Raw genomic sequence first — 230,686 nt, forward strand, 5'->3', positions numbered from 1 at the left:
AAAAGCCCCTTCTCTACGAGGAACCGTCCAATATTACTCGTAGAGAAGGGGCGACTGTGTGCCTGAATATATGTTTTGTTTAGCCTATTTTAAACTTCCATAATGATTGGCAAAATCATCGGTCTACGACGAGTTTGCTCATACAGGAAGCGTCCCAAAGCATCTTTAACATTTGTTTTGAGTGAAGCCCACTCGTTAACGTTCTCACTCATCAACTTCTGCAATGTGCTACTAACGATCCGGTTGGCCTCATCAAGAAGTCCTTCCGATTCACGTACATACACAAATCCGCGAGAGATGATGTCAGGACCGGAAACAATTTTTCCATCCTGTTTGCTCAGTGTAACCACGACAACAAGGATACCATCTTGTGACAACAATTTGCGGTCACGCAGTACAATGTTACCCACATCGCCTACACCCAAGCCGTCGATCAATACGTTACCTGCAGTGACTTTACCTGCTCTACGTGCTGCTCCACCTTGAATTTCAATCACTTCACCGATGTCCGTGATGAAAATGTTTTCCGGTTCAACGCCTACAGATTCAGCAAGAACCGCGTGGCGACGCTGCATACGGAATTCACCGTGAATTGGCAAGAAGAATTTCGGTTTCATCAGGTTGAGCATCAGTTTCAACTCTTCCTGGCTACCGTGACCAGATACGTGAACACCACTGTTAGCACCGCTGTAATGCACGTTAGCGCCCAGACGGAACAGTTCATCAATCGTACGGCCTACATATTTTTCGTTACCTGGAACCGGTGTTGCCGCGATAATGACAGTGTCGCCTGGCAGGATGTCCACTTTACGGTGCGTGGAACGAGCCATACGTGTCAGTGCTGACATTGGCTCTCCTTGACTTCCTGTGCAGAGAATCACGACACGATCTGCAGCCATCTTGCCTACTTCTTCAGGTTCAATGATCATGCCATCCGGAATCTCAAGGTAACCCAGTTCAGAAGCAATACCCACCACATTCACCATGCTGCGTCCAATAACTGCAACTTTACGTCCAGTCACTTCTGCTGCATTGATCACCTGTTGGATACGGTGTACGTTGGAAGCAAATGTCGCTACGACAACACGTTGACTTGCTTTACGGAAGATATCTTCCAGAACGATACCCACATTTTTCTCCGATGGTGTGAATCCAGGTTTCTCAGCGTTCGTACTGTCAGACAACAGCGCAAGCACGCCATTTGTTCCGATCTGTGCCATACGCTGAAGATCTGCATATTGACCATTGACTGGCGTGTGGTCGAATTTGAAGTCACCTGTGTGAACAACTGCACCTTCCGGTGTTTCGACACATACACCAACAGAATCCGGAATACTATGATTAGTAGCGAAGAACGAAGCTTTCAATGCAGTTCCAAGTTGAATCTCGGAATCCGCATCAATCAGAATACGTTTTGTTTCACCTAGCAAATTCGCTTCTTTCAACTTGTTCTCTACAAGTCCAAGCGTAAGTCTTGTTCCGTATACAGGAACATTCAGATGTTTAAGAACATATGGCAGACCACCAATGTGATCCTCATGTCCGTGAGTAAGGATAATTCCTCTTACTTTGTCACGGTTCTCAGTCAGGTAAGAAATGTCAGGGATGACAATATCAATACCAAGCATATCTTCTTCAGGGAATTTCAGACCAGCATCTACGACTACAATGTCGTTGGCGTATTGGATGACGTACATGTTTTTACCAATCTCGCCTACGCCGCCCAAAGCAAAAATCATCAGTTTATCGTTATTATTTTTCTTAGACAAATGAATCTAAACCTCCTATGGTAGTTGGACGTCGTACCTTATTATTTATTGTAAGTTAAGAAAAGTAGTCCATACATCACATACCCACCTATCGGGATGAATGCAAAAGAACACCTTTATTCACGATATTTGGAAGAAGTTCTTCGAAGTTATTCCCTTTTACCAACAAGTTGGAGTTGAAAATTCCCTCTTAGCCGTTCCTTCCTTTTTCACCGCAAAGCCACACCACGAAACGATGTCGCTTTCAATTTCAAAAAAATACCGCACCCAGTCACTTGACATCATTATACATGATTAAAAACAAAAAAAACAAGTCACTCTCTCGTTAACCTGTAGGTTTCCCCTTAGCAATGGAAAAGAAACCTCACATTACTCGTAAAAAAAGAACCGCTGCCTCTATGAAGAGGAGCGGTTCTTTTCCTAATCTGAAGATATTCCCATGATTAATAAAATAGTTCCATATACAACCAAAATGATTACAAATTAAGCAGACCTTTGATATACACCTGCTCCTCTTCCGTTGGCGGAATAAGAGGCAAACGTACAGAGCCAACGTTCAAACCACGCAATGTCAGTGCATATTTTACCGCTACCGGGTTCGGTAGAGGCTGTGGACACTCGAACAGGCCTTTGAACACAGGGAACAGCTGTTGATGAATCTGAGCGGCCTGAAGAGGTGCACCGCCATAGAAGGCGTCAATCATTTTCTTCATTTCTGCCCCTACGACATGACTCGCCACGCTGACAATTCCATGTGCTCCAACCGCAATCGCCGGCAAGCCTGAAGCATCGTCACCGGAATAGACTCTGAAATGTTCTGGAGCACTTGCTGCAATCAGCGTAACCTGCTCCGTAGACGCACATTCCTTCGTAGCGACGATATTCGGGATCTCTGCAAGACGAAGCGTAGTTGCTGCTGACAGGCTGGTTACTGTACGCCCAGGCACGTTGTACAGCATAATTGGCAGCTTGGTAGAGCCAGCAATCGCTTCAAAATGTCTGAACAACCCTTCTTGGCTTGGTTTGTTGTAATACGGAACAACCAACAATATGCCATCCACTCCGGCACGTTCAGCTTCCTGTGTCAAATGGATGGAATGTGCCGTGTTATTGCTTCCCGTTCCGGCTATAATTTTGCACCGGCCGGCTGCATGTTTCACTGCAAATTCGAATAATTGAACTTTCTCAGTATCACTAAGTGTTGGAGACTCCCCTGTTGTTCCGGAAACTACGAGCGTCTCCGACTTTTGATCTACAATCAGATAGTCGATTAGACGTGCCGTTTCCTCCCAATGAATCTCTCCTTGTTCATTGAACGGAGTGACCATTGCTGTAATCAATCTTCCAAAGTCCAATTCGATTCCTCCTTCAAAACAGGTTTGGCTCCTCTAACTTCAGTTATTTACAAATGAAGTTCGAATGAGGCGTGAAGTGCCCTCAGGGCCTGAACCATATCTTCTTTTTTTACGAGTACCCAGATCGTTGTATTCGAATCTGCCGATTGCAGGATCTGAATGTCAGCCAGTGTCAAGGACTCGACGATTCGAGCCATAATTCCAGGTACACCATTAATGCCTCCGCCGATGACGGACACTTTGGCACAACCGGACAGGCTTTGTGGCTTGAGACCTATCTCCTGCAATACTTGTATGGCTTTCTCGGAATCACTGTCAAAAACCGTATAGACAACTCCCGAGGGGGTAACATTAATAAAATCAACGCTGATCGAATTCTCAGCCATGGTTTTGAACACTTTTAGTTGCAGCCGATCTGCACCACCAGGTACATCCACCGTAATTTGCGTGACATTGCTCACGTAGGCGATACCTGTTACATAACGGTCAACAATGCCTGTCTGCACATCCCGAAATCCTTCCGGATGCGTGACCAGCGTTCCTTCCGTGTCTGCAAAAGTAGATCTTACCCGCACTGGAATCTGGGATTGCATGGCAATCTCGACCGCACGTGGATGGATTACCTTGGCCCCGTGGTGGGCCATATTACAGATCTCGGCATAACTCACAACAGTCAGCGGACGCGCATCTTCAACAATTCGTGGATCGGCTGTGAGTATCCCGTTCACATCGGTGTAGATATCCACCATTTCAGCACGTAACGCTGCACCAAGCGCTGTCGCAGATGTATCACTTCCCCCACGACCCAATGTCGTGAAGTCTCCATTCTCCGTCTGCCCCTGGAATCCGGTTACAATAACGACACGCCCGAGCTGCAGCTGCTCCAACACACGAACAGGACGGACATCCAATATCCGGGCATTCCCGAAATTGTCGTCCGTCACAAAACCTGCTTGTGCACCGGTCAGCACTGTAGTTGGAATGCCTTCATGTTCGAGTAAACTGCTCAAAGTCGTCGCCGATATGATTTCACCACAGCACAGCAGTAAATCCTTTTCGCGTGCGGATAGTGCGTTTCCGTTCTGTGCAGCCCAGTCCAGCAACGTATCGGTCGCATATGGCTCGCCTCGGCGCCCCATCGCAGACACAACAATGACTAGACTCAATCCTGCCTCAAGTTCACGTTTAACGTGACGGAGCACATGCTCTCTCGCCTGAACAGTGGAGAGAGACGTGCCTCCGAATTTCTGTACCATGATACGCATCTTTATTCCTCCATTTGTGTACGCAAGAAGACTGGACACGGGTCAAATCAACAAATGGATCACTCTAGGGAGCGTTCTGATGCGATAATTTCAGCATTTTATACGGCATTCCATGCCACTCTTTGTTTTTTGTAATTGTCTTAGACAATCACAACCTCAAAGGTGGCGGTTGTTATCGAGATCATGACGCATACATTCACAATAGACCTCTCCCGCTTGCTTAACCTTTACTGCCCGCAAGCAGGAATGCCTTATAGACAGGAACGTGGACACAAGTAGCTGTTCAATCCAGCATATCGTCCCCCATGATTTTCTTTGTCTCTAAAACCCTTCATTTCTCCAAGCGCATAAACGTTGTCACCGAATCATTGATTTCTTAAGCTTGTGAAGAACGCTCCACAATCATCGGCTGCAACTGTTTGCCCTCAAGGGCACTCCAGCAAGCCTCTGGAATCAATTCCATTTTGGCGACTAACGAGTTTGGTTTCTTCACTGGATCGTCCTGCCCAAATGGCACAAAATACAAGTATTTGGCCACGAGCAATTTGGCGATATTCGCAGCATTCAAGCCCAGACCGTCATTCGTGGAAATGGCAAGTACAAGCGGACGCTGATTGCGCATCTGCGCTTTGGCTGCCATCAGCACTGGACTGTCGGTCATCGCATTAGCCAGCTTGCTTGTTGTATTCCCTGTGCATGGAGCAATCACCAGCACATCAAGCAGCTTGGAAGGCCCTAATGGCTCCGCTTCAACAATTGTAGAAATGATATCATTACCTGTTATATCTTTCAACTGTTTTTGCCAATTTTGCGCCGTACCGAAGCGTGTATCGGTCGTCAGCACCGAATTCGAAATAATCGGAATGACATTGGCACCTTCAGCCACGAAGCGGCTAATAACCGGCATAACCTCTTCAAACGTACAATGAGAACCCGTAATAGCATAACCTACCGTTTTTCCCTGCCAGTTCATGATTTAACCTCCCGTGCGTTCTGTTCTTCCAAAAGCAAACGGATCAACGCGTCGGCAATAATGCCGCCAGCCGTTTTGGGAGCAACAATGCCGGGGAGGCCAGGCGCAAGTAGCGCTTTGATACCGCGTTTGTCTGCATACCTGAAATCACAGCCGCCAGGAGCGGATGCAAGGTCGATAATAACAGCCTTTTGCGGCATTCTGGACAGGATTTGTGCTGTGATTATCATAGTCGGTATCGTATTAAAAAGCAAGTCAACTTCCCCGGTTTGAGCGGCCAAATCCGTTGTCATGAAAGGCTTCCAGCCCATTATTGTAGCGCGGGCAGCATCCTCTTCCCGCCTGATTCCCACCCGTACATTTGCTCCAAGTCCCTGCAGTGTTTTGGCCATTGTGAATCCTGTTCGACCAAGGCCAAGCACAATACATTCCGAACCATGGATTGTGAAGTCCGTCTCCCGAATTGCTATGGCGATGGCTCCCTCAGCTGTTGGAATGGAGTTGTACAGTGCAATATCATCACGATCAAGTACTTCAACAAGTCGCAGCCCATTTTCAAGACAAAGTTCGCGCAAGTAAGGCTTAGCCATACCTGTGAACACAATACAATGCTCCGGTAATGCTGCAATATGTTCCTTTTTCAAATAGATCGGCGTGTCACTAAATGAAGTACTCACTTTTCCCTGGTCATCGCAACCGACAACAGGCAGTACCAGTACATCTGCGGAAGCAAATACTTCGTCCTCCAGTTCCTGATGCTCAATCCCCGGAATGGAACGCTCTATTTTATCGAAACCCACCACACTTACCGTTGCATCCAGCTCTGCGCACTTTTGAATGACTTCAAGCTGCCGCGCATCTCCGCCCAGGACTACAATCCGGACTCCGGTCAGCATCGGGACGTCACTCCTTTCACCACATGTATGCCTTATCGTATGCAGGGGCCCACAGCGGGGTGAAAACAATAATTGCATTCAACCGTCCGTTTCTCAAATGTAAAAAAGAGCCGCCCCTGTCAGGGACGACTCTAAAGAATGGGTATATATATACGCTGTTTATTTCCCGGTATGACCAAATCCACCTTCACCGCGTACCGTTTCTGAAAGTTCCGTCACTTCCGTCAATTCAACCGCAGGCACCGTCTGGAAGACGATCTGTGCGATGCGCTCTCCCCGTACAATCGTGAACGGTTCCTGACCCAGATTGATCAACAGTACTTTGACTTCTCCGCGATAGTCCGCATCAATGGTACCCGGTGTGTTGAGGCAGGTAATTCCATGTTTGAAAGCCAGTCCGCTCCGAGGCCGAATCTGTGCTTCCAATCCAGCCGGCATTGCCATCGCAAGTCCGGTTGGAATCAGCGTACGCTGACCCGGCTGCAATACAACATCTTCCTGAAGTGCAGCTACGACATCAAAGCCGGATGCCAGCTCCGACATTTTTTGAGGCAGTTTAATATCTTCATTGCCCGGCAGTTTCTGTATTTGAACGTAATGCAACAAAATCATCCCTTCTCAATCCAGCGATCGTCTTATCTGAAGCGCCAACCATGGCAAGTGCAAAAGGCTCAGCAAACATCAGATCAAGCACCGCGTTAATATCGTCCATGGTTACTTGCTCAATTTTGGTGATCATCTCATCCAGCGTATGGTGTCTGCCTAGCATTAGCTCGTTTTTACCCAGACGGTTCATGCGACTGCCTGTGCTTTCCAAGCTGAGAATCAGGCTTCCCTTCAGCTGTTCTTTTCCTTTGCGGAGTTCATCTTCTGACAAGCCGTTTACAGCCAGGTCGCCCAGAACCTCTTTGGTGAGGTCGAGCACTTCTTTTGTCTGTTTCGGTGCTGTACCCGCGTATATCGTGAACAGTCCGCTGTCTGCATGAGAACTATGATAGGAATACACGGAGTATGCAAGTCCCCGTTTCTCGCGTATTTCCTGGAACAGTCTGGAGCTCATGCCTCCACCAATAGCGTTATTCAGAACAACCATAGCGAATTGAAGCGGATCTCCGATTTTACAGCCTGGGAACGAGATACATATATGATTCTGTTCCGTTTTCTTTTTGTGGAAGAGCTGTCCGCTTTGGAACGCCGGCATCGTCACTGCTTCTGTTACTCCATTAACATCAAAAGCACCAAAATGCTTCTCCATCAGATCAATTACACTGTCGTCAATATTACCCGCAATACTAATGACCGTGTTCTCAATCGTGTAGTGCTCCTTCATATATGCACGCAGATGGCTGGAATCCATCGCTTTGAGACGTTCTTCCGTACCCAGGATAGGGTATGCGAGCGGATGCTCACCATAAGCGGCCAAGGCCATCAGATCATGAACCATATCATCAGGCGTATCTTCATACATTGAGATTTCTTCCAGGATGACGTTTTTCTCCTTGATCAATTCACCATCATCCATTTTGGAACGGAAAAACATATCAGATAACACATCAACGGCAATCGGTAAATGTTCATCCAACACTTTTGCATAATAACACGTGTATTCTTTGGAAGTGAACGCATTCACGTTACCACCAATCGCATCGAACTGTTCCGCAATCGCCTTGGCATCATAACGATCTGTTCCCTTAAATAACATGTGTTCAATAAAATGTGATACTCCGTTACTTGCAGGTTGCTCATTACGCGAACCTGTCTTGACCCATATTCCGAAAGACACAGAACGGCAGGTCGGTATCTGTTCCATGACAACTCTGAGGCCATTGCCCAGCTGAATTTTTTTCATGGTTGGCCCTCCTACATCTCTATAATTGCCTTGATCTCAACCTTGAAATTGAAATCGACATTTGGTTCCAACTTTTTGATATTAACAAAAAAACAACGTTCACTCAACCGCAGATGTGTTTACACGTTCCGAAGACAACGTCTCACTTACCGTTCCGAGCACGAGACCTTTGGCCCGAATGGATTGAATCATACCCTTTAAAGCTCCCGAAGAAGCAGCTGTAGGGTGCATTAGAATTAACGTGCCTGCCTCGGTATTTTTCGCAATTTTGGCAACAACGGCATCCGGGCTTGGTTTACGCCAATCTACAGTATCTACTGTCCATAACACGGTCTGCAATCCCATGGAAGAAGCAATATCAACGGTCTTCTGATTAAAGTCACCTGAAGGCGGAGCAAACCAGCGATTCTCTACCCCCAGTGTTTTATGGAGCAGATCCTGCGTTTTACTAATTTCCAGCTTGGCTCGTTCTGCGCTCAATCGACTCATATTCGGGTGAGAATACGCATGATTGGACAGCTCATGCCCTCGTTTCTGAATTTCCTTGGCCAGTTCAACGTTTTTGCTTAACCAACTTCCATCCAGAAAAAAAGTGGCTTTCACTTTCTCTGCATCGAGCGTATCCAGCATCGGTATGATATATTCGTTCCCCCACGCGACATTAATCATAAAAGAAACCATCGGTTTGTTCGCATTTCCCCGATAGATCGGATGTGCACCCAAATCTTTAAGCTGAATCGCCGGTTCAATCTGACGGTAGATATAAGCAATTTTGGTATTCAACGTTCCACTCAGTGCCTTACGGTATGTCGCTTCCACATCAATCTCCATGCCATTATAGCCAGGAATCGCTTTCCATACCCGATCTACCCTGGCATTTACCGGAGCAATTTTTGTCTCAGCCGCTTTATCCCGAATCGCCGACAACAGCGCATCTTCTCCCGTTGCTTCCTTGAACATGTCAAAAGCATTTTGCGTACCTGGCCCATCACGGATCTCCGTAATGTATGTACGTACACTGCCAACTTGTCCGATCAACATGACCGCAGTCACACCTGCCAGAACAGCCGCCAGCTTTTTGGATTGGTTTCCCACAGCTCCATCCTCCCGCCGTCTTTGTCCCCATCATATGAGGACAAGGGCAGGAATATGAATACTAAGCCATGGTTTCATCCTTGTTTTTCGTATTTAAACGTTAAAAAAAGAGCCAGAAATTCACATTCTGTCTCTTCATTCAATCTATCCATTTATAACCTGTTGCTTCGGTATCCTAGGATTGAGCCGGAGCTTCAGCAGTCAAAACCGCTTTACGGGACAAGTTGATTCGACCTTGTGGGTCAATTTCCGTTACTTTTACCGTAATGGAATCACCGATGGCTACAACATCTTCCACTTTGGCAACACGTTCTGTTGACAGTTGTGAGATGTGCACCAGACCTTCTTTGTTTGGAAGTACTTCAACGAATGCACCGAATTTCTCAACGCGTTTTACTTTACCGACATAAATCTCGCCGACCAATACTTCGCGTACAATACCTTCGATAATCGCTTTAGCTTTATCATTCATCTCCTGGTTGGAAGAAGCGATAAAGACACGTCCATCCTGTTCAATATCAATTTTAACACCGGTTTCTTCGATGATTTTATTGATAATTTTACCACCTGCACCAATAACATCACGGATTTTGTCCGGATTGATATGCATCGTTGTAATTTTAGGCGCATATTGTGATAACTGCTCACGTGGTGTATTCATCACTTCAGTCATTTTGCTCAAGATGTGCAAACGACCTTCTTTGGCTTGAGCCAATGCTTCAGACAAAATTTGACGATCAATACCATCAATTTTGATGTCCATTTGAATCGCAGTTACACCTTCAGGTGTTCCGGCTACTTTGAAGTCCATGTCACCGAGGTGATCTTCCATACCTTGAATATCACTCAGAATGGATACATGATCTCCGTCTTTGATCAGACCCATAGCTACACCCGCAACTGGAGCTTTGATTGGTACACCTGCATCCATCATAGCTAGTGTGCTGGCACAGATACTTGCCTGGGAAGTTGAACCGTTGGATTCCAGAACTTCTGATACCAGACGAATCGTGTATGGGAAGTCTGTTTCGGAAGGGATTACTTTGGAAAGCGCACGCTCACCCAGAGCACCATGTCCGATTTCGCGACGGCCTGGAGCACGCAATGGACGAGCTTCACCTACGCTGAATGGTGGGAAGTTATAATGATGCATGAAACGTTTCGTTTCTTCAAGGCTAATTCCGTCCAAAATTTGAACATCGCCAAGTGCACCAAGTGTACAGATGCTAAGTGCTTGCGTTTGACCACGTGTGAACAAACCTGAACCATGCGTACGTGGCAGCAGGGAAGTATCACATTCGATTGGACGAATCTCAGCAAGACCACGTCCATCTGGACGAACTTTATCATGCGTAATCAGACGGCGCACTTCTTCTTTAACGATATCGTGCAGAACTTCCTTCACGTCTTTAAGCAATTCAGGACTTTCAATATATTTCTCTTCAAAGTGAGCAACCGTTTCGTCATTCACTACATCGATTGCATCTTGACGAGCATGCTTCTCAGCAATTTTAACAGCTTCAACCAGACGAGCACTTGCGAAATCACGCACACTGCTGTTGACTTCAGTATTAACGGCATGCAACTTAACAGCCATTTTTTCCTTACCGGCAACTTGCACGAGTTGTTCGATTACCGCAACAATGTTTTTGATCTCGTCATGTCCGAACATGATTGCTTCGAGCATCACTTCTTCAGGTAATTCGTTTGCTTCAGCCTCAACCATCATGATGGCATCCTTAGTTCCTGCAACCACCAGTTCAAGTTCACTGATTTCAAGCTGTGCAATCGTTGGGTTAATGATGAACTGGCCATCAATGCGTCCAACTTTTACGCCACCAATCGGTCCGCTGAATGGAACATCCGAAATGCTCAATGCTGCTGATGTACCAATCATTGCAGCGATTTGCGGTTCGCAATCCTGATCCACACTCATAACAATATTCAGAACTTGTACATCATTCCGGAAGCCTTCCGGGAACAATGGACGAATTGGACGGTCTGTCAGACGGCTTGAAAGAATTGCTTTCTCACTCGGTCTGCCTTCACGTTTAATAAATCCACCCGGGATTTTACCTACGGCGTACAATCTTTCTTCATAGTTCACCGTTAATGGGAAAAAGTCCAAATCTTTTGGCTCACTTGATGCTGTCACGGTACACAATACAACGGTATCCCCGTATGTTACCTTAACGGCAGCATTAGCCTGCTTGGCCAAACGCCCAGTCTCAAGCGTAAGCTTTCTTCCACCAAGCTGCATTTCAACACGCTGTTCCATGAAACCCCTCCTTTTATTCGTTCCTAATTCAATGGATTCTGCATATTCACAGTATTTCCTGCTTGTCCTGCATTCATTAGCTATGTATGGATCTTTCAACATGCTAACCTGCACAACAAAAGCTCCTCACGGAGCCCCATCTACAAATATATGGCAACATATTCATCTACAAAACAACCCGGCTGTAAGTTCCGCTTGTCCTTTTAGACAAAAGAATGACGGATAACAGCCAGGTTGGTTTTGAAAACATGTACGATAATTAACGACGCAATCCGAGTTTTTCGATCAGTGCGCTGTAACGTTTAACATCTTTGTTTTTCACGTAAGCCAAAAGCTTACGACGTTGACCTACCATTTTCAAAAGTCCACGACGTGAGTGGTGGTCTTTCTTATGCGTACGCAAGTGGTCTGTCAAACTTCTGATGTTTTCCGTAAGGATAGCAACTTGCACCTCTGGAGATCCTGTATCGGACTCGTGAGTTTTGTGCTCGTCGATCAGTTGTTGTTTACGTTCTTGAGTCAATGCCATCCTGTTCACCTCCTTCAATATAATCGCCATTAGCCTCGTCACCGCCGGTGAGAGCAAGCAACCAAGCCAAGGTTAATGTTGTCTCAATCGACAACGTAGTACAGTATATCATAATTGCCTAGTCAAAGTAAATGTAAACATGCATTTAATCCAGAACCTTTAAGATAACAGGCGACCGGCGGTTAATGCATCTTCACGAATCTGACTAATCAATGCATCAATAGAGTCGAACTTTCGTTCTGCACGAATATAGTGAACGAGCTCAACCTTTAGTTCCTGGTCATACAAGTGTCCGTCAAAATCAAGCAGGTGCACTTCAAACGTAGGTTTCATCCCGCTTTCGTGAAACGTAGGTTTCACACCGAGATTCATTACGCCATGCAGTTCCTGTTCGCCATACTGCACACGAACAGCGTAAACACCCTTCGATGGAGTAACGTAATGATCCGTGAGTTCAAGGTTGGCTGTGGGAAATCCAATCGTTCGTCCACGCTTCTCCCCGTGAATGACGGTTCCTCTGATGCTGTAAGGTCTGCCAAGCCACTGACTGGCCTCATCCATCTCCCCACGCTTCAACAGGCCACGAATGAGAGAACTGCTCACTTTTTCACCATTCAACAAGAAAGGAGGAACGGTTTCCACCGTCATCTCTCCTTCTCCCAACGTACGAAGAAGCTGTTCGTCCCCTGCCCCCTTATGACCAAAACGGAAGTCAAAACCCACAACCGCTGTTCGTGTTTGAAGAGGAATCAACAGGTCGTGTACAAATTGCTGTGGAGTCAACCGTGAGAACTCTTCATTGAACTCCACCACATAAAGTACATCAACGCCCATTCCTGCCAGGATGTCTTCTTTATCTCTCAAGGGAGTTAGATAACCCTCGTAATCCCCTTTGCGCATAACTTCCTTCGGATGTGGATGAAAGGTCATGACCGCTGCCTGCATGCCCGTTTCCCGCGCAATGCGGACAGCTGATAAAATGACACTTGCATGTCCGAGATGCAGTCCGTCGAATTGACCAATTGCAAGCACTTGGGGAAGTGCGCCCAGCTCAGTCGAATGTAACGTCTGCGGATAGGTTAGCATTACGGTTTTCACAATCATTCACCTGCATTTCACTAGATAGGTCAGGCTTGAGCATTACCACTACAACTCCAAGCCCGATACCTCTTTATTCCGGCAAAAAGACTTTAACTGCCCTCACCGTTGGTTTTAGTTCATCCCGTTCAAATATCCCCAGAAACGTACCATCCTGAGCATACAACCGTAATAAACCTGGTTGCTCTACTGGCGGTTCCAGAAGACGTGCAGACAGCTTCTGACCTTGAAGTGCTCCTTTGGCCTGTTCATCTCCAACCTTGTGGGCCGGAATCGAAGCAATAGCTTCGTCAACAGGAATCAGCGCCTCCGCCAAAGTTCCCTCAGCCATAAGTTGTTCCACTTCTTCAATACGAAGACAATGATCTGCAGTGATACCTGCCGATATCGTACGCTCCAGTCGAACCATGGTCGATGGATATCCGAGTTGTCGACCGATGTCTACACACAATGTACGTATGTAGGTACCTTTTGAACACAAGGCGCGGAAAGATATATCGGTCGTATCGCCTTGAGTTTCAATCCCTGTAAGCTCAAGCTCATAGATTGTGACCTCACGGCTCTTACGCTCTACCGTCTTCCCTTCACGAGCAAGCTCATAAAGACGTTTGCCGTCTACCTTTACCGCAGAATACATGGGAGGAACCTGAGAGATCGTGCCCAGAAACTGCTCAAGCACCTGTTGAACCTGATCCTGTGTGACTTCCACCGGTGTTTCAGCACGCTCAATGACTTCCCCTGTCATGTCCTCTGTGTCAGTAGACAGTCCCAATCTAAGCGTAGCCAGATATTCCTTCGGAAGCTCCTGCATGTATTCTACGACGCGTGTCGCCCGTCCAAGACAGAGCGGCAGGACGCCTGTAACTTGTGGGTCCAGTGTGCCCGTATGACCAATGCGCTTCATCTTGAGAATGCGACGCATCTTGGCTACAACATCATGAGAAGTAAATCCCGCCGGTTTATATACCGGAAGTACACCTTCAAATGGCTTTACCATTGTGAATTCACCTGCTTCAGTACTTTTGCAACAATTTCATCAAGACTGCCTTCGAGACGACATCCGGCTGCGAGCACATGCCCGCCTCCGCCAAAGGTCTGTGCTAATGCAGCAACATCAATCTTGCCAGCCGAACGCAGAGAAACCTTGACGGCGTTCTCGTTGATGACTTTGAAAAAGATACCCACTTCCACGCCTTGAATGTTGCGCGGGTAGTTTACTACCCCTTCAAGATCTTCATTAGCCGCTCCGCAAGCTACCATATCATCAGGTGTAATAACAACCCAGGCTATCTTTCCATCCTCTGTCATCTGTAGGCTTGTTAGTGCCTGATTCAAAATTCGAACTTGTGGAAGAGTCACCTGCTCCAGCAAGGTCTGGGCAAGATAAGGTCCATCCACACCATGTTCAAGCAGTCTGGAGGCCGTTGTCATTACATTTGGACTGGTATTGGCATAGCGGAAACCACCTGTATCCGTAAGCAATCCTGTATAAACTGCTGTCGCAACATCTTTATCCCATGTTACTTGGAAAAGGTTCAGAAAATCGAATAAAATTTCAGCCGTTGCAGCAGCATCTGACTTAATGATGTTGACAGTACCATAACCGTCATTCGTAGGGTGATGATCGATATTCAAAATAACAGCATCTTCTTCGAAATAATGACGCGTCAAACCTACTCTGGCAAAGTCTGCACAATCCACACAGATAACAGCTTTATATTTTCGCTGCGGTGGTTGTTCGGTCATGTTCACAATGTTGCCTGCTTCCCACAAAAATTGCATGCGATGCGGGATATCGCCTTCATTAATCATCGTGAATGTCTTACCCAGACATGACAGCAGCCAGCCCACCGTTACCGTCGAGCTGACTGCGTCACCGTCCGGCTGTACATGCGACACGACCAGGTAATCATCATGCTCCAGCAGAAATTGCTTTCCGGCCTGGAGCGCCTGTTCATAAGTGTGCATTGCCGTCTCCTCTATTCTGTTACTGGGATTCGTTCTTGTCGGAACCAATATCGCCAAGCAGCTTCTCAATTCGGCTACCATAAGCGATGGATTCGTCAATCTTGAATATCAACTCGGGAACATGACGAAACCGGATACGTTTGCCCAGCTCGGAACGCAAAAATCCATTTGCTTTTGCCAGTGCTTTGAGCGAGTTATCTTTTTGTTCCTGTTCACCGAAGACACTCAGATAAACTTTGGCTTGCGACAAGTCTCCTGTCACTTCGACTCCCGTTACCGTAATAAAGCCGATACGTGGGTCCTTCAGTTCAGACTGGATGAGCAAACTCAATTCTTTCTTGATTTGCTCGCCCACTCTACCTGTACGAATCTTAGCCATTGTTGTTCACCTCATGCTTCCTTGCTTATCGTTGTACTGTCTCCATAATGAAGGCTTCGATAACGTCGCCCTCTTTGAGATCATTATATTTATCCAGTGTGATACCGCACTCATAGCCTTGGGCTACTTCTTTGGCATCATCTTTATAACGTTTCAGGGAATCCAGCTTACCTTCGTAAAGGACGATGCCGTCACGAATCAGGCGTGCTTCCGCAGAACGCGTAATTTTACCTGAGGTAACCATACAACCAGCGATGGTACCCACTTTACTGATGGAGAACGTGCTACGAACCTCAGCATGACCGATAACTTTTTCTTTGTAGATCGGATCAAGCATTCCTTTCATCGCTTGTTCAATTTCTTCGATAACACTGTAGATTACGCGATGCAGACGGATGTCTACTTGCTCTTGATCTGCAGTTGCTTTCGCCTGGTTATCAGGACGAACGTTGAAACCAATTACGATGGCATTGGATGCTGCAGCCAAAATGATGTCGGACTCAGTGATTGCACCAGCGCCGCTATGAATGATTTTCACGCGAACACCTTCAACTTCGATCTTAGCAAGGGAACCTTTCAATGCTTCAACCGAACCTTGTACGTCACCTTTGATGATAACGTTCAGATCTTTGATCTCGCCATCTTTAATGTGTTGGAACAGATCATCCAACGTTACGCGAGTATGTGTCCCCAGATCGGATTCACGTTGCGTAATCGCACGTTTGTCAGCGATGGAACGCGCCTTGCGCTCATCTTCAAACACCATGAATGGATCTCCAGCACCTGGAACTTCTGTCAGACCTGTGATTTCGACAGGTGTTGAAGGTCCAGCTTCTTTCAGACGACGACCTTTATCATTGACCATCGCACGGACACGACCGAAGCAGTTACCTGCTACGAAAGCATCTCCGACTTTCAATGTACCGTGCTGTACGAGGATACGGGCAACTGGGCCACGTCCTTTATCCAGCTCGGCTTCGATCACTGTACCACGGGCACGTTTGTCCGGGTTCGCTTTGTATTCGTTCACTTCTGCAACGAGCAGAATCATTTCAAGCAGACCTTCCAGACCCATTCTTTGTTTCGCAGACACGTTAACAAAGATGGTATCTCCGCCCCATTCTTCCGGAACGAGTTCATAGTTAGTCAATTCTTGTTTTACTTTATCCGGATCAGCACCCGGTTTATCGATTTTATTGACAGCTACGATAATTGGAAGCCCAGCAGCTTTGGCATGGTTAATGGCCTCAACCGTTTGTGGCATAACACCGTCATCCGCAGCAACAACAATAATTGTAATATCCGTAACCTGTGCTCCACGCGCACGCATCGCTGTAAACGCTTCGTGACCCGGAGTATCCAGGAACGTAATTTTCTTGTTGTTGATTTCAACTTGATACGCACCGATGTGTTGCGTGATTCCGCCTGCTTCGCCGCCTGTTACATTCGTAGAACGAATCGCGTCAAGCAATGTCGTTTTACCATGGTCAACGTGTCCCATGATGGTTACTACTGGAGGACGAGACTGCAAATCTGCAGGATCATCATTCTCTTCCAGTGTTTCGAAACGGTCATCTTCGAGCACAATCTTCACTTCAACTTCGACACCGAACTCTCCAGAAAGCAGCAGAATTGTTTCGATATCAAGTTCTTGGTTGATTGTTGCCATAACACCCATCGCGATGAGTTTTTTGATAACTTCGGAAGCATCCTTATGGAGCAACTTCGCTGTTTCACCAACGGTCATATCACCACGAACGATGATTTTCTTAGGTGTGTTATCAATTTTCTCACGTTGCTGGTACTGTTGTTGATTTCTGTTGCGATTGTTCTTGCCACCACGGTTACCACGATAGTTGCCACCACGATTGTCATCATAACGACGTCCACCGCCACCGCTGTTTGAACGGTTGCCACTATTGTTATTGTTGCCAGTAGTACCACCTGGGCCACTTCTGCGTTGGCCTTGTCCTTGGCTCTGACCTTGGCCACCGCTACGGTTGCCGCCAGTACCTGTATTACCGCCGCTGTTAGGTCCTGAAGTTCTTACTTGACCGCCACCGCTGTTATTTGGACGTTGACCCGTTCCTTGCGGACGGGATGCAGTACTGCTTTGTCCACCTTGAGCCGGTCTTGGACGGTTAGTTGATTGTCCTCCTTGGCTTGAGCCTTGGGAAGAGTTCGTTCTGTTGCGGCTGTCTTGGCCGCTGGGTCTTTGGGTGCCATTGTTATTGTTGGAATTTGGTCTATTGTTCATACCTACCTGCTTTTCCTGTTGTATTTTTGTTTGTACGGGACTACCGGATGTGTTACTGCTATTCGGCGTGTTCACTCCGCCGGCCGGCTTGTTGCTGTCCACTGGTTTGTCACTGCGTACTGCCGAAGTAGCAACTGGTTTTGCTTCGTTGCCTTTTTTGGAAGCAGCAGTGGATTTTATATCTTTAAAAAATTGTTCCACCTTACCGACTGAACCATTCTCCATGACACTCATATGATTGTTTACGGGAATTTCCAGCTTTTTAAGAATGGTTATAATTTCTTTACTACTCATATTAAGGGACTTCGCATATTCATAAACTCGCAATTTATCCTTGTTTTCCTGTTTACTCAATATACTCCACCTCCGACATTATACCGACTTGCTTGGAGATCATTTTTGCAAACCCTCGATCCGTTACTGCAAGAACAACACGCGTGTCTTTACCGATACTTGAACCCAGACTATCCCGGTCAAATCCGATCAACAGAGGAACCTTATAAGTTCCGCATTTATCGCGAAATTTCTTTTGTGTATTGGCTGAGGCGTCACCCGCAACAATAACCATTTTAGCTTCGGAAGAACGGATCGCTTTAAGTACAATTTCTTCACCTGTTACAAGTTTACCTGCACGCATAGAGAGTCCCAGATAAGACAGCGTTTTAATATTAGTCATTTTCACGCTCCTGTGCTGCTATGAATTCATCCTCAACCGCGATGAAGTCAGCTGCTAGTTGCTCGTAAATTTCAGGTGAGACTTTGCCTTTTAACGCCCGATCCAAAGCCCGGTTTTTGAGCGCGAGCTTAAAACAGGACTCTTTGCCGCATAAATAGGCACCACGTCCGGATTTTTTGCCAGTCAAATCGATCAGCACTTCATCCTCTGGCGTTTTAACGATGCGAATCAGCTGCTTTTTGGGCATCATTTCCTGGCATGCCACACATTTGCGCAGCGGCACTTTTTTTGGTTTCATACGTCAGCGCCCCCCGTACTTTACTTTAGTCGACGGAGACGGAATCCTGATGCATTTCAGAAGAAGAATCTTTTTCTCTGCCGAATTCCTGTTCCGCCTGGCTCTCGCTCTTAATGTCGATTTTCCAGCCAGTTAATTTGGCTGCCAATCTGGCATTTTGGCCTTTGATACCAATTGCGAGCGACAGTTGATAGTCCGGAACGATAACCCGAGCCATCTTTTCTTCCTCAAATACATGAACTTCCAACACTTTGGAAGGACTCAGTGCATTGGCAACATATTCGTCTACCTGATCGGAGAAACGAACGATGTCGATTTTTTCACCGCGCAGCTCACCCACAATGGTCTGCACGCGCATTCCCTTAGGACCTACACAAGATCCAACTGGATCAACTTCCTCGTTGCGGGAATGTACGGCAATCTTGGAGCGGAACCCTGCTTCGCGAGCGACGGAGCGAATTTCAACTACACCGTCAAAGATCTCAGGCACTTCCAGTTCAAAGAGACGTTTCAAGAGACCCGGATGGGTACGGGACAAGATGATTTGCGGCCCTTTGGTCGTATTCTCGACCTTGGTGATATACGCCTTAATACGGTCACCATGAACAAACTTCTCGTTCGGCATCAATTCGGTTAGCGGTAAAGCCGCTTCGATTTTGCCCAGATCGATGTAGATATTGCGCAAATCCTGACGCTGCACCACTCCCGTAACGATATCTTCTTCCTTATCTACGAAAGCGTTGTAGATCAGGCCGCGTTCGGCTTCACGAATCCGCTGGGTCACTACCTGTTTGGCAGTCTGTGCGGCGATACGTCCGAAATCACGCGGCGTAACTTCAATCTCCGCAATATCTTCCAGCTGGAAGTGTGGGTTGATTTCTCGTGCAGCAGGCAATGAAATTTCGGTACGTGAATCCAGGACTTCTTCCACGATCAATTTGCGGGCATACACCCGTATAACTCCCGTATTACGGTTCATGTCAACACGCACATTCTGGGCCGTGTTGAAATTCCGCTTGTAGCTGGAAATTAGTGCAGCCTCGATCGCTTCAAACAGCACATCCTTGCTGATCCCTTTTTCCCGTTCCAATTCATTCATTGCTTCAATAAAATCCATACTCATGAATGTTGATCCCCCTTTCAAACATGGCATCTCATACGTAAAACGGCGAAAGGCTCTGAACTCATGAGCACCTTGCCGTTATCGTGAGATGTGTCTTTTTCATTAATAAAGTGAACAAGGCACTTAAAACAAAATAGCTAGGCGCGCACTGGCAACCTTATCATAAGAAATGGCATGCTGTTTTTTACCTGCTTCAATCACGAGTTCCCCGTCATCAAAGGAAAGCAGCTTGCCTTCAAATTCCTTCAATCCGTTCACCGGCTCGTAGGTTGTAACAAAAACATTTTTGCCTACAGCTTTGGTAACGTCCTCAGGTTTTTTCAGTGGACGCTCCGCACCGGGAGAAGACACTTCAAGGAAATAGATGGTTGGAATCGGATCGTTCTCATCCAGCTTGGCGCTCAGCTTTTCGCTGATCAAGACGCAATCGTCGATGTCGATGCCACCCTCTTTGTCGACATACACCCGTAAAAACCAGTTGCTGCCTTCTTTGACGTATTCGATGTCAACCAGCTCGAAGCCTTGTTCGTTCAAGTAGGGTTGGATCATTTCTTCCACGGTAGATTTAATGTTCGTTGTGCTCAAAACCAATAACCTCCAACTTAGGTTACACCAGCAAAAAAGCACTGGCAGATTATTCAATACCCAAGATTCTTGTATACCAAAGACTAAAGAGTGGGTTTCCCCACTCTTTAGAAATTCGTACTATCTCGTTCACTTCAAAAATTATAACATAGTCTGGTAATAGTGACAAGTAAGCGATGATTCAGGCGGTTTACTTACTAATGAAGGAAAAATTACGTTGCCCCCATCAATCACCATTTTAAGATCCAAATTCAGGCCTAGAAAAGAGAAAGCTGATTGCTCTCTGGCAAGCCGCGGAAACATCCCATATTCGACAGCAGTTCAACAATGGTCTTACTTGCTTTCGACTTCTGCTGGAAGTCCTCAACCGACAGAAACTCACCATGATCTCTAGCTGCAGCAATATTACGAGCGGCATTATCACCGATTCCTGCCAGCGCCGAAAATGGAGGGATTAATGAATTTCCGTCAACGATGAACTTCGTTGCTTCCGAACGGTATAAGTCAATGGATTTCAGCGAGAATCCGCGTGCTGTCATTTCCAGACCCATTTCCAAGACAGGCAACATGTTTTTCTCTTTTGGAGGTGCCTGGAAACCCAATTGCTCAATTTCCGTTATTTTTCGATAGATCGCATCATATCCCTGACACATCAGTTCGATATCAATCTCATCCGCCCGCACGGTAAAGTAGGTTGCGTAATATTCAATCGGATGGTATAGCTTGAAGAACGCCGTACGTACTGCTGAAATAACATAAGCGGCCGCGTGAGCCTTCGGGAACATGTACTGGATTTTGAGACAGGAATCAATGTACCATTGAGGCACTTTACAATTCTTCATCTCGTCAATCCATTCCTGTGGCAAACCACGTCCCTTACGAACGCTCTCCGTGATTTTAAAGGCCAGACTGGCGTCCATTCCCGTTTTATAGATCAGGAATAACATGATGTCATCCCGACAACCGATTACAGTCTTAATGTTGCACGTTCCGTTCTTAATCAGATCCTGAGCGTTTCCAAGCCATACCCCTGTACCATGTGACAATCCGGAGATTTGCAGTAAATCGGCAAAAGATGTCGGCTGGGATTCAACAAGCATCTGACGTACAAACTTCGTTCCCATCTCCGGCACACCAAATGTCGCAACTGGCGACCGAAGCTGTTCCGGTGTGACTCCTAGCGCTTCGGTGGAGTTAAACATGCTCATGACTTTGGGATCATTCATCGGAATGGTCGTTGGATCGACCCCTGTCAAATCCTGCAACATCCGCATCATCGTCGGATCATCGTGTCCCAGAATATCAAGTTTCAGCAAGTTTTCTTCAAAAGCATGATAATCAAAGTGTGTCGTTTTCCACTCTGCATTAACGTCATCAGCCGGGAATTGAACAGGTGTAACGTCTTCGACCTCGATGTAATCAGGAACCACCACAATACCGCCGGGGTGTTGTCCAGTGCTCCGTTTTACCCCTGTACATCCCGAAGCCAATCGATTCAATTCAGCTCCGCGCCATTTCTTGTGATGTTCTTCCTCATATTTCTTGGCAAAACCAAATGCTGTTTTCTCAGCCACCGTACCAATGGTCCCGGCACGGAAAACACTCTTCTCACTAAACAGTACTTTCGTATAGTTATGAGCATGAGGCTGATAATCACCAGAGAAGTTCAAGTCAATATCGGGAACTTTATCTCCTTTAAAGCCAAGGAAAGTCTCAAACGGAATATCCTGGCCTTCTCCTTTAAGCGTACCACCACAATTCGGACATTCTTTCTCTGGAAGGTCAAATCCACTCCGAACACTGCCGTCCAGGAACCACTCGCTGTATTTGCATTCTGAATTCACACAAATATAATGAGCTGGGAGCGGATTAACCTCGGATATACCCAGGAATGTAGCAACGACAGAGGAGCCTACCGATCCCCGCGAACCTACGAGATAACCATCCTGATTCGATTTTTTAACCAAGCGTTCCGAGATCAGATAGTTGGCAGAAAAACCATATTTAATAATTGGAATGAGTTCTTTCTCCAGTCGTGCCACGATTACTTCTGGTAATTCTTCGCCATAGATGGACTTGGCAGTGTTATAGCAGGTATTACGAATTTCTTCGTCCGCACCTTCCAGAATCGGAGTAAACAGTTTGTCCGGGAATAACTTAATTTCCTCAAATCGGTCAGACAACTCCACCGTATTAGTAACAACAACCTCGTATGCTTTGTCTTGACCGAGGAACTGGAACTCTTCCAGCATCTCCTCTGTCGTTCTAAAATGTGCATCCGGTTTACGTTGATCTTTCAGTGGACTAAATCCTGTAATTCCGTGAATGGTGATATCCCGATATAACTTGTCACGAGGCTCCAAATAATGCACATTACCTGTGGCTATGACCGGTTTGTTAAGCTTTGCACCTATATCGATGACTTTACGGATCGCTGTTTTGATCTCTTCGGGTGTAGCCACCAGACCTTTATCCACCAAATGCATATACATGGTAAGTGGTTGGATCTCCAGTATGTCATAGAACTCGGCGATCTCTTCCGCTTCTTCGAGCGATTTGTTAAGTACCGCTTCGAAAAACTCACCTTTTTCACAGCCCGATATCACAACAAGGCCTTCACGCAAATTAATCAGTTTTGATTTGGGAATGCAAGGTACACGCTTGAAATGTTCCGTATGAGAGAGAGATACCAGCTTATATAGATTTTTCTTACCGATATCATTCAGTGCATAGATTCCACAATGAAAAGGTCTTGTATTCGACAAATCGACACCCACATAATCATTCAAACGATCGAGCCTCGTCAAACCTTTCATCTGTGCAGCATCATTTAGCAGTCCAATCAGGATACCCGCGAGTGCAACCGTATCATCAATGGCACGGTGATGGCTTTCGAGTCCAACCTTATATTTATCCGCCATCGTATTCAGACGGTGGTTTTTATTTTTCGGAAATAACAATCGCGCCAGTTCCAACGTATCAAGAACCGGGTTAGGAAGCTCAGGCAGTCCAATTTGCTTCAGGGAAGCTTGGATAAAGCCCATATCAAAACGTGCATTATGGGCAACAAGTACACCATCTCCGGCAAACTGCACAAAATCACGAATAACAGGCTCAAGTTCAGGTGCGTCTTTTACCATGTCATCATTAATATTCGTCAATTGCTGAATGTTGTAGGGAATACGTTCATGCGGATTGACAAAGGTCGCAAACCGGTCGATTTCTTTGCCATCTTGCATCTTCACGGCAGCAATCTCAATAATTTTGTTCTGCGTTACCGAAAGACCTGTGGTCTCGATATCAAATACGATGTATGTCGCAGTTTGCAGATCCAAAGGCTGCGGAGCCATTACAACTGCGACAGAGTCATTCACGACATTAGCCTCAAGGCCGTAGATCATTTTTATTCCATTTTTCTTAGCAGCCTTGGAAGCCTCAGGATATACCTGCACCCCGCCATGATCACTGACAGCAATGGCCTTATGACCCCACTCTGCTGCCATTTTCACGTATTTGTCAATTGAAGTTACAGCATCCATGGTACTCATCGTAGAGTGCAGATGGAACTCCACCCGCTTCTCTGGTGCATTGTCTTTGCGAGACGGAGGTGCTTTGACTTCTATCAGATCCGATGGAATCATTGCAAGTTCAGGAATTTGCATAAACCGGTCGTACTCTACACGACCACGCACTTTTACCCATTTACCATTAGCAAGCAAACTGAGAATTTTAACATCCTCTTTTGTTTTGGCAAACATCTTCATTTGCATGGAGTCCGTGAAGTCGGTTAGATAGAAGGTAAACAACGTATTGCCGTTTCGCAGTTCTTTGCGATCCAGACCAAACACCGTACCTTGAAGCGTAACCTTTTTCTCTTCATCCTGGATTTCCTGCATAGGCACTGCTGGCTCCTTGATATCGTAACCCATCTGCAAACGCAGATCCCCCTGCTCCTCATCCACCGGGATTTCTGTATCCACTTCACTCATCATCTTTTCGATGACCTCAAGTTCCTCAACACGTTTTTGGGCCTGGAACTGTTCCATGGCCTCTTTATTGCTTCCCACTTCGCCTACTTGCATCTTGATGCGGAGCGGTAGATGAAAATATTTTTCATAGAACGTCTTAATGGCCTGATCAATCTGTTTCTTACGAGCCAATTCCATTGACGTTGCATCACTCATCGTCAGTTGCAGGAGATCTGCTTCACATTCAAACGTAGTCCGGTTCATCCAACCATTCACGGATGGAATCTCACGTGTAACCCACTCCCGAAACAAATTCCAATATTCACTAACGATATCGCCATTCTGTACCTTGTCCGTATATTTAAAGCCAAATGAAATTTTGGCGATATGATTCATCTTCTCTTGAATATGCAGACAAAATGTGCGAAAGATTGGAGCCGGTACCAATGTATCCTTCGCAATCAGAATATTCCATTCCCGATTAGTTCGATTGGTCTCTACTTGTTCAATCCATCCATCCAAAAAATAGGGATCTAACAGACCAGACGGAAGCTCTGCCTGTTTCATCAACAACTCAAACCGTTTTCTCTTCTCATCAAATCCGCTCATCGTGTTCCTCCTTGTACCCCCTTAAAGCATGAAAAGCCCCTGCATTCAAAAATGTCACCGATCCGAACTCGCACCGACTCATTTTATCCGACAGAAGCTCCCATTCATTACTCAACTGGTGAAAAAGTGCTCTTCGTCAGGTTATCCTGACTTAATACGCTCTTGCGAACACAACCGTGTGTTCTGCCTTTTCACCACAAGCCAGGCACGTATGCTTTTCTTCCGCAGGCTGGAACGGAATGTTCCGGCTTGTTGCACCAGTGACTTCTCTTACTTTATCTTCGCAAGCTTCTGAACCGCACCATCCAGCCAGAGTAAACCCGCGTTTATTTTCCATCAGTTCTTTCATCTCATCGAGTGTATCCACGGAGTAGAAGTTATCCGACATAAATGTGCGAGCACGCTCTAACATATCTACCTGGATCTGTGTCAGCATAGACTGGATTTCTTCTACCAAGTTCGCTTGTTCTACCACTTTTTTCTCACCTGTAATCCGTGATACGAGTACACAAACGCCATTTTCCATATCACGTGGACCAATCTCCAGACGAATCGGAACACCACGCATCTCGTATTCGTTGAACTTCCAGCCTGGGCGAACGTCGCTGCGATCATCCATTTTCACACGGACTCCAGCTTTTTTCAACTCACTGAACAGCTCATCTGCACGCCCAACCACAGCATCACGCGTTTTCGGAGGTCCAATTGGGATCATGACAACTTGTGTCGGTGCAACTTTAGGAGGAAGTACGAGACCACGGTCATCTCCGTGAACCATAATTAATGCACCGATCAAACGTGTGCTTACTCCCCATGAAGTAGTGTAAGCCAGCTCCAGCACATTGTTCCGGCTAAGATACTGAATTTCAAATGCTTTTGCAAAGTTCGTACCCATGTAGTGAGATGTACCTGCTTGAACAGCCCGTCCATCCTTCATCATGGCTTCGATTGAGTAGGTATCTACCGCACCCGCAAACTTCTCGGATTTGGTTTTTTGACCGACAATTACAGGAATAGCCAAATACTCCTCAACGACTTCACGATAAATCTCAAGCATTTTCATCGTTTCTTCACGTGCTTCTTCTTCGGTCTCATGCGCAGTATGACCTTCCTGCCACAGGAACTCACTTGTACGAAGGAAAGGCAATGTTCTTTTTTCCCAACGAACTACGTTAGCCCATTGGTTGATCAGTACCGGAAGATCCCGATACGACTGAATCCACTTGGAATACATGTGACCAATAATCGTTTCGGATGTAGGGCGGATTGCCAGACGTTCTTCCAGCTTCTCTCCCCCAGCTTCCGTAACCCATGGTAATTCAGGGTTAAACCCTTCCACGTGTTCTTTTTCCTTTTGAAAGAAGCTCTCAGGAATGAACATTGGGAAATACGCATTGCGATGACCCGTTTCCCGGAAACGACGATCCAACTCATCCTTAATATGTTCCCAGATTTCAAATCCGTCTGGTTTGAACACAATACAACCGCGTACGGGTGCATAGTCCATGAGATCAGCTTTTTTGATAACATCAATATACCAGCGTGAGAAATCCTCACCCTGTGGTGTGATTTCGGTCACGAACTGTTTATCATTTTCCTTTGACATAAGACTCCAGCGTCCTCCCATAACGACTACACTCTGAAAGAAAAGTTCAGAGCATAGTCCAAACGTAATTATCCGTTAATTAAACGTAATATATCATTATACGTTACTGCCAGCATCAAGACGAACAACATCGCAAATCCGATGAAATGTACCATACCTTCACGATTGGGATCAACTGGTCTGCCGCGCAGCGCTTCAATTCCCAAAAATACCAGGCGGCTGCCGTCCAGTGCAGGTATTGGTAGCAGGTTAAATATCCCAAGATACAGACTCAAAATCGCTGCCCATCTCGTTAACTGCTCAATCCCTTGCTTAGCAATTTGCCCTGTTACTTCAAATGTACGAACCGGACCACCAATATCATCCATGTTGAATTGATTGATCAGATGTTTAAAACCTTCAAATATCACTTTGGTTGTATCAACCATGGCTACACCTGAGACTTTAAATGTCTCTGCAAATCCAACAGATCGGGTTGGTAGCGTAGGTACGATCCCCACTTTACCGCCTTCTTGTCCCTCTACAGCACGTGGAGTAATCGTTATATTAAACGTATCCGAACCCCGGCGCAGTGTCCATTCCATCGGCTTGTCTTTGGAATCGGCAATCATCGACACCATTTTTTGTGAATCTGTACCAATAGCAGTACCATTAATCGTCTCGATAATATCGCCCTTTTGCAGGTTCGCCTGATCAGCTGCCCCACCTTCTAGCACTTCGCCAATTTGGAGATTTTTAGGATTCTCCACCGGAACTCCTGCCATTTGCGCATATACAGCGAACAGCACAAAGGCCAAAATAAAGTTCATCAGCGGGCCAGCAAAAATAGCCAACGCACGCTGTCCAACCGTTTTGCTTCCGAATTGACGATCTTTCGGTGCAATCTGCGTTTGTTTACCCCGACTTACCAACATCGCTTGGGGATGTATTCGGTATTCCTGAATTTCACCATCTACATCAAGTTGAAGCTTCAGGGCATTCTCCATGTCAATGGAGATGACTTCACCACGTATTACATTTTTACGGTTATCCAGCTGGTCCAGATAGATCATCTTCACCTGGTCATCCGCTGATCTTACCGCAATGGTCTGTCCTTCTTGGATCTCTACCAGTTCCGGATCTTCCCCTGCCATCCGTGCATATCCACCAAAAGGCAACAAACGCAATGTAAACTGGGTCTCGTTTCTTTTATATGAGAACAATTTGGGACCAAAACCGATCGCAAATTCCCGTACAAGAATACCGGCGCGTTTGGCAAAATAGTAATGCCCCCATTCATGAACCGTCACGATGACAAAGAACATGAGCACCGTTAGAAATACCACTTGTATGGTTTCCAATCCCTATCCATCCTCCTTCACGGCACATACCGCAGTCTGTCCCTCTAGATTATCATTATTCTCTGATGCCGCACAAGAGAATCACTTCTTCCAATTTGTTATGAAAAAAGAGATTACAGACTGGACGCAAGCTTACGGCTCTCCTGATCACAACGGGCGATTTCCTGCAGATCAGGCTCGTCCACATTGTGGTGTGCTTCCAGCACAGAAGCAATAATATCTTCTATTTTAAGGAATGATATCTCTTTACGCAAGAAACGGGCTACGGCAACCTCGTTGGCTGCATTAAACGCCGTTGTTGCGGTTCCTCCCATTTTACCACACTCATATGCCATTCTTAAACATGGGAACCGCTCCATATCCATCTCGCGGAAATGTAATTTCCCAACTTGAGCAAGAGACAGACGCTGTGCTGGCGATGGCAGACGGTCAGGGTAAGTCAATGCATATTGAATTGGAACTCGCATATCCGGATTCCCCAGTTGGGCGATGATGCTGGTGTCATCCAATTCCACATAAGAATGAATCACACTCTCTGGATGAAGCAATACATTAATCTGATCATATTGAAGACCAAATAACCAATGTGCTTCAATCACTTCAAGTCCCTTGTTTACCATGGTTGCCGAGTCTATCGTAATTTTGGAACCCATTGACCAATTCGGATGTTTAAGCGCATCCTCTATAGTCACACTCTTCAACTGTTCACGGGTAAGATCACGGAATGATCCGCCTGAAGCAGTTAGCGTGATACCTGTCAAGCGTTCTCTGTTTTCACCATTCAAGCATTGGAAAATCGCAGAGTGCTCGCTATCGATGGGTAGTAAAGAGACTCCTTTGGCAGTCGCTCTTGTAGTAACAATATGCCCTGCCGTAACCAATGTCTCCTTGTTGGCCAGTCCGATCTGTTTACCTGCATCTATGGCTGCAAGCGTCGACTCCAATCCAACACTTCCCACCACTGCTGTTACAACCATATGCGCATCAGTTCCTGCCGCCACTTCTACAAGTCCTTCTGTGCCATAAAACAGTTGCGTTCCTGCAGGCAAATGTGGAGCAACCTTATCCGCCAATTCCTTGGACCCCACCGATACCTTCTTCGGTCGGTAACGTTTGGTTTGTTCAATCAGCAGGTCTGTATTGCCTCCGGCAGCCAGTCCCTCCACTTGAAAGAGTTCAGGATGCATGTCAACTACATCCAGTGTCTGGGTTCCAATGGAACCGGTCGAGCCGAGAATCGCAATTTTTTTCATGCTGCACCTCATCTTTAATTATCCAATGCCTACGGCGAACAATGCTGTTATCTCAGACTTATGTTCTTCTTTAATAGGGCAGTAGCATTAGTATATGTACAAATGGAAAAACAACAATCCAGCTGTCGCACCGATCAAGAATGCCTCCATGCCCTGGGAGAAGATTACCTGAATCCTTGATATTATATACACGTTTGTAAGCAGACTGGATCAAGTCACCCATCTGACCTACAACTGCACAGGCAATCCCAATCACAATTGCTCTCTGCCAGGAAAGCAAACCATCTGACACTAATGCAAAAATAATAGACGTAACAATTGCAATTACGATGCCACCCAATGCACCCTCCACGGTTTTGTTTGGACTGATGGAAGGCCACAGCTTATTTCTACCAATGAGTTTCCCTACAAAGTAAGCTCCTGCATCACTGGCCCATATGGAGCCCAGCAACAGAAACGTCCAGAACAACCCATGATGCAGATGTCTGGATTCTGCAATGTAATAGAAACCGATTCCTATATACAACACGCCAAGGAAAAGCATGGCCACTGTATTTACGGGCACCTTATTTTTGGTAACAACCGAAGCGGTCATCAATACAAGCATTACAATCCAGATGACCTGAAATAAGGATAGCGGTCTGGCCTCCCAAAGCATTTCCCAAGGAAACACAATGGCAAAAACACCAGCGTATCCAATCAGGGCCACACCTGAAAAAGGCTTCACCCCGGTCATTTTAACAAATTCATAATAACCGATGAGAGCCATAAGCAATACCAAACCATGGTACCAGGGTCCGCCCAGCATGCAAAAACCTAAAAACAACACACCTGCTATGATTCCTGTCGTTAATCGCTGTTTCAACGGCTTCATCCTCCATCTATTTCAAACCGCCGTAACGCCTTGTTCTGCGCTGATATTCGGCTACTGCTTCAAGCAAATGCTTTTTGCCAAATTCGGGCCAGTATATATCCGTAAACCATAATTCACTATATGCAAGTTGCCAAAGCATAAAGTTGCTTAATCTAAGCTCTCCGCTCGTCCGGATCAGCAGATCCGGATCAGGCATATCAACCGTCAGCATATGCCTGTCAATGAGTTCGGGTGTTATGTCCTCTGCCGATAGTTCCCCCGATTTTACTTGCAGAGCAATCTGTTTAACACAGTCCGTCATTTCACGACGACTTCCATAGTTCATTGCAAAGTTCAAAACGAGACCTGTATTATGTTCCGTAAGACGAATGGCTTCCCGCAAGGCATTGATGGTATGAGAAGGTAAATGTTCCTCTTGGCCCATCATGCGAATGCGCACATTTTTTTCTATTAGTTCATCCAGCTCTATGGCCAGAAATTCTTGCGGAAGTCGCATCAGAAAATCCACTTCTTCTTTTGGACGCGTCCAGTTTTCTGTCGAAAAAGCGTACATCGTCAGATATTTGATGCCCAGTTCATCCGCCGCGATGGTCGCACGTTTGACCGCCTTCATGCCATTTTGGTGCCCGGCTATACGCGGGAGTCCCAAACGTTTGGCCCATCGTCCATTGCCGTCCATGATGATGGCGACGTGCTGCGGGATATTGTCCTCGGATATAGTCAGCGTTTCCTGCTTGTCAGCCCCATTCCACCACGACCGAACCCGTTTGATCATTCCTGTTCCTCCAAAATCCCTGAAGTTTCTTCATCTGAAGCTTGGAAAAAGAGACAAAACCCCACCGTATTGGAGGGGCTGCGCTTGTCTTACACTTCCATGATTTCTTTTTCTTTGGCAGCGAGTACCTTATCGACTTCAGCAATAAACTTGTCGGTCGATTTTTGGATATCTTCCTGATGTCTCCGTGATTCATCCTCGGAAATATCGGACTTTTCCATTTTCTTGATATCATCATTCGCATCACGGCGAATGTTACGAATCGCTACTTTACCTTCTTCACCGAACTTCTTAGTCAGCTTCACAAGTTCCGCTCTACGTTCTTCCGTCAATGCCGGAATAGACAAACGAATCATGTTACCATCGTTGGCTGGAGTAAGACCCAGATCGGATTTCATGATGGCACGCTCGATTTCACCCATGGAAGATTTGTCCCAAGGCTGAATCATCAGTGTACGGGAATCCGGAGTACTGATATTAGCGAGTTGATTCAGTGGTGTCATCGCTCCATAATACTCTACCTGAATTCGGTCCAGAAGAGCTGGAGTTGCGCGGCCTGCACGCAAAGTAGCCAGGTCACGACGCAATGCTTGAATTGCTTTTTCCATACGCTCTTCGGCATGTTGTTTAACCGCTTGTGGCATTAATCTACACTCCCTTTAACGATTGTTCCGATACGTTCGCCCAGAACAACACGTTTGATGTTACCTTGTTCCGTAATGGCAAATACAATCAACGGGATGTTGTTGTCCTTACAAAGCGAGGATGCCGTTGAATCCATTACACCAAGGTCTTTGTTAAGAATATCCATGTAAGTCAACTGATCAAACTTCACAGCTGTACTATCTTTAAACGGATCTGCTGAGTATACACCATCAACTTTATTTTTGGCCATCAAGATAACTTCTGCTTCAATCTCCGCTGCGCGCAGTGCTGCTGTTGTATCCGTGGAAAAGAACGGGTTACCTGTACCTGCTGCAAAAATAACGACCCGGCCTTTCTCCAGATGGCGAATAGCTCTACGACGAATATAAGGCTCTGCAATTTGTTGCATTGCAATAGATGTTTGTACACGCGTAGGTACTTCAATCTGTTCCAAAGCATCCTGCAGTGCCAGCGAGTTCATTACTGTCGCCAGCATTCCCATATAATCGGCAGTTGCACGATCGATGCCATTTTCGCTACCTGCAATTCCGCGCCAGATGTTTCCGCCGCCACATACAATAGCAACCTGTACACCAAGTGCAACAACCTCTTTTACCTGTTGGGCAATCGACGAGATCGTATCTGCATCAATACCGTAGCCGTTTTGACCGGAAAGAGACTCTCCGCTGACCTTTAAGACAACACGTTTAAATACTGGCTGTTCCAATTATTCACCCTCCACTTTGAATCGAACACGCTTGGTGTTCAACCAACAAAACTTCTCGCGCATGGCCTCCTGCTTAAAAAGAAAGGAACACAGTTGTGTTCCGCTCTTTTAGGAAAAACGTTTAACCGGTAAGGCACTGTTTTCCTGAGATATAAGGGAGTTTACGCTTCGAAGTATGTTCATTCTTATATCTTCGAAAATCAATCCTGCTCGCCGGTTTAAAAACCGTCTTATTTGTTTACTTGGGACATTACTTCTTCTACGAAGTTGTCTACTTTTTTCTCAAGACCTTCACCCAGTTCGTAACGAACGAAACGACGGATGGAGATATTTTCACCAATTTGGCTGATTTTTTCATTCAACAATTGGGAGATCGTTTTGTCTGGATCTTTAACGAAAGTTTGTTCCATCAGGCAGTACTCTTCGTAGTATTTACCAATACGACCTTCAACCATTTTTTCAATGATTTTCTCTGGTTTGCCTTCGTTAAGAGCTTGAGCTTTCAGAATTTCTTTTTCTTTTTCCAGCTCATCTGCAGGAACTTCTTCACGTGTAACAAATTTAGGATTAGCTGCAGCAATTTGCATAGCTACATCTTTAACGAAATCCTTAAATTGATCCGTTTTACCAACGAAGTCTGTTTCACAGTTAACTTCAACCAATACACCAATACGTCCACCAGCGTGGATGTAAGATTCAACAACACCTTCAGTTGCTGCACGGCCAGCTTTGCTCGCTGCTGCGGAAAGACCTTTCTCACGCAACAATTCAGCTGCTTTCGTTACATCACCGTTTGCTTCTTCCAGTGCTTTTTTACAATCGAGCATACCTGCGCCCGTTCTTTCGCGAAGTTCTTTTACTGCACTCGCATTAACTGCCATTATAAATTCCCTCCAAAATTAAGTATTGTACGTACACTCTAAAAAAAGGGCAGTGAGAGGTTATCCACCTGCCAACCACCCTTTTCATTTAGTTTATAACATATGTTCGAATCTATTAAGCGGAAGTTTCTTCGCCTTGGTTAGCTTCGATTACAGCATCAGCCATTTTACCTGTCAGCAATTTAACAGCGCGGATCGCGTCGTCATTACCTGGGATAACATAATCGATCTCATCCGGATCGCAGTTAGTATCAACGATACCTACAATTGGGATACCCAATTTGCGAGCTTCCGCAACAGCGATACGCTCTTTGCGTGGATCGATGATGAACAGGGCGCTTGGCAGGCCTTTCATATTTTTAATACCGCCCAAGAATTTCTCCAGACGATCTTTTTCTTTGCGAAGCAAGATAACTTCTTTTTTAGGCAATACAGCGAATGTACCGTCTTCTTCCCAAGCTTCCAACTGTTTCAAACGATCAATACGTTTTTGAATAGTTGAGAAGTTAGTCAGGGTACCGCCCAACCAACGTTGGTTGATGTAAAATTGACCAGCGCGTTCAGCTTCTTCTTTAACAGAATCTTGAGCTTGTTTCTTAGTACCCACGAAAAGAATTGTACCATTCTCTCCTGCGATTCCTTTAACGAAGTTGTAAGCCTCTTCGACTTTTTTCACCGTCTTTTGCAAGTCGATGATATAAATTCCGTTTCTTTCAGTGAAGATATAACGATCCATTTTTGGGTTCCAACGACGAGTTTGGTGACCGAAGTGTACCCCAGCTTCGAGAAGCTGCTTCATGGAGATTACTGCCATCTTCACACACCTCCTAATATGGTTTTATTGTGTCCTCCGCCGGCATCATTTTTCGCCAAGACTCTCCATAAGGAAAGCACCCTCAACAAAATTAGCACATGCGTGTGTTTTAACACCGTTATTTAATATAGCACAACTGGAGGTCTGATGCAACAGTATTTGAAGCTAATTCTATTTTTACTTTTTGCTAGTATCGAATCATTTTAACCTTGATATGTAACTCAACACTAAATTATTGTTCAGTTTTGAAATTGCACCGTTCAATAAGCAAAAACCGTCCTGTCCGAGCATGCTCAGTTTGACGGTTCTTTCGTAATTTTTGCGATAATGGATTTAAAACTTTCGCCTTTTTCAAGCGCATAAGTACCCACTTGAATTTTGGTGTTGATTCGCTCAGCTTTGCCAGCTTTTATAAACGCTTGAGCATCATCTACGATTCCCGCGTTTTTTAGATTTGCTGCAACGATCGCCAGACTATTGCCTGAACGTACCTTAAATGAGACTGTTGCGCCTTTCGGATTGCTCGGCGTTACAGGTTCTGATGTCTTCGGCTCAGTTATCTCTTTCTGTCCTTCGACTTCATTTGCCGCAGGCTCTTGTGGCTTCTCAGGCTCTGTAGGTGTATCCGTAGAAGTTACTGTCTCAGGCGGTGTTGCTGTATTCCCCTGCAACTCACTGCTCTCCTTCTTTTTCTTCGCCACCCACTCTGCTTCTGTGTATAGCTCCTCTTCAGAACCGACCAACTTCATATCCAGGCTTTTTGCCGCTGTTTCAAGCTGTTCTTTGGTCATATTGGTAGTCTGCTCGGGGGCCAGATTACTATCTGCTAATGCATTTTGTCCAACTGTGGCCAGTTGAAGCAAAACTGCCCCAATAATCATGCCGCTCCCCAGACCAATCCATAAGGATCGCTTGTCCATGACTTAGCTGTCCTCCCGTTCTGCCAATTGCAGTATTAACTGTACCTCACCACGCTGAATACCTGTCTGCTTGGATATGGCATCCATCGACTTGCCCTCAGCATGTAAATTAAAGAGTTCTGCATATCGATCTTTAATTGATTCACGCCCAGGCAAAGTTTCGACCTTGCCGTTCTGTGGGTCTAAATCTAACGCCTGCTGGGCCGCCTCTGCTTGTACACTTTTCACGAGCGCTTGTGCTTGCAAACCTTCGGAAGCTTGTACGGGTACATTACCTGAGTGTAGAACAGGTGATGCGACAGGTTCGTTCTTTTTGCTCTGTTCCAGCTGATCCAACCGCTGCTGTAATTCCTGAAGTTGCAATTGCATACGTTGATCGGCTGCTGTCGCTTCTCCCTTCATTTCAGCCACACGTTGAATAAGGGCATCATTATCATTTTCAATCTCGGTCATGTAGTGTTCAAGCGTAGATTCCATCTCCTGCACCAGTTGATGCCCTGGCTCTTGCGCCTTATTTTTCCGAGGCATAATATAAGCGTAGGCGATGGCGCAGGCCCCTAATATGACAATAATGATCCATGGTGACAAATTGGGTTCTCTCCTTCTGATTCAACCATCGGTGCGCAAGACTGCATTGTCTATAACAACCATTTATTATAAAGACAGATCTATATGTTTTCCTTTGTACGGGTGCTCTGCAGGTTTGACAGTTTCTTGAGCCTCAGCAGACTGCTGTCCATCGGAACCACTCTGCTGATTCCCATCATTGGTATGACCATCACGCACCGAAGTCTGTGAAGTTTCGTCCATTGCTTCACTTCGTTGCCTTGCTTCATTGGCTTCCTTCGTCGTTTGCTCTGCCAGAAGATTCTGATCCGTAATCGGTCGCTGCTGGGCTTCACTTTGATAACGTCCCGCTTCGCTTGTTCGTGGTACCGCAATCTGCAACTCCACTGCTTTGAAACTCATACGCTCACCTCACGGTTTCGAATGGATTTCTTCCTGTGCCTGAATGCTGTACTTAAACGTATGGAACCATCGTAATATCGCCATCATGATAAAAAAATGAAATTCGACTCACTGGATCTTTAATAAATTTCGTGTATCTGCCGATAACTATTTTAGAGCCTCCATAAATCACCTTCAGAATATCAACACGAGCCTTACTTGTATCTTCAAGTGCCTTTTCAATTTCAAAGATACGCATTTTCGTTTCTTCGCTAATCCGAAGAGCAGATTTCTGCGTAGCATTCAGCTTGATTCGCATCGACATCTTATCCGGACTTAATTGTCCAGCGGCAGCTAACTGGTCTAACAAAGTCAGAGCTTTCTTCGTTTTGTCCAAGGAGTCCATCTGTTCTCTGGCTTCCTTGCGCAGATCATTCAGTTCGTTACGCAGCCTTGGCAGAACACCCACTTCAATGGAAGTGACCGTCGACATACTGTTACCTACAACACGAGCTGATACATTCTGACCTGCCTGAATTGAACCACCAACGATTAGACCTTTAGTTCCTGCACAGATGACACCATGGCCAGCACGAATATTGGAATGCATTATGCTTTGGGAAACCAGAACATCTTCACCAGCATCCACGTTGCCTTCTTGAATAAACGTACATTTAACATTATGGCCTGCTTGTACAAGTCCTTTGTTATACCCAATAATACCACCGGTTATTTCGATTGAGCCGCCTGCTTCCAGTTCCGCTCCTTCGACACCTCCGACGACACGAATATCACCTGCTGCTTTTACTTTAAATCCGGTAAGTACATTGCCGCGTATGACAACCGTGCCTACAAAGTCGATATTACCGTTATTGTAGTCAACGTCGCCATTGACTTCATAGACCGGAAACACATTCAGTTTGTTACCGTCCGTTTTGGTAACCAACCCATCCAGTGCAGCATACATTGCAGAACCATCCGGGTTAATCACAACGTTTTTTCCAACTTTAAACCGAGCTTCTTTTCCCGGACGATAAGGAATTTCCTCACCCGTTACTGCCCTGCCTGGTATGCCCTCGCAAGGAGCGATTCGCTCTGCAATGATCTGACCACTACGGACATTGTTTAACCGGGTCACTTCTTTGTAATCAACGGTTCCATCTTCCGATTCAAGCGGTCGTCGTTCGTTTGTATCGTCCATCCCAACCAGAATTTTGATGAATCCATCTGTTCCCTGGATAGGAGCGATCCCTTCGGCAATCTTATATTTATCTTTTAAATAGGTTTCAGGGTTACTCACAAAAAGTAGTAATGCCTCTCGCAATACACCTTGTTTGATGCCCTTGTTCGCCACAAATTGTTCGAGTTCATCAATCGTACAGGCAAAGCCCTCTTCCTCTTTGGAAAATTCAAGGTAGGCTATGCATTTGTCGTCCGATAAAACAATGTCTAAACATTGTTCCAAAGCAGTCCGCTGTGTCACTGCAGTTCTTCCCCCTTTTTGACTTTCCACTCCCCAAACTCCAATTAAATTACTTATCTCTATTAATCTTTACGCATCAACAAATCTTTCTGTTTGTCCAATGTGCCGCGTAGTCGTAATATTGCCTTGGAATGTAACTGAGATATACGAGACGGAGAAAGAGACATGACTTCCGCAATTTCACTAAGAGAAAGATCTTCGTAATACAAGAGTGATACAACCGTTCTCTCTTTTACCGTCAATTTGTCAAGCCCTTGCACCAAAGCTTCCTTCAAATAAAATTCATTCACTTTATAATCCGGATTTTTAGCTTTTTCATCCACCATCAAAGACAGACGAGTCTCAGACTCTTCTTCACGAATGGGGTCTTCCAGCGAGCAAAGTGACATGACTGCCACTTCCTGAAGCATATGTTGAAAATCTTTGGTAGACACGTCCAGATACTGACTCATTTCCTCATCACTAACGGACCTCAGATAGCTTTGTTCCAGCTGTTGGTAGGCGTCTTCAATACGCTTGGCCTTCTCTCGAACAGAACGCGGAACCCAATCACCTTGACGCAGACCGTCAAGAATGGCTCCGCGGACTCTCCATGATGCATACGTCTCAAATTGCAAACCACGTTCATAGTCGAATTTCTCCAAAGCATCAATTAACCCCATAACGCCGTTACTCTCCAAGTCATCCTTGGGAACATTTTTGGGCAAACCAACAGCCAGTCGACCGGATACATAATTTACAATGTGAAGATACTTTTCAATCAAAGCTTTCTTGGCTTCAAGATCTCCATGTTCTTTCCACTTTTCCCACAGATCAGAATGGTTCAAATGTGAAGCTTTACGCTCGTTCAATTGCTTTCACCCTCCTTATTTGTCTGTCAGGTGACGAACGGCCTGCGCCAATTCCTCCGGATCCTTGGTCCGGACAAGTTTAGGCGGATCCAAAGGAGCGAATCCCGTTGGAGCTTTCGTCTCAGATGGCGGAAGATCGTCCCCAGATGAAGCGTTCTGTCCACTCTTGAGCAAATCATTCAGCTCTTGTCCATCGTCTTCGATTTTAATGTCCACCTGTGAACCTCTTTGATCTTGAGCATTTGGTGAATCATAACCATATCCATTTCCCTCGACCTGAGGGTTCAGCAGCAATCCCAATCCCCAGCGTAAACCGTATGCAAGGATAAACCAGGCTACGAATCCGATCAATCCGCGAATTAAACTGGTCATCAACACATTGCTGCTGTATGCTACAAAAAAAGTAATAATAAACCCAACGATGCCTGCTCCAAGATTAATGCGGTAGTTTCCTATCATAGTCTTATAATTCCTTTACACCCATTTGTACACTTCGAATAGTCAAAAGTCCAGTTTCACAATCCATTTCAATTGTTCGTCCATAATTTCCACCGGTATCTTCTGCAAGAAGAGGGATATTGAGTTTTTGAAGCCACTCTCGACAAGAATCTGCATTACGTGGTCCAATGCGCATGGTATCTCCAGCCCCGGCAAAGGCAAACATCTGAGAGCCTCCGGCCATTTTAGACACAATACGTGAGTGAGAAGCACCTAGTTTTATCATCTTTTCCAAAAGCTCAGGCAACGCCGTATCCGCATATTTCGCAGTGTTCAGTTTCCCTTCGCGTGCGATCTCTGAAGTAGGAAGCATGACATGCGCCATTCCAGCCAGCTTCAAATGTGGGTCATACATTGTTAATCCCACACACGAACCCAAGCCAGTCGTGCGGATTACACCGGGAAGATGAGCGATGTTTAGATCCGCCATACCGACTTTAACGACGCTTTTGTCCTCAATCATGGCTCAGTGGCACCCCTAGCGATTCAAATATCTTTGCAAAGGATGGTGGGTCCGGAATGAGGAAAAACTGACCCTCAACCTGATCTTCACCTTCAAAGAAAGATGTGTCAATCAACAATGCAGCGTCACCCATCTCGCCAAACTGCAACAAACCATAGCTGAGAATGGCACCCGCCATGTCGATGGCAAGTCCAGGAACGGTTGGATACATGGACAATTTCGTGAAATCTGCCAAAGAAGAAAGATAGGATCCAGCCAAAATATTTCCAATCTCGGAAAGCGCTGATTGCTCCATATCTGTAAAAGCAAGTCCTTCTTTCAAATCAAACCCGGCGAGTCTATTCAACAACATTTTAGCAGCCTCAGGTGTCATCATAAAGAAAAGATTTCCCGGTGCTTCCCCTTCCACACGAAGAAAAACGGTAACAACGATGCGTTCATCTCCGCCCACTTTTTCGGCAACTTCTTCAAAAGGGAGCATTTGTACTTTAGGTACACCCATGTCAATCGGTCTGTTGAGGAGTTGAGACAACGCCGTTGCGGCGTTGCCTGCTCCAATGTTACCGACCTCTTTGAGCACATCCATCTGGAATACCTCAAATCGGTTGAACATCTCCACGGTACTAGCCCTCAACACTTTCCAGCTGTACAATCTCGCTTTTATTTAATACTTCGTTCAAGTTAAGCATAATCAACAGGCGTGAATCTTCCAATTTAGCAACACCTCGTAGGTATCTCGCTTTAACGCCGCCAACCACTTCTGGTGGACTATCGATCGCACTGCTCTTGATATCGATAACATCATTAGCAGAATCTACGATGAAGCCAACTTGCATGTCGTCAACACCTACGATAACAATACGAGTCTGATCCGTGTATTCTGATTCCGGAAGGGAGAAACGACCGCGCAGATCAATGACCGGAATAACAACGCCGCGTAAATTGATAACTCCTTTTACAAAGGAAAGTGTCTTGGGAACACGGGTAATTGGCATCATGCGCTCAATCGTCTGAACTTTGTCTACCTCAATACCATACTCTTCGGAACCCAATTTAAAGACGATGACTTTCAACTCTTCTTCCATGTAAAAAACCTCCCTATTAAATGTAAGACTTCGCTCTATGCTTATTTAATAAATGCATTAGGATCAAGAATCAGGGCTACTTGTCCATCTCCGAGTATGGTTGCTCCAGAGATTCCTTCAATAGCAGGAAGATAGGTTCCCATTGATTTGAGAACAATCTCACTTTGTCCAATGAATTCTTCAACAGCTACGGCTGCAAGACGGTCACCTTTGCGAATCACGACAATTTCTGTTTCCTGCTCATCAGCGTCATTAAAGTCCGGTACGGAGAAAACTTCGCTCAAGGACAAGTACGGAATCAGTGACTCACGGAACGTAATCATTTTATTGCCGTGAATATTACGAACTTGTTCCCGTTGTACAATGGCCGTCTCTACAATGGAGGATAACGGAACAGCGTATTTCTCTGAACCAAGTCGTACCAGCATTGCCGCGATAATCGATAGAGTCAACGGAAGCTGAACAGAGAAGTTAGTACCTTTGCCTGGAGTTGAATGAATCGTTACATTACCACCAAGCGAAGTGATCTTCGATTTTACTACATCCAAGCCAACGCCCCGGCCAGAGATATCCGAGATAATATCTGCAGTACTGAAACCAGGTGCGAACAACAGTTGATTCACTTCATCATCACTCATCTTGGCACCTTGTTCTTCGGTTACAACACCACGTTTGATCGCGGTTTTCAAAAGCTTGTCGCGATAGATACCTTTACCATCATCTTCAATTTCAATAAACACGTGATTTCCACTGTGGAAGGCACGCAGGTTTACTGTACCCATCTCTGGCTTACCTGCAGCTACACGCTCTGCAATGGATTCCACACCATGGTCAACCGCGTTACGCAGTAAATGCACAAGCGGATCACCAATCTCATCAATTACCGTACGGTCCAATTCCGTCTCAGCACCCGTAATAACCAAATCGATTTTTTTATCTAGTGTCTTGGCCAGATCACGGATCATACGTGGGAATCGGTTAAATACGGTATCTACCGGTACCATCCGCAATTTCAGTACAATATTTTGCAAATCTGTGCTAACTCGACTTAAATGGGCAACTGTATCGGATAAATCATTGTTGCCTGTCTCACTGGCCAATTGCTCCAGACGTGAACGGTCAATCAACAATTCACTGAACAGGTTCATCAATACGTCGAGACGTTCAATATCCACACGAATGGTACGTGAAGGTGCAGCAGCTTGCTTCGGCGCAGCAGTTTTGGCTGGTGCCGTTTTGGATTCTTCTGCAGGTGCAGAATTGTTATCCGGCGAAGCAACTTCAGCTACAGCTGTTGGTGCGGGTGGCGCTTCAACTGTAGCTGCTACCTGATTAGCCATCTGCTGAAGAGTCTCCTGATCCAGTTGAATCAGCTTTGCACTTTCAATCTCAGAGATACTCATGATGCCTTCTTCCAGTTCGTGCGCCTCTTTAGTTGTTATGTAATACAACGAGAAACTGCGCTCAAACTTCTCTTGCTCAATATCCTGAACAGAAGGGTAAGCCTTTACGACTTCACCTGAACGTTCCAACATATCAAAGACCATGTAAGCCCGTACACCTTTTAACTGGCTATGCTCGCTAACGAGTACATCCACATAGAACACACGATGACCTTCGGCAATCGATTGATCCAGCACCGAATATTGGAATTCATCCAGTTCCACAGCCGAAGCAATTGAAGCGTTAGCTGGCTTTTTTGTTTCCGTAGCAGATGCATCTCCGTTTGTCATTTCACCGTTTTCAATGGCCTGAAGCGAAGCAACGATTGACGAAACATCAGCTTTACCTTGTCCACCTTCGGTAATATCCTGAACCATCGTTTCCAAGGCGTCGAGACTCTTAAACATGGTGTCAAAAATGTAATCCTGCATTTTTAACTTCTCATTACGAACCAGATCCAACACATTTTCCATTTTATGTGTCAGTGATGCCAAATCTTCAAAGCCCATTGTTGCTGCCATACCCTTCAAGGTATGAGCAGAGCGGAATATTACCTGAACTATACCCAGATCTTCTGGATTGCCTTCAAGTTGAAGCATGTTTTCGTTAAGCGATTGCAGATGATCATTAGACTCATCAATAAACATGGATAAATATTGGTTCATGTCCATTGTGAGGCACCTCCTCCGTGAGTTACACTCCGTTATTTCACTGCTTGAACAAGTTTAGACGCAATCTCCTGCAGTGGCAAAAGATGACGAACGCATTGCAGCTCTACAGCAGAACGCGGCATACCATATACAACACATGTTTCTTCATTCTCGGCAAAGGTTGATGTAACTCCAGCTTCGTATAATCTCTTCATCATACGTGCTCCATCACTTCCCATTCCTGTCAGCAAAACAAGATGCCTTTGTAAAGATGTAAACGGCAGAAGTGACTCAAACATCGTATCCACTGAAGGTCTATGTCCATTCACTGGTTGATCTTCAGTCAACTTCACGATAAACTTCCCGTCTGCTGTTTTGTTAACTTTCACATGGAATCCGCCGGGTGCTATATAGGCGGTACCTTTTTTCAGGACCATGCCTTCTTCAGCTTCAACCACATGCAGTGGACTGAATGTATTCAATCGTTGAGCCAAAGAACGTGTGAAATTGGGCGGCATATGCTGCACAATAATGACCGGTGCAGGCAAATCCGCAGGCAACTGCTCGAGCAATGTCTTGAGAGCCCTCGGTCCACCCGTAGAACAACCTATTGCCACAAGCTTGTTGAATGTTCCTTCCGCTCCCACTGCACCTTTAGAGACAGGATTAGGCTTGATTACATCCTTGGCTTTTGCAGAGGCTGCTGCTATTTGGTCAGCTGCAAGTCTAGCTGCATTAGGTAGCCGAACTTCCTTCGGAGTCTGCACTGGATTAGCTGACTTCACTACTCTCTCTACATTCGTCTCCAAAGTCCGCTCTGCTTTCGGCAAAGGTTCCGTTTTTTTCTCCAAGCGGCCTGGTTTCGAAGGTGATAATGGCTCAATAGGTTTCTTGGATTTGGCCTGAAAGACGTCAGTCCGCTCTTGAAGAGAGCGTTGACTCGTCTTCGCAGGTTCAATCATTTTTTTCGCAGGCTCTACTCGATCCTTGCCTGGCATTTCTTTGTTTACCTGCTGAGCTGAAGGGACAACTGTTGCTCGCGAAATCTCTCTATTTTTCAACGATAACTCACGATCAGCTTTTCGCTTGATCTCATTCATCGCAGCACGCATGCGCTCAACCAAGGCCTTACCGACTTGAGCAATATCCTGGTCATGTGAAATAGATGGTTTCCGAATGAAGTCGAATGCTCCGGCTTCAAGCGCCATAATGGTTTCTTTCATGCCTTGTTCATTGATACCTGAGAGCATAATCACAGGAACGAAGGATTCCTTCATAATTGATTTTAATGCATCCAACCCATTCATTTCGGGCATCTCAACGTCCATTGTAATAATATCGGGTTTCAATTCCAGTGATTTTTGAATCGCTTCTCTACCGTTTGATGCCGTTGCCGTGACCTTGAATTCCGGATCCGCTTGGATCAGATCCGTAACAATCTTACGCATAAAAGCGGAATCATCGACAACCAATACTTGATAGACCGCCATGTTGTGTCACCCCTGTTTCCTTTTTTCAGAAATCATGTTGTCCGTTTAAGCCACTTATTCATAAATCCCCTGATTCCTGTCAAGGTTCCGGATCCCGGAGTTGCAGGTACAGCCAGATAACGAAGAGCAAGTTTCTCTATATCTTTGGAGGCTTTGGCATTGGGATAAGCCAGACTATAGGGCATTTGCCTTTTAACCGCCTTGACTACCTGGGCGTCTTCCGAAATATACCCAAGCAGCGGAATATCCGTTTGCAAAAACCGCCTTGCCACTCCAGTTATTTTATCTGCCACCCGTTCCGCTTCTCGTTCGTCCTCCACCCGGTTAACGATCATCCGAAAGGGCGTAGCATTTTCCTGGCCGTGCATAACTTTGACTAAAGCATAAGCATCGGTTATTGAAGTCGGTTCAGGTGTGGTTATAATCAGGCATTCATCGGCAGCACCGATGAACTTCATATTCTCCCTGGAGAGTCCTGCCCCAGTGTCGAAGATGACATAATCCATTTCCTGGGCAATATCCTCCACTTGACTGGCGAAGAACTCCAGATCACGATCAGACAATGAGAATAACTCTTTCATGCCCGATCCACCAGCAATGTAAGGCAAGCCGCTGGCACCCAGTTGTATGATCTCCCTTATAGATTTTTGTCGGTATAACAGGTGATAAAGATTATAGGAAGAAGACGTACCCATAAGAACATCAATATTAGCCATTCCAATATCGGCATCAAACACAAGTACCTTTTTCCCCAAAGCCTGCAGTGCCAAGGCAAAGTTCAGTGTGAAATTGGATTTACCAACACCTCCCTTACCACTGGCCACAGTAATGATTTTAGAGGATCGAATATCTCGCTCAATACCTTCCAATTCCAATGGCGCGGAGACCATATTTCGAAGTGCAGCTGCCTGATCCTTCATTGTGGCCCTTCTCCCAGCAACTGTTTAGACAATGAATCTGCATCCGGCTTCAACAAATCGTCCGGAACATTTTGTCCATTAGCCACATATGCGAGCTTGAGTGGAAAACGGTGTAACAAATTAAATAACGGACCGCAGCTCCCAGTCTCATCCATTTTGGTGAAAATCACCTTATCCAGGCCATATTTACTGAAATGTTCCGTAATCTGAACCATATCAGCGCTTTTGGAAGTCATACTCATGACCAGAAAGGTTTCGCTATTCTCTACCGGAGCAAGCAAACTTTGCAGTTCCGAAACAAGCAATTCATTTCTGTAGTTTCTACCTGCTGTATCCATAAAAATCAAGTCACAATTCTCTAATCGAGAAATGGCACGTTGTGTATCCCCGGGCGATTGCACCACCTCAAGTGGAACATTCAGTATAGATGCATATGTTCTAAGCTGTTCTACCGCCGAGATCCGATACGTATCTGATGTAATGAATCCAACTTTACGATGTTTTTTGAACATTTGCTCAGCAGCCAATTTTGCGATTGTAGTTGTTTTTCCTACACCTGTTGGTCCAGCAACATAGACGATTCGAGTGGTAGGAAGGATGCCTTCTTCAATACGTTGTTCCAAAAAGTGCATGACCTCAAGCTTCACAACGTGTTCTACATCCTGTTCCTTCAATTCATCCTCAGACAATCTTGTTTGGATTGAATCGAACCAGGCTTCCCAAACTTCAGGCCAAACATCTTGTTCTGTCAGACGTTCTCGGATCGGTTGCAGTTCCTCTGTCAGAGGGTCCGCGGAAGTACCTTGCTTAGAAAGCCTGGTCACCATCTGTTTAAGATCCTGCAATTCAGTCATCAACTTATCCTGCTGCAGGTCTGAACCTGTTGGCTTCGTCGCAGTTGTTGAACCCGAAAAATCCGCCCCTTGCGGTCGCGGTTTATGATCGGTGCTCGAAGAACCTGAGCCGCTGTCTATGTCTGAACTGATATTACGCGATTCAAACACAGATGGCGCGGCAGCAGATTGTTCCTGTATACTTTGATCAGCTGTATTCGTTGTCGCCGACTCATCAGAAGCCGCAACAAACGAACGTGCTGTTTGCCGATAAGCCTCAGGTACAAATGCACGAGGTACAGGTGTGAATTGATTTTGTACGGGCTTTGTCGTTTGCTTGTTTTCTTCCTTATCCACTGCAGCTACAACTTCGATCCGTTTTTTGCGAAACATTCCCATCACACCGCCCACCTTAATCTCTTTGGTGGACAGGATGACGGCATCACTTCCCAGGTCTTTGCGAATTTGAAGCATAGCTTCGGGCATGGTCTCAACAACGTATTGTTTTACTCTCATAAGTTCACCACCCCGATACTTTGAATTTCAACATTCGGCTCCAATTCACTGTAGGAAAGCACAGGAATGTCCTGCATAGTACGTTCAATAACCTGACGCAGATACATCCGAATGGTTGGAGAAGTTAATACAACAGGTTGTTGACCTGATTGAATCAAACGGTTCACTTGTTCACTCAGCTTCTGATAAACACTTTGTGTAGAAACAGGATCTAGCGCAAGATAGCTACCTTGATCCGATTGTTGCACACTTTCAGCAATTTTCTTCTCGAGACCAGGTCCAACGGTGATCACCCGAAGTGTCTCACCTTTCTGTGAGAATTGCTGAGTAATCTGACGTGAGAGGGATTGTCTGACGTACTCAGTTAACACATCAGGGTCCTTCGTATATGTACCATAGTCAGCTAGTGTCTCGAAGATGGTAACCATATCACGAATGGATATTTTCTCACGCAATAACTTGGCAAGTACTTTCTGCACATCACCAATGGAAAGTAGTGAAGGGATCAGTTCATCCACCAGGGCAGAATAGTTCTCTCTGAGATTATCCACAAGGGCTTTCGTTTCTTGTCTTCCAAGTAACTCATGCGCATGCTTTTTGATCAATTCCGTCAGATGTGTAGCCACAACGGAAGGCGGGTCTACGACCGTATATCCTGCAAGTTCCGCTCTGTCTTTGGTTACTTCATCAATCCATAGTGCCGGAAGTCCAAAAGCAGGCTCTGTCGTTTCGATACCTGTCACTGACTCCTCATCATAACCTGGACTCATGGCAAGGTAGTGATTCAACAACAGCTCTCCGCCACCTACCACATTACCCTTGATTTTGATCACATACTCATTGGGTCTGAGCTGGATATTATCTCGAATCCGTATAACCGGAACAACCAACCCCAGTTCAAGAGCACACTGCCTCCGAATCATAATGATCCGATCCAACAAGTCCCCCCCCTGCTGATTATCAGCAAGCGGGATTAAACCATAACCAAATTCAAACTCAATAGGGTCCACCTGAAGCAGGTTAATTACACTTTCAGGACTTCTGACCTCTTCAATCTGCTGTTCTTCTTCCAACTGTTCTTCCGCTTCCTGTTTCAAGTTCAAATTATTCTGCATGCGCCACGCGGCATATGCCAACACACCTGCCAGCGGAAGCGTAGTAATAACATGAATTGGCGTAAAGAAACCGAGCATGGCAATAACGAAAGCTACAATATAAATAAGTATTGGATATGTAAACAGTTGCCCCGTAATATCATCTGCCAAGTTTCCTTCTGATGACGCTCTGGTGACAATAAGTCCTGCTGCTGTGGAAATAAGCAGAGCAGGGATTTGGCTTACCAATCCATCTCCAATAGTCAATACAGAGTACGTTGACATTGCATCTGCGAAAGCCATCCCATGTACAGTCATACCGATAATAAATCCACCGATAAGATTGATCAGGAGGATGATAATACTTGCAATTGCGTCACCTTTTACGAATTTACTTGCTCCATCCATCGCTCCATAGAAATCGGCTTCACGTTCAATTTTGGAACGACGCTCACGAGCTTGTTGCTCGTTGATCAGACCCGCATTCAGATCCGCATCAATACTCATTTGTTTACCAGGCATCGCATCGAGAGTGAATCGAGCAGCAACTTCAGCTACGCGCTCAGAACCCTTAGTAATAACGATAAACTGAACGACAACGAGGATCAAAAACACGATAAATCCAATTGCAATTTGCCCTCCAGCAATCCAGCTACCAAAGGTAGCAACTACAGCTCCTGCATCACCATTACCAAGAATCAACTTGGTTGTGGAAATGTTCAGTGCCAGTCGGAATAGTGTAGTGATCAGCAGCAAAGCCGGAAAAATAGAAAACTGCAATGCTTCTTTGCTGTTCATGGCAACAAGGAGTATCATCAGAGCAATTGAAATATTGACGACCAGTAACAAGTCCAACAGCCAGGTCGGGATCGGGAGAATCATCATTAACACAATGCCAATGATACCCGCAAGGACAGCTATATCTTTAATTTTCAATGAATGTACGGCCTCCGATCCCCTTTTATTTCGTTCTGCCCTTTAGTTTATATACATAAGCTAGCACTTCGGCTACCGCTTGGAACAAATCGGCCGGTATGGCGTCACCAATCTCGGCTCTCTGGAACAACGCCCGTGCTAACGGCTTGTTTTCCATCGTAATAACACCGTTTTCTTTGGCAATTTCCTTGATTCGCAAGGCGACATAATCCTGACCTTTGGCAATAATCTGTGGTGCCTCCATCTCGGAACCTTCATACTTTAATGCAACTGCAAAGTGAGTTGGGTTCGTAATGATTACATCCGCATTAGGTACTTCCTGCATCATACGCTGCATAGCCATACGACGCTGACGTTCCCGGATTTTACCTTTGATCAGCGGGTCACCCTCCATTTTTTTGTACTCATCCTTAATGTCCTGCTTGGACATACGGATCTTCTTCTCATGATCATACTTCTGATACATGTAGTCAAATATCGCAAGTATCATCAATGCCACTGCAATCTTGATACCAAGACTTAAAGTGATCGATGCTGCGAAATGCAAAATAGCATCCAATGAAAAATGAGAAAGTGAAGCAATATCTGACTGGTAGCCCTTAATTGTACTGTAAACGAGATAACCGATAATCGACATTTTTAAAATGGATTTAGCAAATTCCACTAATGAGCGAAGAGAGAAAATATTTTTGAATCCTTTAATCGGGTCCAGTTTCTCAAGTTTTGGCTTCAAACCTTCCCCTACAAGAAGAAAACCAACTTGCATGTAGTTAACGATCAAAGCAACCAATACCGCACCCAGCAAAACGGGAGCGATCAATAACAAAACTTCAATGCCATAGCGCATCATAAGCGCCATCACATTCCCTCCGGTGATATCCATACTCAATCGATTAATGAAGATATCTGTGAACAGACGAACTATACGTTCTTTATAGAAATTGCTGAATATCATCATGATCAAAAACGCGAACAGAAGAATGGATGCGCCAGATAGTTCAGCGCTTTTGACAACCTGTCCTTTTTTTCGTGTATCCTGTCTCTTTTTCGGGGTAGCTTTCTCCGTCTTCTCCCCTGAAAACAACTGGAGGTCGAGTTGAAGTTTCATCCGTGTCTTTTCCTCCGTTTCACTCAGCTGGGCCTTTGTCCAATGGTTCCAAGCAATTTTTCCATCGATCTGAATATCGCTTCGAACAATTGACTAAATACAAAGGAGAAACTGGGAACCAGCAAAAGCAAAATAGCAAGACCAACGAGTAACTTAAGCGGCAATCCGACTGCAAATACATTAAATTGAGGAGCCGTTTTGGCCAAAAAACCTAATCCAACATCCGTCAAAAACAACGCAACTACAATCGGAGCCGACATCTGAAAAGCCAGCATAAATGATTGACTTAGAGTTTGAATCAAAAATTCAGCAATACTTCCATCTGCCAACCGCAGGAAAAACAAATTCGATAATGGTACCCACCGGTAACTGTAAACGATCGCATCCAGCAAATAATGGTGTCCATTCATCGTCAGAAACAGAAGCATAGCAAATGCATACTTCAAGTTTCCCGTAAGTGGCGCAGAAGCACCTGTCATTGGATCGTATACATTTGCCATACCAAAACCGATCTGTAGATCGATAAAGGTCCCTGCAGTCTGAACAGCCGTCATTAACAGATAAGCCACAAAACCTAAAAGCAGGCCTATTAGAATCTCTCTGATGATGAGCAAAATATAGCTCAGGTCTGTGGGTACTGTCTGGTCTACGCCGTAAATCAGATAGACAGACAAAGTGACAAATGCAGAGATACCAATTTTAACTGAAGCTGGTACATTTCGAGCCGAAAAAACCGGCGCAGTTACAAAAAATGATGTGATTCGACAAAACATAAGCAGAGCGACAGGGAAACTTTGCAATAATGTCTCCATCTGCTAAAGTCTACCCTATGTATCTGTATAGATTATCGAGAATGTTAAACGTAAAATCGACCAAGATATTCAAAATCCAAGGTCCAAACAAAAGTACCGCCAAAAGTACGGCAACAATCTTTGGCACGAAAGCTAATGTTTGTTCCTGAATTTGGGTTGTCGCTTGAAAAATACTGATTGCAAGTCCTACAACCAGAGCTAGTATAAGCATGGGTGCACTGGCCAGCAATGACGTGTATACCGCTTTCCCGGCCAGACCGATAATAAATTCCGAAGTCATGACCGTCCTCCTTTAACTTTCCGGATCAAGTGTTAAAACTCAGTAACAGTGACTTGACAACCAGATACCATCCGTCCACAAGGACAAAGAGCAGTATTTTGAAAGGTAATGAGATCATGACCGGCGGAAGCATCATCATGCCCATTGCCATGAGTGTACTCGCAACAACAATGTCTATAACCAGAAACGGAATAAAAATCATAAATCCCATCTGGAATGCTGTCTTCAACTCACTGATTACATATGCCGGCACCATAACAGTAATTGGGATATCCTGATAAGTCTTGGGTTGTTCAGTCTGATTGTACTTCATAAACAGCAGAAGATCTTTTTCTCTGGTGTGACTAAACATAAATTTCTTTATCGGATCCGCTGCTTTTTCAAGTGCCTCGGTTTGCGTAAGATCTCCCTGGAGATAGGGCTGAAGCGCTACCTGATTTATGGAAGACAACGTTGGCGACATAATGAAAAGTGTCAGAAATAGCGCCAAACCGACCAGCACCTGATTGGGTGGCATTTGTTGTGTACCCAAAGATGTACGTACAAAACCTAGTACAATCACAATCCGAGTAAAACTGGTCATCAGCACAAGCATGGCCGGAGCAATACTAAGCACCGTAATTAACAGTATAATGGACAGTGAACTCGTGCTTGGTGTCCCTCCATCTCCGTTCCCAATCTGAATATCAATATTCGGAATAGGTTCGGCAAAGGCAACCGTTACAGATGCCAGACTGATAAGTCCTAATAAACAACACGCTAACCAAATCTTTTTCTTCATGAATCCCTCGACCGATCTGTAGTATTGTCTTTATCCAGGAGCTTTTCCATCTTCTCTTTACGGTTAGGCATCTGCCGAAGTTTGGATTCAAACATTTCGTGAAAAGAAGTTGTGTCCTCTAGTTCCATTTCCCTCGGCGGTTCTTCTCTACGGAAACGTTTTGTCAGCTTGGCAATGAGAGGTGAGAGATTACCTTGTTGTGAAGCAGCATCCCGTTCGAAGGAATCAATGATTCTTTGCGCCTCTTCCAGGTCCGAAACCTTATCTATCAACTGGATGTCTTCACCTACACCAAGCAGATATACAACGCCACCAATTTCCATAATTTGCAGCGACTTGTTTTGCCCCAGTCCAACCCCGCCCAGGGTACGAATCGTGCCATGACGTAACCACTGCTGATTCCGTTTGTTTAAGAACCGGATCAGATAGACAATAAGGGCCAGGATGACGGCCAGGACAACAATCACCCATACAAGCTGTAAATAATAATTGGTCCCCGCGCCAGCTCCTCCTGGTATATCACCCTGAGCCATCATCATGTCTCTTAAACGCCCAGTGTCTTGCTAATCGCTTCGATAACCCGATCAGATTGGAACGGTTTAACGATAAAGTCTTTGGCACCTGCTTGAATAGCGTCGATTACCATCGCTTGTTGACCCATGGCCGAGCACATAATCACTTTAGCGTTAGCATCAATCTTCTTGATTTCTTTCAAAGCTGCAATGCCATCCATCTCAGGCATCGTAATATCCATTGTGATCAGATCCGGACGAAGCTCTTTAAATTTCTCAATGGCTTGTGAACCATCCTGTGCCTCACCAACAACCTCATATCCATTTTTGGACAAAATGTCCCGGATCATCATTCTCATAAATGCAGCGTCGTCTACGACTAAAATTCGGTTTGCCATCTTGATTCAAGTCCTCCCTAAATTGTGCTTATTGTAATTTCTGAATTCGGTCCCATTGGCTAACGATATCTATAACACGAACACCAAAGTTTTCGTCTATAACGACAACTTCTCCCTTGGCGATCAGTTTGTTATTCACCAAAATATCGACAGGTTCCCCGGCTAACTTATCCAGTTCGACAATCGAACCCTGTGACAGTTCCAAAATATCTTTAATTTGCTTCTGGGTCCTTCCTAATTCTACGGTGACTTTAAGGGGAATGTCCATCAATAAATTCAAATTGTTTTCGTCTACCTGACCGTACGCCCCATTTTGTAAATTGGCGAATTGAACTGGTTGTACGTTAACATTCCTATTTGGCATTCCACCATAATGTTGAGGTGCACCGTAAGGTTGCTGCGGTGGCATGCCATACGGCTGCTGTGGCGGCATTCCTTGCGGCATCCCCATCGGAGTCTGTCCATATCCGTTATAGTCCTGAACAGGCTGCTGAGGAGCCTGTGGAGGCTGGTGGTGTTGAACGGGCGGCTGCTCTGCCACTGGTGGTGGCGTTGCGGGTACGGGTGCAGGTTCAGGTGTTGATGCCACTGGTGCGCTGGCAGTTGACTCCTGAGCACCTCCAATCAACATATCTACCATGTTTTTGGCAAAATGCACTGGAAGCAACTGCATCAGATTGGAATCAATCAGATCCCCTATTAACAAACGAAATGAAACTTGGATAAGAGTCTCATCTGCCGGGAGATTACTTACACCTTCTCCACTCTCCAGATTGAGAATATCGATTCCCGGAGGAGAAATATTCACAAAACGATTAAAAATCGTGGACATTGAAGTTGCAGATGAACCCATCATCTGGTTCATTGCTTCCTGTACTGCACTAATATGGATTTCGTTCAGTTCTTCATCGACCGGATTTCCTTCGCCACCCAGCATCAAATCAGCGATGACTTGAGCATCTCTCTTCTTGATAACAAGCGAGTTAATGCCTTCAAATCCATCCACGTAATTCACATGAACGGCAACATGCGGCTTGGGAAAGGCTTCTTCAAACTGCGTTCGACTAATAATAGAAACTTTAGGTGTTGTAATATCTACTTTGAGGCCCAATAGCGTGGATAAGGCTGTTGCCGCGCTACCAAATGTAATGTTACCAATCTCCCCCAAGGCATCCTGCTCCAGCTCGGTCAAAAAATCATCAACTGTCTTTTCAGCGGGCTCCGAGCTGTTTATCGACTCCGATTGCCTGAGCAAAGCATCGATTTCTTCTTGGGATAAATAATCCTTACTCGTCAAATTCTTCAACTCCTTCGGTGACAATCTCGTCTATTTGCACAGCCACACGGTCCTTGATTGTCCCCGGACTGCCCATGTATTTCAGTTTGTCACCCACTTTAATGGAAAGTCCCTCATCCACTGGTTTGTTCAACGTAATGACATCACCAACGGACAGACCCAGAAATTCTGCAATTGAAATTCTGGATTCTCCCAATTCCGCAACGATGGGTAATTTGGCTTTGTTCACACGCTCTCTTAAAGCATCATATTCTTCCGGAGCTCTGGTTTTCTTCTCCGAAACAAACCACTGATGAGTTGACAACCGTGACATAATAGGTTCAAGAACGACATGCGGTATACATAGATTGATCATGCCTGTCGTGTCACCAATTTTGGTGCTGAGCGAGATCAGAGCAATCGTTTCATTGGGAGATACAATCTGCATAAATTGCGGATTGGTCTCGAGCGCTTCCATCCTTGGGGAAATATCCAACACGGTCTTCCATGCTTCCTGCAAACTTTCAAATGCACGGCTGAATATTCGCTCCATGATGGTCGTTTCAATCTCCGTCATCGATGCAATCTTTGTCGGAGCACTCCCCGTTCCACCAAGCAGGCGATCCAACATCGCATATCCCACGTTCGGATGGACTTCCATCACCATTCTTCCCTGTAGTGGCTCCGCTTCAAAAATGTTCAATATCGTCATCTTAGGAATAGAACGGATAAACTCATCATAAGGCAACTGTTCGACCTGAACGACATTGATTTGAACGAACGTCCGCAGTTGGGCTGAAAAATAAGTGGTGAGAAAGCGTGCAAAGTTTTCATGAATACGAGTCAAGCTTCTGATATGGTCTTTGGAAAAACGCACTGCCCGCTTAAAATCGTACGATCTGATTTTCTTCTGAGTTTCTTCCTTCTTCAATTCTTCCGCATCCATCTCACCAGAAGAAAGGGCTGCTAATAGGGCGTCAATCTCATTTTGTGATAATACATCCACCATGTTCTCACCCCCTTACAGGTCTACAGCGTGTTCTGTTCATTTACATTGGCGCCATTACAAAAGCTGAAAAACTGGTGCTGCTCAACTTACCTTCAGGTAAAGCTTCATTAATTAGTCCGGTCAATCTCTCATTAAATTGTACTCGACCCTTCGCTGTAGCCAGCTCCTCAGACTTTGTATCCGCAAACGTCTGAATGATAATAGGCTTCACTGTAATTTCTTTAATTTTCTCAAAATCTTCTTTGGCTGTTTTGTCTGACAACTTGAATGAGAAGCTGACAACTACAACATGATCCGTATCAGCCAAGTTGGTTTTAATTTCTCCAAGCTCAGAGGAAACCTCTACAATCTCATCCGCAGTCATCTTCTTTTCTGAAGCTGCCGCCGTATGTGTGTCGTCCTTATTCCCGTTCTGTCCTTGCATAAATACAAACACAACCACCACAATGAGTGTTATTGCAAGCAACATCGTTGCAAGCCAGGGCATCATTTTTTTCATCAGGATTCCTCCGTTTGCTGCACTTTAATAGTGGCTGCCTGAACCCCGATTTCACGGTTGTAATCTTTAATCTTGGAAATAACGTCATCGGCTTTTTCAAGCACAATCAGTCTCTTTCCAGTTACCAGAGTAATATACGTATCCGGCGTCTCTTCCACTATTTCAACCATCAGCGCATTTAACCACATGGGAGAACCATTTAACCGCGTAACCGAAATCATGCTAAGCCCCCTTGATCAGAGTGGGAGGAGCAAGCTCCCCCACATTTTAAAAAAATTCATTAATCAGCTATTAACGTTTCAGGTTAACAACTTCCTGAAGTATTTCATCCGACGTTGTAATGATCCGGGAGTTGGCCTGGAATCCACGCTGAGCTACGATCATCTCAGTAAATTCACCAGTCAAGTCCACGTTTGACATTTCGAGCTGTCCAGCAATGATCGCTCCTGTTCCGTCCTCAGCACTGTTTGCTGTCAATGGTTCCAGTGCCCCGTCCGGATTCGCGTTAGCTGTCATACGGTACAAGTTGCCCCCAATTTTCTCAAGACCTTCTGGATTGACAACTTTACCTATTCCAATCTGTGGACCTGCTTCAATCGTTCCATCTGCCATAGTCTGGTTAATCGTTCCATCCTGACCAATCGTAAAGGAAACGACGTCGTCTGGAATGGTAATATTTCCACCACCGTTATCCAGAACGAACAATCCATCCGATGTCAAAAGGTTACGCGCAGCATCCACGTGGAAGTCCCCAGCACGAGTCAGGTAGGGCACTTCCTGATCTTCACTCAAACGTACCAAGAAGAATCCGTCTCCATTAATCCGAAGATCTGTTGGATTATTCGTTGTCATTGGGCTACCTGCCAGATGCAGCGTATCAATCGAACCTACGGATACACCAAGACCGATTTGTTTCGCATTGACACCACCAGATGCATCTCCAGGGGCAGTCACCCCCGCCGTCGTTTGGCTCATAATATCTTTGAACATAACCCGACTGCCCTTGAAGCCAACCGTGTTTACGTTCGCAATATTGTTACCAATTACGTCGAGTTTTGTTTGAAAACCCCGCATCCCGGAAACGCCTGAGTACATTGATTTCAACATTTTTAAAAATCCTCCCAGTCTTCATTTGGTTACCGCATCAGTCGGTCAGCGGCATTCCGGCTCCCGAGAAGGGCCAGCCGGTCAAGAAATGATTACAGCACTATCAATCTGAGTGAACACATTATCCTTCATGCTTTCACTATCCATAGCTGTAACCACAGTACGATTTTTGACATTGACGATAAAAGCCATATCCTGCATTAAAATCAATGACTCTTTGGCTCCTTTGGCAGCAGCTTTGTCCAAAGCAGAACCAATCTGTTCCATTTGCTCGGTCTTGAGCTCAATACCTCGCTGTTCCAATCGTTTGGCAGCATGATTGCTCAATTTCAGAAGATTGTCTTCCAGCACCTTGGCAAAGGGTTTTTCCGGGACAGCCGAAGATTCTCCCGTTTTGGGTCTTTGAAGCATATTCGGTGTAATCGGGCCTGCATATAATTGTCCAACCGTTATGCGATCACTCATATCGTTTTCCCGCTATCTTCCGTATCACCCGGTTCAGCGGATGATTCAACTTCCTGGCTCTCGTTCGTTTCAGGGGCTACGCCTTGAACGTTCTGTACCGGAGTTTGACTCTCTTCTGCCTGTTTTGGATAATTCACCTGAATGATCTCATCCAGCTTAATCTCGTCGTTGCCCACTTTTGCGTATTGAACACCATCTCTTACAATGATGGAATCCACAATACCCTGACGAAGAGTTCCGTTGTCATCTTTATTAGAAGAAAGCCAACTTACCTCCATGCCAATCATGCCGGATACAGCACCAAGTGACTGGTTCAATGTTTTAAGCTGTGTAGAAATATTGACCAGTTGCTCCACGGAGCTGAACTGTGCCATTTGAGCGATAAATTCCTTATCCTCCATCGGCTGCATAGGATCTTGATTTTGCAGCTGGGTAATCAGGATTTTTAGAAACTGATCTTTGCCCAATTCTTTTGTTGCAGCACTTGTGGTTGCTTTATTGGCTGCCGAATAATTCGGCCAGGTATTATTCATTGAAACAATTTCGTTAGCCATTTGCTCACCTCATTTCTGTTTAAGCCTCTGCACTAAACGTATCTCTCTGTAATTCATTTCCATCGACTTGTTCGCTACGCCAGTTACGCAATTCTTCCTGAATTCCTGCTGTAGCTATAGCATCATCCGATTGTTCCTCACGCTCACGCGAACGGCGTTGTTGCTGAGAATTACTTCCCGGCTGACGGCCTCCGTCCTGATACATCTGTGATCCGATTGAACTGTTCTGGGTAACCTCAAGTCGTTCCACTTGAATTCCCTGGGCTTGAAGTGAAGAACGCAGCTGTGTCATTTGCTGTTCAAGCATGTCTTTGGCCATCGTATGTTCAGTCATAAACCGTGCAACCAACTGCCCATTCTGCAAGGTGATTTGAACATCCAACTTCCCTAGGTGCTCAGGCCGCAGTGAGATGGTCGCCTCGGAAAATCCTTTTTGCTGCACAATATCCAGCTTGTTGACTACAAATTGTGTCATTTCTTTGGCAAACTGTGATGTTTGCATTACAGGTTCAGCCGGTTTCCCTGCTGTTGTACCTGATGAACGCAAGGACAGTTCTCCCGCAGTAATGATCGTTGAGTGTTCGACTTCTCCACCTGCATTCGAAGCAGATGTCGTCTCCGTCTCATCTTTCACCTGGCTTCCAGTGTTTGCCACTGCCGCAACAAGAACCTGAGGTACGACCAAATCCTGTTTGGGTGCTTGAAGTGAAGTACTTGGAGCGACTTGTGCAGTCTGATCCTTAACTGCAGTCAATGTTTCCAGTATGGATTTCAGTTGAGTCCATCCTTTGTTATGGCTAGTATCCACTCCAGCCTCTTGAAGCTGACCCTGCAGAGATTGTAGTAGTTGCTTGAATTCCGGAGCGTTCTTCGCAACGTTACTCTCAGGATCATTCATTCCGGCTACTAATTGTGTAAGCATATCCTGCAGAACAAAACGTACTGCTGCCGGATGTTGGGACAGTTCAATTGCAGGTACTGTATTTATGCTTTCCGCTCCGTTCGAAGGTTCGTCGGAGCCTTCCGCATTAGAACCTGAAGGATTACTTAATTGTGTATACATCTGTTGAATCAGAGTTTGTAAACCTGCAAGTAGAGCTGGATCATTTTCCAAAGCTTCGTCAAGTGAATCCAAGTCCGTGAACAACGAATTCAGTATATCCGTGATTGATGTCGCTTCCCCTTCTTCATTCGCAGCAAAGGAAAACATCAGCGGATTAGCAGTTAAACTTCCAGCAGCGCTTGAACTATCACCTTCTGTGTTTCCTCCAGATAACGATTGTGCAAGAGTTTGGAGAAATTCACCGCTAGCCCCTGCAGCTGAACCTTTCGATTGTGCTCCAGTCGCCTGACCTGTTCCCGTTGCTTTTGCAGATGCTGTGGATGCCATTTGATATACAATCGACATTTATTTTCACCTCCTCTCGGTTAGTTCAGTGTAATGAGATCTATTTGTTGCCCATTAATCTGTTCAAAATTTTTGCAGTTTCAACCGAGTCCTCTGAAGACATGTTCTCAAGCAATTGAGAGCGTGTTGCATCATCTACCGAATTCAGGATGGTCAATGTTTTATCAGGACTTAACTTGTATGTTTCCAATAATAACTTGGCACCACTTGAAGCAGACATCGAAGCAAATGTTTGACTAAGCTGATTTTTATCCAGGTTTTTGCTTGTCGTTGTGGATGCAGTTGAAGTTGCTGCGGTTTCCTTCTTCAATCGGGATTGCAGTGCATCCAGTGCCAGATCGCCGGACGGTTTGGCATCCTTCATCATCATGGTCACATCGGCTGCTGTTTTCGGATCCATCTTTTCAAGCACCTTGGTCCGAGCAGATGATTGCATGGCATTCAATAACAAAACCATTTCTTCATTCGTCATATTTTGCAGGATCGGTGCAGCTTTGCTCGGGCTCATATCAGCATACATCTTTGCCAAATCTTTGATTTGCTTTTGATAATCGGATTCCGTTTCAGGCGCTGCCGCTGTTGCGGTTTCAGCCGCTTTTTCCGCATCATCCAACTTTTTCTGAAGCTCCGTTGCTTTCTTCGCTTCGGTGGTTGTCGCTGCCTGTGCTGCTTTGAGCTCTGTTTCTTTAGCCGTCACCTGGGACTTCAGCTTTTCGATTGTGGCTTCAGCACTTTCAACCTGCTGCTCACTCTTCTCCAGCTTTTCTTTCTCTGGATCCAGTACAGGATCAGGTACCCATTCCTTGACTACCGGTATTTTGTTGGCGAATTCAAACAAGTTATTACGAATATCTACATTAAATAGGGTAAGTAATACACCTAGCAATACTACGGTGAATACAATCGGGATTGAAATCATGAGAAACTTTTCCCAACCGCCTCCCGACTCTTTTTCCATGTCGCTATCATCTTTAACAGCCATCGTTCATTCCTCCTTCACGAGACAACTTCGCGTCCGGCTCACATCAATTCGCGCGTCCGGCTTTGGCAGCGAAGCGTACAGTAGCCATCTCGTCCAGATCGTTCTGTTCCCGGAGGAGCATCTCCTGCTGAAATTTGATTTTGGCCTTGTCTCTCGCTCCAAGCCATACTTTTTCGTCAATCATCTTACCGTTGAGAAATGTCTGATTCCGCTGCACGTTGACCTGAGCATGTTTAACATCACTGTTTTTGCGTGAAATGCACTCGTCAAGGTGATGTACATAACGCTGCATCTCCTGCAGACTGTTTACAGACGCTTTATTTTCCGTAGCAGATTGGATAATGGCGACCAGATTACTTCTGTCATTAAGAAGTTGTATCAGATGTTCTTCCTCCGTCTGAAGTTTACCGATCGCTGTGGATAACATCCATTCTGCCTGTGTTTTTTCATTACTCTTCAAGTCAACAACTTTCTGGAAATGATATCGAAATTTCATCGTTTACCCATTCATCTCCTTGCAAATTCAAGAATCAAACGTTCCTGCACTTCACTTAAGGTGACTTTCTCGTCGACTTTCTGCTTGGTAAAGTTCCATATACTATCAATCTGGTCTATCGATTCATCTATGGCTGCATTTGATCCCCGCTGGTAAGCCCCAATATTGATCAAATCTTCCGATTCTTTGTACACAGCCATCAAACGTTTCATATTATTAACAGCTTCCAACTGCTCTTCCGGAGCAATATCCTTCATAACACGACTTATGCTGGCTAGCACATCAATCGCTGGAAAATGTCCTTTGTTCGCAATGGATCGATTTAACACAATGTGGCCATCCAGAATACCCCTTACCGCATCCGCGATCGGTTCATTCATGTCATCACCATCAACCAGCACCGTATAAAAGGCTGTAATCGAGCCTGTAGGTCCTGTACCCGCTCGTTCAAGCAGTTTGGGCAAACTTGCAAAAACCGATGGCGTATATCCTCTCATTGCCGGAGGTTCACCTACGGCCAGACCAACTTCCCTCTGTGCCATCGCATATCGAGTGACCGAATCCATCATGAGCATCACGTTCATTCCACGATCTCGGAAATACTCTGCAATCGTGGTCGCAATAACTGCTCCCTTGATCCGAATCAGAGCAGGCTGATCTGAAGTTGCAACAATGACTACGGAGCGTTCCAGTCCTTCCGGACCCAGATCCCGTTCAATAAAGTCGCGCACCTCACGTCCACGCTCACCCACAAGCGCGATGACGTTAACATCCGCTGCTGTATTACGAGCAATCATGCCCATCAATGTACTCTTACCAACACCAGAACCAGCAAAAATGCCCACACGCTGTCCCTTACCTACAGTCAGCAATCCATCGATAGCTCTTACACCAACACCCATCGTTTCAAGTACACGTGGACGATCCATTGGATTGACCGGAGTATTGGAGGTGGAGTACATTGGCATTCTTGATGGAAGGAGTGAGCCGTCCAGCGGTTGTCCAAGTCCGTCCAATACTTTACCGAGCAATTCGGAGCCCACCTGAACACCCAGTGGCTTGCCCGTACCTACTACATCGCAACCAGGACCAATGGATTGAAGTTCACCCAGCGGCATAAGCAACACTTTGTTATCCCGAAACCCAACGACTTCGGCTTGAAGAGGCTTGGCCGATTTACCTGGATAGATATAACATACGTCACCGATACTTGCATCTGGCCCTTCTGACTCCACCATAAGACCAATGACCTGAGTAACTTTGCCGTTAATACGAACAGGATCGAATTGCTTCAAATGTTCCATATATCGCTGTGAACTAAGAACCTTCATGTTGATTTCTTCGCTCCTCATCCTCAAGTGCTATGCGGACCAGTTCTTTTTTAATCTCAGCAAGCTGTGTATCAATTCTCGCATCTACACTTCCGAACGAAGAACGAATGACACATCCCTTATCTTTGACTGTTGAATCAGGCAAAATCTGCAGTTCTGCCTGAGAGTCAATAGACAGAGACAATTCTTCACGAGCTGCCTGTACAAATGTAAACTGATCGGGCGCCACACAAAGTGTGATTAACCCCTGCTCCCGTTTACGTGACAAACTCTGACGAATCAATTCCAGTGTATGATCAGGTTCAATGGTAAGTTGCTTATCAATGACTTTCTCAGCAATCCCGCAAGCGAGATCCACAAGGAACGGTTCGGCTTCCTGAATGATCTGATCTTTAGCTACATAAGCTTCCTTGAGTACTTCCTGAGCTTCAATCATCATCTTATCGATCTGCACCTGGAGATCTACTTCAGCTTGTACTTTTCCTTCTTCAAAACCCTGTTGGAAACCTTGTGAACGAAGCGCTTCGGTCAGATGTTCATCCTGTTGTCGTTGTTCCTGCCACCAGCTGTCGATCTGTTCACGGGCTTCTTGAAGCATGCGCTCTGCCTCTTCTGAAGCTTCACGTACTTGCTTTTCTGCAAACTCCTTGGCATCTTCCAGCATTTCTGCGGTAAGACGTTGTGTTTCTTCGTCCACGCGTGCTTGAAGCGTCTCTGCTTCAGAACCTTCAGCACGATCACCGGATAATTCCGTCTCAGACTCTTCGTCACCACCATAATGATGATGGTTTTCAAGTTTTTTGTGGTCATCAACGGGTACATACTGGAAAGATTTAATCAAATTAGACAATGATATCATCTCCTCCACCGCGTGCGATAATGATCTCACCGGCTTCTTCCAATCTGCGTATCGTGCCTACAATGCGTGTCTGAGCTTCCTCAACATCACGCAATCGCACAGGACCCATGAACTCCATCTCTTCTTTGAATGTTTCGGACATCCGCTTCGACATGTTCCGGAACACCGCATCCCGAACTTCTTCGCTTGCCACCTTGAGTGCGAGTTGCAGATCAGCGTTGTCGATATCACGAATAATACGCTGGATAGAACGATCATCCACATTGACGATATCTTCGAATACAAACATGCGTTTTTTGATTTCCTCTGCAAGCTCCGGATCCTGAATTTCAAGCGAGTCCAAAATGGTACGCTCTGTACCACGATCGACTCCGTTCAGAATCTGTACAATCGATTCAATACCACCCGCATTGGTGTAATCCTGGGTTACGGTAGAAGATAACTTCTGTTCCAGAACTCGCTCCACTTGAGAGATGACTTCTGGCGAAGTACTATCCATAACCGCCACTCGGCGAGCAACATCTGCCTGCTTCTCTTGTGGCAAAGATGATAGAATCGCTGCAGCCTGTTCGAACTGAAGATAAGAGAGAACCAGCGCGATCGTTTGCGGACTTTCATTCTGAATAAAGTTCAAAATTTGATTCGGATCCGCTTTGCGTGCAAAGTCAAACGGTCTGACTTGCAGTGTAGCTGTCAAACGGTTAATGACTTCAAGTGCTTTTGATGAACCCAGAGCTTTCTCCAAGATTTCTCTCGCATAGTTGATACCGCCCTGAGAGATATATTCCTGCGCCAGACAGATCTGGTGAAACTCGGCCATAATCATGTCCTTTTCAGAAGAATCAACCTTGCGAACGTTGGCAATCTCCAACGTTAATTGCTCAATCTCTTCGTCACGCAGATGTTTGAAGATCTGAGCCGACACTTCCGGACCTAATGTAATCAACAAAATTGCTGCTTTTTGTCTTCCAGTCAAACCTTGACTGCTTGCCTTCGCCAATGCGTTCACCTCTATTCGTCAGCCAGCCATGTACGCAGCAGATTGACGAATTCGTCTGGCTTTTTCTTGGCCAAACTCTCCAATTGTTTGCGCACCTGACTTTCGTTCGTTACACTGTCCAGCGTAATGGACGGGAACTCTGTTGCTATTGGAAGAGGAATCTCTTCTTCTTCGACTTCGTTTTGTTTGCGGCGACGGCGTACTAACAAAATAACAACCGCTGCGATCAATGCCGCTATGAGTGCGCCTCCGCCCCACATCATGGCTGGGGACAACTGGAAGCCTGTATTTGCTGTTGATGCAGCCTGGAACCCTTGTGACATGACTGAAACTTTCTTTGTCAGATCAGCGTCACTTATTACAGTGCCTGAGTCTGCCAATGAAGCGCGCACAATGTTAACCAGAATGTTCTCAATCGCGTCTTGAACAGGTCCCTGTAATTCTGTTTCTCCATCCGGTGGTTCAACTGCAACGTTAATGGTTAAGTCTTTTACAGTATACGGACTGGAAATAATATCCTTGGCGATTCGATTAACATCGTAGTTAATAGTACTTGATGATTCTTCTGAGGTGGAGTTACCTGTTGCATCAGATGATGGATAACCAGGAACTTCCTCTTGTCCTGTGCCAGCAACACCACCAGTTGGGTTGCTTGCCCCAGTGTAGCTCTTTTGAATCTCCTGCACACTGATCTCGATGCCTTTCATATTCTCTACATCAACAGGTGTGACCAGATTTTCTTTGCGTGTTTCTTTATCAAAATTAAGCTTGGAGGCTACCAACACATTAACTTTGTCTTCGCCTACAATCTGGGAAAGAAATTGCTTTACGTTATTGCGGACATCGTTTTCAAACTTTTTCTGTAAAGCCATGTTTTCTTGAACTTCGGAAGACAACCCGCCACTGCCACCACGGGCAGTTGGAATCAATTCTGCTTCATCTGTGTTTGTAATGGTGATGTTCTCAATAGGCAGATTAGGAATTGCAGTCTTAACCAAGTTAAAGTAGCCATCTACTGCTGCCTGATTTGGGTGATACCCCGGTTTAAATTGGAGAGCTACCGATGCTGATGCTTTGTCCTGTTCTTCTAAACCGGCAAAAATGTTATCTTTCGGCATATTCACCAGTACTTTAGCATCCTGTATGCCTTGCATCCGCTGAAGTAACTGTTCTACTTCTCCGTTTATAGCGTTGTTGTATTTTACATCAAACTCTTTATCCGTCATCCCAATGGGGGATGATGACTCCTCGAATGACTTATACCCCAATGAACCATTCTGAATAATCCCTTGAGATCCGACATTCACCTTTGCAATTGCAACACTTGTACTTGGTACGGATATGGTCTTGCCATCTGAACTTAATTTGTATGGAATGCTGGATGAATCGAGATAACTGATAACGCCCGCTGAATCACTTGCATTCAAGTCTGTAAAAGCAACTTCATATTCGGTCTTGGACAATTGCATCGTGAGTACAACTGCAGCCAAAATCAGAAACAGGAAGGTGGATATAAATAATACTTTTTGCTTTTTGCTAAAACTATTCCAATACTGGGATGCCTTATCCCTGTACTGGGCAATTCTCTCATTCACTCTGTCACCCCATCCGAAACTTTGCTTAGTCTGTCCTTACTCAACCTTAGCCGTTCCACAGGTTGAGGATCAGGAGCAGCATCGCAGCTGCTTTGTTGTAATGATCAGCGCTATTATCGAAGCGCAAGTAGGTTATCTTATAATTGCGTTCGCATAACTTCCTGGTATGCTTCGACCACTTTGTTTCGGACTTGAGTTGTGAGTTGTAGACTTAACAAGGCCTGCTCTGAAGCAATCATCACCTGATCCACATTCGCTTTGCCGACCAAAAATTGATTAGACATTTCATGCGATTGAGTCTCTTGTGCGGCGACGGACCCTAATGCATTCTGTAAGTATGTACCGAAGCTCTGAATGGTTTCGGCTGGTGTAGAAGGCTTACTTTCGGTTGCATTCTTCATCTGTAGCGGTTGTATACCTTGTGTGCTAAACATGTTGTTCTGAATCATTAATGTCCCTCCCCTTCATCCCTGGTTTGTATCTTTCTTATTTTTATTTCGAAGTAAATTATCTTCCAATCTCCAAAGCTTTGGAGATCATCGCTTTGGTTGAGTTCAGTGCTGTCACGTTTGCTTCATAGGAACGCGAAGCAGAGATCATGTCGACCATTTCTTTTGCAATATCCACATTAGGCATAAATACATATCCTTCAGCGTTGGCATCTGGATGAGTAGGGTCATACACAGGCTTCAATGGTGACTGATCCTCACGAATCTCGGTTACTCTAACACCATCTCCTGAGCCGCTACCTCTCATCTGATTTTGCAGCATCGTACCGAATGACGTTTTATTCGGCTCAAGTACGACCATTTTGCGTTTGTAAGGAACCGCTTCTCCATTGGATACGCTCGCGCGCGTCGTCTCTGCGTTGGCAATGTTAGAAGATATAACGTCCATTCGCAACCGTTGGGCCGTCAATGCTGAGCTGCTAATACTAAAGCTATTACTAATGTTCAATTTAGGTTATCTCCCTTCCACGCCAACACGCATCATTTTAATTTGTTCGCTCACTTGCTGAATATAAGCGTTATAACGCAACTGATTCTCCGCCAGAAGACTCATTTCTCTGTCGATATCGACATTATTCTGGTTGTTATTCATGGATGTTGACTGGTCCATATTAACTACTGGCGTTGGTACGGAAGAGGAAGGACCTATGACAAAATGCCTTGCATCAGTGACTTTACCTTTAAGAACAGGCATATCTCCATTCATTTGCCCTTGCAACATTTCTTCAAAAGAAACGTCTGAGCGCTTGAAATACGGGGTATCGGCATTCGCGATGTTGTCAGCAATCGTTCGTTGTCTGATATTGGACGCATCGAGTGCACCCTGCAATCTTTTAAAGCTGATATCATTTAAAAGATTCACAATCCCCCTCCTCTCTTTAGAAGTTATGGAAAAACATTGAATATTTCACCTTGAAAATTCTTATGTTTTTTCGACAAAAACATTCGTCTTTACACGGTTTTCTAGGACTTAAGTAGAATTAACTCTGATGTTGTCGTATAACATAAGTTTCTTCGAGTTTGGGATTTATTACAATAAGAAAAAAGCCCTATCTTTTCTGAAAGACAGGGCTTTTTGTGTATTTTCTGCAAATTATGAATTTTTTCGTAAATGTTCAGTCCCAAAACAAAAGTCTGTTAATACTCTTCCTTATTGTCCTTAAACATTCTTAAAATAAAAAAATACTTTCAAGTCCCTACAAGAGCGTATAGCGCTCGTTATTATGTGTATTTCCGAATATTTCATCGTTGTTAATGTTAGAATTTTTTGCCGTTATACTAAGGGTTTACGTGCATTATCATAGGTATGCATATAAAGCTGTATCTTAATCAATTGACAAGTTATGTTTCAACAATTAAGAAAACTCGACTTTCCCACACAACACTTTCTTAACAATTAAGCAGAGTCTATATATTTTAATCTCAAGAAAATAAATTGTAACTTCACAGTTTTCTATAATTCATCATTTTGCGCATTTACGCAACATTTACCAATCTATCGACTAAACCGATAACCAGACTTGGAATAAGTAGAATTCTTTTAATGGTAATCATTGGATACAGATACGACGAGTAACGACCACTCCGATAGGTTTTAATTCCGTATACATGCGGCACAAGTCCTAGGTTTTGTCGATCCGTTAACAACCCCACCTCTTTTATCGGTTGTAACACTCAAATCCTTTAGATGGAAATAAAAATAAACGATATGCATACAGTAAGAGACTCTTGTGATTCGTAAAAGGATTGCTACCCTTTGTCGATCTCGCAAATGTACTCTACTCTCGTGCATACCGTTCATATATAGCATCATTTTAACATTTCATTGTTAAACCCTTGTCACAGGATATACTGACTTAAATCACGATCAAGCGCAATATCATTCAATTTCTCCCGGACATACTCTGGAGTGATCACCATACGTTCCAGTGTAAGCTCGGGTGCCTCAAAGGACAGATCCTCCAAAAGCTTTTCAAGAATCGTATGCAATCGACGAGCACCTATATTTTCTGTATTTTGATTCACGGATTCAGCCAATTTGGCAATCTCGCGAATCGCTTCATCCGAGAATTCAATCTCAATATTTTCGGTGCGCAGCAGATCAACATACTGCTTGGTCAGTGCATTTTGAGGCTCAGTCAGAATGGATACAAACTCCTCCAATGTTAGACTGCTCAATTCTACACGAATCGGGAAGCGTCCCTGAAGCTCGGGAATCAGATCAGAGGGTTTGGCCACATGGAATGCGCCAGCTGCCATAAACAGAATATAGTCCGTTTTAACAGGGCCATATTTCGTCATCACCGTAGAACCTTCCACAATAGGCAGAATGTCCCGTTGAACCCCCTCCCGGGATACATCAGGCCCGCTACCGCGTCCTTGACTGGCAACCTTGTCAATTTCATCAATGAATATGATACCTGTCTGCTCGGCCCGGCGAATGGATTCCTGGGTAACATCGTCCATGTCAATCAATTTCCCTGCTTCTTCCTGGGTCAACACTTTGCGTGCTTCTTTAATAGCGAGCTTACGTTTTTTTGTACGACGAGGCAACAAACTACCAAACATTTCCTGCATGTTCATGCCCATCTGATCGTTACCTTGACCAGCAAACATGTCCATCATGTTAGGTGCAGTGTCTTCGACATCAATTTCAATGATGTCATCCTCCAACTTGCCAGATAACAGATCAAACTTGATCTTACGCCGACGCTCCGCAATCCCAGTATCGGGTGCTGGATCATCCTGTTCCTGAGCGTTGTTCCCATTATTACCAAAGATCATCTCAAAAGGATTACGCTGATTCTTGGACTTGGACTGTGAGGGAGCCAAAATATGTACAATTCGTTCATTGGCAGCTTCTTCAGCTTTGTCCTTCACTTTTTCAGTCCGCTCCAGTTTCACCATGCGCAGGGATGTCTCAATTAGATCACGCACCATGGATTCAACGTCACGACCAACGTAACCTACTTCCGTGAACTTGGTTGCTTCCACTTTGACAAATGGTGCACCTACCAGTTTAGCGAGGCGACGGGCGATTTCCGTTTTACCCACACCGGTAGGTCCAATCATCAGGATATTTTTAGGTACAATATCGTCCTGAGTATGCTCAGGCAAAAGGCTCCGCCGATAACGATTACGAAGGGCTACAGCTACCGATTTTTTTGCTTTCTTTTGACCTACAATATACTTGTCAAGCTCTGCAACAATCTGTCTCGGTGTTAGCGCTTGAGTATTCATATTGCTTCCCTCCTACCAGTATGTTGAATTAATTTTACCTAACAAGGACAAAGAATCCCCTAGACGTCCTGGAGCAGATTACGTAATCATGCTCCACTACGGGAGATTTCTTTGGCTTATAGCTCTTCTACAATAATATTACTGTTGGTATATACACATAGCTCCGAGGCAATCTGAAGCGATTCACGCGCAATGTCTTTCGCTTCCAGGTTCACAGCGTGACGTTTCAACGCTCGTGCAGCAGATAAAGCAAAATTCCCACCTGATCCGATCGCAATAACGTCATCATCCGGTTCAATAATCTCTCCACCGCCTGAAATGAGCAACATACCTGATTTGTCCATTACAATCAACAATGCCTCAAGCTTACGCAAGATCCGATCCTGACGCCAATCCTTGGCAAGCTCCACAGCAGCACGCTGCAAGTTACCATGATGCTCCTCCAGCTTACCTTCGAATTTCTCAAACAAGGTGATCGCATCCGCCACAGAACCAGCAAAGCCAGCAACAACCTGTCCACGGTACAAACGTCTTACCTTCTTGGCTGTATTTTTCATCACAACACTTTGGCCCATGGTCACCTGACCATCTCCGGCGATTGCTGCCTTACCATTATGACGAACAGCACAGATCGTTGTAGCATGAAATGACATATCCATGATATCAGCCTCCTCCCACGAATAATTTATACGCGTTCCGGAACAGTTAGACCTTCTGCCGCAGCAAAACTAGTGATACCATCCAGTGCACGCTGTGCAAGAGCTTCATTTTTTTCCTTTTTGTTACGGATTTTCGTTTCAAGCTTCGGCAACAAACCAAAGTTTGCATTCATGGGTTGGAAGTGCTTGAAGTCAGCAGTTGTAATATACTGAGCCATACTGCCAAGCGTTGTTTCTACCGGTAATACCACCAGTTCCTGTCCAAGTGCTGCTTTGGCTGCGTTCATGCCGGCAATAAGCCCTGATGCAGCAGATTCCACATATCCTTCTACACCCGTCATCTGACCTGCAAAGAATAGGTTAGGACGCTCTTTAAACTGATATGTCGGAAGAAGAAGTTTAGGAGAATTAATAAATGTATTACGGTGCATTACACCATAACGGACAAACTCTGCATTTTCAAGTCCCGGGATAAGCGAGAAGACACGTTTTTGTTCTCCCCATTTCAGATGCGTCTGGAAGCCCACCAGGTTATACAGGGTTCCAGCTGCATTGTCCTGTCTAAGCTGAACAACCGCATGTGGTAACTCTCCTGTATGCGGGTTAACCAGACCTACCGGTTTCATTGGACCAAACAGAGCCGTCTGTTTTCCGCGTTTCATCATCACTTCGATTGGCATACAGCCTTCAAAGTAGATTTCTTTCTCAAACTCTTTTAATTGAGCGACTTCAGCCGTAATGAGAGCTTCATAGAAGACATCAAACTCTTCTTCTGTCATTGGACAGTTCAGATATGCTGCTTCACCCTTATCATAACGGGAAGCCAGATACACCTTGTTCATATCAATTGAATCTTTTTCAATGATCGGTGCAGCTGCGTCATAGAAGTAGAAATACTCTTCCCCCATTAGTGCCTTAATTTGCTCAGACAATGCAGGTGAAGTCAGCGGGCCTGTTGCAACAACAACGATGCCATCTTCCGGCAGAGAAGTCAGTTCCTCATTCACCACTTCGATGAGCGGATGCTGGTGCAACGTGGATGTAATCTCCCCTGAAAATCCATCCCGGTCCACAGCAAGTGCTCCACCTGCGGGAACCGCATGTTTGTCTGCTGCTGACAATATAAGAGAATTGAGCATTCTCATTTCTTCTTTTAACACACCCACTGCATTGGTCAATCCATTCGCACGCAGCGAATTGCTACATACCAGTTCTGCAAATTTATCCGTATGATGAGCTGGCGTTTTCACCACAGGTCTCATCTCGTATAATTTTACGCGTACGCCGCGACTTGCAATCTGCCAGGCCGCTTCTGTTCCTGCCAGCCCGGCACCAATAACGGTTACTTGTTGTTCATTCGTCAAAATCATTTACCCCCATAAAGCAATTTCATATTTCACTATAATTGATTTGATTCACATATATGCTAATCCGCTGATTCGTCATCCGGTTCATCCACCGGCTCCTGATGATCACATGAAGTACACTGCAATCGTGCTCCCTTTTTGTTCCGCTTTTCAATCATTAACGATCCACAACTTGGACATGGTTTGGCTGAAGGTCTGTCCCATGAGACAAAATCACATTCAGGATACTTGTCACATCCGTAGAAAATACGTCCCTTTTTACTACGACGCTCAACAACATGACCTTCCTTACATTTCGGACAAGTTACACCGATGTCCTTAATAATCGGTTTGGTATTCCGACAATCAGGGAACCCAGAGCACGCGAGAAACTTGCCAAATCGTCCAAGCTTGTAAACGAGAGGTTTGCCGCACTTCTCACAGATCTCATCCGATACTTCATCTTCAATCTCGATTTCTTTCATTTCTTCTTCCGCAAACTCAAGCCGTTTCTCAAAAGATTCGTAGAATTCTGCGAGTACTTTAACCCAATCCTCCGAACCTTCTTCCACATGGTCAAGGTCACCTTCCATGTTTGCGGTAAATTCAACATTCAGAATTTCCGGGAAGAACTCTTCCATCTGCTCAATGACCAGTTCACCCAGCTCGGTCGGCATGAATTTCTTTTCCTCTATCGCAACATATCCGCGCTTCTGAATGGTCTCCAGTGTTGGCGCATATGTACTCGGACGCCCTATACCCAATTCCTCAAGCGTTTTAACCAACCTTGCCTCCGTATATCGGGGTGGCGGTTGTGTAAAATGCTGTTTTGGCTCAATTTCCTGCTTCTCCAGCACATCTCCACTTTTCAGCGGAGGCAGCAGACGATCTTCATCAGTTGTACCATCATCGTTCCCTTCAACATATACCTTCATGAAGCCCTGGAACCGCACCTTCGAACCTGCTGCACGGAAAATCGTGTCTCCCGCAGCAATATCTACAGAAAGTGTATCCAAAATGGCTGAAGACATCTGGCTCGCCACAAAACGTTCCCAAACTAGTTTATACAGACGGAACTGATCGCGACTCATGAATGACTTGATTGAATCAGGATCACGCAAAATTGAAGTTGGACGTATTGCTTCATGCGCATCTTGAGCATTAGTAGCTTTTTTGGAATAATTCCGTGGTGTCTCAGGCGCAAATGACTCCCCGTACTTCCCAACGATATATTCTTTGGCTTCTTCTTGTGCAGATGCCGCAATTCGTGTGGAGTCCGTACGCATATACGTGATGAGACCTACTGTGCCTTCTTTTCCAAGGTCTACACCTTCATATAGTTGTTGGGCGACCGACATCGTCTTGGAAGCTCTGAAATTCAATTTACGAGCTGCTTCCTGTTGCAATGAACTCGTCGTAAACGGAGCGGAAGGGTTACGGCTGCGTTCTTTCTCTTTCACTTCCTTGATCGTAAAGTCTGCACCTTCGATCTGTTTCAAGATCGCTTGCACTTCCGCTTCACTACCCAGTTCTGTTTTGGCCCCGTTCAGTTTATGAAACTTAGCTTCAAACGGATTGCCGTCTGCTGTCAGTTTAGCGGTAATGCTCCAGTATTCTTCCGGTTCAAAATCATCAATTTCATTTTCACGATCTAAAATGATTTTGACAGCTACGGACTGAACCCGGCCTGCAGATAAGCCTTTTTTAACTTTTTTCCATAACAATGGACTAATTTTATATCCAACAAGCCGATCCAGAATACGTCTTGCCTGCTGCGCGTTCACCAAATCCATATTGATTTTCCGCGGCGTTTTGAACGCATCCTTGACAGCCTGTTTAGTAATTTCATTAAATACTACACGGCAATCTGCCGTATCGTCCAATTCGAGAGCATGGGCCAAGTGCCATGCAATAGCTTCACCTTCGCGATCCGGGTCAGCTGCGAGATACACTTTTTTCACTTTCTTTCGTGCATCCTTCAGTTCTTTCAAAATTGAACCTTTGCCGCGGATCGTAATATATTTCGGATTAAAATCATTCTCCACCTCAACGCCGATCTGACTCTTTGGCAAATCGCGAACATGTCCCATCGAAGCTTTCACGATGAACTTGCTGCCTAAATATTTGCCTATCGTCTTCGCCTTTGAGGGCGACTCCACGATTACGAGTGCATCCGCCATAGGTTCATCCTCCTCTCAGTCATGAAACTGTCATGTAACTGTTTCTGTATGCTTATGCATAGGTAATAACTTCAGCTAATTATATATTTCCACACGCTGCTTAGGTTGCAGCATCATCATACCCTCGCATATTTAGTGCCTGGTAATTGGCTAATCTGCTTTTTTATGATTAAAGATAACAGAACTGAATGCAAATGTCCAAAATCCCAACCTAGCTGTTCAACCAATTGATCAAGGGATTGCTCCTCCTGTTCCAACAGATAAATCACACGTTGTTCATCGGGAGAGACCTTAACCTCAGTGAATATCCCCTGCCTGGAAGGCTCCGTTGTTTCAGTCGAACGTCCTCTATTGTAAGGAAGTTGATCTGCATTTGGCAAGCCCAAACGATACTCTTCCAATATATCTGCTGCACAAGTAACCAATTTGGCCCCTTGACGGATTAGATTATGTGCTCCCCTACTCTTCGGTGAGGTGATGGGTCCAGGCACTGCAAATACATCCCTTCCTGCTTCAAGCGCAGCATCTGCTGTGATAAGTGAACCACTGCGAATGTCAGCCTCAACAACCAATGTTCCCAAAGTCAGTCCGGCTATGATGCGATTCCGTTCCGGAAATAGTCCCTGACGTGCTCTAGTACCTGGTGGATATTCTGACAAAAGCAGACCCGTCTCCGCAATTCGCTCGGCAAGGCTCGTATTTTCAGGCGGGTATATATTATCAATCCCTGTTCCGAATACTGCAATCGTTTTGCCCTTAGCACGTAATACTGCATCATGACATGCGCTATCAATACCACGGGCAAGTCCGCTTACGATCGTCAGTCCTGCATTGCATAATTGTTCTGCCAGCTTCTCACCAACTTTGCGCCCATACACGGTCGGCATACGAGTTCCCACCATTGCCATCGAAGGGGTATGTAACAAACTAACATCTCCTCGACCATACATTACCCAAGGAGGCTGAACGGTTTCCTTCATTAATATGGGATAATTCTGATCCAGATAAGTAATAACCTCTATTCCCTGATTGTAAACGTGTTCTCTTCTACACTCAATCCAGTTATGGTTAAATTGACTAGCCAAACGGGCAGCCTGATCTTTACGCAAGCCAGCCGCAGCCCAATCCCCTTCTTTATAATTCAAGAGATCGGACAATTCATGTTGTCCCTGAACTAGTTTCGAGATTGTTTTCTTGCCGATCCCTTCCATCTCATGCAAACCAAACAAGATCCATCGTTCTTCCATACCATAAACCTCCCAGATCGGGAAGAGAATCTTCCCTCATATTGTGTGTGATGTGGTCACGGATTGCAAGCGTTTACGCAGATAAGAAGTAACTTCACTTCCTTTTTCCCGTAAAAAAACGCAAAAAAGCAACCCTTCGCCCTGTTTAAGGACAAAAGGTTGCTTACCTTTTCCGTATCCATAATAGTCGGCTTACCAAAAATACATCATTTTTGAGCCGTTTCTTCTATTATAACGAAAAGGAATTAATGTGTCGTGCACAAATTCAAAATACCGCGCTCTTCAAGTACACTCACCAAAGTCGAGCCCATCTCAGCAGGTGTTGGGGCTACTTTGATACCGCACGATTCCAGCTTGGCAATCTTCTCTTTGGCTGTACCTTTACCGCCAGAGATAATAGCGCCAGCATGGCCCATACGTTTGCCTGGAGGCGCTGTTACGCCACCAATAAAGCCCACAACCGGTTTGGTCATGTTTTCGCGAACCCAATCAGCAGCATCTTCTTCAGCTGTACCACCAATCTCACCAATCATGATGACTGCATGAGTCTGTGGATCTTCATTGAACCGTTTGAGGATATCAATGAACTCGGAGCCTTTTACAGGGTCTCCCCCGATTCCTACAGCAGAAGATTGTCCAATGCCACGCGTCGTCAGTTGATGAACGGCTTCATAGGTAAGTGTTCCACTACGGGAAACAACGCCAACGTGCCCTGCCATATGGATATAACCAGGCATGATACCGATTTTACATTCGCCTGGTGTAATGACACCTGGGCAGTTCGGTCCGATCAGGACGGTATTTTTACCTTCCATGAAGCGGTCAACCTTAATCATGTCAAGAACCGGAATACCTTCTGTAATACAGATTACGAGGTCTAGCTCTGCGTCAACAGCTTCCATAATAGAATCTGCTGCAAATGCAGGAGGAACGTAAATGACGCTCGCTGTTGCGCCTGTAGCTTCCTTCGCTTCCTGCACAGTGTTGAACACCGGCAGACTGGCTACTGTACCGTCTTCCAGCGTGATATCAACATTAGTTCCGCCTTTACCCGGTGTAACTCCGCCTACCATCTGGGTTCCGTAGTCCAATGCGCCCTTCGTGTGGAACATTCCCGTTGAACCCGTAATGCCTTGCGTAATGACTTTTGTATTTTTATCGATCAAAATACTCACGTTGCTTCACATCCTTACGGTTATTTTTCAATTCCCGGACAGCTCCGGTACTAAGGAATGAACTTATTTTACGAGGGCAACAATTTTCTGTGCACCATCGGCCATGGAATCAGCAGGAACGATATTCAGGCCAGATTCACCCAAAATACGTTTGCCAAGCTCCACGTTAGTTCCTTCAAGACGAACAACCAGCGGTTTGGTCAGGCCAAGCTGCTTCGCGGCTTCAACAACACCATTGGCGATAACATCACAGCGCATGATACCACCGAAAATGTTAACAAAGATCCCAGCTACTTTGGCATCGGACAAGATGATTTTGAATGCTTCTGTCACCTTCTCCGTTGTAGCACCGCCCCCAACGTCAAGGAAGTTGGCCGGGTCTCCACCGTAGTATTTGATAATGTCCATCGTTGCCATCGCAAGTCCCGCACCATTGACCATACAGCCGATGTTGCCATCAAGTGCTATGTAGCTGAGGTCGTATTTGGAAGCTTCGATTTCTTTTTCATCCTCTTCATCCAGATCACGCAGTTCCATAATGTCTTTGTGACGGAACAAGGCGTTGGAGTCAAAGTTTAATTTCGCATCTAGAGCGATAACGTTTCCATCTCCGGTAACAACGAGAGGATTGATCTCAGCAATAGAGCAATCTTTTTCGACAAATGCAGTGTACAGCGCGAGCATGAACTTAACGGCTTTGTTCACCAATTCATTCGGAATCTTAATGCTGTAAGCCAGTTTACGCGCCTGGAACACTTGCAATCCAATGGCAGGGTCAATAATTTCTTTGAAAATTTTCTCAGGTGTAGCTTCAGCTACTTCTTCAATCTCAGTACCGCCTTCTTCGGAAGCCATCATAACTACACGGCCTGTGGCACGGTCCACAACAACACCCACATAATACTCTTTGCGGATATCGCATCCTTCTTCAATCAGAAGACGTTTCACTTCTTTGCCTTCTGGTCCAGTTTGGTGTGTTACCAATACTTTACCCAGAATTTCGGAAGCATAGGCACGAACTTCATCCGTACTCTTCGCCACTTTTACGCCGCCGGCTTTACCCCGGCCACCTGCGTGAATTTGCGCTTTAACAACAGTCACCGGACTGCCCAGTGCCTCTGCGGCCGCAACCGCTTCATCGACTGTATAAGCAACCTTTCCGTTTGGAACGGTAACTCCATACTGTTTCAGTACTTCTTTTCCTTGATATTCATGGATATTCATTCTCGAATCCTCCTATCAACATGACTGCAACAAGGCGGGTTGGTAGACTAACAAAAGACAAATGTTGACTATTTTCACTTAAACCCAATTCATTGTAACACGTTTTTAAAACGCTTTCCTTAAAAAATTAATGGTTAATAGACAGTATTTTGATATGAGTATGATCCCATATTGTGAATGCTTGGGTATATATGGAAAAAACCTTAGCTATAGCTAAGGTTTCCTTGATGTAAAACTACATTTTATTTTTTGGCTGCGTTCGTGTTGGTTTCGTGAACTTTTTCCAGCAACCCTTTGAACTGACCCAATAAAGCTTCAAACTCTGTACTGTTCAAACACGCGTCTCCCTGAATGGCTGCAGGTATGGACAATGCCTTGTTCCGCAACTCACGGCCGGAGTCTGTTAGTGTAATTAATACTTTTCGTTCATCCTGAGCCGAGCGTTCGCGATTAATAAGTCCTGCTGACTGCAACCGTTTGAGAAGTGGTGTCAATGTTCCCGAATCGAGATAGAGCGCCTCCCCGATCTCCTTAACCGTACATTCTTCACGTTCCCACAATACCATCAAGACCAGATACTGGGAGTATGTTACGCCAAGTACCTCCAAATAAGGTTGGTACATCTTCGTAATCTCACGTGAACAAGCATATATGGCAAAGCATAATTGGTTATCCAGCTTCAAACTGTCAGTCTGCATATGTCTTTCTCACCTGCCTATTGTGCATTCTATTCCTTATAGAAAGGAACTATAAATCTATCTTATCACAAATTAGAAAAAAAACAGAATAATTGAGCACAAATGATTTTACTATTCAATTTAATTATGTTAAATTAGATTGTGTAAAATAGAAATAGAAATAAATATACATCATCATGATTCAATAAAAATAAAAGATAAGTCCATGGAATAAATCCACGCTTTCTCCGGCTCAATTTGATAACCATTAATGACATTTTATACGTAGGCCATTTTCGCCAAAGCTATTGAATGATTTCCTTCCAAAAATAAAATTCAGGGATCAGGAATGATGTTTACAGCTATGATAATGACAGGTTGACTCCATGATTCCTTTTATATAAAATGCTTAATAGAAGCTGAGGAAGCACCTTAATTCGTAGACTGGCCCGTGTTATGCGGAGTCAAGAATCGAGTGAGGTGTTTCTTTGTCATGTACGGAAAATTACACAGTGCGTGTTTGTACGGAATCGATGGCGTTCTGATTGAGGTGGAAACCGATTTATCCAATGGTCTGCCACAGACCTCCATCATCGGCTTACCGGATTCAGCCATTCGTGAGGCTGTTGAACGTGTTCGTGCAGCGATTAAAAACTGCGGATATCAGTATCCTTTACAGCGGATCACAATCAATCTGGCCCCTGCCGATCTGCGCAAGGAAGGATCTTCCTTTGATCTAGCCATTGCTATTGGTTTACTTATGACAAGCGGCCAGCTTGTACTTCCTCCCCAGGAACGGACACTCGTGGTTGGCGAACTGGCATTGGACGGTTCGATCAGATCCGTACCCGGCATTTTATCCATGGTGGATCTGGCCAAAAGACAAGGCTTTACGTCCATTCTCCTTCCTTATGATAACGTGGAGGAAGCGTCACTGATTCGAGGTATCCAGGTGTATGGCATTCGGCATTTGCAGGATATAGCTCCGGTAAACCCAGATCAATCAACTAGTTCAGTGGGAACACCACATCATTCAAATTCAGGACCCATTGTGTTGAAAAACTATGCTCACCTCGTTGCTCCTATAACAGATAAAACTTACAAGAAGGCGGATAGAAATGCGAGTCAAATACCATCATTTGCAGATGACTATAGTGATGTTCTGGGACAGCATCATGTCAAACGCGCGCTTATGATTGCTGCAGCCGGCATGCATAATATACTGCTCGTTGGACCACCAGGCACGGGCAAAACGATGTTAATCAAACGTTTGCCTACCATCCTTCCACCACTGTCAGAAGATGAAGCGTTAGAAGTAACCAAAGTATTAAGTGCCGCAGGCAAGTTAAAAGAAGCGCCTCAAGGCCTGATTGCAGACAGACCTTTTCGCTCCCCTCACCACACGATATCCACCTCTGGTCTGATTGGAGGCGGTGGTATACCAAAACCGGGTGAAGTTAGCCTTGCCCACCGGGGCATACTTTTTCTGGATGAATTACCTGAGTTCCAGCGCCAAGTGCTGGAGGTGTTAAGGCAGCCGTTAGAGGATCGCACAGTGACGATTAGCCGGGCGCGGGCAGCATTCACTTTCCCAGCCCAGTTCATGCTCGCATGTTCCATGAATCCCTGCCCCTGCGGATATTTGTCCGCTCATTCGGAGGAGCAGCGCTGTATATGCAGTCCCGCTCGTGTTGCGGCGTATCGGGCCAAAATTTCAGGGCCATTGCTGGACCGTATTGATCTTCAGGTTGAGGTTCCTCCACCAGGCGAGTGGCGCAAGTCTGCTGCTTCCCCTTCCTCTGAAGAAATGCAGTCAAAAGTCATCCATGCTCATCATATTCAGGCGACCCGTTATGCCCAAAGTTTGGTTCGCTGGAATAGCCAGCTTTCGGGCACACTTTTGCGACGAACGATCCATCTCCCCCATGAGGCAGAGCAACTGTTAGAGCAAACACTGCAAACCTTGAACCTGAGCATGCGTGCACATGATCGGATTATCAAGATGGCACAGACCATTGCCGACCTGGACCATGATGGTGATATTGTGACAGCTCATGTGGCTGAAGCCATACAGTATCGTCAATTGGATCTTAATTTATTTTGAGAAGTATACGAAGGAAGAACAAGTTCACCAAAAATCATAACCCGATATCATCAACCTGTAGGCTGAATAGCATGGTCAAGACGAATATATCATTGAATTTTTAATATAGGGATATGTCATCACAACAAAAAAACGTACAAGTGGCTCTCTTTTGAGGAGAGGTACTTGTACGTCAATTTTTCATCACTCAAAAAGAGTCAGTTTGTCCTTCGCAGGTGTACGTTCTTTGGCAGAAGGAATAACATCGGGGTATCCCATGTAAACCATGCCTATAATCTTCTCACCCGCCTCTATGCCAAGAGGTTTGCGGAATTTGGGAGCGTACAGGAATGGCTTGGTCACCCAGAATGTACCAATATCTTCACTCCAGGCTGCAAGCATAAAGTTCTGAACCAATGCACTTACCGCAGCGAAGTCTTCGTCCCAGATATTCTGTCTTGGATCTTCCTCCAGAACAACAAGCATAACGGATGGAACTTGCATAATATTCGCTGAAAATTTATTGTCTTCTCCCATTTCTGCGTCAATGGCCTCAGCCAGTTTCTTCCGCCCATTCCCGGTAAATAACAGGAACCTCCAAGGTTCACGCAGTTTATGGTTAGGGGCCCAGACTGCAGTGTCCAGCAATTCTATAATTTGCTGTGTAGGAACAGCTTCTTTTTTAAATTTTTTCACCGTGCGACGATTTTGAATCGCTTCTCTGACTACATTACTTGTTTTTGTAACTTTACTCATCGGCCGTACCTCCCTGATTATAATATCACTTGTAACCGTAACAAAGACTTACGGTCTTGTATAACTCGTTTATGACTAATCAAAAGATTATAACTCCAGATTACATCCTTGATTATACACCCTTCTGTTCAGGAGATTCAAAGGGATGGCTCCGAAAACTATGACTACAGGCGCAAGAATGAAAAAGACGACTCCGAATCCTGATCCACTAATGGCGATCATCAAGTCAGAGCCGTCTATTTTGAACCAGCCAATTTGCACCGTCAGGAAATTACGATCACGTCAACGCTCGAATCAGTATGGACCTGCTCCTTCAAAAGTACCTTTAACAAAATCCATTTTGTTGTACTTCTCCTGGTTACCAGCAACATCAGTACTGTAATACTCTACCACCTTGACCTCGGGAGCAAAAAATTGGACAGGCCCTTCATAGTTCTTCCACGCTCCTCCATTGATTCGATATTGCGTTGTTTTTACACCTGATCCTTTGACTTCGTCGGTAGCCTGGAGTCTAAACGTAAATCCTTTGATGTATGTCTTCCCATTTACGGTGTCTGTGATTGGAACTAATCTGTACTTGGTTACTGGGGGAGTAACATCTGCATCTTTCTTCAGTACGATATTAAACGTATTATGATCCCCTTGTACAAGGGTAACGTTAAGGCTAGTTTTTAAGTATCCTGATGCTTCCCCCGTTATTGTTCTGGCGCCTGTTGGCACGCGTTTTATAAAATAGTTGCCTTGAGCATCCGTTGTTGCCGAGACTCCAGCATTCACTTTAGCTCCAGTGACTGGGTTGCCCTCCTCATCTACTACTTTTCCGCGGACGTGTGCTGCTTCTGTCAAAACAACATCTACGATTAAGGTTTTTCCAGCTTGAACATTCAAACGATCCTGTTCATAAAGCATATAATCCGCAGAATCTACCCAGATTGCAATGTTCGGATTATAGTCAAAATCAAGCCCAGTAACGGCATACCGGCCTTGCTCATTCGTTTTAACCGGGCGATCCGACGCCCCTGTTACTTTGACCAGGGCATCTGGAATCGGCTTGCCTGTTTGATCGGTTACAGATCCTACAATCGTAGAAGGTTCGTAAAGCTCAAAATTAACCAAAATCTGTTCCCCTTCTGACAAATAGTAGGTATTACGATGCCTGTCTGTCACATATCCTTCTGCTTCAATTATAAAACTGATTTCCGTATAATCCTGAACAGACTCCAGGATGGAATAACTTCCAGTGGCATCTGTCTTCACGCTTTTTTCAGTATTTTCCCCTTGGTATCTAAGAGAATACTTAATTGTTGCATCCTGGATAGGAAATCCTTCAGGATCCGTAACTTTACCTGATACCTTTGCCTGTGTAGACGGATCAGCTGCATAAGAAACGCCAGAATACATGATTCCAAACATAATGAAACATAAAGATAGTGTACTTAGTCGAATTATCCATTTGATACTTGTCTTCATCTTCTCACTACACCTCACGATATATTTATGAATCTAACGTTTCCCTCTAACCTCTTTTAACTTTCTAAAAGCTCAAGCTTCCAGAACTCCCCGTCCCAAACATATTGCCAAATGCCTTGCCCACCGTTCATGGTCTCGCTGATATCCAGCACTTCCATCCGAGGACACTCCCATACTCGTTTTCCTGTGTTGTTCGACGTATTCTGAAGCTCTTTCATACATCCCACCAACCTCTCTTTAAATTTCAACTTTTTTAGTTTATAACAAATGATACATTTTGTATCTATATTTTTAGGAAATACACTGATTTTATTATCAGTGTTTGTCTCCTCTGTTTTATCATTTCATCGTAAAATTAAAAAAAGCCACAGTTCCTGCATGACAAGGAACTGCGGCTTAAGTATAATAACTAATTTCAAGACTTCAAGGAATGCAAAAATAAGACATAATTAAACTTGGATTTTGAAATAAACGAACTTCTATATCGAAATGATACATTTCGTATCTTGAGTTACAGCATTGATTTTACGTGTCATGCTTAAAAAGCATTAACAATATGATTCACAGAGATCGTCTCTCCTGCTTGATCAAGCATTACGGCAATTACATCGAAACGGATCTGATGTTCCGACTCTCCCGTCATTTGCAAATAAACGGATGCAGTTGAGCGCACCTGCTGCATTTTACGCATATCAACCGATTCCTGAGGTGTACCATATTGAGCGGCTCCACTTCTGCTCCTTACTTCTACAAAAACAATCAGTCCCTCGTAAGAAGCAATGATGTCAATCTCACCGCTACGGCAACGCCAGTTCTGTCTAATGATCCGATAATCATTCTCTCGCAACCATTGACGGGCGGCCTCTTCACCTAATCGGCCCTTTTGCTGTCGTGTGAGCTTCAGACTCAGCCCCTGTCCCAATTTACGTTCTACCATGACTCATTTTCCTCACGTCCTGAGGCTATTCGATCTGCACGGTAGACATACGTTAGTACTTCCGCGACCAGTTGATACAGTTCAGCCGGAATCTGTTCATCCAGATCCAACTTGGAGAGCACCTCCACAAGTGCTGCATCCTCCTGAACAGCGACGCCGTTTTCTCTGGCTTTATCTAATATAGCTTCTGCCACTTTCCCGCGCCCCTTGGCCACAACAACAGGCGCTTCGCTCTCTCCAGGGACATATTTTAGGGCAACCGCCTTTTTGGAGAGCAGGTCCGGTTGTGACGACTCGTCTTTCATACTTTCAAGTCCACCCCTTTGTATCGTTCAGGACTATAGTCCGAGGCCTTCATTTTTCGTTCTGCACCCGGTTCCTGGCCCACAGGCCACGGTTCTGACTTGAAAGTCAGCAGTTGATAACCCAGCTTATCCAACGCCTGATGGATTACCTCTCGTCCGCTCTCCAGAAGCGGTCCCATTCCTTCGCGATCATTTAATACACGTAAGCTGACAATGTTGTTAACCACATGTACATCTACCAGCGTTGGCCCAAGACTTTTCATGTCCAGATCGAACCATAGACGGCAGTTGGACGCATCCAGCTCTCCACGTGGTCCACGACGTGACTGAATCTGAACAGATGCCGTTTCTTCCCCGTCCGGTCCAGTGATCGGAATAAACCAGTGCATCTGTGCAAATGTAGCACTGCGATCTGTCGTCAGCAATAACTGCTGACCTGTCAGATATTGCACGGCCTGTCCGGCGGCATCCTTAAGTGCCGCCGGTGCACCTTCGCTGCTCGCAAGCTGCAGCAGCAAGCCCTTCAGCGTGTCCGCATTCGCCGGACCCGCCGCTTCCCCCACGCGCGGCTGCGCTGCCGCGCCGTGAACGGCCTGCTGCTCGTGCTCCGCACCGAGCAGCTTCAGCACGCGCCCCACCCACGGGTCCCCCTCGTGGGTGACAGGCGCGTGCACTGCCGCAGCTCCCGCAGGTGCTGCGGCACTAACGCCAGCCGGCGGCGCATCAGCGCCGGCTGGCGTTGGCTGCGGCACGCCTCCGGCAGCCGCAGCCGCCTGGCCGCCCTGCGATGCAGGGGCGGCCTGTGCTGCCGCACCAGGCTGTGCCGGTGCGGCAGTGGACGCGCTGCGCAGTGCGTCCAGCAGCGCCATCAGCTTGGGCGCCAGCTGCGCTGCCGTAGGCGCTGCTGGCGCCGCCTGGCCTGCTGCGGACGGCGTCCCCGCAGCAGCAGGCGTTTCAGCGCGGCCATCAGTCCGGCCGGCCGCGCTTGCTTCAGACTGGCCTACACTTGCACGGCCAGCCATAGATTCAGCTGCCGCCCCTGGTGTACCCGGGCGGCTACCACCCATTTCACCCGCGTCAGTCCCACGCGGGCTCTCTCCAGGTATTCCGGTTCCAGACGGAATACTCGCACCACCTTTGCCAGCCAATTCAACGTTGTTGGCAACTGGCTTCGCCGCAGCTTCAGCACTTCCTGTGCCTCCAGCCATCTGTATGTTTCCTTTCACAGCAGCCCCTGCAACCTCTGACCCATCAGCCGTCATGGGTGTTGCTCCTGCCAATGCCGCTTGTCCTTGCTTAGTCGACAAAGCAGGTGCTCCAGTTCCAGTCCCTGTTACCTGACGACCATTGCCTGATGAAGCCAACCCTTCTTCCAACTGCGCTGCATTCGGCAATACAGGTGTACCAGCCATGGCTGCTGGCTTCAGCGTAGCAGATTGTTCCCCAGTCAGTACCGGTTTACCTGTAGCTTGAGTCAGCATCGTTTCCAACTGATCAGCCAACCCGCTTAATAACTGGTGAAGAGGGGGACCAAACACCGTCTGGTGTAATCCCTTTACCGTTTCCGCCGTAACCGGAAGACCACGCTGAAAAGCAATTCCCGTCGCCTGCACCCATTCTTCCACAGGGACCTGTGCGGGTTTGGCATTCATCATATTCTGAACCATAGCCACATTATCCTTCGTGAGCGGCAAACCGCTACGCTGCATGGCAAGCAACAGTTCCCGGTTCCCTTTTGTATCCGGTAGCCCTACATCCTGTAGCAGGTTGTTCAACGAAGCTTGTGGCAGCTCAGCAAGTGTACCCGACATTGGCTTCATGACCGTAATGCCGTTTTCACCTGGAGGCTGTACTTGGAGCAATGTGGTCTCACCCGGACGGAGTGGAGTCTCCAATTTGGCGCGCACCTGCACACCTTGAATCTGTAGAACCGCATCCCCTCCATCATCGGATACACTTACCACGGAGCCACGAACTACCTGACCTTCCTTTAATTCAAGCGGCTTGGCATTCCCTGGCTTGCTGTCTCCCAATAATCCCTTGATCACGGAACCGATATTCAAATCTCTCCCCCTCCTTCCTTCAAGCCTGTATTAAAACAACGATTGCTGCTCACCAAGCAGATTGCCCAGAAAACTGCGGCGATGCATTGGGGTTGCCCCTAAAGCCATAATTTGCTCCCGATGAACTTTTGTTGCGTATCCTTTATGTATCGACAGACCATATTCCGGATATAACGTATCCCATTCTTCCTTACAGAGTCGATCTCGCGTTACCTTGGCGATGATAGATGCCGCTGCAATCGATTGACTATTGGCATCCCCTTTAATAATGGACAGTTGAGGTACATTCACATCCACCTTCTCGGCATCCACCAGCATATAATCAGGCGTTTCTCCCAACGCTTCAACAGCCCGTTTCATCGCAAGTCTCGCAGCCTGCTTGATGTTTAGCCGATCAATCGTCTCGGCATCGGCGTACCCGATACCTACTGCCAGTGCCTTTTCCATAATAACGTCATATAGTGCATCACGTTTTTTCTCCGTCAATTTCTTGGAGTCATTCACACCTTCCAGAATGAGGTCCTTGGGTAAAATAACCGCCGCCGCGACAACATCCCCAAACAAACATCCCCGACCTACCTCATCAATACCAGCAATCCGTTCAAATCCACTGTCCCAATACTCTCGTTCGTAGAGCAACAGATCCCGCGGTTCACTGGCTTCTTTTTTCTTCTTTGTTCCAATCGGGGGATCCAGTAAATTGAACCCGATCTCTTCATTCTTTTCAACCATAATACTCATCTCCTCTACCCACGCTTCTTCAGCATGCGTATCACTTACAACTTTTTTTATAATATAGACGTAGATCCTCTGTCTTTGTTCTGTACAACCTGTCATCTCAGCAAAACTTTTCCTTGAGGTTTACAATAATAAAGATAGTGATGTCTTCATTTATCGGTATTTGATGGTTTAAATTGAATATATCAGACCTCGTCTAATCTAAATTGCACCACCATTCATCATAGCACGATTTAGATGCACCTGATATATGGGTCAGCCAATTCCAGAAAGCGCACTTTTCTTCAATCCTCTTCCATTTTTATCGTTTTGGACGTAAGTCCAGCTCCAATTTCGCGTTTTATACACAAAAAAAAAGACCGTTCCCGGTAATCCGGTCACGGCCGCTTCTTTCGGCACTTGGATATATGAAATGAACAGATCAAGATAATGTTCTTCATCGTGTAGAGTCCATTTTTTTAATAGGGGGCTTCCATAGAGAACCGTCCCATTTTACCCGCTCGCAATTCACGCAGAAATGCTCGCGATGCCTTTTCCAAGTCAATACGTCCACCGCTTACAACACAACCACGTATACGGCCGACTTGTTCCATAATCGCAATAACACTGTCTGAATCATCTGCATCCTTGGAGAACTCCTGAAGTCCGTATCTCTCTTCCAGAGCGTCCCAGTAATAACGCATCAGGTAACTGATTCCAAAAAAGGCGATATCCTCTGCATTCAGAATTTCCTCTTTGATAGCACCCGTTACGGCAAGACGATAACCTACATTCTGATCTTCGAACTTGGGCCAAAGAATACCCGGAGTATCCAATAACTCCATTTCTTTGCCTACCTTAATCCACTGTTGCCCCTTCGTCACACCAGGACGATCTCCTGTCAACGCAATACTCCGTCCAGCCAGTCGGTTAATCAATGTTGATTTCCCCACATTTGGAATACCCACAATCAATCCGCGAACCGCACGAGGGTTAATTCCTTTGGCCAGTTGACGATCAATTTTTTCTTTCAGAAGAAGCTTCGCCTGTACCGGAATGTCTTTTACATTGGTGCCTGTTGAGGCATCCACGGGAAAGGCGGTAATTCCTTCTTTTTTGAAATATTCAATCCACTCTTGCGTCACTTTGGCATCTGCCAAATCCGCTTTGTTTAACAAAATCATCCGGGGTTTATCCAGCAATATTTCGTCAATCATCGGATTACGGCTGGAGACAGGCAGACGGGCATCCAATAGTTCGATGACCACGTCGATGAGCTTTAACTTATCCTGAATCTGGCGTCTGGCTCGAGTCATATGACCTGGAAACCATTGTATCGTCAACTTGTCTTCACCTCATTGTTTACTTCAATTTCAGTGGTTAATCCACTTAATCTGCCCGATCGGCCAGAAAATAACATCTGCACGACCAATAATATCTTCTAACGAAACGTAACCGATCATACGGCTGTCTGTACTATTTGGACGGTTGTCTCCCATGACAAACACATGACCTGCAGGCACTTTGCCATCAGGGAACTGCTCATTCGGGAAATCCTTCACGTTATATGTTCCACCATTGGCTTCAGCTGCATCAATGGCACCTTGAATATAGGTTTCATCAACCTTTTTGCCGTTAACCATCACCGTATCGTCCTGAACCTCAACCGTATCACCTTCAACAGCAATAACACGTTTGATGAAATCCCGACCTTCGGAAGGTACGTGGAAGACGATAACTTCACCGCGCTTCGGTTCTCGGATATCATATAAGATTTCGTTGACGATTACACGTTCGCCCGTTTCGAAGTTCGGCTGCATGGACGGTCCATCCACAACAAACGGTTTGAAGAGCAACCACCGAATCAGAATGACGAGAACTAATGCAATAACAATGGCTTTGAGCCATTCAACAATTTCATTTTTGGCTTTTTTGGATCGACTGTTTTTCTCTTCGGCAGGATTGCCCTGGTCCTGTTGAACTTCTTGTTCCATTCAAGATCTTCCTCTCTTCACAGTACATGATTATAGCAGTACACACATCCAGCATTTTGTATCGTTCCAATAACTCTAGGGATGGATACAAAACATTCACATCAGTTATGTAATCTTACACCAAGCATTACAATACATTTAATCCACAATTCAAATGTCTTCAGAGGTTGTTCAAAAAGTCGGTACTGAAAACCGGTCTTTTCGAACACGCACTTCGATAACTGATTTTACAAGCCTCCCGGACTATCCCACGCATGTGTTGCCATACCATTTTACTCGGAAGTGTACCTCCGGTTCAACTTTTCCCGGACAAAAACGAAAAGGGCTTGTCTCCAAGCCCTTCCCGGTATCCGTTATATTAACGAATTTCTTTAATTCTCGCTGCTTTACCGCGTAGTTCACGAAGATAATAAAGCTTCGCACGACGCACTTTACCACGGCGAGCCACTTCGATTCTATCGATTTTTGGGGAATGAAGCGGGAAAGCTCTTTCCACACCTACACCGTAAGAAATTTTACGAACTGTAAAAGTCTCACTGATTCCACCACCACGGCGTTTAATCACAACACCTTCGAACAATTGGATACGCTCACGAGTTCCCTCGATTACCTTAACGTGCACTTTCAAAGTGTCACCAGGACGAAAACTCGGAATATCCTTACGAAGTTGTTCTTGTGTAATCGCTTGAACGATATTCATCTATGACTCCCTCCTTCCGTACAGGCGTTCATACTTCTTCCAGAGATCACCTTGTCTCCTTCATTATCCATAGAGGACCGCCGTATTCCACATAACAGACTTATTGTATCACGCAGCATATCAAAACACAAGAGAAATTAAACAAAATGTCTATGGAGCCATCAGCAACACTGGAACTCCCTATCATTCCCCTAAAGCATATTCATGGACAGCAGAACGTTGAACTATTTTAATTTTTACAACTAGCTAGGGGTTCAGATATGCCGTCTCCTCTTTCTCCACGCTCTCATCTGCAAGTCAACCTGATATAGGAAAAAATACTGTAACTTCCCCTATTGAAATATCGTCTATGATATAACTTATTGATCACTTTAAAAGGAGAACCCAAAGACTCATGAAATATTGGAAAAAGATCACACTTGCCCTACTCGCCATGCTCATATGCTCCATTACACTGTATGCCTATGCCGTAACCCATCCTACAAATGCCATGTCACACAAAGCCTGTACCTCCTGGGACATCGTTAAACGCAAAGCGTTCCAGCTGTCACACACTGACTACACCCGTCAAAATGCACTGGATCGTTCCACCTTCAAGATAGAAACAGGTACGGCTGCAGAAGTTCCTGTACTCATGTATCATTACATAGAGCCCGAACTGAACGATCACCAGATAGATAACAAATCCATCATTAGTCTGGAAGATTTCAAGCAAAACATGAAATACCTGCACGACGAAGGCTACCACACGATTACATTGGATCAGCTTGAACAGTATGTAAACGGGAAGCTCTCCCTGCCAAAGAAGTCCATTGTAATTACCTTTGATGATGGATATCAGAACAATTATACGTTAGCTTATCCTGTGCTTCAAAAATATAATTTTCATGCCTCACTGTTTGTCATTGGTAGTAAAATTCAAGATCAGCCTTCAGAATCTGCTCCCGCAATTGACAGTTTCATCTCCAAGCCAGAAATGCAGGCGGCAACTGACGTATTTGAATTTAACAGCCATACCTATAACCTGCATCACAAGGGATTTATGCGCTGTGGAAACAGTGTACCTGTCGGTCTTGACACCAGTCTTCTGGATGATGATATTCAGCAAATGAAGCAAACCGGAATAGACACACCTTATCTGGCCTATCCTTTTGGGTATACCAGTACACAGATGATTTACAAGTTACAGCAGCACGGATATCGCATGGCCTTTACTGTAAAGTCTGGATTTGTGCATCCAGGAGATGATCTCATGAAGCTACCTCGCTTGACGGTCACGACAGGTACTGATTTGGCAACCTTGCTTCAACCCGAATCCAGTCCGCAGAATGAATTACCCCCATCGGAGAATGACCGATAAAACCTAGAGTTTAACTTCACCGCCCGGGTACAGAGTCGAGCTATACAGCCTTTTGAGCTGTGGCTTGGCTCTTTTTGCATCGGTTAGTGATAATGTCATCGGAGAGCTGGCGTAAACCAACGCTTCTTGTGCGTCATAGATGATGATCTGTTCCAGTCCACTCTGAACCAGATCTGCATGTACCGCATATCCCTCTTTCGGAAATTCGGTAACCGTTTTCATGTTTCCATCGACCAAAGAAGGCAAGACATCACCACCTCGACGATAAGCCAAAATATAATCGAGTCCACCCTCATCCCAGTTACTTACAGGCTCTATAATAGTTAACCAGCCACGAGTTGTGCGATTTTCTTTCCATATTTCTTGCCCATCATTGTTCAGCATGAACATTCCATCCTTACCACGCTCATCGCCCCGGACGATCCGGTCCAGACCTGCAATCTGTAAACCTTCCATTTCAGCAATAAAATGGCCCAGCGCAATATGCTGTGATTCAATCGAATCTTCATAACGCCATTTCTCATTGCCATAACGGTCCATCATAACCGTGACACTGCCACCGATAACAACCTCAACTCCCCCATCACCATCAACGTCTCCAAACCATATACAGTCGGCATGATCATCCAAGTTCTCACAAGACCATAATACCGTCCCATCATGGTCCAGCATGTCATATCCGGCCATCACTTCATCCTTTCCATCTCCATCAATATCAAACACCCACGGAAAATGTCCCGGATTCCCCTCATGCTTCCATAACAAATTAAAATCATGGTCAAGTGCCCATAACGTCTTATAGCGGTCTTTCAGTATAATGTCCATTTTGGATTGGTTACCAGTCAGGTTGGCAAGAATAATACAGTCATGCGCTTCATCACCTGGCAGATCACGTGTTTCTTTGATCTCTCCGGTCCGGCCATCTAACACGAGAAATTGTTTGTTCATAACACATAGTACTTCATTATGCCCATCACCATCCCAATCTGCGATCTGTGCAGGGTAGTCTGAGCCCGGCCCACCTGCATGGGGATCAGCAGTTCCTACCTGCCATATTAAAGTCCCTTCCAGATCAAATGCAGTCAAACAGCATACCTGATGCGGAACATATCGATCATCTATGTCCCCATCTGCCTGTACCAACAACATCTCGAGTCTGCCATCTCCATTCAGATCTCCCAAGAGCATTTTGCAGCGTTCTCCGGCTTGGCTAATATCTATTTTGGCAATTTCATAGGGTTGATGATTCATAACCTTCCTCCTCAGTTGTGATTCAGCTCCAACTGAGTTCACCATATAGAAAATTCCTTTCTTTTATAACCCTGTCTAGTGCTTATGCAAAAAAGTTCAAAGTTGCAAAACTGTACATGTCAACATGAACGATTTTTTAACGAATGATTTAAACCCATTCCAAGAACTCAAGACGATGGCCAAAAGGGTCATTGATATAAAGACGCCTTACCCCCTCCTCTTCCCTTGCTTCGTCATCGACAATATAAATATGATTATCAATCAAATGATTACGCAGCTGATCCAAATGCTTTACATGAAATGCTGGATGAGCTTTTGTTGCTGGAACGAAATCTTTTTGTATTCCAATATGTACTTGATGTCTGCCACACTCGAACCATACACCACCCCGTTTTCTTAGAATTTCAGGTTTAGGAATCTCTGTCCATCCCAATACTTCATTGAAAAAATGACGTGCTTCCGATTCACAACCTTCCGGTGCTGCGAGCTGAATATGATCTAGACCAATAATTCTATACGTCATTCATACACCACCTTTAGTTTCACTTAATGAAACCTAGTTTCAATAAGTGTACTTCCATTTTATAGAATAAACCAATCAAAATCCAGCTTCTTTTCTATATACAAAAAAAGCCAACCTTTGGTATCAAGGTCGACCTTTTGGAATGGCGAAAATTATATTAACGTGCATATAGATTATGATACGTCTATTTACTCTGTATTATTATTACGGTTTGAGCGTATCTTTTTCAACCAAATTCGCTCTTTGTCCGTCAAATCAGCCGTTTCCAACATTTCCGGTCTGCGCTCTAATGTACGAAGCAACGACTGTTCCCTGCGCCACGCCTCAATATTCAGATGATGCCCAGACAATAGCATATCCGGTACTTTCATGCCCCTGAACTCGGGTGGACGTGTGTAGTGCGGATATTCCAGGAGTCCAGTACTGAATGAATCCGTTACGGCGCTTGTCTCATTTCCAAGCACACCTGGGATCAGACGTACGATGCTGTCAATCGCAACCATGGCAGGTAGCTCCCCACCCGTGAGTACGTAATCCCCAATGGATAGTTCATCCGTCACGAGAAATTCGCGAATTCGCTCATCGTAACCTTCATAGTGTCCGCATATAAAAATCAGATGATCTTCCTGAACAAGTTCTTCTGCTTTTTTTTGTGTAAACGTCTCACCTTGCGGACACATTAGAATGATACGTGGAGGTTTCATCGTTGCCGCAGCTTCTCCGCGTTGCTCCAGAACATCTTCCACAGCAGCAAAGATGGGATCTGGTTTTAGCACCATACCCCCACCCCCGCCATAAGGAGCATCATCTACTGTATTGTGTTTATTGGTCGCATAATTACGGAAGTTGGTTGCACCGAGGGATACCAGTCCCTTCGTTTGAGCTTTGCCCAGAATGCTTGCACCGAACACACCGTCAAACATCTCAGGGAATAGCGTTAATACATCCACTTTCATGTTACAGCAGCCCTTCCATCAGGTGAATCTTCACTTGCTTCTGTTCGATGTCCACATCAAGCACGACATCATCAATAACAGGAATCAGCACTTCTTTGCCAGCCGGCGTTTTGACAACCCATACATCATTCGCACCAGGAGTCAGGATTTCAGAGATGGTTCCGAGCGCTTCACCCTCTTCGGTGATGACAGAACAGCCAACGATTTGATGGAAGTAATATTCGCCTTCCTCCAACTCAGCCAGGTTCTCTTTTAATACTTTGGCCATACCGCCTTTAAACTTCTCTACTTCATTAATATTGCCATATTCTTTCAGACGAAGAATATACATATTTTTATGCAAACGTGCAGATTCCACATTAACCATCACTGGATGGTTATCTGGTGTAAAGAAAAACAACTCCGCATTTTTCGCGAAACGTACTTCCGGGAAATCGGTTAAAGGCATGATTTTCACCTCACCGCGAATTCCATGCGTATTAACGATTTTACCTACATTCATAAACTCTGCCATATTTCCTCCTACAATCCATTCATATGGTACTCATATTTGATGATCTTCCTGCGACCGTTCCGGTGACGGATCGTTCCTCGGATCGCTGTTATCCCCTGATTTTTTTAATTATTTTTAAATGTTAAAATCCGGTGATAGCGTATGCTTCCGATGTAGCTTTCTTTCAGAAAGCTTTAAGGCGAGCGCTGACGCTTCTTCAGAATCGATTCCGTCCCCTTCACTACTTCCGCAAATAATCATACTTGACGAACTACTTCAATCATATTATTTAAGTTTCAGCATGCACGAAAAGGGGCTAGGACATGCATCCTAACCCCCTTTCGTATATCTTTAAGATATGATATCAACGGTAACCCGTTTATCCATCTTAACTGCTGCTGATGTGACGACCGTACGAAGTGATTTTGCGATTCGTCCCTGTTTACCAATTACCTTCCCGACATCGTCAGGATGAACGGTTAACTCATAAACGACAAGCCGGTCTTTCTCAACCGTCCGAACCGCCACATCTTCCGGATGATCGACTAAAGCCTTAGCAATTATGCTTACTAATTCTTCCATAGATGACCCTCCGAATCAGCACTTTATTTAGATAATTTAGACTCGTGGAACTTCTTCATCACGCCCGCTTTGCTAAGCAAGTTGCGGACAGTGTCAGATGCTTGTGCACCGTTTTGAAGCCATGCCAATGCTTTATCTTCATCGATCTTAACAACAGCCGGTTGTTCAACCGGGTTGTAGTAACCGATCTCCTCGATAAAACGACCGTCACGTGGGGAACGGGAATCCGATACCACTACGCGGTAGAAAGGAGCTTTGTGAGCACCCATACGTTTCAGACGAATACGAACTGCCATTTGAAAATTCACCTCCTTCAATGAAATCTGTATATGATCCAGCTTCGCTTAAATCAACGGAAAGGAAACTTCATTCCTTTGCCCATACCTTTAAGCTGCTTCATCGCTTTATTTTTACCGCCTTTAGGTCCCATCATATCCGAGAACTGTTTCATCATGCGGCGCATCTCATCAAACTGCTTGATCAGACGATTTACTTCAGCCAGAGATGTTCCGCTTCCGGTAGCAATACGCTTCCGACGGCTATGGTTGATCAAGTCCGGGTTGCGTTTCTCTTCGGTCGTCATTGAGTATACGATCGCTTCGATCCGGCCCATCTGTTTATCATCAACCTTCAGGTCCTTGGCTTGTTTCATCTTGCCCATGCCGGGAATCATATCCATGATCTGATCGATTGGTCCCAGCTTTTTCACTTGATCCATCTGCTCCAGGAAATCTTCAAACGTGAATTCTGCATTACGCATCTTCCGTTCCATTTCCTTGGCCTTATCGGTATCAATGTTTAATTGTGCTTTCTCTATCAGAGATAACATATCCCCCATACCGAGAATCCGCGAAGCCATACGTTCCGGGTGGAACGGCTCCAAAGCGTCAAGTTTCTCTCCAAGGGAAGCAAACTTGATTGGGCACCCCGTAACGGCTTTGACAGAAAGTGCAGCACCACCACGAGTATCGCCATCCAGCTTCGTCAGGACAACCCCGGTCAGATTAAGCTGCTGGTTAAAGTGTTCTGCTACGTTAACCGCATCCTGACCTGTCATGCTGTCCACCACAAGCAGTACTTCATCCGGATTCACTACGCTGTGAATCTGGCGAAGTTCTTCCATCAGCTCTTCATCAACATGCAGACGTCCTGCTGTATCGATAATAACATAGTCATTACCGTTATCTTTGGCATGTTGAAGACCTTGACGTGCGATCTCCACAGGGCTTGTCTGATCACCCAGTGTGAATACCGGCGCTTTGATCTGCTCGCCAAGTACTTGCAACTGTTTGATCGCTGCCGGACGATAAATATCTCCTGCAACAAGCAATGGTCTGCTGTTTTGCTTTTGCAGCATTTTAGCCAGTTTACCCGAGGTGGTTGTTTTACCAGCACCCTGCAAACCAACCATCATCAGCACCGTAGGCGGTTTGTTCGCTTTAGCCAGTTTGGCCTGGCTTCCACCCATCAAATCCGTCAGTTCCTTGTTAACGATGTCGATGATGACCATTCCTGGCGTGAAGCTCTCCATCACTTCTTTGCCAACAGCCTTCTCTTTCACCTTGGCGATGAATTCCTTGACCACTTTGAAGTTTACATCCGCTTCGAGCAATGCCAGACGTACCTCGCGCATAGCCTCGGCTACATCTTCATCAGACACCTTGCCTTTGCCGCGCAGCTTGCTGAACACATTCTGTAATCGGGTCGTTAATCCTTCAAATGCCATGATCCCACCTCCTTAAGCTTTATTACTGTTTTTAAGACCGATACGTTCCACTGAGCCGTTATAATCTTCTCATTCGCTGAGCTGAGCAACGATATCGTGTATTTGTTTGTTGTCATCAATGGAGACGCCTGCGCGTTCCAATGCATTTTGCAAATCTTCAAGATTGCGATTACGCCGTTCATGCTTTTCCAACAAGCCCAGCTTGCTTTCGTAATTCTCCAGCACTTGTTCGGCACGCTTGATATGCTCGTATACCGCCTGGCGGCTGATCTCAAACTCGGCTGCTATTTCACCAAGTGAAAAATCGTCATGAAAGTAATACTTTAGAAAAGTCTGCTGTTTCTCGGTAAGTAACAATTCATAAAAAGCAAACAGCAAGTTAATCCGGTTTGTCTTCTCAAGCCGGTTTTCTTGACTCACATCGGGGCACTCCCTTCGTCAAGGAAAAACACTTTACACTCTTGCAACGTTCCTAATAATACCTAAAACAAATCAGGTTGTCAAGCAAAAATACTTGTCACAATAAAAACAGCTTTGATGATATGTTATTTCGATGTTTAACAGGTGATATATACCTTATTTCACAACAAGCACATACTATTTTTACTTGTACGAGATCACCTCTATGTAAAAGAAAAACGAACGCGTCTCAGTCCGTGGAGATGCATCCGTTTATGGCGTTCTAGCGAAGTGGTGTCAGGTACAACAGTACCATAAAGAAATGAAGAATGCTGCCTGCCAGTACAAAGAGATGCCATATCGCATGATGGTAAGGGAATCCACGCCACACATAAAAGAGTGTACCCAGTGTATACATCAGGCCTCCAGCAACCAGCAACACAATTCCGCCTGTAGGTATGGCAGCCATCAGCGGTTGCCAGGCAATTACGATGAGCCAGCCCATCGCAACATAGAAAATCGTGGACATGAACAGAAACCTTTTCGTGAAAAACGCCTTAAAGATCACGCCGAATAATGCGATTCCCCAGATTATGCCGAACAGGGTCCATCCAAGTGTACCGCGAACAGCAATAAACAACAGCGGAGTGTATGATCCCGCAATAAACAAATAAATGGAAGAATGGTCGAAAATCTCAAATAAATCTTTCACTTTTCCATCTTTCCATGCATGTACGAGAGTAGAACTTGTATAGAGCAGCAACATGGTGATCCCATAGATCGTGAAACTGACCACATGCCAAGCCGTTCCTTTTATACTAGAAAATACAATCAATATCACCAGTGCAGCCACACTGAGTGCAGCGCCGATTCCATGTGTCACCGCATTGGCGACTTCTTCACGGCGAGAATAGGTATGAGTATTGGCCATTTCAACCGTCCTTTCCAGCCCTTTAGCATTGCCTGCTTTATTCCCATTATACACGTATTGCCAGTGACATTACACGTGACACTTATCACGTCTATCACTGGCAATTACGCTTAACGCTATGAATTTATCTTAATTAACATGGTTCTACGAGTTCGTTTCCTCTTCTTCAGCACTTTCAGCTGGTTGCTCTTGGATCAATCCGGCGAACAAGGCATGAACGAACTGCTCTGAATCAAATTGTTGCAGATCATCGATCTTTTCACCCAGTCCCACAAGCTTCACTGGCAAATCCAGCTCCTGACGAATTGCTACAACGATCCCGCCTTTGGCTGTTCCATCCAGTTTCGTTAGTACGAGGCCGGTTACGCCGCTTTTCTCACCGAAAAGTTTAGCCTGATTTAAGGCATTTTGACCTGTGGTCGCATCCAAAACCATCAGCACTTCATGCGGAGCATCCGGAATTTCACGTTGGATGACACGATAGATTTTGTTAAGCTCGTCCATCAGGTTAGATTTGTTCTGCAGACGACCTGCTGTATCACAGAGGAGAACATCGGCACCCCGTTGTTTTGCTGCCTGCACCGCATCATACATAACCGCTGCCGGGTCAGAACCGGATTGCTGTTTGATCACATCGACACCGGCACGTTGTCCCCATACTTCCAGCTGTTCGATGGCTCCGGCACGGAACGTATCTCCAGCGGCCATGATCACTTTTTTACCTTGCTGTTTAAATCGGTGCGCCAGCTTGCCAATTGTCGTTGTTTTACCAACACCGTTAACACCAACAAACAAAATGACAGTAATGCCGTCCGGGTTCATTTTCAGCTCGTTGTTCTGTTCACCACGAAGAAGATCCGTCAGTTTCTCAGACAATACAGGCTGCAGCTCAGCCGCATCCTCAATTTTGCGTTTTTTCACCTCAGCGCGCAGGTCTTCGATCAGATTCATGACCGTATTCACGCCAACGTCTGCTCCAATCAAAATCTCTTCCAGTTCTTCATAGAACTCTTCATCGATTTTTTTGCGGCGGATCACGAGATCCGAGACTTTCTCCACTAGCCCTTTACGTGTCTTTTCCAATCCATCCTTGAACTGTTTGGTAACTGACTCTGTTTTGTTTGCAATGCTGTCTCTCAGCTTTTTAAAAAAACTCATAAAGCCCCTCCATCGTGTACATAATCTAGCGCTATGCAATAATGCTCAATCTAAATGAATTTTGATAATGATAATGAGTTCATGGGTCCCACAGCCTTGGATCGATCAGGCAATAACTGCTTCCTCATCTTCCAGTTTAACCGAAACGAGCTTGGATACTCCGCCCTCTTCCATCGTAACTCCATACAGCACATCAGCCTCTTCCATCGTACCCTTACGATGGGTAACAACGATGAACTGTGTCTGTTCGGAGAATTCACGCAAGTACTGGGCAAAACGTACCACGTTAGCTTCATCCAGCGCTGCCTCTACTTCATCCAGCACACAGAATGGTACAGGTTTGACGTGCAGAATGGCGAATAACAAAGCCATTGCCGTCAAAGCCCGCTCCCCACCGGATAACAGTTGCAGGTTTTGCAGTTTCTTGCCTGGTGGCTGAGCCACAATATCTATTCCCGTTTCAAGCAAGCGCTCCGGGTCCATCAGAACAAGGTCAGCTCGTCCCCCGCCAAACAGCTTGGTAAAGACGGTACCGAACTCACGGCGGATTGCATCGAACGTGATCTTGAATCGCTTCGCCATCTCGTCTTCCATTTCCCGAATAACCTGATACAACGTTGTTTTGGCTTCCACCAGGTCATTCTTCTGTTCACTCAGGAACTCGTATCGCTCATTGACGCGCTGGAACTCTTCAATCGCTCCCAGGTTAACATCACCCAGGGCGGATATACTGCGCTTCAGCTTCTGTACCTCTGCCTGTGTATGCTCTACATCTTCCGGCACCGGATAACGCTCTTTGGCCAGTTCATAACCCAGTTCGTATTCGTCCGTCAGCTTTCGAAGTATATTTTCCAGCTCAACATCCAACCGGTTCACGGAAATTTCGGTCTGTCGCATCTGCTCTTCCACAGCTTTCAACTGCGTGCGCTGTTCCTTCGTTTCGCTCTCCGCAAGCTCAAGCTTTTTCGACAACTCACTTCGGGCAGCACGTTTGAAGTCCAGTTCTTGGGAAGCTTCCGCTTTTTTCAGCTTGTACTGGTTCAGATCTTCAATCTGCTTAACACTCTCGGTCTGTGTTTTCTTGAGATCTGCTTCCATCGAAGCTAACAAGGTGCGATTCTGACGAAGATCTTTGACCAGCGACTCCACTTCCCGCTCCAGACGTCGCAATTGTTCCCCATTGGAGAATCGCTCCTGATCGAGCTTGCCTTCCCGTACTTTCAACTCGGTGAGTTGGCTCTGCAATTCTTCCTTCGCGGATTCATTGGCTTTCCGAGCAAACTCGGCTGCATGAATGGCACGATGAGTCGCTTTTTCTTCTTCTTCAAGCTGCTCCAGCTTCTTCACAGCGACGATGCGAGCCGTATCCAGCTCTTTGATCTCTTCGGTGAATCCGCTCTTCTCCTGCCCGGCAACGGCAACCTGCTCAAGCACGTGGCGAAGCTCATGCTCTACCTGCTTCATTTCCATCGAAGCCTGCTGTTCTGCATTTCGGGTATCGTCACCAGACTGGCGAAGTTCATCCAGTTTGTCCTGACACTGCTCCAGTTGAACTTTTACATCATCCACACTGCGATGCAGTTTCACAATTTGATTTTCGGTATCCAAAATATCCTGATCGAGTTGGTCCAACTGCCGTTTACGACTGAGCAGACTCACATTTTTCTTGTGCTGGCTACCACCTGTCATGGAACCACCCGCATTAACCACATCACCTTCAAGCGTCACGACCCGGAAACGATACTGGCAGCGAGCCGCAATTTTATTGGCCACCTCCAGCGTTTCGGCAATAATAACATTACCCAACAGACTGCCAATGATTGAAGCATACTTGGATTCGAATTGTACAAGATCAGCACCGATCCCCACAAAACCTTCCATACCTTCGATCATGGAACGTTCAGCCGCTCCAATGGCACGAGGACGAATGACATCGAGAGGCAGGAACGTTGCACGTCCCAACTGGCGCTGCTTCAGGAAAGCAATCGCCTGTCTGGAAACTGATTCATTTTCCATGACCACATGCTGCAAGGATGCTCCCATTGCTGTCTCTACCGCAAGTTCGATCTTCTCGGGAACTTTAACGAGTTCAGCCACAGCTCCATGAACACCGCTCAGCGTACCTTTACGTGAAGCCTTGAGGACCTCCTTGACACCCAGCATGAATCCGTCAAAATCATCCTGCATCTCTTTCATTGTATCGCGGCGGGAAACTTGAGCTTCACGCTTTTGTTCCCATTTACGGACCGTGCCTCGACTTTCTTCGAGCAGCTTCTGCAGTGATTGGAGTCGTTCACTTTCCGTAATATAACCACCACGTAGATCACTGATTTCTTTGCCCAAACGAACAACTTTTTTCTCAATGTCCGCTTTGCGACTTTCCAGTGTCTCTTTCTGTTCTTCCCACTTGCCTGATTCCTCAGCCGCGCGATTCATTCTGCGCTCCAGCGTTTCTTTCTGCTGATCCACATAACGAATTTCATTTCGTGTCTGAGCCATCTGATTCATCAGTTCCAGCAAGTTGCCTTTGAGGCTTTCCTCTTGCTGCTGGCTAATACCGCCTGTGACACCGATGAGTTTGGCTTCTTCCTGCGACAACTGATTTCTCACATCATTCAGTTCATGCTCAAGCTTGCCAAACTTCTCACGCAGTGCAATCAGCTCGGTTTCCCGTTCGCGATGTCTCTCTTCACTGGCGGCAAGCGTTACTTTGAGCTGCTCCTGATTTGTTTGCAGATGGTGCGAGCGCTCCTTGAGCAGTTCTCCAAGACCTTCACTTTTCTCCGTCGCTTCACTGAATTGCAATAAAGCGGATTGCAGTTGCTCTGTCTCTGTTTCCAGGATACGCAGCGCATTCCGATCATTTTCCAGCTTGGCATCATGCGTAGAGACAATCGCCGCCAGTCCAACCTCTTCCTGTTTTAGCGATTGCAGCCTTTCGTTGGCCTTACTCCAAGATGCATGAATCTGTTCGATCTGATACACATACATGGAAATTTCCTGTGATTTGAGCTGAGAACGAAGTTCTTTATAATGGATCGCTTTCTCCGATTGTTCCTTCAAGGGTCCAATCTGATCCTCCAGTTCGGTCACCAGATCATGAATACGCAGTAAATTCTGCTCTGTCTCATCCAGTTTGCGCGTAGCATCCCGCTTACGGGATTTATATTTAACGATACCTGATGCCTCTTCAAAGATGCCCCTGCGATCCTCTGAACGGGTACTCAGAATCTCTTCAATTCGTCCCTGTCCAATGATCGAGTAGGCTTCCTTACCGATACCGGTATCCATAAACAACTCCGTAATATCCTTCAAGCGACAAGATTGTTTATTAATAAAATATTCACTATCTCCGCTGCGATGTACACGACGAGTCACCGTCACTTCACCGAAATCCAGTGCAAGTGCATGATCCTCGTTATCGAGTGTTAGCGACACTTCACCAAAATTAACAGCCTTCCGTGCATCACTACCTGCAAAGATGATATCTTCCATCTTGCCACCACGCAGCGATTTGGCACTTTGTTCCCCCAGAACCCAACGGATTCCGTCCGATATATTACTCTTGCCACTTCCGTTCGGACCTACAACAGCCGTAATGCCACGAACGAATTCCATCTCCGTTTTGTCGGCGAATGACTTGAATCCACCCAATTCAATCCGTTTTAAAAACATAGGGTTTCTCGTCACCTCCTCTTGCAAATTTCAAGTATTGCATTCCAGCGCCTAAATAAATTGACCATTGTTATTACACATGACTACTTCGATTGCAGTACCATCCTCCGATCGCCCTTATCCCCAGATTTTCTTGATCCCCTTATCCAAGGGAAAAATCCGTTGATAAATGCGCACGCTTCGCTTCTTCAGATTGGTTCTGCACTCTTCGTTTTGTGTAAAATAAGGTTTAACTTATTAGTTAACGATCAGGCTAACTCCCCCTGAACCTCTTTACAAAAAAAAGAGCAAAAAGCAGTCCGGCCGATTACTTCCGCCGGGGCGGACCCGCGGGCTGCTCTTTGCTCTTCGTTTGTCTATGCGCTATCGGTTAAGCTCCGGCCTCCGGAAGCTTCAGTCGATCAAGTGCTGCAGATGCAGCCTGTTGTTCCGCTTCCTTTTTGGAACGTCCTGTACCTCTGCCAAGCCGTTCTTGACCCATATGGACCTCCGAGACAAACTCACGTTCATGGGCAGGTCCCCGTTCCTCAACGATACGGTATTCCAAAGCTCCCATATTGTGATGCTGAGTAAGTTCCTGCAGTTCCGTTTTGTAATCACTCATTTGCAGCTTGCTGCCCAACACGATTAATGGGAAGACATGCTGGTCGAGAAATGCCCGGACAGGCGCAAGCCCCTGATCCAGATACAATGCACCAATGAAAGACTCGAACACATCCGCCAGCAGAGCCGGCCGTGTCCGTCCTCCAGTCAGTTCCTCACCTTTACCAAGAAGTACATACTGACCAAAACCCAACGCTTCAGCAAATTTGACGAGGGAAGGCTCACAGACAATGGATGCCCGCAGCTTAGTTAATTCGCCTTCCGGACGGTTAGGATACAAATGATACAAGTATTCCGATACAGTCAGTTCCAGCACGGCATCGCCCAGAAACTCCAGACGCTCGTTGTCCTGATGCTGACTGAACCGGTGTTCGTTTACATAAGAAGCATGGGTAAACGCTTGTTTTAAAAGCTGCCTGTTGTCAAATTTGATTTGAAGTTTATGTTGTAACTGCTTCAGATCTTCACTCAAACGAACTAGCCCCTTATGCTTCAAATTTTTTGAGAATAATGGTGGCATTGTGACCGCCGAATCCAAATGAATTGGACATGGCAATATTGACTTTAGTTTGACGTGGAACATTTGGAACATAATCCAGATCACATTCCGGGTCCTGATTTTCCAGGTTGATCGTTGGTGCCAATGTCTGATGTGTCAGTGACAATCCGCAGATAACCGCTTCTACACCACCAGCAGCGCCAAGCATGTGGCCCGTCATGGATTTCGTGGAACTCACTGCGAGCTTGTACGCATGATCACCAAACGCCTTTTTGATCGCAAGCGTTTCAGATCTGTCACCTACAGGAGTTGAGGTTCCGTGTGCATTAATGTAATCCACTTCTTCAGGCTCAATACCCGCATTGCGAAGTGCCATCTTCATGCAACGTGCTGCTCCATCCGGATCTGGTTCTGTCATGTGATGTGCATCGCCTGTCAGACCGTAACCGATCACTTCACCATAGATGCGTGCACCACGTTTTTGAGCATGCTCCAGGGATTCCAGAATCAGAACACCAGCGCCTTCGCCCATAACAAAACCATCACGTTCTGTATCAAAAGGACGGCTTGACTTCGCAGGATCATCATTACGTGTAGACATTGCGCGCATAGCACAGAACCCTGCAAGACCCGTTGGTCTGATTGTTGCTTCCGCACCACCACAGATCATGGCATCTGCATCACCATTGGCAATCAACTTGAAGGAATCTCCGATGGAGTGTGTACCTGTTGCACAAGCGGTAACCACGTTAATGTTGGGACCTTTGGCACCAAGAGAGATGGACATTTGGCCTGAAGCCATGTTGGAGATCATCATGGGAATAAAGAATGGGCTTACCCGTTTTGGACCTTTTTGCAACAATGCATTATGTTGGTCCTCCCACGTACCCAATCCACCAATACCTGATCCGATGGATACACCGAAACGCTCTGCATCAATATTCTCGTTAATTTTCAGACCACTGTCTTCAACGGCTTTGAAGCCGGCTGCCACAGCGAACTGTACAAAACGGTCCATTTTGCGAGCATCCTTGCGATCCATATATTCTTCCGGGTTGAAATCCTTGATCTCAGCTGCAATCTGTGTCGTGTATTCACTAACATCAAACGCCTCAATCTGAGAGATTCCGGACTTTCCTGCCATTAAACTGCCCCAGAACGTTTCCAAATCTTTTCCGAGCGATGTCATTACGCCCATTCCGGTAATTACTACTCTTTGTTTCAAACCGAGTCACCTCTATATCGACTGCATTACGCAAGTATTTTGTGGGAATATCCGCAAACAGACATCTATTCAACCAAGATAAGCCTGCTTGAGTAGAGTTGCTTGCGGAATGAGAAAAACCAATGAATGATGAGAAGTCCCGCCTGTTCGAAAACATGTGCGGGACTAAAATGACTTTAGGTATGAGATTGTATGTAGTTTACAACTTCACCTACGGTCGTGATTTTTTCTGCATCTTCATCAGAGATTTCCAAATCAAATTCATCTTCCAATTCCATGACCAATTCCACTACATCCAAAGAATCAGCACCCAAATCTTCTTTGAAAGATGCTTCAAGTGTAACTTCAGCTTCGTCTGCGCCCAAGCGGTCGACGACGATGCGTTTTACACGCTCCAATACATCGGACATCCGGTTCACCTCCTTCTTTGGTATTATACGAGAATCGCAGGCAAAATGCCATAGAAGACATATGCGGCTCCCGGCCGGGGAACCCGGCCTTTTTCCGGCATTTCGGATCGTCCAGCGCCTGTTCCCCGACTATTGTTCAAGTCCGGGAAGAATTACATGTACATGCCACCATCGACATGCAGCGTCTGCCCTGTCATATAAGATGAAGCCTGTGAAGCCAGGAAAGTGACTACACCGGCAATTTCATCCGGCTGACCCAAACGGGACAACGGAATACCACTTAGCATACCGTCCACCAGCTCCTGGGACAACTCTTTTGTCATATCCGTCTCAATGAAACCTGGTGCAACACAGTTGACTGTGATTCCACGAGAAGCCAGTTCACGAGCAGATGCTTTCGTCAGGCCAATAACTCCTGCCTTCGCAGCAACATAGTTCGCTTGTCCAGCATTACCGAGCACACCTACAACCGAGGAGATATTGATAATTCTTCCCGACCGTTGTTTCATCATTGGACGTGTAACCGCCTTAAGGCAGTTAAACACACCTTTGAGATTGGTTTCAATAACCTGATCGAATTCTTCCTCTTTCATACGCATGATCAGATTATCACGGGTAATACCGGCATTGTTCACCAGAATATCAACGTTGCCCCAAGCTTCAAGTGTAGCTTTGACCATTTGTTCAGCTTCATCCATCAGGCCCACATTGGCTTGAAGTGTAATCGCCTTGACTCCTTTGGCACGAATCGCTTCCGCCACTTCCTCAGCTGCCGCTTGGCTACCCGCATAATTCACGGCTACGTTCGCTCCAGCTTCAGCCAGTGCCAATGCAATACTGCGTCCAATGCCCCGGGATGCCCCGGTAACGAGTGCATTTTTACCTTCTAATGGTTTAGACATAATCATTCCTCCTTTCCCCAAATCTAATCCCTGCTAATCACTTCAACGCACTTGCCGTTGCTTCGAGCGTTTCAAGACTGTTCACATTGTACAGTTTTACGGTTTTATCTGTTTTTTTAATCAAACCGGTCAATACACTGCCAGATCCAATCTCGATGAACGTATCCACACCCTGCTCAATCAGCCATGTCACACTGTCTTCCCATAATACAGGAGAATAGACCTGAGCTGTCAACAATTCCCGAACCTGTCCATCCTCTGCAGGTCTTGCAGTCACATTAGCGACTACAGGAACCGCTGCCGGTGAGAACGTAACGGTTTTCAGTTTCTCTTCCAGCTTCTCAGCCGCACCCTTCATCAGTGAAGAGTGGAACGGTCCGCTTACTTCCAAAGCAATGGCGCGTTTACCGCCTGCTTCTTTCACTCGTTCCGCGACAGCAGCTACGCCTTCCTTCACACCAGAGATGACGATTTGTCCCGGACAATTCATGTTGGCAAGTTCAACCGCATGACCAGTTTCAGATACGTCACGGCAAAGCACCCCCAGCGCTTCCCGATCCGCACCAAGCACAGCAGCCATCGCTCCTTGTCCACCCGGTACTGCCTGTTCCATATACTGACCACGCGCCCGCACAGTGCTCACAGCGTCAGCAAACGAAAGAACGCCCGCTGCCACCAGTGCACTGTATTCTCCCAGACTGTGTCCAGCCATATAGTCTGGCTGAATTCCTTTTTCTTTGAAAGCTTCAAGCAAGGCAATACTTGCTGTCAACAGAGCCGGTTGTGTATTTGATGTCTGTTTCAACTCAGTCTCTGGTCCTTCAAATACAAGGTTGCTCAGCGAGAAACCCAATGTTTCATCTGCTGTGCGAAAAATTTCAGTTGCCGCAGGCACGGACTCATACGCGTCCTTAGCCATGCCTACAGCCTGTGATCCCTGTCCGGGAAATACAAATGCTATTTTACCCATCTCATTCATCTCCCAGATGTCTATTTACCAAACGAGTACCGATGCTCCCCATGTCAAACCGCCACCGAATCCAACCATCAGAACGGTATCTCCGGCTTTCATGCGACCTTCCTCTGCGGCTTCTACCAAAGCAAGCGGAATGGAAGCAGCCGATGTATTGGCATACTTATCCACGTTGACTACAACCTTCTCTTCAGGAAGTTCCAGTCGTTGCATCGCAGATTGGATAATCCGAATATTCGCTTGATGCGGAACAAACAGATCCACATCCGTACGCTCCATACCAGCCTTGCGTAATACCTCAATGGTAGCCGTACCCATGACACGGACTGCAAACTTGAACACTTCACGACCATTCATGTAGATATAATGCTTTTTATTTTCAACGGTCTCTGCGGAAGCAGGCAGACGGGAACCGCCGCCTTCCATCTGAAGAAGACTACCGCCAGCACCTTCGGCACCGAGATCAAATGCTTTGAATCCGCGACCTTCTGGAACTTCACCAACGACTACCGCGCCTGCCCCGTCCCCAAAGAGGACACATGTGTTACGGTCTGTATAATCCGTAATACGAGACAAACAGTCAGCTCCAATAACAAGTGCGTTGTTGTACATGCCGCTTTGGATGAAGCTGGTAGCACTTGCCAACCCATATACAAATCCGGAACAAGCTGCCGACAGATCAAATGCCGCCGCACCTTTTGCACCCAATTTGTCCTGCAAGATGCAGGCTGTTGATGGGAACGAAGAATCCGGGGTAATGGTTGCAACAATAATCAGATCCAGATCACTGCCTGTCATGCCAGCAGATTCAAGTGCTTTAAGAGCTGCTTCATATGCCAGATCAGAAGTTGCCTGCTCGGGTGCAGCAATGTGACGCTCTTTGATTCCTGTACGACTGACGATCCATTCGTCATTGGTATCGACCATTTTCTCCAGATCGCTATTCGTCAAAATTTTCTCAGGCACATATTTCCCTGTACCAATAACCCCTACTGGGCGCAAATTATTCATGTCGTCACTCACTTCCCGCTAATTTCCTTAGATATGCTCTCTACCAGCTGATTCTGCACTGCAATCCGAGCTTGGCGCACAGCATTTTTGATGGCATTGCCATCAGCAGATCCATGACTTTTTACAACCAGTCTGCTCAAACCGAGGAGCGGCGCTCCACCATGCTCCGTATAATCCAGCTTTCGTTTCAGCCCACGCAACTCAGGCATCAATACAGCTGCAGCCAGTTTACTTTTAAGAGAAGATGAGAATTGCTCCTTAAGCAAGGCGAAAATGGCACCTGCTGTGCCTTCCAGCGACTTCAGCAGTATATTTCCTGCAAAACCGTCGCATACAAGCACATCACAAGCACCAGTCAGCACATCACGCGCCTCAACATTACCGACAAAACGAATGGGGAGTTGTTCCAGTAAAGGATATGCATGTTTGGTTAACTCATTTCCCTTGCCTGGCTCTGTTCCTACATTGAGCAAACCCACTCGTGGGGACGCTATGCCCTGTACTTTTTGCCGATACAAGCTGCCCATCAGGCCATATTGCGCAAGATGCTCCGGTTTAGCATCCATATTCGCTCCGAGATCCAGCGCAAGTACACCTACATCATCAATCGTTGGAATCATGGGCGCAAGCGCCGGACGTTCAATGCCTTCCATTCGACCTACAACAAGCAAACCTGCTGTCATCAGCGCTCCGGTATTGCCTGCCGAGATCATCGCGTCCGCTTCGCCCTCTTTCAGCATACGGCCTGCAACCACCATGGAGGCATCCTTCTTGCGACGTACTGCTTTTACGGGTTCATCATCCGAACCAATAACTTCGGAAGCATGCCGGACCGTAAGATTGGCAGGTCTCACACCTGACTGACTCAAAAGAGGCTCCAGCTTGGCTTCATCGCCGATCAGGACGATCTGTGTATCCGCCCATTCCGTGGCTGCGGCGATCGCACCTTCTACCGTTGATGCAGGTGCATTGTCGCCTCCCATGGCATCAATGACGATTTTCATTCCAAATGACCTCCTTCTCCGCTGTCTTCTCCACCTGAATGGTAGATTACAAAGTTGCCTTGAAACACCATTTCTTCACCTACATAAGTGAATACTTCCACTTTGGCTTTGCCCTTTTGACCCGGAATCGATCTCACATAAGCCTTTGCAATACATTTCTCTCCCAAATGAACCGAACGGACAAAGCGAATGTCTGCTGATGCAGTCAACGCGATCTCGTCATTAATAATGGCTACAGCCAAGGAGTTGGCCTGTGCAAAGACGTAGTGCCCACGTGCAATCCCTGTTCTGGAAAACACATGCTCTTCCTTAATCTCAAACAGGGAAATCCCGCTTTTGTCCAGCTGCAGATCCACAATATCACCGATAATCTCATGCAGGGGCAGCGAGCGCACCTGATCATACGAGAGCTCTGCCATCAGTTTCATCCGCTCCCGAAGTTCTGGTATTCCAAGTTCCAGTCTGTCAAGACGAATCGTCTGAATACTCACCTTCAATTGGCGCGTAAGTTCCTGATCCGTCACAAACGGGTTCTCTTCTATCATTTTGGTTAACTGCTGTTGCCTCTGTCTCTTCGGTACACGTTCGATGCCTGACACCCCCCGCTGTATCGTTTACGGAACCGTCCCATCCGGCCAGTTCAACCATTCTTTCGTGTTGCTTCTATAGATGCATCCCTGGTCACCAGGGTCGTTCTCAAACGGATTATGGTTCATCATATATGTAACGTCAAATTTTAGAACCTGGTACTAAACTATAGTATATCTCATCCCGTGTCAAAAAGAAAGGCTGGCTGAACAAAAACAATTCACCCCTGTGGAGCAAAGATTTCATGCTTGTTAACTCCCTCTACCTACACTATCTAATCGAAAAAAAGTAGCACCTCATCGAAATGAAGTGCTACTTAATGTCCAACTATTATTGAGAGATGATCTCTCTTGCTTTGTACGTTCCGCACACTTTGCACACGTGGTGACTAAGTTTAAGTTCGCCACATTGTTCACATTTCACCATGCCCGGTACAGCCAATTTAAAGTGAGTGCGACGTTTGTCGCGACGCGTCTTGGACGTTCTCCGTTGAGGTACTGCCATTATTCCCACCTCCTTATCAAAATCAACCTTTGCAGGTAGTTGTTACGTTCGATTTTCAATCATGCTCATTTAAAAAAATCCTTGAGCCCTGCAAGCCGCGGATCGATAACCTGGTTATCACAACCGCAGTCACCTTCGTTCAGCTCATGGCCACACTTGGGGCATAACCCTTTGCATGTATCGCTGCATAGCGGTATAAACGGAAGATCCAGCAGAAAAGCTTCCTCGGCATAACCTTTCAGATCAACGCTATCCCCATCCACATAGAGCGTATCGTCGTCTTCATGTAATTCCTCTGGCTGTTTTCCCTGCTTGAATTGCTCATGAAAATCAATATGAAAATGTTCATTGATCGGCTTAAGACAACGGGAGCACAACATGTCCACTCCTACGGTCAGCTTGCCATGAACATCCACAACGTCACCTTCTCTGAATTCTGCAGATAAATCCGCAGTCAGGGGGGTAACGGCTGTGATATCTTGTCGGTTAGAAACCAGTTCCTTGATATCCCACTGTTCGTTAAACTTCAGGGGGCCATCACTGGTAGCCACTTTGCGAAATGGCATTAACATTTCCATCACTCCAAACGAAACCAATTTCATAATTCATGTCAAACGTATCACGACAGTTATACAGGTCAAGCCTGCTTTTGTAAAGCAATAAATCCTGACTGTATGTATTCTGACGATTCATCGTTAAAAGTATTATGAAATTGACTTAACAAACAAAAATCATTATACCGATTTTTCAAGACGTTTGTCAACACTTTTAACTTTACACCCTATTTTAAAACTAATGGCTCAGAACCGTTTACTCCATCTGGTCTATTATAGACTCACTTCAAGATAAACTACAAGTCGTCATTTTAGTTGTAGTTTCTTGCAAACCGCGGTCACATTTCGTTAACGTTTAGTGTGATCTATGTCACACAGTCCCTCTCGGCACCTACCTATACTTGCTATAAACCGAAGCACAATCAACTCCATAACAATTTATTATTCAAATATCTCATATTATATCGGGAGGGAAAATGTATGTTAAGTGAACACACTATTAGAGTCATTAAATCTACAGTACCCGTACTTGAAGTTCACGGTGAAGCGATCACACGCCATTTTTACGAAACGATGTTCGCAGCTCATCCGGAACTACTGAATATTTTCAATCACGCAAATCAGAAACAGGGACGACAGCAAGCCGTCCTCGCCAATATGGTATACACCGCCGCCCTGCATATCGATAATCTGTCCTCCATCCTGCCTGCCGTCCGGCAAGTTGCCCATAAACATCGCAGTCTGGGTATCGTTCCCGAGCAATATGCGATTGTGGGCACCTATCTGTTACAAGCGATCAAAGATGTGCTTGGAGACGCGGCTACCGATGAGATTATTACGGCGTGGGGCGAAGCCTACAATGTCATTGCAGATGCCTTTATCGGGATCGAACAGGACATGTATGCGGAAGCAGAGAACCAGACAGGTGGCTGGGAAGGATTTCGTACCTTCAAGGTAGCCAAGAAAGTGCAGGAAAGTGAAGTCATCACATCCTTTTACCTCGTTCCAGCTGATGGTCAGCCTATCGCCAGTTATGAACCGGGACAATATATCAGTATCAAAATCAAACCGGAGACACAGTCATTTACCCAGATTCGTCAGTATAGCCTTTCAGATATACCGGGTAAACCCTACTATCGCATTTCCGTTAAACGTGAGCTGGGTGGATTAGAACGTCCTGATGGAGTCATATCCACGTATCTCCACGATCATATTGAAGAAGGTAGTCTGGTGGAGCTATCCGCTCCTGCTGGTGACTTCACGCTGGATAGAGACGATAAACGTCCTGTTGTTCTCTTGAGCGGTGGCGTTGGTCTAACCCCCATAATCAGCATGTTAAATACATTTGTTAACTTGGACGAAAACCGCAAAATCACATTTTTGCATGCAAGTCCGAATGGTCAATTTCACGCGTTCCGTGATCATGTGAACAGTCTGGCCGTACGGTATCAAAGCGTTAAAGCTTATTATTGTTACACTCAACCCGCTGCTTCTGATCGTGAAAATGAGTTTTTTCATAAGGAAGGTTATATGGATGCAGTCTGGCTTCACCAAGTGATTGATGAACTGGATGCCACCTATTATCTGTGCGGACCCGTTTCGTTCATGCGTTCAGTGTATACGGAGCTGCAGGCGCTTGGTGTTCCAGCAGACCACATTCATTATGAATTTTTTGGGCCGAAAGCAAGTCTTATTCCCGCGCCGGAAAATGTCTAATTGTCCTGAGATTGTGAAGATGTGATTGGCACAGTCTGACATCCATTGATGTCGGATTTGTGCTTTTTCTTGTCTGAATGGGTGCATGATTTGATCTAATACATGACATCCCCTATGATGGAATGGATGTTATACATACTCGGTTATCCAATCGAAAGGAGTACGTCTAATCATGAGAGCCGTAGGCGTCATTGTTGAATATAACCCCTTGCACAATGGGCATGTCTATCATTTGCAGGAAGCTCGGCGGCTAAGCGGCGCAGACGCCGTTGTTGCGGTCATGAGCGGCCCTTTCCTCCAGCGTGGCGAACCCGCCATCGTGGGTAAAAGGGCGCGCACCGAGATGGCGCTGCACGCAGGCGCCGATCTGGTAATTGAACTGCCGGTGGCTTATGCTGTTCAGCCGGCGGAGTGGTTTGCCTTCGGTGCGGTGTCCTTGCTGGACCGCACCGGCGTTGTGGACTCGCTCTGCTTTGGCAGCGAGTCCGGCGACCTGGACAGCCTGCAGCGCATTGCGCGCGTGCTGGCTGTGGAGCCCGCAGGGATGCGCGAGGACATCGCGCGCCGCCTGCGGGAAGGCGCCGAGCTACCCCGCCGCGTACGCAGGCGCGGCGGCGGCACTGGCGCCCGGCGGCGTCGATGCTCACGACGCCGCTGCACTGCTGGAGCAGCCCAACAATTCGCTTGGGCTGCACTACCTGATCGCGCTGCAACGACTTGGCAGCGCGATCCAGCCCTTTACGGCGGCGCGTACCGGTGCCGCGTATCATGAGGCGACGCCCGGCCCGGGGGCGATCGCCAGTGCCACAGCCGTCCGCCGCCTGCTGATGGCGGACGGGCCTGCCGCCGCCGCGCCATACGTGCCGGCGGCCACTCTTGCCATTCTGCATCGCGAATGGCAGGAAAACCGCGCTCCCATGCACTGGGAGCGCTTTGCACAGCCGCTGTTTCACCTCGCGGCCACACGCCGTGCCTCCGAGCTGGAACGCATCGCCGAAGTCACGGAAGGCCTGGAGCACCGGCTGATCCGTACACTCGCTCAGCTCCCGGAGCCTTCAGTCGAAGCACTCCTGAATGCACTGAAGACCAAACGATACACACGCACAAAGCTCCAGCGTATGCTCGCCCACCTGCTCCTGAACCACACCAAAGCCGAGTGTTCACCAGAGCAATTGGCTGCCGGACCCGGATATCTCCGAGTCCTCGGATTCAATACTCAAGGGCAGAGCCTGCTTAAACAAATGAAGAAGACTGCGTTGCTGCCTGTAGTGCTGAAACCTTCGACGTTCACGCACCATCAACTGGAACTGGACATCCAGGCTCAGGTCGCGTATGGGCTAGCTTGCGAGCATAAGGACACACGCAGGATGTTCAGTGACTACTATGAGTCACCTGTGAGAGTGTAATCCGCTTTTGACCATAAGTTTTAATCCTTTTCATTCCATCATCAAACAGATCATTCATGTCGACTACTGAAAACTAAACTATACAACTAGAAAACCCCCTTGCTGCGCGCCGCTCAGGCACATCGCAACAAGGGGATTCTCCCATTTAACCTTTTGAATCTGCTAATACTCTCATTTCTTATGATCACACTTCATTCCCTGTAATCCATTCAGTCCGATTTCGTCCGAACTTTACCCATTCGTTTCAAATGGACTCTATCTATTCACGCCCGAACATAATCCTAGGATTTCACGGATAAGGTTTTCAGATACGCCAGCGCATCATCCACTGTGCTCACAGGCACAAGTTTCATTTTGGTGCCGATCTGTTCAGCCTTGGCTGCTGCTTCCTTATAGTTATCCTTCGGCACAAAGAAGATCTCCGCTTCTTTCCGGTCAGCGGCTACAATCTTGTGCACTACACCACCAATGGCACCCACCACACCGTCCTTGGTAATGGTACCTGTACCCGCAATTCGATGCCCCTTGGTCAGATCTCCAGGTGTTAACTGGTTATAGATCTCCAACGTAAACATCAAGCCGGCAGACGGACCACCAACCTGAGTATCTGTAAAGGAAATCTGTTTGTCCGGATCTTCAGGTTTCACCTTCTGAACCGCACCAATCATTACGCCGAGTCCCGGGCGGGTTTCTCCCGTTTTATTGTCTTTTACCTGAATCAGTTTCACGTCCCGGCTAATGGTCTCTCCGCCACGTTCCAGTTGCATTTCGACGGTATCTCCAACCTTTTTATCTTTTAACTGGGCAGAAAGCACCGTATTATCCGGCGTAGCTGTTCCGTTCACGCCCAGAATAATATCGCCCGGAGCAATGTCTCCATCGGGTTTTGGATCTTCGGACAGTCCAAATACAAAGATATGTTCAGGTACAATAGAGTAAGCCACACCAGCCTGTTCATATGCAGCCTCCATTGCAGAGGATTGTGAGTCACTCATGAACCACACCTGTTCGGCAGAGTATTCCGCTTCGCTTTTGCCGCGCAGTCGGTCCTCCTTTTTATCCACTTGAGCATTTTGATTGAACAGAGAGGTTCCTAGCAAAAACACATTGGCATATGTTGCCGACACGGTCGTCATCATGAACACACCGCGTTCTTCCTGGTCCCCACCTTTAACCGTTACCATTGGTTTTACTTCATCTGCACTGCCAGGCATATATATGATATACGGCGTTGGCATGTACACGGCAACATAGACGACCAGAGCCACCACGATCACAAAGATCGAAGCTCTGAATCCGCCAGATTTCCGAATCCGATTCATCGCATGAGCCTCCGTTCTTTGTATCTCTATATAAGCTAAACTTTACACTAATCAGCGATCGTAATTCCACCTTGTGAATACTGCCATTCTCCGGTAGATACTCGCTCTGTGTAATGCAGATATTCAGCTCATCTTGTTTCATCATTTTTTTTCAAGTCTAACACTCTGGTCCCTGTGCATACAATGGTACAGGCCGGATAGGCCGCTGTATACAATAGCCTGTCCGGTCAAGGCCGAACCGCCCTTTGGGCGTCATTCGGCCGTCCATAACGATTCAGATGCCGAAGCAGCGTTATCTGATATGAGGTGAAACGATGACATTACAGAGCGAGGTTAGAGATTCTGGCCCATTACGAACGATAATCCTAAGTACCGGCGCTTTAATGTTGGTCATTGCGGTAGTTGCCTCACCCAAAGAAGCGTTTGACGCCTCTATTCAAGGTCTGGATATATGGTGGAAAATCATCTTCCCTGCCATGCTCCCATTCCTCATGTTATCCCAAATGCTTACTGCGTTTGGCTTCACCCATGCGATCGGCGCCTTGCTCGGACCGTTAATGCAACGATGGTTCAGACTTCCGGGCAACGCAGGTCTGGCGATTGCCGTTGGCATGTGCGGCGGATTCCCCGCAGGAGCAGATGCGGTGTCCCGTTTATTTCAGGATAGACAAATTACCGCCAAGCAGGCGGTTGTCCTTGCGGCGGCGTCTCATTTTGCCAATCCGATGATGATCATACTGGTCGTTGGTGCTGCGTTTCTTCACCAGCCAGCGGCCGGATATTTTCTACTCGTGGTCCACTGGATCAGCGGCTGGATCGCTGCCATTCTTGCCACGCGTCTCCTGCCTGCACCGGGTAACCAAACAAACCGGGCTGGCTTGACAGCTGCGCAAGCAGATAACAGCTCTCTTGATTCTCAGCCTGCAAGTCCTGCAAATTCCATAAGTCGCTCATCTGCACCCCACCACTCTATATACAAACGACGCCGTATATGGTCTGAACTGATGATTGCAGCCAGGGAAGCCCATAGTCGTGATGGAAGAGGATTTGGCAAACTGCTCGGTGACACCGTATCACAAGCTGTGCAGACCTTGATGATGACTGGAGGATACATGATCGGTTTTGCCGTGTTTATCCGGTTGGTCTCCCTGTATCTGACTCCCGGGTCCTCTGCTGCGCTGTGGCCAGCCTTCTTTGAGCTTCACCTGGGCACCTATCATTTGAGTCAGACTTCACTTACACCCGCGCTGCTCATGTCTCTACTTGCAGCCGTTCTGGGATGGGGTGGTTTATGCTCCCACCTGCAAGTCTCTGCCGTCCTGAAAACAACGGGTCCAAGCAGCAAATCGATGCTGTACTTTGCTGGAGTTCGTCTGACTCATGGATTAATCGCCTTTTTCATCAGTCTGTTCCTGTGGATGCCATTCAGCCGTTACAGCACAGAGGTCTGGACCACATTACAGACGAATGCAGAGCAGGACCTCTCGATACCATTCGGTTGGCTATTCATACATAGTCCAGGTAACACATACACGATCAACACCATTTGGAGCGTCTTCCCTGCTGCATGCATGGGTCTTGCGTTACTTCTTGCAGTCATGATTAGTCTATCAGGTATTACCTTCTGGTTTAACCGCCGGTTTTCTCGCTGATTTTCTGACGGAGCGCTGCTTCCACCTCAGGTGATACAAGATCTGTAACATCTCCATGATAATGAGCGATTTCTTTGACGATGCTGGAACTTAAATAGGAATATTTCGGATTGGTCATCATAAATATCGTTTCCGCATCCGGATTCAACTTGCTGTTGGTCGATGCCAACTGCAACTCGTATTCAAAATCAGTTACCGAGCGTATACCACGAACGATGACCTGCGCTTCCTTTTGCCGGACATAATTGGCTGTCAGATCGCGGAAACTGTCCACCTCCACATTGGGTAGATGGCGGGTTACTTCCGTGATCAGTTCTTTGCGTTCCTCCACCGTAAACAGCGGATTTTTGCTCATATTGTTCAACACAGCCACAATGACGCGATCAAATTGCTTCGACGCTCTGGCGATAATATCTAGATGCCCCATCGTTACGGGATCAAAACTTCCAGGATATACGGCGATCCGTTCCTGTCGATGTATCATTTCAGTCATGAGGAGCCTCCTCTTTCGGTGTAATGGATTCCCCATCTTCCAATGCTTCAGGCGCATAATAATAGATGGATACTGCCGTCTCCCCATACAAAGCCTTGCGCGTTTGTTCAAACGGGCCGAATTGCTCAGGGTAATCATGTTTGGATTCATATTCAAGCACAATGGTTGCTTCCGGTTCCAGAAGTTCCAGTTCGTGCATGGTCAGCATCAACTCGTGTCCGTTCTTCATGCGATATGGCGGGTCGAGAAATACCAGATCGAACGTTGTGCCTCGCTTGGCGAGTGCCTTCAATGCACGACCTGCATCATTACGGTATACCGCCGCCTGGTCTTCAAGCTTGGTCGCCTTCAGGTTCATGCGGATGACTTCAATACTTTTTGATTCCAAATCAACAAAAACAGCCTTGTCTATGCCGCGGCTCAGCGCCTCAATACCGAGACCCCCACTGCCTGCAAACAGATCCAATGCTGTGCCGCCCTCGAAATAAGGACCAACCATGCTAAATAACGCTTCCTTCACCTTGTCGGTGGTCGGTCGCGTACCCGTGCCAGGAACAGCCTTCAGCGGCCTGCCTTTCGCACTCCCAGATACCACTCTCACTGACGAGTCACCTTTTCTCTATGTAAGTTTATTGATAAGGCTATCGTACCACATTCGGGTTCCGTTTGAAAAATGCGCGATCTTCATTCCCCTTGGAAAATTGTTGCCGAATTGCTGACGCATATGTATAAAAAGGAAACAATCGGGCGATTCTATAATTATCGACATCACAAGTGTCGTAGACAACCGCGGAGAAGACTTACGTTTCCCCATAAGCTCTTCGTCCGGTTTCTCCTCTCCCATGAAAAAGAAGCTCTCGAAAGAGGGCTTCTTTTTGTTGTTTTTATTTTAATTTGTTATGTTAGTTAACCTTTTCTTCAAATTCACTTATTTCAGCTTCCTCTTCGGTCTGCAACCATCCGATCTCCCTTAGCCACATGCCCATATCTGCGATAAATTCATTTGTGTTTAGATGTTCAATCTTATACTTCTGTATTTTTTCGCTCAAAAAAGCATAGAACTCATGGCTTAACACATACCGTTGCTTGCTCTTACTTAATGTCTTATAACGATCTTCGCTGACCACCAGATCAAAATAGATGACATTATCCTTCTTCACATGCCTGGCCGTTGATCTCCTATCGTATTCTTCAGGAAGGCACCTGAAAACAAAGAAGAGTTCTATATCAATGACTTGATATTTGCTTTCTGCTTTATCAAATACAGACTGTAACTCATCCGCAAGATTGGCAACTTGCGTTAATCCTGACGTGTCCGTTGATTTGCCCAAGATCATGATTAAGCTCCCCTTCGCTCATAATTCATTCTTCTTGTGCATTAGCTAACTTAGCAAGCTATACTAATTCATCTCTCTTTGTTTCCGATTGGACCGCCGCAAATTGATCAATGGAATGATAAGTACTACAACCGGCAAGAGAAGATTCATGGAACTTGTCTTAATCATCATAAAGGTTAGAAACAGCACCGCAAGCCAGGTCATAATCTCCATCATTTCATATCTGGTTAACGTAAGCTTGAATGCTTTTTTCGAAATAAAGCGAACCAAGAAATAAGCGATTAAACCATAGAACAAGATCATGCCCAAGATGGCAACAAGAATTATTAGGTACATATCCATCATAAAAATCACCACACCTCTAAGTCATCACCTTAATTTTGCCTTACTTCTCTTCTACTACAATCGTTGCATTGTAGATCACAACACGTTTCCCATTCAGATCGAATAATACTTTATTGCCGTATTCTGTATCTTCCACGTCAATTTTGCCATCATAGGTCTGAATCAATTCACCATTATTGCTGTATACTTTAACGACTCTCTCCAGACCGCCCGAGTTGTTGGACCTCATCGTTTTGAGTGCACGTTCACCCGAAGCCGTATTGAAATACCATATTAAACATCCAACAATGATGCCCAGAAAGACCAACACCGTCACCCATATACCTGTCTTTGCTTTTCTACTCATCTTGAACCCCCTCTTATGTTTCTTGTCTTGTACATTACGAGATCGGAACGAGAACGGTTTCATACGCCTCTCAAGCTGCACATTGACATAACAAAACAGAGGCCTCCGACGAGCGAAGACCTCTGTTCTTATTTAATACATTATTTTTCTGTACGATTCTGGTGCTTACAGTGCACGAATGACGAATTCAAATGTCAGTTCGCCGTCCGAAGGGATCAGGTATTCCGGATGAACCGGAGCACCCCAGCTATCATCACCGCCGACACCCATTTGTTTACCCGCAACAGTCACGACCGTATAGTGCACAGGTGGCAATTCATACGCATGTTGTGCGTTCTCCAGCTCAAATGCCGTATATGGTGAAACATTCAGTTCAACCGGTGTACCAGATGCCTCAATTTTGAAGCCACGTCCCGCGTTGTCTGTCAGTTTGGCCCAACGTACGCCGGTACGGTTGCCCGACTCCTGTGGTACCAGATATGGAGCTACAGTATCAGCTACCTTGCTGCCATGGATGCATAGACGTGCGCCGAATGCGCGGTCTGCATAGTTTTCTTCGGGTCCCATCGCGAGCCATTCCACGTTTTCGAAGTCAGGTGATGTTCTGAAGGACAATGCATGAATCGGCAGGTTCGGCAATCCAGCTGTACCTTTATACGTATTATGCACACGTACACTTCCATCTGCATGAACGGTATACACCACTTTCACTTGTACATCATCCGAAATGTTAAGCTTGTACGTGAACTCGATCCGGTATTGATCCGGTTTCTGTTCCGCTTTCCACTCCACAGAACGTGGCATCAGGCTCGCTGCATACCAGGCACCCAGTTCGAAGCCCATGGCCATACCTTTGTCATTATCCGTCATTGCACGCCAGAAGAGCGGTGCAGGTGGTACAGCAATCGTCTCACGACCGGACAATTTCAGGGAAACCAGTGTCCCGAATTGTTTGGAGAACAGCGCGTGCGTCTTGCCAGCACGAACACCGATGTTAACGTCACCTTCAACCACCTGTACATCACTTACAAGGTTCAAGTCCGTCTGTGCTGCATCATTTACCTGATCCTGTGTGAAAATAAACTGTCCAAATGCCACTTCTTCGCCTTTGTCAGCCCACAGTGTAGCTTCTTTTAACACAAAAGCAGTGTTCACAGCGTACTCGCCGCCCACCAGGGATTCTGTACCCAGCGGAAGCTTAACTACTGTCTCGCTTTGCGCATCCACGTTCACTTCCAATGTTCCACGCAACACTTCATGTCCCTCACGCTCCAGGCTGTATACGAGTTCCAATGCAGATGTATCTGCGAACAGGTTGCCGTTCACGATCTTAACGCCTTCACGATCCGGGACCAGCTTAATGTTCTGATACAGGAATTTGACCTCCTGCATTTTCGCAGTTACTTTACGATCAGCATGAACGATACCGTTGCCACAGAACGAATAGTCTGATGGACGATCACCGAAATCTCCGCCATAGGCGAGGAACTCTTTGCCATAACGATCTTTTTTATAAATGGATTGGTCGATGTAATCCCAGATGAATCCACCTTGATACATCGGGTATTTGTCTTCCAATTCCGTATATTTGTGCATGCCACCAATAGAGTTACCCATGGCGTGCATGTACTCACAGCTGATATAAGGTTTGATCGGGTTGGCATTCAGGAATTCTTCAATGTCCGCCGGTTTGGCATACATGCGGCTCTCCATATCACTTGTCTCATCGAAACGGCGATCATGGAATACACCTTCGTAATGTACCAGACGGGTTGGATCAGCTGATTTGAAGTATTGGGAGACTTTATAGATGACTTCACCGCCATGGGATTCATTACCACAAGACCAGATCAGAATGGACGGATGGTTTTTGTCACGCTCCACCATCGATACAGCGCGATCCATAACGATATCATGCCATTCCGGTTTGTCACCTGGAATAACCCAAGAAGGCTCAACGGCGCCAAGCTTCTGCCAAGATCCGTGTGTCTCCAGATTCATCTCGTCAATAACATAGAGTCCATATTCATCACATAGCTCATACCACAGACTTTGGTTAGGATAGTGTGACGTACGTACGGCATTCATATTGTTTTGCTTGATGGTACGAACATCCCACAGCATGTCTTCCTTCGTAACCGCACGTCCACGACGCGGGTTGAACTCATGACGATTCACACCTTTGAATACAATACGTTTACCATTAATGTGCATGACTTTGTCAATCATTTCAAATGTACGGAAACCAACGGCTTGAGGAACAACCTCAACCAGTGTACCCGCAGCATCATATACACGAATATAGAGGCGATACAAGTATGGAATCTCTGCGCTCCACAGGTTCACTGTACCAATGTCTTCACGAAGACTTACTTGACCATCGTTAACCTTGGATTCAAACGTTTTTACAGTATTGCCTTCACGATCACGAAGTTCAGCCTCTACACGTGCTCCAGCAACCGCTTTTCCTTCCAGTTTCAAATCGAGTTGCAATGTACCGTTCGTATAGGACTTGTCCAGATCTGTGCGAACATGAACATCACGTACGTGTGCAGCAGGGACCGTATACAGATACACATCTCTGAAAATACCGGAGAAACGCCAGAAATCCTGGTCTTCCAGCCAGCTGCCTGTGCTGCGTTGATACACTTCGACCGCCAGTTTGTTCTCACCATCCTGAAGGAATGGCGTCAGGTCAAAGTCAGACGGCGTAAAGCTGTCCTCCCCGTATCCTACGAATTGTCCGTTAAGCCATACATAGAATGCAGACTCTACACCTTGGAAAGAAATATAAACCGGATTTGACTCCCAACCTGTTGGCAGGTGGAACGTACGAATATAACTTCCAACAGGGTTTTTATCCTGTGGCAATGCCGGTGGACGAATTTCATTCAGGCCATCCCAAGGGTATTGTGTGTTTACGTATTGAATCTGTCCGTATCCCTGTAACTGGATATGTCCCGGAACTTCAATGTCATCCCAGCCCTCACTGGGAAAATCGGATGTATAGAAAAACTCAGGACGGCTGTCTGGACGAATCGCATAGTTGAATTTCCACGTTCCATTCAGATCATAACGCATGGACATGGCGCCTGAACCCACTGCCTCGTCCATTGTTTGGTAATAACGGTGATCGGAATAGGCATGAAGACGGTTCACCTCAAATACACTTACGTCTCCCAACCAGTTGATATCTGCCTTTGTTGCTTTCATCGGCTCTCTCTCCCTTTAAAACGGTATAGTTTGGCTTATAGGTTAATGTGAATTTCCATTTGCATTCATACAAAATACAAAAAAGACAGAGGTACGCCTGACAGGCGTCCTCTTCTCTTTCCTGCACTCGTCCGATACGGACGCATTATGCGGTTATGCTTATTTCACGGAACCTACCATACCTGCAACAAAATGTTTCTGCATGATGAAGAATACGATTGCTGTAGGTAGTGTTGCAATAACGATCGCTGTCATGATTACTCCGTAATCCGGAGCATAACCAGCACCAAGATTTGAGATCAATAGCGGAATCGTTTGTTGGTCAGGCGTTTGCAATACAATGAGTGGCCACAGATAGTTGTTCCAGCTACTCATGAATGTAATAATTGCTGCCGCTGCATAAGTTGTTTTCATTGTTGGCATATAGATCTTCAGGAAGATCCCGAGTTCACTCAAACCATCAATACGTCCAGCTTCCAGCAAATCTTTCGGGAACATTTTGGTGTTCTGACGGAAGAAGAAGATCAGGAACGCTGTTGCAATGGTTGGCAGGATAACTGCTGCCATTGTATTAATACCGATCACTGGTGCAACACCGGAGATTGTTGCGAACATGCGGTACAGGGGTACCATGATTGCTGCAAACGGGATCATCATGGATAACAACAGGATATTAAACACGATATCACGGGACTTCGTACGGAATACCTCGAATCCATAACCTGCCATGGAACCAATCAATAGCGCCAGAGCAGTCGAGACGATCGAGATAATAGCCGAGTTCCCTAGAGCCTGCACGAGATTTGTCGAATCAAGCAGTTTATTGAAGTTATCAATGAAAGCCGAACCCGGTAACAATCTGCCTTTGGTTACATCAACAGACGCATTCGTTGAACTGACCAACATCCAGAAGAATGGAAAAATGGATACAAAAGCGACGATGGACAGGAACACATAAGTGAAAATTCGTTTTGCTTTAAATTTAGCCATTTTTATTATCACCTGCCACTTTAAACTGGATAATGGACAATACAATGATCAAAATTACGATGGAATATGAAACCGTTGCTGCATATCCAAAGTCCGGTGAATATTTGAACGAAAGGTTGTAGATATACTGTGAGATCGACATGGTGGCATTACCTGGACCACCCTTCGTAATATTCATAATCTCATCGAAGATTTGCAAAGTACCAATCGTTGATGTGATCGATGTGAAGAGGATAATGGGTTTGAGCAAAGGAACTGTAATTTTGAAAAATTGGGTGAATGCATTGGCTCCGTCTATTTTGGCTGCTTCATAGATCGATTGATCGATGTTCTGCAGAGATGACAGATAGAAAATCATGTTATATCCGGTCCAACGCCAAGTAACGGCGATTATGATCGTAATTTTAGCCCAGAACGGGTCTGTGATCCATTGAATTGGATCACCAATAATGTGCAAGCCCATCAAGAATTGATTGACCATTCCATCCGGTGCAAACAAATATTTGAATACAACAGAATAGGCTACCAATGAAGTTACACAAGGCAAGAAAATGGCTGTGCGGAAGAAACTCCGGAAGCGCAGTGTGCTGTCATTCAGCAATACGGAAATAAACAAACCGAGAATAATCATTACTGGCACTTGAATGATCAAGTAGATGAATGTGTTCGATAATGCTGTGCGGAACGTGGTATCAACTAACAATCTTTTGTAGTTCGCAAGGCCCGAAAATTCAAGATTGGCCCCTTTGCCAGACTTGAATGATAAGAGCAGCGCTTGAATCATCGGATAAAAGTAAAATGCTACAATTCCGATAACAGCCAGCAAAACAAAAGCCCATCCAGTCAAATTACTTTTCTTTTGGAGACTGTCTCCTGTATTTATGGCTTTCACAGTATGGCTCCTCTCTCTCTCCACGGAACATGGATAGAACCCACAGAGCCTCTCGCCTTATCCGGTTCGACTTGCGCCAGACAAGGGAGACGGCTCCGAGTTACCTTGGGTTCTATAAGTTACCTTGGGTATCCTAGTTTAATTGTGCTTCAGCTTGTTTTTGTGCTTCAGCCAAAACTTCATCAATTGATTTACCATTCAGGTACGCTTGCATTTCAACAACCAGAATGTCTTCAATTGCATATGTGTTGCTACCATAGTTTACATTTGGAATTTCTTTGGTCCAATTTGCGAAATCACTGAAGATTTTTTGACCGCTGAAGAACTCATCTGGCTTGTTGTACGCATCACCATCAGTAGCTGGTTTGTAGGTACCGATCGCACCAATGTTTGTCAACAAGTCTTGGTACAATTGTTTGTCAGAACCAAATGTTTTAGCCATGAAGTCAGCTGCTTGATCTGCACCAGGTACATTGTTCATAACATACCATGAGCTACCGCCCAAGTTGGATGCATGTACAGAGTTAGATTGACCAGCCATTTTCGGCATTGGAGCTACAGCCCATTTACCGGATTGGGATGCTTCTTGACGTACAGATGGTGAGAACCAGTTACCTGTAGGAATTGTTGCTACGCTACCATTATTGGCGTTGGCAACGAATTGACTCCAGTCAGAGTGCAATTTAACAATGTTGGCATCCATCATTTTTTTGTACGTTTCGAAAGCTTCTTTCAATGCAGGGTTACTGCTGATGTCAGGTGTCTTGCCATCTTCTGCAGTGTACCATTTGCCTGCTGTTTGGATCATCATGCGAATGATACCAAGATCATTCGGGTCAAGAGACAGCAACTCTTTACCTGTTTTTGCTTTTACATCTTTACCGATTTGGATGTAATCATCCCAAGTGATGTCTTGCAGGTCAGCAGACTTGTAGCCCGCTTGTTCCAACAAATCCGTTCTGTAGTACAAACCTGCTACGCCGGAGTCAAATGGAACTCCATATTGTTTGCCCTCATAAGAAGTTGGTCCAATTTTGTAATCTGCAAAATCGGAAGCTTTAATTGTAGAAGACAAATCTTTAAATGCATCCGGATACGCACTCAGGAAGCTTTGTGCACGATAGTCTTCAATCAATACAATGTTTGGAAGACCGCTGCTTGTTCCAGAGTTCAATCCTGTGTTCAGCTTCTGGATAATCGCATCTTGAGCATTCTCAATGATGTTGATCTTCAAATCAGGATTTTCTTTTTGATAAATTTCTTTTGCTTGTTCAAGAGCAGCGACATTAAATGCTTTGTCCCAAGCCCAGATCGTAATTTCGTTTGTTTTTTCATCTCCACCACTGGCAGAATTACCTCCACCACCGGATGAACATGCGGACAACAGCAGTACTGTAACGAGCATCAATACCCACATTTTTTTCAAAACGTTCAACTCCCCTTCGACCTCTTTGTGTGTAATTTGTTTGCGTTTTCTGAAAGCGGTTGCTTTCGATGTATTCATCTTATCATTCCCATATCTCCATTCGTTAGTAATAATTTTGTGCGGATTTGTCATCTTATTGCCACAATGAAAACCTTTACAGAAACCGTTTGCATTAAATTTGGTTTTTTGTAATTTCTTTTGATTTTGTATTATCTTGATCTTGAAATCGTACAAATATGTGTTTTCATTGCAACTCTGACACACCAAAATCCCCCGTTTCTGCAAAAATACAGCCACGAGGGATCATGATTTTAATCGTATTCAATTGAAACAGGCTAGAATTCAACCCGTGATTAAAGGCAGTGTAACGGTGACTCTCGTCCCTTCCCCGACTTTACTCATAATGGTAACACCATAAGGCGAACCATATAATAACTCAATACGGTCATGTACATTGCGAATACCGATTCCGCTGAAAAGTTGACGATTATTTTTCGGATTGGGCAACGTTTCTCCCATGACAAATCCTTCAATACCATCGCCATTATCCATAATTTCACAGATAAGTGATTCTCCTGCTCTGGACACCATGACATGAATCGTACCCGTGTCTTTCTTGATAAATCCATGGAAAAATGCGTTCTCGATAAACGGCTGGATCACCAGTTTGGGTATATGATAGTGTGTACAATCCGGAGCAACGTAAAAAGCTGCTTTAATTCGGCCACCGTATCTGACGTGATTAATGAAGACATAATTTTTCAAATTCTCAACTTCTTGCTCCACTGTAACCGTCTGACTCACATCACTGATCGTATTTTGCAGCAATCCAATCAAGGCATTAATGGTATCCGCAGCCCTGTCCTTGTTGCCTTGTTGCACCAGCACTTTGACAGATGCAAGTGTATTGTACAAGAAATGAGGATTAATCTGACTCTGTAATGCCGCAAGCTCTGCGTTTCGTTGTTCATGCTGTGTCTGTACTAATTGATCCACATAATCATGCAATTCATCAAGCATGTAGTTGTACGCATGGCCCAGTTGCCGACTCTCGTAACTGCCACTAACCGGTATGTAGTTATCCAGATCACTTTTCGTGATATTAGACATCTGCTTCACCAGTCTGCGCAGAGATTTGGTGATTTGGCTGGTAATCAGAAACACCAGAACAAGCGCACCGATAACGATCGCTGTACAGATCAACGCAACCGTCTTCATGTCAATGAGCTGCCCCATCGCCATATCTTTATCCACCACATTAATCAGGTAAAACCGATAAAAGGGTAAATACTCGGATAGAACAATGCTCTCCTGCCCCATGACACGAGCATTAATACTTTTCGAAGCGTCCCCACTCAAATCCTTAGCATATGTGAGTAGCTCCGGCTGAATTGTTCCGATCCAGTCCATACGGTTTGAAGATATGATTTCGCCCTTTTCGTTCATAATGACCACATCATTACCCCGACTCGTGAAACTGGAATAGAACTGTTGGAACTCCACTTCTCTCATCGTGACATAAAGTGTCCCGTATATATGACTTCTTGTTCGATCCGTCAATGCCTTTGTTGCAGAAATCATCTGCAGTTCGCCTTCACTGGTATCACCACGGTAATAGTCAAAGATTAGCCGACTCGGCGACTCGAGCGCTTCTTTAGTAATAGGCTCCTGCTTCAATTCATCTCCTGTCTTCTTAATGTAAGCCGGATTGGTGGAAAAACTTCGTCCGTTCACACCCACAATGGTAATCCCCACTTCATATGACTCGATAATGGTTTGAACCCGGTTCATGGTTTCACGCATATTATAGAAAGATTTGGCCGTTGAGACTGAGTCTGCATCCCCCTCAGACAGAAATCCCCGAATGGCACCACTTTGAGTTACATTATTGGTAACCGCAGCAATCGATTCATTAAAAGACTCAAAATTGGTCTTGATCTGATTAAGCACTTTGGAGTTTGTGATACTGAACGTCTCGGTAAACAGATTGGTAGACATATGAATGGTCGTCCATAAGATGAGTACAGAGACGAGAACAATACTGATGACCATAACCAGAAACAACTTGGGAAATAAACCGAGACGAGATAATCTGTTCATCCATTTCTTCATGATCTTATCCTTCTGACTTTATGCCCAGAATTTGCGCCGGTATCGGCTTGGTGATAGTCCGGTGAATTTTTTGAACACTTTGCAAAAATAACTATGATCGGAATAGCCTACCATACTGCTAATTTCAGAGATCGTTACATCATCGGATCGCAGCAGTTCCTCGGCTTTTTCAATCCGAATTTTATTCAGATATTCATTAAATCCTTCTTTTTTGTGAGATGAGAAATAACTGGATAAATACGATGGATTGAAATGAAAGTGCTTGGCTACTTCAGCAAGTCCGAGTGGCTGGTCAAAATGCTCATGCATATAATCCAGCAGCATCTTCATATTCGGGTCACTTCGTTTTCCACCTGCACCGGCGGTGCACTCCTGAACTTCCGTCATAAACTGATCAAGTACAATCATGACTTCGTCCAGACTCGAAGCCCCGTCCACATTTTTGAAATACGTATATTTGCTCTCTTCCAGCCCGGAAGACTGAACATCCATATCCGCGAGGGTAATGGTCACATTGAAGATCAAGTTACCGAGAAATGATTTGATCTCAAACACATCGGCAATATAATCCCGTCCAAGGGTTGTCGCATGTTCCTGTAAATACTCTCTTGCCGTTTCGACCCGGTTACGCTTCACATGCTGTAAGAACATATTCACATTAAACTGATAACCAGCGGGATGCAGTGGAGGCAGTTCACCATACACCAAAATGGGTCGATCCTTATAATAGAAGCGATATTCCATCAGTTTAATCAGGCGTTCGCGATAGACAACACCCATCTGTTCAAATGAAGTAAAGCTTTCACTAAGTACCCAACCAGGACCGCCTTCTCCTGTAGCTTTTTCACTCGCCAACTGTCTAATCCGTTCAACCAACCAGCCATCTCTCGCGGGATCGACATTAAGAAGCATCACAGGTAATGTACCCTCTGCAGGAACCATAGCACATTCCACTTCAGGCAGATCACTGCGGAGCCTGGATTCCATCTGTTCCTGATCCGGCTTCAGTCGATTCCCTCCAGCATCCATCGGTTCATACACAAGTAAACGAAAGGATTTGTGGGGAAAGGTATCTCGTATCATCGCCATTTCACTATCTTCATCCAATGTAAATCCGGATAACATCTTCTCCATCAGCTGTCCAAGTCTCCAGCCATCGTGCGACGGCTCAAACTGCAGCTCCGGAATTTTACCCGCTGTGCGTTGAAGAACCTGCAATAATTCATTCGTGTCCAGCTTCGGTTTCAGTATATAATCTGCTGCTCCGTGCTGAAGCGTAGATCGTACATATTCGAACTCACTGAAACTGCTAAGTACAATAACTTCAATCTGCGGATTATTGGCTTTTAGTGTACGGACAAACGTTTCACCATCCATGACAGGCATGACAATGTCGGTAATCACAATATCCGGTTTTAACAGGCTCACCTGCTGTAATCCTTCTTCACCGTTGGAAGCTTCACCCACAATGATAAATCCTTCTGCTTCCCAGTTCATATGATGCTTTATGCCCTGCCTTACCAGAAACTCATCGTCAACAATCAGCACCTTGCACAACCGGTTCATGATCGCGACCCCCTTGTCTAATCTTTCCTCTATATCTGTACAGGCTATACCAACTTATTATATATCGGTTATAAACACTTTCCAGTGTTAGCGGTTACATTAAAATTAAATTGATTGTACATCTTTTTATATCCTAAAACGATCGTATATTCAATGGTAACTATCTATAGTTTACACTATATTTCGACAAAATAAGAAGTCCTGAATCGCCTTTCGATCATTTGGCGAATCAGGACCCCTATTTTCAATCTTTTATTATGTTAATTCTATCCCTTATGGTTCAATTCCCCACTGGAGACTTCCCGCGATATAACCCGTGACTTTGGACCACTCCGTATAGGCGGTCTGACTGCCTGCAAAAGAATAATCATCCGTTTGCGTATAGTTAGTCCAATTGCTCTTGGAGATGCGAGTATGGATTTCCGTGCTTTGTCCTGCATTTAATATTCCAGCCGAAGCTGTGAAGCCGATCTCAAGCACGTGATCGGCACCCGTCCGTACTGGATTGAGTGCACTGAATGTACCTGTTACATTCGAACTGCCGGCTGTCGCCCAGTCAGCGAAGAAGTTCTGAGGCTGTTCACCGTTTATCGTGTAATAGTATCTGATTTTCACATCAGACAGATCCAATGCTGTAGTGCCCGTATTCGTCAGTTTGAATTTGGGGCTGATGGAGTTGCCCGTTGCCGATGTGTTGCTATTAAACATTTCAATGCGGATGGTTCCAGCTGGTGCAGCTGTCGTGTCTTTGATGAGCAGATTCAAGGTAGCATGAGCGCCTGCGCTGAATTGAAAGGTTAGTGCCGCTGCGCCATTTGGCAGGGAAGCCAGATAATTTTTACTCAATACGACCTCATTGCCTGTTAACGTGTAATCTGTACCCGAAACCAGCGTTGCATTCCCATTACGAATGGATACAAGTGTATTGCCGTTCAGCGTTAACGTGACTGGAATATCAACCTGATTATCGGCTTTGCGATCAAATTCGGCTGTAACTGGTGTAATCGCAGAGTTGGTTACTGGTGTTGTACCCCCGCCGTCTCCTCCGCCATTGTTACCTCCAACACGGTCAGCATACAAAATTCCACGGCCATTCGTTCCGAGATATACTCTGCCATACAAACGTGGATCACCTGTAATTGTGGTTACACGAGCATACTGATGCTGATCATCGTTGATACGAACCCAATTGGCCCCACCGTCATCGGAGCGGAAGAATCCACGTGTTCCATCGATCTGTGCAACCGTATATAACGCAACAACGTTCTGCCCAGGGGCCGCTTTACCAAATCCGATACTGTCTGCTTCCTCTACATTGGCAAGCTTCGTGAATGTCGCTCCTGAATCCGTGGAATGCCACAATCCGTAAGGACCTGCTTCCTCACTACCACCTGCAAACCATAGTTCACCTTCAACACCTGGAACGGCATCCAGATCGGCATTTCCTTCCACTGGAAGTCCGGTCGCAGATGATGCCGTGAAGGTAGCGCCACCATTCACACTCACATAGATTTTGCCCGCTGCGAATCCATAGAATTTGTTAGGGTTGACACGATCTGAAACCACTTTCGCCTGTGCAGGTATCCCCGTACTTGCCGTCCAGGAATTGCCACCAGTCGAGTAATGTACACCTTTGTCTGACGTGCTCCATACCAGTCGGTTACCATCTGCAGAGATGGCTACAGTCCCCCCTCCGGTTGTGCCGGCAGGTTCTGCATTTGCTTTATACCATGTCGTGCCTCCATCACTGGACAAACCAATGGATCTTGCATTTGAATCGGCAGCATAATCTGCTTTCCCTACGCGAACCATCGTATTCGGACTTAACTCTGCAAAATCCAGACTTTCTGTGGAAGGATAGTTCGGACTCGTAAATATGGTCGCTGGCGCCTGGTCCAGATTGTTATGACGGAATCCGGAGACATCCCCCAATCCGCTTACCAAATGTGCACCACTTGGCGGGCTGATCAGATCCAGTACTGCAATCTCTTCAACACCTTTAGCCATCACTGAAATATTGATTTTTTCGTCATCATCCCAGTCTGTCAGGTTCTTTGTTCCATAGATCGTAGCACCTGTTCCATACATCAAGCGATCCGAATCAAACGGATCAATCTCCAGATCACCGATCATCCAGCCCAGTTTTGGAGTAGTTTCGGGTGGGGCAGGATTCGTGCCAAATGTGAGCCATGGCGCTGCCGAAATATCCTGTGTATACCGTAACTTCCGGTTCGGATATCCATCAAATTCCCATATGCGTGTCCATGTCGCTCCCCCATCTGTACTGCGGAACAACGTGGCATCAGGCCACCAGGAATTCAATGTCGCAACCATCAATGTACCGGGATTCTGGGCATCGACAGCCAATCCGCCATATCCAAAATAATTATCCGTGCTGCTGCTTGGAACAGGGCTGATGTTGGTCCAGACACCTGTTGACGTGTTCAGTTTCCAAACGTCACCTTTTGTCCCATCATAGGGTCCAACACCATCGCTGTACGTAATATAGAGGCTTCCATCTGAATCAAACACACCATGATGCGGGATATAACCTGTTGGTTGACCCGCAACAGCTGACCAGGTCAGGCCGCCATTCGTGCTTCTATATACACTCTGAGCTTTATCCGCAACACCCACATAGATAGTCTGGGTTGCCTGCCCTGCCGAACCTGTTGTTTTGTCAAACGTAATCCATGCCAGGCCTACGATGTCACTGGTATACTCATTCGAAGGGTCTTGCACATAATTCCCCGGATTCGGGAAGCTTGTGACTTCGTTCCAGGTCACACCGTAATCAGTACTTTTCCATAATCCATGACCACTTCGTGCACCGAAATACAGGATACGGTTATCATTCGGATCCACGCTCAAGCGTTCGCCCATCGAACGCCCTGGCATGTTACCGCCCACTTTGAACGGAAGTCTTGTAGTCTGCCATGTATCTCCCCGATCCGTAGAACGCAAGATGGAACCATTATTTTGGTCCCACGAGTTCGTATACGTCCCAACTGCCATATACACGCGATCAGGATCAACCGGGTCCGTAGCCAGTGCGTCCACACCATTCTTGTTCCAGTCATCCCAGCCAACAAAATCCGTTAAGGGTATCCAGCTCTCGTCATCCGCATTCCAGCGATAGGCTCCCCCGATATCCGTACGGGCATAGATCAGATCCTTTTCAGATTCGTTGAAAATAATACCCGGTACAAACCCGCCTCCTGCACCTGTCACCACATTTTTCCACTCATAGGCGTCACTCGGCGCCGCCGATGTAGTTCCAGAAAGTCCTCCCAGCGAAGCAGTTACTACAGCAACTGTCAGGCTCATGATTCGTAATTTCCCCATAAACGTTCTCATATCAACTTATCCTCCTCTTTAACTTTGTTACTGCATTTTGGTCTATCCCCGCTGTCTCATCGTGCTGATGATGGCGTGCCAGACGAATCAATGCATCCCTTGATACAAGAAGCCTCACCTCCCTCCAGCCTTATTGTTAAGCGCTTACATAATCATTCTTAATTCACGGTTATATGGATAATACTTTAAATAAATAACATTCGATGGAAATTTAAAAACCCCTCTGTCGAAATCGTTTTTTGTAAAATATTTTTGGTGTTTAAACTTGTCTGTACAATAAAAAAAGATGCTGTTAGAACAGCACCTTTCGACATGTTATATTTTATATAAGAGTACAAAATGAATTATTTCTTACCTGGCTAATCAGACAGAAGTTCACTACATGATTGGCACCTGTTTATTTCGAGCTACCATAGGCATGAGTCTCCTGACCTTTAACTCCCGGTCTGACGACAAACAGTGAACCCGCATCCGGCGTCGCTTTCAGACGTTCTTCCTTAATCCCTATACGTGCTGTTGTAATGTACAGTTCTTCGAGATCGGGTCCGCCAAAACAGCAGGAGGTTACCTGATCTGCCGGTATATCAATCTGTTGCAACAGTTCTGATGTATCCGGGTTCCAGCGAGTGATTCTTCCTCCGCCCCAATGTGCAACCCACAGCATGCCCTCACCATCAACCGTCATGCCATCCGGAAAACCGAATTCCTCCGGTATATGAATGACACTTGTCCGATTCTGCATCGTACCTGCTGTCAGATCAAAATCAAACCGGTCAATCGAACGTGTAGGAGTATCAATATAATACATGGTCTTCCGATCCGGACTCCAACCCAGACCGTTGGATGTAGATACACCTTGTACCATCGTGCGAACAGGTTGTCCTTCCTCCAAACAATACAATGATCCGGCTTTGCTTTCATTATTCATGCTCATCGTGCCTGCCCAGAAACGGCCCTTCGCATCACACTTGCCATCATTAAACCGATTGGTATCCTTATCTTGTTCGGGGTCCTCAATGGCATGCAGCTCACCCGTAATCAGGTGAAACGTATGAAACCCACTGCGTAATGCAACCACAACCTCGTCACCCCGATACGGAACAACCGCGCCGACATGCTCACCCACATCATAAGCTTGATCCTGACCTGTAGCCGGATCATACACATGCACCTTGAAACTTTCAATATCTACCCACAATAATCGATTGTTCTCCGCATCCCAGCTCGGCCCTTCCCCCAGCAATGCGGGGGTTTGTACTGCAATAGTTACATTGCTCATGCCATCACGTCCTTTTTAAGATTTGACGCCGCCCGACCATTCGAATCCGATGGCATCCAAAAATGCTTTGGACAGTACCATATGGCCCGTTGCATCCGGATGTACCCGGTCATAAGTCAGCACAGACGTATAGAAATGATCCCAAAATGGAGCAAATGCAGCCTGTGTATCCACATACACCGCATCATACTCACTGGCAACCCTGCGTACCGCTTCTCCGTAGATATCCATCGTGGCCCGCATCGGATCTTCCGGATTGGCCTCAAGGTAATAAGGCGTCATCAATACCAGTCCTTTTAGGTTGGGACGAACCGAAGCCACCAGTTCACGCAATGTGGATTCGTATTCTTCAAGAAACACATGGGAGTCTGTTGAGAGTGGGTTATCAAACTGACGCCATACATCGTTAATACCGATCATGATTGTGAGCCAATCCGGTTTAAGGTCCAGCACATCACGATCCCAGCGCTGTTTCAGATCACGAATCGTATTCCCACTATTACCCACATTCTGGATACGCAACATCAATTCCGGATAGATGGATCGCAACAGGGCATAGACTTGTGCTACATAACCATGGCCCAGACCTGAACTTCCTTCGCCTACAGGATGTTCCCGACCACAGTCCGTGATCGAATCTCCGATAAACAGAAGCTTATCATTTTTCTGCAATTTCATTGTCATTTACTCCTTCGCTCTAAAGCGCTAATATAATTACCAGCCTTGGTTCTTAAGCCACGTCAAGCATAGATCCGACCATACCCGAACGGCGGGGTTGTCCTCAGCCAATCCAAGTCCATGTGAGCCCTTTTCAAAAACATGCAAGTCATAAGGAATGCCATGCGCACCCAATGCCAGTGCATAACGCAAGCTATTCTCTACAGGTACTGCCTGATCATCACTGGTGTGCCAGATGAACGCTTCAGGAGCATCCGCTCTCACCTGCTGCTCCGCGCTGAAAGCTTTAATCTGCTCGGCAGACGCATCAGATCCAAGCAAATTTTCACGGGAACCGGCATGTCCATAGGACTCCATCGTAATGACCGGATAACAGAGAATAACCCGGTCCGGGCGTGAACTCTGGCGTTCAATACGATCCTCATGATCGTGTTGTCCCTCGTCATACAGCGTTCCCAGTGTTGCTGCAAGATGTCCTCCTGCGGAGAAACCAAGTACTGCAATCTTGGCAGGATTGATGCCGTACTGCTCGGCATGCGCACGAACATAACGTATGGCACGCTGACCATCTGTTATCGGTGCTGGATGCTGGTGAGGTGCCACCCGATATTTCAGGACAAATGCACTGATGCCTGCACGGTTCAGCAATTCGGCTATTGGAGCACCTTCATGATCAGCCAAAAATCCATAGCCACCACCAGGGCATACAATGACAGCGCTCTCGGAACCGGGCTGAATAAATGGAATCAAATGTGGCATGTCGTCTTCATGACCCTGCGCTGCATAAGGTGCAGCATGATCCCATAAGGGTATCGTGGTTGTCATCTTCAATCATCCTCTCCAAGTAGAACGGATACTAAGTGTCCGTTTAAACGTTTTCGAATCACAGGAATCGATACCATCATAACGGCAATGACCCTCATGCATCAATACCTTCCTGGCATCACTTTTTAATCATTTGAGCACAAGTTAGTACAAATTACGGAACTGTTCGGGAGTCACTCCCTCAATCCTGCGAAAAGTAGCAACAAAATGGCTTGAATCCCGAAAGCCAACCCGAATTGCAGTTTCCTTAATCGTCAGGGCAGTATCACCTGTCATGATTTCCTTGGCTTTGCGAATACGCAGCAGAATGAAATAACTATAGGCTGTCATGCCAAAAGACTGTTTGAACAAGGTGTTCAAATGCCTGGATGAGATCCCCGTAACGGCAGCCATATGTTCAAGCCCAATCTCGGGATTCCCATAATGCTGCTCCATGAATGCAATGAGCGGGGCCAATCTCTCCACGGCATGTGAGATGGAATGACGATTGCCCGTCATACCATGTTTTTTGAGCATAATCAGAAATCGATATATATCCGCTGACGCTTCGAGTCCCGACAAATCTTGATCACTGCTGATTGACTCCAGTACCTCCTGGCCGTAATTGTTAAATGGGCTGCCCTTCTCCCACTGATGGAATGCCGCTTCACCCAGACCAAGTGACTCCATGATTGCCGGACACTGCGAACCGCCAAATGTAATGTATAGTGTCTCCCACTCCCCCTGAGCGCGCACATATTCATGCGGTTCATTCGGCGGCAGCAAAATACCGGATGCTTCCCCCAATATGACCGTGGACCCGGCAAACTTGAATTCTCCGGCTCCCTTCACGGTCTGAAGCCAGTGGTAACAGGGATACCCCGCAGATCTGGACACCTTCTCCTGATTGCCGTTATAACCCAGGCTCTCAATATAAAGGGGCAGCGGCTGATCACGTGATGTCATGAAATATCGTTGATGTCGGGGTGAGATAAACATGGGATGCCTCCTTGGGTATAAGCTGAATTAGACTTCCGTATTCTTATATGAGTCATTACTTTTATTATATTTTAAAAGTCATATGTATCATATAGTATAGGATTATTCTTATACAAGAGGTGAACACATTGATTAGCAGCAAACTACCCAAAATGTTCTACGGCGGCGATTATAACCCGGAACAGTGGGATCACGAAACCCACCTTGAAGACCTGCGCATGTTCCAATTGGCAGGCATTGATATTGCCACGATCAACGTATTCTCATGGGCATTGATTCAGCCTGATGAAGTTACTTACCGTTTTGAAGAACTCGACCAACTGATTAATCGTCTATATGAGAATGGTGTCTATATATGCCTTGCAACGAGTACGGCTGCCCATCCGGCCTGGATGGCGAAGAAATATCCAGACGTGCTTCGTGTAGATGCTGACGGACGCAAACGCAAATTCGGCGGGCGACATAATTCCTGTCCCAACAGCCCAACCTATCGCAAATACGCTGAGAAGATTGCAGATAAACTGGCCGAACGATACAAGGATCACCCCGCAGTTCTCGTATGGCACATCTCCAATGAATATGGCGGTGATTGTTACTGTGATAACTGTGAGAAAGCATTCCGCGTGTATCTGAAGGAACGTTATCAGACTCTGGAACGGGTCAACCAAGCATGGAACACGAATTTCTGGGGGCATACCTTCTACGATTGGGACGAGATTGTACTTCCAAGCAACCTGAGCGAACATTGGGGGAACAACAATTCAACATTCCAGGGAATCTCGCTGGACTACTCTCGCTTTAACTCCGACAGCATGCTGGATTGTTATCTGTTAGAGTACGATGCGATCAAAAAACACATTCCGGACTCCGTTGTGACGACCAATCTGATGGGCTTCTTCAAGCAATTGGACTATTTCAAATGGGCAAAACATATGGATATCGTCTCGTGGGACAGCTATCCCGGTCTCGCAACACCTGTCAGCTTCACGGCCATGGCTCATGACCTTATGCGCGGATTGAAGGATGGTCAACCGTTCATGCTTATGGAACAAACACCAAGTCAGCAGAACTGGCAGCCGTATAATTCGCTGAAACGTCCAGGTGTCATGCGTCTGTGGAGTTATCAATCTGTTGCGCACGGGGCCGATACCATCATGTTCTTCCAGCTTCGCCGCTCCATCGGTGCCTGTGAGAAGTATCATGGTGCAGTTATCGAACATGCTGGACACGAGAATACACGTGTATTCCGCGAAGTCGCTGAGCTCGGCAAGGAATTGCAGATCCTTGGTGACACCACGTTGGATGCATCTGTTGAATCCAAAGTAGCGATTGTGTTCGACTGGGATAACTGGTGGGCCATTGAAAAATCAAGCGGACCTACAGTTGCCCTGAACTATGTGGATCAGATCCATAAATATTATGCAGCCTTCTTCCGCCGCAACATACAAGTAGATATCATCAGTGTGGATACGGATATGAGCAAATACGACATTGTCCTTGCCCCTGTCCTTTACATGGTTAAACCAGGATTTGCCGCCAAACTGGAGAAGTATGTTGAAGCAGGTGGAACGTTCCTGACGACCTTCTTCAGTGGCATTGTGAATGAGAACGATCTCGTAACCACAGGTGGATATCCGGGAGAACTCCGTAAACTGCTCGGTATCTGGGTGGAGGAGATTGATGCCCTGCTGCCGGAGCAAAAGAATCGCATTGTTCTCAAAGAAGCCTACGGCGATCTCAAAGGAGAATATGGCTGCGGCATGCTGTGTGACCTGCTGCACAGTGAAGGAGCCGAAGTCATCGCGGAGTATGGAGACGACTTTTATAAAGGCATGCCTGTGGTGACACGGAATACCTTTGGCCAAGGTGAAGCTTGGTACGTTGCATCCGACCCGGATGAACGCTTCCTGGATGGTTTGTTGGGACAGCTTGCAGCAGCCAAGAATGTAGAGTCCTTGCTTGAGACACCGGAAGGTGTTGAAGTAAGCGCACGTACCAAAGACGGCAAACCTTACCTGTTTGTCATGAACCATAACGCAACTACGCAATCCTATGATCTCGGTACAGCCCAGGCTCATGATCTGCTCACCCAACGCGAACTGTCGGAAAATGTTGAGATTGAGGCCCGCGGGGTGCAATTGCTCGAAATGAAATAAGTAATTTCGCTTCATTCGAATCATTGGAAGCACATCATGTGGCAGAAATACCCGTGATACAAAGTGTCACATATTTATTCCTTTTGTGCTTGTTATTGTGTTCAGCAAGGATATTGGTATAATTTTCATACCTTTATCCTCTTCTGCAATCTATAAGCTGCTACTTCCCGTATCCGTTCACACTGGATACGGGTTTTTGGCATGATCTGTGGTTTAATTAATAGAAGGAAATATCACATTGCAAAGCGAATTGGACGAGACATACATTTTAACAATGCCTGCCGGAACTTGCTTGTGAACCCTGTTGCTGAACTATCATAAAATGATGAACAGCTGAAATATTGGTGACACTCATGATGTCACTTAATCGTTGTTACAATAGTAAGTATAACTACGACATCACTTTCCGGCGGCGCAAAGATCGAAACGGAGTGGCTGACATGAACAGAACAAATCGGCTTGCTGCCATCGTAATGGCACTACAGCATGGTCACGAAACGGCACACTCATTAGGTGAGAAATTCGAAGTTTCCCGTCGTACAATCCTCCGGGATATTCAGTCCCTCTCCGAGATGAATGTGCCCATTATTGCCATTTCGGGTCCGGGAGGTGGTTTTAGTTTAATGGAAGGTTATGTATTGCCCCCATTACAACTGGACCCGGTAGAGGCAGCGACGCTCATATTCGCTCTTGAGGGTCTGAGTCGCTACGCTGACACGCCCTTTCATGAGAAACGCTGGACTCTGATGAACAAAGTTAAAGCCATTATTCCAGATGATATCATGGCCCGAATTGATCCCATGCTCAAACAACTGCATCATCACATTCCAGATCGCAATTACATCCTTCATCACCTCGATCCATTGCTGGCCTGTATACCTGAACAAGGATGGTTAAGTGTGCTGTACCGCTCCGTATCACGTATGCGATGGCTACATATCTGTCCCACACGGGTATATGCTTCCTCCGGCTTCTGGTATTGTGAAGCATATTCCATCGAACATGGTGAACAGCGTCTGTTCCGGGTCGATCGAATAATGGATGTCAAGGCGATCGAGCCACAGGAAGAACAGGCGTTAAGCGAACAGGCAGAGCAACAGCGCAACAAGCCGATCCCTCCCGAACAACCGCCAACTCTGGTTAGAGTACGACTGAGTTATCGGGGTATGGTTGAAGCCGAACAGGACGAGCATATCGGTGAAAAAATGATTGAAATTGCCCCAGATCTCTGGGAATTGTCATTTCTCTGTCCACCAGGAGAATGGGACTGGGCCGTACGGTTTTTTTACCGATTGGGACGTGAGGCTGAAGTGATCGAGCCCCTCAAACTCCGGAGCGAGATTCGTCAGCATGCCGAGGAAGTGAGCCGAAGATATATTGCTTCAACCCAATAATCGCTTCATCATACTTTTCAAAGGAGCCTGCTGATATCATGACATATGAACCCGTTATAACATACGAAGAAGCAGTACAACGCATCCAGTCTATAGGAATGCTGCCTTTGGCACCACTATTCGCCGAATACCCTTCTCTATCGTCGCTAACTCCCAAAGAACATTGGCACAAGGATGATGAACGCGATCCCTGGTTATGGCGTTCACGCCTGGCTGAAGAAGGCATCGCTGCATATGGAAAATTCGTCAAAAAGAAAGCGCTTCTTGTATCGCGTGAATACTTCCCTTGGGTCCACCGACTGCTTTCCGACTCCAGAACCGCCCAGGAGCAGTATGAAGCAGGGTTGCTCTCCCGTGAAGCGTTCAAACTCCATGCGTTAATTGCAGATCAGGAAGGTATCGATGGACGTGCCTTGCGATCACAAGCCGGTTTCGGGGCAAAAGAGGATAAAAAAGCATTTGACCGCGGGCTACTGGACCTTCAGAGCTGTGCTGCCATTGTGATCAGTGGAACTAAAGAAAAAGAGGGCCTCGTTGAAGGCAAAGTCGCATGGAACAGCTCCGCATATGAGACCGCAGATCACTGGATGCAACGTCATGGCATTACACCATTTGAAGGCAGCGTAGAAGAAGCACGTGAGCTGCTGGTTACACAACTGCAGCAACACGCATCTTCCGCCGCATTATCAAGCATTACCAAAGCAATGGGCATCCGTGGAATCTAAATGAAGCCAATCCCGGTTGTCGTGCAAATTTCAACCGGAATTGGCTGTGTGGTTTACCTTATAATGCATCTCAGACGATAGTCCTCTCCATCCAGCATGGATTTAGAGAATCACGCCATCCTTGAATATGGCAATCTCTCGGAATCCATGCTGCTCACTGAGTGTATGAGACCGTCCTGAAGCAATGTCAATCAGTTGGCTGAACAGCTGTACTTTGACCTCATCCATCGTCTGCCCCTCCAACAGTTGGCCTGCGTTGAAGTCGATCCAGTGTTTTTTTCGATTCGCAAGATCGGATTGAGTCGCAATCTTGACGGTAGGTACCGGGCCTCCGAATGGAGTGCCCCGTCCTGTTGTGAAGAGCACGATATGTGCACCTGCCGCAGACAGTGCCGTGACAGACACCAAATCATTACCCGGTGCTTCTACAATATTCAGACCGGTTTGAGTTACACGTTTGCCATAGCGCAGAACGTCAACGACTGAAGAACGCCCTCCCTTTTGCGTACATCCAAGTGACTTTTCCTCGAGTGTGGTAATGCCACCTGCCTTATTACCAGGTGAAGGATTCTCATAGATATTCTGGCCATGGTTCACAAAATATTGCTTGAAGCCGTTCACGAGGTCCACCAGATCGTGAAATACCTGCTCATTGGCAGCACGATTCATCAAGATCGTCTCCGCACCAAACATCTCCGGAACTTCCGTCAGAATAGCCGTACCCCCGGCAGCAACCAACATATCAGCAACCGCACCGACCAGCGGATTGGCTGTAATTCCGGATAAACCATCCGAACCACCACACTTCAAACCAATCTTGAGTTTACTGAGCGGAAGCGGCTGCCGTTGTTCATGTTCGGCGATCTCCACAAGTTCTTCCATCAGTCGAAGTCCTTCCTCAAGCTCGTCATCCGTTTCTTGCGCTTTGAGAAACCGTACTTTGCCTCTGTATTCCGGAGCGATACACTCACGGAATTCATCGACCTGATTGTTCTCACAGCCCAGCCCGATGACCAGCACACCTCCAGCATTCGGATGCTCCACCAAAGAGGCCAGCAACTGTTGTGTATACTTCAGATCATCGCCAAGCTGTGAGCACCCGAATGGATGTGGAAAGTGAAATACACCATCTACCCGGCTTCCAAACTGGGACTGACCCATACGTGCCAAAGCTTCACACACTTTATTGATACATCCAACCGTGTTCACAATCCAGATTTCATTACGGATACCTGCTTCACCATTGGGACGCAAATATCCATCGAATGAGCGCAGATGTTCCGGAGGCATGTCCGTCTGAATCCGGACTCCCGGTTGGTACTCATATTCAAGTAATCCGTGCAGACCCGTCTTCAGGTTGTGACTATGAATCCAGCTTCCCTGCCTAATCTGCTCTTTCGCAATCCCGATGGAGAAACCATACTTCATCACATCATCACCCGGTGCCAGCGTATGAACAGCAATCTTATGCCCTTTGGGCACGTCATCCAGCAAATTAAAAGAAACTCCGTCTGGCAGTGTAATCTGTTCTCCTTTGGCATAATCCCGAAGCGCTATAATGACGTCATCCTGTGGTTGAATGGCAATCCAATCATTGATTGTACTTGTTGTGTTCATTTCCCTTCACCTTCCAACAAACCGATTTCACGAACAAGTGCTGCACGCAGCCCTTCTCTTGCATCTAGATTTTCGCCCCAGATCAGAGTATCCGACAACACAGCCGCTACCCGGTGATCCAGTTGCTTCTGATCCCTGTTGAGCGTGTCATAACCGTCCCAGTGTGCGGCCAAAGCACCCAGCACATCGGGGTCATCCCGCAACAGAATGTCATCCCCATTCAGTCGTTGTGCCTTGTAACCCTCTGGCGTATTCACAGGACGATAGAGGCATAATAATCCAGCAAATCCTTCAATTAAACGTACTGGCCAACTTCCCTGATTTTGCGCGTAAGACAACAGTGTAGGTAGCACACGAACCTTGAATTTTCCGATCGTATTCAATGCAATATCTTGCAATTTGTGATCAATGTACGGGTTAAGGAAGCGTTCGAAGACTTCTTCCGCATACTGGTCCAACTGATGATCGGGCATATCCAGGGCAGGAACGATCTCCTGATGCACAGCTTCCCTGATCCATGAGCCAAAATGTGGATCTTCCATCGTTTCTCTCACATGCTGCTTGCCTTGCAGAATGCCGAGGGATGACATTAAGGTATGTGCCCCATTCAAAATACGAACCTTGCGTATCTGGAAAGGCTTCAGATCTTTCACCCAATGTACATTGAGACCTGCCTGCTTAAGAGGAAGTTTTTTGTCCAATGATTCATCGCCCTGAATAGCCCAGAAATGATATGGCTCTGCCGTATTAATCAACTGATCCTCATACCCCCAGCGATTCGTCAAGGAATCAGCTTCCTCCCGGGTCGGCGCACCTGTCACAATTCGATCTACCAGATTGTTCAGGAAATGATTATGATTCTCGATCCATGAACGAAAACCATCTGAATACCCATAATCCTCACTATGCTGGAGGACACAACTGCGCAGCACATTCCCATTGCCTTCAAGCAGCTCACATGGCAGATGAATCAAACCTCTGGATGGGTCACCATCAAATTTCAAATATCGCCGATGCAGAAACACCGTTAATTTCCCCGGAAAAGATTGAATCGGTTCACCCTCGATATAGTCCGCATACGAATATTTCAATCCTGATTCAGTTGTATTGGAAATAACGAACTCAAGTGAAGGCAGTTCTGCCAAGTTTAGAAAGGCATCCCATTCCTCATACGGATTGATACACTGTGAAAAAATGGAGATCAACTCTGTCCGCTCAACCGGCTTCCCTTGAGACAGACCTCTCGTAATCATCGTATATAATCCATCCTGATCGCGAATCTGTTCCAGCTTGGCCTTGCCTCCCGGTCGTGGTTGGGTAACAGCTACACTTCCATGGAATTTGCCTTGTCTGGCACTCTCATGAAGCATCCAGTCCGCAAATCCCCGCAAGAAATTACCTTCTCCGATCTGCAAAACCTTCACGGGGCGCTCCATAATCTCCTTGCACTTGCGCTGACCGTCGCTCCCCAGTAAACTCAGCTTCAACCTTGGCCGTTTCGTGCTTGCCGACATGGACACTCACCTCATCGATTATTTGTACTGTCGGAATGCAGTTCGAAGGCTCTGCACCCTTTTATTGTAAACGCTTTAAATTCATTGTATCATCAATAAAAGGAAATTAAATTGCTTATATTGCGGTAAATATACTCTCTCATGACCAGGTATAACATCTCGTTGAAGACGATCGTCTGGAAAGGAGTCTTTATGGAACGTTCACCTGTTCGTACAACTATTCAGGCAGAATCCGGTATCCCGTTCCGCCTGGTGTACAGCGACACCAAATCTCCCCAGAATGAATTGCCGGATCATCTTCATGACTGGCATGAAATTATCTATGTATATCGGGGTCAGGGAAGCATCTTTATTGATACAGGACTTGAAAATATGCAGGAAGGAGATCTGTTCATTATTCCGGGCAGCACAGTTCATCGAGCCTTGCCGGATGCTGGAAATCCTGTCACATCTTCCGCATTGTTCTTCAGCCCGGGATTGCTGGCCTCGACCGCTGGAGGCGCTGCTTCTTCTATGTTAAGCCTGTTTGAACGTTGTCGCAGACAACGAGTGTATAAGAGACATCTGAGTACACAAGAGCAATCACAGGTAGCAGCCCTTATTGATGATATACAGACCGAACTTCAGCTCGGTCATCATCTAAGCGCACATGCGGCCCTGTTGAGGCTACAACTGTTGCTCATTTTTCTGGAACGTCTAGAAGCTGCGGGACCTGCGAACCCGGGGAAATCCGCTGCGGGACCCTCATGGCTCTCTTCTACGATCTCTCATATTGACGATAACCTTCGAAATGGCCTATCCCTGAATGAACTGGCTCAGTATGCTGCGGTATCACCAGCCCACTTCAGTCGTGCCTTCAAACGATACACGGGCATGACTCTAACGGATTACGCATTAGCCCGAAGAGTTATTATGGCGAAAGAACATCTGGTGCAGGGCGATGAGACGATGGCAGCCGTTGCTGATGCTTGCGGGTTCGACAGTCTGCCCCACTTTTATCGTCAATTCAAAAAATTGACTGGTACAACTCCCGCAGCTTACCGCAGAGCCATGAACAGCTCACGTTAAACTAAAACCGTCCTGAACGTAGTTCTCCCGCTTTAATCATATATATCCACATATTCTTCCATATGGTAGATGTGGTATGATAATCTGGATTATTACTTGTCGGAAATATTGCATTCCGTTGTCAGAGGAGCTTGGCAGTCCATGTTAAACGAATTGAATCGCAGGAATATTGGCATCTTCGCCCATGTGGATGCGGGGAAAACAACAACCACTGAGCATATGTTATATGAGAGTGGTGTCGTCCGCAGTCCGGGACGTGTAGATGAAGGAACAACCGCCACAGACTCACTGGACATTGAAAAGGAACGTGGCATATCCGTTCAGGCAGCCATGACCTCTCTAATCTGGAAGAACACCATCATTGACCTCATTGATACACCTGGACATATTGATTTCAGCTCGGAAGTCGAGCGAGCACTTCGGGTGATGGACGGCGCTATACTCATTCTGTCCGCAGTAGAGGGAATTCAAGCCCAGAGTGAGGCCATCTGGCATGCCCTTCGTTCACTCCGCATCCCAACCATCATTTATATTAATAAAATGGATCGGATTGGCGCATCTGCCCCAGCAGTCATGGAACAGATTCGTTCCACCCTGTCCCCTTTCGCATGCGAAATCCAAACGTATCAATTCCATGAAGATACATTTCATGGCATCAGCTCCCTATGGAATGATAATCAGGATACGCTGTCAGATCTCACACCATCCATCCCAGGTCTGGTCGAGATACTCGCTGAACTGGACCCAGAGGTCATGGAAGCCTACATTCATGAGACTCCATTATCCCAAAGGGATCTGAATGAAGCCTTCTTGCGGTATGTGCATCAGGGTGAGATGTTCCCTGTGTGTTATGGTGCCTCCGGCAAAGGAATCGGTGTCACGGCATTGCTAGACACTGTCCTTGCATTTCTGCCTCCACCTGCACAACCTGTGGATTCCCCCGTATCGGGTGTTGTGTTCAAGATTGAACGTGACCGCACGATGGGACGCACGGCCTACGTTCGCATGTATGGTGGCAGTCTCCACAACCGGGATACCATTCATAATTCGACGCGGGAACTTGAAGAGAAAGTGACGCAGATTCGCCGTATGGATGGACGGAAATGGGCCGATACAGGTAGCGTTCACGCAGGGCAGATTGCAGCACTGTTCGGACTGAGTGATACACATGTGGGGGACATTATTGGCAGTCCCGAGGGTGTGCCTCCTTTGCCACAGATGGCTGTGCCTTTGTTGACCGTACAAGTGCATGGCAAGGACCCGGCACGTTACCCCGATCTTGTCGCAGCATTGCAAGAGTTGACGGATGAAGACCCCTTACTTGACCTGCAATGGTTGCCGGAGGAACGAGAGCTGCATCTCAAGGTCATGGGAACCATTCAGCTTGAGATTTTATCCAGCCTGTTACGAAGCCGTTTCGGTTTGGATGTTGTGTTCGATCCACCATCCGTTATCTATAAGGAAACGCCTCGTGCAGCCGGGGAAGGTTACATCGCTTATACGATGCCCAAGCCCTGCTGGGCCATCCTGCGCTTCAGGATTGAACCTTTGCCTCGCGGAAGCGGTCTGATCTATGCCTCAACCGTAAGGACCGATGATCTGCTGTTACGTTATCAGAATGAAGTTGAACGGCGGATTCCCGAAGCCTTGTCTCAAGGTATGCTCGGTTGGGAAGTAACTGACCTGCGTATCACGCTGGTGGAGGGAGAACATCATGTCTGGCATACCCATCCGCTGGATTTTGTCGTAGCCACGCCTATGGGAATCATGGATGGATTAGCGAGAACAGGTACCACGTTGCTGGAACCCCTTCTTCAGTTCCGACTAACGGTCCCGGAGGAATATGGCGGTAAGGCCCTCAGCGATCTGGTACATATGCGGGCAACCTTCGAAGCCCCTGTCATCGGTAGTGGACGCTGTATTATTGAAGGACTTATGCCTCTTGCAACGTCAATGGATTATCCGGTGAAGCTGCGTTCCGAGACTGGCGGACGCGGAGTGCTTACCACTTCATTTGCCGGATACCAGGATTGTCCTGCGGATGTGAACCCTGCTCGCAAACGCAGAGGAGTTAATCCGTTGGACCAATCGAAATATATTTTAAGTGTACGAAATGCGATTACATCATAATTGGAGTTGAACCTGTGCTTATTAAATTTCTTATCTTTGGCCTTCTATGGCGGATTGTAGGTAATCCGTTCATTGCCATCCTCATTTTACTCGTTATCCTGTATTTCCTGGATCGTAGATACGTTGGGGTATTCCCAAGCTTTACCAGACCTCTCAAGCGTTTGCGTAACATCTCCCGGCTTCGCCAACAGCTTGCCATGAGTCCCAATGAAGTGTCTTCCAAGCTGGAACTGGCTCGCCTGTTAATTGAGCGCAAACGTTACACTGAAGCACATGCCTTATTGCTTGAACTGGAGCGCCCATACGAACAATCCGCCGAATATTGGGAGGCACTGGGAACCACTGAGCTTCACCTGGGCAACATCGAAACGGGAGAACGTCACATTTTAAAAGCCCTTGAGATCAACCCAAGAGTCAAGTACGGACGCCCGTACTTAACCCTTGCCGGTGCCTTCAAAGATACACATGAGGATAAAGCGCTGGATTATGTACATCAATTTCAGGAGATTCATTCCTCTTCCAGTGAAGCGTATTATCTGCTCGGCTCGGTCCATCGTTCCCTTGGACGTAATGCAGATGCGAAGCAGGCTTACGAGCAATCGTTGAACGTATATCGTTCGTTGCCCAAATACAAGAAACGTCAGGAGCGCCGCTGGGCTGTCCGCAGTTGGTTCCGCAAACGTGGATTGTAGTGTCATCCGTTATCCGATGTAATCTTCAGATATCACTCTTCTAACTAATAAAAGTGCACTGATCTCTGCCCTCGTATGAGCAGAAACAGTGCACTTTTTTCATAAAAATGATATTAATATACCAAAATCTCACGCAGGCGTTCTTCATTCAAACGCATCCAGTCCATCCGCTGTTTGAGCTTCTTAATCTGATCCACAGCCACTTCAGGCTCATCTGTGCCCTCGAACATCCGACTGATGAAATGCAGACCACATCCAGACTGCGCAGCAGAATTAATCGAGGAATGGCTAACAACTCTTCCGGTTCAAGGCTGACCTGTTCCCGAAATCCCCTGATCAGTCCCTCTTGTGCCTGCCACATCCAATCTTCACTCTTGTCCATAGTCAGAAGGTCAGACATCGGAACAGCTAACTCCATGACCCGCAAATCCCATGTCGCAAATTCAAAATCCAAAATGGCACAGATTTCACCATCTTGCTGATCTGACAAAACATTCGAGGCATTGACGTCCCCATGGACCAATTGATGCGGCAACTGTTCCATTCCCCGCAGGGCTTCAAACAGATCTGGCAGCGCATCTCCCAGTTGCTTCAGCTCATGCGCACATGCGATTAATGCCTCTGGCGGCGATGCGCATAGTTGTAATAATCGTTCTGGTGAACAGAGCGGATACGCATCCTGAATTTGGTAGTACGGTGGATACACAGGTTCAAGTGGTATATCCAGCGTTGCCATAACAGAAGACAGGGCCCCCGCCGCTTTACCGAGTCCAAATAATTGGTCTGGCTTATGCCAGATGGGATTGACACCTTCCCGATAATGAAACAGCGTCGCAATTTTGGTATGACCTGTGAGGGTATCTTTTACAGGAAGAAAGGTATCCCCCTCGCCAGATAACCGCCTTACAGGTGAAGGTGTATGAAGCTTAAAGTTCGAACGCTGGAGGGCTTCCAGCACCTCGTGTTCAAAGGTGATTTTCATCGGATCATTATGTGTTTCATATTGTCTCATTACGTAACTCGTCCCGTCTATATGGAGCATGTAGGTAGAATTATTCATCCCACCTTTTCCACGCTCACCTATCCAGTCCGATGTGAAACCATAGGAGGCCAACACTTCGGATATACGCTGCTGCTCTGAATGATGGAGGGAACCGGATTCGATATTTTGCACCAAAAATTAACCCCTTTATCTCTCAAAATGGAACGGTCTTTTATTTATCTTAAAGGAAGTCCATCGCTCGGTCTAGTTCTGTTCCAACGTGATCATGAGAACGGATAATATCCGGTTCGATTAAGCTGCTCTGCAATAACACGATAGCCTCTCGCATTGGGATGCACTCTGTCCCAGAACAACAGCTCACGCTCACGACCTTCGAACTTGTCATAAACCTGAGCACACGCATAGTTGCCCGATCCCGCTCCATTCAAAAATGAATTATATTGGCGCACCCAGTAGGCTGCTTCCGTCGCTTGTGGATACGGGTTGTACAATCCGATAGATCGGACCATATACTCACTATTGCCCTTTAACTGCCGAATGTGCCTCATGATCTGGGATACATTACTGCGGGTTTCTCCAAGCACCTGTGTCATTTTACTGGCATTGGGTATGCCGCCACTTGATTTAAAGGTACGAATCAGATCATTCCCGCCAATGGATAATGTAATGATATCCGCCTCACTCAGCGATTGCCGTACGCGGGGATGCGAAGAGATCATCTGCAACATCCCCCCAGACGTCAGTCCATTTACGCCCATATTTTCCATGGATACAAATGTACGAACATTCATTTCTGCCATTCGCCGATATAAAGGAACAAAGCCGGTGCCCAGCAACGCTCCTGTACCGACCGTTAATGAATCTCCTATAGCAACATATCGATATACCATCCCGTCGCCCCTCTCTGCTGTGAATTCCTGAACAATAATGAACTGCTCTATATCTTATGATGAGTGGCAAGACAAGGCGCGGGATGGTGTCCTTAGGCAAGCACCTTTCTTTTGCTGTACAAGACCCTTGTTCTTCTGTAGAGGTAAAAAAAGAAAAAGCCCTGCCGCATAACACGGCAGAGCCTAATCCATTCATTGCAATGCATTATATTACATGCCTATGGTCCGATCCGACTCAACGGAATCCGCCTGTTTCTTGTTAGGGAACGGCCACCAGTTCGCCCGGCCAAACATCTTCACCATCACTGGCACGAAGAATGGCAGGAAGAGCAGAGAGTACAGGATCAGCCCGCTAAGAACTACTGTAGCGATCTGCATCATTGAGAGAACACCGGATGGATACATCGCAGCAAAAGTTCCGCTCAGAATGACCGCTGCAGATAGAATAACGGTTCCCATGTTTTTCATCGCGTACAATATGGCATCCTGTACTTTCATGGCTTTGTTCTCATTGAAACGATCCATCAGGAAGATGCTATAATCCACACCGAGTGCAATCAGCATGACAAATCCGAAGAACGGAGTAACCCAGCTGATGCCTGCGAATCCAAGGATATTAACAAAGACCACTTCGGTTAACGCCATTGATGTGAAATAAGCCAGTAATAAGGAAACGATTAGATACAATGGCATAATGACCGAGCGAAGCAGCACGACCAGAATAATGAATGTACCCGCCAGCATCAGCATGACAGTACGTGTATAGTCATTATTCGAGATCTCCTGCAAATCTGCAAATGTACTCGTCACGCCACCTATAGCTATGTCTGCTTTTTCAAGCGTACTGCCTTGTACCGCACGATGTACTGCCGCTTCAATGTCAGGCACACGGTCAATAGCTTCTGTGCCGTATGGATTCTCTGCAAAAATAACATCAATCGTCATCGTTTTTCGATCTTCGGAAAGATACGTATCAAATACCTGTTTGAAGTCTTTGCTGTTCAGAGCTTCTTCAGGAACGTACCAGCCTGCCAGATCCGAATCCGGTGAATTTTGCAATTGCGTCAGATAATCCTGTGCCGAATCCAATCCTCCTGAAACCTGTTTGATGCCATCGACACTTTGGTTCAGTCCATCTGTCAGTTGTGTCAGCTGACCACTCAGATCCGTGAAACCTTGCTGCATTTTCTCCTGACCACCCTGAAGCTGGCCAAGTCCATCCTGGATGGAAGGAATCTCACTAATGACTTTCCCCTGACCATCAGCAGCCTGTTTAAGACCGGATTGTAACTGACTGATTCCCGTTACAATTTGGCCCAGACCATCAGCAAGAGCCTTCTGTCCGGCTGCTGCGGAGGCAAAACCTTCATTGGCCTGATTAATTCCAGCAGCGGCTTCTCCCAGCTTGGTCTGAATCTGACCCAAACCTTGAGCGAGCTGCGCTGTACCAGAACCGGTTTCACCAATCGTGCCTTTGATACGCTGGTAATCAGCATCTTGCTGTAATTCAGGATATCGCTCTTCAAGTGCTGTGAAGGATTCGGAGAGACTGGTCAAAGCTGTTGAAACCCCGCTTAGTTGTTGCTCCAGTTCACGAGTTCCTTCCCCCAGTGCAGCGACACCAGCTCCCGCCTGACGATAGGCTTCAAGTAACTGATTATTCGCCTGCGCAAGTTGATCTGCACTCGTTTTGGCTTGCTGAAGCCCGGCTTTTAATTCACCGGCACCTGCGGAACCATCTCGAATACCTTTTTCAATCTGCCCAAGTCCCTCACTGAGTTGCGTGATACCCGATTGCAACTGCGAGGTCCCTTGGGTAAGTTTTCCTGCCCCATCAGCAGCTTCTTTTAATTGGGGTTCATTTTTACTTAGCTGACTGCTGGCTTCACTCAGACCATCACGGATTTTGTCCAGACCCGTCTTGCCTTCTCCCAGTCCATCCGATAATGTTCCCACTTGCTGTGTAACTTCAAAATCTTTGATCTCATCACCCGTAGGTCGTGTCATACTGCGGACACCAGAGACTCCGGCCACTTTCTCTACTTCACGGCTAATTTTCTCGGCTACAGCCATATACTTCGCATTATCCATCGCTTCATCGTTCTGAATGACGATCTGACCCGGCAGCGATTCACCCGGACCGAAGCTGTCGGAGATAATGTTGAATGCTTTTACGGAATCATATTTCTCCCCAATCTCATCGAGACTGTTGAACGACAGTTTGCCATCGTAGGTTGCCAATAAAGGCACACAGACAGCCGCAACGATGAGCAGCGCAGCCCATGGACGTTTCAGTGAGAAGCGGCCAGCTACACCATAGATCTTGCTCTCCGCATGTTCAAGCGAACCCTTCGACGGCCAGAATAACTTCTTGCCTAATACCGCCATGAAGAAGGGAACGATCGTCACCAAGGCGAGCATCATTACGGCAATACCCACAGCTACGGCAACTGCAGAACGATACAACATAAACTGGGCAAAGCCGATCGCAATGAATCCAACCAGCACGGCCAGTGCTGAGAAGAGTACCGTTTTACCCGCAGTACGATAGGTAGCAATGATGGCGTCCCACGTATTTTCATGATGAGCCAGTTCTTCCTTGAACCGACTGATTAACAGGATGCAATAATCCGTACCAATCCCGAACATAACGGCGACCATAAAGATCTGTGTAAACGTTGATATCGGGAAGTCGACCCCATCCACGAGGAATGCAACAATCTGTTGCGATACAATGTAACTGATCCCCACCGTCAGCAGCGGTACAAACGGAGCTACAAACGAACGGAACACCAGGAACAGAATGAGTAAAATAAAGACAACGGTAATATATTCCGACTTCTTGAGCCCCTCTTGGGAACTTTCAATGGTATCCTCGTCAATCAGACCTTTACCGGTTATGTAGTGCTCCACATTGACGGACTTCAATGTTTCATTCAGGTCTTCCCGCATTTCCTTGACTGTACGATCTCCCTGATCAATAGATAGCGACGTTAATATCGTTTTGCCATCAGCCGAGATCATCTTCTCGGACAATTCAGGCTGAGAGAAAGGTTCCAGAATGGACAGAATGCCCAGCTTCTCTTTGTCGGCCTCCAATTGTTTAACAGCCTTCTCTGCCTCTTGTTTCCCCGTGGTACCCAGACCATCGGGATTATAAAATACAAGAGCAATTTGGCTGCCCTGCTGTTCTCCTTTTTGTGCCGCAGCTTCATTCAGAATCTTTGCAGCCTGGGTGGAAGAATACCCTTCAGGAACCGAAAACTGTCCCTTCTCCCGGATTAACTCACTCATGTTAGGGGCGGTAAACATCAATACGGCAGCTACAACCACCCATAGCCCCATTAACCACCATCTTGCTTTCAGTATCGCTCTCATTCGTTCTCCTGTCCTCCTTCATGCGTTAGCAAAGCTGCCAGCTTCTCAAAAGATTCAATGAAAATCCGAACCTCTTCCGGTGTAAAATGAACCAGATACGGCTCCAGAATCTGCTGTATTTCCTGTTCTGTCTCCCTGTACACCTGTCGCCCGTTGTCCGTCAGAGTTAAATATACGACCCTGCGGTCACGTTCATCCCCTGCACGATCGACCAGATCACGATCCACCAGCTTGTTGACCAGAGCAGTAATACTGCTCTTGCCTATGCATAATAGTTCTGCCAGATCAGAGGGCGTACAAGTCTGCTTCTCATTAATAAGTCGAAGGGAACAGAACTGATCCATCGTCAAAATCTGCCCTACACGTTCACGTATCTGGGTATCAAACCGTTTGGTTACCAAGAAAGAAGCATCCAAATAGCGATTAACCAAACTTCCAGCATCCGGTCTGTTCATTCATCATTCTCCTTTCGCAATATAGTTCACTTAACGAACTATTCTCCTGTGAAACTATTCTATAATGAAACTATATTGAAAAGCAATACTTTACTCCTGCTTTTTTTGATGAGAACAATAAAAAAACAGGACGTCCGACTCAGCTAATTGCCAAATCCAACATCCTGTAATGCGTATGCTCTATTTATTTTATAAAGTAGTAGAACACTTCTGCGTTATTCTTCGTCTGTATCTTCCTCTTTTTCAAGTACACAACGGAACCGCTCCACACCTGGATAAAGCTCGCCCAGACTATATACGATGAATCCCGTATTCCGGTAAAACTCCAGGGCCTCCAGATCCGTCTCTGCAATCAAAGTGTCAGGATTGTATTTCTCCAGCAGCTGTGAAATCATGCCGCGACCATAATTTTTGAGGCGGTTCTCCGGCAGAACGGCAATATGGTGGATGGTAATCTCGCTGGAGCCTGTATGCTCATAACCGATCAGACCGATCAATTGCTCCTCTGCTTCATATCCGGCCAGATACAGTTCGTCATTCTCTACATATTGTTTCAACGCACGTTTCAGATGATCCGGATCAGGAAAGACTGAGTAAGATAACAGCTCCTGTACTACCGGTTCTTCTATGCGTGATTTCAAATTAATTAACACCCTTATTCCTCCTATACCTTGCTTGTTTCCGTTATCGTATTGTAGTCGTTAGCCTCGCAAAGTTCAAGTCGTATAATGATTCAGTTCCGATTGAAGCACAGTCGAGATGTTATCCGAAACGTTGATCTGCGCCAAATGATATGCATCCAACAGTGCGCCTCCAACAGCCTTATCGGCAGCGGATCACATACTCGCGATACCTTCCAACACATGTTGCTCGGCATGGATATCGTGATAACGATTGCAACCTCCCTTTTGCACATAGGATAACAACCTTCCGTTCTGATCGGCGACAGCCACACGGGTGTGGCTCCCTCCTCCATCCATCCCAATTACGTATGTATTCATCCCTAACTTCTCCCTCCCAACAGAACAATAAGAGTGCCGGGGCTTTAATCAGGTCCCGGCAGAGAATTTATTGCTTTTGCACAGCGAAACGTAGCAGTTCACAACGAAATTGTGTCGGTTCATCATACTTATCCTCTTCAATCGTCTGTGTGACATGTTCTTTAAGCAGAATATTCCAGCCTTTATAAGCCTCCTCAAGTATAGCAATAGCCTCGGCTGTGGGCAGGTTCAATTCAATTAACGGCTCGACATCACGGCCTGAGTTCATTTCTTTCTCCTCCACATTGGTACTCATCGTAATACAATGAATGCCACCTGTTCGAGTTCCTGCTTGTAACCGCTCTAGCGCTTCTTTGAATGCTAGTTTATTCGATACATGTTCCAGACAAGAACAAGCAGCTATAAAGTCAAAATGATCCTTCTCGATGGCATAATGCTCAACGTCTGCTTTTACAGCTTGCACGAGATGATCCACCTTATATTCTTTCGCATACTTGCGAAGTCCATCTATAGCCTCGTCCAGCAAATCCACACCGATGACTTCACTGTTCGTCTGTGCAAGACGCTGTGCAATGGGTATCGTATGCCTTCCTACTCCGCATCCCAGATCAAGGACACGCAGTTCCTCCTTGTGAGCGAGGATACGTTCCAGCATATCCATAACCATAGGCATTGGCCTGGACATCCAAGTACCCGAGGCGAATAATTCATTATTCTCATAGAAGTTAGAATGATAACCTGCCTCTGCTTTTCGTGCAGCCTCAAATTGTTCATTTCCCATTAAGACACCCCCATAGTTTAGAAATTAAACGTCAATGTCCCGGTACCAGCGAATAAAAGGATTGAAAAAATGAACATGATGACCAATCCAGCCGTTACAAGTAATTTACCCGTATCTCTCTTGTATGAACTGTCGTTAAACAACATGACTCCACCTATGGAAATAGCCACCGGAGCGAGAAAAAGTGTAATCAGTACAAGCAAAACGATGGAATAACGATCCAATACCGATTCTTCATATTCAGTCATATAAGGTTGTTCAGGCATTGCCGTTTTTGTGGCAACCAGATTACCGCAAGATTTGCACTTAAACTCATCTTCTGCCATTCCTTCATGGCAGTAAGAACATTTCCTTTGTGTGCGTGCCATCTTCCGCCCCCTTCCACATCTGTCCTATCCATGAATACCCATAATACAATATAAGAAATCAATGGATTACCGATGCTGGATGCGACAGATGGTTCTTCATAAAGGATTCCAGTGCCGCCTCATATCCGGTGCGATCAACTTGAAACGCTGTGCCATGACCCGCACGGGGGACGGTCAGCAATTCCTTTTCGGTTGGGCAAGCTTCGTACAACCTGTACACCATTTCCGTTGGTACAAACGTATCCGCCTCCCCATGAATGAACAACACGGGAACGTTAACTTTGGCAAGTTGCTTGAGCGCAGAAGCCTCTTTGAAGGAATACCCTGCTTTCCACCGGGAGATCAGACTTGTGACAGGTATGAACGGAAATGCAGGCAGCTTGTATAGTTGCTTTAACTGGAACGTCAGTTCTTCTTCCACAGATGTATATGCACAATCAGACACAATCGCTTTAACCTGAGCCGGCAGGGTTTCACCACCTGTCATCAGTACGGTTGCTCCTCCCATGGAAATACCGTGCAATATGATTTCCCCTTTTGTACCCAATTTTTCAAGCACCCAGTTGCTCCACTGTACATAATCCTTACGATCTAACCACCCAAAACCGATGATGTCACCTTCGCTCCGGCCATGACCCCGATCATCCGGCATTAACACATTATACCCATGCTTTTCCGCATAAAATCGGGCAAAACCAGCCATTTCTCTGCCTTTCCCCGAATAACCATGTGCCAGAATCACGGTCTGATTTGACCCCTTATTGGAACTAAGCCATGTACCATGCAGTTGTAGTCCATCATACGATTGAAGAATTACCTCTTCTGTAGGCTGAGCATCCAGCCACTTCAGGTCAGAAGCACTGCTGATGATTTCATTATCCGGCTCAGGCATCAGATTCGGATTATCCACCAAAAACGTTTTTGGCGTACGACGAATGGCGGTTTTGAAAAAATAAAGTCCACCTGTCCACAGAAGAGCAAGAAGGATCAGTACCATTACTGCAAGTACGTAGAATATCATGAACGGGTCCTACCCTCTTTCCTTATTGAGATATCATCAATCTTTACTTACTCGTTGCAGTGACGCACAGGCAGCTTGGTAGGCAGGTAACAAAGCATCCAGCAAAGGTTCTGCTTTTCGTGATTGACCTTCCTTCGCGAACTGCTCTATCTGGGCAAACAAAGTTGATAAATAACGAATCCCCAGACTCAGACTCCCTGATTTCAGATCATGGGCTATTTCAGTAGCAGCAACATGGTCGCCAGACACAATATTTCTGCGCAGCACCTCAATTTTGCCAGGTGTTTCGGTACGATACATATCCAACAACATGCCAAGGAGTGTGCGATCGCCATCGGTGTTTAATTCCGCAATCTCATGCACGATGCTCATATTCAGTACCTCTGTCGCTTCGGAGGATTGCTGCCACTTCTGGATCATCTTACTCAGCACTTCCAGCGTGAAGGGTTTGCCAATAAAGTCGTTCATCCCGGCTTCCATACACTTGTCTTTCTCTCCCTGCATAACATTACCTGTCATTGCAATGATGGGTGTGGGATGGCGCATTTCATCCATTTCTATGGAGCGGATTTGGCGTGTTGCTTCCAAACCATCCATTAATGGCATCATATAATCCATGAGAATCAAACTGTATGTTTTGCTGTGAAAAGCTGCAACGGCCTCTTCCCCATTCACTACAGAATCCACTTGGGTTATTCCCAGCTTTTTGAGCTGCAGCATAACAAGCTGCCGGTTGATGACATTATCATCGGCCAGTAATACGGATACAGAAGCAGTTTCATCATGCATAGCCTCCCTCTGATACTCTGGAGTGGAAGTAGCAGACTCATTCACGGCCTGATTAACGTGTTTTTTGCCAAGTGCAAGTTCGAACCAGAATGTTGATCCTTCACCCTCCTGACTCTCTACTCCAATCTCACCTTCCATTAGAATAACGAGTGATCTGCAAATGGATAATCCGAGTCCTGTCCCTTCATACTCTCTCGAGCGTCCTCGTTCTGTCTGCACATAGGGTTGAAATAACTGGGTCTGATCTTCTTCCGAAATACCAATCCCTGTATCTTCAACTTCAAATCGAATGATTTGCTTGTTCACATCATCCTTACTAAGAGTGACTCGTATCTGTACAGAGCCTTCTGATGTGAATTTGTTCGCATTTTGAATGAGATTGATCAATATCTGCGTAATCCTCGTTGAATCCCCTTCAAGAAGATTGGAGATGCCAGGGTCACAGTCTACTGATAACCGATTGCCGTTCTTTCTGACTTGGGGTTCAAGCAAACGAACAATATAATTTATCGTCTCTTGCAGATCCACTTCTCCCCGTTCAAGCCGCATCTGACCCGCCTCAAGTTTGGATAGATCCAGAAGATCCTGAATCAACTTAAGTAGCAGTTTGGCAGCATCCTGTATAACGGAAACCGAAGTCTCCTGTTCTTCAGACAAGGGGGACAGCTTAAGCATCTCAGCCATCCCCAATATGCCATTTAATGGCGTGCGAAAATCATGACTGATGCCTGCAATAAATGCGTTTTTGGATTCCCCTGCATCTACTGCTTGCTGACGTGCAGCCTCAAGACTATTATTGTTCTTCGCAAGCAGACGCTGGAGTGTTACCAGTTCATTATTCATATCCGAGAACTCCGCGAGTATCCGTTCCTCTTGCTCTTTGCTCCGAATCATCTGATCCGATAACTGCTCAATCGTTCTGCGCAGCCTCTGTATCTCTCCGTTCTCAGTAGACATCACATCATCCCTCTCCTAATCCCTAACCATATCCAGATCCAGATGATTGCATGTAGCTGGCTGAGCCAATAATTGTTCTGCAACCGCAACTGCCTCATCGGCTCCCGGAGCATAACCGTCGGCACCTATCGTTTTCCACAAATCCTGATCAATGTTAAAAGGATATCCCCCGACCATAATCTTCACATGTGCCGTTGCCGGATGATGACGAATCAGTTGAATCAATTCTTTGGCCAGATGAAGGTGATACGTCATCGTAACTGAAATCGCAACAACATCACCCTGATGGCGCTCTATAGCCTCGACTACACTTCCATTAGGAACATTGGCTCCCAGATAGTGCGTATCCCAGCCTTCCATCTCGAACACATCTGTGAGCATACGCAGTCCGATCTCATGTTGTTCACTGCCTACACAGGTGGCAACCAGCCTTTTACCCTCACCCGCATGAGTCAACCAGCGAGAATAGAGACGTGAGATGAATGATTGGGTCGCTGCCGTACAAAAGTGCTCTTGCCCCACACTGATCTGATGATTCTGCCACAATCGTCCGACTTCATATTGGGTAGGCTGAAAAATATATCGATAAATATCACGAATCGTCACCCCAGCTTCTAACTGAGCTTCAATGATCTCGAAGGCTTCTTTCCGTTTATTCTCAAGTAAACACTGCAAGTATGATTGCGCAGCATCTCCATATGGCATGGATTCGTTAATATAACCCGCCTGTGACTCCATTTGTGTTGTTCTATATATTCCCATCTCCAGATAATCGAGCAGAAGTGCCTTTGACGAATGGTCAAATTCTTCTTCCAATGCCTCTTTAATCAGGTTGAGATTAATCGCCAGGTCTTCTTGTGATACCTTGTAACCTTCAAGTAGAACTTTCAGCCAGGCAATATAATGAGTAAACAGGCCTGGACTCTGTAAGAGCGCACTTTCTGCCAAATAGTTCAAGCTATACTGAGAATCCTGTTTGGTTCGCATTTTTCCGTTCTCACCAAATCGCTCAAGTAAATCGGGCTGTCTAAGATACTGTTTCTCCGTTATTTTATCCGCTAAGTTTCCCGATTCCTGGAGTAAACGTTCTCCTGCTTCTTGATAACTCATAGATGCACCCCTCCTCTACCCGCATCACATCTCCATCATCATTCGTGACGTATCCAGAATGAGATCAATGTTAGCTAACTTGCAATCGGGATAGGTTCTTCTATTAGATCCAACCAATCCATCCATTCCGCTCTAAAAAGTTCTGTTCCATTATACATGAATTTTTGATGATCATGTATTTTACGCCATGCATGTATAGAACAATCTTCCTATATTATGGAGGGCCTTGCAAGCCAGTCAGCCAGTATAAGCCTTTACTTTTGGTTCCACAAAAAAACTGACCTGCGTTATGAACGCAAGTCAGTTTTCCCTTCTGCCGCCAGTCCCAGCTTCTTCAACATCCGAATCGCATCCACTTTCTCGGAAGGATCAAGTCCTTCCAAAGCATCGATGATGACCTGATGGTGTTGAGGAAATATCTGTGTGAACAATTCTCTTCCTTCATCGGTTAACTCAGCGTAAATGACACGCCGATCTTCCTTGGATGGTCGACGAAACAGCAGATTTTTATTTTGCAACTTATCTACAACATACGTAATATTACCACTGGACATTAGCACTTTTTCACCAATCTTTTGCAATGCCTGCGGTCCCTTATGATATAACAAATCAAGCACACCAAATTCTGTCGTATTCAGTCCGTGACTCTGGATGTCCCGATTGGAACGTGAGGTCACAGAATTGTAGGCCCGAACAAGAACCACGAATAATTGTAAAGACAGTTCCCGGTTGTCCTCCGTGTTCAGCATTTCAATAATCCTCCATCAGTTGTTTACATTTCGGCTCGTATGAGGAGCCAGCTTCTGCTCCCACTCCTCACGGAGCATTCCCATACGAATTGAATCATAGTACTCCCCACGAACGATACGACACTTCCGCATTCGCCCTTCCACCTGTAATCCGGCTTTTACGGCCGCACGCATCATTCGTTCATTACCAGACCAAGTAGTCAGTCCAACGCGAACCAAAGGAAGATGTTCGAACAAATGACTTGACCACATGACAAGTGAACGTGTACCAACCCCGCGTCCCCACTGGGCAGATCTGTATATTACAATCCCCATTTCCAGCCACATGGATAACTCATCTTCTATATAATAGCTGATCGTGCCCACAATTTGTCTGTCGGATTCAATGATACGGATCGATACCGGTTTGGAATCACTTGCATCAACGTCCAATCGTTTGAGCATACCTTGTTCGAAACTTTCATAACTTTCGTGTTTAAGTGGGTAATAAGGTGCATCCCATTGCTTCCATTCAGGTACGTCATCACAGTAGATCAATTCATAGAGTTCTTTCAGATCCTTTTTCTCCACACACCGGAGAACAAGTTCACCATCCACGATGGGTAGTTCTTTCATGAGATGTAACGCACCCTCTTCCATATTAAGAACGATGGAGCTCTTCGATACTGCCGTCCGCTTGGGCAAGAATGACTGTGCTCGCCATATCCACAAAAAGTCCGTTATCAACAACACCTGGTAACATGTTCAATTGAACATTAAGGCTCGCGGCGTGATCAATCGCTTCCATATGACAATCCGCTATCAGGTTTCCGTTGTCTGTCAGATAACGTTGCTGTCCATCCATCCGCCACTGTGGTTGACACCCCAATTTTTCGAGGGCCTGGAAGGTCCACTCCGAAGCAAATGGAACAACTTCAACCGGAAGTGGGAATTTACCCAACTTTTGCACGGCTTTGCTGCCATCCGCCACAATAATCAATTTGTCACTATTGGCCGCCACGATTTTCTCACGCAAAAGAGCCCCTCCTCCCCCTTTGATCAGGTTAAATTCGGGATCTACTTCATCAGCGCCATCAATGGTCAGATCCAGACGTCCAATCTGGTCAAATGGAATGATAGAAATCCCCCATTCACGGGCAAGCTTGTCCGAAGCCTCTGAAGTGGCAACCGCTTGAATGTTCAATCCATCACGTACACGCTCACCGATTCGGCAGATGGCATAATAAGCTGTTGAACCTGTACCCAATCCAACCTTCATTCCATCTTCAACATATTCCGCCGCACGCTCTGCTGCTATCTGTTTAAGATTCATCTATAAACCCCCGCTGCTCATAATTTGAGAAATGCATATGTAGTTATTATAGATAAAACCGCTTCCGATGTATATCCGTGCCTTCTGTTGCATCTTTGCCATCTTATTTTTGTTTTGTTGAAGGATGTTTTTTTACCCACCATGTTATAGAATACAGAATGAAGCTAAAAAATGGGAAATTTTAAAATAAACAGTTCTAAATACCTATAAACCGTCTGATATGTCCATAAATACGTAAAATATTAAAAAAAATTTAACGATACTATTCAATTTAACGACATTTTATACGACATATTAATTATAGATGTGTTTTAATAATTAGACACCTATGGTTCATACGGTACATAAGTCTCTACGAAAGCGACTGATAAACCAAGACCATGGTCGCATAAATTTCCTTTGGAGGGGATCCCGGAATGATCTAGTTCACTGTACCAAAGCAACCTAAAGTTTCTTAATTTAAAGAAGATCAGGAGTGGAATTTAGTGAAATCATTAAGTTGGAAAAGCATGTCGTTTTTCTCCAAAAATTTGTTACTCTCATTTACCAATATCATTATCATCGGGGTAGCACTTATCGCAAGCAGTTACTATTTTCAAAAAACAGTTCTTGTTGATCAACTGCATGGACAGGTGGAACAAATCACCAAAAAATGGGCTGAAGATATCAATCCCGCCGAGGTACAAGCTGCTATTGCGGAAGGCAGCTATGATGGAGCAGCACAAACTAAATTACGAGCGTATTTTGATGAAATGCAAGAATATTATCCTAACATTGCACAAGCCTACATCTTCGGTGTTGAGCTCGGTGGCGATAACAAGAGATTAACTTCCCTTGTAGCGATGCCGACCAACCTAAGAGAGGCTTTTCAAAGTGAGAACGTAAATATAGGTGACATGTATGAGCAGCCGGTCGTTGTAGCCAACGCACTCAAAGAAATGCTTAATACGGACCGCCCTACATTCACCACATTCTATTCCGATGATTTCGGAACTTGGACAACCATTGCATATCCAATCAAAGACAGTAACGGTAAGATTTTCTCATATTTTGCCATTGATGCAGATGCATCAGCCGTACCCGCAGGACTTAACTCCTTGCTAAAAAACGGAATTATCATCCTTGTGGCTTTCTTGCTGTTATTCCTGATTATCCAATACCTTGTGGTTAAAAACACCCTTTCCCCTATCCGTCATTTGATCAAAGGAATTGATGACGTCAGTCGGGGTAATTTGAATGTCAACATTCCGACAGGCAAAGACGATCTGGGACTCGTTAATGAGAAGTTCAACACCATGGTTCGCAAAATCAACGATACGATCGTTAAAGTGCAAATCACATCACAAGAAGTTAATCAGTCTGCCAAAGAGTTATATGAAGTTTCCGAACGCAACAGTGACAATGCAGATTCTATCAATAACAACGTAACTCAAATCACTTCCAACATTCGTTCACAGGAACAGGCAACCCGAGATAGTGCACGTGCCATGTCCGAGATGGCTACTGTAATCCAGACAATTGCCACCAGCTCCGCTAGTGTAGCGGATGAAGCCTATGAAATGGAACGTCGTTCACAACAAGGTAACAGCGTTGTCCGTCAAGTATCCGAACAGATGAACCTGATTACCGAATCGGTTAAGAATACTGCTTCTGCCATTGAGGTTCTGGAGAGTCGTTCACAGGAAATTGGCGATATTCTCAATATTATCTCGGGAATCTCCAGCCAAACAAACTTGCTTGCCCTGAATGCCTCCATTGAAGCAGCACGTGTTGGTGAAGAAGGAAGAGGATTTGCAGTTGTTGCAGGTGAAGTACGCAAACTTGCCGAGCAGTCTGAACAAGCGACCAGCCAGGTTGGCGTATTGATTCAGGAGATTCAAGCTGGAATCAAACAAGCTGTACGTGCTATGGAACAAGGTACGTCAGAAGTAGATACAGGGCTCAGCGTAGCCGATCAAACAGGTCAACTGTTCGAAGACATTTTAGAAGCAGCGAAAAAAGTATCTAATCAGATTCAGGAAGTATCAAGCGCGACGGAAGAAATCTCTGCGGGTACTGAAGAAATGACCGCTACAGCAGAGGACTTGTCTTCAAGCGTAAGCAAGACTGCAAACAGCAGTGAACAAATTTCCTCATCTGTTGATGAGCAAAAAGCATCTTTGATCACACTGGTAGACTCCTCCACACGCCTTAACAGCATGTCTGAGGAACTCCAAGAACTAATCTCTCATTTCAATGTAAGCAAACAATAATTCAAATCCACAAACATTCGGTTTGAACCAAGGAGGAATAACTGAAGTGATTGAAAACCAACCATCTTCTAGCCATTCCATGGAATCTAGCTTGCCCGTTCTGCAGATTCCACTGGATTTTGGGCGACGTCAACAATCATTCTCTTATCAGTCTGCTCAAATCACATTACATGATTCTCTGAGCCGTGATCTTAAACAGAAGTTTGGAGAACAGATGGTGTACCCGGTACTCCTCTCAGCTTATGCAGCCTTGTTATACCGATTGTCAGCTGAACAGGAACTTGCCATAGGTATACTTGCCCCCGATCAGGCAGCTTCCTATCTTTCTTTACAGATTCAGGGTAAATTGACCTTCAACCAACTATGTCATCAGGTTTCAGAGCAGCTCAAGATTGAATACACGTTGCAAAACGGTGGATACCCTGAAACGTTGTTCATGCTGAATAGCGTACAGTTGCCTCAAGCACCACAAATATTAAATTGGAATGTTCGAGATGATGATCGGAACATGCTCATCCTTGATCTGTTCTATGATAGTTCACTGTTAAAAGAGTCTACCGTGCTGAGATATGCAGAATATTATCAGACTCTTCTACTCGCCCTCGTTCGTGACGGTGAGAAAGCGATCGGTACGGTGGATATTCTTTCCGCCTCAGATCGATTGTTATACCGGGAGATGAATGATACTTCCGTGCTTGAACCAGAGAATCAGACGGTCCATGGCTGGTTCGAAGCAACAGCAGCAGCATATCCGGATTCGCCCGCGATAACATCACCATCCCAAAGTTATACGTACAGAGAATTGAATGAACGAGCGAATCAGGTTGCACGCGTTCTGTTATCCAATGGATTGCAGAAAGGTGAATTCGTCAGTATCTTTATGGATCGAAGTCTGGAGACCATCATCTCCCTGCTGGGTATTCTAAAGGCAGGGGGTGCATATGTTCCAATTGACCCTGAGCATCCAAAAGAACGTAACAGTTATATTGTGGAAGATACGGCGTCTTCATTCGTGCTGACAACGGAAGCCTCTTTTGCACAAGCTACCAGCTTGTTCTCCAGTATAGCTACGGTCCGTCAGATTCTCTCTGTTGATGGTCGTCTAGCCGGATTTGCAGCAAGCAACCCCAATCTGGATATTCAGCCAGATGATCTTGCGTATATTATCTACACGTCAGGGTCGACCGGTAAGCCTAAAGGGGCACTGATTGCCCACCGGGGTGTAACCAACCTTGGCAGTGTGGTTCAACGTGATTGTGACATTCAACCAGGTGATGTATTAACCCAGTTTGCTACATACAGCTTCGATGCATCCGTGTGGGATACCGTTGGCGCCTTGTTCTATGGAGCAGAATTATATCTGTTGTCTGCGGAAGAACGTGTATCTGTTGAAGAATTCGCAAGTGCAATTGAACGGACAGGAACAACGATCATTACGATCCTGCCTACGATTTTCTTCAATCAGCTTGCTTCCTATCTATCCGATGAAGGTTTCCACAAGCTGGCCAAAGTCAGAATCATTACTGTAGCCGGAGAAGCGCTCTATGGTGAACAGGTTCGTGCCTTCCAGCGTAAATTTGGAAACCAGATTGATATTGTTAATGTATACGGACCTACCGAATGTACAGTAGCCACAGCCACTCACCGCATCAGTGAGCAGGTTCCAGAACATGTGGTGAACATCCCCATTGGTAAACCGATTCATAACTACAAAGTCTACATTGTGAATGAAGAACAACAGCTCTGTCCTGCTGGTGTACCTGGTGAAGTATATATCGCTACCCCTGCACTGGCCAAAGGTTATCTGAATCAGCCAGAACGTACAAAGCAAGCATTCATTGAGAACCCTTTTGCAATAGGTGAAAAAATCTACAAGTCTGGCGATATTGCCAAATTGCTGGATACCGGGTTACTGGAATATGTTGGTCGCAGTGACTCACAGCTAAAAATTCGGGGACACCGCATTGAGATCGGCGAGATTGAAGATCACTTTGCACGGCTTGATCAGATTCAGAACGTTGCGGTCATTCCAAAGAAAGAATCGGATGGACAGAATATGCTGGTTGGGTATTTTACATCAAAAGATGGCAGTACCCTTTCTGTTTCCGACATCAAGGCAGCACTGACCGCGAAACTTCCTTCTTATTTTGTACCGAAGTGGATCTGTCAGTTGGATGAAATGCCGATTGCACCGACTGGAAAAATCAATCGCAAAGCGATGGTATCCCTGCCTCATGTGGAACGACATGAAGACCGCCCTGACCGGGTTCTGCCGGAGACAGAGACGGAATCCATTATCCTAGATGCATGGAAAGAAATTCTTCAACACGACGACTTCGGTGTCGAAGATAGCTTCTTCAATATCGGTGGTGATTCACTCCGTGTCATTCATGTACTCGTCATTCTGAAGCCACATTACCCGCAGCTAAAAATTGCCGACTTCTTTGCCGAGAAAACAGTCCGTGCTCTTGCTCGTCGCGTGGAAGTACTGTCTCAAAGTACAGCAGAAGTAACGCATTCGGCGGTGACGGATGACATGATCACACAATTATCCGAACACCCTGTGGAACTTGCGTCCCAGTTGGGGTATCCGCTCATTCGTGAACCTGAGCATGTGTTACTGACCGGAGCCACCGGTTATCTGGGTTCTCATGTGCTTCAACAGTTAATTCTGAATTCCAGTACACGAATCTACACGCTGGTCCGTCGGCCATCCAATGGAATAACTGCAATGGAACGTTTGACTAACGTGCTGGAAGGATATTTCGGCAAACAACTGACTGATCAACTATCTTCCCGCGTGGAGATTATTGAAGGGGATCTCGAACAACCTAATCTCGGTCTTTCAGCTGAACAAACGGCTTATGTCCATGAACGAATTGATCGTGTCATCCACTGTGCAGCAGACGTACGTCATTTTGGAGATGCCGATCAGTTCGCCAAAACAAACGTGGAAGGAACGGTCGCCTTGCTGGATCTGATTCGTAGCAAACCTGGGGCCTCCTTCCACCATGTATCCACGATGGGCATTCCGGAAGATCTCGCACTCAGCGGACAATGGGAATCCTCCCTGCAATATGATCGGTTCCCGGCTGACTTGCATGTGGACAACCTGTATTCGGACAGCAAGCTTGAAGCCGAGAAAGTACTCATGATGGCGGCCGAGGAAGGTGTACCTGTCAGCATTTATCGTGCAGGTAATCTAACTTGCCACTCGGAAACGGGACGCTTCCAGTCCAATATTGATAGTAATGCCTTCTATCGCATGATCAAAGCCATGTTATTGCTTGGCAAAGCGCCTGCGGCTGACTGGATGGTTGATTTCACACCGATCAACTATGCAAGTGAAGCCATTGTTCATCTGGCCCTACGTCAGGATACAGCCGGCCGTGTGTTCCACATCTGTAACCCGGAGCCGATCCGCTATGATGAGCTGATCCGTTCTGTGAATCGGGCTGGTTACAATGTCGAGACACTTCCTTTTGCCGAGTACACCCGTTGGTTGTTCGATGCCAGCATCAGCAAGGAGCCGGAAGCTCTTCAGTTGGCTATTGCACAGCTTGAAGGCGACGGAGCGAAGGATTCAGCTTATGTCTATGCTTGCCCTGTCACAACGGCTTATGTGGAACCTGCCGGAATCTCATGTGCGAAAACAGATGATCGATTCATCTCCGTCATGTTAGACTACGCTGTTCAGATTGGGTATTTCCCCGCCGCAATTCGGCGCCAGTATGGCACTTCAACAGCAATGGAGTAAGTCCACTCTAGCATCAACCTGATTAATATATATAGGCACACAGAGAAAAGCCATCTTATCGTCATTCACTGACGATAAGATGGCTTCTTCACTTTGCATTCTGGGCATTATTTTATATCCAGCGAATGATTGCAATGACGGCGAGGTGAGCTGGATAGAAATAGCGCCAGATCCAACGTGGCCCCTTCATCCGGAATCCTGCTTGGTAATACTGAGCAACAGCAATACCAGCGGTGGCCAACACGCTATACATTTGCACAGAGCTATGATGCAGCAGAAGATATAGTGCATTTAACACAACATGTGCCATAACAAGCACAGGACCTTGGAAATAACGGAATAACAGAACTAATAACAACCCGTACATTCCGTAATCCATTTGGCTAATTTCCATGAACCAACCTGCCCCAATGACGATTGGAATACCCAGTAGACGGGATGGTAGTTTATCGATAACGAATAGAACCAACAGGGCAGACCACAATGTCCATACCACGTTCAGAGAATAATGATTAAACGCAGCCATGAACGGTACCTGTGATATTATCGCAATCCAGAACAGACGCCATATGTATTTTTGTACATCTCGTGTATGTTTATAACCGATATACACTGCAAAAGCATAGATTGGAAAAGCGATACGACCTATAATTCTCAACTCTATAATATGTGGAAAAAAGACAGCCCCTATATGATCAATTAACATCGTGATCATGGCAATCCACTGCATCATGTTGCGACTCCCCTCCCTCGTTCCCTATTACGGGTCTGCCATTCATTTATATCATGCGCTTTTTTGAGCACCCTCTTATACATTAAGTTCATAATACATGAATTTGGTATCCTGTGCATATCCTTCGGATTCATATAAAGCTTGCGCTTGCGTGTTAGTTAACTCAGTAGAAAGTGATATACGAAGAACTCCACGCTCAGATGCCAATTGCTTGGCTGCTTGCAACAGTTTCCTTGCAATGCCTTTCTGACGATAATCAGGATGCACATATAGATCATTAAGCACCCAGATCGGCCCCATCGATACCGAACTGAAACTGGGATACAGCTGAACGAATCCGGTACAACTCAAGCCATGCGAACTTGGCATACCATTACAATCATCTTTCCCTTGATCACTTTCCACATCGGTTTCTGCTACCAAAATCACCGAGTCATGGCGTTCCATTCGTTCTTTAATATACTGACGTGCCGCCTCAATGTCAGCATTCTGATTGTAGAACACCCTGTACTCATTGAACAGTCGACCCACTTCATTGCATTCTGGAAGACCAGCTTGTCTGATTCGTTGCTGCACTTCACTCAACTCCTTTAATTGGAGACCAACGTCTCATCCTTTGTGATCTTTATATTTTAAAATAATCTCTTCTCTTTCCCCATTCATCATCTGTATCAAAGTTTGTAGTATCTTGGGCATTGAGCTGAATATTCGTTCGTCCATGCCAATTCTGAACATTTTGTTATACTGCCTTGTTATTGGCAAAAATAAAAAGGCGACCAAAGCATCGGGTGCTCCGTCGCCGTAAATATTCAGTTCGATTCAGCGTTCTGTTGTTGCTGACCAGGATCAGCATCAGGAAAAATGACGCCTTTCTTCAGAATCAGATTGGCATATTGTGCACGCTCACCCGTTGCAACAATCACATAGGCATTCGAAGCACGTTTATAAAAATCAAATCGCTCTTCATGATCCAATGCATCCGTGATGCCTTCATATTCTTCAATTAAACGGCGATAGTCTTCCCATATGATCGGTACCACCTGATCCCCTTTTACAACCTGCATGACAGCAGCGGGACGCTCAGCATAGGTATCCAGTGGGTATAATTGCAGGATGGCTTCCAATAGTTCGACAACTCCCAGTGCATCACAGCGCACCAGTCGCTTGGCATGACTCGCTGCCGGGAAATTGCCGTCAGCCAGAACCAACTCGTCCCCATGCCCCATTTCAGACATAATTTTGAGCAACTCTGGAGGAATTATTGCAGGGATATTTTTCAGCACACACAGCTCTCCTTGGTCTTCTCCAACAGCGGTTAGAGGAAATTGGTTTTCTCCATTCTTCAAAAGCACGATGAACTTGCATTGAATCGAAGCGGTTTCATTACCATTCTAACAGTATTTTTTAATCCATGCATAGTGTTCCGGCTTGACTGATATGGAATATTTCATTTTGACAAAAATACTTGTTTCACATATAGTTGTTATAACAACTAATTGATTCAGAACTTTTTATGATGGAAAGCGAGGTCTCGTTATGGACTACACACTTGAGCAGTCTGTCGGCTTCATGTTGGGTTTCACGCATCGTAAAGCGGTAGCCCTACTCGCAATGCGATTCAAACCTTATGATATTACAACAGAGCAATTTTCTGTGCTGTTTAATGTTGACCGTGGGGAAGGTGTGAATCAGAAAGAACTCGCTTCACGTGTCTTCAAAGACCAGCCCACCACAGCCCGGATTATTGATCTGCTTGAGAAAAAGGGTTTGGTAGAACGCCGGACCAGTGAACACGATCGCAGAGCCTATCTGTTATACCTCACCAAGGAAGGCAAAGCGTTAATTGATGTCCTCGTTCCGATCGAAAGAGAAATGAATAAAGAACTTGCTGAAGGTATATCCGAAGACCAGATGGAAGCATTTAAACATACTCTTTCCCTCATTAATCGCAACTTGTAAGAATCACAACTCAGGGGGAATACGTCATCATGAAAGAACAATCTACACAAGTTAGGCTATGGACCACCGATTTTATTTTGCTAATGCTATGCAACTTTTTGTTATTTCTACAACTGCACATGATCGTCTCACCACTTCCGTCTTACGTTCAGGAGCGATTTCACGCTAATGCATTTGAGGTCAGCCTCTTCACCTGTCTGTTTGCACTAAGTGCCATTGCAGCCCGTCTCTACTCCGCGAAAGCACTGGAGAAGGGTCTTCGTAACGCCATGATCTATATCGGCCTCTCCGTAGCCCTGCTGGCAACGCTCGGCTATTATTTTGCTGCGGGCATAGCCGTGCTCTTGTTGCTGAGAATGTTATTTGGTATCGGGTTCGGTATGAGCAGTACCGCTTTTCCAACGATGGCCTCGGACATTGTGCCCGTCAAACGAATGGGTGAAGGCATGGGTTACTTCGGGCTATCGACTAGTCTGGCTATGTCTATGGGACCCATCATAGGGGTGACCCTGCTCCAGGGTGCCGGATTTGTAACCCTGATGTTATGTACTGCTGGTGTTCTCGCTGTAATCTATCCACTTAGTTACACGCTGACCCGTAAAAAAGCCGCCAGAAACAATAACAGTGAACGTATCATTCCACAAGCTACTACAAGTGATTCAGGATCCAACCCAAAACAAAAGACACCGTTCAACCGCAAGCTGATTCTGCCCAGTGTGCTGAATTGCCTGTTATCCATCACCTATGGTGGGCTCGTCGGATTCATCGTCTTGTATGGCAAGGAAGCCAATCTGGCCAATCCTGCGCTGTTCTTTTTGTTTAATGCACTCGCCGTGTTATTGGTTAGACCCTTTGCAGGACGAATCTATGACAATAAGGGTCCAAAAGCACTGCTGATTCCAGGAGCAATCTTCATTGCTGCCGGACTCATTCTACTCTCATATGCATCCTCCATGTCAGTCCTGTTCATTGCTGCCTTTTTATACGGGATAGGCTATGGTTCCATGCAATCGTCTCTGCAGACCTGGATGATTCAAGTCGTATCTCCTTCTCAACGTGGCATGGCTAATGGCATGTTTTTGAACTCGCTGGATCTGGGTATTGCGACAGGTGCGCTTCTTCTTGGCGCCATTGCGGCCATAACGAGTTATACCGATATGTACCGATATTCCGTGATGTTTATGATTCTGTTCTTGCTTATATATCTGATTCAGGGAAAACGAAGCGGCAGCTTCTCCATAGAAGCTCATGCTCTGCTCACTCTTACTCATATCCCTGCAACGGATTCACCTCAAGATCAAAAGGACTCATCTGGAGCCATCCCCACCGAAACTAGCCAGTCAGATAAAAGCAAACACGACTGATTGGTTACAATCATTCTGAACATAAAATAAAAACGCGTTTACACCGAGAAAGCAAATCATCCGCTTTCTTAGACGTAAACGCGTTTTTTTATTGGAACAGATCTGAATATTAAATCGACTTAAGACAGCCCGGAAATGAACGTAGCATACAGGACCTTCAATTTAAAGTGGACTTTTCTTGCGCCTTATCGGGGCATAACCACTACTTGTCTCCATTCGATCGATGTGCCGTTCCTGTTTCTGTCCGCTTCCTGAAGTAGGTTGGTCTCCTTTATCCGGCTTAACTGCGAATAATGTAAGTAGTCCTCCTACAGCTGCAGAAGCAGCAAGCACACCAAAAAGCAAAAAATGTTGTTTGCCAATGAGCAAAGAAACAACAGGTGGGCCGAGTGATACACCGATGAATCGCATACTACTGAACAAAGCCGTAATCGTACCTCTCTGCTTCTTGTCCACACCTTCTGTAATTAGAGCATCCAGACATGGTAAGGTTGCCCCTATTCCCGCACTTCCCAATGTGAATAGACCCACGACTACGTAGATATTATCGAAAACGCCAATAACACCCAGCGAAACGGTTACAAGAATAAGTCCTGTGAAACCAAGCCACTTCATGCGAGGTTTACTCTTTCCAATCCACTTCCCTGCGAAAAAGGAAAAAAGACACAGTGCCGCTAGTGGAATGGCAAGTACGAGACCTTTAACAATGCCCTTCATGGCGAACTCGCTCTCCAATGTCTCGGATAGATAATAAAGCACACCAAAAAGAATAAACATACAAATTCCACCGATCGCAAACAAGGCGTACAACCAGCGTCCTTTTTCTTTTAGTACATCCTTAATGGAAGCCACAAATTCTGTAAAGGTGGGCGGTTTTTCTTTTTTCTTTGGTGTTTTCACCAAGAATATAACCAGGATCAGCGACAGAACACAGAGTACGGGAATAGCCATAAAAGGTAGGTACCATAACCAAACAGCCAGTGCTGCTCCCAGAATTGGACTTAACACTTTACCAAATGTATTCGAAGTTTCAATGATTCCCAGGCTTTTAGATACCTGATCTTCATCATTGAACATGTCCCCAACCAAAGGAATCACAATCGGGAATGCCCCCGCTGCTCCGACCCCCTGCAATAACCTGCCACCTAATATGGTCCAGTAGGCTATATTTCCGCTTAACATCCATGCAGCCACACCAGCTACAGCTCCCCCAACGGCTGCAATGATGAGACTCGGAATAATGACTGCTTTTCTGCCAAAACGATCAGACAAATACCCTGCAAGAGGAATAAGCAGGATGGCAACTACAGCGTAGACTGTAATGAGCATACTGACCTTAAATGCAGATACCTTCAACTCACGTTCAATCTGTGGCAGGATCGGTATAAGCATGGAGTTACCCAAGGTCATAATTAAAGGGATGGAAGCAAGTGCGACGAGGTCCCACTTTTTATCGTTCATACCACAACCACCTTTACAGATTCTACACACAACAGCATTATTGTGCTTGTTTCGGAGGTTGATTATTCAGGACATGCTGGATGTTACCGCTTGTTCACACAAATAAGCTGCCTGCACATATTAGTGCATGACAGCTTATTTGGCTCATAATGTCTAGAACTACACCAATCTAAAGTGGCGTAACGCTGCTCCACCTTTGAAAATAATATACAGCTCATTCACCTGATGTGACGCCTCAAGCGAACACTGGACCGTTGTCCACTTGATATCTTTCCCATTCACACTGCCTCCGGGTCCAGAAACCACACACACACCGAGCAGTTCGCCCTTCAATCCTCCAGAACGAATCTCCAGTCTGCCCTCTTCCCCATAAGCTGCCACTCTGGCTTCAAATCCTTGTATGTCCTGAACAGCGTTATTGTTGAAAGTGATCCAGGATGACTGACCATCGCGATACAAAGGTTCTTCCCGGGTGATTGCCCGAACTGCCGAACGTCCTTCCAGACATTCATCCAACAGAACACCTCTACAAGCATCGTAATTCTCGGCAAAGGTAAGCATGTGCAGCGGACGATCAGGAATCGTCTCACCTTCAATCTGAATATCTGCCGACTGGCGTATATCGGCGGAAGAACGCCCTGCCAGGATGGCCCAGGTCGCTGTCTCCAGGCAGTATCGATCTCGGGTAACATCCCATAGCGCCAGCTTCTGAACAGAAACCTCGAAACCTATTGTAACACGCGTCCCTGCCTTCACATGGATACGACGAAAAGCAAGCAGTTGCTTCTGAGCACGCTTCACTCGCGAGGTATATGAAGATCCATAGATTTGCACGACTTCATCACTATCACGTTCACCTGTATTGTGTATCTCCACTTCAATCTTCAAATGATCTGTGTTGGTATCTTCCACCGGGGCACTACGACTTACACGAATCGCCTCGTATTCAAACTCCGAATAGGTCAGGCCATGACCAAATGCATATTGGATCGGTCCTTGATGATACATATAGGTCATGCCATTCTGAATAATGTCATAATCCATGATGTCAGGAAGCTGGGATTCATCTGCATACCATGTCATGTTCAGTCTGCCTGCCGGGGCATAATGACCTAACAGCACATCCGCAAGCGCATTACCCAATTCCTGACCTGCATGTGTCATATATACAATTGCCCGGGCAATACCTTTCAACTCCTGCAAGGCAAATGGATAACTGCCCATAATGACAACCACCGTATTGGGATTAGCCTCACACACGGCTTTGACAAGTTCGACCTGATTCGGCGGAAGCAGCAGACTCGGGCGGTCGATTTCTTCTTTGCCATTGATGTACGGGCTGTTGCCAACAACAACGACCGAAGCCTGACTGTCACGTGCTGCTTCTACGGCTTGTTCTATTCCGCGTGCCACAATGTCGATCTCAAAAACCGCTGGTTCTGCCTGTGGTGACACTGGCGATAAAGCAGAATGTCCCTGATGTTCGCTCATTCCAACGGGAATACTGTTCCACGTCCGCAAGATGTTGCTGCCGTCCGACTGGGTTTCGAATTGAACAACTTCCTTTACAAACCAGCCACCAATCTCTGGTGCGTTTGCCTGATAGACGCCTTGCTCGGTCAAACTAACGTATCGATGATTGTTCACACTTCTCAGCGTATGACTTCCCGAGCCCCAATCCTGATGTACAAACTCGGCGGCTGTAGGTGCACTGTCCTCCGGTACGGCGACGAGAATACCTTCCGCTTCCAAGGAAATAACCTGTCCGTCTGCTGTCTTCAACTGAATACGGTCATTTCCATCTGTATACGTTACGTCAGTTTGGGGTAACCGATTACGTAGTCCATCGAGGACGGATACACGATAAGGCAGCGTGCCACTGTACCAATCGGTATAGACCACATCGGCAAGTGGTCCAATGACACTGATCTTCTGTAATGCTTCCGGCTTCAAGGGAAGTAATCCATCATTTTGCAGTAAAACAATGGATTCGGCAGCGGCACGATAACTGAGTTTGGCATGCTCCGGTGCACATAGTACCGACTCAGGTATAGACGCATAGGGGTTGCGTCCGGATTGATCCAGTTGTCCGAGACGCATCCGTACACCGAAGATGTTACGAATCGCTCGGTCCAAATCAGCTATCTCCAACAGCTCCTGCTCAAGAGCATCTTCCAGAGCAGATACGACTAGATCAACCTCATCCGTAAGACAATCCACTCCTGCCTTCAACGCACCTGCTGCGGATTCGGCATGACTGGTGTGATAACCATGATAGTTCACTGTCTGAGACAGATCCCCTCCATCACATACAATAAAACCTGGCATCGCCCACTCACCCTTAACCACATCATTCACATATGGACTCTCAATGGCAGGTGTACCATTGATGGAATTGTAAGCTGTCATCATGGACAAGGCACCGCCTTCCACAAATGGTGTCTCAAAGGCTTTTAAATAATATTCCCGCAGATTCCGCGGATCGATGCTCGATGAACAATTCAGCCGATCTTTCTCATTATTATTGGCAAAAAAGTGTTTCAATGTCGCGACCATTTTCAGATAAAAAGGATCATTTCCCTGCATACCTTTGACGAGAGCTGCCGACATTTCACCCGTAAGGACCGGATCTTCGCCATATCCCTCTTCCGTTCTGCCCCAGCGAGGGTCACGTTCAAGGTCAACCGTCGGTGCCCACAAGGTTAACCCGTGAACTTCTGGATTACGGTGATGGTATGCCCTCGCCTCATCGCCAATGACTGAACCAATCTCTCGCATGAGTCTCGTATTCCAGGTACTTGATAGACCGAGCGGTTGCGGAAATACCGTTGCCTCCCCTTTCCATGCAACCCCGTGGGCAGCTTCGCCCCCAACGTTGTAGGCTGGAATGCCCAGTCTTGGTACAGCCGCTTCGCGAGTAGGTATTAGTCTGATCTTCTCTTCCGTTGTTAATCGTGCAATCAGGTCATCCAACCGTTCCTCAAGTGAACGTGATGCATCCCACATCGGGTATTGATGATACTCCTTCATCCTTCATTCCCCCTGCGAATTAGTGATGTGCAAGTTGCTTCCATTGCTCCAGTAAATCCAGCGTACGCTGGCGATACTTCTGACCATCTTCAGGTTGATTGACCTGATGTTCATGAACGTAAGCATTAAAATATGATGACAGTATTCGGTATGCAAGTCGCCGTGCCTGTCCTTCTGGGGACGGGTCCAGTGGATGATCATATCCCTCATGAAAAGCCACCGATTCTGTCGACAATATGGCTTCATACTCCCTGTCGGCAAACATGGAACGATCTCCATCAATGATGGCCGCAATGTGTAGCTCACCCTTTTCCTCATGAACAAGCACATTCGCTTCCCACAGGTCATTATGAACCAGTACCGGACGGGTCACCTGATCAAATAAGTCTTTATTTTTCATGAATATAGCTGCAATCTCTTCCCCCACACCTGGCATATAATCGGCTTGTGCCGCTTTAAGTGCCGTTTCTTCAGCAAAAGAGTGCAGCACCTCAGACCATTGGTTCGAGCCTTTAATCGTCCCATCTCCTTGTGGCCAGCCAAACGATGCACCCTCGATCTGATGCATGATGGCGGTATACGCACCAAGCTGATGATACAATCGCTCTTTGTCCATGCCTGAAATCGATGCGTGATCTAATTGCTTACTGGGAATAAACGTCATAAACATGTACGTTCTTGGAATGATGGACCCGCTATCATCACAGGCGATAATGTTTGGAGCAGGAATGCCTGTCTTACGGTAGTATTCATACACAATCGGTTCAGCTGCCATCATCGTACGTTCGAACGAAAAGAGGGGATCACTCGCAGAACCGGCTGCCATCTCTCCCCGCTCTGGAGCCAAACGTAAAATCACATCCGTATGGGATGCATGATCAAGTTGAATCCGATAGGTTGTATTGAAAAGCCCTCCTTGCAGGAGTGCAAATCCCTTCACTTTGGTATCGCTTCCAAAAGTATTCTCTACCAATTGATGCAGCATCTCAGCCGATATCGTACAGTGTAAACCTGAATTCATCATACTCATTTCATTCAATCTCCTATCATTGTAGACAAACAGACGGCACCTTGCGGCACCGTCCTTTCATCTATCTACTATATCACTTTACAGTTGAATTGTAAGCGAGGTTGCGCCTGCTGCTGCCGTAATAACAACACCAGTTGAACCTGACACTTGGGAACCACCTTCAACGCTGGATACACTCTCCATGCCGCGAAGCACCAAGTTCCATGGTTTGCCCGCGCCATCAGCACGAACGTCCAGTACTGATCCATTACGTGTAACGTTAACTGTCAGTTCCTGTTCAGCTGCCTGGTTCACAACAACCGCTTGAGCCGTTTGACCATCAGCCAGTTCGAACAAGTGCAGGGACACATCATTCGCAAAGTCATAATCCGGTTTATGATCTACAGCACCGACAGCAATCAGGCTGTTTGGTTTAACCATCATTGGAAGCGTTTTGAAGTCATGATTTTCACTGATCCAGCGTCCACCTTGTACTTTCGCTCCTGTCAGGTAGTTCGTCCAAGTTCCTTCAGGCAGGTAGTAACGCACATCGCCTTCCTTGTTGAAGATTGGCGCCACGAGAATTGAATCACCGAACATGTATTGCGTATCCAGGTTATATGTTGTTGGGTCCTCCGGGAAATCGAGCAGCATTGCACGCATCATCGGAATACCTTTTACCGTTGACTCCACCGCAGAATTGTACAGGTACGGCATCAGGCTGATTTTGAGTTTCGTAAAGTCACGAACAACGTCCACGGATTCCTCGTCAAACAACCAAGGCACACGATACGAAGTGCTGCCATGCAGGCGGCTGTGTGAAGATAAAAGTCCGAACTGTACCCAACGTTTGTATACGTCAGGGCTCGCTGTGCTTTCGAAGCCGCTGATATCATGACTCCAGAATCCAAAACCGGAAAGCCCAAGTGAGAGACCACCGCGAAGCGATTCAGCCATCGATTCATACGTGGAAGAGCAATCACCGCCCCAGTGAACCGGGAACTGTTGACCACCGGCTGTTGCAGAGCGTGCAAACAGGGCAGCTTCGTTTTTGCCAATCTTCTCTTCGAGCAATTCAAATACAGCTTTGTTATAGAGCTGTGTGTAATAGTTGTGCATTTTAACCGGATCAGAACCATCGAAGTACACAACATCTGTCGGAATTCTTTCACCGAAGTCTGTCTTGAAGGAATCTACACCTTGATCCAGCAGGACTTCCAGCTTGCTCTTATACCAATTCACAGCATCCGGATTCGTGAAATCAACTAGAGCCATACCTGCTTGCCACATATCCCATTGCCATACGCTGCCATCGGCTGTTTTGACCAGATAACCGTTCTCCATACCTTCATCGAACAAGTAGGATTTCTCTGCAATATATGGATTGATCCAGGCACAGATTTTGAGACCCTTCTCTTTCAGACGTGCAAGCATGCCTTCCGGATCCGGGAACATCGCTTCATCCCATACAAAATCAGACCATTGGTATTCCTTCATCCAGAAGCAGTCAAAGTGGAATACAGACAGCGGAAGATCACGTTCAGCCATGCCATCTACGAAATGGTTAACGGTTGCTTCATCATAATCTGTTGTAAATGAGGTTGTCAGCCACAGACCAAATGTCCATGCGGGTGGAAGTGCTGGTTTACCTGTCAATTTCGTATAATTATCCAGTACATCCTTCGGATTGTCGCCGCCGATAATGAAGTACTCCAACGTCTCCCCTTCTACACTGAACTGTACTTTAGATACGTTCTCAGATGCAATCTCATACGATACGCGCTCCGGATGGTTTACAAATACACCATATCCTTTATTGGACAGATAGAAAGGAATGTTTTTATAGGACTGCTCACTGCTTGTACCGCCATCTTCATTCCAGGTATCTACGATTTGACCGTTTTTAACAAACGGTGTGAAGCGCTCACCGAGTCCGTAAACGTATTCACCAATGCCAAGATCAAGCTGCTCGCGGAAGTACGCTTCCTTGCTCGGACCTGTAATATAACCAGCCGCTCGTTGACCGCTACCAGTAATGCGTTTTCCTCCATACAGGAAGCTGACGTCCCAACCGTTTGTTTTATCGATTTGAACTTCCAGATTGCCGCTTTTCAGAACAGCCCCTTGTTCATTTTTGGAGATGTCAACGTTTGCATCTTGCGTATTCAGCTCAAATACAGGGCCTTTTTTCACTCCGCCTTTATGGTGATTCAACGTTACTCGAATAACGTTAGGCATAGGTGAGCTGTACGTTGCTTTCAGCAATGTACCATTCAACGTGTCGCCTTTGCTACGAATATATTTAGTTGCCGCATATACGGTCAAGGAATTTTCTTTTTGTACAATATCACGAATGTCAGTTGGGTTTTGAATCTGATACCCTTCACGAGTCATCCAGAATCCATCAGTAAATTTCATGTTTTCTTTCCCCCTTTGGTTATACTATAATAATATTGATATTAATGATGAATTTCTTCTCTTATTTTGACCAAATATATCACGATTTTGATAATAACCATCCGATTGTTGAACATCAGCACCAATCTATGGAAACGATTACATTAATAATGATACAAAAAGGAGAATCTGATATGGAACGTGAACGATTACGGGAAGACCGAATCCACGGGAATGCCATGTATCCAGTCAGTGTGTACCCGGATATACAACAACTGAACGGCGATAGCATTCTGGATTGCCACTGGCATGATGAAATGGAGTTCACCATGGTTACTCAGGGCTGTGCGGTCTTTCAGATTGATATGAACACCATTGAGGTTCAAGCTGGAGAAGCCATTTTTATCAATCGAGGTGAGATTCATGCAGGTTATCTGAAAGGTGATGTTCCCTGTGTATTCTCTTCCATTGTATTTAATCCCGAGCTGCTTGGCAGTCGTACCTTCGATACGGTACAGGAGAAATTCATCGGTCCACTGGTGCGCAAAACCGTAGTTCCCCCTTTTCATATCAAAGCAGATGAGGATTGGGGACAAGAAATTCTGGATCACCTGAAGCGCATATTTGCCGACCATGCTGCCCGAACAGAAACGTGTGAAATGTCAACGAAAGCGTACCTGTACCTCATATTTGCCCGAATGTTCGAACATATGAAACCTGTTCCGCTCAAAGGCACCGTAGCTACAGGGAGCCATGACAAGGTAGAGCGCCTGAAATCCGTGCTCGGGTATATCCACAAGCGTTATCCTGAACCATTGAAGCTGAAAGAACTGGCCGATGAAGCCAATATGAGCGAAGGACACTTCTGCCGTTTTTTCAAACAGATGGTGCAGAAAACTCCGGTTGATTACATTAATTATTACCGCGTTCAACAAGCCTGCGTCCAGCTTGAGAATACGGATCACAAAATTGTTGATATCGCCATGGATGTCGGTTTTGATCATCTAAGCTACTTCATCACCACATTTAAAAGGCATAAAGCCATCACCCCTTCACAGTATCGCAAAATGTTCTATGAGAACGTGGCCATGGAATCTGCCTTGGTTCAGGTATAATAGAAGAAGGTGCTCACAGCTCTCTGGCTGCAAGCACCTTCTTTATTCATTGGTGTCTCACTTTTTCAATGTCTTCCATGAAGTGTATTCATGTACGGAGAAACCGTTAAAGGACGCATGTACTGAAGCCATTTTTTCGACCAACTTCAATTGTGCTTCCATATAAGCAGATCCCTCTTCATAAAAAGTAATGAAGTCGCCTTCTTTACTTTGCTTTGTTTCCACAGCTATGGAGATCGTTTTGCCAAGCAGAGCCGCTTCTGCAAGTTCATCCTTCGCTACACTATAGATTGCAGCAGCTGTATCACGGTAAGCCATAATCGTAATGGAATCAAACTTTCGAATCATCCAGCTGCTAACCGCCATCGTTGAACCCGGAATTTTGTAGTTATCGAGCCAGAAAGGCAGATCAGCCGCTACCGGCATCTTCATCCGTGATGCTCGCTCAACAATATACTCCACATTTCCTTGCCACTGGGTAATCACACTGGCCTGATTGATTTTCCATTGCGGATGCACATGTGGCTCGATATCCAGATGAATACCCGCAAATTTCTCATTGGGTAATGCCTGCGCTTGATAAGCCTCAATCCAGTCCAGGAAAGATGCAATCTGCTCCCGACTCTCCGTCAATCCCCAGGCCGATCTTCCATCCATCACGTCAACCGCAATATTCTTGGCTCTCGCCTGGCGGATAAAGCTTTTATATTCAGGGATTTTAATATCCCGGTTCATCTGTAGATAGATCGTATTGATCTTGTTGGCTGTAGCGTAAGTTAACACCTCTTGAGGATTACTTCGGATCTGGGTAGTATCCCACACCCATGTCGCTCTCACGGGTGCATCAAGTTTCCCATGAATCGTTGCATAACTGTCGACTGAACCATCCGCAATGGCTTTGGAAGAACAGGCTGTACTCGCGCACAGAATCAAACAACATAGTAACAAGATAAAACGATACCCCTTTTTGCTTTTCATATTTGTACACTCCCTCTGAAGTTATCAGCCCTAACGTGCAAATCTGGATGAAATTGTGTCGTTTCATATTCATTTAATGGAACCTTATTAGTTACGACGAATTTAGATTGCTTCTATATGCAATATCATCTTTAAGACTTACGACGAAAGAATCATATAATTATATTTCGGGAATTCGTAGTTCTGTATGTATAGTTCAAAAGTCACAATTACTCACTATTTTCTAAATTGACTCCTATTTCAGCGCGACTTCAGTCATTATTGCCATATGTACACCAAGAACCAGAAGACCTAGAAAGCGTTTTCTCCCAAAACGCACAAAAAAACCGCCCTAAGGCGGCTTTTCATGTATATCCATTTATCGAGCTCTAATCGATAAATCTATTCATTCATTACCCGATGGAACTGCCGGTGTACTGTCAACCACTTCATCGAAAAGGGAGACCAGTTCAATACCTTCTGCCGAGATCCGCACAAGCCCCTTGTCGGACAACCGTAATTCCGGAATCACTACCAGCGCAAGCAACGAAAGCGTCATGAACGCATTATTCAACGTACATCCTGCGGACTGTAAAGCTTCACTGATTGCTGCCGATTGGGCTGCAACGACTTCGAAAGACTCGGTTGACATCAAACCTGCAATCCGCAGCGGGAATTCGGTCACCCCTGCTGCCGTTACCACGGCTACCCCACCTTGCATGCGAATGACCCGGTTACCGGCTTCGGCCATCAGGGCATCATCATTACCGATAATCAACAGGTTGTGACTATCATGAGCCACCGTCATCGCAATTGCTGCAGGTGATGTGAAGCCAATGCCTCCAACAAGAGCAACCGCCCGATTCCCGGTTTGTTTGTGACGCTCCAATACCGCGATTTTGCATACTTCCCCGGAAGTTGAAACCACAACCTTACCATCCTGCACCGTGACAGGCAGGTGTTTCTCCTTCGTATCCACATGATTCTCTGTCACATGAATGATCTTGGCACCAATCGTACCTTCTGCAATCGGTGCAGCAAGTTCCAGATCTTCTGGCTGAATATTCGCTTCCAACTTCACCGTGTTCAGCGCTTCCTCCGGGTATGTGAAGCTGTCCCAGACCGCCGTCATTTTCCCGTTCTCGGCTACGACTTGCCCGGCAGCAATTGTCATACCCACACGTACATCCGCCAGCCGGCCGTCCAGCAGAATAATATCCGCTATATTGCCCGGAATAACCGCACCAATGTCGCGTGCAACCCCGAACCGCTCAGCCGTGTTAATGGTAGCCATCTGGAAAGCCGTGACCGGCTTCACACCTTGGGAAATGGCGAGACGAACAACAAAGTCCATATGCCCTTCTTTGAGCAGGGATTCAGAGCTTCGGTCATCGGTTACCAGCATCATCCGGCGTGTATCCAGTCCAAGCTCCGTACAGGCTTTGATGGTCTCCGCCACATCATGCCATGCCGAACCTTGACGCATCTTCGCATACATCCCGAGTCGCAGACGTTCGACCACATCTTCCTTGGTCACACATTCATGATCCCCCGTAACTCCACTCGCTGCGTACGCCGGCAAACGCCAGTCATCTGCTGCCCAGGTGAAGTGACCATCTGCCACTTTGCCAGCCCGGAGGGTCGCCTGGATCTCACCAATCATCGTCTCGTCCCCGTAAACGACACCAGGGAAGTTCATCACTTCCCCAAGACCAATCATGTCCGGCCCCCAGGAAAGAGCCTCAGCCACCTCTTCAGGCCCGATATAAGCACCTGTTGTCTCCAGTCCCGGATGGGTGGAAGGCACACAGGAAGCCACCTGCATATAAGCAGCCATCGGTGTGGTCCGCGCTTCATCCAGCATCAGTCTCAGACCTTTGAGACCAAGCACGTTGGAGATCTCATGTGGGTCAAAGAAACCTCCCGTTGTGCCTGAAGGCAATACCGCTCTCGCAAACTCGGTTACTTTCATCTGAGTACTTTCAATATGGCAGTGTCCATCCAGCAATCCAGGAGCGATATATTTGCCGTTCGCTTCAATAATCCGGGTATGTTCTCCGATCGTGTGGCTTACATCTTTACCAACATAAGCAATTCGAGCTCCTTGTACAGCTATGGACATCTCAGGCAAAATCTCACCTGATATCACGTTTACGAGCGTGCCTCCCCGAATGACCAAAGTCGCTGGCATATCTCCCCGGGCTGTAGCGACCAGATCCGGTACACAATCGGCCATAAGCGGCCGTTCAAAAGATGATTTGTTCATATTGTTGCCTCCTTTAATAAACGATCCAAAAAAAATATATTGTTACGATTATATGAGTCCAGACCTCATGTGTAAAGAAAAATAACATCCATTGTGCCTCAATACAAATTATGGAGTCATATTTATCCACAGAACCCAATCCTTACGAATTCACGTTAGGTATTTTCATTCCATGCGATCACCTATATGGCTGGAATCTCATCATGTATACGTCCCTCGTGAAGTTAGCTTCTTCCCGATATATGTATCATATACAGAAAGACTCCCGTTCCACTGAACGGAAGCCTTCTTCATGCACATGAATGTGATATGTCAGTCCACTTGCGCAGCAGACACCTTGCCAAGATCATACCATTCTTCCGACTGCGAGGTAATGAAAGGACTCGGTGTGCCCACGCAGTAAACGTGCAGCAGATGCATCGCTCGCGTACAAGCCGTGTAGAACAATTTACGTTCATGCTCATGGGCGTACTGCTCCGCAGAGCCGTCATAGATCAGGACAGCATCGAATTCCACACCTTTGGCCAGATACGCCGGAATGACATGAACACCCTGCTCAAAAGCCAGCGTCGTTTTCTTGATTAACTTCGGTGCTGTCGGCAGTGTCTTACTCAATGCAGCATGTACGTCTCTGCTCTCTTCGGCGGTTTTACAGATCACTGCAACTGATTCATACCCTTCCTCAATCAAGTGCTTGAGGTCTGTCGTGATGACGTTCATATGACGCTCGGAATCAGAAGAAACGATCACTTTAGGCTTCTCGCCGCTACGGTTAAATGGAATAATCTCTTCCCCACCAGGCACCATGCCACGAGTAAATTCCACGATCTCCCGGGTAGATCGATAGCTCCTGGTCAGCTCAATCACTTCCGTGTTGTCTGGGCCGTACAGGTTAGTCAATGGTCCTGTTCCACTAAGGACTGAAGAGTGGGCATAGATCGCCTGATTGAAGTCACCGAGTGCTGTTATTTTCGCCCGAGGGAACAATCTCTTCATAAATGCCAACTGAAACGCAGAATAATCCTGAGCTTCATCAATAATGACATGACGAATATTGGAGTTAATATGGAATCCAAGCATGAGCTCACGCAGGTACAAGTATGGCGTAATATCTTCGTATGCCAACTCCTGGAGCTTCAATCTGCGTAAAGTCATCCTACAGATCTCATCCCATTGGGCAGGCAACGCCTCGTCACCCAGCAATCGCACCATCTGACCCTCATCGTTGAACAGATGTGCATATAATTGTCTTATATCGACGAACCGCAAGGACTTGATCCATTTCCGTAACGGTTTGAGTCGGTCACTGACTACCATACGTGCCAGAATTTCTCTTTCTTGCTCGAAGTCATTAAACGTATGGGTCTTTCCTTTTTGCTTACGCTTTAACCGTTGGTATGCACGTTGCAGATCCTCCGGCTCCATCAGATCAAGCTGCTGATCGACCCAAGGCGCATCCAGTTCACCTTTACCAAAGGCAGATAGTTCTTTCAGCATCCAATCCCGCAACATCTCCAGTCGGCTCACCAGCTTAACGGATGACTCGAAACTGTAGAATTTCTCAGCCATAGCCTCTGACGTAACAATTGCTCGGCCCTGGAAGCGAACCGGCTTGAATTTCATGCCACCTGACAGCATGCTCTCCTTATAACGCGTAATGACTTTCAGGAAAGATTCCGAGGATTTGAACCGAATGCTGGACATGCGAACATCATAATCGGGATCTTCTGTTCCCGTAAGTACATATTCGAGCTGAATAAACGGATCTTCCAATTGATATTCACGACCCAAACGGCGCTCCAGATACTCCTGGAAGGTCGTTTGCAACATATTTTCCTCCCCAAGCTCAGGCAGTACCGTGGAGACATAACTGTTGAACATCGGGTTTGGTGAAAAAAGAACCATCTGATCCGCTTGCAGATGCTCGCGATATTTATAGAGAAGATAGGCCACACGCTGGAGCGCGGCGGATGTTTTGCCACTCCCGGCTGCGCCTTGCACAATAAGCATGCGTGTCCGGTCATTACGGATAATCCGGTTCTGCTCCTTCTGAATGGTCGCAACAATACTCTTCATCTGTGCATCCGAAGTTCGACTGAGCACGGCCTGCAACAATTCATCGCCAATGGTTACGCCTGTATCAAACATAAAACGAATCCGTCCGTCCCGAATGACAAACTGCCGCTTCATCTCTATATCACCGCTGATCTCCCCGCTTGGTGTACGATATGTGATCGGGCCCGGTGCTCCGTCATAATAGAGGTTGGAGATCGGTGCACGCCAGTCGTAGACGAGAAAGGATTCCTCTTTCTCGTCTAATAACGATGCAATCCCTAGATAGATGCGTTCCGCATTCGGGTATCCATCTTCCTTGAAATCGATCCGGCCAAAATACGGTGAATGATGCAGTCGTTTCATTTTATCCAACGCCGCCGCTGTATTGAGATGACTGCGCTCCCGATCGGACAATACCTGAGACTGCTGCCGCATGCTGGTTGAAGTTTCCCCCACATCGTCCGCTTCGCTAAAGTTCATTGTCACTTCGTCCCAGAAGTCTTTTCTCATGCCAACCACTTCATCACGGAAGGAACCGACTTCATCTTCTAACGTTGTGATCTTGCGTTCAATCTGATCGGTCACCATGTTGACCCGTTGCTGCTCTTCGCTCCATTGCTGCTCTGTACTCATATGTTAATAGCCCCTCTTTCCCCGGATTGTGTCCTCAAAATCCCATTTGACAAGCCCGAAAAGGCAATGGTATAATTATTAGAAAGTAAACATTTTAATTATATGTTAATTAGTTCTAATTTTCTGAAAACCATTTTTTATTGTACCAGTGACAACGTCCCGATGCAAGCGGAGGCGTTTTTTGTTGTTTTCATCTTCATTATTACCCAATCACTGGGTCCTCAACTGATCAAACTGTTTATGCCTACTTTTGTAATTCTTCAATCGTCTCTTGCCAACGTGTAATTGCTCCAAGTTCATCTTTTAGTTGAAAGGTTATTCCTGAAGTAATCTCCGCATATGGCGCATGATCCATACGTACTTGGAGCACCTGTGCTTCAAAACGATCTCTCGGATGAACAGCCCCCTTAATCTCAGGCAGCAACTCTACTTCCATACGAATATGCAGCAAACGTTGCCCTTGAACCGCAATCAAGGTAGCCTTGCCTGTTTTGCTCATGTTCATACTGGTCTGTGTACCTTGCCACAGAGCAAGTCTAAGCTGACGGGGACTTATCGCAATCACTTCCCCCATACTAATCATCGCCTGATGCGGCCACTGATCCTCGGATACGGTCAGCAGTTGCATCGCTTCATGTTGTTTATGCTCCAGATTTGTCCCACTCAACCATTTCATTAGTTCAGCGTCCAATTCCTCTATAATCATGTCTATCCCTCAGTTCGTTAAAATTCATTCATGCCATTCAGCTGTATGTACGACAAAACAACCCGGACACGATTGTCCGGGCAATGTTGTAATTCCATTGTATATGATCATGAAGCAGGTACGCAATTCGCATCTAAGGCCACTTAAGCCAATTCAAAATTTTGTCCTGTGATTCTTTGTCTTCACTGGAGCTATGCACATGCTCGGCAAGTCGATTCAGACGTTCCAACTGATATCCGTAATCATAAATCGCAGCAGCCACGATCGACAGTCGTAACATGCCTTCCTTGTCGATATCAAACTGGGTGATCGCCTGCTCCATGAAACGGTCATTGTCCAATACAAACTGTGCGGCCTCTTCTCCATTCGGTTTCAGCTTATCCTCGAACTTGAGCAATGCATGCTCATGGAATTTAATTACAAGTTCCAGATGAGAATCAAAAAACTGATCCATCGCTGTTGACCGTGGTGCCTGGAAATAGTGACGTTCAACCGAATCCAGCACCTCATAGCCTTTTTGCAGACTCAGCAGCATTTGCTTGTAGACTACCATCTGCCGAGTTTCGCTGAATTTCGAACGTTTCATCTTTTTCTGTTCCTCTTCGAACAAGTTATACTTGTCAGACAAAGACTTAATGGAACCGCCCAGGTTGCTTTTCTCCTCCCGGAATACAACTTCCTTGATTTCATCCGAGATTGAGGTTCGCAGAAGCAACGACATGCCGCTGAACACACTCTGGATCTGCTTCACGAACTGAATCTTCGGTTTCGGAGGAAATACCGTAATGTTGATGAGAAACGCCGATACAATACCAACCAGTGTCAACAGAAAACGATTGAGTGCAAAATGCCAATCACCCGAAGCTTCCATAATGGATACAACCGTGACCAGTGTCAATCCAACCGTCTCACCCATATTCAATTTAAGACAAATCATGATGACAAGTACAATAATTAATCCAACAGCGATTGGCTCATTGGACAATACCATGCCGCCAACCAGGGCCACAATAGCTCCAAGTGTGGTCGTTTGCAGCTGATCCAGAAAGTATTTCCAGGAGCGATAGATGGAAGGCTGCATCGCGAATATAGCTGCGATTGCGGCAGGCACGGGAGATTGCGGGTTCAAAAACAGGCTACTAAGGTACAAGGCAAGCGTGACCGCAATTCCCGTCTTAAGTACACGAGCACCAAATGACATGGTGGTGACCCCTCCTCTTTACCGAACCTGAAATTTTACATTTGATAATCATGTTCATTATTACCCCATATTTCTTTTTTTGCCTGAATACATTCAGGAGAACGATTTATTGTACCATGGAAGACCTTCCGTTGCCATGTCATAAGTCAGAGGTACTATGAAATGGATTCATTTATGTATGTTAATACACATTATTAACCTAAAAAGAAGCAAATCCTCAAAATGGATTTTCACCAATTCGAAGATTCGCCTAAGTTTATATTATCTCTAAGGAATACTCATGCTTACGATGCCTGCCTAACGGTCTGTACCCGCCCACTCTCTTTTGAACTGGTCCACGAACTGCACCATATAATCATGACGCTGCTTGGCCAGCTCCTTGCCATAAGTGGTATTCATCAGATCCTTGAGCTTGAACAGCTTTTCGTAAAAATGATTAATCGTTGTGCTGCGCCCGTTGCGATATTCCTCACGGGTCATCTGCTCCCGTGGGGGAAGGGACGGATCGTACATCTCGCGTCCTCTCGCTCCTGAAAAGGCAAAGGTGCGTGCGATGCCAATCGCACCCAATGCATCCAGACGATCCGCATCCTGCACAACCTGTGCTTCAAGCGAATTGACCGCAGGACGCTGGCCTCCCGCATATGAGATGGTGCTAATAATACCCACAACCTTATTACGTATATCCGGGTCAAGAGGCTGGGTATCCAGCCATTCATTCAGTTTCGCCATTCCAGCTTCCAAGCTCTCATTCAGCTTTTCATCCGGTACATCATGTAATAATGCCGCCAGTTCGCAGACAAATGGATCTGCACCCATGCGGTGAGCGAGTTCGACCGCAAGTGCAGTCACTCGTTCAATGTGCGGCCAGTCATGACCATCACTATGCTTGGATGAATCACCTTGAACAAAAGATCGGGCGGCTCGCAGAACAGCCTCTCCTGCCGTTATTTCATCTAATTCTGACATCTTATTATTCCCCGCCTTCACGGGACTGTTCACGCGGAATACGTCGAGCTACACCCGTCTTAACAGCTGCTTCAATGACGCGACTGCGCATCGATTTGACCACTTTATCATTGAACACACTCGGAATAATGTAATAACGTGTACGCTCTTCATCCGTAATGGCCGACGCAATCGCTTGAGCGGCTGCCAGCTTCATTTCTTCATTAATTTCGGTGGCTCGGCAGTCCAGAACTGCCCTGAAGATGCCCGGGAAACATAACACGTTGTTGATCTGATTCGGATAATCGGATCGTCCCGTTGCCATTACCGCTACAATGTCTTCCACCAAGGCAGGCATAATCTCAGGTACCGGATTTGCCATTGCAAACACGATTGGATCTTCTGCCATGGTCTGCACATCTTCGCGAGTCAACAGATTGCCGCGGGACAGGCCAATGAACACATCGGCTCCGCGAATAACATCACGCAAAGAGCCAGTCTCCAGTTCGGGGTTAGTACGAGCTGCATAATCACTCCAGACTTCATTCTCATAAGTTTGTGTCCGTACAATTGCCCCCTCACGATCGACACCTATAAGCCGGCTGGCTCCCGCAGACAATAATATGTTACTGCATGCTACACCTGCTGCACCAATACCACAGACCACGATTTTCACATCTTCAATGGACTTGCCAACCAGTTTGAGCGCATTGATCAGACCGGCATATAACACAACTGCTGTGCCATGCTGGTCATCATGAAATACCGGAATATCCAATTCTTCATTCAGACGACGTTCAATCTCGAAACAGCGAGGTGATGAGATATCCTCCAGATTAATGCCGCCAAAGCCAGGTGATATCGCTTTCACAGTACGTATGATTTCCTCCGTGTCCTGTGTGTCCAGGCAGATTGGGAAGGCATCCACACCTGCAAATTGTTTGAATAACATTGCTTTACCTTCCATGACAGGCATCGCTGCACGAGGACCAATATTACCAAGTCCAAGCACGGCACTGCCATCCGATATGACGGCCACGGTATTCCGTTTAATTGTTAAAGAGAAGGCTTTGCCAGGCTCTTCTGAAATGGCTGAACATACACGAGCCACATCCGGAGTGTACACACGTGACAGATCTTCCCGGTTGTGAATCGGTGTCTTTGGTGTTACTTCGATCTTACCGCCCAGATGAAGCAGGAACGTCCGATCTGATACATTAATAATGGACACACCTTTAAGCTGGCGCACCCCTTCTATAATTTTACTGTTATCTTGTGCATCTGTAACGGCGACTGTCAAGTCGCGAACGCTTACATCCTGATTGGTAGAAATCACGTCGATGGCAATGATGTCTCCCCCAGCTTCCGAGATGGCCGAAGCCACTTCGCCAAACTTGATATCCTTCGTTGTCATTTCCAGTCGAATAATAATGCTGTTACCATCCAGATTTCTTTGATTCATTTCCATTCCTCCCAGACTGAAAGTCTTGAGTTACAAGTTACCTGTTTGTCTTCGCTGCGCGGACACGTTTATCCTTTATCTTGTCCAGAAAAAGTGGTTCAACAGCCATATACTTAAAATAAAAAGATGCCCTAAACACCAATGTCAGGCGTTCAGGGCACTTTTCTAGTATCTTAAATCTTTATAAAGTAAGGATGAACCTATTATTTCCGGGCAGCCGGTCTGCGCAGGACACGAATGTCATATGGATTCAAGCTAAGACTGGATTCCACAGCATCACCACTGAGCAGATCCGTGTAGGACTGTACATCTAATTCAATCCGTTTCTCATCTGGTGTATAGTTCTGTACAAATACATAATCTGCTGTACCATCTGTACGCGTATGTGCCGTTGTTCCGGCAGGCAGTTCTGTTTGAAGTCCACGCTCAATGTTCAGGTCAGCGATTAGTTTTGCGTAGAAATCATCATAGAATGGTGCTTTCAGACGTGTCGCTACATAATACGCTTTCCCTGAGCCCAATTGGTTAACTGTCAATGCCGGGCGTCCGGCATAGAAGTCAGAACGGTACGTAGCCAGAGACTTCGCGCCTTCCAGATGGATCAGATCACACAGTTCAATCGCATCGTACGCTGTATTGAGCTGAAGCTCGTTACCCTGCTCGGGGATAATTCCGTTCAGATCACGATCATGCAATCCGTCAATTTCCTCGGACCAGATGCCAAGTGTCTTACGCAGTGGCCCTGGGAATCCACCCAGGAAACACAGATCGTTTTCGTTTACAATACCAGACCAGTAAGTGGCTACAAACGTACCGCCTTGTTCTACAAACTTCTCAATGCGTTCGCCAACACCTTCACGCACCAGATAGAGCATTGGAGCAATCAACAACTTGTACTTGGATAGATCTGCATCCATATCGATAACGTCTACAGCGACTCCTTTTTTCCAAAACGCTTCGTAATGCTCCTCCACGGTCTGCTCATACTTCACACCGATATTGCGCGGACCCTGTGAATCATTAACAGCCCAGCGGTTTTCCCAATCGAATATGATTGCAACTTCTGCTGGAACCGCTGTTCCTACAATGGCTTCCATGCCTTCAAGCGCCGTTCCTACGTCGGTGACATCTTGGAACACACGTGTATGTTCCGTTCCTACGTGGTCTACCACCGCACCATGAAGTTTTTCGCTGGAACCCCGGCTCTTTCTCCACTGGAAATACTGAACACTATCGGAACCGTGTGCTACAGCCTGGAGAGAAGAGAGCAGATGCATGCCCGGTTTTTTCAGCTTGCTGACATCTTGCCAATTCGTCGAACTTGGCGTACTCTCCATCAGCAAGAACGGCTGACCGCCTTTGATGGAACGAACGATGTCATGCATCATTGCGATCCGGGACGCCTGTTTCGCGTCGTCATCTGCATCATGCCAAGTGGGATAACTGTCCCAAGAGAGGAAGTCCAGAATATCAGCGAACTTCCAATAGTTCAGGCCGCCATAGAATTCCATCAGGTTGGTTGTGACTGGCAGATCGGGATTCTGAGCTTTCAATGGTTTCGTTTCATGCACGATAAAATCAGCTGTCTGATCCGTAACGAAACGGCGCCAATCCAGATTCATTGCGTGTACCTGTGTCTCACCGTGAGGAGCCGGAGATTCCACTTGACTCCAGTCTGTAACCGTATGGCTCCAGAATGTGGTCCACCACGAATGGTTCAGTTCATCAAGTGTTTGATACTTCTTCTGAACCCAACCACGGAATGCTTCCTGACAATAATCACAATGACAGTCTCCGCCAAACTCATTCGAGATGTGCCAGCCGATGACAGCCGGATGATCTGAATAACGTTCTGCCAGTCTTGTATTGATTGCAGTAACCTTCTCACGGTATACCGGGGAAGTATAACAATGGTTGTGACGGAAACCATGCAGATTGCGGACACGATTCTCGGATACGCGGAGCACTTCCGGGTACTTGGCGGACATCCAGGCAGGTCTGGCACCACTTGGTGTAGCTAGGAATGCATAGATGCCGTTTGCTGCAAAACGATCCAACACCTGATCCAGCCATTCAAACGTGTATACACCCTCTTCCGGCTCAAGGGATACCCATGAGAAGATACCAATGGACATCACGTTACACTTGGCAAGCTTCATCAAGCGAATATCTTCTTCCAGAACTTCAGGGTAGCGGAGCCATTGCTCCGGGTTATAGTCTGCGCCATGCAACATGTGCGGGGCTTTGGAACTTACAGGTGCATATTTGTATGTCATAAGGACAACTCCCTTGCTTTTGAATTACAATTTTTATTGAATACAACGATATTCACGACTCAAATTACCAAGCTTATCTTCTGGCATGACTTCATCTTTTCATCAGATACCACTTGTGAACCTGTATGATATTACACGTATGTCACAACATCAGATTCTTCCGTAGTAGCTAGTGCTGTAAACGATTCCAACTTCCGACCTTTAAAATCAAACATGGTGAGGTTGCCCCAGTTATTCGGATGTCCAACGGACCATTCTTCTTTACTTGGTATCCATGCAGGTTCCCAATAATAGAATCCGTGCCCCAAACCACCAGGAACTTCGCGAATAATCTGCAACAGATCCTTCAGATATCGGGTCTGCCCCTCTACACTTGCAGGGTATCCTGGCAACAACAATTCTTCCTGATTCAAAATCCATTCGATGCCTTCTGGCTGCTCCAGTGTCCATGGATAAGCCGTTTCAACCACATTGACAGGTTTGCCATAACGCTCAGCCAGATCATGGAGATTGTCGCGTAACGCATCAAGTGTGCCGTGCCACCAAGGATAATACGATAGACCAATGATATCGAACTCCACACCGAGTGCTTCAAAGCGATCGAAAAACTTGCGGCTCTCGGCGTTATCTCCACCACGATCAATATGTATCATAATCTGGATATCCGGGTCAACGGATTTGACCGCAGCAATTCCGTACTTCACAAGGCCTGCAAAACGCTCCCACTGTTCATCCGTATCATGCTCTTCTCCACCAACACGTCCCTCATTCCATAACATGCCTGGCGTAATCTCGTTGCCGACCTGCACCATGTCTGGAAGCGCATCGTTTTCCTTTAACGTTCTCAGAACATCAGCCGTATACATGCATACTGCACGTTGAAGCTCTTCATAGGACAGATTCTCCCAAGCTTTCGGCTTCCATTGATTGGCTGGATCAGCCCAGCGATCAGAGTAATGGAAATCAAGCAAAAATTTCAATCCCTGTTTCTTGATCCGTTTGGCTATCTCCACCGTGCGCTCCAGATTGCAGAATCCACCAACAGGATCATTCCAGATTCGAAGTCGAATCGCGTTCGTATCATTGAACTTCAGGATGGACAGCAAGTCTTGTTCCTTGCCATCCACATCACTGTAGCTCCCGCCATGCTGTTCGATTTCATCCATAAAAGACACATCCATTCCCAGAACGAATGCCTTTTCCGTCAAGTTGCTCACTGTATCAACCTCCATTAATTTGGGGTACAGGCTCAGCCTTTAACTGAGCCCAACGTCATACCTTTGACAAAGAAACGTTGCAGGAAAGGATACACAATCAAGATCGGTGCACTTCCGATGAAGATCTGAGCTGCCCTTACCGTAGTTTGAGAGAGAGCTTCCATTTCTTTTGGATTCATGCTCATGCTACTCATATCACGTCCAATAATGACCGTTTGCATAAATGTAGCAAGTGGGTAATCCTTGGCGTTATTCATATAGAGCAATCCATCAAACCAGGAATTCCAGTGGAACACCATACTGAACAATGCAATGGTTGCAATGGACGGCATCGAAATGGGAAGAAAGATACTGAACAATGTTCTGAAATGGTTAGCTCCATCCATCAGTGCTGCTTCCTCCAGCTCTTTTGGAATACCGCGGAAGAAGTTCAGCATCAGAATGACCAGGAATGTGTTAACTGCCCCCGGGAGCACCAGTACCCAGAAGGAATCCATCAACCCAATCTTCTGAATAACCATATAGAATGGCACGAGTCCCCCGTTGAAAATCATGCTGAATACAAATATCCAGGAGTAGATCGTTCTGCCTTTAAACTCACTATTTTCTTTGGACAATGGATACGCCGCCAGGAACGTAATCAGCAACGTAATGGCTGTACCGATCACTGTACGCAGGAGCGAGATCCAGAGCGAGTTCAAAAAAATTGGATTGTTCATCGTTTTTTTGTATGCCTCAAGTGAGAAGCCTACAGGCCAGAGATTGACCAGATTTGCATCAGCAGCAGCCTTTGTACTAAAGGATACTGCCAGTACATGAATCATCGGTACAATACACATGATGGCGACCAAAATCAGAAAGCAGGTATTGACTATATTAAACACGCGATAAGGCAATGATTTATGATACATCGTGGTCCCTTCTTTCTCTGTTCATTCGTTTAGAATATGCGGTATCCGGCGTATTTTTTGGCTAAGCTGTACGATACAAGAATCAAGATCATGCTAATAACCGATTTGAATAATCCGATCGCCGTTGCAAAGCCCATCTCACCATTTTGCATTGCGGAACGATATACGAATGTATCAATGATGTCACCCGTTTGATATACGAGCGGGTTATACAAGTTGAAAATCTGGTCAAACCCGGCATTCAGTACGTTACCAAGTGCCAGTGTTCCCACAACCATCAGCATCGGCACAAGTGAAGGAATTGTAATGTGCAGTGTCTGTTTCCAGCGTCCCGCTCCGTCAATTTCCGCTGCTTCGTACAATGCTGGATTAATTCCGGCAAGGGCAGCCAGAAAAACAATCATGTTATAGCCAAATTCTTTCCACACATCTGTCAGAATGACCGTAGATCGGAACCAGCTGTTGTCTCCCAGGAAGAAATATGGCCCGAGTCCGAAGGTTCCCAGAACCCGGTTAACCAAGCCGCCTGTTGACAACAGATCTATCAAAATCCCGCCCAGGATGACCCAGGACAAGAAGTGAGGTAAATAGACAAGCGTTTGAATCGTACGCTGTATAGCCATCTTACGAACCTCATTCAAAAGAATGGCAAAAACAAATGGAACAAATAAATTGAAAATCAGTTTAAGTACAGCAATAATCAATGTGTTCCAGATGACCTGTAAGCTGTCTTCACGTTCAAACAAATATCTAAAGTTGTCCAGCCCGACCCATTCAGAACCGCTAATTCCAAGCCATGGCTTGTAGTTCTGGAATGCCATAATAATCCCGCCCATAGGCACATAACTGAAGATAATCAGAAAGATAATGGCTGGCAACAGCATAACGTGGAATGGCCAAGTGCGTTTCAAAGTTCTCATGATTGCTCCCCCTGTATTTCTTCCTACTCAAGTACTCCCTGAGTGGCTTATATTGCGATTATATCAACCTTTCACGGGGTCCAAACAGCACATAAAAGCAATATAAATGGCACAAATTCAACCACTTTGCCGCAGCTTGAATAAACCAAAAAAAGCGCCCAGACGTTATCGTCTGGGCGCTGCTTAAAACTATTTTTTCACACTGTCATACCATTCGTTAACCTCTTGCGTGATTTGGTCACCGCCACCCGATTTCCACGTTTGTACAAAGGTATCAAACGCATCAGCCGGATTTTTGCCATAGATAATTTCGTTAAATGCCTGGTTCTCGATTTTGTTCAGATAGTCCAGCTTGGATTTCATCGTCTGTGTTGTTGGACCTGTGAACATGTTTTTGAAGGAGATTTCTTCCTGGCTCAATAACACTTTTGCTGCGGCAGGAGTTTCTTTACCGTAATTGACAGCAACGTCTTTCTCAAGCTTCGTTTCAGGCTCTTTGCCATTAGCCAGATTCATCAGAGCTTTCATCTGTGCATCTGGAATACGTGCACCATCACGAACAAGCAAATAACGTACAACGTTCACGTATCCGCCTTCGATCTGGTCAATCGGCAATTGTTTTCCGTTTGCATCCAATTGATAGTCATAACCTGCAAACAGACCGTTATCATAAGGGCTGCCCGGTGCTGGGTCTGCATAATTGTCGAAGAGGTAATTCTGATACGTAAAGAATGCTTCTGGATGTGCCATATCCTTTTTGATCAACGTAACACCATTCACGAACTGTGTTCCGTGACGCATCGCTTTTCCTTCAGGACCGGTAGGAATTTCAATCGGTTTCCATACCGCACTCGGTACATTTTTCACTGTATCGAGAAGTGGCCACCCACTCATCCAGTAAGGTCCTGGAATAATGCCGGCAGTTCCTGCAACGGCTGGCTCTGCTGTTTTGTTCTCATCCCATAGTGCTGCTTCCTGCGGGATATATCCTTTTTTGAGCCATTCGCTCAATTTGGTCAGACCTTGTTTCATACCCGGATTGATGGAGCCATACTCCAACTTGCCATCAGCAGCGAGATTCCATTGTTGAGGTAAGGTGCCATATGCACCAAATATCCAAGATACATCTCCCATCCAAGTGTTCATGGATGTTTTGAAACCAACGCTGAGCGGAGTGACTTTATCCGGAGCCAAGCCGTCCGGGTTATTGTTTTTGAATGCTTCCATAACGGTTTCCAGCTCATCGATTGTTTTTGGTGCTTTCAGATTCAACTTGTCCAGCCAATCCTGACGAATCCACAACAAATAATCATTGTTGTAGGCATAGTCCAGAACAGGGATACCCATTCTTTTGCCATCACGACTATATTGGTTCCAGACGTTAGGATCTTGCTCCATCGCTTTTTTCCATGTGTCAGAAGCATATTTGTCGAACAGTGGACCGACCTCTTCGTACATGCCAGAGTCGATCAAGTCTTGAGCAACGAGATTGTCCGCACTACCAATCGTCACGATATCTGGCATTTCCTGTCCAGAGGACATAGCCAGACGAAGTTTAGTTGCAAACGCACTGTTTGTGTCTGTTACTGACCAGAGCGCGCTGACATTAATCCCGAATTTTTCCTTGGCCCACTTGGTTGCCACGTTATTTTCCATGGATTCGCCATTTTTAAACTTCAGCTCAGGATCGATTCCCCATGCTGTTGTAATGGTTACTTCCGGATCATACTTTTCTTTGTATTCGTTTTGGGTTCCAGACGTACTTGGTGTTGCACTATCTCCGCCCCCACTGCCTCCTGAACATCCTGCAAGAACGACAGTTAGACTCAGCGTTGTAGCGAGAAGCGTCAAGAATCTCTTTTTCGTTGATTGCGCTCTCATGTTGTTCCCCCTTAAATCGTTTTGGTTACCCTTTCATTATAGGCTGACCAGGACTTTGATCCTATGATACGAAATCAAGATTTCTGCACCTTTGCCAACCTATATTTTGGAATGTTGTTGTAATTATGCCTGATCCCGAAATTCATTGGGTGTCATCCCATAATGCTTTTTGAACATTTTGCTGAAATATTGCGGATTCTGATAGCCAAGTTCACTCGTAATCTCGTATATTTTTTTGTTGCTATTTTTAAGCAGATATAGCGCGCGTTCCATGCGCATCCGAATCATGTAATCCCCGAGACCTTCCCCAGTCTCTGCCTTGTAGATTTTTGATAGGTATACGGGGTGCAAATATACCTTGTCCGCAATCATCTTCACCGACAGATCCTGTCCCGTATCACTTGTCACCAGCTCCTGAACCTGCTTGATCACATGCCTGCGGCTCTGCACACCTTCTTGATCGGACAACTCTTCCTGAAGCTTCGCCAGCATCTCGGTTGCCCAGCGCCGCAGCTTCTCGGGGGATTGGATCAACTGATGAGCAAGGAGCAGATCGAATCCCGCATGATCAATTTCATGTACCAGATGCCCCTGTTTATGGGCAATATACATGAATGCATTGGTTACAGACAGATACATCTCATACACATGTTCTCGGGACAATCGTACCTGTTCTGCCGCGTCAAAGACCGTGTTCAGCTTACGCGCTGCCGCTTCCCATTGCTTGGTCTCAAGCAATTGCGGAAGTACAGGCGGTTTGTACAACTCTTCGAGCGCCTGGGTCGCATCATTCTCCGATCTTTTGCCGAGTGCCTGATCCATGTCCATATATATGATCTTGTGTTCTTCCGGTCCTGAAAGGACAAGGGAACCCAGGCTTTTTCGATAAGCTGCTGTCAATTCATTAAAAGGAAATGATGGTGTAACGACCATGGACAGATCCCCCTGTAGATATCGAATGACATGCTCACGGAAAGTTTCAGCTGAGGTTCTCAACGTCTCCAAGTCCATCTGCGGAGCTTCGATCTGTCCCTGATTCTGCAAAAACATAACCAGACACTCATGAGGTCCGCGACCAAACCACACGTTGAATTGCTCTCCGAGCACTTCCTCTGCAATATTCCCTACAGCAAAATCCATCAGATCCAGAGATTGCTGATCCATTGATGAGAAGCGTCCTGTGAGACGAATCAGCATCATCACAGCCGATTGTTCCGGGTCAATATGAATCTCATATTGTTGCAGTTGTTCCCGAAGTGCCCGCCCCGTGATCTCACGTCCCAGCAGCAGATCATGCATCAGATTTTCCCGTAAAATTTTATAGTCAGACTTCCGACTGTATAAAAGCCGGTGATATTTGTCGAATTCATCCCACTCATCACGAAGAGATGTGATGGCTGCCGACACGGAACTCATAAATTCATCATCGTTCACAGGTTTCAAAATATAATCCGCTGCCTGCAATTGAATCGCTTTCTTCGCATAAGTAAAATCACTGTGACCAGTCAGCAAGATACAGCGAATATGGGACCAACGCTTGCTTACCTCTGCAATTAGATCCAGTCCGGACATGCCCGGCATGCGAATATCGGTTACCACAATATCTACTGCATTTTCCTCCATAATCTCCAGCGCTTCTTTACCGGAAGCGGCACGAAACACAGTCGTTACTCCAAGCTCTCCCCAGGGGATTGTAAGTTCCAGACTTTCTGTTACATACGTTTCGTCATCTACTAGCAGTATATCTATCAAGCAAGTCACTCCCTATCTCGTTCGTTATGCACTAAGTTCAATTTCTAACCAGGCTCTCACATGTTCTCGATACTATCTTGGCTATCTGGGAGAAGCTCCCTCTCGGCAGGCCACGATAGTGTAACCCGTAATCCACCAAGTTCCGATTCCGTTATATCAAGCCCTGCCTGCTCCCCATATCGAAGCTGGAGTCTCTGATTCACATTCCACAGGCCACAGCCCATCTCCTGATCCATCGTTCCCCTGAGCTTATTCAGAAGCGCCTCACGTGCCTCCTGAGTCATGCCTTGCCCGTCATCTTCTACGACAAGAACCATGACACCGCCCTGTTTTTCCCCAGAAACCCTTATTTCTCCGGCTTCCGCATCCGCTTCGATACCGTGGATTACCGCATTCTCCACCAGTGGTTGTACAATCAGGGGCGGTACTTCCTCTCTTAACATCTCATCAGACAGATCAAGCTTGTAATGAATTCGGTCCATACGCATTCGTTGGATCTCCAGATAACAGCTGACAAATTCAATTTCCTCTGTCAACGGCACTACATCCCGCTCCTGCCTTGTCGTATACCGATAATATCGGGAGAGGTTATGCGACATCGCGACAACCGCATCCATACGCTTCAGCTTCGCCATACTCGTAATGAAGGAGAAACAATTATAGAAGAAGTGCGGGTTAATCTGCGATTGCAGCTGCTTCAAGCGGGCTTCACGCACATGAATCTGTTCCAGGTAAACGTGTTCAAATAACTGCTGGATCTGCTCCACCATCAAGTTGAACCGTTCAGACAGAAAACTGAATTCATTGCGACCCTTCGGCTTAATCCTCACCGAATAATCTTCCTGCTTCAACCGTTGGAAACCGCGAATAAGTTGTTTCACTGGTACCTGCACCTGGACATATAACAAGTAGGCCACGCCAAAACTCATCAACAACAAACAAATCATCGAAGAATAGAAGAGCATATTCGATTGATGAATCGGCTTCAGAATATCGGATAAAGGCATATAGTCCACCAGATACCAGCCTGTCGTGCTTGATTTCACGGTGTTAACCATGTAGGGCTCGCCATCTATCACCACAGTCCGATTATCCACATCCTGAAGTTCATGGATGGACAGTTCTTTCATCAATTGGTTCGTTAACGAACGATCCGAAGTCCGATTATAGATAACTCCCGATTCTTCACGGAAATAGAAGGGGTCATGCCTGCCATCGTCCTTGAATTTATCGAGCATATCCCGAATGTTGTCACTATCAAACTCCAGTTTAATAATCGTTTCCGCATTATTAGCCGGGTCTTTAATACCGTATGGAGATACGGTAATCCAGCTAAACATAAACCGATCGTCTTCCCCATCCTGAATTTTGCGTACATCCCAGCCGGAACTGATATTCTCCCTTAGCGCTTGTTTATCGTAAGAACGTGCATCCCTTTCCGAAACCACCCTGCCCAGCGAAGGAGAGTACAGATATAACTTTGTCGCCCAATTGGACGAGCTTTCCTGAATACTTAGCTTATTCTGAATACGTTTGACCAGATTGATAGCATCTAGGTCAAAGTAGTTACTATCCGCGTAGATTCGCCGGAAGCTGGCAATGTCAGGATCATGTATGAGCAGATTCGGCCAGGAGGATAACAGCTCGATGTGCGTGTTCACTTGATTTTGGAAAAATTCAAGCTGGTTACTATTCGATCGATTCAACTCATCTCTGAGAACAGCTGTGGTTTTGTGATTGGAGTACCAGTACAGAAGCACTACAGGAATCAGCATAATCAGAATAAGAATGACCATTTTGGAAAACAGGTTTGTCCGATATGACATCTTTTCATCTCACCTTGTCTTAATTTGTCGTGACATTAATTGTAATGATGTAAGCGGTAAAGACAAACTATTTTTTTGAGACAAACCAATTCATTATCTAGCGTAAGCGTTACCAATTGAAGGGGGAAGGAGATAAAACCAATATTTCAGCACTAATTGCAACTTCCACGCACAAAAAGAGCCAGCCATGAGCCAGCTCTTAATCTGATTTTAGTATATCTCATTGAACGTTCTATCTAGATTGACCTTATTCCACATCTGTTTATGTAATTATTCTTATTTTCTATAAAAATATCAACTATGGCATATCGTAATCAAACACCGTATTCGCTCCATCCACGCCTACATCGAGCACAATATCCATGAGTTTCCCGCTGACGTACAGTGGGGATTCCGCTTTCCCATAAAACTCCAATTCCCCTGTAAACGTTCCATGGGGTTCAATCTCAATATGTACTGGCCTTAATTGGACAGACCGCAAGGCTTCCAATAGTGGATCATCCTTAAACTTATAACTGCGTGCGAGATCAGGCAATAACACAGCGGATACGGGATCTCTACCGTAATTTTTGAGTGTCAGGTCACAGGTTGCTCGGGTCTCACCCGTTTTCAGTACGTTAAAGGTACATGAGCTTGCATTCTGTAGATAGGATACCGAATCTATGCCTTTAGCCTCCCACTTGGCTATATACATGAATTTATCCGTCATATACGAGTAACTGAGAACAAGAGCGAGAACAACAATCCACAACCCTTTCGCAAGTCCCGGAAACGACCGACCAATCTCTTTGCGAGTAAGATAAAAGCCACAGGCGAAGATCCCCAATCCGAGGAAAAGTGTGATATGTACACCACTTAAATAAGATGTAGTATACGGTGATATACCTATTGCTGACAGTATTGTATCTCCAACAGAAAAACCAAGATGATGGTTAAATGTAAAGATGATCGCAAATAGCAATAAAGCCCCAGAGAACACAAGTCTGGTCCTCGACACACAAACACCCCCTAATCAACCACCTGATTATATCATATTTTTCCTAATTATGATTAACAATCCAAATCAAAAAAATAACAATAAAAGAACGTCTTCGGTGTTCACCGAAAACGTCCTTTTGATTTGTCACCGACAAGAGCTTGTAGAATACAAGTCTCTTATCATAACTGATGATCATTTTATTTACTTTTGGCAAGGAATGCATCGAGTTGTTCCTGTTTGGCTGCAATAATTTTATCAATTCCCGCTGCTTTCAATTTTTCCAGATATTTCGGAATCATTTCATTTGGATCAACGGCGCCCGATGTCATGCCCGGCTTGAACTGTTTGTTCACGTTGTTGACTGCAGCAATTTCATTTTTGACCGATTGACTGTTGAATGTAAAGCCCAGTGCTGGGGACTTCACACCTTTGGCGTTAAATTCTTTGAACTTTTCCCACTTTTGAGGGTCTTCATTATCCCAGAGGAAGTTCAGGAACTGGTTACCAAGCTGCCACTGGGCACCTGGATTGTAGGTACGACTGTTGGCATCTACGCCTTCAGGGAGAGTAATGATATTATCCTGTCCGTCTTTTTTCACATAGTGGGTGCCTTCAATTCCGAAGTTCAGCAAGTTGTTAATTTCCTTGTCGGAATGCAGCAGGTTAATGACCTGCATCGCTTTCTCCGGTTGCTCGGAAGAACGGGAGATTGCAAGCATTGCTCCAGATGCATCACCTGTCGTGATTGTCGGCTGTGTCATCTCAATCTGAGTCAGTGGGAAACCTACATACCCTTCTTCTTCTTTATCCTTGCCTGGCTTCATGCCGTCTGTCCAGAGAAACGCTTTTCCAGCCTTCGCCTGGTCTTTCGGGAACACATTGGACGTAGCAGCATCACTGTTGATATATCCTGCTTGATACCACTTGCGGGCGAGTTCAGCCGCTTCCTTGAATTCAGGCGTTTCCACTTCATTCAGAACCGTTGTTCCGCCTGCAGTTTTGGAGATCACTCCGGGTACGGAAGCATCACCGAGATAATCCCAATCCAGATTCTCTAACAGCCCATTACCATTGGTGTTGGACATATAGAATGGTGTAATGCCTGGCTCGTTTTCCTTGATTGTTTTGAGCAGTGGCTCCAGATCAGCCCAAGTCTTTACAGCCGTCAGGTCCAGCTTATACTTGTCAGCCAGATCTTTACGTACCAACACACCCCGTGTGGCAGCGAGTTCCTTATTCGTAGGAACCCCGTAATTCACGCCGTCCACCTGAGAACCTTCCAGAAAGGCAGGGTCCAGGTTTTTCTTGATATCCTGACCATAAGTATCAAGCAGATCATTCAATGGCAAGAATGCACCTTTCGCTACATTCACCGTGTAGTTCTGCCAAGCTGCAGTGAAGATAATGTCTGATTTTTCACCCGAGGAGATCATGAGATTCAGCTTGTTATCCCATTGCCCCCAGTCAATCGCATTGATCTTAAGCGTGGCTCCAATCTTCGGCTCCATCTTTTTGTTAATCTCGGCTTCCACCAGAGCGACATCCTTCTGTGGTGTCCCTGGGTAGAACAGTGTCACTTCGTAGGGTTTGCCCCCACCTTCGCTTGCTCCTCCGCCTTCTGCACCAGGTGTTGTTGTTCCACCCTTGTCTGTTGAGCAAGCTGCCAGCACCAGGCTCAGCGCCATAACTGTTGCCATCATGCGTGACCATACCTTTAATGATCTAACCAATTGAACCCCTCCTGTCATGTGTTGAACCCTACAACCGATTTCCCCAATTCACAAATAAACCTGTAACTACTTCTGTATATGCCCTTTCAGTCCATCTTCATTTACCTTGCCCTCTCCGCTAACCGGTTCAGAGTTATCCCTTCACAGCGCCAACCGTAAGACCTTTGATGAAATAACGCTGGAAGAACGGATATGCCAGTACAATGGGACCAATACCGACCACAGCCATCGCCATTTGCAGCGTTTTGTTAGGCAGATTCAGCAAGCCACCCTGCGACGAAATCTGTGAAGAGACGTTGGAGTTGGTTGTTAAATATTGAATATCGAGCAGCGTTCGATACATAAGGTACTGAAGGCTGATCGTCCGGTTATCTGATATAAAAATCATGCTAAGGTACCAGTCATTCCAGTAATTCAGTGTACTGAACAACGCGACGGTTGCCATAACGGGAAGAGAGAGCGGTAGTACGATACGTGCAAACGTTCTCAATTCTCCTGCACCATCAATCCGAGCGGATTCCAGAATGGACACCGGAATGGAGTTCGCGAAGAATGTACGCATAACCAGTACAAAGAATGGGGATAGCAGTAGCGGCAGTATGAGTGCCAATATGGAGTTTTTCAGATCCAATACATTGACATAGACCAGATACCAAGGTACCAGACCTCCATTGAACAACATTGTAAAGAAGATGAAAAAGGCGAACCAGCCCCGGTAAGGCAGATCTCTTCGCGAGAGCGGATACGCATACAATGCGGTCAGCGCAACACTTGTTATGGTACCTACAACGGTAACAATAAAGGATATACCATACGAGTGAAGGATCTGATCCATATCTCTGAACAGAAACTCATAAGCCGTCAGGCTGAACTTCTCTGGAATAAGCTTATATCCATTGGCAATTACGGTTGTCTCGTCCGAAAATGAGATGGCGAAGACAAGCAGGATCGGCACAATACAGGCAACGGCATAGAATAGAAACATCGCATGAATAACGGATGCGGAACGCTTCGATACGGCTAGTGGATCATGTGATTTCACAGCTGACTTGCCTCCTCTCAAAATAATGCATTATCTTTATCTATTCGTCTTACAATGGTATTGGATACAAGAACCAGCACAAATCCGACGATGGCTTGATATAGACCTGCTGCTGATGACATTCCGATATCTCCACCGATAAGGAACGTACGATATACATAAGTATCCAGTACATTTGTTACAGGGAACAGTGCTCCTGACTCCAATGGAACCTGGTAGAACAGGCTGAAGTCCGCATAGAATATACGGCCAATCTGCAATAACGTCATAATGACGATTAAAGGTATGAGGAACGGAATGGTGATGAAGCGGATCTGATGCCATTTGGTTGCTCCATCGAGCACAGCTGCTTCATAGTATTCTTCATCGATACCCACGACAGCTGCCAGATAGATGACGGCATAATATCCAATGTTCTTCCAAGTATTCACCAGTGGCAAAATATACGGCCAATACTTCGGCTCGGAATACCAGTCGATCGGCAGACCGCCGAACATCTGCAGAATTGTGGAGTTCATGAACCCTGAATCCTTGCCCAGGAAAGCCAGTACCAGATAACTGACCACAATCATGGACAGGAAATACGGCAATAACATAAGTGATTGATATAACTTGGACATTGCCTTGTTTTTCACTTCATTGAGCAGAATAGCAAGCCCGACACCTACAAAGAGATTCAGTGCAATAAACACGGTGTTATACGCGAGTGTATTTCGGGTAATTTCCCATGCATCACTGGTTGAGAACAAATATTTGAAATTGTCCCATCCACTCCACGGGCTTCCCCAAATACCATCAGCATAGTTTACATTTTTGAATGCGATCAGAACGCCGAACATCGGCATATAGTTGTTCACCAGCAGAAACAGGACACCTGGCAAGAACATGAGATACAGCACCTTGAATTTGCCAAGATTGTGCCACACAGACTTGCGCTTTCGGACTGTTTCTCCCGGTATTTCCGATATCCGTACTCCCTTACCCGCCTGGGGTTGTGTCTTCATAACTTGTTCTCCCTCACTCCTCTTGAATTCTTCCTCAGGATGAAGCTCCGTTGCGGCTCCTGTGGTTCAAGTATACGGCGGGGAAAGTAAGACCTCTATCTGCTGTGGTGACCTGTTGACTTATCAAATTATGACTTTAGTACCAAAAAAAACAAAACAAAGACGCAGCATGCTGCGCCTTGGACTATACGGTACGTGACTGTTTACGAAACTCCTGTGGTGTGATCCCCGTGCACTTTTTGAACATTTTGGTGAAATGCGAGTAATTATAATACCCCACCTTGCCAGCGATGTCCGTTACCTTGACGGTGGACTGGGACAACAACGTTTTCGCTTTAGCTACTCTGCCCTGCAGGATAAACTCAGATAGGGACATGCCCTTCTCTTTCCGAAACAGACGGGATAGATAAGCGGGATTGAATCCGGCAAAAGCTGCAAGTTCCTCTCGCATAAGTTCTTCACCAATATGGGTTTCAATATAAACGCACAACTGATCCACAATGGTCATAGGACTATGATCGTCCGGGTACAACACCGGGATAACACGATCAATCAGATCCGACGTCCACTGCTTCAACTGCGGCAGCGACCTTGTCACCATACTCTCTTCCGGCTCCCGTTCACCCGGATACAGACTGCGTATTGACACGTTCTTCTGATGAAGCAGTGGATAGACCACATGCAGCATGGCATGATAGTAGAGATGCAGCATTTCAGGAGACAATCCCTCCTGGGCAGCAAGCAATTCAAAAATTTCATCCACACGTTCTCGCAAATCCCCTACTTTCCCTGTCTCAAAAAGAATGGATAATTCCGAAAACCATGGAATAGGCAAAAAGCGATCTTCCTGATCTCTTCCCCGCTCATCATAGACAAAAACTTCTTCAAGCTCCTTAATATTGCGGCGTTCCATATCCATCAGTTCATTTAACATGCCTTGCAGTTCAGTTACAGCAACCGGGACACCAACATAACAGGACAAGCGGCAGTAGAAATACGTACCACAATCCTGGATATACCCCTGACAACGTTGTGCCACTTCGCTCGCACTCGGGATGATGCCGTCTTGCTCGTAAGCGAGTACAATATTCAATCCACTTTGATCCTGAAACACCTCACCCGGCTTGTTGCCAAGCAGGATCTCCCTGGCTGCATTACGGAGCGCATATTCAAGCACCTCCTCGTCGCGCAGGTCAAACTCACGCAGCCACTCCTCTACCGAGATCACAATGGGTAACACACGAGCCTGCGGATCAATCTCGGCACCATACAATTCTGCGAGCTCTTGCAACCGTTGTTTGGTTAACGTGATGCGCTGAGAGATGGCATCTTTCCAGAAGCGTTCTGTTAGTAGCGGTTTATGGGTCTTCCAGCGCTTGTATACGGTCTCATAAACTTCGTTGGTACGTGTACGCTGCTCTCCATCCTTGATCTTCTCCACCGCCTGGGTTACTACCTTAATCAATTGATCCGCTGGAGCCGGCTTCAACACATAATCAAAGCTATTTAGCTTGATGGCTGTCTGAGCATAATCGAATAAAGCATGCCCTGTTAGGAAAATGGTCAGTATGCCTGGATCATGTTTTAACACCCAGCTTTGCAGGTCAAGTCCTGTTTCACCAGGCATCTCGATATCACAGATCATAATATCAATAGCATTTGCTCTTAAGATTTCTCTTGCCTCTTCGGCATCATAAGCACTGAATACCTGCTCGACGCCTGCTGCTTGCCAGTTAACGCCTTCCACCATCGCTTGTAATGCATACACTTCATCATCCACGATCAACAGGTTCCGCATGGGCTCCCCCTTCTTCCTCTTCGGTCTGTGCGGGCAAATCAATGATGACTTTGGCGCCATGATCCGCCCTATTTCCAAACTGCAAACTGGCTTGATCACCATACTTCACTAAAAGCCGATGAGCCACGTTCCATATACCGATATGCTGTCCACTCGGGTCTTCAGTGTATTGTCCATGTTGCAGACGCTCCAATAACTCCTTATCAAATCCGACGCCATTATCTGCAATCATCAATTGAAGCACCGTGCCATCGACCTGACCGGATGAGTTCGTACCGAAACGTGCCACGATCCGAATGACGAAGGCTTGCGTCCGGCGCTGAAATCCATGAATAATGGCATTCTCCACAAAGGGCTGAATGGTTAATGGAGGAATCACATAATGCTCCAGATTCGGTTCGACATCCAGTTCAAAATCGAATCTGCTTGGAAACCTCAGCTTTTGAATTTCTAAGTAATGACGAATGTGCTCCAGCTCTTCATCCAGACGAATGACACGTTTGCCTGCGCGCAGACTGAATCGAAAATAATCGGCAAGATGACCCGCCATCTGCTGCACCAACTCATGCTTTTGCAAGGAAGCCAGACTATGAATAATATTAAGTGAATTCAGGTAAAAGTGAGGATTAATTTGCATTTGTAATTGTTTGAACTCTGCCTCCCGCGTTCGCAGTTGTTCCTCATACACATCAATCTTCAGATGCCTGATCTCACTGGTCATCTGATTGAAACTTCGTGTCATAAATTCAAGTTCCGAAGAAGATGGCGGGTCCAGCTTCACATCGAGATCTCCACGGCTCACCCTTCTCATGCCTCGAATCAACGCATTCATTGGGCGGAATAACAGATGCCGCAAAAAGATCAGTGCAGTAACCAGAATTACTGCCGCACCGATGGGGAGCAGACGAATGATCTGCTGGAAAAACGGGAGGTTACGCATCATGTCTTCCTCAGGCAGCAGCACGATATAATTCATCTGGGACATCGCCGAGGCAATACCCAACATCAGATATTGACGTGCTTCTCCCTTGTTCACAACTTCGGAGATCACCTGATACGGATCTTTCAGGCCAGGAAGATGCGCTGCAGCAAGCTGAATCTGTGCAGTAGTCAAAGTGGAATCAGATAATGCGCCACCGTCTGTTCCAACAATGACTGCGCCACTCCGATCACCGGATTCAGTGAATGGTTGTGTGTGATTCAATGCATTCATATCGACAAGTGCACCTGCATAGAACTGCTGGTTGATTCGCACCGTTTTGACCAGTGCATTCCACGTCCCGCCACGCACGATGCTCCATTCCGGCTTCTGGATATCCCCTTCCAATTGCTGCATCTGGACAGGCATACTCTCCTGCACAACCGACTTTTTGACATCATAATTGCCTGAAGTGGCGAGCAGCAGATCATCATTCACGGCATCATATAGAAAAAAAGAATCGATTAGATTATAAAAACCGATATCTGTCATGAATTTGTTCATAATTCGTTGCTTGGCAATAATATAATCGCCGCTGCCATATTTCAGAAAAAACAGAGAGATAATATCCGGGTCCCTCTCGCCCAGACTATATAAATACCGATTCGTCTCCTGTAATACACGTTCATTCTGCTCCACACTCTTGGCGAGATGACTCATATTGGTGAGGGATACTTTGTCACGGACGACTTTCATGGCGTAGACGTTGTTGTAATAAAGCAGCATGAATAGTGGCAGCATGATCAATGTAAGACCCACGATAAATTTAAAACGAAGTGAACGGATCAAGTTCATGGATTCCCGCCCTTTTGGAGGTAGTTCAAGAAGTCTGCTTTTGAACACACACTTTTTTTGATTCAACATCATTTTTCTATTTTCTTCCTTATGATGGCATGTTTATTGTAATCACCCCTGCTTGCCATTGTCTATGGGTTCCCGTGACCTTCATATGTCAATTCTGGTGACTTTCATCCGCTCCCATTTCGATAGTAACAAGCTTCATGTTGTAATAAATTCTCCAGTTGTAAAAAAAATCCTTCATTATTACTCTGAAGCTTCTCCCTAAAAATAAATGATGTAGCAAGCCCCGGACTCCACGAACGCCCGGTCTTGACATGCATACGATATATCACTCCTTGGGTTATTCACCAGGATGTAGGGAGGCCTGTTCAATGAATATTCAACTCACTGCATTACATTATGTCTATCTGGCATTTATCGTCTTGATCATCGCCGTAATGATCCGGCGCAGGGACACCACGATCATCTGTGTCGCGGGTATTATGACCATTGGACTTCTGGCAACCGAAACCTTAAGCGGCTCAGTTGCCGGGATCTTCAGCAGTTTTATCTATGCAACAAAAGAATTGATAAGTACGATCTTTATCATCTCGATTATTGTAGCGATGAGCCGTGTTCTGATCAGAACCGGTATTAATGAGGTCATGGTGACACCCGTCACCCGGTTTATCCGTTCTCCTCAGGTCGCATATTGGGGTATCGGATTGATTATGATGGTCGTATCGCTATTTTTCTGGCCATCGCCGGCCGTAGCACTCGTCGGTGCAGTTCTTCTTCCTGTAGCGGTGCGTGTAGGTCTTCCTCCCATTGGAGCTGCCATTGCCATGAACCTGTTTGGACACGGGATTGCACTGTCAGGAGATTACATTATTCAGGGGGCTCCCAAACTCACAGCTGATGCAGCCGGTCTACCCGTTACTTCCGTCATGACGGCCAGCATCCCTTTGGTTATTGTCATGGGAACCGTATCTACCCTTACAGCCTTCTGGATGCTGCGCAAAGAGATGAGATCAGGCTCACCTGTTCATTCTCCAGATGCCATATCAGGTACCGTGAGCACGGAACCCTCTTCCTCATCAGAGACTGTGCCCACCACCCTACCTGCTAATCAGCCTGTTCAAGGTCAAGTGATGTCACCCCGTCTGCAAAAAGCTTTTGCACTGCTTATCCCTCTGTTATTCGCAGTTGATGTAATTCTGATGTTTGTATTGAAGTTGCAAGGCGGCGATGCAACCGCTCTGATTGGTGGAACCGCTGTGGTCATACTGATCGCTGTCACCCTTGCCGCACATCGTCATGCTGGACCTGAGGAAACGACCCATTATTTAATAGAAGGATTTCAGTTTGGTTTCAAGGTATTTGGACCGGTTATTCCCATAGCTGCGTTTTTTTATCTGGGAGATGCTGCAATTACGGAGTTGTTCAGCAACCCTCTTCCTGAAGGTTCTCACGGGATCGTGAATGATCTCGGGGTCGCACTTGCTGGACTGGTGCCACTGAATGGAACCGTGGGCGCAATTACAATGACGGTGACCGGAGCAGTGACCGGAATGGATGGTTCGGGGTTCTCGGGTATTTCCCTGGTTGGCTCGATTGCGTCCATGTTTGCAGGTTCGGCAGGTTCTGCACCTGTGCTGACCGCGCTGGGTCAGGTTGCAGCCATATGGGTAGGTGGCGGAACCTTGATTCCATGGGCGTTAATTCCTGCTGCTGCAATCTGCGGAGTCAGTCCTTTTGAACTTGCAAGACGCAACCTGAAGCCTGTATTGCTGGGACTTACGGTAACGACGATTGTAGCTATCTTTCTGATCTGAGCAAAGGTTATTTACACTGACACTTCGATGACAGAAGCACCTTCCAATCGCTGTTATTCCCAGATTTTTTGATTCCCTTGATAAAGGGAAAATCAGGTAATAAGCATATGCTTCCGATGTAGCTTTCTTTCAGAAAGCTTTTAGGCGAAGTGTATGCTTTCGAAGTAGCTTTCTTGTAGAAAGCTTGTAGCTTCGCTTTTTCAGGTTTTTTCTGTCCTCTCCGTTATCGTGTAAATGATTAGTTCATCTCAAATAGACATTTTAAAAAAACGTGCGTGAACGCGCCCATCTCCAGAGCTCTTCACGCTTCATCTCGGCCAGATGCAGCATCTCCACATATGGATCTCCCTGTAATCCAAGTACAGAAGCAAATGCAGGCTCCGTCTTCCACCCTGCTTGTTTTAGTCTGCGGATCTCACGATGTCCTGCGTCTCCCCACAGTTGTAACAATCTCCACTCCACAATCATATGTAGGTATGCATTCTGCCTGTTAACTGGCACGGATTGGGCAAAAATCTCCACAGGCCAATGTCCCACTTGCAAATGACAAGTCACATAAGGACGTTGGTCTGGAAGATCCCCACCACGAACACATTGAAACTCACCAATCGCTCCGATCTGTTCATACATCTCAGCTTTGAAGGCATCCAGATCCTCCGCATAACACAGCAGATCCAGATCACTGCCCGGAACATCAACATCAATCGGTACTGTGCCCGCCGGATAGGGGTGGTAGGCAGCTAATAGTTCGAGCAAACCACTGCTCTGTATTACGCGATATGCGTCCTGCTGACGTGCATTACCCGAAGCAAGATGTGCCATTACTTCTGCGGTCGTGCTCATTTCAACGCCTTTAGCCACAGTTAGTTCGATCCTGTAATGACCTGTTTCACACGTCCCACTTGGCCACTCGTCAGTCGTACTTTGATTCCGTGTGGATGGGTAGGGGACTTGGTTAACAGATCCTTTACAATGCCACGTGTCAGCTTACCTGTAGCTTGGTCCTGCTTCAATACAATGTCCACTTCAAGACCCGGTTTAATATTTATTCGTTGTTGTCCATTCATCATGTTCACTCTCCTCTATGTCATCATTCATATCATGGTTCAAGTAGCTCTTCATACAAAGCTCCATCTATTGTAGACGTTTTGGTTTCAAAACAAAAGGGAGACAGACAACACCTCCCACTCCTGGATTCATGTTTCATATAGAGATCAAATATAAAGAAACCGCAGGTCTCTATATCCCGAGGCCTGCGGTTTCTAATTGAATTGCAATATCTAGGGCTTCACATGCTTCAACGAAGAAGAAGGTGCAGCCCCATCCTTCGCAGCTTCACGTGCCTTCACAGCAAGCAGCTCAGACACCGTCACGAATCGATATCCCTGCTGCTGTAACTTTGGCAAAATCGTTTTGAGTGCAGCTACCGTATGGGATTTGCCTTCCACCTTATCATGGAAGAGTACAATATCCCCATTACGGGCGTTATTCAGTACTTTTTTAACGATAGCCGACACACCTGGGGAAGCCCAGTCTCGTGTATCCTGATGCCAGGACCAGAGTACGATGGTATACCCTTTTTGTTTGGCAGCCTGAATGACCATATCATTGTAATAACCGCCAGGCGGTCTGAACAACAAGGGCCGCTCCGCACCCGCTTCAATGATGGAACTTTCCGCTGCGTTCATATCCTTCATGTACTTGTCCGCACGTGTTGATCGGACTGCATACGTGTGCGCATACGTATGATTGGCGATTTCATGCCCTTCGAGCTGTTCCTGCTTAATCAGTTCAGGAAATTTTTCTGCCCATTTGCCTAGTACAAAAAAGGTTCCTTTGGCTTGATATTGCTGAAGCAATGCCAGAATCTGCGGAGTCTGAACCGGATCTGGTCCATCATCAAAGGTCAGAGCGATGAGTTTATCCTGTGTGGGAACTTCCCACACGATCTCTCCTCGTTCCTCATAATACTGACGGTTCTTCTGTACAGGCTTCGCATAAGCAGAACTGCTACCCAGCAAAATAATTAGCGTGAACATTCCGATGACTCGGGCTGCCTTCAGGTTCATGTTGTGTCCTCACTTTGTCTTCAAACGTAAACTCCCTGTTAGCATTTCCCGATTCACCCGAACTCATGAACGAAAGATCTGATCCACGACGGCAATTTCTTCAGCAGTTAATTCCACATTTAATGTTTGCAGATTGTTAATGACCTGCTCTGGTCTCTTGGCACCTGGAATCAGTGCATCAATCGAAGGCTGCGTCAGGTACCAGGCCAGAACCAGATGAGCAACCTCAACATCCTTAGATTGTGCTATGCTGCGCAGTTGCTCAACTTTATCCAAATTTTCGATGAAGGCTTCACCCGTGAACAGCGGATTCTTCGCCCGTCCATCCTGAAAGGTTGTATTGCGATTATATTTACCACCGAGCAGTCCCGCTGCCAATGGGAAGTAAGGCACAAAAGAAATATTATGCTCAGCCGTATACGGCAACAGCTCTTTCTCCGCTTCTCTTTTGAACAGATTATATTCAGATTGTAATACGTCTACATGCCCGTCTTTGTTGGCTTCACGTAACTGATTCATGGAGAAATTAGATACGCCAATCGCACGAATTTTACCAGCGTCTTTTAATTGTTTTAACGCATCTACCGCTTCATCCTTAGGCGTATGTTCATCCGGAAAGTGAATGTAGAACAGATCAATGTAATCCGTTTGCAGACGTTTCAACGCCTCATCCACGGATGTCTTCAGAAAAGCAGGTGAGTTATCCATGACAATCTTGCCATCCACCAATTTATGAGCTGCCTTGGTCGCAATGATGGTATTCTGACGCTGACCGGTTTCCTTCAATACTTCGCCGATCAATCGCTCTGAATGCTCAGGTCCGTAAATATATGCCGTATCCAGAAAGTTAATCCCTTGTTTCAAAGCTGTACGAACTACTTCCTTACCCGTCTCATCATTCAGCATATCCGGATAGATATTATGCCCTCCTACAGCATTTGCACCCAGTCCAATGGGATTTACGACCAGATCGGTCTTGCCCAACCGTATTTGTTGTTTTGCCATGTGTCATCTCTCCCTTACTGATCGATATATAATGGATAGTGATTCATTTTCTTGTTCCATAGTATATCAGACCGTTTAACTTATTTAAAATATCGGATTTATCGGATTAGGTATTTTTCAACGCAGTTGCTTCCACATCATTAATAAACCGGCGCAGCTTGGCAGCCACATCACGATTAATCTCACCGTTCTCATACAATTGTTGCACTGTATTGCGCTGTTCCTGAATCGCCACCATCTGCAACTCAAGCTTCTCCTGATTAAACGGATCTTCCGTTTTCCCTTGGTTCCAGGTTCGCAGTTTGGCAATGACACGTTCATATTTGGCGATGACTGACAAAGCTACGATTCGATTCCCATCGTTCATATGGGCACGAATGGCCTTAATTGCCGCTTCAGAGGTGCGTAACTTCACCTGACGGAAAAGTTCTGCATTTTCTAGCATGAAGGGTTGACTCGGCTTCTGGGATCGATTGGTGAATAGATGACCCAGCATACGCCCGATCTCATTGATTGAGGTCATCATCTGAGTGTTTGCGCGATTGGCCAACATCATTTCCTTACGATCCAGCCAACTGTCACATTTGAAAGCAGCATCGGAAGCAATTGCATTTTCATCCAGCATCGCTTCGATTTCTTTTCGTTCCGCTCGGGTGGCAATCAGGTTAATAGCCGTTTCCTGTTTCTGGATATATTTGCGTTTATCTGCGGTAAGCTGACCTGCGGCCTGCCTGATATATTTGGACAGATCGGAGACGACCGCGAGTGCTGCAGCTTTGTTTTCATCATTCATTTCGGATTTGACAGCCCGTATTGCGGCATTCAGCATAATGTCATGTGCTTTTCGCTCGGACTTCTGTGGTGTTTCTTCGGTGGATCCCCCAGGGTTCTTTGCCAAAACCGGAAGAAACACACTCGCCGCAATCAGGGAGAAAAGGATCACCCCTGCCGCCAGGAAAATAATGAGATCCCGTTCAGGGAAAGGTGAACCATCCTGAAGCACATAAGGAATGGAGAAGGCACCCGCCAATGTGACAGCCCCACGTACTCCAGATAGGGAAATAATCGTGATATCCTTGAATTTGGGTCTGCCTATAGAGGATTTGGTACGCAGCCATTCATTCCCTTGCCAGAACAGATAGATCCAGAGAAAGCGCAGAACCAGCAGTAGCACCGAGATCAAGCCCACATAGCCCAGCACTTGTAGATTATTAAACGATACATTTTCGAAAATGGTACTTAAAACATCCGGGACCTGTACACCCAGAATTACAAACACCAGCCCATTTAGTATAAATAAAATGACTGACCATGTGCTGGCAGATACCACCTGCATTTTCAGCTGAACCGATTCAGCGCGGTCACGCTCAATGGCGTGGATAATACCGCCTGCCACTACCGCAAGAATACCTGATACCCCAATTTCTTCACTTACCAGATAGATGATAAATGGCGTGAGTATTTGCAACAGCATGTGAATTGTTACATCTTCCATGCCCAGTCTGCGAATCCACATCCCAAGCCGGATTAATAGAAAAGATAACAATGCTCCGACGAGAAGTCCGCCAATGGCAATCAGAATAAAACTGAAGGTTGCCTGTGCCAGGGAAAACACACCTGTGACCGTGGCTGCAATGGCGAATTTGAAGGCGACCAAGCCGGATGCATCATTCATTAATGCTTCACCTTCAAGAAGCCTATGTATGCTTTTAGGCAAATGTACTCGTCCTGCCATAGCACCAACGGCCACTGCATCTGTCGGGGACAATATGGCTGCAAGAGCAAAAGCCGCGGGTAACGGAATCGTAGGAATCAGCCAATGAATGGCATATCCCGCCACAACCACCGTCACGAATACAAGTCCCAACGCAAGCAGAAGGATAGGTGCACGGAGATTCCATAATTCATTCCGTGGTGTTCGCTTCCCATCGTTGTATAACAATGGTGCGATGAAAAGTACAAAGAACAATTCCGGATTCAACTGCAAGTGTACCCCGGCAGGAAGCAGAGCTATGGCTACACCGAGCACGATTTGAATGAGCGGAACGGGAATAAAAGGTACAAACCGGTTGAGGATGTTCGATAAACCGATCAGTACCAGTAAAACAAGTACGGCTATAAATATTTCCATGATGACAATCCCTTTCCGCTATAGAAGTGTGAAACCTTTGTTGTATAGGTTTATTTTAACATAATCCAGACTTTGTTATAAAAATGTTGTCATATTCATATACCCAATCAACTCGTCTCAGACTAGTCTATTTTGAAGAATTCTGATGGATTCTGTATATAAGATGTTACAATATGCTCAGGACAATACCCGTTTGGAAAGGAACTTGCATCTATGGCATTTGGAATTAAACGACAAGAGTTGGCTGCGTGGAAGGAACAAGTCGCTCGTGGTGAGATTGCGTACCTCACTCATTTCTGGATTGACAACCGATTCCCCGGCATCACCAGTGTCACCAAAGTTGGCTGTTCAGATCTGGAACGTCTCGAGTGTTGGTGTAACGATCACGGGTTGGACCCGCGATATATTCATCAGCGGCAGCCATTTCCCCACTTTGACCTGATGGGCAGGAAACAAAAAGAAGTGTTGATTCAGGAAGGATTGACGGATCATGTGGTTCGCTTCCATTTGTGAACAAACTCAAAAACGCCAGTCTTCAAGGCTCATCCCCCCGCAAAAAGGGACGAACTCATGAGGACTGACGTCTTCAAAAGAACAAGTCATATGTTCATTATCGATGGATCTGCTCAAACGACTTCATGTTCTCCAGCAGTTTCAGTTCAATTTTCTTCAACATGCCGAACATCTGCTGCTGCTCCTCTTCGGAAAGTGCTTGCAACAATTCCCAGGTCATTCGGCCACGATTCGCATTAAGTGTCTTCGCAAGCTGCGCCCCTTCATCCGTTAAGGACAGCCAAACAATTCTACGATCTTCTTCACTGCGCACCCGCTGGATCAAGCCTTCCGTTTCCAGTTGATTCAGTACAATCGTGGTTGCACCGGAGGACAAGCTGAGTTGTCTCGCCACATCAACCGCCATACAGCGTTGTTCACGTAAAATCATGCCCAATATATGACTTTTTGTCGGATTCAGTTTACAGTTGGTTTCGGTCTTCTGCTGCTGATCCAATACTTTATTTTTATATCTGAAGAAGGCCTCCAACAATTGATCTACATTTGCCAATTGAGAGTTTCGCTCCGTATCCGGGCTCATAAACGTTCCTCCTGCCTTTCATCATAACCTACCTTATATTGTAACATATTTACACTATGATGTTTGTGAAAAATACGCTTGTATTGGACACCTTATACTCTACCGAAAGACTTGTGTTCTATTTTGGGTTGCAGCTATTGCATTATGGCAACGGGTTTGTTTATAATAACCTATATCTTCAAAGTTACTTTTAGTTACTTAATGATTTTAATAAATTTGTTGTTATAAAGTAAACAAGAGTCACCATTATACTGCAAGGGACTTATGCACATGAATCAGAACTTACAATCACCATTAAAAACGGATGTTTGCATCGTCGGCGCTGGGCCAGGTGGTGCCTTACTTTCATATTTACTGAATCAAAAAGGAATATCCACGATGCTCATAGAGCGGCAACCCCACCTGCACAAATCATTCCGCGGAGAGTTGCTCAATGTGGACGGCGAAACAATTTTAAATAAACACGGCCTCTATTCCCTCGTCAAGGAACGTGGAGCACTGCTCTTGGAGCAGATTCAATATTGGGAAAATGGTCAGATTGTTCATACAATATCCCCGAGTAACGGAGAATCGCATGTGGGTATTCATGTTCCGCAAGATCATCTCCTGGAAGCCATCACGTCGCACGCTCAGCAGCACAGTTCAAACGAACCAGTACGATTCAATACGATAATGACGGGTATGTTACGAGACAAAAACGGCCATATCGTTGGTATTAACATTCGACAGAACGGCGTGCCCGCCTCCATCGAAGCATCTGTTATTGTCGGTGCTGATGGCAGATACTCTGCTGTACGCAAACATTCCGGTTTGACCCCCGAAATTCGCAAGCATGGGTATGATCTACTGTGGGCGCGTATTCCGGCACCGATAGGTTGGGAACCGGCTGTTCGGATGGCCAGCATGGATGGTCAACAGCTCGCACTGTTCTCACAGTTTGGCGGTTATGTTCAGATTGGCTGGAACATCCCCGAAGGAGCATACTCCAAGCTGCGAGAGCAGCCGATTGCTCCTTTTGTAGACAAACTTGTCTCCGCATTTCCTTGCCTGTCTGATTCTGTAGCTGCCAACATTCAGAGCTGGAGTGATTTTGTTCTGTTATCTGTCGAAAGCAGCTATTGCCAGTCGTGGGCACAAGACAATGTTGTACTCATCGGTGATGCCGCTCATACCATGACCCCAACCGGTGCGTTCGGACTTAATGCTGCGCTCGAAGATGCGGATGTGCTTTCCGAATTACTTGTTCAGATGGCCACAGACCAATTCAGTTCCACTGCACAACTTCAGGAACTTCAGACGATTCGCGGAGCGAAGGTTCAACAGCAACTTGCACGACAAGTGGAGATGGAGACTTCTTTTCAGCAGCGCTATGAATCTTTTCTTCAAAACCCGATAAGATCACCTGACACGAATACATGAATTCACTTACTGCAAAAGCAAAAAAGGTGGCATCCCTGATCAGGATTACCACCTTAAAACCTCGAACTAGAATCGAAGTCGAAGTCTATTATTATTATTTTATCCTTCTCTGCCGTTCATGGCACTGACTCGAAGTTCCGTCAGTGGCAAAGACGATCGCTCTGGATGACGAAGTCTTACCGTCCGGCTCTCGCCCGGGAGCAGATCAAAATAATTATCACTGAATCGCACACGCCCAAGAGGGAGCTCCAACTTCACCAATCGTGCAATTGCTCCACTCGCCGTAACCGTTACAGACTGTTCCTCTTCATTCACATGTACACTCAATTGAGATTCCGGCAATGACACATCCTTAGGATCACGCAAGAAGTACCGATTGATCGGCGCCGTAAATCCTTCGGATACCAACTCAACCATGACTTCCTCCGCACGTCTGCCCTGTAACACCTCTACTTCAGTTAATTCGGCAATACACAATGCGGATTGAGATGTTACTTCAACAGCATGTGTGCTGGAATAGATCTTCTCTCCTTGCAATTCATAGACATTGAACCGAAGCTCGCCTTTCAGCACGTCCCGTGTATCGTTCACGACCCACAACGCAAGCGGCTCCCCCGGCTCATGCTCCAGTGACAACAAGACAGGATGAAAGAATATTTTCCCGTAATAAAAGGATGCCTTCGGCAGCAGTTCATAATCAATCATGGACCAGCTTGTACCTGGCCAACTATCATTTAATTGCCACACGAGTGCACCGCTGTTACGGTGATTAATCCGTCGGAAATGTTCAATTCCGTAGCGCAATCCTTCTGCTTGAGTCAGCATGGAATAGTTCATGTATTCTTCTATATTTTGCGGAATGCCTGTGTAACCTTCCATCAGCAGAATGCCTTTTTGATGGTTGGTATCCTTGTTACGGTAGGCCATCTCCGGACTGCCCCAATAAAACTGCCCTGCGGGCATATTTTTCTCCAGCGTGTAACGATTGGCCGAGGCATGCATACCAAATTCACTGCTGAAAAGCGCATGATCCTTTTTATAATTTTTGAACGTCACACCTTCAATACTATAGTCCAGCAGGGGCGGCTCTCCATGCTTCCTTGGATAGACCGAGCCATGCCATACCTGCCAGTTGTGACGATCCCCGACATCGGGATCATTCGCATCCTGACCATTGCTATCCCCAAACGGAGAAGAAGGCCAGTACGGACGGGACAGATCCAAGCGATCCAGCATTTCAGGGATCAGTTCATGATAGATAAGTTCGCCGTAGAACGGACTGGTAATATCCCCACTTGCAGACTTCATGTCATAAAGCCAGTCAATCTCGTTATTGCCACACCAGATGGCAAGCGAGGCACGGTTACGCAGACGGATGACATTGTTTTCTACCTCTTGCCGGACATTATCCATGAAATCACGATTGAAATCCGGGAACAACGCGTTCGCAAATGCAAAATCCTGCCACACCAACACCCCTTGCCGGTCACACTCATCGTAGAAGACATCCTTCTCATAGATGCCACCGGCCCAGACGCGCAGCATGTTCATATGTCCTTCTACCGACAGCTCGACAAGCTCACGATACCGGGAGCTCGGGATGGCACCAATCAGATGATCAGCCGGAATCCAGTTGGCACCCTTGGCATATACTTTGACTCCGTTCAGAATAAACGTAAATGCATCTTCACCCTGTTCATTGTGAAGTGCCAGCTCAATGGTTCGTAACCCATAAGGTTCGCTGTAACGATCCACCTCGATGCCGTCAGCACACAATGTAACCTCTAACGTATACAGATACGGCTCACCCAGATCATGAGTCCACCATAACTGAGGTGACGTGACGTTCAACGTGGTATCTGCCTTACCACCTTCTACAGGCAGTTCATTGGCACCTGCTACCTCGTGTCCGTTGCGATCCAGCAGACGAACATTACAGGACGTAACCACAGTCTGCTCACGTTTCTGTCTGCTGCGGAAAGACAAGACGGACTTCACATCTGCCGTGACGTGTAACACAGCATGCTCTGGACTGACTGATTCCGTTCGAGCATACACACTTTCCAGCTTGGCTATTGTTCGTTTTTCCAGCCGTACAGCACCCCAGATTCCCACCGTCACCATGCGTGGCCCCCAGTCCCAGCCAAAGTTCATCGCTGCTTTGCGCAGCCATGGCCGTTCCTTCGTATACGAGGACCAGTCGAAGGTTTCCTTGTCCCGGTGATGCAGGTGAAGCGGATCGAACTTGACAGCAATCGCATTCCAGCCACTGCGTACCAGAGACGTTACATTAAATGTATGTGACATAAGCATATTAGCCGTTTTTCCAACTTCATGGCCATTCACATATACCGTTGCAAACGTATCCAATCCTTCAAACACCAGTTCAAAGTGCTCTTCCGTCTCCGCATCTCTCACCAGATTGAAGGTTGTACGGTACCACCATTCCTTTTGCTCAATCCAGCGACTTTTGGCATCATTATGGCCGTAATAGGGCGGATCAATGATACTGCGCTCAATCAGTGCAGCATGTACATCCCCAGGCACTTCTGCCCCGATCCAGAAACGGTCATCCAGCGCAGCAGCTGCCACATCCATAGCCCGTTTCTCTCCAACTTCAAAATGCTGTATTTTCCATTGTCCCGATAAATCCTGACTTGAACTATGGATCTTCATTAATACACCCTCACTCTCCAATAACCCTGAGTAATACTCTATCGAAAACGTTTGCAGAAATGCAAGACATGCTGCCTGGTCTGCTCATTTCTAACTTCCCGAAGGTTTGAACGACAGCGCCTCTTCTCGATATTCACTCGGGGTCTTGCCGGTATGTTTTTTGAACAGCCTGCTAAAATATTTCACGTCTTCGTAGCCGCTGATAGCAGCGACTTCACTGACCTTCGCTGGAGACACCGCGAGCATATCCATCGCTCTTCGGATACGCATATCGGTGACAAAATCTCCAAAGGTCACACCCATTTCTTTTTTAAAAAGTTCACTCAGGTGACCCGGATGCAAATGAACATGTCCAGCTACCTGCTGCAGATTAATGTCCTGTGCCAGTGATGATTCAATATAACCAATAGCCTTTTGCACATGGGCAGCCTGTCCCTGACCCATTCGGCTATGATAGACATGCATCAGACCATACAGATGGTGGAACAACATATCCCCAAGATCTACAGCTTCGGCATCCGGTTCCGGCAACCAGGGTTCAAGCCTTGCGGTTTCTTCACGCCCTGTCGCTCGCATTGTACGGGTAAGCCAGCGATGACCTGCAATGACCGCAGAGTGCAGACAAGCACTGAACGATTCTGGCGTGACCTCCGGTTCCGTAGTCAGATTAGCCACCAGTTCACGCGTCCATGTCGTTAACCTCACTGAATCATTATCTAACAATATTGAACCAAGTGTGGTCTCTTCTTCATGCGTAAGTACAGTTTTACCACCTTGGCGCTCCTGAACGTGCTCATAATGCCATACTTTATCATCCATCAAACCTCGATATCGGAAAGCAGTTGAAGCCGTTCGGTAGCTTTCGTGCAGATCTGCATATCCATGCACAGGCAGACCTACTGCTGCACGCAGAGTACACTTCAGTAATTGCTCCACCCGACGTAATGCACTCTCCAGCTTGAACGGATATTCCTGTTCCACAGGCGCCCATGAAACTACACATATAATTTGCTGTTTCTCTATATGCGCAATGGCACCCGGTAGCATATCCTCCAGGGTATTCTGCACCGCGAATCGTAATAGTGCATCCGAGGATCGATCCCAACCCTCTGCTCGAAGTACAATGACTTGTCTGCGAATCTGTTCATCATCAAGACCATCATTCGCTGCCTCTATTCCAGCATCAGAACGCAAAAACGAAGGAAATTGGCCCGAAGTGGTGTCACCGTCAATGATCCAACCAGCAAATAACCGCTCCCGATTCTCCCGCATAAGCTGTCCCTCTCTGGACTTCTCTGCCCAACGTTCCGTGATCCGTTGTTTGGCCTGTAATACGGTCTTGATGATCTCTTCCGGCTTGCTTGTTTTGAGCAGATAATCTGTAACCCCTTGGCGTATCGCCTGCTGCGCATAAGAAAAGTCATCGTATCCGGACAAAATAATGACCTCCAGCTCAGGTAACAATCGCAGTCCCTCTTCTGCCAGTTCCAGCCCTGATCTGCCCGTCATCCGAATATCCGTCATCAGGATATGCGGACGTTCCTCAGCCATGCGTGCTAACGCCTCCTCTGCCGAGGCAGCCGGTTGAAGAAGTTCAATTCCGAGTTCATGCCAAGCGATAACGCTGGCAAGCCCTGTACGGATAATTACTTCATCATCCACAATTAATAGTCTCATGGCGAACCCTCCAAGATTGGAATGGAAAACGAAATCCGGGTACCTCCCCCAACCCTGCTGTCGACTTCTAGCTGTGCATCCGCTCCATAATGGAGAAGCAGTCTCTCATTCACATTGCAGAGTCCATAACCGCCTTGGTTTAGCTGTTTTTCCGGCTGTTTTCCCTTCCATTCCCTAATACTTATCCTTAATTGCTCCAGCCTGTTCGGCTCCATGCCGACACCATCATCCAGTACCAGTACATTCATCTGTTCATTATCCGGGTCCTTGCGAATCATTATAGTGATGGTACCCACGCCTGCTTTGGGCTGAATGCCATGAATCATGGCATTCTCAACGAGCGGTTGCAGCAACAGTTTCAGCATCATTCGCTTCTCAAGCGCTGGATCAACGATGTAATGCAATACGAATTGATCAGGGAAACGAATGGACTGCACCCGCACATAATGTCGGATATGAGCAATCTCTTGTTCCACAGGATAATAATCCTGACCATTGTTTAAACTGATGCGCAGAAAATCACTCAAGCCCTCAACCATGTCCGCGATCCGCTTCTCTTCGGACATCAAGGCAATCCAGTGAATTGAAGAGAGCGTGTTATATAGGAAGTGCGGATTAATCTGCGCCTGGAGCACCCGAAGATCCGCTTCCTTTTTGCGAGCTTCACCGCGAATAACCTCTTCCTTCAATAACTGAATGTGTGAACCGAGCAGATTGTAACTCTCCCCAAGCCTGCCGATCTCGTCATCACTTTCAGACCGAAACAGTGGAAGAGGACGTTCCGGATCAATTCTGGACAGATGTCTGGTAAGCACGCGAAGCGGCCGCGTCACACGCCGCACCGTAAACCAGACCAAACCTGCACTGATCGCAGCAGACATGGCAACGGCGCACCCGGTCAGAATAAGGATATACCGATTCTCGGACTTGTACTGATCATATGGGACTGTTCCGACCAACGTCCACCCCGTCAATTCTTCCGGATAATAGAGCAGCGTCCGTTTATCCTCACCACTGCCATACGTAGTGGTTCCGCTACCACCAGCCTGAACTAACGTTGTGATCCCAGGCTCGACACCATCTAGCTTAAGTCCAAGCCGGGATTTGTCCATCGAAGACAGAATCTCTCCAGAACTGCCGATAAGTTCCAATCTGCCTTGCCCTCTGCCTAATCCCAGAGCGGCCCATCCCTTGGATATGGCCTTCTCATCTAGACTAATGGCTAACCAGCCGATGGGCCGATAATCATGGATACTGCGAATCGGCCGAACCAAAGTGATCACATTTTGAATACCCGCATAATTCTGGACCGGGTATACCCCCGTCCATTGTTTAACTGTTTCACCACTAGGAACAGAGGGATAGGATAAGTTGAATTCACTGGATTCATACCAGGTAGCGGTCGACAATGTGGCATCAAAACGCCCCGGATATATGGCGATGTTGGCGATATATTTCTTGGAAGCAGCCAGATTGGTCATCCTGCCCAAGATATCCACTCTGTCCATCTCGTGATCCTCATTTTGGCTAAGATAATGCTGAATATCCCTTTCTCCAATCAGGAAAATGGACAGGTTCTCGGCATCCTGCAGCATATAACGAAGATTGGCTTCCACCTGTTTCAGCGTATCCATGCCGGACAGTTTTGTTTTTTGCTCCGTGATGCGGGAAGAGATTAGAAAGGCGAACAGACCCAAAGCCAGCAATGGCACAATCATTGAAGCTGTCACAACAACGGATAGCTTCCTTTGTAACGAAGATGTGAGCCAGCGTGCCAAACGTTTCTCCTCCTCTGGATGCGCTTTCGCTTATCCTTTAACAGCTCCGGCTGTCATGCCTTTCATAACCTGTTCCTGGAATACGAGATACAAGATAATGGTTGGAATGACCGATAGGGTCATGGCAGCAAGTGTTAACCCGTAATCGGTTTGATACCCGTCCGCAAAGTTCGCAATGGCCAGCGGTAACGTTTTCAATCCGGTCTTGTTGATGAATACAAGCGCAAATGAAAAGTCATTCCACGCATGCAGGAAACTCAGGATCGTAACCGTAGACAACGCAGGTACGGACATGGGCAGCATGATTCGGGTAAATAGCCCCCAAAGCCCTGTTCCATCAATAAAAGCTGCCTCTTCAATATCACGTGGAACACTTGTCAGATAAGCAGTAAGCACGAAAATAGCTGTAGGTAATGCAAAAGCCGTATAAGGTAATATTAATGCCCAGTACGTATTTAGCAAAGACATCTGTTTCATTAAAATAAATAAAGGGACAAGTGTACTATGAATCGGAATAAGCATACCTACAACAAAGAAGGTCATGATTAACCCTTTCCAGCGAAACTGGAAACGGGCCAGAATGAATGAAGATAGCGCTGCAATAAACAGTGTCAGAATAAGTGATCCGACGGATACAATGAGTGAATTGCCAAAAGCAGTCCCCAGCCTGGAGCTTTCCCATGCATTGCTGAAATTGGCAACATTCCAGTTTTCCGGCAGACCAAAGGGCCTGCTATAGAAATCTTCATTCGTTTTGAACGCACTAATCACGAGCCAGTAGAACGGATACAATGTTAAAATACCATAGACCGTTAGCAGCGTCCAAACAATTCCGCTGCGGAGGCGGCGAATCGGATGGCCTGAGCCGCTTCGTGGTGATGGCATGGATACAGGTGTCGCACGCATGATAGCCCTCCTCTCTATTGATTCTCTTTTCGTTTGCGACTGGTCACCCACTGGCTTGTTCCGATCAACAGCAGGGAGATCAGTACGATGGTTGTTGAGATCGCACTACCAAAACCATAACGGTATGTTGTAAAGGTCGAATTGTACATATACGTTGCAAGTAGTTCTGTTGCATGTGCCGGACCACCCTTGGTCATGATGTAGACCAGATCGAAGGATTTCAGACTCCCCGAGATACATAGAATGATCGCAACCTGAACCGTCCCCCAGATCATGGGCAAAGAGACGGATACCAGCTTACGGATGCCTGAAGCACCGTCTATTTTGGCAGCATCATGAATCTCGCCTGGAATATTCTGCAATGCGGAGATGAAGATAATCAGATACAACCCCACAAAGCTCCAGAGCAGCGGCGGCACTAAGGAAAAGATCGCAATCTTGTCATCGGAAAGCCATTGCAGCTTCCAACTCTCCAGACCCAGTGCGTCCAGCAGAAAGTTCAATATCCCGATCTGCGGATGGTAGATATACTGCCAGATCATACCGATCACTACAGTCGATAGTACCATCGGCAGAAATACGGCTGAGCGCAGGAACCGCTGTAACGGATTGCTTTTGTGTAATATGACCGCGAGCATCAGTGCTAACGGAATTTGTCCAAATACGGATGCCAACACAAAAATAACGTTATTTTTCAGTGCCCGCCAAAATACAGGATCATGCCAGATCTCTACGTAATTATCCATACCAATATATTTGGATGCGCCGATGCCGGACCAGTTGAAGAAACCGTAGTACGCCGACCATACGACCGGTACAAATACAAACAATGCATAAATGATGACTGCCGGGGCCAGCCCCAGCATAATAAAACGCCGACTGCGCAGTGCGTTCATCTGTTCACTTCCCTTCCATACTTAAAGACCCCTCCCCTGCCGGGAAGGGGTTTTGTCGAATAACCAGCTAATACGCGATGTGATGAGTTCATTGAATCTTTATCGTCTGGCTGTACCATCGTAATCGCTATCTAGTTTGACCCATAATTACTGACTAACTGCATTGGCTTGAGCCGCCTGGATTTTAGCCGCAATGTCTTCGGCTTTACCTCCCATGAGCAACTCTTGCAAAGCATTGTTAATAACTTCAACCGTTGCCGATCCCAACTTGGAATCGTATACAGGCGTAATCTTTACTTCCTGCATCAGATCATATAATTCAACGAACAAAGGATGCGCCTTGGTTTTGTCCAGATCAATCTTGTAACTCACCAATGTGCTGCTATCCAATGTAGCCTTCTGACCATCTGGTCCTGCCAGTGCGTAGAACAGCTCCATCGCCGCCTCTTTTTGTGCACCGCTCAGCTTTTTGCTTACACCCAACCCGGTTCCTACAACGCCGGATGTGGTTCTTGGTTCACCCTTACCTCCGTCCACTGGAGGGAGAATCGTAATATGCGTGTTGTTCAATACCTCTTCAGGTGCATTGTTCACCAGATTGGCCAAGGCCCATCCGCCGTTCATGACCATCGCTGCCTTACCTTGGAAATAAAGCTGCATCATCTGTGTCTCATCGATACTATTGAATCCATCCTGGAACGCCTTGCTGTTGCCGAGCTCCTGCATTTTGTTCAGGGCTTCAATAAATGGTGGATCGGTAAAGCTTGCACCATCCTGAGCTACCGCTTTCAGGAACCAGTCTGTGCCGGTGATCCGGTCAGCCAGGGTACTGAATATGGTCGATTGTGCTACCCAGTTGGCCTTGTTGCCAAGTGCCATGGGAATGACTTTATTTTGATTAAACGTAGCAATCGCTTGTTCCAGTTCCGCCCAAGTCTCTGGCACTTTCACGTTGTATTGTTTGAAAAGAGCTTCATTGTAATAGATGAAGGAACTCGGCGCCAGATTCATGGGCACGGAGTAGATATTCCCGTCCACGGTGTATCCGTCCAGTGCGTTCGGGATAAAATTATCTTTCCACTCCGGCTTCGCGTCCAGCTCGGTATTGATGGGTTGTAACAGATCCCCTTTTACAAATTCCTTAGTCATGGCATCTGGCCACATTACGAACAGGTCTGGCATCTCGTTGGCAGCTGCGACCGTGCGAAGCCGGGTTTTGAGACCATCTGTAGGCAGTCCTTCATCCACGACTTCAATATCTGGATGTGCCGTGCGAAAATCTTCAATAATCTGACGCATGGCAACCGCCTTTGCATCCTGTCCGGTCCAGTTGTGCCAGAGTGTTACGGTTACTTTGTCATTACCGCTGCCTCCTTCTGAAGTATCTCCGCCAGCACAGCCAGCTAGAATAATGGAGAACAACGTTATTGCCAGAACACCCGAAAGCCATTTTTTCAACATCTCTATATTCCCCCTCGGCGATTTGATTACACTTATTGTAAATGGTAACGTTATCATACCGTAAGGTGACGATCCACGGATGCAGGGGTGAAAAATATCGGTTCCCCTGTTTGGAACTTACATTGCTGACTTATTGCTCATAACAACAAGAAAGAGCCCTCACAATGAGAGCTCTTTCTTGTTGCAGCCATCGGCAGCTTAAACCTAGGTTATAGTAATGAATAAGTGCTAAATCGTATTGAATATGGATTGCGTATTATTGAATACTGTTCTTCACCAGTTCTGCAAAAGCTTCTGACCCTTGCGTAGTGAGATGTACACCGTCTTTTTCAAAATATTCGTCGTGCCCTTCACTTGCACTGTTCCAGTCAATCAGTGAGACATTACTGTAGTTGGATGCTGCTTCATTCAACGCCCTGTTTACCGTTCGTTCCCACGGACGAGGTACACGCACAGTAACCAGATACACCTGATCCTCATCCTTCAGATAATCAAGCACCGCATTCAGATTTTTGGAGTTAAAGGAACCATTCGTCCCGAGCTCCAGCACCACCTTGCCGCCCATTTGGTTGTTTCGCTTCAGCCCTTCCAATACATCGCCTGCCTGCCACATTTGACGGCCAACATGTCCATCCACGTACACTCCCGCTATACTTTGCTCCAGATATGGTTTTGCATCCAAAATCACGGAATCTCCAATGACGGTATAATGAATCTTGCCATCCTGGGCAGGAGGAGCCGTTTCTTCATGTTCCTCAGATGAATCAGGTACATCATCCGTTCCATCGGATGGGTTCGCTTCAGCTCCGTCCGGAGCATCATTCTCGTTAGCCACGGATTCATCAGCCGGCTTATCTTCAGACTGACCGTCTTTGCCACCACTCGTTGAATTGTCCTGGTCCCCAGGTTTCGAGTCTGGCGCCGTCTCTCCTGTCGGTTTTTCATTGTTCTCCGGATTATCTTTCGTTCCTGCTTCCGGTTTATGGCTATGCGCATCGTTCTTTTGACCTGAGCCCGATGTCGCTGTATTCGCTGGCAAAACATCCTGTCCCTGTTCCTCCGCTACAGAATTCTCTCCATTCAATGTGGTCGACATCGATACGGAATGGGAGTCGGAATTCGCTGCATGTGAGACCATCATCTGGGATACCGTATAGGACAACAGCAGAATCGTCATCAACAGACCTGTCCGCTTCCACCACACATTCCGTATACCGATCGATGACCGCCCTCTTCCCCATAATCGGGACCAGGAATCACGGAATCCGTTGTAGCGAATCGGATTTTCAATATATTTAAGAGATAATGAAGCCAGTACAACCGTTACAGCAACTTGTAAAATGATTCGTACAGGATGCGCTCCTCCCGTATCCACCGCGGGATTGGTTAAAATAATAACTGGATAATGCCATAGATATAATCCGTAGGATCGCTCTCCAATCCAGCGTAATGGCTTTGCTCCAATGAACCGTGCCAGGAATGACGATGGGTGAGCCAATACCGCTACCAGCAACGTTGTTGCCACAGCCTGAAGCACCATTCCTCCTTGATACAGAAACGGATCATATTCACTGCTGTTCAACATCATGTAGATTAATAAAGCGAGTGCAGCTAGTCCCGATATATCGAGTACAAGCCGATTCATGCCAGGCAGAGAGTTCGAGAGCTTGCGACTAGGCCACACCACGGCAAGAGCAGCACCAGCAAGCAGTGCGAATGCCCGCGTGTCTGTTCCATAATATACACGGCTTGGGTCCAGATCCGGATTATACATGATGGCCATTGCGCCAGCAGACAACTCAGCTGCGACGACAATGAAGACGACCAGCCATCCCTTTCTTTTGAACACGACGATTGCTGCGATCAGTAGAAGAGGCCATATGAGATAAAATTGCTCTTCCACAGCCAGTGACCAGAAATGTCCAAACGGTGATGGAGGGCCAAAACTTTCGAAATAGGAAACGTTGTGAAAGATATACCACCAATTGCTTATGTATAATACACCCGAAACGATATCACCACGAAGCGCAGCGAGCCGGGATGGGTCTGTACAGGCCAACCAGATCATCACCACAGCTGTCATGGTCAGCATGCCTGGAAGCAAGCGCCTTACCCGTCTTACCCAAAAATCACCGAGTGAAATGCGTCCGTGTTCCTGCCACTGTGACACGAGGATATCTGTAATTAAATATCCAGAGAGAACAAAGAATATACCTACACCGAGCAGTCCGCCCGGAATAAAATCCAAATTGAGATGATACGCGATTACCGCAAGTACAGCGATGGCTCGCAAGCCATCCAGTCCGTTCATATGTCGCTTGTTATTAGGCAATTGTGACATGCATGCCCCTCCTTGTTACTGTGAGTCAACAACATCGGTGTTGGGGGCATAATGGAACTCCTGATCGTTCTGGTTGTCATTAACATACGTATTGCACCTTCCATCTTTCATTTACAACATAAGAAAAGCCTCTGTTCGAAGCGCGATCCATGATGCTACATTCTTGGTGAATTCTATAGTCTTAAGGAAGACGTGTTGCCAGTCCATTAAGTTTTAATCATTACGATATTCTTTATATGGATTCGTGAGTTCACGTTTAGCATTATACGCCCGAAATAAGCCTCATACTTTACAAGAATATTTACAAACGTTTAAACCGATGTAACCTTTCCTGCCAGCTCATATAGCTGTAAAATCATACTCTAATTTTGTCGTTAAATATAGTACTTTTCATCGAGTGGCTAAAATTACCTGTCCGCTTGCGCAAACCAGCATACCCACGCAACCGTTCATTGAAACAATTATATTCATAACAAAAGGCTGCCGACTTGCTCAGCAGCCACTATCCATTATAAACCTATGTCAGACCGGATTGAAAGTTTTGCTCATAATTGCTTCTTCTTGCCTAGGACCCTAGAGGTAGAACGGGTGATTCTTTTCTTCTGTCCTTGCATCCAAGATTCGGTATGTGGAGCGCCCTGTGTACATTGGGATCTGCAACTTCTCCAGATCAACCATTCCATTCTCCAGAAAGTACCTATGATCCTGGTATCGCTGCAACACTTCCCCTGCAATCCATTCATGGTCACCATATGTTGTAATATCCATAACCTTACATTCATAAGCAAAATAAGCGTCCGTCAAAATGGGTACACTTACCTTCATTCCTTCCTCATATGGAATGCCGAATCTTGTAAATT

At 46.2% G+C, this 230,686-nt stretch carries 197 protein-coding genes and 1 pseudogene (1 of these 198 running past the window's edge); 19 read left to right on the forward strand and 179 right to left on the reverse strand.

Annotation, left to right across the window (positions count from 1 at the left end):
* Window positions 1-89: 89 nt before the first annotated feature.
* From ACX9NY_RS12185 to ACX9NY_RS12550, 74 genes are all read right to left on the reverse strand, one after another.
* A complete protein-coding gene (locus ACX9NY_RS12185) occupies window positions 90-1,769 on the reverse strand; it encodes a ribonuclease J (protein ID WP_062833839.1) in 1,680 nt (559 codons plus the stop codon).
* A gap of 476 nt (window positions 1,770-2,245) precedes the next feature.
* Window positions 2,246-3,124 carry a 4-hydroxy-tetrahydrodipicolinate synthase gene (dapA, locus tag ACX9NY_RS12190; RefSeq protein WP_339241657.1) on the reverse strand — a complete coding sequence of 293 codons (879 nt, stop codon included), beginning with the start codon at window positions 3,122-3,124 and terminating at the stop codon, window positions 2,246-2,248.
* A 47-nt stretch (window positions 3,125-3,171) separates the two neighbouring features.
* On the reverse strand, window positions 3,172-4,389 hold the full coding sequence (dapG, locus tag ACX9NY_RS12195; protein ID WP_253433880.1) for an aspartate kinase: 1,218 nt from the start codon (window positions 4,387-4,389) through the stop codon (window positions 3,172-3,174).
* A gap of 376 nt (window positions 4,390-4,765) precedes the next feature.
* Complete coding sequence (locus ACX9NY_RS12200) at window positions 4,766-5,362, reverse strand: dipicolinate synthase subunit B (RefSeq protein ID WP_062833836.1); 597 nt, start codon at window positions 5,360-5,362, stop codon at window positions 4,766-4,768.
* Window positions 5,359-6,258, reverse strand: coding sequence for a dipicolinate synthase subunit DpsA (dpsA, locus tag ACX9NY_RS12205; protein WP_339260465.1), 900 nt, complete (start codon window positions 6,256-6,258; stop codon window positions 5,359-5,361). The genes ACX9NY_RS12200 and dpsA overlap by 4 nt, the downstream gene beginning before the upstream one ends.
* A gap of 159 nt (window positions 6,259-6,417) precedes the next feature.
* Window positions 6,418-6,864: a dUTP diphosphatase gene (gene dut, locus ACX9NY_RS12210; RefSeq protein WP_339241652.1), complete on the reverse strand. Its 447-nt coding sequence runs from the start codon at window positions 6,862-6,864 to the stop codon at window positions 6,418-6,420.
* Window positions 6,824-8,107 (reverse strand): M16 family metallopeptidase, encoded by a 1,284-nt coding sequence (locus tag ACX9NY_RS12215; protein ID WP_076326816.1) that lies wholly within the window; start codon window positions 8,105-8,107, stop codon window positions 6,824-6,826. Before ACX9NY_RS12215 ends, dut begins: the two co-directional genes overlap by 41 nt.
* A 99-nt stretch (window positions 8,108-8,206) precedes the next feature.
* Entirely contained in the window at window positions 8,207-9,202 is a 996-nt protein-coding gene (locus ACX9NY_RS12220; protein WP_339260463.1) for a polysaccharide deacetylase family protein, read from the reverse strand.
* Between the two features lie 175 nt (window positions 9,203-9,377).
* Complete coding sequence (gene pnp, locus ACX9NY_RS12225; protein WP_472478710.1) at window positions 9,378-11,480, reverse strand: polyribonucleotide nucleotidyltransferase; 2,103 nt, start codon at window positions 11,478-11,480, stop codon at window positions 9,378-9,380.
* A 259-nt stretch (window positions 11,481-11,739) separates the two neighbouring features.
* Window positions 11,740-12,009 (reverse strand): 30S ribosomal protein S15, encoded by a 270-nt coding sequence (gene rpsO, locus ACX9NY_RS12230; RefSeq protein WP_056700672.1) that lies wholly within the window; start codon window positions 12,007-12,009, stop codon window positions 11,740-11,742.
* Window positions 12,010-12,168: 159 nt separating this feature from the next.
* Window positions 12,169-13,107 carry a bifunctional riboflavin kinase/FAD synthetase gene (locus ACX9NY_RS12235; RefSeq protein WP_445252553.1) on the reverse strand — a complete coding sequence of 313 codons (939 nt, stop codon included), beginning with the start codon at window positions 13,105-13,107 and terminating at the stop codon, window positions 12,169-12,171.
* A 73-nt stretch (window positions 13,108-13,180) separates the two neighbouring features.
* Entirely contained in the window at window positions 13,181-14,104 is a 924-nt protein-coding gene (gene truB / locus ACX9NY_RS12240; RefSeq protein ID WP_472478711.1) for a tRNA pseudouridine(55) synthase TruB, read from the reverse strand.
* On the reverse strand, window positions 14,098-15,075 hold the full coding sequence (locus ACX9NY_RS12245; RefSeq protein ID WP_472478712.1) for a DHH family phosphoesterase: 978 nt from the start codon (window positions 15,073-15,075) through the stop codon (window positions 14,098-14,100). The genes truB and ACX9NY_RS12245 overlap by 7 nt, the downstream gene beginning before the upstream one ends.
* 19 nt (window positions 15,076-15,094) lie before the next feature.
* A complete protein-coding gene (gene rbfA, locus ACX9NY_RS12250) occupies window positions 15,095-15,454 on the reverse strand; it encodes a 30S ribosome-binding factor RbfA (RefSeq protein WP_062833829.1) in 360 nt (119 codons plus the stop codon).
* Window positions 15,455-15,479: 25 nt separating this feature from the next.
* On the reverse strand, window positions 15,480-18,065 hold the full coding sequence (gene infB / locus ACX9NY_RS12255) for a translation initiation factor IF-2 (protein ID WP_339241635.1): 2,586 nt from the start codon (window positions 18,063-18,065) through the stop codon (window positions 15,480-15,482).
* The gene (locus ACX9NY_RS12260; protein ID WP_017689142.1) at window positions 18,058-18,387 is read right to left on the reverse strand and encodes a L7Ae/L30e/S12e/Gadd45 family ribosomal protein; all 330 of its coding nucleotides are present in this window, start codon (window positions 18,385-18,387) and stop codon (window positions 18,058-18,060) included. The genes infB and ACX9NY_RS12260 overlap by 8 nt, the downstream gene beginning before the upstream one ends.
* Window positions 18,380-18,685 carry an RNase P modulator RnpM gene (gene rnpM, locus ACX9NY_RS12265; protein ID WP_339260457.1) on the reverse strand — a complete coding sequence of 102 codons (306 nt, stop codon included), beginning with the start codon at window positions 18,683-18,685 and terminating at the stop codon, window positions 18,380-18,382. The genes ACX9NY_RS12260 and rnpM overlap by 8 nt, the downstream gene beginning before the upstream one ends.
* 25 nt (window positions 18,686-18,710) lie before the next feature.
* The gene (nusA, locus tag ACX9NY_RS12270; RefSeq protein WP_062833827.1) at window positions 18,711-19,808 is read right to left on the reverse strand and encodes a transcription termination factor NusA; all 1,098 of its coding nucleotides are present in this window, start codon (window positions 19,806-19,808) and stop codon (window positions 18,711-18,713) included.
* Between the two features lie 123 nt (window positions 19,809-19,931).
* The gene (gene rimP / locus ACX9NY_RS12275; protein WP_062833826.1) at window positions 19,932-20,393 is read right to left on the reverse strand and encodes a ribosome maturation factor RimP; all 462 of its coding nucleotides are present in this window, start codon (window positions 20,391-20,393) and stop codon (window positions 19,932-19,934) included.
* Between the two features lie 257 nt (window positions 20,394-20,650).
* Window positions 20,651-24,970, reverse strand: coding sequence for a PolC-type DNA polymerase III (locus tag ACX9NY_RS12280; protein ID WP_472478713.1), 4,320 nt, complete (start codon window positions 24,968-24,970; stop codon window positions 20,651-20,653).
* Window positions 24,971-25,121: 151 nt separating this feature from the next.
* Window positions 25,122-26,576, reverse strand: coding sequence for a proline--tRNA ligase (proS, locus tag ACX9NY_RS12285; RefSeq protein ID WP_339241630.1), 1,455 nt, complete (start codon window positions 26,574-26,576; stop codon window positions 25,122-25,124).
* 68 nt (window positions 26,577-26,644) lie between these two features.
* A complete protein-coding gene (gene rseP, locus ACX9NY_RS12290) occupies window positions 26,645-27,916 on the reverse strand; it encodes an RIP metalloprotease RseP (RefSeq protein WP_339302971.1) in 1,272 nt (423 codons plus the stop codon).
* Between the two features lie 113 nt (window positions 27,917-28,029).
* Window positions 28,030-29,169 carry a 1-deoxy-D-xylulose-5-phosphate reductoisomerase gene (locus ACX9NY_RS12295; protein WP_339260455.1) on the reverse strand — a complete coding sequence of 380 codons (1,140 nt, stop codon included), beginning with the start codon at window positions 29,167-29,169 and terminating at the stop codon, window positions 28,030-28,032.
* A gap of 70 nt (window positions 29,170-29,239) precedes the next feature.
* A complete protein-coding gene (locus ACX9NY_RS12300; protein WP_339241625.1) occupies window positions 29,240-30,034 on the reverse strand; it encodes a phosphatidate cytidylyltransferase in 795 nt (264 codons plus the stop codon).
* A gap of 16 nt (window positions 30,035-30,050) precedes the next feature.
* Window positions 30,051-30,818 carry an isoprenyl transferase gene (locus ACX9NY_RS12305; protein WP_017689151.1) on the reverse strand — a complete coding sequence of 256 codons (768 nt, stop codon included), beginning with the start codon at window positions 30,816-30,818 and terminating at the stop codon, window positions 30,051-30,053.
* Between the two features lie 89 nt (window positions 30,819-30,907).
* Complete coding sequence (gene frr / locus ACX9NY_RS12310) at window positions 30,908-31,462, reverse strand: ribosome recycling factor (RefSeq protein ID WP_253433837.1); 555 nt, start codon at window positions 31,460-31,462, stop codon at window positions 30,908-30,910.
* Window positions 31,462-32,190 (reverse strand): UMP kinase, encoded by a 729-nt coding sequence (gene pyrH, locus ACX9NY_RS12315; protein ID WP_017689153.1) that lies wholly within the window; start codon window positions 32,188-32,190, stop codon window positions 31,462-31,464. The genes frr and pyrH overlap by 1 nt, the downstream gene beginning before the upstream one ends.
* Before the next feature lie 230 nt (window positions 32,191-32,420).
* Window positions 32,421-33,071: a translation elongation factor Ts gene (gene tsf / locus ACX9NY_RS12320; RefSeq protein ID WP_124114084.1), complete on the reverse strand. Its 651-nt coding sequence runs from the start codon at window positions 33,069-33,071 to the stop codon at window positions 32,421-32,423.
* Between the two features lie 115 nt (window positions 33,072-33,186).
* A complete protein-coding gene (rpsB, locus tag ACX9NY_RS12325; protein WP_024630243.1) occupies window positions 33,187-33,885 on the reverse strand; it encodes a 30S ribosomal protein S2 in 699 nt (232 codons plus the stop codon).
* Window positions 33,886-34,178: 293 nt separating this feature from the next.
* Window positions 34,179-34,805 carry a hypothetical protein gene (locus ACX9NY_RS12330; protein ID WP_339260453.1) on the reverse strand — a complete coding sequence of 209 codons (627 nt, stop codon included), beginning with the start codon at window positions 34,803-34,805 and terminating at the stop codon, window positions 34,179-34,181.
* A 3-nt stretch (window positions 34,806-34,808) separates the two neighbouring features.
* Complete coding sequence (locus ACX9NY_RS12335; protein WP_339260451.1) at window positions 34,809-35,393, reverse strand: hypothetical protein; 585 nt, start codon at window positions 35,391-35,393, stop codon at window positions 34,809-34,811.
* A 66-nt stretch (window positions 35,394-35,459) separates the two neighbouring features.
* On the reverse strand, window positions 35,460-35,774 hold the full coding sequence (locus tag ACX9NY_RS12340; RefSeq protein WP_339260449.1) for a hypothetical protein: 315 nt from the start codon (window positions 35,772-35,774) through the stop codon (window positions 35,460-35,462).
* Window positions 35,775-35,826: 52 nt separating this feature from the next.
* Window positions 35,827-37,236 (reverse strand): DUF342 domain-containing protein, encoded by a 1,410-nt coding sequence (locus ACX9NY_RS12345; protein ID WP_342572585.1) that lies wholly within the window; start codon window positions 37,234-37,236, stop codon window positions 35,827-35,829.
* Window positions 37,237-37,298: 62 nt separating this feature from the next.
* Entirely contained in the window at window positions 37,299-38,087 is a 789-nt protein-coding gene (locus ACX9NY_RS12350; RefSeq protein ID WP_339241613.1) for a FliA/WhiG family RNA polymerase sigma factor, read from the reverse strand.
* A 15-nt stretch (window positions 38,088-38,102) separates the two neighbouring features.
* A complete protein-coding gene (locus ACX9NY_RS12355; RefSeq protein ID WP_339302977.1) occupies window positions 38,103-38,546 on the reverse strand; it encodes a hypothetical protein in 444 nt (147 codons plus the stop codon).
* Window positions 38,547-38,550: 4 nt separating this feature from the next.
* Complete coding sequence (locus ACX9NY_RS12360; protein WP_017689162.1) at window positions 38,551-39,048, reverse strand: chemotaxis protein CheD; 498 nt, start codon at window positions 39,046-39,048, stop codon at window positions 38,551-38,553.
* Window positions 39,041-39,661 carry a chemotaxis protein CheC gene (locus ACX9NY_RS12365; RefSeq protein WP_338594906.1) on the reverse strand — a complete coding sequence of 207 codons (621 nt, stop codon included), beginning with the start codon at window positions 39,659-39,661 and terminating at the stop codon, window positions 39,041-39,043. The genes ACX9NY_RS12360 and ACX9NY_RS12365 overlap by 8 nt, the downstream gene beginning before the upstream one ends.
* A gap of 10 nt (window positions 39,662-39,671) precedes the next feature.
* A complete protein-coding gene (locus ACX9NY_RS12370) occupies window positions 39,672-40,133 on the reverse strand; it encodes a chemotaxis protein CheW (protein WP_145318865.1) in 462 nt (153 codons plus the stop codon).
* A 41-nt stretch (window positions 40,134-40,174) separates the two neighbouring features.
* A complete protein-coding gene (locus ACX9NY_RS12375; RefSeq protein WP_472478714.1) occupies window positions 40,175-42,247 on the reverse strand; it encodes a chemotaxis protein CheW in 2,073 nt (690 codons plus the stop codon).
* Between the two features lie 32 nt (window positions 42,248-42,279).
* Window positions 42,280-43,716 (reverse strand): chemotaxis protein CheB, encoded by a 1,437-nt coding sequence (locus ACX9NY_RS12380; protein ID WP_472478715.1) that lies wholly within the window; start codon window positions 43,714-43,716, stop codon window positions 42,280-42,282.
* Between the two features lie 32 nt (window positions 43,717-43,748).
* On the reverse strand, window positions 43,749-44,636 hold the full coding sequence (locus ACX9NY_RS12385; protein WP_472478716.1) for a MinD/ParA family protein: 888 nt from the start codon (window positions 44,634-44,636) through the stop codon (window positions 43,749-43,751).
* On the reverse strand, window positions 44,633-45,985 hold the full coding sequence (gene flhF / locus ACX9NY_RS12390; RefSeq protein WP_472478717.1) for a flagellar biosynthesis protein FlhF: 1,353 nt from the start codon (window positions 45,983-45,985) through the stop codon (window positions 44,633-44,635). The genes ACX9NY_RS12385 and flhF overlap by 4 nt, the downstream gene beginning before the upstream one ends.
* Entirely contained in the window at window positions 45,982-48,015 is a 2,034-nt protein-coding gene (gene flhA, locus ACX9NY_RS12395; RefSeq protein ID WP_339241599.1) for a flagellar biosynthesis protein FlhA, read from the reverse strand. Before flhA ends, flhF begins: the two co-directional genes overlap by 4 nt.
* 25 nt (window positions 48,016-48,040) lie before the next feature.
* Window positions 48,041-49,123: a flagellar biosynthesis protein FlhB gene (gene flhB / locus ACX9NY_RS12400; RefSeq protein ID WP_342572580.1), complete on the reverse strand. Its 1,083-nt coding sequence runs from the start codon at window positions 49,121-49,123 to the stop codon at window positions 48,041-48,043.
* A gap of 23 nt (window positions 49,124-49,146) precedes the next feature.
* A complete protein-coding gene (gene fliR / locus ACX9NY_RS12405) occupies window positions 49,147-49,935 on the reverse strand; it encodes a flagellar biosynthetic protein FliR (RefSeq protein ID WP_472478718.1) in 789 nt (262 codons plus the stop codon).
* Window positions 49,936-49,945: 10 nt separating this feature from the next.
* Entirely contained in the window at window positions 49,946-50,215 is a 270-nt protein-coding gene (gene fliQ, locus ACX9NY_RS12410; RefSeq protein ID WP_047842485.1) for a flagellar biosynthesis protein FliQ, read from the reverse strand.
* 25 nt (window positions 50,216-50,240) lie between these two features.
* Window positions 50,241-50,996 carry a flagellar type III secretion system pore protein FliP gene (gene fliP / locus ACX9NY_RS12415; protein ID WP_315936325.1) on the reverse strand — a complete coding sequence of 252 codons (756 nt, stop codon included), beginning with the start codon at window positions 50,994-50,996 and terminating at the stop codon, window positions 50,241-50,243.
* Complete coding sequence (locus tag ACX9NY_RS12420; RefSeq protein ID WP_339243021.1) at window positions 50,993-51,529, reverse strand: flagellar biosynthetic protein FliO; 537 nt, start codon at window positions 51,527-51,529, stop codon at window positions 50,993-50,995. Before ACX9NY_RS12420 ends, fliP begins: the two co-directional genes overlap by 4 nt.
* Before the next feature lie 11 nt (window positions 51,530-51,540).
* A complete protein-coding gene (locus ACX9NY_RS12425) occupies window positions 51,541-51,906 on the reverse strand; it encodes a response regulator (protein ID WP_017689175.1) in 366 nt (121 codons plus the stop codon).
* Window positions 51,907-51,934: 28 nt separating this feature from the next.
* The gene (fliY, locus tag ACX9NY_RS12430; RefSeq protein ID WP_472478719.1) at window positions 51,935-53,203 is read right to left on the reverse strand and encodes a flagellar motor switch phosphatase FliY; all 1,269 of its coding nucleotides are present in this window, start codon (window positions 53,201-53,203) and stop codon (window positions 51,935-51,937) included.
* The gene (fliM, locus tag ACX9NY_RS12435) at window positions 53,193-54,191 is read right to left on the reverse strand and encodes a flagellar motor switch protein FliM (RefSeq protein WP_253433786.1); all 999 of its coding nucleotides are present in this window, start codon (window positions 54,189-54,191) and stop codon (window positions 53,193-53,195) included. Before fliM ends, fliY begins: the two co-directional genes overlap by 11 nt.
* Window positions 54,192-54,231: 40 nt before the next feature.
* On the reverse strand, window positions 54,232-54,690 hold the full coding sequence (locus ACX9NY_RS12440; protein ID WP_339241590.1) for a flagellar basal body-associated FliL family protein: 459 nt from the start codon (window positions 54,688-54,690) through the stop codon (window positions 54,232-54,234).
* Window positions 54,690-54,911, reverse strand: a complete 222-nt coding sequence (locus ACX9NY_RS12445) for a flagellar FlbD family protein (RefSeq protein WP_076208897.1) — start codon at window positions 54,909-54,911, stop codon at window positions 54,690-54,692. Before ACX9NY_RS12445 ends, ACX9NY_RS12440 begins: the two co-directional genes overlap by 1 nt.
* Before the next feature lie 70 nt (window positions 54,912-54,981).
* The gene (gene flgG, locus ACX9NY_RS12450) at window positions 54,982-55,797 is read right to left on the reverse strand and encodes a flagellar basal body rod protein FlgG (protein ID WP_339260443.1); all 816 of its coding nucleotides are present in this window, start codon (window positions 55,795-55,797) and stop codon (window positions 54,982-54,984) included.
* A gap of 81 nt (window positions 55,798-55,878) precedes the next feature.
* Window positions 55,879-56,208, reverse strand: coding sequence for a TIGR02530 family flagellar biosynthesis protein (locus ACX9NY_RS12455; protein ID WP_440390150.1), 330 nt, complete (start codon window positions 56,206-56,208; stop codon window positions 55,879-55,881).
* Window positions 56,209-56,258: 50 nt separating this feature from the next.
* Window positions 56,259-56,816, reverse strand: coding sequence for a flagellar hook capping FlgD N-terminal domain-containing protein (locus ACX9NY_RS12460; RefSeq protein WP_339260439.1), 558 nt, complete (start codon window positions 56,814-56,816; stop codon window positions 56,259-56,261).
* Window positions 56,817-56,835: 19 nt separating this feature from the next.
* Window positions 56,836-58,224 (reverse strand): flagellar hook-length control protein FliK, encoded by a 1,389-nt coding sequence (locus tag ACX9NY_RS12465; protein WP_339260437.1) that lies wholly within the window; start codon window positions 58,222-58,224, stop codon window positions 56,836-56,838.
* Window positions 58,225-58,264: 40 nt separating this feature from the next.
* On the reverse strand, window positions 58,265-59,206 hold the full coding sequence (locus ACX9NY_RS12470) for a MotE family protein (protein ID WP_339241584.1): 942 nt from the start codon (window positions 59,204-59,206) through the stop codon (window positions 58,265-58,267).
* A 43-nt stretch (window positions 59,207-59,249) separates the two neighbouring features.
* Window positions 59,250-59,702, reverse strand: coding sequence for a flagellar export protein FliJ (gene fliJ, locus ACX9NY_RS12475; protein ID WP_339241582.1), 453 nt, complete (start codon window positions 59,700-59,702; stop codon window positions 59,250-59,252).
* A gap of 11 nt (window positions 59,703-59,713) precedes the next feature.
* Complete coding sequence (gene fliI, locus ACX9NY_RS12480) at window positions 59,714-61,033, reverse strand: flagellar protein export ATPase FliI (RefSeq protein WP_339241579.1); 1,320 nt, start codon at window positions 61,031-61,033, stop codon at window positions 59,714-59,716.
* Entirely contained in the window at window positions 61,020-61,883 is an 864-nt protein-coding gene (locus tag ACX9NY_RS12485) for a FliH/SctL family protein (RefSeq protein ID WP_253433768.1), read from the reverse strand. Before ACX9NY_RS12485 ends, fliI begins: the two co-directional genes overlap by 14 nt.
* Window positions 61,876-62,892, reverse strand: a complete 1,017-nt coding sequence (fliG, locus tag ACX9NY_RS12490) for a flagellar motor switch protein FliG (RefSeq protein WP_047842476.1) — start codon at window positions 62,890-62,892, stop codon at window positions 61,876-61,878. The genes ACX9NY_RS12485 and fliG overlap by 8 nt, the downstream gene beginning before the upstream one ends.
* An 11-nt stretch (window positions 62,893-62,903) precedes the next feature.
* Window positions 62,904-64,487, reverse strand: coding sequence for a flagellar basal-body MS-ring/collar protein FliF (fliF, locus tag ACX9NY_RS12495; protein ID WP_339241576.1), 1,584 nt, complete (start codon window positions 64,485-64,487; stop codon window positions 62,904-62,906).
* A 137-nt stretch (window positions 64,488-64,624) separates the two neighbouring features.
* On the reverse strand, window positions 64,625-64,936 hold the full coding sequence (gene fliE / locus ACX9NY_RS12500) for a flagellar hook-basal body complex protein FliE (protein ID WP_253433762.1): 312 nt from the start codon (window positions 64,934-64,936) through the stop codon (window positions 64,625-64,627).
* A gap of 58 nt (window positions 64,937-64,994) precedes the next feature.
* Window positions 64,995-65,444 carry a flagellar basal body rod protein FlgC gene (gene flgC / locus ACX9NY_RS12505; RefSeq protein WP_253433759.1) on the reverse strand — a complete coding sequence of 150 codons (450 nt, stop codon included), beginning with the start codon at window positions 65,442-65,444 and terminating at the stop codon, window positions 64,995-64,997.
* A gap of 6 nt (window positions 65,445-65,450) precedes the next feature.
* Window positions 65,451-65,858 carry a flagellar basal body rod protein FlgB gene (flgB, locus tag ACX9NY_RS12510; RefSeq protein WP_339241571.1) on the reverse strand — a complete coding sequence of 136 codons (408 nt, stop codon included), beginning with the start codon at window positions 65,856-65,858 and terminating at the stop codon, window positions 65,451-65,453.
* A 977-nt stretch (window positions 65,859-66,835) separates the two neighbouring features.
* Window positions 66,836-68,236 carry an ATP-dependent protease ATPase subunit HslU gene (gene hslU, locus ACX9NY_RS12515; RefSeq protein ID WP_339260435.1) on the reverse strand — a complete coding sequence of 467 codons (1,401 nt, stop codon included), beginning with the start codon at window positions 68,234-68,236 and terminating at the stop codon, window positions 66,836-66,838.
* A gap of 116 nt (window positions 68,237-68,352) precedes the next feature.
* Window positions 68,353-68,895 (reverse strand): ATP-dependent protease subunit HslV, encoded by a 543-nt coding sequence (gene hslV / locus ACX9NY_RS12520; protein ID WP_076208907.1) that lies wholly within the window; start codon window positions 68,893-68,895, stop codon window positions 68,353-68,355.
* Between the two features lie 26 nt (window positions 68,896-68,921).
* Window positions 68,922-70,265 carry an FADH(2)-oxidizing methylenetetrahydrofolate--tRNA-(uracil(54)-C(5))-methyltransferase TrmFO gene (trmFO, locus tag ACX9NY_RS12525; RefSeq protein WP_472478720.1) on the reverse strand — a complete coding sequence of 448 codons (1,344 nt, stop codon included), beginning with the start codon at window positions 70,263-70,265 and terminating at the stop codon, window positions 68,922-68,924.
* A 56-nt stretch (window positions 70,266-70,321) separates the two neighbouring features.
* Entirely contained in the window at window positions 70,322-72,421 is a 2,100-nt protein-coding gene (topA, locus tag ACX9NY_RS12530) for a type I DNA topoisomerase (RefSeq protein ID WP_339241569.1), read from the reverse strand.
* 116 nt (window positions 72,422-72,537) lie between these two features.
* Window positions 72,538-73,668, reverse strand: coding sequence for a DNA-processing protein DprA (dprA, locus tag ACX9NY_RS12535; protein WP_472478721.1), 1,131 nt, complete (start codon window positions 73,666-73,668; stop codon window positions 72,538-72,540).
* A 245-nt stretch (window positions 73,669-73,913) separates the two neighbouring features.
* Complete coding sequence (gene sucD, locus ACX9NY_RS12540; RefSeq protein WP_036609382.1) at window positions 73,914-74,843, reverse strand: succinate--CoA ligase subunit alpha; 930 nt, start codon at window positions 74,841-74,843, stop codon at window positions 73,914-73,916.
* Between the two features lie 63 nt (window positions 74,844-74,906).
* Window positions 74,907-76,067 (reverse strand): ADP-forming succinate--CoA ligase subunit beta, encoded by a 1,161-nt coding sequence (gene sucC / locus ACX9NY_RS12545; RefSeq protein ID WP_339241565.1) that lies wholly within the window; start codon window positions 76,065-76,067, stop codon window positions 74,907-74,909.
* Between the two features lie 242 nt (window positions 76,068-76,309).
* On the reverse strand, window positions 76,310-76,765 hold the full coding sequence (locus tag ACX9NY_RS12550; protein ID WP_339260428.1) for a MarR family winged helix-turn-helix transcriptional regulator: 456 nt from the start codon (window positions 76,763-76,765) through the stop codon (window positions 76,310-76,312).
* A gap of 472 nt (window positions 76,766-77,237) precedes the next feature.
* Between ACX9NY_RS12550 and ACX9NY_RS12555 the strand changes: the two genes are divergently transcribed.
* Complete coding sequence (locus tag ACX9NY_RS12555) at window positions 77,238-78,848, forward strand: YifB family Mg chelatase-like AAA ATPase (RefSeq protein WP_472478722.1); 1,611 nt, start codon at window positions 77,238-77,240, stop codon at window positions 78,846-78,848.
* 183 nt (window positions 78,849-79,031) lie between these two features.
* Here ACX9NY_RS12555 and ACX9NY_RS12560 read toward each other — a convergent pair whose 3' ends face one another.
* From ACX9NY_RS12560 to rplS, 10 genes are all read right to left on the reverse strand, one after another.
* Entirely contained in the window at window positions 79,032-79,583 is a 552-nt protein-coding gene (locus ACX9NY_RS12560; RefSeq protein ID WP_339241560.1) for a nitroreductase family protein, read from the reverse strand.
* Between the two features lie 294 nt (window positions 79,584-79,877).
* Window positions 79,878-81,053 carry a carboxypeptidase-like regulatory domain-containing protein gene (locus ACX9NY_RS12565; protein ID WP_472478723.1) on the reverse strand — a complete coding sequence of 392 codons (1,176 nt, stop codon included), beginning with the start codon at window positions 81,051-81,053 and terminating at the stop codon, window positions 79,878-79,880.
* A 56-nt stretch (window positions 81,054-81,109) separates the two neighbouring features.
* Complete coding sequence (locus tag ACX9NY_RS12570; RefSeq protein ID WP_339241556.1) at window positions 81,110-81,271, reverse strand: paeninodin family lasso peptide; 162 nt, start codon at window positions 81,269-81,271, stop codon at window positions 81,110-81,112.
* A 320-nt stretch (window positions 81,272-81,591) separates the two neighbouring features.
* On the reverse strand, window positions 81,592-81,990 hold the full coding sequence (locus tag ACX9NY_RS12575; protein ID WP_472478724.1) for a YraN family protein: 399 nt from the start codon (window positions 81,988-81,990) through the stop codon (window positions 81,592-81,594).
* Window positions 81,984-82,295 (reverse strand): EscU/YscU/HrcU family type III secretion system export apparatus switch protein, encoded by a 312-nt coding sequence (locus ACX9NY_RS12580; protein ID WP_253433732.1) that lies wholly within the window; start codon window positions 82,293-82,295, stop codon window positions 81,984-81,986. Before ACX9NY_RS12580 ends, ACX9NY_RS12575 begins: the two co-directional genes overlap by 7 nt.
* Window positions 82,292-84,358 (reverse strand): DNA ligase, encoded by a 2,067-nt coding sequence (locus tag ACX9NY_RS12585; RefSeq protein ID WP_472478725.1) that lies wholly within the window; start codon window positions 84,356-84,358, stop codon window positions 82,292-82,294. The genes ACX9NY_RS12580 and ACX9NY_RS12585 overlap by 4 nt, the downstream gene beginning before the upstream one ends.
* Before the next feature lie 30 nt (window positions 84,359-84,388).
* On the reverse strand, window positions 84,389-85,090 hold the full coding sequence (locus tag ACX9NY_RS12590; RefSeq protein WP_339260415.1) for a ribonuclease HII: 702 nt from the start codon (window positions 85,088-85,090) through the stop codon (window positions 84,389-84,391).
* A gap of 464 nt (window positions 85,091-85,554) precedes the next feature.
* Window positions 85,555-86,418, reverse strand: coding sequence for a ribosome biogenesis GTPase YlqF (ylqF, locus tag ACX9NY_RS12595; RefSeq protein WP_339241545.1), 864 nt, complete (start codon window positions 86,416-86,418; stop codon window positions 85,555-85,557).
* 30 nt (window positions 86,419-86,448) lie between these two features.
* The gene (gene lepB / locus ACX9NY_RS12600; protein ID WP_339241544.1) at window positions 86,449-87,069 is read right to left on the reverse strand and encodes a signal peptidase I; all 621 of its coding nucleotides are present in this window, start codon (window positions 87,067-87,069) and stop codon (window positions 86,449-86,451) included.
* A 358-nt stretch (window positions 87,070-87,427) separates the two neighbouring features.
* Complete coding sequence (gene rplS / locus ACX9NY_RS12605; RefSeq protein ID WP_024630190.1) at window positions 87,428-87,769, reverse strand: 50S ribosomal protein L19; 342 nt, start codon at window positions 87,767-87,769, stop codon at window positions 87,428-87,430.
* 394 nt (window positions 87,770-88,163) lie between these two features.
* Between rplS and ACX9NY_RS12610 the strand changes: the two genes are divergently transcribed.
* Complete coding sequence (locus tag ACX9NY_RS12610) at window positions 88,164-89,129, forward strand: polysaccharide deacetylase family protein (RefSeq protein WP_472478726.1); 966 nt, start codon at window positions 88,164-88,166, stop codon at window positions 89,127-89,129.
* Window positions 89,130-89,132: 3 nt separating this feature from the next.
* On the opposite strand, the gene ACX9NY_RS12615 is transcribed toward ACX9NY_RS12610, so the two are convergent.
* The 21 genes from ACX9NY_RS12615 to ACX9NY_RS12715 form a co-directional block, all read right to left on the reverse strand.
* Window positions 89,133-90,380, reverse strand: a complete 1,248-nt coding sequence (locus ACX9NY_RS12615) for a rhamnogalacturonan lyase family protein (protein ID WP_472478727.1) — start codon at window positions 90,378-90,380, stop codon at window positions 89,133-89,135.
* 148 nt (window positions 90,381-90,528) lie between these two features.
* Entirely contained in the window at window positions 90,529-90,903 is a 375-nt protein-coding gene (locus tag ACX9NY_RS12620) for a VOC family protein (RefSeq protein ID WP_472478728.1), read from the reverse strand.
* Between the two features lie 188 nt (window positions 90,904-91,091).
* The gene (gene trmD, locus ACX9NY_RS12625) at window positions 91,092-91,859 is read right to left on the reverse strand and encodes a tRNA (guanosine(37)-N1)-methyltransferase TrmD (protein WP_472478729.1); all 768 of its coding nucleotides are present in this window, start codon (window positions 91,857-91,859) and stop codon (window positions 91,092-91,094) included.
* A gap of 1 nt (window position 91,860) precedes the next feature.
* Entirely contained in the window at window positions 91,861-92,373 is a 513-nt protein-coding gene (gene rimM, locus ACX9NY_RS12630) for a ribosome maturation factor RimM (protein WP_472478730.1), read from the reverse strand.
* A 330-nt stretch (window positions 92,374-92,703) separates the two neighbouring features.
* Window positions 92,704-92,934: a KH domain-containing protein gene (locus ACX9NY_RS12635; protein ID WP_024630185.1), complete on the reverse strand. Its 231-nt coding sequence runs from the start codon at window positions 92,932-92,934 to the stop codon at window positions 92,704-92,706.
* A gap of 23 nt (window positions 92,935-92,957) precedes the next feature.
* Entirely contained in the window at window positions 92,958-93,230 is a 273-nt protein-coding gene (gene rpsP / locus ACX9NY_RS12640; RefSeq protein ID WP_017689219.1) for a 30S ribosomal protein S16, read from the reverse strand.
* A 53-nt stretch (window positions 93,231-93,283) separates the two neighbouring features.
* Window positions 93,284-94,660 (reverse strand): signal recognition particle protein, encoded by a 1,377-nt coding sequence (gene ffh, locus ACX9NY_RS12645; protein WP_253433704.1) that lies wholly within the window; start codon window positions 94,658-94,660, stop codon window positions 93,284-93,286.
* Window positions 94,661-94,729: 69 nt separating this feature from the next.
* Window positions 94,730-95,080 carry a YlxM family DNA-binding protein gene (gene ylxM / locus ACX9NY_RS12650; RefSeq protein WP_339241527.1) on the reverse strand — a complete coding sequence of 117 codons (351 nt, stop codon included), beginning with the start codon at window positions 95,078-95,080 and terminating at the stop codon, window positions 94,730-94,732.
* Between the two features lie 262 nt (window positions 95,081-95,342).
* Complete coding sequence (gene trhA / locus ACX9NY_RS12655) at window positions 95,343-95,990, reverse strand: PAQR family membrane homeostasis protein TrhA (protein ID WP_253433701.1); 648 nt, start codon at window positions 95,988-95,990, stop codon at window positions 95,343-95,345.
* A gap of 144 nt (window positions 95,991-96,134) precedes the next feature.
* Entirely contained in the window at window positions 96,135-97,148 is a 1,014-nt protein-coding gene (ftsY, locus tag ACX9NY_RS12660) for a signal recognition particle-docking protein FtsY (RefSeq protein ID WP_339260408.1), read from the reverse strand.
* A 105-nt stretch (window positions 97,149-97,253) separates the two neighbouring features.
* On the reverse strand, window positions 97,254-100,823 hold the full coding sequence (gene smc, locus ACX9NY_RS12665; protein ID WP_339260406.1) for a chromosome segregation protein SMC: 3,570 nt from the start codon (window positions 100,821-100,823) through the stop codon (window positions 97,254-97,256).
* A 370-nt stretch (window positions 100,824-101,193) separates the two neighbouring features.
* Window positions 101,194-101,898 carry a ribonuclease III gene (gene rnc / locus ACX9NY_RS12670; RefSeq protein WP_091031948.1) on the reverse strand — a complete coding sequence of 235 codons (705 nt, stop codon included), beginning with the start codon at window positions 101,896-101,898 and terminating at the stop codon, window positions 101,194-101,196.
* 13 nt (window positions 101,899-101,911) lie between these two features.
* Entirely contained in the window at window positions 101,912-103,150 is a 1,239-nt protein-coding gene (fabF, locus tag ACX9NY_RS12675; protein WP_062833763.1) for a beta-ketoacyl-ACP synthase II, read from the reverse strand.
* Between the two features lie 176 nt (window positions 103,151-103,326).
* Window positions 103,327-103,560, reverse strand: coding sequence for an acyl carrier protein (gene acpP / locus ACX9NY_RS12680; protein WP_024630176.1), 234 nt, complete (start codon window positions 103,558-103,560; stop codon window positions 103,327-103,329).
* Between the two features lie 152 nt (window positions 103,561-103,712).
* On the reverse strand, window positions 103,713-104,462 hold the full coding sequence (gene fabG, locus ACX9NY_RS12685; RefSeq protein ID WP_017689228.1) for a 3-oxoacyl-[acyl-carrier-protein] reductase: 750 nt from the start codon (window positions 104,460-104,462) through the stop codon (window positions 103,713-103,715).
* Between the two features lie 37 nt (window positions 104,463-104,499).
* Window positions 104,500-105,432: an ACP S-malonyltransferase gene (gene fabD / locus ACX9NY_RS12690; protein ID WP_342572565.1), complete on the reverse strand. Its 933-nt coding sequence runs from the start codon at window positions 105,430-105,432 to the stop codon at window positions 104,500-104,502.
* Window positions 105,433-105,456: 24 nt separating this feature from the next.
* A complete protein-coding gene (locus tag ACX9NY_RS12695) occupies window positions 105,457-106,446 on the reverse strand; it encodes a beta-ketoacyl-ACP synthase III (RefSeq protein ID WP_339241519.1) in 990 nt (329 codons plus the stop codon).
* Window positions 106,447-106,454: 8 nt separating this feature from the next.
* A complete protein-coding gene (gene plsX / locus ACX9NY_RS12700; RefSeq protein ID WP_339241517.1) occupies window positions 106,455-107,450 on the reverse strand; it encodes a phosphate acyltransferase PlsX in 996 nt (331 codons plus the stop codon).
* Window positions 107,447-107,995, reverse strand: a complete 549-nt coding sequence (gene fapR, locus ACX9NY_RS12705) for a transcription factor FapR (RefSeq protein ID WP_047842457.1) — start codon at window positions 107,993-107,995, stop codon at window positions 107,447-107,449. The genes plsX and fapR overlap by 4 nt, the downstream gene beginning before the upstream one ends.
* Window positions 107,996-108,368: 373 nt before the next feature.
* Window positions 108,369-108,542: a 50S ribosomal protein L32 gene (rpmF, locus tag ACX9NY_RS12710; RefSeq protein ID WP_017689233.1), complete on the reverse strand. Its 174-nt coding sequence runs from the start codon at window positions 108,540-108,542 to the stop codon at window positions 108,369-108,371.
* A gap of 65 nt (window positions 108,543-108,607) precedes the next feature.
* A complete protein-coding gene (locus ACX9NY_RS12715) occupies window positions 108,608-109,114 on the reverse strand; it encodes a YceD family protein (protein ID WP_253433686.1) in 507 nt (168 codons plus the stop codon).
* Between the two features lie 462 nt (window positions 109,115-109,576).
* On the opposite strand from ACX9NY_RS12715, the gene hmpA reads away from it, so the two are divergent.
* Window positions 109,577-110,812 carry an NO-inducible flavohemoprotein gene (gene hmpA, locus ACX9NY_RS12720; protein ID WP_472478731.1) on the forward strand — a complete coding sequence of 412 codons (1,236 nt, stop codon included), beginning with the start codon at window positions 109,577-109,579 and terminating at the stop codon, window positions 110,810-110,812.
* Window positions 110,813-110,984: 172 nt separating this feature from the next.
* Window positions 110,985-112,218 (forward strand): annotated as a pseudogene (locus ACX9NY_RS12725) (nucleotidyltransferase).
* 281 nt (window positions 112,219-112,499) lie between these two features.
* Here ACX9NY_RS12725 and ACX9NY_RS12730 read toward each other — a convergent pair.
* Entirely contained in the window at window positions 112,500-113,540 is a 1,041-nt protein-coding gene (locus ACX9NY_RS12730) for a SepM family pheromone-processing serine protease (RefSeq protein WP_339260399.1), read from the reverse strand.
* A 314-nt stretch (window positions 113,541-113,854) separates the two neighbouring features.
* On the opposite strand from ACX9NY_RS12730, the gene ACX9NY_RS12735 reads away from it, so the two are divergent.
* Window positions 113,855-115,192 (forward strand): nucleoside recognition domain-containing protein, encoded by a 1,338-nt coding sequence (locus ACX9NY_RS12735; RefSeq protein ID WP_472478732.1) that lies wholly within the window; start codon window positions 113,855-113,857, stop codon window positions 115,190-115,192.
* On the opposite strand, the gene coaD is transcribed toward ACX9NY_RS12735, so the two are convergent.
* From coaD to ACX9NY_RS12815, 16 genes are all read right to left on the reverse strand, one after another.
* The gene (coaD, locus tag ACX9NY_RS12740; protein ID WP_085981453.1) at window positions 115,170-115,676 is read right to left on the reverse strand and encodes a pantetheine-phosphate adenylyltransferase; all 507 of its coding nucleotides are present in this window, start codon (window positions 115,674-115,676) and stop codon (window positions 115,170-115,172) included. The genes ACX9NY_RS12735 and coaD overlap by 23 nt on opposite strands.
* 1 nt (window position 115,677) lies before the next feature.
* Window positions 115,678-116,286 carry a 16S rRNA (guanine(966)-N(2))-methyltransferase RsmD gene (gene rsmD / locus ACX9NY_RS12745; RefSeq protein ID WP_472478733.1) on the reverse strand — a complete coding sequence of 203 codons (609 nt, stop codon included), beginning with the start codon at window positions 116,284-116,286 and terminating at the stop codon, window positions 115,678-115,680.
* Between the two features lie 301 nt (window positions 116,287-116,587).
* Complete coding sequence (locus tag ACX9NY_RS12750; protein WP_472478734.1) at window positions 116,588-117,022, reverse strand: hypothetical protein; 435 nt, start codon at window positions 117,020-117,022, stop codon at window positions 116,588-116,590.
* Between the two features lie 63 nt (window positions 117,023-117,085).
* Window positions 117,086-117,367: a hypothetical protein gene (locus ACX9NY_RS12755; protein WP_472478735.1), complete on the reverse strand. Its 282-nt coding sequence runs from the start codon at window positions 117,365-117,367 to the stop codon at window positions 117,086-117,088.
* A 40-nt stretch (window positions 117,368-117,407) separates the two neighbouring features.
* Window positions 117,408-117,713, reverse strand: a complete 306-nt coding sequence (locus tag ACX9NY_RS12760) for a hypothetical protein (RefSeq protein ID WP_339241499.1) — start codon at window positions 117,711-117,713, stop codon at window positions 117,408-117,410.
* A 165-nt stretch (window positions 117,714-117,878) separates the two neighbouring features.
* Complete coding sequence (lacZ, locus tag ACX9NY_RS12765) at window positions 117,879-120,926, reverse strand: beta-galactosidase, LacZ type (RefSeq protein WP_472478736.1); 3,048 nt, start codon at window positions 120,924-120,926, stop codon at window positions 117,879-117,881.
* Window positions 120,927-121,085: 159 nt separating this feature from the next.
* Window positions 121,086-121,916 carry a carbohydrate ABC transporter permease gene (locus tag ACX9NY_RS12770; RefSeq protein WP_339241495.1) on the reverse strand — a complete coding sequence of 277 codons (831 nt, stop codon included), beginning with the start codon at window positions 121,914-121,916 and terminating at the stop codon, window positions 121,086-121,088.
* On the reverse strand, window positions 121,909-122,808 hold the full coding sequence (locus tag ACX9NY_RS12775; RefSeq protein ID WP_253433650.1) for a carbohydrate ABC transporter permease: 900 nt from the start codon (window positions 122,806-122,808) through the stop codon (window positions 121,909-121,911). Before ACX9NY_RS12775 ends, ACX9NY_RS12770 begins: the two co-directional genes overlap by 8 nt.
* Before the next feature lie 133 nt (window positions 122,809-122,941).
* Window positions 122,942-124,234, reverse strand: coding sequence for an extracellular solute-binding protein (locus tag ACX9NY_RS12780; protein ID WP_339241492.1), 1,293 nt, complete (start codon window positions 124,232-124,234; stop codon window positions 122,942-122,944).
* Between the two features lie 342 nt (window positions 124,235-124,576).
* Window positions 124,577-126,346 carry a cache domain-containing sensor histidine kinase gene (locus tag ACX9NY_RS12785; RefSeq protein WP_339260383.1) on the reverse strand — a complete coding sequence of 590 codons (1,770 nt, stop codon included), beginning with the start codon at window positions 126,344-126,346 and terminating at the stop codon, window positions 124,577-124,579.
* An 18-nt stretch (window positions 126,347-126,364) separates the two neighbouring features.
* The gene (locus ACX9NY_RS12790; RefSeq protein WP_472478737.1) at window positions 126,365-127,912 is read right to left on the reverse strand and encodes a response regulator transcription factor; all 1,548 of its coding nucleotides are present in this window, start codon (window positions 127,910-127,912) and stop codon (window positions 126,365-126,367) included.
* Between the two features lie 273 nt (window positions 127,913-128,185).
* Window positions 128,186-131,269 carry a X2-like carbohydrate binding domain-containing protein gene (locus ACX9NY_RS12795; protein WP_472478738.1) on the reverse strand — a complete coding sequence of 1,028 codons (3,084 nt, stop codon included), beginning with the start codon at window positions 131,267-131,269 and terminating at the stop codon, window positions 128,186-128,188.
* 397 nt (window positions 131,270-131,666) lie between these two features.
* Window positions 131,667-132,548 carry an SMP-30/gluconolactonase/LRE family protein gene (locus ACX9NY_RS12800; protein WP_472478739.1) on the reverse strand — a complete coding sequence of 294 codons (882 nt, stop codon included), beginning with the start codon at window positions 132,546-132,548 and terminating at the stop codon, window positions 131,667-131,669.
* Window positions 132,549-132,563: 15 nt separating this feature from the next.
* Window positions 132,564-133,226, reverse strand: a complete 663-nt coding sequence (locus ACX9NY_RS12805) for an SGNH/GDSL hydrolase family protein (protein ID WP_472478741.1) — start codon at window positions 133,224-133,226, stop codon at window positions 132,564-132,566.
* A 36-nt stretch (window positions 133,227-133,262) separates the two neighbouring features.
* On the reverse strand, window positions 133,263-134,051 hold the full coding sequence (locus ACX9NY_RS12810; protein WP_339241484.1) for an alpha/beta hydrolase: 789 nt from the start codon (window positions 134,049-134,051) through the stop codon (window positions 133,263-133,265).
* Window positions 134,052-134,195: 144 nt separating this feature from the next.
* Window positions 134,196-135,029, reverse strand: a complete 834-nt coding sequence (locus ACX9NY_RS12815) for an AraC family ligand binding domain-containing protein (RefSeq protein WP_472478743.1) — start codon at window positions 135,027-135,029, stop codon at window positions 134,196-134,198.
* A 128-nt stretch (window positions 135,030-135,157) separates the two neighbouring features.
* Here ACX9NY_RS12815 and ACX9NY_RS12820 point away from each other — a divergent pair, with 128 nt between their 5' ends.
* From ACX9NY_RS12820 to ACX9NY_RS12830, 3 genes are all read left to right on the forward strand, one after another.
* A complete protein-coding gene (locus ACX9NY_RS12820; protein WP_339241480.1) occupies window positions 135,158-137,185 on the forward strand; it encodes a beta-galactosidase in 2,028 nt (675 codons plus the stop codon).
* A gap of 440 nt (window positions 137,186-137,625) precedes the next feature.
* Window positions 137,626-138,579, forward strand: a complete 954-nt coding sequence (locus ACX9NY_RS12825; RefSeq protein ID WP_339241478.1) for a helix-turn-helix transcriptional regulator — start codon at window positions 137,626-137,628, stop codon at window positions 138,577-138,579.
* A 38-nt stretch (window positions 138,580-138,617) separates the two neighbouring features.
* Window positions 138,618-139,304, forward strand: a complete 687-nt coding sequence (locus ACX9NY_RS12830; RefSeq protein WP_339241475.1) for an AlkZ-related protein — start codon at window positions 138,618-138,620, stop codon at window positions 139,302-139,304.
* Window positions 139,305-139,406: 102 nt separating this feature from the next.
* Here ACX9NY_RS12830 and ACX9NY_RS12835 read toward each other — a convergent pair whose 3' ends face one another.
* Together ACX9NY_RS12835 and ACX9NY_RS12840 are read right to left on the reverse strand one after the other, a co-directional pair.
* Entirely contained in the window at window positions 139,407-140,921 is a 1,515-nt protein-coding gene (locus tag ACX9NY_RS12835; protein WP_472478746.1) for a UxaA family hydrolase, read from the reverse strand.
* The gene (locus ACX9NY_RS12840; RefSeq protein WP_472478748.1) at window positions 140,918-142,435 is read right to left on the reverse strand and encodes a tagaturonate reductase; all 1,518 of its coding nucleotides are present in this window, start codon (window positions 142,433-142,435) and stop codon (window positions 140,918-140,920) included. Before ACX9NY_RS12840 ends, ACX9NY_RS12835 begins: the two co-directional genes overlap by 4 nt.
* A gap of 192 nt (window positions 142,436-142,627) precedes the next feature.
* Between ACX9NY_RS12840 and ACX9NY_RS12845 the strand changes: the two genes are divergently transcribed.
* The 3 genes from ACX9NY_RS12845 to ACX9NY_RS12855 all read left to right on the forward strand — a co-directional run bounded on the left by ACX9NY_RS12845 (window position 142,628) and on the right by ACX9NY_RS12855 (window position 146,325).
* Window positions 142,628-143,503, forward strand: coding sequence for an AraC family transcriptional regulator (locus ACX9NY_RS12845; RefSeq protein WP_339260367.1), 876 nt, complete (start codon window positions 142,628-142,630; stop codon window positions 143,501-143,503).
* A 141-nt stretch (window positions 143,504-143,644) separates the two neighbouring features.
* Window positions 143,645-145,633, forward strand: a complete 1,989-nt coding sequence (locus ACX9NY_RS12850; protein WP_472478750.1) for a GTP-binding protein — start codon at window positions 143,645-143,647, stop codon at window positions 145,631-145,633.
* 14 nt (window positions 145,634-145,647) lie between these two features.
* Entirely contained in the window at window positions 145,648-146,325 is a 678-nt protein-coding gene (locus ACX9NY_RS12855; RefSeq protein WP_472478752.1) for a tetratricopeptide repeat protein, read from the forward strand.
* A 148-nt stretch (window positions 146,326-146,473) separates the two neighbouring features.
* Here ACX9NY_RS12855 and ACX9NY_RS12860 read toward each other — a convergent pair whose 3' ends face one another.
* The 14 genes from ACX9NY_RS12860 to rpiA all read right to left on the reverse strand — a co-directional run bounded on the left by ACX9NY_RS12860 (window position 146,474) and on the right by rpiA (window position 160,139).
* Window positions 146,474-147,499: a phosphotransferase gene (locus tag ACX9NY_RS12860; protein ID WP_472478754.1), complete on the reverse strand. Its 1,026-nt coding sequence runs from the start codon at window positions 147,497-147,499 to the stop codon at window positions 146,474-146,476.
* A 92-nt stretch (window positions 147,500-147,591) separates the two neighbouring features.
* Window positions 147,592-148,218, reverse strand: coding sequence for a GDSL-type esterase/lipase family protein (locus ACX9NY_RS12865; RefSeq protein WP_339241461.1), 627 nt, complete (start codon window positions 148,216-148,218; stop codon window positions 147,592-147,594).
* A 210-nt stretch (window positions 148,219-148,428) separates the two neighbouring features.
* On the reverse strand, window positions 148,429-151,596 hold the full coding sequence (locus ACX9NY_RS12870) for an MMPL family transporter (RefSeq protein WP_472478756.1): 3,168 nt from the start codon (window positions 151,594-151,596) through the stop codon (window positions 148,429-148,431).
* Entirely contained in the window at window positions 151,593-152,051 is a 459-nt protein-coding gene (locus ACX9NY_RS12875; RefSeq protein WP_339241458.1) for a MarR family winged helix-turn-helix transcriptional regulator, read from the reverse strand. Before ACX9NY_RS12875 ends, ACX9NY_RS12870 begins: the two co-directional genes overlap by 4 nt.
* Before the next feature lie 215 nt (window positions 152,052-152,266).
* Window positions 152,267-152,704 carry a GNAT family N-acetyltransferase gene (locus tag ACX9NY_RS12880; RefSeq protein ID WP_339241456.1) on the reverse strand — a complete coding sequence of 146 codons (438 nt, stop codon included), beginning with the start codon at window positions 152,702-152,704 and terminating at the stop codon, window positions 152,267-152,269.
* Between the two features lie 183 nt (window positions 152,705-152,887).
* Entirely contained in the window at window positions 152,888-153,052 is a 165-nt protein-coding gene (locus tag ACX9NY_RS12885) for a hypothetical protein (protein ID WP_339241455.1), read from the reverse strand.
* A 67-nt stretch (window positions 153,053-153,119) separates the two neighbouring features.
* Window positions 153,120-153,833: a class I SAM-dependent methyltransferase gene (locus ACX9NY_RS12890; RefSeq protein ID WP_342572545.1), complete on the reverse strand. Its 714-nt coding sequence runs from the start codon at window positions 153,831-153,833 to the stop codon at window positions 153,120-153,122.
* A gap of 17 nt (window positions 153,834-153,850) precedes the next feature.
* A complete protein-coding gene (locus ACX9NY_RS12895; RefSeq protein WP_339241450.1) occupies window positions 153,851-154,201 on the reverse strand; it encodes a hypothetical protein in 351 nt (116 codons plus the stop codon).
* Window positions 154,202-154,259: 58 nt separating this feature from the next.
* Window positions 154,260-155,222 carry an alpha/beta hydrolase gene (locus ACX9NY_RS12900; RefSeq protein ID WP_342572544.1) on the reverse strand — a complete coding sequence of 321 codons (963 nt, stop codon included), beginning with the start codon at window positions 155,220-155,222 and terminating at the stop codon, window positions 154,260-154,262.
* Between the two features lie 36 nt (window positions 155,223-155,258).
* Entirely contained in the window at window positions 155,259-156,968 is a 1,710-nt protein-coding gene (locus ACX9NY_RS12905) for an ATP-binding protein (RefSeq protein WP_342573329.1), read from the reverse strand.
* 15 nt (window positions 156,969-156,983) lie between these two features.
* Window positions 156,984-158,078 carry a cobalamin B12-binding domain-containing protein gene (locus ACX9NY_RS12910; protein ID WP_472478759.1) on the reverse strand — a complete coding sequence of 365 codons (1,095 nt, stop codon included), beginning with the start codon at window positions 158,076-158,078 and terminating at the stop codon, window positions 156,984-156,986.
* A gap of 287 nt (window positions 158,079-158,365) precedes the next feature.
* Window positions 158,366-158,827 carry a MarR family winged helix-turn-helix transcriptional regulator gene (locus tag ACX9NY_RS12915; protein ID WP_339241344.1) on the reverse strand — a complete coding sequence of 154 codons (462 nt, stop codon included), beginning with the start codon at window positions 158,825-158,827 and terminating at the stop codon, window positions 158,366-158,368.
* Between the two features lie 15 nt (window positions 158,828-158,842).
* Entirely contained in the window at window positions 158,843-159,442 is a 600-nt protein-coding gene (locus ACX9NY_RS12920; protein WP_472478762.1) for a GNAT family N-acetyltransferase, read from the reverse strand.
* A gap of 25 nt (window positions 159,443-159,467) precedes the next feature.
* Window positions 159,468-160,139: a ribose-5-phosphate isomerase RpiA gene (rpiA, locus tag ACX9NY_RS12925; protein WP_472478764.1), complete on the reverse strand. Its 672-nt coding sequence runs from the start codon at window positions 160,137-160,139 to the stop codon at window positions 159,468-159,470.
* A 509-nt stretch (window positions 160,140-160,648) separates the two neighbouring features.
* Here rpiA and ACX9NY_RS12930 point away from each other — a divergent pair.
* Together ACX9NY_RS12930 and ACX9NY_RS12935 are read left to right on the forward strand one after the other, a co-directional pair.
* Window positions 160,649-162,391, forward strand: coding sequence for a methyl-accepting chemotaxis protein (locus tag ACX9NY_RS12930; protein WP_339243008.1), 1,743 nt, complete (start codon window positions 160,649-160,651; stop codon window positions 162,389-162,391).
* Window positions 162,392-162,470: 79 nt separating this feature from the next.
* On the forward strand, window positions 162,471-166,148 hold the full coding sequence (locus ACX9NY_RS12935; RefSeq protein WP_472479288.1) for a non-ribosomal peptide synthetase family protein: 3,678 nt from the start codon (window positions 162,471-162,473) through the stop codon (window positions 166,146-166,148).
* A 112-nt stretch (window positions 166,149-166,260) separates the two neighbouring features.
* Here the strand turns inward: ACX9NY_RS12935 and ACX9NY_RS12940 are convergent, their stop codons facing one another.
* The 3 genes from ACX9NY_RS12940 to ACX9NY_RS12950 all read right to left on the reverse strand — a co-directional run bounded on the left by ACX9NY_RS12940 (window position 166,261) and on the right by ACX9NY_RS12950 (window position 168,164).
* On the reverse strand, window positions 166,261-166,881 hold the full coding sequence (locus tag ACX9NY_RS12940; protein ID WP_472478766.1) for a TraX family protein: 621 nt from the start codon (window positions 166,879-166,881) through the stop codon (window positions 166,261-166,263).
* A gap of 75 nt (window positions 166,882-166,956) precedes the next feature.
* Window positions 166,957-167,457, reverse strand: a complete 501-nt coding sequence (locus ACX9NY_RS12945) for a GNAT family N-acetyltransferase (RefSeq protein WP_472478768.1) — start codon at window positions 167,455-167,457, stop codon at window positions 166,957-166,959.
* 233 nt (window positions 167,458-167,690) lie between these two features.
* Window positions 167,691-168,164 carry an RbsD/FucU family protein gene (locus tag ACX9NY_RS12950; protein WP_339241332.1) on the reverse strand — a complete coding sequence of 158 codons (474 nt, stop codon included), beginning with the start codon at window positions 168,162-168,164 and terminating at the stop codon, window positions 167,691-167,693.
* A gap of 253 nt (window positions 168,165-168,417) precedes the next feature.
* Between ACX9NY_RS12950 and ACX9NY_RS12955 the strand changes: the two genes are divergently transcribed.
* Window positions 168,418-168,840, forward strand: a complete 423-nt coding sequence (locus ACX9NY_RS12955) for a MarR family winged helix-turn-helix transcriptional regulator (protein WP_339260350.1) — start codon at window positions 168,418-168,420, stop codon at window positions 168,838-168,840.
* Window positions 168,841-168,869: 29 nt separating this feature from the next.
* Entirely contained in the window at window positions 168,870-170,204 is a 1,335-nt protein-coding gene (locus ACX9NY_RS12960; protein WP_472478770.1) for an MFS transporter, read from the forward strand.
* A 162-nt stretch (window positions 170,205-170,366) separates the two neighbouring features.
* On the opposite strand, the gene ACX9NY_RS12965 is transcribed toward ACX9NY_RS12960, so the two are convergent.
* From ACX9NY_RS12965 to yicI, 4 genes are all read right to left on the reverse strand, one after another.
* Window positions 170,367-171,665, reverse strand: a complete 1,299-nt coding sequence (locus ACX9NY_RS12965; RefSeq protein WP_472478772.1) for an MFS transporter — start codon at window positions 171,663-171,665, stop codon at window positions 170,367-170,369.
* A gap of 159 nt (window positions 171,666-171,824) precedes the next feature.
* Window positions 171,825-174,695 carry a glycoside hydrolase family 3 C-terminal domain-containing protein gene (locus tag ACX9NY_RS12970; protein WP_472478774.1) on the reverse strand — a complete coding sequence of 957 codons (2,871 nt, stop codon included), beginning with the start codon at window positions 174,693-174,695 and terminating at the stop codon, window positions 171,825-171,827.
* A 19-nt stretch (window positions 174,696-174,714) separates the two neighbouring features.
* The gene (locus tag ACX9NY_RS12975) at window positions 174,715-175,725 is read right to left on the reverse strand and encodes a phosphotransferase (protein ID WP_472478776.1); all 1,011 of its coding nucleotides are present in this window, start codon (window positions 175,723-175,725) and stop codon (window positions 174,715-174,717) included.
* A 78-nt stretch (window positions 175,726-175,803) separates the two neighbouring features.
* A complete protein-coding gene (yicI, locus tag ACX9NY_RS12980) occupies window positions 175,804-178,122 on the reverse strand; it encodes an alpha-xylosidase (protein ID WP_472478778.1) in 2,319 nt (772 codons plus the stop codon).
* 173 nt (window positions 178,123-178,295) lie between these two features.
* Between yicI and ACX9NY_RS12985 the strand changes: the two genes are divergently transcribed.
* A complete protein-coding gene (locus ACX9NY_RS12985; protein WP_472478780.1) occupies window positions 178,296-179,216 on the forward strand; it encodes an AraC family transcriptional regulator in 921 nt (306 codons plus the stop codon).
* A gap of 57 nt (window positions 179,217-179,273) precedes the next feature.
* On the opposite strand, the gene ACX9NY_RS12990 is transcribed toward ACX9NY_RS12985, so the two are convergent.
* The 20 genes from ACX9NY_RS12990 to ACX9NY_RS13085 all read right to left on the reverse strand — a co-directional run bounded on the left by ACX9NY_RS12990 (window position 179,274) and on the right by ACX9NY_RS13085 (window position 208,554).
* Window positions 179,274-180,194: a hypothetical protein gene (locus tag ACX9NY_RS12990; RefSeq protein ID WP_339260340.1), complete on the reverse strand. Its 921-nt coding sequence runs from the start codon at window positions 180,192-180,194 to the stop codon at window positions 179,274-179,276.
* Window positions 180,195-180,579: 385 nt separating this feature from the next.
* Window positions 180,580-182,439: an adenine deaminase gene (locus tag ACX9NY_RS12995; RefSeq protein ID WP_339241316.1), complete on the reverse strand. Its 1,860-nt coding sequence runs from the start codon at window positions 182,437-182,439 to the stop codon at window positions 180,580-180,582.
* Between the two features lie 312 nt (window positions 182,440-182,751).
* Window positions 182,752-185,127, reverse strand: a complete 2,376-nt coding sequence (gene helD / locus ACX9NY_RS13000) for an RNA polymerase recycling motor HelD (RefSeq protein WP_472478782.1) — start codon at window positions 185,125-185,127, stop codon at window positions 182,752-182,754.
* 244 nt (window positions 185,128-185,371) lie between these two features.
* The gene (locus ACX9NY_RS13005; RefSeq protein WP_472478784.1) at window positions 185,372-185,833 is read right to left on the reverse strand and encodes a pyridoxamine 5'-phosphate oxidase family protein; all 462 of its coding nucleotides are present in this window, start codon (window positions 185,831-185,833) and stop codon (window positions 185,372-185,374) included.
* A 133-nt stretch (window positions 185,834-185,966) separates the two neighbouring features.
* A complete protein-coding gene (locus ACX9NY_RS13010; protein WP_339241310.1) occupies window positions 185,967-187,034 on the reverse strand; it encodes an FUSC family protein in 1,068 nt (355 codons plus the stop codon).
* Between the two features lie 297 nt (window positions 187,035-187,331).
* On the reverse strand, window positions 187,332-188,003 hold the full coding sequence (locus ACX9NY_RS13015) for an HD domain-containing protein (RefSeq protein ID WP_339241308.1): 672 nt from the start codon (window positions 188,001-188,003) through the stop codon (window positions 187,332-187,334).
* Window positions 188,004-188,007: 4 nt separating this feature from the next.
* Window positions 188,008-189,444 carry an NAD-dependent malic enzyme gene (locus tag ACX9NY_RS13020; protein ID WP_339241306.1) on the reverse strand — a complete coding sequence of 479 codons (1,437 nt, stop codon included), beginning with the start codon at window positions 189,442-189,444 and terminating at the stop codon, window positions 188,008-188,010.
* 203 nt (window positions 189,445-189,647) lie between these two features.
* Window positions 189,648-191,720: a beta-galactosidase gene (locus tag ACX9NY_RS13025; protein ID WP_472478787.1), complete on the reverse strand. Its 2,073-nt coding sequence runs from the start codon at window positions 191,718-191,720 to the stop codon at window positions 189,648-189,650.
* Window positions 191,721-191,851: 131 nt separating this feature from the next.
* Window positions 191,852-192,937 (reverse strand): glycoside hydrolase family 53 protein, encoded by a 1,086-nt coding sequence (locus tag ACX9NY_RS13030; RefSeq protein ID WP_472478789.1) that lies wholly within the window; start codon window positions 192,935-192,937, stop codon window positions 191,852-191,854.
* A 32-nt stretch (window positions 192,938-192,969) separates the two neighbouring features.
* Complete coding sequence (locus ACX9NY_RS13035; RefSeq protein WP_076326910.1) at window positions 192,970-193,848, reverse strand: carbohydrate ABC transporter permease; 879 nt, start codon at window positions 193,846-193,848, stop codon at window positions 192,970-192,972.
* 29 nt (window positions 193,849-193,877) lie between these two features.
* On the reverse strand, window positions 193,878-194,768 hold the full coding sequence (locus ACX9NY_RS13040) for an ABC transporter permease (protein ID WP_074094500.1): 891 nt from the start codon (window positions 194,766-194,768) through the stop codon (window positions 193,878-193,880).
* A 189-nt stretch (window positions 194,769-194,957) separates the two neighbouring features.
* Window positions 194,958-196,649 carry a type 2 periplasmic-binding domain-containing protein gene (locus tag ACX9NY_RS13045; RefSeq protein ID WP_339241299.1) on the reverse strand — a complete coding sequence of 564 codons (1,692 nt, stop codon included), beginning with the start codon at window positions 196,647-196,649 and terminating at the stop codon, window positions 194,958-194,960.
* Window positions 196,650-196,772: 123 nt separating this feature from the next.
* Window positions 196,773-198,401, reverse strand: coding sequence for a response regulator (locus ACX9NY_RS13050; protein ID WP_339241297.1), 1,629 nt, complete (start codon window positions 198,399-198,401; stop codon window positions 196,773-196,775).
* Between the two features lie 56 nt (window positions 198,402-198,457).
* Entirely contained in the window at window positions 198,458-200,227 is a 1,770-nt protein-coding gene (locus ACX9NY_RS13055; RefSeq protein WP_339241294.1) for a sensor histidine kinase, read from the reverse strand.
* 298 nt (window positions 200,228-200,525) lie between these two features.
* Complete coding sequence (locus ACX9NY_RS13060; protein WP_339241292.1) at window positions 200,526-201,224, reverse strand: hypothetical protein; 699 nt, start codon at window positions 201,222-201,224, stop codon at window positions 200,526-200,528.
* Between the two features lie 179 nt (window positions 201,225-201,403).
* Window positions 201,404-202,936, reverse strand: coding sequence for an ABC transporter substrate-binding protein (locus ACX9NY_RS13065; RefSeq protein ID WP_339241290.1), 1,533 nt, complete (start codon window positions 202,934-202,936; stop codon window positions 201,404-201,406).
* A 133-nt stretch (window positions 202,937-203,069) separates the two neighbouring features.
* Complete coding sequence (locus tag ACX9NY_RS13070) at window positions 203,070-203,978, reverse strand: carbohydrate ABC transporter permease (RefSeq protein WP_339241288.1); 909 nt, start codon at window positions 203,976-203,978, stop codon at window positions 203,070-203,072.
* A 17-nt stretch (window positions 203,979-203,995) separates the two neighbouring features.
* Window positions 203,996-204,982 (reverse strand): ABC transporter permease, encoded by a 987-nt coding sequence (locus ACX9NY_RS13075; protein ID WP_472478794.1) that lies wholly within the window; start codon window positions 204,980-204,982, stop codon window positions 203,996-203,998.
* A 184-nt stretch (window positions 204,983-205,166) separates the two neighbouring features.
* A complete protein-coding gene (locus tag ACX9NY_RS13080; protein ID WP_472478796.1) occupies window positions 205,167-206,780 on the reverse strand; it encodes a response regulator transcription factor in 1,614 nt (537 codons plus the stop codon).
* Window positions 206,755-208,554, reverse strand: coding sequence for a sensor histidine kinase (locus ACX9NY_RS13085; protein WP_472478799.1), 1,800 nt, complete (start codon window positions 208,552-208,554; stop codon window positions 206,755-206,757). The genes ACX9NY_RS13080 and ACX9NY_RS13085 overlap by 26 nt, the downstream gene beginning before the upstream one ends.
* A gap of 377 nt (window positions 208,555-208,931) precedes the next feature.
* Here ACX9NY_RS13085 and ACX9NY_RS13090 point away from each other — a divergent pair, with 377 nt between their 5' ends.
* On the forward strand, window positions 208,932-210,374 hold the full coding sequence (locus ACX9NY_RS13090) for a hypothetical protein (protein WP_339241280.1): 1,443 nt from the start codon (window positions 208,932-208,934) through the stop codon (window positions 210,372-210,374).
* Between the two features lie 261 nt (window positions 210,375-210,635).
* Here the strand turns inward: ACX9NY_RS13090 and ACX9NY_RS13095 are convergent, their stop codons facing one another.
* From ACX9NY_RS13095 to ACX9NY_RS13115, 5 genes are all read right to left on the reverse strand, one after another.
* Window positions 210,636-211,235 carry a DUF4269 domain-containing protein gene (locus ACX9NY_RS13095; protein ID WP_472478801.1) on the reverse strand — a complete coding sequence of 200 codons (600 nt, stop codon included), beginning with the start codon at window positions 211,233-211,235 and terminating at the stop codon, window positions 210,636-210,638.
* 2 nt (window positions 211,236-211,237) lie between these two features.
* The gene (locus ACX9NY_RS13100; protein ID WP_339243006.1) at window positions 211,238-211,441 is read right to left on the reverse strand and encodes a YwbE family protein; all 204 of its coding nucleotides are present in this window, start codon (window positions 211,439-211,441) and stop codon (window positions 211,238-211,240) included.
* Between the two features lie 213 nt (window positions 211,442-211,654).
* A complete protein-coding gene (locus ACX9NY_RS13105) occupies window positions 211,655-212,443 on the reverse strand; it encodes a polysaccharide deacetylase family protein (RefSeq protein ID WP_253433462.1) in 789 nt (262 codons plus the stop codon).
* A 63-nt stretch (window positions 212,444-212,506) separates the two neighbouring features.
* On the reverse strand, window positions 212,507-213,448 hold the full coding sequence (locus ACX9NY_RS13110) for an aldo/keto reductase (RefSeq protein WP_472478803.1): 942 nt from the start codon (window positions 213,446-213,448) through the stop codon (window positions 212,507-212,509).
* Between the two features lie 106 nt (window positions 213,449-213,554).
* A complete protein-coding gene (locus ACX9NY_RS13115; RefSeq protein ID WP_472478805.1) occupies window positions 213,555-215,579 on the reverse strand; it encodes a Na+/H+ antiporter in 2,025 nt (674 codons plus the stop codon).
* Window positions 215,580-215,792: 213 nt separating this feature from the next.
* Between ACX9NY_RS13115 and ACX9NY_RS13120 the strand changes: the two genes are divergently transcribed.
* The gene (locus tag ACX9NY_RS13120) at window positions 215,793-216,092 is read left to right on the forward strand and encodes a hypothetical protein (RefSeq protein ID WP_339241268.1); all 300 of its coding nucleotides are present in this window, start codon (window positions 215,793-215,795) and stop codon (window positions 216,090-216,092) included.
* Between the two features lie 97 nt (window positions 216,093-216,189).
* Here the strand turns inward: ACX9NY_RS13120 and ACX9NY_RS13125 are convergent, their stop codons facing one another.
* Window positions 216,190-216,672: a MarR family winged helix-turn-helix transcriptional regulator gene (locus tag ACX9NY_RS13125; protein ID WP_339241265.1), complete on the reverse strand. Its 483-nt coding sequence runs from the start codon at window positions 216,670-216,672 to the stop codon at window positions 216,190-216,192.
* A 270-nt stretch (window positions 216,673-216,942) separates the two neighbouring features.
* Between ACX9NY_RS13125 and ACX9NY_RS13130 the strand changes: the two genes are divergently transcribed.
* Window positions 216,943-218,091 carry an FAD-dependent monooxygenase gene (locus tag ACX9NY_RS13130; RefSeq protein ID WP_472478808.1) on the forward strand — a complete coding sequence of 383 codons (1,149 nt, stop codon included), beginning with the start codon at window positions 216,943-216,945 and terminating at the stop codon, window positions 218,089-218,091.
* 99 nt (window positions 218,092-218,190) lie between these two features.
* Here ACX9NY_RS13130 and ACX9NY_RS13135 read toward each other — a convergent pair whose 3' ends face one another.
* The 8 genes from ACX9NY_RS13135 to ACX9NY_RS13170 form a co-directional block, all read right to left on the reverse strand.
* Window positions 218,191-220,767 carry a beta-mannosidase gene (locus tag ACX9NY_RS13135; RefSeq protein ID WP_472478810.1) on the reverse strand — a complete coding sequence of 859 codons (2,577 nt, stop codon included), beginning with the start codon at window positions 220,765-220,767 and terminating at the stop codon, window positions 218,191-218,193.
* 90 nt (window positions 220,768-220,857) lie between these two features.
* Entirely contained in the window at window positions 220,858-222,444 is a 1,587-nt protein-coding gene (locus ACX9NY_RS13140; protein ID WP_472478812.1) for a helix-turn-helix domain-containing protein, read from the reverse strand.
* Entirely contained in the window at window positions 222,441-224,222 is a 1,782-nt protein-coding gene (locus ACX9NY_RS13145; RefSeq protein WP_339260312.1) for a cache domain-containing sensor histidine kinase, read from the reverse strand. Before ACX9NY_RS13145 ends, ACX9NY_RS13140 begins: the two co-directional genes overlap by 4 nt.
* A 30-nt stretch (window positions 224,223-224,252) precedes the next feature.
* Window positions 224,253-225,128 (reverse strand): carbohydrate ABC transporter permease, encoded by an 876-nt coding sequence (locus tag ACX9NY_RS13150; RefSeq protein ID WP_445252558.1) that lies wholly within the window; start codon window positions 225,126-225,128, stop codon window positions 224,253-224,255.
* Window positions 225,129-225,142: 14 nt separating this feature from the next.
* Window positions 225,143-226,024, reverse strand: coding sequence for a carbohydrate ABC transporter permease (locus ACX9NY_RS13155; protein WP_253433433.1), 882 nt, complete (start codon window positions 226,022-226,024; stop codon window positions 225,143-225,145).
* 147 nt (window positions 226,025-226,171) lie between these two features.
* On the reverse strand, window positions 226,172-227,485 hold the full coding sequence (locus tag ACX9NY_RS13160) for an extracellular solute-binding protein (RefSeq protein WP_472478815.1): 1,314 nt from the start codon (window positions 227,483-227,485) through the stop codon (window positions 226,172-226,174).
* Between the two features lie 256 nt (window positions 227,486-227,741).
* On the reverse strand, window positions 227,742-229,826 hold the full coding sequence (locus ACX9NY_RS13165; protein WP_472478817.1) for an acyltransferase family protein: 2,085 nt from the start codon (window positions 229,824-229,826) through the stop codon (window positions 227,742-227,744).
* Between the two features lie 573 nt (window positions 229,827-230,399).
* Window positions 230,400-230,686 carry the 3' portion of a flavin reductase family protein gene (locus ACX9NY_RS13170; RefSeq protein WP_472478819.1) on the reverse strand. The gene runs 274 nt beyond the window's last position, so only the last 287 of its 561 coding nucleotides appear in the window; its start codon lies off the right edge, out of view; the stop codon is at window positions 230,400-230,402.

This window comes from Paenibacillus sp. CB74, from assembly GCF_055687625.1.

Bases quoted from the DNA above. Each gene is read 5' to 3' on its own strand.
- dapG (WP_253433880.1), bottom strand. From the start codon at position 4,389: ATGCGTATCATGGTACAGAAATTCGGAGGCACGTCTCTCTCCACTGTT.
- ACX9NY_RS12200 (WP_062833836.1), bottom strand. From the start codon at position 5,362: ATGAACTGGCAGGGAAAAACGGTAGGTTATGCTATTACGGGTTCTCAT.
- dpsA (WP_339260465.1), bottom strand. From the start codon at position 6,258: ATGCTGACCGGAGTCCGGATTGTAGTCCTGGGCGGAGATGCGCGGCAG.
- ACX9NY_RS12215 (WP_076326816.1), bottom strand. From the start codon at position 8,107: ATGAAAAAAATTCAGCTGGGCAATGGCCTCAGAGTTGTCATGGAACAG.
- pnp (WP_472478710.1), bottom strand. From the start codon at position 11,480: ATGGAACAGCGTGTTGAAATGCAGCTTGGTGGAAGAAAGCTTACGCTT.
- rpsO (WP_056700672.1), bottom strand. From the start codon at position 12,009: ATGGCATTGACTCAAGAACGTAAACAACAACTGATCGACGAGCACAAA.
- truB (WP_472478711.1), bottom strand. From the start codon at position 14,104: ATGGTAAAGCCATTTGAAGGTGTACTTCCGGTATATAAACCGGCGGGA.
- ACX9NY_RS12245 (WP_472478712.1), bottom strand. From the start codon at position 15,075: ATGCACACTTATGAACAGGCGCTCCAGGCCGGAAAGCAATTTCTGCTG.
- rbfA (WP_062833829.1), bottom strand. From the start codon at position 15,454: ATGGCTAAGATTCGTACAGGTAGAGTGGGCGAGCAAATCAAGAAAGAA.
- ACX9NY_RS12260 (WP_017689142.1), bottom strand. From the start codon at position 18,387: ATGACTAATATTAAAACGCTGTCTTATCTGGGACTCTCTATGCGTGCA.
- rnpM (WP_339260457.1), bottom strand. From the start codon at position 18,685: ATGAAACCAAAAAAAGTGCCGCTGCGCAAATGTGTGGCATGCCAGGAA.
- nusA (WP_062833827.1), bottom strand. From the start codon at position 19,808: ATGAGTATGGATTTTATTGAAGCAATGAATGAATTGGAACGGGAAAAA.
- ACX9NY_RS12280 (WP_472478713.1), bottom strand. From the start codon at position 24,970: ATGAGCGGATTTGATGAGAAGAGAAAACGGTTTGAGTTGTTGATGAAA.
- proS (WP_339241630.1), bottom strand. From the start codon at position 26,576: ATGTCAAAGGAAAATGATAAACAGTTCGTGACCGAAATCACACCACAG.
- ACX9NY_RS12295 (WP_339260455.1), bottom strand. From the start codon at position 29,169: ATGAAAAAAATTGCGATTCTCGGCTCGACCGGTTCCATTGGAACCCAG.
- ACX9NY_RS12305 (WP_017689151.1), bottom strand. From the start codon at position 30,818: ATGATCAAACGGGTTCGGTCGTGGTGGAATGGGGCTGACAAGCAGGAA.
- frr (WP_253433837.1), bottom strand. From the start codon at position 31,462: ATGCCACAAGCGGTTAAACAACATGCCGAAGAGCGTATGGAAAAAGCA.
- tsf (WP_124114084.1), bottom strand. From the start codon at position 33,071: ATGGCAGTTAATGCGAGTGCAGTAAAAGAACTTCGCGAAAGAACGGGC.
- rpsB (WP_024630243.1), bottom strand. From the start codon at position 33,885: ATGGCAGTAATCTCCATGAAGCAGCTTCTCGAAGCTGGGGTACACTTC.
- ACX9NY_RS12330 (WP_339260453.1), bottom strand. From the start codon at position 34,805: ATGGACAAGCGATCCTTATGGATTGGTCTGGGGAGCGGCATGATTATT.
- ACX9NY_RS12340 (WP_339260449.1), bottom strand. From the start codon at position 35,774: ATGAGTTTCAAAGCAGTGGAGTTGCAGATTGCGGTACCACGAACAAGC.
- ACX9NY_RS12355 (WP_339302977.1), bottom strand. From the start codon at position 38,546: ATGATAGGAAACTACCGCATTAATCTTGGAGCAGGCATCGTTGGGTTT.
- ACX9NY_RS12360 (WP_017689162.1), bottom strand. From the start codon at position 39,048: ATGATTGAGGACAAAAGCGTCGTTAAAGTCGGTATGGCGGATCTAAAC.
- ACX9NY_RS12365 (WP_338594906.1), bottom strand. From the start codon at position 39,661: ATGTTCAACCGATTTGAGGTATTCCAGATGGATGTGCTCAAAGAGGTC.
- ACX9NY_RS12370 (WP_145318865.1), bottom strand. From the start codon at position 40,133: ATGGAAGAAGAGTTGAAAGTCATCGTCTTTAAATTGGGTTCCGAAGAG.
- ACX9NY_RS12375 (WP_472478714.1), bottom strand. From the start codon at position 42,247: ATGGACATGAACCAATATTTATCCATGTTTATTGATGAGTCTAATGAT.
- ACX9NY_RS12380 (WP_472478715.1), bottom strand. From the start codon at position 43,716: ATGGCGGTCTATCAAGTATTGGTTGTCGATGATTCCGCTTTTATGCGT.
- ACX9NY_RS12385 (WP_472478716.1), bottom strand. From the start codon at position 44,636: ATGAAGGATCAGGCAGCTGCACTTCGAAATATGGTCTCCGCGCCATTG.
- flhF (WP_472478717.1), bottom strand. From the start codon at position 45,985: ATGAGAGTAAAACAATACGTTGTTGAGACCATGCCCGAAGCTATGCTT.
- flhB (WP_342572580.1), bottom strand. From the start codon at position 49,123: ATGAAACTTCAACTCGACCTCCAGTTGTTTTCAGGGGAGAAGACGGAG.
- fliR (WP_472478718.1), bottom strand. From the start codon at position 49,935: ATGGAGACATTATTGCAAAGTTTCCCTGTCGCTCTGCTTATGTTTTGT.
- fliQ (WP_047842485.1), bottom strand. From the start codon at position 50,215: ATGACTTCGGAATTTATTATCGGTCTGGCCGGGAAAGCGGTATACACG.
- fliP (WP_315936325.1), bottom strand. From the start codon at position 50,996: ATGAAGAAAAAGATTTGGTTAGCGTGTTGTTTATTAGGACTTATCAGT.
- ACX9NY_RS12420 (WP_339243021.1), bottom strand. From the start codon at position 51,529: ATGGCTCAGGGTGATATACCAGGAGGAGCTGGCGCGGGGACCAATTAT.
- ACX9NY_RS12425 (WP_017689175.1), bottom strand. From the start codon at position 51,906: ATGGCAAACCGAATTTTAGTCGTAGACGACGCTGCATTTATGAGAATG.
- fliM (WP_253433786.1), bottom strand. From the start codon at position 54,191: ATGGTGGATGTATTATCACAAAATGAGATTGACGCCCTATTAGCAGCC.
- ACX9NY_RS12440 (WP_339241590.1), bottom strand. From the start codon at position 54,690: ATGAAAAAAATGATGCCCTGGCTTGCAACGATGTTGCTTGCAATAACA.
- ACX9NY_RS12445 (WP_076208897.1), bottom strand. From the start codon at position 54,911: ATGATTTCGGTTACGCGGTTAAATGGTTCTCCCATGTGGTTAAATGCG.
- flgG (WP_339260443.1), bottom strand. From the start codon at position 55,797: ATGTTGAAATCAATGTACTCAGGCGTTTCCGGGATGCGGGGTTTTCAA.
- ACX9NY_RS12455 (WP_440390150.1), bottom strand. From the start codon at position 56,208: ATGCTTCAAAGACCCAAAACGGGAGAATCTTCGGCTGTCCCGGAAAAA.
- ACX9NY_RS12460 (WP_339260439.1), bottom strand. From the start codon at position 56,816: ATGGCTAACGAAATTGTTTCAATGAATAATACCTGGCCGAATTATTCG.
- ACX9NY_RS12465 (WP_339260437.1), bottom strand. From the start codon at position 58,224: ATGTCGATTGTATATCAAATGGCATCCACAGCATCTGCAAAAGCAACG.
- ACX9NY_RS12470 (WP_339241584.1), bottom strand. From the start codon at position 59,206: ATGGCTGTTAAAGATGATAGCGACATGGAAAAAGAGTCGGGAGGCGGT.
- fliJ (WP_339241582.1), bottom strand. From the start codon at position 59,702: ATGAAATTTCGATATCATTTCCAGAAAGTTGTTGACTTGAAGAGTAAT.
- fliI (WP_339241579.1), bottom strand. From the start codon at position 61,033: ATGAAGGTTCTTAGTTCACAGCGATATATGGAACATTTGAAGCAATTC.
- fliE (WP_253433762.1), bottom strand. From the start codon at position 64,936: ATGATTCAGAACAACATGTTTAGCACACAAGGTATACAACCGCTACAG.
- hslU (WP_339260435.1), bottom strand. From the start codon at position 68,236: ATGAATACTCAAGCGCTAACACCGAGACAGATTGTTGCAGAGCTTGAC.
- hslV (WP_076208907.1), bottom strand. From the start codon at position 68,895: ATGGATATGTCATTTCATGCTACAACGATCTGTGCTGTTCGTCATAAT.
- trmFO (WP_472478720.1), bottom strand. From the start codon at position 70,265: ATGATTTTGACGAATGAACAACAAGTAACCGTTATTGGTGCCGGGCTG.
- topA (WP_339241569.1), bottom strand. From the start codon at position 72,421: ATGGCGGATGCACTCGTAATCGTGGAGTCGCCCTCAAAGGCGAAGACG.
- dprA (WP_472478721.1), bottom strand. From the start codon at position 73,668: ATGGAAGAACGATGGATCTTGTTTGGTTTGCATGAGATGGAAGGGATC.
- sucC (WP_339241565.1), bottom strand. From the start codon at position 76,067: ATGAATATCCATGAATATCAAGGAAAAGAAGTACTGAAACAGTATGGA.
- ACX9NY_RS12550 (WP_339260428.1), bottom strand. From the start codon at position 76,765: ATGCAGACTGACAGTTTGAAGCTGGATAACCAATTATGCTTTGCCATA.
- ACX9NY_RS12555 (WP_472478722.1), top strand. From the start codon at position 77,238: ATGTACGGAAAATTACACAGTGCGTGTTTGTACGGAATCGATGGCGTT.
- ACX9NY_RS12560 (WP_339241560.1), bottom strand. From the start codon at position 79,583: ATGAGTAAAGTTACAAAAACAAGTAATGTAGTCAGAGAAGCGATTCAA.
- ACX9NY_RS12565 (WP_472478723.1), bottom strand. From the start codon at position 81,053: ATGAAGACAAGTATCAAATGGATAATTCGACTAAGTACACTATCTTTA.
- ACX9NY_RS12570 (WP_339241556.1), bottom strand. From the start codon at position 81,271: ATGAAAGAGCTTCAGAATACGTCGAACAACACAGGAAAACGAGTATGG.
- ACX9NY_RS12575 (WP_472478724.1), bottom strand. From the start codon at position 81,990: ATGGTAGAACGTAAATTGGGACAGGGGCTGAGTCTGAAGCTCACACGA.
- ACX9NY_RS12580 (WP_253433732.1), bottom strand. From the start codon at position 82,295: ATGAAAGACGAGTCGTCACAACCGGACCTGCTCTCCAAAAAGGCGGTT.
- ACX9NY_RS12590 (WP_339260415.1), bottom strand. From the start codon at position 85,090: ATGGTTGAAAAGAATGAAGAGATCGGGTTCAATTTACTGGATCCCCCG.
- lepB (WP_339241544.1), bottom strand. From the start codon at position 87,069: ATGGAACAAGAAGTTCAACAGGACCAGGGCAATCCTGCCGAAGAGAAA.
- rplS (WP_024630190.1), bottom strand. From the start codon at position 87,769: ATGAATATCGTTCAAGCGATTACACAAGAACAACTTCGTAAGGATATT.
- ACX9NY_RS12610 (WP_472478726.1), top strand. From the start codon at position 88,164: ATGAAATATTGGAAAAAGATCACACTTGCCCTACTCGCCATGCTCATA.
- ACX9NY_RS12615 (WP_472478727.1), bottom strand. From the start codon at position 90,380: ATGAATCATCAACCCTATGAAATTGCCAAAATAGATATTAGCCAAGCC.
- ACX9NY_RS12620 (WP_472478728.1), bottom strand. From the start codon at position 90,903: ATGACGTATAGAATTATTGGTCTAGATCATATTCAGCTCGCAGCACCG.
- trmD (WP_472478729.1), bottom strand. From the start codon at position 91,859: ATGAAAGTGGATGTATTAACGCTATTCCCTGAGATGTTTGACGGTGTG.
- rimM (WP_472478730.1), bottom strand. From the start codon at position 92,373: ATGGCAGAGTTTATGAATGTAGGTAAAATCGTTAATACGCATGGAATT.
- ACX9NY_RS12635 (WP_024630185.1), bottom strand. From the start codon at position 92,934: ATGGAAGAATTAGTAAGCATAATTGCTAAGGCTTTAGTCGATCATCCG.
- rpsP (WP_017689219.1), bottom strand. From the start codon at position 93,230: ATGGCAGTTCGTATTCGTCTGAAACGTATGGGTGCTCACAAAGCTCCT.
- ffh (WP_253433704.1), bottom strand. From the start codon at position 94,660: ATGGCATTTGAAGGATTAACGACCCGATTACAGAATGTGTTCAGCAAG.
- trhA (WP_253433701.1), bottom strand. From the start codon at position 95,990: ATGGCCAATACTCATACCTATTCTCGCCGTGAAGAAGTCGCCAATGCG.
- ftsY (WP_339260408.1), bottom strand. From the start codon at position 97,148: ATGAGTTTTTTTAAAAAGCTGAGAGACAGCATTGCAAACAAAACAGAG.
- smc (WP_339260406.1), bottom strand. From the start codon at position 100,823: ATGTTTTTAAAACGGATTGAATTGGGTGGATTCAAGTCATTCGCCGAC.
- acpP (WP_024630176.1), bottom strand. From the start codon at position 103,560: ATGTCCGATGTATTGGAGCGTGTAAAACGCATCGTCGTCGACCGCTTG.
- fabG (WP_017689228.1), bottom strand. From the start codon at position 104,462: ATGTCTAAACCATTAGAAGGTAAAAATGCACTCGTTACCGGGGCATCC.
- fabD (WP_342572565.1), bottom strand. From the start codon at position 105,432: ATGGGTAAAATAGCATTTGTATTTCCCGGACAGGGATCACAGGCTGTA.
- ACX9NY_RS12695 (WP_339241519.1), bottom strand. From the start codon at position 106,446: ATGAATAATTTGCGCCCAGTAGGGGTTATTGGTACAGGGAAATATGTG.
- plsX (WP_339241517.1), bottom strand. From the start codon at position 107,450: ATGAAAATCGTCATTGATGCCATGGGAGGCGACAATGCACCTGCATCA.
- fapR (WP_047842457.1), bottom strand. From the start codon at position 107,995: ATGATAGAAGAGAACCCGTTTGTGACGGATCAGGAACTTACGCGCCAA.
- rpmF (WP_017689233.1), bottom strand. From the start codon at position 108,542: ATGGCAGTACCTCAACGGAGAACGTCCAAGACGCGTCGCGACAAACGT.
- ACX9NY_RS12715 (WP_253433686.1), bottom strand. From the start codon at position 109,114: ATGTTAATGCCATTTCGCAAAGTGGCTACCAGTGATGGCCCCCTGAAG.
- hmpA (WP_472478731.1), top strand. From the start codon at position 109,577: ATGTTAAGTGAACACACTATTAGAGTCATTAAATCTACAGTACCCGTA.
- ACX9NY_RS12730 (WP_339260399.1), bottom strand. From the start codon at position 113,540: ATGAATCGGATTCGGAAATCTGGCGGATTCAGAGCTTCGATCTTTGTG.
- ACX9NY_RS12735 (WP_472478732.1), top strand. From the start codon at position 113,855: ATGACATTACAGAGCGAGGTTAGAGATTCTGGCCCATTACGAACGATA.
- coaD (WP_085981453.1), bottom strand. From the start codon at position 115,676: ATGATACATCGACAGGAACGGATCGCCGTATATCCTGGAAGTTTTGAT.
- ACX9NY_RS12750 (WP_472478734.1), bottom strand. From the start codon at position 117,022: ATGATCTTGGGCAAATCAACGGACACGTCAGGATTAACGCAAGTTGCC.
- ACX9NY_RS12755 (WP_472478735.1), bottom strand. From the start codon at position 117,367: ATGATGGATATGTACCTAATAATTCTTGTTGCCATCTTGGGCATGATC.
- ACX9NY_RS12760 (WP_339241499.1), bottom strand. From the start codon at position 117,713: ATGAGTAGAAAAGCAAAGACAGGTATATGGGTGACGGTGTTGGTCTTT.
- lacZ (WP_472478736.1), bottom strand. From the start codon at position 120,926: ATGAAAGCAACAAAGGCAGATATCAACTGGTTGGGAGACGTAAGTGTA.
- ACX9NY_RS12770 (WP_339241495.1), bottom strand. From the start codon at position 121,916: ATGGCTAAATTTAAAGCAAAACGAATTTTCACTTATGTGTTCCTGTCC.
- ACX9NY_RS12785 (WP_339260383.1), bottom strand. From the start codon at position 126,346: ATGAAGAAATGGATGAACAGATTATCTCGTCTCGGTTTATTTCCCAAG.
- ACX9NY_RS12790 (WP_472478737.1), bottom strand. From the start codon at position 127,912: ATGAACCGGTTGTGCAAGGTGCTGATTGTTGACGATGAGTTTCTGGTA.
- ACX9NY_RS12795 (WP_472478738.1), bottom strand. From the start codon at position 131,269: ATGAGAACGTTTATGGGGAAATTACGAATCATGAGCCTGACAGTTGCT.
- ACX9NY_RS12800 (WP_472478739.1), bottom strand. From the start codon at position 132,548: ATGAGCAATGTAACTATTGCAGTACAAACCCCCGCATTGCTGGGGGAA.
- ACX9NY_RS12805 (WP_472478741.1), bottom strand. From the start codon at position 133,226: ATGAAATTGCAGAAAAATGATAAGCTTCTGTTTATCGGAGATTCGATC.
- ACX9NY_RS12810 (WP_339241484.1), bottom strand. From the start codon at position 134,051: ATGACAACCACGATACCCTTATGGGATCATGCTGCACCTTATGCAGCG.
- ACX9NY_RS12815 (WP_472478743.1), bottom strand. From the start codon at position 135,029: ATGTTTATCTCACCCCGACATCAACGATATTTCATGACATCACGTGAT.
- ACX9NY_RS12825 (WP_339241478.1), top strand. From the start codon at position 137,626: ATGAACAGAACAAATCGGCTTGCTGCCATCGTAATGGCACTACAGCAT.
- ACX9NY_RS12830 (WP_339241475.1), top strand. From the start codon at position 138,618: ATGACATATGAACCCGTTATAACATACGAAGAAGCAGTACAACGCATC.
- ACX9NY_RS12835 (WP_472478746.1), bottom strand. From the start codon at position 140,921: ATGAACACAACAAGTACAATCAATGATTGGATTGCCATTCAACCACAG.
- ACX9NY_RS12840 (WP_472478748.1), bottom strand. From the start codon at position 142,435: ATGTCGGCAAGCACGAAACGGCCAAGGTTGAAGCTGAGTTTACTGGGG.
- ACX9NY_RS12845 (WP_339260367.1), top strand. From the start codon at position 142,628: ATGGAACGTTCACCTGTTCGTACAACTATTCAGGCAGAATCCGGTATC.
- ACX9NY_RS12850 (WP_472478750.1), top strand. From the start codon at position 143,645: ATGTTAAACGAATTGAATCGCAGGAATATTGGCATCTTCGCCCATGTG.
- ACX9NY_RS12865 (WP_339241461.1), bottom strand. From the start codon at position 148,218: ATGGTATATCGATATGTTGCTATAGGAGATTCATTAACGGTCGGTACA.
- ACX9NY_RS12870 (WP_472478756.1), bottom strand. From the start codon at position 151,596: ATGAGAGCGATACTGAAAGCAAGATGGTGGTTAATGGGGCTATGGGTG.
- ACX9NY_RS12875 (WP_339241458.1), bottom strand. From the start codon at position 152,051: ATGAACAGACCGGATGCTGGAAGTTTGGTTAATCGCTATTTGGATGCT.
- ACX9NY_RS12885 (WP_339241455.1), bottom strand. From the start codon at position 153,052: ATGAATACATACGTAATTGGGATGGATGGAGGAGGGAGCCACACCCGT.
- ACX9NY_RS12890 (WP_342572545.1), bottom strand. From the start codon at position 153,833: ATGGGAAATGAACAATTTGAGGCTGCACGAAAAGCAGAGGCAGGTTAT.
- ACX9NY_RS12895 (WP_339241450.1), bottom strand. From the start codon at position 154,201: ATGGCACGCACACAAAGGAAATGTTCTTACTGCCATGAAGGAATGGCA.
- ACX9NY_RS12900 (WP_342572544.1), bottom strand. From the start codon at position 155,222: ATGATATTCTACGTACTTGCAGTAATGGTACTGATCCTTCTTGCTCTT.
- ACX9NY_RS12905 (WP_342573329.1), bottom strand. From the start codon at position 156,968: ATGTCTACTGAGAACGGAGAGATACAGAGGCTGCGCAGAACGATTGAG.
- ACX9NY_RS12910 (WP_472478759.1), bottom strand. From the start codon at position 158,078: ATGAGTTATCAAGAAGCAGGAGAACGTTTACTCCAGGAATCGGGAAAC.
- ACX9NY_RS12915 (WP_339241344.1), bottom strand. From the start codon at position 158,827: ATGCTGAACACGGAGGACAACCGGGAACTGTCTTTACAATTATTCGTG.
- ACX9NY_RS12920 (WP_472478762.1), bottom strand. From the start codon at position 159,442: ATGAAAGAACTACCCATCGTGGATGGTGAACTTGTTCTCCGGTGTGTG.
- rpiA (WP_472478764.1), bottom strand. From the start codon at position 160,139: ATGAATCTTAAACAGATAGCAGCAGAGCGTGCGGCGGAATATGTTGAA.
- ACX9NY_RS12930 (WP_339243008.1), top strand. From the start codon at position 160,649: ATGTCGTTTTTCTCCAAAAATTTGTTACTCTCATTTACCAATATCATT.
- ACX9NY_RS12935 (WP_472479288.1), top strand. From the start codon at position 162,471: ATGGAATCTAGCTTGCCCGTTCTGCAGATTCCACTGGATTTTGGGCGA.
- ACX9NY_RS12940 (WP_472478766.1), bottom strand. From the start codon at position 166,881: ATGATGCAGTGGATTGCCATGATCACGATGTTAATTGATCATATAGGG.
- ACX9NY_RS12955 (WP_339260350.1), top strand. From the start codon at position 168,418: ATGGACTACACACTTGAGCAGTCTGTCGGCTTCATGTTGGGTTTCACG.
- ACX9NY_RS12960 (WP_472478770.1), top strand. From the start codon at position 168,870: ATGAAAGAACAATCTACACAAGTTAGGCTATGGACCACCGATTTTATT.
- ACX9NY_RS12965 (WP_472478772.1), bottom strand. From the start codon at position 171,665: ATGAACGATAAAAAGTGGGACCTCGTCGCACTTGCTTCCATCCCTTTA.
- ACX9NY_RS12970 (WP_472478774.1), bottom strand. From the start codon at position 174,695: ATGAAGGAGTATCATCAATACCCGATGTGGGATGCATCACGTTCACTT.
- ACX9NY_RS12975 (WP_472478776.1), bottom strand. From the start codon at position 175,725: ATGAGTATGATGAATTCAGGTTTACACTGTACGATATCGGCTGAGATG.
- yicI (WP_472478778.1), bottom strand. From the start codon at position 178,122: ATGAAATTTACTGATGGATTCTGGATGACTCGTGAAGGGTATCAGATT.
- ACX9NY_RS12985 (WP_472478780.1), top strand. From the start codon at position 178,296: ATGGAACGTGAACGATTACGGGAAGACCGAATCCACGGGAATGCCATG.
- ACX9NY_RS12990 (WP_339260340.1), bottom strand. From the start codon at position 180,194: ATGAAAAGCAAAAAGGGGTATCGTTTTATCTTGTTACTATGTTGTTTG.
- ACX9NY_RS12995 (WP_339241316.1), bottom strand. From the start codon at position 182,439: ATGAACAAATCATCTTTTGAACGGCCGCTTATGGCCGATTGTGTACCG.
- helD (WP_472478782.1), bottom strand. From the start codon at position 185,127: ATGAGTACAGAGCAGCAATGGAGCGAAGAGCAGCAACGGGTCAACATG.
- ACX9NY_RS13005 (WP_472478784.1), bottom strand. From the start codon at position 185,833: ATGATTATAGAGGAATTGGACGCTGAACTAATGAAATGGTTGAGTGGG.
- ACX9NY_RS13010 (WP_339241310.1), bottom strand. From the start codon at position 187,034: ATGTCATTTGGTGCTCGTGTACTTAAGACGGGAATTGCGGTCACGCTT.
- ACX9NY_RS13015 (WP_339241308.1), bottom strand. From the start codon at position 188,003: ATGTCAGAATTAGATGAAATAACGGCAGGAGAGGCTGTTCTGCGAGCC.
- ACX9NY_RS13020 (WP_339241306.1), bottom strand. From the start codon at position 189,444: ATGAATCAAAGAAATCTGGATGGTAACAGCATTATTATTCGACTGGAA.
- ACX9NY_RS13025 (WP_472478787.1), bottom strand. From the start codon at position 191,720: ATGACATACAAATATGCACCTGTAAGTTCCAAAGCCCCGCACATGTTG.
- ACX9NY_RS13035 (WP_076326910.1), bottom strand. From the start codon at position 193,848: ATGTATCATAAATCATTGCCTTATCGCGTGTTTAATATAGTCAATACC.
- ACX9NY_RS13040 (WP_074094500.1), bottom strand. From the start codon at position 194,768: ATGAGAACTTTGAAACGCACTTGGCCATTCCACGTTATGCTGTTGCCA.
- ACX9NY_RS13045 (WP_339241299.1), bottom strand. From the start codon at position 196,649: ATGAGAGCGCAATCAACGAAAAAGAGATTCTTGACGCTTCTCGCTACA.
- ACX9NY_RS13055 (WP_339241294.1), bottom strand. From the start codon at position 200,227: ATGTCATATCGGACAAACCTGTTTTCCAAAATGGTCATTCTTATTCTG.
- ACX9NY_RS13075 (WP_472478794.1), bottom strand. From the start codon at position 204,982: ATGAAGACACAACCCCAGGCGGGTAAGGGAGTACGGATATCGGAAATA.
- ACX9NY_RS13080 (WP_472478796.1), bottom strand. From the start codon at position 206,780: ATGCGGAACCTGTTGATCGTGGATGATGAAGTGTATGCATTACAAGCG.
- ACX9NY_RS13085 (WP_472478799.1), bottom strand. From the start codon at position 208,554: ATGAACTTGATCCGTTCACTTCGTTTTAAATTTATCGTGGGTCTTACA.
- ACX9NY_RS13090 (WP_339241280.1), top strand. From the start codon at position 208,932: ATGAATATTCAACTCACTGCATTACATTATGTCTATCTGGCATTTATC.
- ACX9NY_RS13100 (WP_339243006.1), bottom strand. From the start codon at position 211,441: ATGAATGGACAACAACGAATAAATATTAAACCGGGTCTTGAAGTGGAC.
- ACX9NY_RS13105 (WP_253433462.1), bottom strand. From the start codon at position 212,443: ATGAACCTGAAGGCAGCCCGAGTCATCGGAATGTTCACGCTAATTATT.
- ACX9NY_RS13110 (WP_472478803.1), bottom strand. From the start codon at position 213,448: ATGGCAAAACAACAAATACGGTTGGGCAAGACCGATCTGGTCGTAAAT.
- ACX9NY_RS13115 (WP_472478805.1), bottom strand. From the start codon at position 215,579: ATGGAAATATTTATAGCCGTACTTGTTTTACTGGTACTGATCGGTTTA.
- ACX9NY_RS13120 (WP_339241268.1), top strand. From the start codon at position 215,793: ATGGCATTTGGAATTAAACGACAAGAGTTGGCTGCGTGGAAGGAACAA.
- ACX9NY_RS13125 (WP_339241265.1), bottom strand. From the start codon at position 216,672: ATGAGCCCGGATACGGAGCGAAACTCTCAATTGGCAAATGTAGATCAA.
- ACX9NY_RS13130 (WP_472478808.1), top strand. From the start codon at position 216,943: ATGAATCAGAACTTACAATCACCATTAAAAACGGATGTTTGCATCGTC.
- ACX9NY_RS13135 (WP_472478810.1), bottom strand. From the start codon at position 220,767: ATGAAGATCCATAGTTCAAGTCAGGATTTATCGGGACAATGGAAAATA.
- ACX9NY_RS13140 (WP_472478812.1), bottom strand. From the start codon at position 222,444: ATGAGACTATTAATTGTGGATGATGAAGTAATTATCCGTACAGGGCTT.
- ACX9NY_RS13150 (WP_445252558.1), bottom strand. From the start codon at position 225,128: ATGCGTGCGACACCTGTATCCATGCCATCACCACGAAGCGGCTCAGGC.
- ACX9NY_RS13155 (WP_253433433.1), bottom strand. From the start codon at position 226,024: ATGAACGCACTGCGCAGTCGGCGTTTTATTATGCTGGGGCTGGCCCCG.
- ACX9NY_RS13160 (WP_472478815.1), bottom strand. From the start codon at position 227,485: ATGTTGAAAAAATGGCTTTCGGGTGTTCTGGCAATAACGTTGTTCTCC.
- ACX9NY_RS13165 (WP_472478817.1), bottom strand. From the start codon at position 229,826: ATGTCACAATTGCCTAATAACAAGCGACATATGAACGGACTGGATGGC.